Source organism: Pseudomonas sp. TUM25319, assembly GCF_056388475.1.
This window is the reverse complement of sequence record NZ_CM150751.1, coordinates 4,470,226-4,696,127: the sequence shown is the minus strand read 5'-3', so window position 1 is coordinate 4,696,127 and position 225,902 is coordinate 4,470,226. Positions and strand designations below refer to the sequence as shown.

The window sequence follows — 225,902 nt, the reverse complement described above, 5'->3', positions numbered from 1 at the left end:
ATCTGCTTTACCGCGAACACAACAGCTGGCTGAAGGGCTGGTTGCGGGTACGCCTTGGCAACGCAGCCGATGCTGCCGACCTGGCTCAGGACACCTTCCTGCGCGTGATGACGGCGCGTAACGATGCGCCCATTCGCGAGCCTCGTGGTTACCTGAGTGCCATCGCCCGCTCCCTGTTGATTGATAAATCACGCCGCCGCGCCATCGAGCAGGCCTATCTGTTTGCGCTGGCGCAGCGCCCCGAGCCGGTGGAGGTGTCGCCGGAAGTACGGTTGTCGATCATCGAAATGCTGGTTCAGGTCGACAGCCTGCTCGACGAACTGGGGGCCCGCACGCGAGAGATTTTCCTTGCCGTGCAACTGGAAGGCATGAGTTACGTGGCCGCTGCCGAGCGGTTCGGCGTCTCGGTCACGACGGTAAAGAATCATCTGATTCGTGCCACGACCCGCTGCCTGTTGCTGGTCGAGGCACCATGAGCGGCCCCGACCTCGAGGTCCTGGAGGCGGCGGCCACCTGGTACGTGCAGCTCAATGACGGCATCGACGATGCCGCACGTGATCAGGCCTGGCGCACCTGGCTGCAGGCCAGCCCTGAACACGCGTCGGCCTGGGCGCGTGTCGAACGGCTGCAACAGCAATGGGCGTGCATTCCGCAGAAGGCGGCGCTGTCCGGCCTGGGGGCCGCCCAGGCACAGCGGCGCCAGGTGCTGAAGCTGCTCGGCCTGTTGCTGGCCGCCGGTGGCAGCACCTGGCTGGCCAGCGAGCAACTGCCGTATCAGGCGCTGCTTGCCCAGCAGCGCACCGGCGTGCGCGAACGCAAGTCACTGCGCCTGAGCGATGGTTCGCAGCTGGAACTGAATGCCCGCAGCGCCGTGGATATCCGTTTCGATTCAGCGTTGCGGCTGATCCAGTTGTACCAGGGGGAAGTGCTGATCGATACGGCCAAAGACCCCGCGCAACGTCCCTTTATCGTGCAGACCGCCAACGGCAGCGTACGCGCCCTGGGTACCCGTTTCAGCGTGCGTCAGTTGGCGCAGCGGACCCAGGTCGGGGTACTGCAGGCCGCGGTGGAAGTGCGCCCGCAGCATCCTTACGCGGCTCCCCTGCGTGTCGAGGCGGGACAACAGGTGAGCTTCGACGATACGGCAACCGGCAGTATCCGGCCGTTGCCCGCCGACTCGGCCGCCTGGGTACAGGGCATGCTCAGCGTGAATGACTGCCGGCTGGGCGACTTCATCAGCGAACTGGGACGTTATCGTCCGGGCGTGTTGCGTTGTGCCCGCGCGGTGGAAAACCTGAACATCTCGGGCACATTTCGCATCGACGACACCGATACGGTGCTGGAAAACCTCGGCAAGAGTCTGCCGGTAACGGTGCGCTACCTGACGCGTTACTGGGTCACCGTCGAACCTGCCTGAGGCGTTTGCAAAAAAATCTCGGGCTGCCTTGCTGATCTGGATTCTCATCCGTCAATGACACAAGCCGCGATCACAGCGACTTCTGCCACAGCAACGGAAGGATCACTCAATGCTCCCGCTTCACCTCAATGCAACCGCGCCTCTTGCCCACCTGGTTCGTTCTGCTCTGTTTGGCCTGACGCTGGCCAGCGTGCCCGGCCTGGCGTTGCTTTCCAGCCAGGCTGTAGCGCAGACCAGGACGGCGTATCAGATTGTCCCGGGCCCCCTGGGTGCCGCACTTACCCGGTTCGGCGTGCAGGCCGGGGTGACGTTGTCGTTCGATACCGAACAGACTCGCCAGCTCACCACGCCCGGTCTTGCGGGTGTCTACGGTGTGGAAGAGGGCCTGCAGCGCCTGCTCGCCAACAGCGGGCTGCAGGCCCAGCGCCAGGCCAATGGCGGTTATGTACTGGTTGCTGCCAGCGCCGAGGGCGCCGTGGAACTGGGGCAGACCAACGTGACCGGTACCGGTCTGGGCGAGACAACCGAAGGGTCGAACGCCTACACCACAGGCAGCACCAATACCGCGACGCGGCTGAACCTCTCGCTGCGTGAAACGCCGCAGTCGGTCAGTGTCGTTACGCGCCAGCAAATGGACGATCAGAACATGCAGTCCCTGGAAGACGTTGCCAGGGCGGCCACCGGCATCAACACCGCCAAGGACTTCGGCACGGAGCGTTCGCGCTATTTTTCTCGCGGGTTCCAGGTCAACGACCTGCAATACGACGGCGTCCCGACCAGCATCTCCGAAAGTTACTCGATGGACGTGACCTCGGTGAACAACATGGCGATCTACGACCGCGTAGAGTTCGTGCGCGGCGCAAACGGCCTGATGCAGGGCGCGGGCAACCCGTCGGCGGCCATCAACCTGGTGCGCAAGCGTCCAACGGACACCTACAAACTCAAAGCCGAAGTCGGCGCGGGTTCCTGGGACAACTACCACAGCCAGATCGACGTGGGCGGGCCGCTGAACGAGCAGGGAACACTGCGAGCCAGGGCGGTGCTGTTGTACAACGCGGGCAACAGCTTTGTAGATCGCGCCGACAAAGAGAACCAGCTCTTTTACGCCATTGGCGAAGCCGACTTGAGCGACGCCACTACGGTCAGCCTCGGTACCGTGTTGCAAAAGGACTATCACGGTGGCTATGACTGGGGTGGCCTGCCCACCCAACTCAATGGCAACTTTTATCCGCTGTCGCGCTCCAGCTCGTTCGCGCCCGATTGGGCACACCTGAACAAGATCAATCGCACCGTCTTCGCTGATATCAGGCATGCGTTCAACGATGACTGGAAACTGACGGTCAATACCAACCTGACGTGGTCGAACGCAGATTTTCTCGGGCTATACGGCAACAATATTGGCAACGACCAGTTCCGCCTGTACACCAACGACACTAAATATGACGACGAGCAGATCAGCCTCGATGCCGCGCTGAACGGCGCGTTCTACCTGCTTGGCCAGCGTCACGAACTGGTGTTTGGCGCTAACGCGCGCAAGGATCGGTTCATCAATGAGTCGCGGTACAACAACAACCCGAGCGTGGTCGACATTCTCGACTTCAGCCCTTCGCAAGTGATCGCGCCCACCTATGGGTATGAGCGAGTCCAGTACCGCAACGTGCGCAAGGACAAAGGCTTCTACGCCGCCACGCGGTTGAACCCTACCGATGACGTGCATGTGATCCTGGGCAGTCGCTTCAGTTGGGTGGACTACGCGTCTGCCGACTATGAAGACCGTTTCAAGGAAAACGGAAAAGTCATTCCCTATGCCGGTGTGGTCTATGACCTGACGGACAGCGCATCGGTCTACGCCAGTTACACCGAGATCTACCAGGTTCAGAACAACTACGACATCAACAACAAACTGCTCGACCCGATCACCGGCAGCAACTATGAGGTGGGTCTGAAAAACGAGTTCTACAACGGGCTGCTCAATACCTCGCTGGCGGTGTTCCAGGTCGACCAGAGCCATATGCCGCAAGCGGTTAGCGGTGCTGCACGGATTTGTGGTCCAGGACGTACTTCAACCTGCTACGAGGAAGGCGGCAAGGTCCGCAACCGTGGTTTCGAGGCTGAGGTTTCCGGCGAGATCCTCAAGGGCTGGAATGCGGTAGCGGGGTACACCTACAGCGATCCCGAATATGTCGCCGGAGCCCGTAAAGGCACCGACTACGCGACTGAAACAGCGCCCCGGCGCCTGTTCAAGCTGGCGACCAATTACCGTCTGCCTGGCGCGTTGAGCGACTGGCGCGTGGGTGGTGACCTCTATCATCAGAGCAAGGTCCACCTGGGTAACGTGGAGCAGGGTGCCTATAACCTGGTGGGGCTGAACGCAAACTACCAGATCAACCGCAACCTCAGCGCGCAACTGAACCTCGACAACGTGTTTGACAAGAAGTATTACGCCTCGATCTACAACTCGAACCTGGGCAACTACTACGGCGAGCCGCGTAACTTTGCCGTCACGCTTCGCTACGAAAACTGACGGGGTCTGGTCCCGCCGCCACCGCGTGTGCGGCGGGATTTCCAGCGTGGCTGTTTCGTGGCGCACGCCATCATTCAGAGCCCATGAACCTCACCCTTCGCCCACAGGAATCATTGCGAATGATTCTCACACAAGGTAGTCTCCGCCGCTTCCGATCCTACCGATCCTTCCTCGTCCGGAGTGCGCCGTGGCTGACAAAATGGAGCATTTGTTTCGCTTGTACCATCGCGAACTCCAGCAAATTGCCTATCGTCGCCTCGGCGACCGCGAGTTGGCTGCCGACCTCACCCAGGACACCTTCCTGCGCTATGTGAGCCTGGACCGTCAGGCGCGAACGGAGCGCATCGACAACCCTCAGTTCTTCCTGATCCGGGTCATGCGCAACCTGATCATCGACTTCTGCCGCAGCCGCTCACGCCGCGGTCCCCAGTCCTCGCTGGAGGACGTCCAGGATGAATTGCTCGATGTCGCCCCAGGCCCTGCCGAACTCCTGCTGCTGCGCGAGCAACTGCACCTGTTGCATGCGGCCCTCGGTGAACTGCCTGAGAGCTGTCGCCGCGCCCTGTTGCTGAATCGTCTGGAAGGCCTTGGCCATGGCGCCATCGCCGAGCGTCTTGGCGTATCGCCGAGCATGGTCAGCAAGTACATCATGCGCGCCCTGAGCCACTGCGCCCGGCGCCTGGGGCTGATGGAAGACTGAGTGAGCACGAACCCTTCATCGCCCCCTCAGTCGGTCCTGCGCGAACAGGCCCTGCAATGGCTGGTCGACCTGCATTCGGGGGACGAGCCGCACGCCGACTGGGACGCTTACCTGCAATGGTGCGAGACCTCGCCCGACCATCAACGGGCGGCCCAGGCCGCCGAGTGGCTGTGGGAGCAGGTGGGCGGTGCGTTGCAGCGCCCTGCGCCTCGCCCGCGGCGGCTGCCGATGCTGGGGCTGATACTGGCCCTGGGGCTGGGGGGCGGGGTGGCCTGGCAGGGACAGGAACAAGGCTGGATGGCGGACCAGCGCACCGGTGTGGGCGAGCGGCGCACCGTGCAACTGGCGGATGGTTCGCGCCTGGAGCTGGCGCCGCAGACCCGCGTCGATATTGACCTGGACGGCCCTCAGCGTGTGCTGCGGCTGTATGCCGGCGAGCTGTATGTGCAGGTCGCCGCCGACCCGCTGCGGCCGTTCGAGGTCGAGGCCGCGCAAGGGCGCATGCGTGCCCTGGGCACCGCGTTCGATGTGCGGCGTGAGGCGGGTAACGTGCACCTGGTGGTCACCGAGCACGCAGTGCACGTCAGCCTGCAGACCAATGGCGCCACGCGGACCGCCGAGGTAGCCGAAGGGCAGGGCCTGGATTACGACGCCACCGGGCTTTCCCGTCCCTATGCCGTGGACGCGGGTGCCGAAACCGCCTGGCGACAGGATCGCCTGGTGTTCAACCAGCGTCCGCTGGGCGAGGTGCTGGATGCCTTGAAGCCCTACCATCGCGGGCTGTTCTGGATCCGCGACGCGTCACTGCGGCAATTGCCGGTGACCGGCATCGTGGGCACCGATGACCTGCCAGCGCAGTTGCAGTTGCTGCAGCATTCGCTGCCGGTGCGTATCCGCCGGCTGCCATGGCTGACCGTGGTGGAGCGTGACGAAGCCCGGGCGCGTTCATCGCATTGAAAACTTTTTGCCGTCGCGCTGTCAGCTTTTCGCAGCCTGTCGTCTTCCCCTATCGAGAGTGATTTTTTCCGCTGACTTCAGCAAAGGGGAGACACATGCAGCACCTGATTTGCCGGACGGCCTTGAGCCTGGCCATCGCCACCACCACCTTCGCCGTGAACGGCACGGCACTGGCGGTCGAGGGTTCATCCAGCGCCAGCCACACCTTCACCATCTCGCCAGGCCCGCTGGACCAGGCGCTGACCCGCTTTGCCGCCCAGGCAGGACTGCGGCTGATGGTGCCCAGCGACGGTTTGCAGGGCCAGCGCAGCCAAGGGCTCAGCGGTGAGTTCAGCACCCGCGAAGGCGTCGAACGCTTGCTCAGGGGCAGCGACCTCAGGGCCACGTTCAGCGGCGACATCCTGCTGATCGAGAAGCGCCCGGCAGACGAGAAAATCCTCGAGCTTGGCGCCACTTCGATCAATGCCAACAGCGAATCCGCGTACGGCCCGGTCGAGGGCTATGTGGCCAGGCGCAGCGCCACCGCGACCAAGACCGATACCGCCATCCTGGAGACGCCGCAGACCATCAATGTCGTGACCCAGGACGAAATCAAGGCCCGTGGCTCGATGTCGGTCAGCGAGGCGTTGCGCTACACGCCGGGTATCCAGGTCGATGGTTTCACGGCACGGGTCAAGGCGTTCGACGAGCCCACTTCCCGGGGCTTCAATGCCACGCCGATGTACCTGGATGGTCTGCACCTGCCTTATGGCGGCGGCAGTACCGGTGGTGCGTTACAGATCGATCCCTACCTGCTCGAACGTATCGAGGTGCTCAAGGGGCCGGCTTCGGTCCTGTACGGACAGAACCAGCCTGGCGGTATCGTCAACATGGTCTCCAAGCGCCCGACGGCCGACGCCGTGCACTCCGTGACCCTGGGGAGCGGCAGCCATGACCGCAAGTACGGTGCCTTCGACCTGGGCGGTCCGCTCGATGACCAGGGCACCTTCCTCTATCGCCTGACGGGGGTGGTCAACGAAAGCGATTCGGAAGTCGACTACGCCGACCAGAAGCGAATGACCCTCGCTCCGAGCCTCACCTGGAACCTGAGCGAGCGCACCACCCTGACGTTCCATGGCCATTTCCAGAAGGACAACGACACACCGGAGCCGCAGGGCCTGCCGGTCTGGGGCACGGTGCTGGCCGACCCCAACGGATCTGTTTCACGCAGCCGGTTTATCGGCGAGCCGAACTACGCCTCGTACGACCGTGACCAGTTCAGTGTCGGCTATGAAATCTCCCATGAGCTGAACGATATCTGGACGCTCAAGCAGAACGCCCGCTATGCCTACGTGGACGACCGCTTCGTTTCCGTCCTGCACGGCTATGAATTCATGACCAGCCCGACCACCGGCCTCGACAACCAGAGCGCCATCGGCCGCTATGCCATCGACTGGTCGCAGACCAACAAGGTCTATGGCATCGACAACACCGCCCAGGCCGTATTCAAGACTGGCGAGGTCGAGCACACCGTGTTGCTGGGCGCTGATTACTACCACTTCAATTCCGAGTTTCTGGGACGTTACCAGTACGCGCCGCCAGGCATCGATCTGTACAACCCGATCTATGGTGCGCCGATCGACTTCAGCAAGGCCAGCGTCAACACCTGGGACAACACCATCCGGCAAACCGGCCTGTATGTGCAGGACCAGCTCAAGTGGGAGCGCTGGTTCCTGACCCTCGGTGGCCGTTACGACTGGGCGGTGACCGAAAACAACCAGCCGCTGTACAAGGTGGATAACAGCATCAGGAACGAGAAGTTCTCTGGACGTCTGGGCTTTGGTTACCTGTTCGACAACGGCGTCACACCCTATTTCAGCTACTCCGAGTCGTTCCAGCCCAACACCGGCACCGACGTGTCGGGCAACACCTTCGACGCCTCGACCGGCAAGCAGTATGAAGTGGGCATCAAGTACCAGCCGCCGGGTTCGGACAGCTTCGTGCAGGTGTCTGCCTACCAGATCGACCGCAAGAACGTCCTGACCAGCGACCTCGACAACCCTGGCTTCAGCAACCAGTCCGGCGAATTGCGTTCGACCGGTATCGAGCTCGAAGGCAAGGCTGCCCTGACCCGCAACCTCAATCTGATTGCCTCGGTCTCCCGTGTCGACGCCGAATACACCAAGGACAACGACGGGATGAAGGGGCGGCATCCGATCGGCATTTCGCCGCTGACGGCGTCCACCTGGCTGGACTACAGGATGCCGGACGACAGTGCCCTGCGGGGTCTGGGCTTTGGCGCCGGGGTTCGTTATGTGCGCAGCAGCCCGGGTACCAGCACCTCGTATCGCGCCTTTGAGGTTCCGTCGTACAGCGTCTACGACGGCATGATCTCCTACGATCTGGAGCGCTCGCCGCTGGCGATCCAGGGCGTGCGGTTACAGGCCAATGTGGAAAATATCGGCGACAAGCGCTATGTCAGTCGTTGTTCCGGGGTGTGGGAGTGCACGTACGGGCAGGGGCGCACGGTCACGGCCAATCTGACGTACGATTGGTGATGTGCACACGGATGTCCAGGTGCCTGTCGGTCCTGGGCATCAACCTGTCACTGCGCCAGTAGCGACCCCGAAGTCCTGGAACTGGCCTGGCATTCACGGAGCCCGCATGCGTATCACCCAGGATTCACGCGCAAACGAAATCCTCAGGCTTGAGCACCTCCTGGAGGGGTTCAACTATTCGGTCTGGGTTGACACCTACGGACCCTTCGAGCTGGATAGAACGCTCCAGGCGCAACTTGCCTGTTCCACTGGCAACGACGTGATCGTTGGCGGGCAGTCCCGCGTGACGGCAAGCGAGGCCCGCAGAGAGGTTACCGAGCAACTGCTGCACGTCGGGGATGGCGGTTACGGCCCACTGGACCTGAATGCAAAGCGCTCCGAAATCCTGAGTCTTGTTGAAGAGCTGTTCATGCATGTGCGTCTGGACCAGGCCAGCACCATAACCTCATTCTGGCTAAGCAAAGGTCATCCGGCTTATCCCGTGTTCTGGGACTTCGCTTTCGATATTCAGGGCGGTGGGAAAAGATGGATTCTGATGGGCAGTAGCAGTGACTAGCATGGGTATCTACACATCTTGCAGTCAGGCACATGGGGCCGGATCACTTGCGATCCTGTGGGGATTCACCGGAACGCCGGACCGCCGCGAAGGGCCGCAACGCGGCCCCAAAACCGGTATCCCGGGTGTATCACTCAGACCGGGGATTTCAGGCTTTACGACGGCTTCGCCGCCGATCACGGCGGTCCGGGCGCGGCCTCTATCATGATTTGTTTGTCCAGTTGGCCGTTCTTTTCCTGCTCCATCAACTGGTCAATCCACTGTTCGTTGGCTGGGCCATGTATCCCTAGGGTTGGTTCTCTCTCAGGTGCTTGAGCGTAACGTTCATCTTCTTGTGGCAGTCCAGGGTTTGGGGGTGGTTTTCGCCAAGCTCTGTCAAAAAAATCGCGCACGCTATTTTTAAATGCTCATTTGCCCTTTGGTAGTTTCGAGATCGAATCAAAGCCCAACCCAGATTTCCGTGTGCAATTCCAATATTCAGGTTCCCTTCAGGGTAGTGTTGCTCATCGATCTGGAGGGCTCGCTGGAGCGACTCAATGCCATTGCTTATCTGTCCGCTGAACGTGTAGGCCTGGCCTAAATATGTCCAGCGCCCTCCGAGAAGAGGGTCGTTTTTGTCAATGTTCTGGTCGATCTCCAATGCGGTTTTAAAGTAACTGATAGCGGCGTCGTATTGTTTGCTCGCCAAAAGACGCATGCCAATGTCGTGGCTTAAAAAAGCCAGCTCTTGATTGTTTAGATAATCAGCATTTTTTTGTGATTCGTAGCGTTCGATCATGTTGTCAAGCTCAGAACCTGCTGACGAAAGGCCTGAAAGCAGAGAGAGGAAAAAAACTAAAAATAAACGCATACATTCCCTTGTTTACATAACGTTCGGTTAACGGCGGCGGAGCACCGTCCCCGCGAGCGACTTAAACCGTGTGTCAGACGCGGCGTAAGTCAAGCATTCAGTCTGCAGGCGGTGCGACATCAGCCGCAGGTTGGCCGCGGTAGGCGCAGTCCATTCTGTGGGAGCGAACCCAGACACATCCATCAGTTTTTCAACGAGAGCGCTGATGCTCTCTTCGCGCTCACGTCCTGATCAACTCCAGCGCAATCCCCGCCAACTGCCCGCCAACCTGTTCCTTCAGCACCTCGACAAACCGGCTGATCTTCGCATCCACGAACTGGCGCGAGGTGTACACCGCATACACGTTGCGCTCCTGGGTGTGGTAATCGGGCAGCACCCGCACCAACGCCCCTGAACGCAGATCCTCGATCGCCGAAAACCCGGCCAGCAAGCCGATCCCCGCGCCGCTCCTGATGGCGACCGACATGGCCTCCATATCGTTCACGCTGAAGCTGGCGCCCGCGGGCACGAAGGTGAAGTCGCCTGCCGGGCTCTTGAGTTGCCATTCATCCCGCGCGTAATCGACGGTGCCGAGCAGCAGGCAGTGGTGGTCGCGCAGGTCCTGCGGTGTCTGCGGCGGCGCATGGCGGGTCAGGTAGTCGGGGGAGGCCACCAGCACGCAGTGGCTGACGCCGATCTTCTGGCTGACGTAGGCGGAGTCCGGCAGTACCCGGGCGATCTGGATCGAGACGTCCAGCTGGTCTTCCAGCAGGTTGGGCATGCGCTGCGAGAGCAGCAGGTCGACGCTTACCTCGGCGAATGCCTTGCGGTAGTCGAGCACGGCAGTGGTCACCAGGTGCCGTGCCAGGCCGGGCACGCAATGCACCCGCAGGGTGCCACGGGGTTCGAGCAGGGCATTGCGGGCCTCGGCCTCGGCGTTTTCCAGGTCGGCGAGGATCGCCGTGCAGCGTTCGTAGAAGCGCCTCCCGGCATCGGTCACCGACAGGCGCCGCGTGGAGCGCTGCAGCAGGCGGGTGTCGAGCATCTGTTCCAGTGCGGAGACGGCACGGGAGACGTTGCCGACCGTGGAGTCGAGGTGGTTGGCCACGGCGGTGAAGCTGCCCATTTCAACGACCTTCACATACACCGACATGTTCGACAGCTTGTCCATTTCCTGCTTCCCGAGTGCGAAATCGCGCCCATTAGAAAGCGATATTTCCTCTGGGCACAACACTGATTCCCTCCTGCCGGGCTAAATCGGCGAGGCCGTCGTCCCTAGACTCGATCGCACAGGCCAGCCCGCTCCATGGTGTGGCCTGACTTCCGAGAACCCATGAAGGCGACCCCCATGACGACTCACTACGACGCTCTGTACCTGTTTATCGACGGTGAATGGATCGGCCACGAAGGGCGTGCGACCGCCGCCGTGGTCAACCCGGCCACCGAGCAGGAAATCGGCCAGGTGCCGCTGGCCACGGCGGCCGACCTGGACCGCGCTCTTGAAGCGACACAGCGCAGCTTCGCGCAATGGCGCAAGACCGTGCCTGCCGAGCGCGCCGCCATCCTCAAGCGCGCCGCTGCACTGATCCACGAACGCGCCGCCTCCATCGCCACGCAGATGACGCTGGAGGAGGGCAAGCCACTGGCCGAGGCGCTGGATGAGGTGACCCGCGCGGCGGAGTATTTCGAATGGTTCGCCGAAAGCGCCCGGCGTATCGAGGGGCGCGTCGTGCCTGCCAACCGCCCCGGCGTGCTGCAACTGGTCAAGCGCGAGCCCATCGGGCCGGTGGCGGCGTTCACGCCATGGAATTTCCCGGCGATCACCCCGGCGCGCAAACTGTCTGCCGCCCTGGCCGCTGGTTGTACTGTGATTCTCAAGCCCGGTGAAGAAAGCCCGTCCACGGCGCTGGCGTTGGCCCGTGCCCTGGATGACGCCGGCTTGCCCAAAGGGGTGTTGCAGGTGGTGTTCGGTGTGCCGGACGAGGTCTCTCGTCACCTGATCGCGTCGCCGGTTATCCGCAAGGTCGCCTTCACCGGCTCGGTGCCGATTGGCCGGTTGCTGTCGGCCCGGGCGGCGGAGGGCGTCAAGCCGATCACCCTGGAGCTGGGCGGCCATGGGCCGGTGCTGGTGTTCGACGACGCCGACGTCGGGCGGGCGGCGCAAGAGGGCGCCGCCAACCGCTTCCGCGGCACTGGCCAGGTGTGCATTTCCTCGACCCGTTTTCTGATCCAGCGCGGCGTTTATGCGCAGTTCGTCGAGCGCTTCGTCGCCGCCACCCGGGCGCTACGGGTGGGCAATGGCCTGGATCCGGAAACCCGTGTCGGCCCGCTCGCCAACCTGCGGCAACTGACCAAGATGGAAGCGCTGGTGGCCGACGCCGTGGCCCGTGGCGCGCAGGTGCTGAGCGGTGGCGAAAGCCTGCCCGGCCCCGGCTTTTTCTTCGCCCCGACGGTGCTGGCCAATGTGCCGATGGATGCGCGGATCATGCACGAAGAACCCTTTGGCCCGATCGCCGTCCTGATGCCCTTCGATGAACTGGCGGACGCGCTGACGGAAGCCAACCGCTTGCCTTCTGGCCTCTCGGCCTACGCCTTCACCCGCGACGCCCGTACCGCCATCGATGTCGCCGACGGGCTGGAGGCGGGGATGATCGGTATCAACCAGTACCGCATCGTCGCCACCGAACTGCCCTTCGGCGGCATCAAGGACAGTGGCCACGGTTCCGAAGGTGGAACCGAGGGCATCGAGCACTACCTGACAAACAAATTCATCAGCCAGATCTAAGGACGACCCCATGGCCCTCATGAACGCCATCACCTTCGACACTTTCGGCGGCCCGGACGTGCTCCGGCTCGCAGAGGTTCCGACGCCGCACGTGCGCCCCACCGACCTGCTGGTGCGTGTCCACGCCGCCGGGGTCAACCGCGCCGACCTCACGCACCGCAAGGGCGGTTATGGCCAGCCGGACTTTGGCGACTCACCGATCATCGGCCTGGAGATCGCCGGCGAGGTGATCGAGACCGGCAGCGAGGTCGTTGGCTACCGCGTCGGCGACCGGGTGATGGGCGTGGTAGGTGGCGGCGCCTACGCCGAACGGGCGCGCATCGATTACCGCATGGCCATGCCGATTCCGGCGTCGCTGGACTACATCCATGCGGCAGCGATTCCCGAGGTGTTTGTCACGGCCCATGAAGCCTTGCTGCACCTGGCGGGGCTGCAACGTGGCGAGTCGGTACTGATCCATGCGGCGGCGGGCGGGGTCGGTTCCGCTGCGGTGCAACTGGCCTGTGCCACGGGCGCCACCGTCTATGCGACCACCGATGGCAGCAAGGTCGAGCGGGTCGAGCACCTGGGGGCCGAGATCGTCATCGACTACAAGCGCCAGGACTTCGCCGAAGCCATCACCTGGCACACCCAGGGCCGGGGCGTGGATGTGATCGTCGATTTTATCGGCGAGCCGTATTTCACCCGCAACCTCCACTCGCTGGCCAACGGCGGACGGCTGATCCAGGTCGGGATACTCGGTGGCGGCGGGGAGGTGACGGTGAAACTGGAAGACATCCTCTACCGTCACCTGCGGATCATCGGCACGGTGATGAAGTCCCGCAGCCAGCCGGAGAAGCACGCGATGATCCGGCGCTTTCGGGAACACTGGCTCGATCGTTTCGAGGGTGGCGGCAGCCTGGAGCCGGTGCTGGACAGCACCTTCCCGCTGGCGCAGGCAGCCGACGCCCATCGGCGCATGGAGTCGGCGGAGAATGTCGGGAAGATCATCCTGACGATGAATCAGTAGGAGCAGCCCAGCCTGTGGGAGCAAGCTCCCACAGGTCCGGAACATCAGTCAGCAACCGATTTGCCGGGGCATCGGAGCGGCCTCAGAAATCAGCCCGCAGCGTCACCGTGTAGTTGCGCGGATCGCCGTAGTGGTTCGCCGCATGCAGCCAGCCGATGGTGGAGTAGTACTTCTTGTCGAACAGGTTGTTGCCGTTGAGCGAGACGCTGAAGTTCTGGTTGATCTTGTAGGCCAGGCGAGCGTTCCAGATCGCATAGCCTGCCTGTTCAATGTCGCCCACGCCGTCGGTGCCGCCGAAGTTGCTGTGGTAATTCTCGCTCTGGATGCTGGCGCCACCCCCGACGGTCCACTGCTTCAGCTCGCCGGGCAGGGTGTAGTCGCTCCAGAAGCGCAGCATGTGGCGCGGCGTGTAGCTGTTGTAGGCCGCACCCGAGAAGCCGACGCCATCGCCCGCATCGTTGAGGTACTCGGTCTTGGTGTAGGTGTAGCCGGCGAACAGTTGCAGGCCGTCCAGCACCTCGCCGCTGATCTCGGCATCGAAGCCGGTGGAGCGGGCCTTGCCGCCGTCCACGTAGCAGTTGTCCTCGCCTCTGAGGCCGCACGGCGAGTTGCCGTCGTATTGGGCGCGGTTTTCCTGGTCGATGCGGAAGATCGCGAAGCTGGTATTGACCCGGCCATCGAGCAGTTCACCTTTCAGGCCCAGCTCGTAGTTGGCGCCCGTGATGGGCTTGAGGGTGGTGATGTCTTCGCTCAGCTCGGTCTGCGGCTTGAAGATATCGGCGTAGCTGGCGTAGGCCGACCACTGTTCGTTCAGCGCGTAGATCAGGCCGCCGTACGGCGTGAACACACCGCTTTCGCGGGCCTTGGCCGCTGGCGGCGAGTCGGTGTTGAAGCGCTGCAGTTCGTAGTCGTACTTGTAGTTGCTGGTGCGCCCGCCCAGCACCAGGGTCAGCGGCTCGGCCAGCTTGTAGCGGACCACGCCGTAGATGCCGTTCTGGGTGATCTTGCCGCGGGAGGTGCCGGCGTAGGTGGTGCCCAGCAACTGGTCCAGGGTCGGGCGCTGCGGCGACACCGGGTCGTAGAGGTTGATCGCGCCGAGGTTGAGCAACCCGCCTTGCAGGTCATCGGTCTGCAGATCGCTGGCGTTGGCGCCCACCACCACTTCGTGTTCGAGGCCCAGGGCGCGCCATTTGCCGGTGAGGTTGATGTCGACGCCCTTGTTGACGTTCTCGAAGTCGTACAGGTAGGCCCGCGAACGCATGCCGTCGCCGGTGGCCGGGTCCACCGCGCCTCGGCCGAAGCTGTAGAGGATGTAGTTGGTCTCGCGCACATAGCTGCCGGCGGCCTTCAGGCGCCAGTCATCGTTGAAGTCGTGGGTGACGTCGGCGAAGTAGGTGGTCTGCTTGTTGTCCCACTGGTTCCAGTCGGCGCCGGTGTAGGTGGAGCGGCTGACGTTGACCGCGCTGCCATCCTTGTTGCGCGGCAGGCCGCTGAAGAACGGCACCGCATGCAGGTCTTCGACGCTGGCACCCGCCGCCACGGTGGTGGCGTCGCCAAGGTCGTATTCGAGGATGCCGTAGAGCACGTTCTTGCGGCTTTCGGCGGTGTCGTAGAAGTAGTTCTGGTCTTCGTGGGCGGCCACCAGGCGACCGCGCAACGCGCCATCGGCGGTGAGCGGGGTGCTGGCGTCGAGGGTCTGGCGATAGGTGCCCCAGGAGCCGGCGCTGGCGGTGATGGACAGGGCCGGCTCGGCCTTCGGCCGCTTGCGCACCAGGTTGACCGCAGCGCCCGGGTTGCCGCTGCCTTGCAGCAGGCCGTTGGCGCCGCGCAGCACTTCGACGCGGTCGTACAGCAGGGTATCGGCGGTGAAGCTGCTGCCGATGGCGTAGTAGCGGCGGTCCAGCGGCACGCCGTCGTACTGGATGGTCTCCACCTCGAAGCCGCGGGAGTAGATGTACTTGCCGCCGGACGGGCTCTGGAAGGTGGTGACGCCGGTGGTTTTCTCCAGGACTTCGTCGAGGGTGTCGAGGCGCTGATCATCCATGGCCTTGCGGGTGACGATGCTGACCGACTGCGGAATGTCCTTGAGGCGGTGGGTGGACTTGCCGATGGTCGCGGCGCTGGAGGTGTAGCTGCCGGAGTCCTCGGTGGTGGCTTCGACCTGGCGTCCGCTGATGCTCAGCGGCTCCAGGTCGAGCGCGCCGCTGTTACGCGGCAGTGGCTCCAGGCCGTACACGCCGTCCCCACGGCGTACCGCCTGCAGACCGGTGCCGGCCAGCAGCTTGAGAAAGCCTTCTTCGATACCGTAGTGCCCGTGCAGGCCGGGGCTGGACAGCCCGCGTGCCAGTTCCGGGCTGTATTGCAGGGTCACGCCGCTTTCGCTGGCGAAGCGCGCCAGTACCTGGGCCAGGCTGCCGGAGCCGATGCTCCAGGTCTGTGGCGCCTGGACGGGCGCCGCCGAAGCGGTGCTGGCAACACCCTGCAGAGCGAGCGCCAGTGCGCTCAGGGCGAGGGCGCGGCGGTAGCGCGCGGTGCTGCTGACGGGTCGAGAAGAGCGGATCATGGAAAAGAAAGTCCCCAGGTAGATGGCAGTGTCATATCCAAGGACTGATGAGCCGGGAAATCGGGCCAACTTTTTTCAACGGGCACTCACGGTGACCCAGTAGCGGGTGCGGAACTGGACCTGCACCGGCAGCGTGGCGGGGAGCGCGGCCAGGATCGCGTCGGTGTTGCCGAGCTGGAATGCACCACTGATCGGCAGTCGGGCGACCTCAGGCTGACAGCGCAGCCAGCCCGACCGGTAGCGTCCCAGTTCCCTCAGGAATTCGCCCAGCGGCATCTCCTCGGCGATCAGCCGGCCACGGGTCCACAGGCTGTCCTGTTCGCGGGCGGCACTTGCGGGCCCCAGCCCGAGACCATCGAAGATCTTCTGCTGGCCGGCCTCGACGGTGGTCTGCGGGCCCTGCATGGGGGTTATCCGCACGGCACCTTCGAGCACCGCGAGCTGCGTGCTGCCCTCGTGCTGGCGGACCAGAAAACGGGTGCCCAGCGCTTCCATAAGTCCTTGCCGGCTGGCGACCCGCAACGGGCGGTGGCGAGGGCTTCCGGCATCGGTGCCGCTGTCCACGAGGATCTCGCCACGCAGCAGGGTGATAAGCCGTTGCTCCGGGTCGAAGTTCAGGTCGATGGCGGTGTCGGTGTTCAGGTCCAGTACCGTGCCGTCCGCCAGTTCCACCCGGCGATGCTCGCCGACCACCGTGGCGTAGGCGGCGGCCGGCACTGCCTGGCGATAGGCGACATAACCGAGGGGCGCAACGATCGCCAGCGCCAGCAGGTGCTTCATGGTCTGACGCCGCTCGCGGTTGAGCGTGCCCAGGGCCAGCCGCCGTGGCAGCAGGCCCAACTGCGCCTGCACCCGCTGCGCCTTCTGCCAGGCCCGCTCGTGCTCGGGGGCGGCCGCGCGCCAATGGGCGCAGGCGTCGCGGTCGGCCGCACTGACCGGCTCGTCGAGCATTCGCATGTGCCAATGGGCGGCTTGCCGGGCCACGTCGGGGGTAATGGGGGCGCGTTCGGTGGGCATCAGAAATCGTCTTCGAACAGGATGCAGGCTTCCAGTGCGCTGGCCATGTGGCGCTTGGCGGTGCGTTCGCCGATGCCCAGGCGCTGCGCCACCTGAACGTAGGTCAGGCCCTCCAGTTGCACCAGCAGAAATACCGAACGCACCATCGGCTTGAGGCCGTCGAGCAGGGCGTCCAGCTGCTGCAGCGTCTGGCGCATCGACAGCAGTTCTTCCTCGGACAGGGCGAAGACTTCGGGCAGTTGCGCGAGCATGTCCAGATAGGCGCGCTCCAGCGACTGGCGCCGGAAATGGTCGTAGACCAGGCGCCGGCTGATGGTCGCAAGGTACGCCCGAGGCCGCTCCAGGCTGAGGCTGGCGCCGGCCTTCTGTTGCGCCTGGAGGATCCGCAGGAAAGTGTCCTGTGCCAGGTCGGCCGCCTGGGCCGAGCAGCCCAGGCGGCGGTACAGCCATTGCTTGAGCCAGCCGTTGTGCTCGGTATAGACCTGGCTCAGATCATCGTTCATCACGGGTAACCCCTTCGGTGCGATGGCGCACCATAAATGATAACGATTATCAGATCAATTCATGTCGTGGGTGGGCCTGTATCCTCCGTTCGCCTTCGACCGGTATCGAAGAGAGAGTGGTGGCTTTTTGATGGCGACGTTATCATCCCGGGCCCGCTGACCCCTGGCGGATACGACGATTGCTCTCATGGACGAACCTCATGCTCAAGCCGCTTTTCTGCCTCACCCTAGCCACCGCACTGCTCACGGGCTGCGCCAGCCACCAGGGCGCCCCGACCCTCGATAAAGGTCAATTGGTAGGTATCTGGGCCATGATGCCGCTGGAAAACGGCATCGCTAACGTCGCCGAATACCAGGCCGACGGCAAGGTTCGCCTGCACCCGTTCAACTGCGTGGAAAGCCGCGAGCGGGAGGTCGAAGTGTCCGAGTATTCGTTGGCGAGCGATGGCCGGTCGATCCATGTCCAGTCGCCGCAGAATTCGTTCGACCTTCAGGTGCTGGCCTACGAGGGCAACTTCATGGTCCTGGGGATGAAGGTGGCCGACGTGAACTTGAAGTTCATGTACCGGAAGGTCGACAAGGTTGAGTCGCTGTGCCGGTTCTTCCCCAATGCCAAGGCCGAAGCCGCGCGCCGGACGGCTTATCGGGCCGACGACTTCGTCCCTGCGCCGGTCATCCCTGCGCACGCCGGTATGGAGCGCTACACCGGCAACTGGGTGAGCGACAAGGGGTTCACCCAGGTGCGGATTCAGCCTGGCTCCGACGGCCAGCTGTACCTGAGCATCCCCAGCAACGAGGACTGGACCTACCTGTTCAACGCGGTGCGCTGGGAAGGCGACGTGCTGCATTACCAGAGCTTCGCCTATACGGAAAAGCCGACGGGCTATCGCCACCCTTACCACAAGAGCACGACGCCGATGACCCTGGCGCCCGCGGCCGACGGCACGCTGCTCAGCACCTATGTCATCGGCAGCAAGCGTTTCGAGCAAACGCTGCGCCGGGCCAAGGACTGAGCACCGGCCCTGGCCCTTCCTCGCACGCCTTACGGCATGGCAAGGGTCGTCGCCGTGGGGTCGGCCACCTCATCCGCCGAACGCTTCGTGTCGGCCTCCGCCGAGGAGGCGAAGCAACGCAGCATGACGGACTGGGCTGGCCCGAACACCGGCTTGGCCGCCGCAAAACACACGCCGCTGTTGGTGTTGCACTGCGCGGCGTTGTAGGCGAAGTCCTGCCAGATGCCCGGTTGCTGCCGGTTCACCTTGGCAACGAAGGTTTTCATTGCCGCCATCTGCTGCTGGACCGAGGTATTGACGCTGGCGTCCCTGAACACCGGTGACAGCACATCCGGGTCTTTGTGGTAGTCGCTGGAGGTCAGGTACAGGTAGCAGTACTCCAGCCGGGTGGGTGCTGCGGCCACGGGCGCTGCGACGGGCAACGCCGCTGGCGGGGTGGCTGGAACGGCCGCAGCCATCAAGCCGGACGGAATGCTCAGGGTCAGGCTCTTCTCGCTGTGGTCGCGCCAGACGCTCAATGGCGCCTGGTAACCCGCACGCATTTTCCCGGCGATCGCCAGAACGTCGGCGGGGACGCTGACCATCTGCCCGGCCACATCGAGGATCACATCCATCGGCTTGAGACCGGCCCTGGCCGCCGGGCTTCCCGGCGTGACGCTCACCACCCAGGCGCCTTTGCCGTCTTCCAGGCCCAGCGCCTTGACCAGCTCGGGGGAGGGGCTTTGCAGCGTGAGCCCGAGGTCGGTGGCGGCCTGGTTCGGGCTCGTGGCGGGCACGCTGGCTGTCGGTGCCGGCGGCGCGGTGCTGGCCGTACTGGCCGTGTTGTCCGGCGTCAGGCAATGCTGCTCGTTGCGCACCTGCTGGATCGCATCCATCTGCCAGCCATGCACCTTGGCCATGTGCGCATCGCCGGAGGCGGCGGTTTTGCGTTGCACGTCCGCCATGTAGTCGTAACTGGAGGCCAGGTCCTTGCAGCTCTTGCCTCGCCAGGAGGAGGGGGTGATGCCCACGCTTTCAGGCGTCTGCAGGGCGTGGCTGGCCGAATCCAGCACCGGCGAAAACACCGCGTGGGCGACCTGCGCCACGCAGCCGCTCAACAGACTGCCCGCCACCGCCACGCTGGCAAGTCGCAGGGCAATCCCGACGTATCCCTGCTTCTGCACCTGTGCCGTGCCCTTGCTTATCGTGCCCATGCTCCCCCCGAAATGACCGTTCGCGCCCTGACCACAGGCTTTTGTGGGCGAACGCTAAATCAAGTAAAGGCGCTATGCCAGCATCCTTTTCTGGCGCCTGACAATCGACGCGGGCATGCCGACCGGGGAAGGCTCAGGAGCGGCCGACTGATAACGCCTCCGGGTTCGCCACGTTCTTCGCCTTGCCCGCGAAAAACGCCAGCACATTGTCGAAGGCATCGCCGAAGTACAGCTCGTAGCCGTTCTTCTCCACATAGCCCAGGTGCGGCGTGGCCAGCACCCGCGGGTGGCGGAGCAGGGGATGGTTGGGGTCGAGCACCGGTTCGTCCTCGTACACGTCCACGGCGGCACTGCCCGGCCGTCCCGCGTCGAGGGCGCGGAGCAGGGCGCCGGGGGCGATCAGTTCGGCGCGGCTGACGTTCACCAGCAGGGCGTCGGTCTTCATGCGCGAGAGGTCGTCGAAGGTCACCCCATGGCGGCTGCGCTCGGACAGGCGCAGGTTGAGGCTGAGGATGTCGGCTTCGGCGAAGAAGGCTTCGCGGGAGCTGGCGGCGCGATGGCCGTCGGCTTCGGCGGCAGCGCGGCTGGTGTCGCTGCCCCAGACCAGCACCGGCATGTCGAACGCGGCGGCGTAGCGCGCCAGGCGCTGGCCGATCTTGCCGTAGCCCCAGATTCCAAGCACCTGCCCGGACAGCGCCTGGCCCAGGTTGACCTGCCATTGGCCCTGACGGAATGCTTCGATGGCTGGGACCAGTTGGCGCCTCGCGTTGAGTATCAGCGTCCACGCCAGTTCGGCAGGCGCCACCGGCGAGCCACGCCCTTCGGTGACGACGATGCCGCGTGCGCTGCAGGCGTCCAGGTCGAGATGGCCGGACACCTTGCCGGTCTGGCTGATCAGCCTGAGTTTCGGCAGGCGGTCGAGCAGGGCGGCGTCGATGCGGGTGCGTTCGCGGGTCAGCACCAGGGCGTCCGCCTCGGCGAAGCGCGTGGCCAGTTCGTCCGCAGAGGCCGGCTGGCGATCGTGATAGACGGTCACGTCGTGCCCGGCCAGACGGCGGTAGCAGTCGAGGGAGCGGATCACGTCCTGGTAGTCGTCGGGGATGACAATGTGCATGGGAGAGGGCTCGGCGGGTACGGTGAGCGGCAGACGATAGCCCAATTCCGGCGCGGCCTGTGACACGCCCGAATGAGCTCGATCATCGCCGAGGCTTCACAAAACGATGATGGCAAGATGATAATAAGATTGCTTATCAATTGTGACAGGCCACAGGAACCGGCATGCCCACCCCCGAACATCCCGCGACGATCGAATCACTGTACCTGCAGCACCACACCTGGCTGCGCGGCTGGCTGTACAACCGCCTGAGCAATTCGGCGGATGCAGCGGATCTGGCGCAGGACACCTTCGTGCGGGTCATGCAGCGGCGCATGGCCGGCCAGTTGGCCCAGCCCCGTGCGTACCTGCGCACCATCGCCCGGGGCCTGGTGATCGACCTGTGGCGCCACCGCGATATCGAACGGGCATGGCTGGAGACCCTGGCCGAGTTGCCCGAGGAGCAGGCGCTGTCGCCGGAAACCAGTCTGTTGGCCCTGGAGGCCCTGGTGGCGATCGACCGTTTGCTGGATCAGTTGCGGCCTATCGTGCGCCGGGCGTTCCTGCTGGCCCAGCTCGAAGGACTGAAGTGCCCGGCCATCGCCCGTGAGCTCGGGGTCTCGGTGGCCAGTGTCGAGCGCTACATCGCCCAGGCCATGCGCCACTGCTACGTGGCGACCTTCGAGGCGCAGCCGCTGTGACCCGGCCACTCACCGAGCTGCAGGGTGATGTGGTGGATCAGGCCATCGACTGGTCGCTGAAGATGACCTTCAACACTCCGGACAGCGACACCCGCCAGGCCTTCGAGCAATGGCTGGCCGCCAGGCCCGAGCACGTTCAGGCCTGGCAGCGCATGCAGAGCCTGAGCGGGCGGTTTGCCGGGCTGCCTAAGGCGGCCGCGCTGAAGACCCTCGACCGCCTGCCCGAAGGTCGCCTGCAACGGCGTCAGGCGCTCAAGCTGCTGGCCTTGCTGGCAGGTGTCGGCGTCACCGGCTGGAGCGCCCGTGCGTACACGCCGTGGCAGCGCCTGGTGGCCGACTACAGCACGCGCATCGGCGAACACCGGCGCTGGACCCTGGACGATGGCAGCGTGCTCGATCTCAATACCGACAGCGCCGTCAGCCTCGACTTCGACAGCCAGCAGCGCCTGCTGACCCTGCTGCGCGGTGAACTCGCCCTCGACAGCGGTCGCGATGCGGCGAACCGGCCGTTGCGGGTGCAGACACCGCAGTGCCTGCTGGAGACCCTTGGCGCGCGCTTCGAGGCCCGTTTGCTGGACGGCGCCACTTGCCTGTCGGTGGCGGAGGGCGCGGTGCAGGTCCGCCGCGGCGCCGACACCCTGGTGGCGCAGGCCGGCGAGCGCTGGCGCATCGGTGCCGTCCAGAGCCTGCCCTTGCCGGCATTGACCGCGCAACACAGCGCCTGGCGTGACGGTATGCTGATCGCCCGCGACCTGCCATTGGGTGAGGTCCTCGCGGAGCTGGGCCGCTATTGCGTCGGCCATCTGGGCTGCGATCCGGCGATCGCCGGGCTGCCGGTCAGCGGCAATTTCGGCACCGATCGGCCGCAACAGGCGGTCGACCTGATCGCCCGTTCGCACCGGCTCGGGGTCCAGCGCCTGACCCGTTACTGGGTGCGGCTGGCAGCGGCCTGAGACCTTCTTCGAAAAAAATCGGCGAGGCCCTGAGGGGATTTCGTTCGCGGGACGGCATAGCTCTTCGAATGTCTTCCTGAACCCACTCCGAGAGTCCCCCGTGAATCATCGAAACAACCCCGTAGCCCAACCTCGCCGGCTCAGCCGCGCGGTCCGTCATGCCGTGCTGTGCCTGGGCCTTGGCATTGCCGCCTGCTCGCTGGTGCAGGCCGAGGAACAGGCGGTCGCCGCCGTCCAGCTCGACATCGGCAGTGGCAGCCTCGACAGCGCCCTGACCCAACTGAGCCGCAGCACCGGCCTGAACATCGTCTTCGACCAGCACCTGCTGGCGACCAGGGCCAGTTCCGGCCTGCGTGGTCGCTACACGCCAGGCGAGGCCCTGCGGCGCTTGCTCGGCAACAGTGGCCTGCGTGCCGTGGCGTTGGGCGATGGCGGCTACCAGATCATCGAGGCTGGCAACGACGGCTCGATCGAGCTGGGCGCTACCAGCATCCAGTCCACCGGGCTTGGGGAAACCACCGAGGGGACTGGCGCCTACACCACCGGTGTGACCAGCACCGCGACCAAGATGAACCTCTCGATTCGCGAGACGCCGCAGTCCATCAGCGTCATCACCCGCCAGCGTATGGATGACCAGCATCTGGCGAGCATCACCGAGGTGCTCAACCAGACGCCCGGTATCACCATGTCCCAGGACGGTGGCGAGCGATTCAATATCTATTCACGCGGCAGCGCCGTGAATTCCTATCAGTTCGACGGGGTCAACACGAGCCAGCAGAACGAAACCCGCAACATGCCCAGCACGCTGCTGGACATGGCCCTGTATGACCGCATCGAAGTGGTTCGCGGAGCCACGGGGCTGATGACGGGCGCCGGCGAGCCGGGGGGCGTGATCAACCTGATCCGCAAGAAACCCACCCGCGAATTCAAGGCCCATGTCCAGGGCAGCGTCGGTTCCTGGTACAACTACCGCAGCGAGGCGGACATTTCCGGTCCGCTGACCGAAACCGGCAATGTGCGTGGGCGACTGGTGGCTGCCAAGCAGGACAACCACAGCTTCATGGACTGGTATGGGCAGAAACGGGAGATCCTCTACGGCGTCGTCGAAGCTGATCTGACCGACACTACGCTGCTGCGTTTCGGCGTCGATTACCAGAAGTACCGTTCCACCGGAGCGCCGGGTGTACCGCTGCTGTACACCAATGGCCGGCAGACCGATTTTTCGCGCTCGGTGAGTTCCGGTGCGCGCTGGATGTACGACGATTTCGAAACCCTGAACTACACCGCCACTCTTGAGCAGCAACTGACTGATGACTGGCGGCTCAAGGTGGTCGCCAACTACATGGACGTGGACCGCGATGCCGACCTGGGCTGGTACCAGAGCACCTCGGGGCTCAGCTACCTGAACCAGGCCACCGGTGCGGCCAAGGCCGAGCGTGCGAGGATCTCCGCCGATCAGGTGCAGAAGGGCGTGGATGTGAATCTGCAAGGCAGTTACGAGCTGTTTGGCCGGGCCCATGAACTGGTGCTCGGGTACAACTACTCCGACTACAAGAATCATCACGATTCCTTCACCGGCGGTGTTGCCGACTTCAACTTCTACAGTTGGGATAACTACCTCGCCCGTGATAGCTACCGGGCATCGGTGCTGCTGGATATCAGCACGCGCCAGAGCGGTTACTTCGTCGCCAACCGCTTCAACCTCACTGACGAGTTGCACCTGTTGCTGGGTGCCAGGGTTTCCGACTACCGCTACGACTACAACTTCTTTTCGCGCATCACCCTGGCCGGCACCCCGCGCCAGATGCGCGAAAGCGGCGAGGTCACGCCCTATGCCGGCCTCATCTATGACCTGACGCCGGAGCAGTCGGTGTACGCCAGCTACACCGACATCTTCCAGCCCCAGTCCGCGCAGGACAAGGACGGCAAGGTGCTCGATCCGGTGGTGGGCAAGAACTATGAACTGGGCTGGAAAGGCGAGTTCTACGGCGGCCGCTTGAACGCCAATGCTGCGGTCTACATGGTCGAGCGGGACAACTTCGCCGAACTGGATCCGGGCCAGGTCACACCCACCGGTGCGGATGCATCGCGGGCTGTCGACGGAGCGAAGACCAAGGGGTTTGATCTGGAGATCGCCGGTGAGCTCTCTCCGGGATGGAACCTGCACACCGGCTACAGCCATTCGCGCACCGAGGATGCCGACGGCGTGCGGCTGACCACACAATTGCCCATGGATACCGTGCGCTTCTGGACCACCTATCGCCTGGCGGGGAACTGGGACAAGCTGACCCTGGGCGGTGGCGTCAGCTGGAACTCGAGCAAGGCGCTGACCTTCACCCGCTACAACAACGCCAAGGTCAAGGATGACGACTACGCCGTCGCCAGCCTGATGGCCCGCTACCAGATCAACGACCACCTGGCCGCGACGGTGAATGTCGACAACCTGTTCGACGAGAAGTACTACGCAGGCATGGCCGGCAGCTACGGGCACTACGGTGCGCCGCGCAACGCGACCCTGAACCTGCGGTATGACTTCTGAGGCTTGATGTGCGGTGTGGCTGACGGCCTCATCGCTGCGGTTCGGCGCCCCGACAAGACCAGCTCCCACAGCGTCCGGGCCAGACGCGATACCTGTGGGAGTCGGCTTGCCGACGATGGCGTCATTGCAGGCAACAGCGTGGCCTGTGCCGGCCTCATCGCTGGCTAGGCCAGTTCCCACAGCGTCCGGGCCAGACGCGATACCTGTGGGAGTCGGCCTTGCCGACGATGGCGTTATTGCAGGCAACAGCGTGGCCTGTGCCGGCCTCATCGCTGCGGTTCGGCGCCCCGACAAGGCCAGCTCCCACAGAGTCCGGGCCAGACGCGATACCTGTGGGAGTCGGCCTTGCCGACGATGGCGTCATTGCAGGCAACAGCGTGGCCTGTGCCGGCCTCATCGCTGGCTAGGCCAGTTCCCACAGCGTCCGGGCCAGACGCGATACCTGTGGGAGTCGGCCTTGCCGACGATGGCGTTATTGCAGGCAACAGCGTGGCCTGTGCCGGCCTCATCGCTGCGGTTCGGCGCCCCGACAAGGCCAGCTCCCACAGAGTCCGGGCCAGACGCGATACCTGTGGGAGTCGGCCTTGCCGACGATGGCGTCATTGCAGGCAACAGCGTGGCCTGTGCCGGCCTCATCGCTGCGGTTCGGCGCCCCGACAAGACCAGCTCCCACAGCGTCCGGGCCAGACGCGATACCTGTGGGAGTCGGCCTTGCCGACGATGGCGTCATTGCAGGCAACAGCGTGGCCTGTGCCGGCCTCATCGCTGCGGTTCGGCGCCCCGACAAGGCCAGCTCTCACAGAGTCCGGGCCAGACGCGATACCTGTGGGAGTCGGCCTTGCCGACGATGGGGCCACCAGTCACACCACGGACAGTGACAGCCTTACCGCTCCAACTTCCCGGCCATGGCCTCCACCAGCCCGCGCTGGAATTCCACCACCGCCGCACTCGGCTGCTGCAACCCGACGAACGCCAGCATCGGGTCTTCCACTGCCGTCCTCACCCCGGCCAGTTCCTCGATCGCCGCCAGCCCGCAGAACGGCACATAGGCCTCCGAATACCCACCCTCGTGCACCAGCACCAGCCGCCCATGGCACAGGCGTTCGGCGGCTTCGCGCACGCGCCGGGTCATCTGCCGGAACGAGTCGCTGTGCAGCAGCATCCGCGCCAGCGGGTCCACGGCGTTGGCGTCGTAGCCGCAGGCGACGATGATCAGTTCCGGTTCGAATCGCTCCAGTGCCGGAATCACGATGCGGTCCATCGCGTGCAGGTAGGCGTCATGCCCGCTGCCCGGCGGCAACGGGATGTTGATGTTGGCCCCAAGGCCCGCGCCGCGACCGCGGTCGTCCTCGCCGCTGTAGCCAGCCGGGAAGCAGCCGTCCTGGTGCAGGGATAGGGTCAGCACATCGGCCCGCTCCTCGAAGATCGACTGGGTGCCGTTGCCGTGGTGCACGTCCCAGTCGATCACCGCCACCTTGCCCAGGCCACGTTTGGCCTTGGCGGCTTCGATGGCGATGGCGATGTTGTTGAGGAAGCAGAAGCCCATGGCGCTGTCGGCCAGGCAATGGTGTCCCGGTGGACGCGACAGGGAATAGGCATTGTCCACCTCGCCGGCCAGCACTGCGTCCACGGCGGCCGTGGCAAGGCCCGCGGACAGCCGGGCGATCTCGTAGCTGCCCGGGCCGATCGGCGCATGGGGGCCAAGCTCGCCGCCGCCGGCATCGCTCATGGCCTTGAAGCGTTGCAGGTACGCGCGGGGATGCACCCGCAGCAGGTCTTCATCGCTGGCCGCCTCGGCACCGCGCACCTGCAACTGGCGGGTCAGGCCCGAGACGTCCAGCAGGCTTTTCAGGCGCCGCTTGGTTTCCGGCGACTCGGCGTGACCGGCGGCGGCCGGCGGTTGCACCCAGCCGCCCACCGGCAGGGTCAGGGCATGCAGCCCGGCGCTGTGCCACAGGCTGAGTTCATCGAAGAAGAAAGCAGTGTTTCGGCTCATGGTCTTTCCGTTCTTTCTGGGGAATGAGGGCGGCTCAGGCTTTCGCCCGGCAGCCGAGAATCAGCAACAGGGAGGCGAGGGTCAGGGTGGTGGCGCAAAGCAGCAGCGGCTGGAAGCCACCCGTGCTTTCGATCAGCCGGCCGGCGATGGCCGGGCCGATGGCCAGGCCGCCACCGATCACCAGGTTGGAGGCGTTCATCAGCTTGCCGGAACGGTCCAGGTCGGCCAGGCAGGCGAGGATCAGCGGCAGGATGAAGGTCCAGGTGAACTTGAACGCCAGTGCCGCCAGCGCCAGGCGTGCCAGCGGCGGCTGGCCCAGCAGCAACAGCACCGAGGCCGCCATCAGGCCGTAGCCGAGCAGCAACAGCAGCACCCGCGGCAGACGGTCGCCGATCAGCGAGGCGCAACCGGCACCGACGATGCCCATGACCGTGGCGATGGCCAGCACCTCGCCGCTGGCGTCGGCGGCAATCCCGGCCTTGGCGCTGATGGCGCCAATGAAGGTCCAGACACCGCTGAGGCTGATGTAGAAACTGAGGATGCCAAGAATGCCCAGCAGCACTTTCCAGGTCGGCGCGCGCCCCCCGTCATCGAGGCGTTGTTCGGCCACCGGGGCGCCCTGCGGGAAGCAACGGGCCAGCGGCAGGAACAGCGCCATCAGCACCGCGAGGATCAGGTAGCAGGCCGCCAGGCCGTAGTGCTCGAACAGCCGTGGCAGCACGCTCAGGCCGATGGCGCCGACCACCAGTTGGCCCATCACCCACAGCCCGTAGACTCGGCTCGGATTGGCGGTGGAGGCGGCACTGGACAGGCAGATGATCATCAGCGAGCCGCCGGCCAGGGCGCTGCAGAAGCGCAGCGCCAGCAGCGTGGAATAGTCCGTCGCCCAGATCGACAGCAGGTTGGCGGCGATGAACAGCAGCCCGGCCAGCAGCGCCGCGCTGCGCCAGTTGACCCGCTTCAGCCACCAGAAGGCGGGCAGGGTCGCCAGGCTCATGGCGCCCAGCTCCACGGAGAACAGGTCGCCGATCTGCGACGGACTCAGTTGCCATTGCGTGGCCAGTTGCGCGGCCACGGCCGGGGCGGTCATGAGGATGGTCGGGGTGATGGCGGCGAACAGCACGATGGCCGCCAGCAACGCCAGTTGCGAAGAGGCCAGCGTACTGGCGCCCGAGAGTGATTTGCTTTGGCTGGTCATGGTCGCGCTCCGCTCAGAACACATGGACCAGACGCAGCAGCGCGTCGGTGCCGTGGTAGCCGTTATCGGTGGCGACGTTCTGCGAGAGGCTGAACATCACCTGGTTCTGCTGGTCGAGCCAGTGACCGACTTCGAAACCGACCTGGGTGTAGCGCTTGTGGGTGTCGTCGATGCGCTGATCGTTGATGCGCAGTTCGCCGCCGTCGGCGTGGATCAGCCGCAGGGCACCGTAGGTGGCGGGGGTGAAATCGTAGGAGGCGAAGGCCTGCAGGCGGTACAGCGGGTCCTGCTTGAGCTCGGCGCCGAAGTAGTCGTCGTTCTTGCCGTAGAGCTGGGCTTCGAGGTTGGCTTCCAGCACCCATTTCTCGCCGATGCCCTGGGTGTAGTTGTAGACGAATGTGGTGCCCCAGCGGTTGGCGCCTGGCGACACGTCGGGATTCTGCCCGTGGTACTCGCCCACTGGCAGGGTCACCAGGGTCAGCAGGCCGCTGTAGGTGCGGGTGGCGGCGTCGTTGATGAAGAACAGCGTGCCGCCCACCTGCGGGTCGCCGAAGCCGCTTTCGCCGGTGTGGCGGGTGGCGCCGGGCAGGCGCGCGTCGATGTCGGCGAAGGGCACGATGAACTGTGGCGTGCACAGGGTGCCGCACAGGTCGGTGAAGAACACCTGGCGGTAGGCCACGGCGTTGACCTTCAGCTCGGCCTTGCCGGTGCTGTCGGCCGGGCCGTGGAAGTCATCGGCGCGGGTGGCCGGCAGGTACAGCACGCCGAGGCTGGTGCCGCTGGGGGCACCGAAGAAGTCCCGGGCGTTGAGGTCGGCGGCGCCGGCCTGCAGGCTCAGCAGGCCGCACGCAAGGGCGGCGAGGGTACGCGGTTGTGGGGTGCTCATGCTCTTTTTCGTCTCTTCTTTGTGTTGTTGTGTGGCGAACGGCTCGCCGATACCGGGCAGTGAAAAAAAGGCAAAGGGGTGCCTGTCGCCGGCCAGGGGCCGGCGAGTCGGTCAGTGCGTGTCAGCGCAGCGGATCAGTCAGGCGGGGTGTGCAGCAGATGGGCGATGCGGGTTTTATCGTTGACCCCAAGCTTGTGGTAGATGGCACGGATGTGGTGGCGCACGGTGTTGGGCGACAGGCCCAGGTCGCGGGCGATTTCCTTGTAGGTCTTGCCCTCGCCGAAGCCTTGGGCGACGTCGTTTTCCCGTGGGCTGAGCTGGACGAACACACTGCGGCTGCGGGCCGCGAGGAGGAACAGGTCGCCCACCGCCGAGGCTTCGATCTGCACGCGCTTGCCGTCGTGGCCACGGGCGTCCAGCGCCACGGGCAATAGCGGGCCTTTCCACTGCGGCCACTCGCCGAGCAGCAGATCGACGAAGCCTTTTTCCGCGCAGTGCAGGGTACCGCGCTGGTCGCACACGGCCAGGGCCAGATTGCGCGAGGGCGTGAGCATTTCCCGTTTCGCCACCAGGGTGCGGATATGGTTGGCCGACACGGCGGCCACCAGGTGCAGCATCACGTTGTTGAGCACCTGGCAGTCCTGTTCGGTGAAGCGCGGTGCGCCGGGGGCGCGGTACAGGGCCAGGTGGTCGCTGAGATGGGTTTGCGGGTCGATGTAGACCACGCACAGCAGCTCGCCGATGCCGTAGGTCTGGCCGAGCCAGTTGAGTCCGGCACCATTGTCGGGATCGGCCATGTCGACGATCACTGCCTGCCCCGGCCGCTCGTGGACGCGGCCGATGGTCACGTCGGTGTGGCGGATCGACTGCCAGTCGGGCAGGTAGCTGGGCGGCAGATGGTAGAGGTAGGAGCTGTGTTCTTCCGGCAGCCCGTCGATCAGCGCCGCGCGGCCCCACCAGGCACTGGAGAAGGGCAGCACCTGGCTGATGCTCGCCAGGGCGGGCTGATGGAAGTGCTCGATGTCGTTGTTCTGCGCCAGGCGCTGCAGCTCCAGCGTCATCGCGCTGAAGGCCCCGAGAAGGCTGGCAAGGCTGTGTTCATGACCGCTCATGGGTTGGATACCTCTGGGCGACTGTTCTTATTGGTTTCGTCACGGGTTCAACAAGGACCGGAGCGTCGTGGTGACGTTGGCAGGGCCTGTTGGAGAGTGTCGGTGGATTGGCAGGGGATCACTATCCTACAGATGCAGGATGGAGGGGTGTTTGTTTGTCGGGAGAGGCGCAAGGGCGGGGCATTTGTTGTGGGCTTGCCGGCCTCATCGCCGGCAAGGCCGGCTCCCACAGGTTCCATGCCTGGAATCCTGTGGGAGCTGGCTTGCCAGCGATGAGGCCCTGAAGTCTGTCACCAGGGCCGGATCAGAGCAGCGAAAGCGGATAACTCACGATCACCCGATGCTCGTCGAACTCGTTGCTGCTGAAGTCCCGGCGCAGGGTCGAGTTGCGCCATTTGACGGTGAGGTCGCGTAGCGGCCCGCTCTGCAGGGTATAGGCCAGTTCACTTTCGCGGCCCCATTCCTTGCCATCGTTGACGGCGCCGACCTGTACCTTGTCGCCACTGATGTAGCGGGTCATGAACTGCAGCCCCGGCAGGCCATCGACGGCAAAGTCATGGTCGTAGCGCACCTGCCACGAGCGCTCGTGGGCGTTGTCGTAGCTGGAGTTGAAGCTGTCGTTGGCCAGGCTGGTGCCGGCGGTGGCGTTGACCCGCATCCAGCCGGTGTCGCCGCTGACCCGCTGCAGGCCGAGGTAGAAGGTGTGCCCGCCGGTACGGGCCGAGAGCATCAGCGAGCCGGTGCGGTTGTCCATGTCGCCGGCCAGCGAGCGGCCGCTGTCCTTGCCGACGAACCAGCCGAGGTTGGCGCCCAGGGTCCAGGCGCCCACGACCTGGCGGTGGGTCAGGTTGTAGTACTGCTGGCGGTAGATGTCGCGCAGCTCCGACTGCCAGACACCCAGCAGGGTCGCCTTGTCGTTGAAGGTGTACTCGCCGCCGAGGATGTCGAGGCGGTCCGAGGTGGCGCCGGGGCGCCCGCCCATGAACATATCGTCCATGCTCGCGTCGTTGCGCGGGCTGTTGCCCCGGAAACGCGCGCCGTAGAGGGTCAGGTCGGTGATCTCGCGGGATGTCACCTGGGCGCCCTGGAAGGTCTGCGGCAGCGAGCGGCCGTCGTCCGAGCGCAGCACCGGCAGCATCGGCGACCATTCGCCGACTTTCAGCTCGGTGGCCGAAATCCGCGCTTTGAGCGCCACGCCCAGACGACCGAAATCGTCCGCCGGGCGGCCGTCGTCATGCACCGGCAGCAACTGGGTGTTGGCGGTGCCGCGACCGCCATCGAGCTTGACCGAATACAACCCCAGCACATCGACGCCGAAGCCGACCGTACCCTGGGTGAAGCCGGAGCGGGCATCGAGGATGAAGCTCTGGGTCCATTCCTCGGCCTTGCCCTGGCCGAACGCCGGGTCGACGAAGTTGCGATTGATGTAGAAGTTGCGCAGGGTCAGGCCGGCCTTGGCGTCGTCGACGAAGCCTTCGGCCTGGACGCTGCCGGCGCCGAGCAACAGGCAGGCGCAAGCCGCCGGCACGCGGCGAGGGGTGCAAAGGATATTCATTGTTGTTGTTCCTTTTTTGCGGGCGAGTGAAGCCACGCAGCCGCCCAAGGCTGCGTGGAAAACCGGGAAAGATCAGGTCAGGCGAATAGCGCGACGATGGCCGGCACGCTGAGCACGGCGGTGTAGTAGCCCATGAACTGCACGCCGATGTTGAAGCCGATGAAGCGGTACAGGAATCCGCCCAGCAGGCCGATGGTGAGGATCACCAACAGGCCCAGCAGGCCGCCCTCCCACAGGCCGATCACCAGGATCAGGCCGACGAAGGTGGCGATCACCGCCTCGTGGCTGATGCGCCGCGAGACGAACGAGGCGGCGCGGTGGGCGAAGTTCATCGAGAACGGGTAGGCGATCAGGATGGCGATCAGCACCGCCAGCATACCGAAGGCCAGGAACTCGCCGGCGCTGAGCAGGTTGTGCAGGTTGTTGACCTGGCCGGTGGCGGCGTCCACGGTGAAGCGTGGCGGGGCGTTGAACAGCGGTGCGGCGGGGCCGGCGGCCACTGGGCTCAGCGGCAGGCCGAAGGCGATCAGCGGGATCAGCGCCTCGGCGATGTAGGTGGGCTCGGTGACGCCGTTGCGCACGCTGATCACCGAGGTCAGGCGATGGTAGGCGTGCTTGATCCGCGCCCCCACCACTTCGCCGAGGATCACCGTCATCGCCACCGGGCTGAACACGAAGGTCGCGCTGGATACCGTGGCGGTGGCCAGGGTCCAGCCGGCCTGGCGGCGGTCCAGCACTTTCAGCGGGTTGGGGAACCAGCCGCCCCAGCTTTTCACGTCGGGCGAGAGCGAGAAGGTGCGCGGCTCGCTGCGCTTCATCCGCGCCCGTTCCGCCGGTGCGAGCATGGCGAACAGCGCGGCGATCAGCGGGCCGATGGCGATGCCGAGGAAGTAGCTGACACTCAGCTTGACCCCGTGCTGACCGGTGAGGGTCTGCAGTGCAATGATCACCAGCACGAACGGCAGCAGCGCCAGCACCGAGGCCCAGCGGCCAGCGGAGAAGTAGGCGATGGTGGTGGCGGCGGCGAGGAACACCCAGGGCGCGGCCTGCTTGATCGCATCGCCGAACGGCGCCAGCAGCACGGCGAACAGCACCGCCAGCGGCACCGCGACCAGGGCGGCGATCACCGCCCCGGAGATCATCTTGCGCAGGGCGATATGCGGCACGCCGAGGTTGCGCAGGAAGTTGGCCTCGCGCATCAGCGGCGTGGCCATGGTGTCGCCGGGGATCCCCAGCAGGGCGGTGGGCACCGCGTGGGTCATGTGCTTGGCCACGGCGCCGGCGAGGAAGAAGGTGAACACCCCGGCGGCAGGCACGCCGAGCAGCACCACCAGCAAGGTCAGCGGGGCGAGGGTGGTGGTTTCGTCGCTGCCGGAGATCAGGCCGATGGCGGAAAACACCACGGCACCGATCACACCCATCAGCGCGGCAATCAGGATCTGGTCGAACAGGGCGTCCATCAGGCGGTACCTCCCTTCAGGGCCGGCGTGGCGCTGCGGGGCAGTGACCGGGTGGCGGGCTCGGCTTCGTCGAACAGGCTTTCCAGGCCCAGTTCGCGCAGTTCGTTGCGCACTTCGGGCGGCAGATCGGACAACTGGCCGATACCACCGTATTCGACGCGCAGTTCTTCGATCACTTGCTGGCGCCAGGCCGGATCGGCGATGTGCTCGACCACATGGCGCTTGGGCTTGAACAGGCAGGCGCTGACGCCGCCGCCCACCAGCGAGCCGAGGATGCCCAGCAGCATGGCGTAGGCGCGGGCCATCTGGGTCGACTCGACCCAGCCGGTCAGCAGGTGCTCGGCGAGAAAGAAGGCGCCCAGGCTGCACGCAGCGCCAACGGCGATGGCGGCGAGCAGGTGGCGGCTGTCCACGGTGTCGCCCCAGACTTCGTAGAGGTTGTCGTCAGCCATGGTTCACCTCCGGACGGAGGCGGTGCAGGCGGCATTCAGGTGTCATGGAATTCTCCTGCCCTTGCGGGCTTGTTGTTTTTGTTCGGGAGCTGCGTTCGGGTCAGGGGCGGGCGGCACTCCTTGCCGCCAGGGCGAGGCCTGCGCGGGAGCGGTTGGCAATGCCCAGTTCGGCGCTGATGCGGGTGCCGACCCGGGCCACGGCCTCAAGGTCGACACCGGTCTCGAAGCCCATGCCGTGCAGCAGGTACAGCAGCTCCTCGGTCGCCACGTTGCCGCTGGCGCCGGGGGAGTAAGGGCAGCCCCCGAGGCCGGCCACCGAGCTGTCGAAGGTGCGCACCCCCAGCGACAGCGCGGCGTGGATATTGGCGATGGCCATGCCCCAGGTGTCGTGGAAATGCCCGGCCAGGGCCTCGACCGGCACTTCGCTGGCGCAGCGCTCGATCAGCCGTGCGGTTTCATCCGGCCGGCCGGCGCCGATGGTGTCGCCCAAACTGATCTCGTAGCAGCCCAGCGCATACAGGCGCCGGGCCACCTCGGCCACGGCCTGCGGTGCCACCGCGCCGCTGAACGGGCAACCGAGCACGCAGGATACATAGCCGCGCACCCGGACACCCGCTTCATTGGCGGCCTGCAGCACCGGCGCGAAGCGTTCGAAGCTGTCGTCGATGGAGCAGTTGATGTTGTTGCGCGAGAACGCCTCGGAAGCGGCGGCGAACACCGCCACCTCCCGGCAACCCGCTGCCAGCGCCGCGTCGAAGCCCTGCAGGTTGGGCACCAGCGCCGCGTAGTTCACGCCATCGCCGCTGGGCAGGCGGCGAAACAGCTCGTCGCTGCCAGCCATCTGCGGCACCCAGCGCGGCGACACGAAGGCGCCGCCCTCGATATGCCGCAGGCCGGTGGCCGCAAGCTCGCGCACCAGCGCCAGGCGACTGTCCACCGACAGGTGCCGGGGCTCGTTCTGCAGGCCGTCACGGGGGCCGACCTCGAAGACTTTTACCGCGTGCGGGCGGGCCATGGTCATTCGCCGCGCTTTTCTTTGAGCAGCTCGACGGCGCGGTCGGTGCGCACGTCGTGGGCCTGCACCAGTTGGCGAGCCACCCAGTCCACTTCGTCGCCACGGGCGCCGGCCACCAGGGCGATATTGCGCGCGTGCAGCGCCATGTGACCGCGCTGGATACCTTCGGTGGCGAGGGCGCGCATGGCCCCGAGGTTCTGCGCCAGGCCCACGGCCACGGCGATCTCGGCCAGGTCCTGGGCGGTCTTGACGCCGAGGATGCGCAGCGACAGTTGCGCCAGCGGGTGGGTCTTGGTGGCGCCGCCCACCAGGCCGACCGGCATCGGCATTTCCAGGGTGCCCACCAGATGGCCGTTGCCGTCCTTCTCCCAAGTGGTCAGCGAGCCATAGTGGCCGCTGCGGCAGGCGTAGGCGTGGGCGCCGGCTTCAACGGCGCGCCAGTCGTTGCCGGTGGCGACGATCAACGGGTCGATGCCGTTCATGATGCCTTTGTTGTGGGTTGCGGCGCGGTACGGGTCGATGGCGGCGAAGGAGTAGGCGTCGAGAATGCCCTCGATCACCGCCTCGCCGCTGAACTCGGCGGACTTCAACTGCTCCGGGGTGATGCGCACCTGGGCGCGGGCCAGGCGCAGGTCGGCCAGGTTGGACAGAATGCGCAGGCGCACCTTGCCGCCGGTGATCTCTTCCATCAGCGGCGCCACGGCCTCGGCCATGGTGTTGACGGTGTTGGCGCCCATGGCGTCGCGCACGTCGACGATCAGGTGCGCCACCAGCATCGGGCCGCGCGGGGTGTCGGCAAAGGTGTGCACTTCGATATCGCGGCAGCCGCCGCCGAGCGTGTTGAGCAACTGGTCCTTGCGGTTGGCCAGTTCGATGATCTCGTCCTTGCGCCGCAGCAGGCTCAGACGCGCATTGAGCGGGTCCTGCACGCCGACGATCTGTACCTGGGCGCGCATCAGCGGGGCGCTGCTGGAGGTGATGAAGCCGCCGTTGGCCCGAGCCAGCTTGGCCATGTAGGACGCGGCGGCGACGATCGACGGCTCTTCCACCACCAGTGGCACCAGCACATCGCGGCCGTTGATCTGGAAGTTGCTGGCCACCGCGTAGGGCAGTTCGAACTTGCCGATGACGTTTTCGATCATGCCGTTGGCGATCTCCATCGGCAGGGCGCCTGTTTCGGCGAGCAGGCGCACATCGTCGCCGCTGAGGTTGAGCAACTGGCCGAGATGGTCCAGGCGGGCGGCAGGGGAGAGGTTGCGGAAATCGGGCAGGCGGGAGTCGAGGCTCATGGGGGCTCCGTTGGAGTCATTGTTGTTGAGGCGGCGGCTTGAGCGCGTCGCCGGCGTGGTGCTAAATGTGCAGCCACTGTGCCCTTGGATAAAGGTACAGTTTTGCCCAACAGTACCCAGGCTGTACCCAGGACAGACCGAGGAGTTCGTCGATGGCTCGTGTCACCCTTGCCCAGCAGGTCGCCGATTCGGTGGAGCAGCAGATCCGCGCTGGCGTGCTCAAGGCCGGCGACCGCCTGCCATCGCTGCGGGAATACATGCGTCTGCACGGGCATTCGAAGAACACCGTGATCACTGCCTACGAGATTCTCGCTTCCAAGGGCCTGGTGGAGGCGCGCCACGGCCAGGGCTTCTTCGTCGGCGTGCTGGTGCAGGCGGCCGAGGCGGATGAAACGCCGCCCTACACCCGGGCCATGGACACCATCTGGATGATGCGCCAGCAGTTCGTCCGCGAGCCGGGGCTGGCGCCGCTGGGCGAGGGCTTTGCGCCGGTGGCCTGGCTGCAGGACATGCGCCTCGACAAGTTCACCCGCCAGGTGATGCGCAGCGGCGCCGGCAACCTGTTCCGCTACGGCAACCGCCTCGGCAACCCGGCCCTGCGCCAGAGCCTGGTGCGCAAGCTGGCGAGCTACGCCATCAGCGCCACGCCGCGGCAGATCGTCACCACCCACGGCGCCAACCACGCCCTGGACCTGATCATCCGCCGCTTCGTCGTGCCCGGCGACGCGGTGCTGGTGGAAAACCCCGGCTACTACCCGCTGTTCGGCAAGCTGCAATTGCAAGGCGCCCGCCTGCTCAGCGTACCGCGCCAGCCCGACGGCCCTGACATGGATGCCCTCGAAGCCCTGTTGCAGCGCGAGCGGCCGAAGCTTTTCTTCATCCAGTCGGTGTGCCACAACCCCACCGGCTCCGATATTTCCCCGGCCAAGGCCCATCGCCTGCTGCAACTGGCCGAGCGCCACGACCTGATCCTCGTGGAAGACGACGCCCTGGCCGACTTCAAGCCAAGCTCCGCGCTCAAGGTGGCGGCGCTGGACCAGTTGCGCCGCTCGCTGTACATCGGCAGCTTCTCCAAATCGGTGTCGGCGGCGCTGCGGGTCGGCTACATCGCCGGCAGCAAGGACATGATCGACGAGCTGGCCGACCTGCAGATGATGCTTCACACCAGCTGCTCGGAACTGTGCGAGCGCACGGTGGACGTGATCCTGGGCGAAGGCCACTTCCTGCGCCACCTGATGCGCCTGCAGGATCGCGTGCGCGAGGCCACCGCCCGTGGCCTGCAGGTGCTCGACGAACTCGGCGCCGAGGTGTTCTGCCGGCCGGAACAGAGCCTGTACCTGTGGGCGCGCTTTCCGGGGATCGACGACACCGCGTCCTTCACCCGCGAGGTGCAGGGCAGGGGTGTGATGCTGGCGCCGGGAGCGATCTTCCAGGCCAACCAGAAGGGCGTGACGCCGTGGACTCGGTTGAACGTGGCCTACCTCGGCGAGCCGGTGTTCGCCGAGTGCATTCGCCGGGGGATCGAAGCGGCGGCGTGCGCCGCTACACCGGCACCGCCGTCGAGTACTTGACCCGCGACAGGGCGAACTGCGAGCTGGCGGTCGCCACCGAGGGGTGACGCAGCAGCGTGCGCATCAGGAAGCCCTCGTAGTCGCGGATATCCGCGGCGACGATGCGCAGCAGGTAGTCCCATTCGCCCGACACGGTGTAGCACTCGAGGATGTTGTCCTGCAGGGCGACGAAGCGCTCGAAGGCTTCGGCGTCCTGCTCGCCGTGGCTTTTCAGGCGCAGCGAGCACATCACATCGACATCGCGGTTTACCGCGCGGCGGTCCACCAGGCGCACCGTGCCCTGGAGAATGCCGCGCTCCTCCAGCGCCCGCACCCGCCGCCAGCAGGAGGCCGGCGAGCTGTCCACCGCCTCGGCCAGTGCCGTGCCGTTAAGACTGGCATCGGCCTGCAGGGCGCGGAGGATGCGGCGGTCGAGGGCATCCAGTTGATTCGAATTTTCCATGAAAGGTCGCCTGGTGAAATACAGGTTTCAGAGTATGCCCTCAAGTCAGGGAAACTGATCAGACCTTTTCTGCGCCTGACGTCACACTGAGCGCCTTTCCACCGCTCTGGCGCAGGCCTCTCCATGATCCGAACCCTTCCACGCGCCGCCGGCATCGCCATGCTGTCGGGCGTCATTGCTGCTGGCCATCTGGGCAAGGTGTCGCCCGCCATCACCGCCTTGCGCGATGAGCTGGACCTGTCGCTGGTGACGGCGGGGTTTCTGCTGTCGTTGATGCAGGGCGCGGGGATGTTGCTGGGGCTGCTGATGGGCTTCTATTGCGACCGGCTCGGGGCGCGCAACAGCATCGTCTGCGGTCAGGTCTTGCTGACCGCCGCCAGCCTGATCGGCGCCACCGCGCAGAATGCCGAAACGCTGCTGGCCCTGCGGGCGGTGGAGAGTCTCGGCCTGCTGATGGTCACGCTGCCCACGCCGAGCCTGCTGCGGCGGGTGGTGCCGGAGGAGCGGCTGTCGTTCAGCATGGGGTTGTGGGGCTGCTATGTGGCGGTCGGTACGGCGGCGGCGTTTCTCGGCGGGCCGCTGGCGATCGAGTGGTTTGGCTGGCGCCTGTGGTGGACCCTGCCGGCGTTGGGTTCGGCGTTGATGATCGTGCTGTTGCTGCTGGGCGTGCCGGCTGATCCCGTGCGGGTGAAAACGAAGGCGGAAAGCTTGTGGCAACTGCTTCAGGGCCGGGATGCGTGGCTGGTGGGGATCGGCTTTGCCCTGTACGCCGGGCAATGGCTGGCGGTGATCGGCTTCTTGCCGACTATCTTCGCCGGCCTGGGCGCCGGCCCGGTGCTGATCGGAATGCTCTGCGCCAGCGCTGCGCTGGCGAATATCGTCGGGAGTGTGTGTGCGGCGCTGCTGCTGCACCGCAGCGTTGCTGTGAGCCTGGTGTTGCGGGTGGGGTATTTCGGCATGGCGGCCATGAGCGTCGTCGCCTTTTCGCCGTGGAGCAGCGGGTTGCCGGTGGCGCAGTTTGTTGCCTTGCTGCTGTTTTCGGCGCTGGGCGGGCTGATTCCCGGCAGCCTGTTCCTGCTGGCCGTCAAGGCGGCGCCGACGCCGCAGCGGATTGCATCGACGGTCGGGCGGGTGCAGCAGTTGACGTCGCTGGGAATGTTTTCGCTGCCGCCGTTGCTGGCGAAGCTGACCGCGTTGGCGGGGGGCTGGCAGTGGACCTGGGTGTTCTGTGGGGTGGCGTCGGTGTTGGCGGTGGGGGTGCTGGCGTTGCGGGAGGGGGAGTGATGGGGAGGCGGGTGCATGGGTGGAGATTTTTTAGCGCTCCAGACATGCACCCGGCAGTCCCGACCCGATCTTCCGTCAGGTGCTCTGTTCCCGCGTTTGTTCGCAACCGCTATTCAACATGGACACCACCAGCGCCTGGCCCATTTCCAGTGACTGCTGGGTGGCCCAGGCCAGATCGCTGAATTTCCGATCGACCAGTTCGCTGAGCTGGAGATTGGTTTCGGCGGCGGAGGTCAGGGAGGCCGACAGGTGGACCAGAGCATCGCGGAAATCGGCGTCGGCGCAGACGGCGAACAGGGGCGGGTGGTGGCCGTTGCAGGAGCCAAAGGCGGTGTGAGTGGTGCGGGGTGGATCGGGAACGAGCTTTTTCATAGGCGTATCTCATGCTGATGGAGTGAGATGCCACGATCCGGCTGTCAAACAGGAGGGTGGCAACTGTGCGCGGGTTGACAGACCAGGCAGCATGAAACCCTGGCGCGCCCGAAAGCGCCCACACGCACAGCCGCCATTGAGGGTGACCAGCGCTCATGCTATCGCGGCCTGTCAAAGCCGGTCGTTGATGTGCAACGACCGACGGAGAGTAGGCAGCGTTTCCCAAGAGCGCAACGGCTGATACGGCGCGGGAGTATGCTTGGGAAATTGCCTACAAGAAAGCCGGAAATTGCCGGGTTTTCGTTGCTTTATGCGACACCTTTCCAGCGGATGGGGCAGGGTGCATTGTCGACCGTCTTCGGTGCTAGGCAGGGTGTTGCCCAAGGGTTGTCGCTGGCGCTCGCCGTATCCAGCACGGGCGTCACGCTGATTACCTACGCATTGCACGGGCATGTCGACTGGCATGTCGACATCCCCATGGCAATAGGTGGGCTGATGAGTGTCACCTGGGGTGTCAGGCTCGCCCATACGTTGCCCGAGAAGCCTTTTGTGTGTTTCTGGTGCTGTGTGCTGCGTTGATGCTCAGGACACCTGCGTGATCCCGTTGGACGCGCAGCACTGATCACTCAACAGGATTTGCGGGTAGAGGAAGACCGTGGAGGCCGATCTCCATCAACGCAACGGAATGCTGTAGCTGACGATCAACCGGTTCTCGTCCGCGCCCCGGCTGAAGTCCGAGCGGTAGCTCGCGTTGCGCCAGCGAATGCCGAGGTTCTTCAGCGGGCCGTGCTGGACGATGTACTGGAGTTCGGTGTTGCGCTCCCGTTCCCGGCCCTCGCTACCGTTGGCCAGGTGCACGTCGTGGCCCTGGATGTAACGGGTCATGAAGGTCAGCCCTGGCACGCCGAGGCTGATGAAGTTGAAGTCGTAACGCAGTTGCCAGGACTTTTCCCCGGCGCCGGCGAAGTCATTGATCTGCACGAAGTTCACCAGATACGGATCAGCGCCGTCGAGGTAGGGGAAGGCCGTGTCGCCGGACATCCGTTGATAGGCCGCCCCCAGGCTGTGGCCGTCGAGGCTGTAGGTGAGCATGCCGCCCAGTGCACGGTTGTCGATCCTGCCGGCGCTCGCCGCGCCCTGGTCATCGCTCAGGGCCAGGCGCAGGTCGGCCTTGAGTTTTCCTTCGCCAAGAGCCGTGGATGAGAGCAGGCCGAGAAAGTGCTGGCGGTAGACGTCGTCCAGTTCGCCCAGGTGGTAACTGGCGGTGAGGCTCTTGCTCAACTGATAGTCCGCGCCTGCCAGGTTGAAGTGATCCGCGCTCACGCCTGATCTGAACCGACTGTTCTTGTTGTTCAGCAGCAGAGACTGCGCGGCGGTCTGGTCGCGATCGGTGACACGGTCCAGGCGTCCGGCGGTGAGGGTGAGCCCGTCGATTTCATTGGCGGTGAGCAGGCCGCCACGGAAGGTCTGCGGGAATAGCCTGCCGTTGTTGGCCTGCACCGTGGGCAGGTCGGGAACCAGTGTGCCGATCTTCAGTTCGCTGGCCGAGACGCGCAGTTTCGCCGTCAGCCCCAGCTTGGAATATTCATCCGGCGCGCGGCCATCATCGTGGGTCGGCAGCAGTCCTGTGCCGGTGCGGTCCGGGCTCGAGTCCAGCTTCAGCCCGAGCATGCCAAGGGCATCGACGCCCACGCCGATCACGCCGGGGGTGTAGCCCGACTGCAGGTCAAGGACGAAGCCCTGGGCCCATTCCTCCCGTTTGTTCTGGCCTGTGCCGTCGCGAAAGTCTCGGTTGAGGTAGAAGTTGCGGGTCTGCAGGGTGGCCTTGCTGTCTTGCAGAAAGCCGTCCGCCAACGCGGTGCCGTCGAGGCTGCAAAGGCCCAGCAGAGCCGGAATGGACAGGGCGGTAGTGTGTTTCATGGTGTGCTCCATGGCGTTCTTCGGGACGCGGCGCGACGGGCCATCCGTGGAGATGGCCGGGTCGTGTCTGTTATTGGGGAGTCAGTTGAAAACGGTGATGGAACCCAGGGCCACGGCGGCGATGAACATCACCACGCAGGTGCCGATGCTCCAGGTGATGCAGGCACGCTGGTTGTCGCCGTAGTCCAGGTCCAGCAGGCCGCAGAGCAGGTAGGTCGACGCCACGAGCGGGCTGAGCAGGTGGACCGGCTGGCCGATCAGGCTGGCGATGGCCATTTCCTTGCCGTCGATGCCGTAGTGGCTGGCGGTCTCGGCGAGGATCGGCAGGATGCCGAAGTAGAAGGCGTCGTTGGTCAGCACGTAAGTGAACGGCATGCTGATGAACGCGGTGAACACCGACATGAAGTGCCCGGCAGACTCGGGAATGACCGTCACCAGGCTGGTGGAGATGGCTTTGACCATGCCGGTGCCGGACATCACGCCGACGAAGATGCCAGCGGCGAAGATCAGCAGGGTGACGGCCAGGACGTTGTCCGCGTGCTTGCCGATCACCGCCTTCTGTTCCTTGAGCGTCGGGAAGTTGACCATCAGGCCGAGCGCCAGGGCGATCATGAACAGCACCGAGATCGGCATGACATTGAGCATCATCAGGATGATCAGGCTGGCGGTCAGCGTGGCGTTGAACAGGAAGCGCCAGTCGGTCAGGCGAAATTCGGTGAAGTGCTCCATGCCTTCGTCATGGTCCAGTTCGAGGACACCCAGGCGACGGCGTTCCCGGCGGCCCAGGTGGAACGCGGCGAACAGTACCCAGCCAAGGCCCGCGACCATGATCGGCAGCATCTCGATGAACAGCTCGGTGATGTCCATGTGCATGGCGCTGGCCGCCCGTGAGAAGGGGCCGGCCCAGGGCAGGATATTCATCACGCCGATGGTCAGCAGCAGGACGGTGGCCATCACCTGCAGGCTGATCCCGGTACGGCGATACAGCGGCAGCAGGGCGGCGGTGGTGATGATGTAGGTGGTGGCGCCGTCGCCGTCGAGGCCTACGCAAATGCCCAGTACCGCAGTGCCGAGGACGATCTTCTGCGGGTCGCCCTTGACGATCTTCAGGATCAGTTTGATCAGCGGATTGAACAGTCCGGCCTCGGTCATCATGCAGAAGTACAGGATGGCGAAGGTCAGCATGATGCCGGTGGGGGCGAGCATCTTCACGCCGTCGAACATCATCGGCCCAAGCTTGGTGGCGAAGCCGCCCAGGCAGGCGAAGGCGATCGGTACCAGGGTCAGTGCCACCAGCGGTGACAGGCGTTTGCTCATGATCAGGTACATGAAGCAGACGATCATGGTGTAGCTCAGCAGAGTCAGCATGTGTCCCTCGTTATTGTCTGTCTTGTATGGGTAAGGGCTGATGCGGCGGCTTTTTCGCGGGCGAACGACGCCCGTGCGCCGGGCGCACCGGTCTGGCTGGGGTGGATCAGTGGGCCTGGTGGGAGAACATCGGCTTGCCCGGGTGCTCCATCACCGTCTTGAGGATGTGCCCGGTGGCCGAGTCGGTGATGAACAGGCTGCGGTTGTCCTCGCCGCCGAAGGCCAGGTTGGTCAGGGTGCGGCCTCCGGTACAGGCTCGCAGGCGATAGAGCGGTACGGCATGGCGGTCGAAGACCCAGACACAGCCATTGCCCGCATCGCAGACGAACAGATTGCCGGCCTGGTCCAGCGCCATGCCGTCGGCACCGCTGACGCCCCCGGCCATGGCGGTGAACACACCCACCTTGCTGGTGCTGCCATCCGCCTGGAGTGGCAGGCGCCACACGGCGTTGCCACGGGTCATGGCTACCAGCAGGGCGTTTTCGTCCAGGTCCATGACCAGGCCGTTGGGGCTCGGGCCGTTGTCCAGCAGGCAGTCGAGGCGCCCCAGGTCCAGGTCGTAACGCAATACCCGGCCGCTCGGATCGTGCATGCCGGTCTGGCCCTGATCGGTGAAGTACAAGTGGCCGTGACGGTCGAAGAACAGGTCGTTGACGCCCTTGAAGCCTTCGCTGCGGCGATGGGTGAGAAACGGTTCGAGGCGCTTGCTGACAGGGTCGAGCACGAGGATGCCGTGTTTGTAGTCGGCGATGAAGAGACGCCCGTCACGATGGATTTTCAGGCCGTTGGGCCAGCCGTCGTACTCGATGACCAGTTCCCATTCGCCGGCGGGCGATACGCGAAAGATCCGTCCGTAGGGGATGTCGGTTACATAGAGATTGCCGTCCCGGTCGAACGATGGGCCTTCGAGGAAGCTCGCTACCTGTTGCCCGGGCTTGTTGGCGCGCACCCAGTCCGAGTCGCCCTCTCGCCAGAACTCGTTTGGCAGTCGGCTGAAGACTTCGGTAGCGCGGTCTTCGGGAGGGGCATACAGGCTCATGGCGATTCTCCATGTAGGGGCGGGCACGATGCTCCGATTCAGGCGGCGAGCGCCTGAAGGAATGTGGAGCAGTGTACGTCGCCGGGGCGATATTGTTTTAGTTTGATTGTTCTGTCTGATAGAACTGTGTTGCATTTGATGGAACACTTTCCAGCCAATTCACGATGCTGTCAAGACGTTGACAGGATGTGAGTTTCAGGAGAATACTGAAAGCAGAACATAATTCTGCCTGACAGAACAATCATAACAATTCAGCACATTTCTGCCGTTGCCGCATTGCATGAACGTTCGAACAGGCTCTCCACCCGGTGAGGAGAACCTCAGTGAAAAACACAACAGACATCGACATCCTGGTCAGTGAAGTGGGGCCGCGGGACGGCCTGCAAAGCGTCAAGGCCAGCATGCCGACCGCACTCAAACTGCAATGGCTGAGCGCCCTGGCCGGTGCCGGGCTGAAGGAGATCGAAGTCGGTTCCTTCGTTTCGCCCAAGCTGCTGCCGCAAATGGCTGACGCCGCCGAGGTGGTTGCTCATGCGCTGACATTGCCGGGCCTGCACGTCACTGCGCTGGTGCCCAACCTCAAGGGTGCCGAGGCGGCGTTCAATGCCGGGGTACACAAGATCACGCTGCCCGTTTCGGTCAGCGAGCAGCACTCCATCGCCAACATCCGCAAGACCCACGCCCAGGTGTTTGACGAAGTCCGGGCTGTAGTCGCCCTGCGCAACGCGTGTTTTCCCGCCGTCCAGATCGAGGCGGGCCTGTCCACCGCCTTTGGCTGCACCTTGCAGGGTGTGGTCACCGACGATGAAACCCTGGCGCTGTCGCTGAAGATGGCTGAGCTGGGGGTCGATGAAGTCGGCCTGTCGGACACCGTGGGCTATGCCAATCCGGTCCAGGTCCGCCGCTTGTTCACTCGCCTGCGCCAGGAGATCGGCGCGCTTGCCGGCAGCGCGCATTTTCACAACACCCGGGGTCAGGGCCTGGCCAATGTGGTGGCGGCGCTGGAAGCCGGAGTCACCACCTTCGACGGCTCACAGGGCGGTCTGGGCGGCTGCCCATACGCGCCGGGCGCCTCGGGCAACATCGTCACCGAGGACCTGGTGTACCTGCTGGAGTCCATGGGGCTGCGCACGGGCGTGGATATCGAGCGCCTGGTCGCTGCGCGCGACTGGCTGCGCCGGGGCCTGCCGGACGAACCGGTATACGGCTTCATTCCGGATGCCGGCGTCGGCAAGAACTTCACCTATGCGAAGGAGGCCGTATGAGCCCGCACCCAGAAAACAACCTGCCGCTGGCCGGTATTCGCGTGGTCGAGTTCGTCCACATGGTCATGGGCCCGACCTGCGGCCTGTTGCTGGCCGATCTCGGCGCCGAGGTGATCAAGGTCGAGCCAGTGCCTGAAGGCGACAACACACGCCGCCTGATGGGCTCGGGTGCGGGGTACTGGATGACCTACAACCGCAACAAGAAAAGCTTCGCCGTGGACGTCAAGTCGGAGGAGGGCATGACCGCCGTGAAGAAGCTGCTGGCCACCGCCGATGTGGTCACCGAGAACTTCCGGCCCGGCGCCATGGAGAAACTTGGCCTGGGCTACGAACAGGTGAAAGCCATCAAGCCGGACATCATCTACAGCTCGATGAAGGGTTTTCTGCCAGGCCCTTATGAAAAGCGCACGGCGCTGGACGAGGTGGTGCAGATGATGACCGGCCTGGCCTACATGACCGGCCCGGTAGGGCGCCCTCTGCGGGCCGGCGCCTCGGTGAACGACGTCATGGGCGGCATGTTCAGCGCGGTGTCGATTCTCGCCGCATTGTTGCAGCGCAAAGAGAGCGGTCGTGGCCAGTTCGTGCAGACCGGTCTGTTCGAGAATTCGGCCTTCCTCGTCGGCCAGCACATGATGCAGCAAGTGGTCACCGGCAAGGCCGCCGCGCCGATGCCAAGCCGGATTTCGGCCTGGGCCGTCTACGACGTGTTCGAAACGGCGCAAGACGGTGAGCAGGTGTTCATCGGTGTGGTGAGCGACAGCCAGTGGACTGCCTTCTGCGAGGCCTTTGATTTTCCCGAACTGGGCAACGACCCGGACCTGGCCCGCAACAATCAGCGTGTCCAGGCCCGCGAGCGGATTCTGCCGAGGGTGCGTGCGCGCATCGCGGTCATGGACAAGGCGCGGGTCATGGCGCTGTGCGAGGCGGCGGGCCTGCCATTCTCGCCGATCCAGCGACCACAGGACCTGTTCGACGACCCGCACCTGAACGCTTCCGGCGGCATGGCGCAGTTGACCCTGCCCGATGGCGAGCAGGTCAAGGTGCCGATGCTGCCGTTCGAAATGGATGGCCAGCGCTTCGGCACCCGCCTCGATGTGCCGGCCCTGGGCAGCCACTCGCGGGAGCTGCTCGGCCAACTGGGCTATGACGCCGAGTCCATTGCCCGGCTGGAAACCGCGGGCCTGGTGAAGAACGCCTGAATAACCCGCCTGTCGCGGTCCCCATAACAACAATAGCGAGGCTAGAGTCATGGCAACCGTCACGACCCCGGATACCCCCCTGTCCATGCCGCATCCCGAGACGATCACGCCGTTGCAGCGCCAGGCCATGAGAAAGGCCGCCTGGCGCCTGATTCCGCTGCTGGCGCTGGCGTACTTCTTCAATTACCTGGACCGCACCAGCGTCGGTTACGCAGCCCTGCAGATGACCGATCACCTGGGGCTGACGGCCGCCCAGTTCGGCCTGGGTGCCGGCATCATGTTCGTCGGTTACTGCCTGTGCGAAGTGCCGAGCAACCTGGCCATGTACCGCTTCGGTGCGCGGTTGTGGATGGCGCGGATCATGATCACCTGGGGCATCGCTGCAGCGGCCACGGCCTTTGTGGTCGGGCCCTGGAGTTTCTACATCGTCCGCTTCCTGCTGGGCATCGCCGAAGCCGGTTTCTTTCCGGGGGTGATCTTCTTCCTCACGCTGTGGTTCCCGCTGCAGTACCGCACCCGGGTGCTGGCCTGGTTCACCGTGGCCACGCCGATTTCATTCCTGGTGGGTGGCCCGTTGTCGATCTGGCTGTTGCAGATGCACGGAATGCTCGGGCTGGCGGGCTGGCAGTGGATGTTCATCATCGAAGGGCTGCCGGCCTGCGTGCTCGGGCTGATCACCCTCAAGGTGCTGGCCAACCGCCCGGCCGAGGCCAAATGGCTGACCCCGCAGGAGCGTGACGCGCTCACCGGGATGCTCGACCAGGAAAAGGCCAGGGCTGACAAAAGACACGGTTTCAGCGCAGCGCTGAAAGATCCACGGGTATGGATTCTCAGCACCATCACCTTCAGCTTCACCGTGGGGACTTACGGCATCGGCATCTGGTTGCCGCAGATGCTCAAGGCCCAGGGTGTCGAGCTCGGGCTGATCGGTTGGGTGGCGGCAGTGCCGTATTTCTTCTCCACAATCGGCCTGCTGCTTTGGGCCCGCCATGTCGACCGCAGCGGTCGAGGCATCCTCAACCTGGTCATCGCGCTGGTGCTGGCCGGTCTTGCCCTGATCTTCGCGGTGAACATGGACGCGCTGATCCCGGCGCTGCTGGGCATTACGCTGGCGTTGGTGGGCACCATTTCCGCCAAGACCATCTTCTATACCCTGCCGGCCAGGTTCCTGTCGGGGCAGGCGGCGGCGGGCGGCATTGCCCTGATCAACTCCATCGGTGCCTTCGGCGGCTTCGTCGGTCCGTACCTGATGGGTTTTCTCAAGGATTACACCCAGTCCTTTACTGCCGGCCTGATGGTGATGGGCTGCATCCTCTTTGTCGCCGCATTGATGGCGCTGTCGTTACGGTTGTTCATGCGCGACGCCTGAGCGGTGCGCGGAACATCGTTCTGTGGGGCAGACTGGTCTGCCCCAAGGGTTGCGGGTACTCTATCCCGCTTTCCGGGAGACCGGTGCCCCTCACACGAGCGAGCCTGAGACCAGATGCCTTCCACCAACGATTCCGTTCCTGCCGACGCCAAAAGCCCCTCCGACGGCGGTGTTGCCGCCGTCGATCGGGCTTTCGCCATCCTCGCAGCATTCGATGCCGACCGCAGTACCTTGCCGTTGGCCGAGATCGCCCGGCGCACCGGCCTGTACAAAAGCACCATCCTGCGCTTGATGAGCTCCCTGGAGCGGGCCGGCTTTGTCCGCCGCCAGGCCGATGGGCTCTACAGCATCGGCCATGAGCCGTTGCGTCTGGCCCAGCTTTACCAGTCATCGTTCCGTCTGCGCGATGCCATCTATCCGGTGCTGGAAGCCCTGACCGAAGAAACCGGCGAGACTTCGTCCTTCTATGTGATCGAGCACGACAGCCGGGTCGTGCTGTTCCGCGTCGAACCCAAGCGGGCAGTGCGCTTCTCGATCCATGAGGGCGACCGTTTCCCCTTGCACGCTGGCGCGTCGGGCAAGGTGCTGCGGGCGTTCGGGCCGCCGGCCGATCGTGGCCTGGAAGAGGTCAGGGCGCGTTTCTGGGCGACATCCCATGGCGAGCGCGATCCGGAAACCTCGTCCATCTCGGCGCCGGTGTTTGGTGTCGGTCACGAATTCAAGGGGGCCTTGACCCTGTCCGGTCCCGCCGAGCGTTTCAACAAGGAGCAACTGCAGGCCGCCAGCCCCCTGTTGCTCAAGCGTGCGGCCCAGGCCACCAGTCTGTTGGGCGGCGACAACCGGGAGCTGTTGATCGCCCAGGAGCGCCTGGACGCCTGACTCGCAACCTCACGCCCGGGTCAACCGAATGATCTGCCGCGCACACCACGCACCGGTCAGGATCACCCCGAACAGCCGCAAGGTCTGCATCGCCAGGACCATCCCCACATCCGCATGGGTTTCCACCGCGATGATCGCCATCGCATCCAGCCCGCCCGGGCTGGTGGCCAGGTACATCGACAGGAAATCGCTGCCCACCGCCTTGGCCAGCACCCAGGCGCCGGCGGCGCACAGCAGGATCAGCGCCACCGCGCCGGCGATCATGGTCGGCAGGCGTTTCCACACGTAGCGCACGGTCTGGCGGTCGAAGCGCAGGCCGATGTAGCAGCCGATGGCGCCGTAGGCGAAGGCCAGTACGCCACTGGGCAGGGTGATGGTCAGCAGGCTGCTCAGTTGCAACGCGGCGCCCAGCAGCAGCGGCATCAGCAGTGCGCCCGCCGGCATCTTCGAGCCCACGGCCACCCCCACCAGGATCACCCCCAGGCTGAGCAGCAGGTCGCCCCACTGGGTGGCATCGACCACGTCCGGCGCGCGATCGGCGGCACCGGCCATGTCACCGGCGCCGAGCAGATGGCTGACCAGCGAGCCAATCATCACCACGCACACCACCCGCACGTATTGCATGGTCGCCACCACACGGGCGTCGGCGCCGTTGTCTTCGGCCATCGACACCATCGCCGAGGCCGCACCCGGTGCGGTGCCCCAGGCGGCGGTGCTGCCGGGGATGCCGCCGAAACGCACGGTGCCGAGCCCCACCAGTGCGCTCAGGGCCACGGTGAGGAAGGTGGCGAACAGCATCACTTCCCAGGACTGGCCGAGGGCGACCAGCACCGACCAGGTCACCGAGTGGGCGACCAGCAGGCCGACGCAGCCCTGGCCGAAGCGAAACACCTGGCGGTGCAGGGAAAGGCGCACGCCGGAGACGGCGAAGGCAATGGCCACCAGCATCGGGCCGAGAAACAGACCGGCCGGCACCGACAGGGCGTGCAGCGACTGGCCGGCAGCACCCGCACAGGCGATGAGCGCGAGCCATTGGAACAGCGGGAAGCGGGAAGGGCGAACAGCGCGAGGGTTTTGCAACGTCTGGATCCTCCGGGACAGAGGGGCCGCGCGAAGGATTGCGCGGCGGGCAGAGAAAATTATCGACGCCGCGATTCATCAAGTCTATTTTCTACTTTTGATGAATCCATAACTGAAATTCATGAATCATGGACCTGCGCGACCTTACCTATTTCGAAACCATCGCCGACCTCGGCCATCTGGGCCGCGCGGCGCAAAAGCTCAACCGCAGCCAGCCGGCGCTGAGCAAAAGCATCCAGCGCCTGGAAGAATCCCTCGGTACCAAGCTTTTTCAGCGTGACGGCCGGCGGATCAAGCTGACCGATGTCGGCGAACTGCTGCTGGCCCGTGGTCGCGAGCTGCAACGCAGCATTGCCGAGACCGAGCGCGAGGTCCGCGACTTCGCCAGCGGCCTGGTGGGCACCTTGCGCCTGGGCTGCGCCGCCAGCATGGCCGAGCACCTGCTGCCGCAGCTCACCGCGTCCTTGCTGGAGCGTGCCCCGGAACTGACCCTGACGTTGTCCATTGCCCAGGACGATGTGCTCAAGGCGTCGCTGCGGGCCGGTCAACTGGACGCCATCATCCGCCCGCTGATCGTCAACGACCCCGATTTCGAGACCTGGCCGATCCTTGAAGACGAGGCGGTGGTGGTGGCGAGCGTCGATCACCCGGTGTTCGACGGCCCCATCACCCTCAAGGACCTGTGCCAGTACCGCTGGGTGCTCGCCGGGCCAACGGTGACGGCGCGGCGCTGGATCGACAATGCCTTCACCTCCAACCAGTTGCCGCCGCCGGTGGTGCAGGTGGAGACCAACTCCATTTCCTTGCTGCCACGGCTGATCGCCCAGACCCGCTTGCTCAGCTTCGTGGCCCGGGAAACCCTCGAGCACGGCCATGGCACCGCCTGGCTGCGGGAGGTGCCATTGGAGGAAACCACCATGCGCCGTACCGTGGCAGTGTCGGTGCGCGCCGGGGCTTACCTGCCGCCCGCCGCCGAGGCGATGGTGACGCTGCTCAGGGAGAACGGGCGCAGGTATTTTCGCGGGGAGTGACGGGGTGGTTCAGCCGAGGCCGAACTGCTTCAGGGCATGCTCGCGCAGGCGGCCTTTCTGCACCTTGCTGGAGCCGGTCATGCCGATGCTTTCGAAGTCGTCGACGATGGCCAGAAAGCGCGGCACCTTGAAGTTGGCGCAGCGCTCCTTGCAGAAGCCGATCAGGTCGTCGACGGACGCTTCGCTGCCCTGGGCCAGTTCCACCGCCGGGTGTTTGAGCAGCACCTGTTCCACTTCCAGCGGCGAGATGGGGGAGACGGCGATGGGGCCATTGCAGCCGACACAGTTGCCTGATCGGCCCCCATCGCTGGCAAGGCCAGCTCCCACAAGGTTCCGGGCCAACCGCAGCAACGAGGTCTGGCTCGTAACCTGTGGGAGCTGGCTTGCCAGCGATGGCGCCATTGCAGCCGACACGGTTGCCTGATCGGGCCCCATCGCTGCGCTTCAGTACTTCCAGTCCACCGCCACCTCCAGGCTGCGCGGCTCACCCAGGTAGTACTGGGTGTTGCTCTGGTGAATGAAGCGGGCGTACACCTCGTCGGTCAGGTTGCGCACCCGGGCGCTGAGGCGGGTGTGCTTGTCCAGGTCGTGGCTGACGAACAGGCCGTACACCGTATACGACGGCACCCACATCGTGTTTGCGGTGTTGGCGTACACCGCCGACACGTAGCGCGCATCCACGCCGGTCTGCCAGTCCGGTGCCACGTCCCAGGTCAACCACAGGTTGGCGACGCGGTCGGGGATGTTCACCGGGGTCTTGCCCTTGCGTGAATACAACACGCCGCCAACGCTTTCGTTGAACTCATCGTACTCGGCGCGCACCCAGGCGAAGTTGCCCGCCGCGAGCACGGTCGGGGTGAACTTGAACGAGGCCGCCAGTTCGATGCCGGTCGAGGTCTGCTGGCCAGCCTGGTCGGTGGTGTTGGGCACGCTGGAAGACGGCACCGAGATGTTCTTGCGCACGATGCGGTAGGCCGCTGCCGTGGCGCTGCCGCGTCCTTCGGCGAAGTCGAACTTGCTGCCCACTTCGAACTGTCGGCCGGTGCTCAGGTCCAGGTCCCCGACCTGGGCGATGGACGCGCTGGTGAGGGTGCCGCCCGGTGGTTCGGCGGAGGTGCTGTACTGGCCGTAGAGGCTGATGTCCTGATTGATGTCGTAGACCAGGCCGAGGCGTCCGGTGAAGGCGTCCCAGCGTCGGTCGAGACGGGTGCGGGCGGCATGGTCCACCACCTCGAAATCCAGATGGTCATAGCGCAGCGCGGACACCAGCGACCACTGCTCGGTAAGGCGCGTGCGGTTTTCTACGAAGGCCGACGAGGTGTCGGTCCAGGTGCTGCGGCCCTTGACCCGCGGGGCGTCCATGCCGGGAATGTCGAGGAAGTGACCGGGCTCGAAACTGCCCGGCGTCACCGTGTCGAACGCGCCCTTGGACAGCGGGTAGTTGGTCTGCTGGTTGCGGTTGTAGTCCAGGCCGAAGGCCCAGTCGCTGGCCAGGCCGAACAGCTCGCCGGCGTGGGTCAGCTCGATGCGGTCGCCGTTCACTTCCTGGTCGTGGCGCTGGCGGTAGCCGCCGGAACGCAGTACCTGGCGGTTGTCGTCGCTGTAGCGGTACACCTCCAGGTTGCGGTAATCGCGCTGGCCGTCGTAGTGGTAAAGGGTATTGCGTAACTGCGTGGTGTCGCTGAAGCGGTAGTCGGTGATCGAGCGCAGCCAGCGGGTGCGCTGCTCGTAGCGGCCGTCCTCGACGTTGTAGTTGGCGAAGCGGTCATGCTGGTCGATGTGCAGCGTGCCGCCCAGTGGCCGCAGCACCGGGGTGCCCCAGTAGGGGCTGTCTTCCTGCTCTTCCAGGTACTCGATCGCCAGGGTGTGGGTAAGCCGGTCGTTGAAATCGCTCAGCAGCGAGAACGCCAGGTTGCCCGCGTCGTTCTCCTGGCGGTCGATGTAGCCATTGTTGGCAGTGCGGCTGTAGTCCAGGCGTGCGTAGTGGCGCGGGCCGTCGCCGTCGTTGAGGGCCTTGTTCAGGCCGATGGCGGTTTCCCGGGTGTCGTAGCGGCCGTAGCTGACCCGGCCTTCGAAGCTGTCTTCGTCGCGGCTGGCCAGGCGGGTGATGAAGTTCAGGCTGCCGCCTACCGCGCCGCTGCCGTTGAGGAAGGACGACGGCCCGCCGAGCAGTTCGACGCGGTCGTAGATCCAGGCGCCCACCGGCCGTCCGGCGGCGCCGTATTGCAGGTTGATGCCGTTGAACAATTGGCCGATCTGCGCGCCGGTAAAGCCCCGGTAGGCGACGAAACCGCCCCAGCCGGGCGGTGCCGAGGCGTTCACGCCGGGCAGGGCGTTGGCGGCGTCCTGGAAGTTGCGGGCGCCGATGTGCTGCATGGTCTGGCGGTCGGCGACGCTCACCGAGGCCGGGTTTTCCCGGGCGCTTAGGTTGAGGCGCGAGCCGCTGGCAATGGGCGCATCGAGATCGAGGCGGGTGCTGTCCACCGGTTCGTCGGCGCTGGCGGTAATGGTGCTGGCGGGCAGGGTCAGGCTGTCTTCCTGCGCCCACGCGCAGGTTGCGCTGCTGATCAGCAGCGCCAGAGTGGTCAGGCGAAACATGAGGTGCTTCCTGGCTTGTCGTTGAAAGGCCGCGTCTGCGGCGATGTCAGTGCGAGGAAAGCGAAACGGGGGAGGCGCGGGGGTTTATCAGCGGCCAGCGATGGCGCGGCGAGCGGGAGATATCCAGCAGCGGCAGCGGCCGCACGGCGTCGCCGGCCATCAGGCCGAGCAGACCGAACAGGGCGGCGAGGATGATGGCGCTGAACAGGCTGGTCACGGCGCAACCGCTGTCGCCGCTCATGTTCATGGGAATGCCGGCGTCGTCGAGGTTGGTGTGCACGCCGTGGTCATTGCTGACCGAACAGAACGCCCCGTCCAGGCCGCTGAGCTGCAACCCGGCCATCTGCCCGTGGCCGATGGCGCACAGCACGGAGCTCAGCAGGACGCTGAAATACAGCGCCCAGGCAATCAGCGATTTATGTCGGCGGGCCAGGGTCATGGCGTCGGGGCATTCTGGTTGAAGGAAAGGCGCGGCAATCTTACAGGTTTTGCAATGCCTGACCAGAGGCTTCACGGTACCGTCGGTGACTTTATTCAGCGCATGCGAGAGAGACAGGTTCAGGTATTCCTTGCCCACCCGGAACGCCGAATCGGTGAGCTGGGCCCAGCCGATGCAGCCGGCAGCTATTGGGGCCGCCTGGCGGCTCTTCGCGAGCAAGTTCGCTCACTGGGCAGTCCACCCAATGACAAGCCTCAAGGCCGCAGCGCCTGGGCCTCGCGCCACTCCTTCGGCGACACCCCATAGAACTCGCGAAACACCCGGCTGAAGTGGGACAGGTCGTTGAAGCCCCAGGCGAAGGCCAGTTCCGAAATGCGTGCACCGGCGTTGAGCGGGTTGGTCAGCTCGGCGCCGCAGCGTTCCAGGCGCCGGCGCAGGACGTAGCGCATCAGCGAGCTGCCCTCGCGCTCGAACAACTTGCCGATGTAGCGGCTGGACAGACCGATGGCGCAGGCGACCTGCTGGGCGTTGAGGCCGGGGTCGCGCAGGTGATCGTTGATGTACAGCTTGATCCGGGTCAATGTCAGGGCCTGGGTGCGGCTGTGCTCGGTGTCCCCGGACTGCAGGTTGCCCAGGGTCAGGGCGATCAGGTGGGTGGCCGACTCCGACAGCCGCGCCATCTCCGCCGGGGTGAACTGGCCGATCTGCGACGACAGGGTCTCGAGAAATGCCCGCAGCACCCGGCCGGTGGGGGTGTCGAGGGGCACGCGGGTGGCGGTACGCGATTCCATGTCCACCACCAACTGGTTGAGGCTGGCCCGTGGCACGCTGACGATGATCTGCCGCCAGTCGCTGTCGAACGTCAGGTGGTGGGGGCGGGTGGCGTCGTAGATGGAGAATTCGCCGGGGCCGATGCGGGCACGGCTGTCGCCCTGTTCGAGGCATTCGTGGCCTTCGAGCATGAGCACGGCGAAGTACTTGTCTTCGTCGCGACAGCGCGGTTGCAGGTGGCGACGGTTGACCGCCTGGGCGGCGGCGCCGACATCGCTGACCCGCAGCAGCTCGCATTTCTGCGAGCGCACCTTGCCGTAGAAGGCCGGATTGGGCAGGGCGCCGATTTCCACATCGGCGAACAGCCGCAGGATCATCTCGCGCCAGTAGTCCACCCGGTCGTTGAAGCTGTTGCTCAGGGTCGCCAGCTCGATGCTGTCGCTCGCCCAGTTGGCGGGGGACGCAAGCCCCGCGTGTGATGCCTTGACCATCGACGAAACACCCCAGTTATCGGATTTTTTCTCAGGATGAATCCTCAGCCCGCCGTGGCCCGTTCCCTGGTGGCGACCGGACCTGTCAGGTTCAGGTCCGGGGGATTGGTTGGGGGCCGCTTTGCGGCCCTTCGCAGGCTCCCCGATAGCTGCACGTTCATTCATACACCAGCCAACCCCCACCTGCCACCGCATCGGACGCAAGGGCCGACCGAGCACAGTTTTTGTTCCGTTTCAGCCAAGAAGCGCGGCGCCCGGACTCTCATCCTTGAGTCACCGGCGGCGGGGAGGTCGTCGGTCCTGTTTCCCTGCAGGAACCTGGCCAGGACAGCCTGCAACCCGAATGCCCCGTAGAGGGCCCTGACTCAAGGCAAGAATCATGAAAAGAACAAGCCTTTCGTTTTGCGAACTGAAGCATTCCGTGATCTGTGGTCTGGTGTTGATCGGCGTGTCGTTTTCCAGCATGGCGGTGGAGGTGGCGCCGGGCGACTACGAGCAATACCCCGCCGGTGCCACCATCGGCGCGATCTACTACCAGCACGCCACCACTGACGCCCTGCGTGTCGATGGCCATTCGGCCAGCTCCGACTTCAACCTCACCTCCGATATCGGCATCCTGCGTCTGCTCCACGTCATCCAGGTGAACGACAAGGTCACCGTCGATCCGCAGTTCCTCTTGCCCTTCGGCCATGTCTCTGGCGGCGCCGACGCATCCGCCCTGGGCAGCACCAGCGGTGTCGGCGACCTGATCCTCACCGCGCCGATCAAGTGGCTGCTCAACAGCGCCCGCGACACCCTCAGCATCAACGCCTACCTCTACGTGCCCAGTGGCAGCTACGACAAGGACGATGCCCTCAACCTCGGCGAGAACCGCTGGAAGGTGGATTTCCAGGGCGCCTACATCAAGCACTTCGGCGACAAGTGGGCCGTAGACGTGATCGGCGATGCCATCTGGTACGGCGACAACGACGACTACGGCCCGGCGTCCGCGACCCTCAAGCAGAAGGTGTCCTACGGTGCGCAACTGATGGGCCGCTACATGCCCGACCCGGCCACGGCGCTGGCGGTGGGCGTCGGCCAGTTGTGGGGCGGCGAGACCGAAGTCGCCGGGCTTGACCAGGACAACCGCCAGCGCACCACCAACCTGCGTTTCACCGCGACCCGCTTCTTCACCCCCAAGGATCAGTTGCAACTGCAACTGGGGCGCGACCTGGCCGTGGAGAACGGGCCGCGCGAGGACTTCCGCCTCAACCTGCGCTACGCCCACATCTTCTAGCCCTGTCCCTTACAACAAAAAAACGAGGTCAGCCCGATGGAATCCGCAATCGACAAACACCTGATATGCCCGCGCCTGCGCGCACGCCGTATCGACGATGACTATGCGCCGCCGTTTCCGGCCTGGGTCGGCCGTGCCGACGCCAGCATCACCCACTACGTCATGGCTTACCTGGGCGTGCAGGGCAAGGGCGAACGCCAGCTGGGCGCGGTGTGTGGCGCACTGCGCCAGATCGTCGGCCAACTGGGCCTGGAAAACGGCCCGCAGCACTACGACATGGCCCATTACGTCGACGCCGCCGGCTACGACAACATGGTCGCCATTGCCTACTGGGACAACCCGGCGACCTTCGCCCGCTGGGAGGCCGACGCGCAGGTGGACGCCTGGTGGAACGGCGAACAGCGTGGCAGCGACGGTCTCGGCTATTTCCGCGAGATCGCCACGCCCGGCGTGGAGCGCTTCGAGACCCTCTACGCCATGCCCGTCGGCATGGAAGGCGTGGGCCTGGCGATGGGTGAGCGCAGCGGGGAAATCCAGGAGCACGGCTACTGGGGCTCGATGCGCGACCGCGTGCCGCTGTCGCAGACCGACGCCATGCAGCCTTCCGGCGAACTGAGCGCCAGCCGCGGGTCGAACCGGGTACGGGTCGGTGGCCACGAAAACCTGGTGATCATCCGTTCCGGCCAGGACTGGAGCGAAACCGTGGACAAGGAGCGCGACCTGTACCTCGGCGAGATGGAGCCGGTACTGCGTGCCGGCATGGACTTCCTGCGGGACGACGGCTTGCCGGTGGGGTGCTACAGCAACCGCTACATGAACCACATCGACGCCCGCGGCCAGCGCGAGGAGAAGAGCTTCTCGGTGAGTCACTGGCGCTCCATGTCGCACCTGGAGCGCTGGTCCGAATCGCACCCGACCCATATCGAGATCTTCGGCACCTTCATGCGCATGGTCCAGAGCCTTCAGGGCGAGCTGAAGTGGAAGGGCTATCACGAGGTCAGCGTGCTGCGCGCCGAAGACCAGCACTACGAGTACATCAACTGCCATGCCGGCACCGGCTTGCTGCGCGGCGTCTGAGCCGGTGCGGCCAAGGAGAACACCATGAGCAATCACAACGGCGGCGCCATGGCGTCCGCAGCCGATCGCGCCTTTGCCCTGAAGCAGGCGCTGGAAGAGAAGGGCCTGGTGCCCGACGGCTATGTCGAGCATTTCACCGAGGTGATGGAAAACGATTTCGACCCGGCCAACGGCGCCCGCGTGGTGGCCCGCGCCTGGGTCGATCCGGCCTACCGCGAACTGCTGCTGCGCGACGGCACCGCCGCCTGCGACCAGTTCGGCTACACCGGCGTGCAGGGCGAGTACATCGTTGCCCTGGAAAACACCGAAACCCTGCAGAACGTCATCGTCTGCACCCTGTGTTCCTGCACCGCCTGGCCGGTGCTGGGGCTGCCGCCGGACTGGTACAAGAGCTTCGAGTACCGGGCGCGGGTGGTCCGCGAGTCGCGCACGGTGCTGCGGGAAATGGGCCTGGACCTGCCGGAAACCGTGGCGATCCGGGTCTGGGACACCACCGCCGAAACCCGCTACATGGTCCTGCCGATGCGTCCGCAAGGCACCGAGGGCTGGACCGAAGAGGATCTTGCCAGCCTGGTGACCAAGGACGTGCTGATCGGCATCGCCCGGCCCGAGGTCGGCGTGCGGGCCGATCACGGCAAGGGAGGGCACTGACGATGGACGGCATTCATGACCTGGGCGGTGTGCAAGGGTTCGGCCCGGTGGCGCACATCGCCAATTCCCTGAGCTACAAGCCGGTATTCCACGAAGACTGGGAACACCTGGGCTACAGCCTGCTGTTCCTCGGTGCAGGCGAACTGGGCCTGTTCAACGTCGATGAGCTGCGCCATGCCATCGAGCGCATGGAGCCCCGCCAGTACCTGACATCTAGCTACTACGACCGCATCGTCGTCGGCACCGCCTCGCTGTTCGTCGAGAAGGGTGCGCTGGAGCAGCAGCGCCTGGCGCAACTGGCCGGCGGCGCCTACCCGCTGGCCTTGCCGCTCGGCCCCGGTCGCGAGGCACAGCCGCCGCGCGAGCCGTTCGCCGTGGGCGCCGAGGTGCGGGTGCGCGACGAGTTCGTCAGTGGCCATATCCGCATGCCGGGTTATGTGCGCGGCAAGCGCGGCGTGGTGCTGCACCGCACCACTCACGCCTGGCCGTTCCCCGATGCGGTGGGCCACGGCGGGCAAAGCCCGAACGAGCCCACCTATCACGTTCTGTTCACCACCCAGGAGCTATGGGGCGATGCCGCGGACGACGGCACGGTGGTGGTCGATCTGTTCGGCGGCTACCTGCTCCAGGCCTGACCGACAGCGTTTGGTGTGGCAGGCCCCCTATGGACGACCAGCCCCTGCCACACCGTTTTTTCTTCCAAGCGAGAATTTCCATGGCCATTCGCAGACTCGATCCCAGCGAACTCGACGGTATCGCCGCCGACTTCGGCATCACCCTCACGCCCGCGCAACTGACGGCCTACCACGCCGCCTTGCAGGCCAATTTCGATGCTTACGACCAGCTCGACGCGTTGCCCGATTTTCTGCCCGCGGTGCGTTACCCGCGCCAGGATGTGTACCGACCCGACAGCGCTGAAAACCCGCTGGGTGCCTGGCAGTGCCGGGCCGTGATCCGCGGCCAGGTCGCCGGCCCGCTGGCGGGCAAGCGGGTGGCGATCAAGGACAACATTGCCGTCGCCGGCCTGCCGATGCTCAACGGCACCTTCACCCTCGACGGCTACGAGCCGGACGTGGACGCCACGGTGGTCACCCGCCTGCTCGATGCCGGCGCCACCATCACCGGCAAGTCGGTGTGCGAGGCACTGTGTTTCTCCGGCGGGTCGCACACCTCCGCCAGTGGCCCGGTGCACAACCCGAGGCGGCATGGCTATTCGGCCGGCGGCTCGTCGTCCGGTTCGGCGGCGCTGGTGGCGGCGGGCGAGGTCGAGCTGGCGGTGGGCAGCGACCAGGGTGGCTCGGTGCGCATTCCTGCCGCCTACTGCGGCGTTTACGGCATGAAACCTACCCACGGCCTGGTGCCCTACACCGGCGCCATGCCTATCGAGACGACCCTCGACCATTTGGGGCCGATCACCGCCAACGTGCGAGACAACGCGCTGATGCTGGAGGCGATGGCCGGTGTCGATGGCCTCGACCCGCGCCAGGCCTTCGTCGGCGAAGTCGGCGGTTACGTCGAGGCGCTGTCCCGCGGTGTGGCCGGGCTGCGCATCGGCGTGCTGCGCGAGGGCTTCGGCCACGCCAATTCCGAGGCGCCCGTGGATGAGGCGGTGCGCGAGGCGGCGGCGATACTGCGTGGCCTGGGTGCCAGCGTGCAGGAGGTGTCGCTCCCCCTGCACAGCGTCGGCCCGGCCATCTGGCTGGCGATCGCCGCCGAGGGCGCGACGCAGCAGATGATGAAAGGCAACAGCCACGGCTTCAACTGGCGCGGCCTGTACCTGGGCGGCATGATCGGGCACCACGCCAGCTGGCGCGAGCGCCCGGACGACCTGCCGGACACGGTCAAGACCACCCTGATCCTGGGCGAGTACATCAACCGTCAGTATCAGGGCCGTCTGTACGGCAAGGCGCAGAACCTCGCCCGCGCGCTGCGGGCCGCCTACGACGAGCTGTTCGAGGAATTCGACCTGCTGCTGTTGCCGACCCTGCCGCTGCGCGCCACGCCGTTGCCGCCGGCCGATGCCGGGCTGGACGAGACCCTGGGCCGGGCGTTCGAGATGATCGGCAACACCTGCGGCTTCGACGCCAGCGGGCATCCGGCGATGTCGATTCCGTGTGGTGAGCACGACGGGTTGCCGATCGGCCTGCAACTCGTAGGGCGGTACTTCGGCGAGGGAGATATCTATCGGGCGGCTTATGCCTTCGAGCAGGCGGCGGGCTTGAACCGGTAGGCGGATTCGAGGGCCTCATCGCCGGCAATGCCGGCTCCCACAAGGTGCGGGAGTCGGCGTTGCCGGTGATGAGGCCCGATGATCACAACAGGCTCAACGGATATTCCACGATCACCCGGGTTTCATCCAGGTCCGACTCGAACTGCGTCGCCCGGGTCGTCGCCTGGCGCAAGCGCAGCGACAGGTCCTTCAGCGACCCGCTCTGCACCACATATTTCACCTCGATATCCCGCTCCCAGCGCTTCTGGTCGGTCAGCGGGTTGCCGTTGGCGTCGCGGCGCATGTAGGTGGCGTTGGCATTGGAGTAGTCGGCGTCGGTGCCCTTGCCGTAGCGGGTCATGAAGCTCAGCCCCGGCACGCCGTAGTTGGCCATGTCCAGGTCGTAGCGGAGCATCCAGGAACGTTCCTTGGGCGAGTTGAAGTCGCTGTACTGGATGGAGTTGTCCAGGTAGATGGAGTCCGACTGGCGCAGGTAGTCGAAGTCGTCGTCGCCGTTGTTGCGCTGGTGGCTCAGCGCGACTGTGTGGGCGCCGTAGCGCAGGCCCAGCTTGCCGCTCCAGATGCTGTTGTCGAATGACCCCAGCAGGCGTTTGCCTTCATCGGTGGCGCGGTAGTAGTTGAAGCCCGCCAGCAGGCTCAGGTCTTCGTTCAGCGGCCAGGTCACGGCAGTGCCGGCGTAGTGCTGGTTCCAGGCGTCCTTGAGGCGACTGGTGTACAGGCTGACGCTGGCGTAGTCGTTGAGCTGGTAGTCGCCGCCGGCGTAACCGACCCACGGTGCATTGACCGGTCCGCCATAGAAGGTGACGAAGTTGTCGCGCAGGTTGCTCGACACCGGCTGGCTCATGGCGTGGAGGCGGCCGCCCTGCAGGGTCAGTCCGGCGACACCGGTGTTGACCAGGGTCACGCCACGGAACGACTCCGGCAGCAGGCGCGAGTCGCCGTAGGACACCACCGGGGTGACCGGGAACACATCGCCGACCCTGACCACGGTATCCAGCAGCCGTGCCTTGACCGCACCGCCGATCTTGCTGAATTCGTCACGGGCCTTGCCGTTGCGGTCCACCGGCAGTACGTCGAACGAGCTGCGGGCGCCGTTGCGACCGCCGCCGGTGTCGAGTTTCAGGCCGAGCATGGCGAAGGCATCGACACCGACGCCCACGCTGCCCTGGGTAAAGCCCGACTCGAAGCGGCCGATGATGCCGTGGGCCCAGGCCTCGGAATAGCCGGCACCGCCCGGCGCCCGGGGGCCGTTGCGGTCATCGCGGTTGAAGTAGAAGTTGCGGTTCAGGACCGTCACCTGGCTGCCTTCGATAAAGCCTTCTTTCTCGGTGGTCTGCGCGGCGCTGGCCAGCGTGCTGAACCCCGCTGCCGCCGACAGGGCCGCGAGGGAAAGGCGGGTGCTTGTTTTCATGTGTGCTCCGTAGTCCTGGCAGTTTTCTTGTTGAGGTGGGGCGGCCGGTTGTTGTTGCTCTGGACTCTGGCGACCGCGCGTCATGATTGCGGCGGGAAGCTAACGACGAGGTGAGCGGGGGATTACCGTTCTGAAAGGTGGCGTCGATCCCTCTATCAGCAAAAGATTGAAATAAGAATGATTCGCTATTAATGTGCCCGCGGTCGCCACGCAGGTCGTGGCGTTTTACGGCTGCGGGGTTTGCCATGGCGCTTCATGACGCGGATTCGATCGTTCCTTTCGAGGTGCTGTATGGCACCCACCATGGCTGGCTGAATGGCTGGCTGCGGCGTTCGGTCGGCTGTTCGCAGCAGGCGGCGGATCTGGCCCAGGACACCTTCCTGCGCCTTCTGGTGCGCGGTCAGCCGGTCAGTGACCGTGCGCCGCGGGCCTTGCTGGCCCGTATCGCCCGCGGCCTGGTGATCGACCACTGGCGCCGTGATGCGCTGGAGCGGGCTTATCTCGAAGCCCTGGCGCAACTGCCCGAGGCCAGTCACCCGTCCCCGGACGTCCGTCACGAAGCCCTTGAGTGCCTGGAGCGCATTGCCCGTTTGCTCGATGGCCTCAAGCCTGCGGTGCGCGAAGCCTTCCTGCTGTACCAGCTCGGCGGTCTGACCCACGAGCAGGTGGCCCGGCAGTTGGGTGTGTCCAGCCGCACCGTCGAGCGCCATGTGGCCAGCGCTTTGCTGCATTGCTACCGCCTCTGTTTCGAGGACGCCTGATGAGCCAGCCCAACCCTCGGGTTCCCGACGCCATCGTGCGTCAGGCCATCGACTGGCAGATGCGCCTGCGCGGCAATGGCAGCGCCGAATTGCATGAGCAACTGCAGGACTGGCTGCGCCGCGACGCCCGTCATCAACTGGCTTGGCAGCGCCTGCAGCAGATGGCCGGAATGTTCCAGTCCAGCCGCCTGCCCGAAGCGGGGCAGACCATTCCCTTGCTGCGCCGCGCCGAGGCCGAAGTCGGGCGGCGCCGGGCCTTGAAGATGCTCGGCCTGCTAGTGGGCGGCAGCGCGCTGGTAGCGGTCGGTTCGCCTCCGGCCTGGCGTGCCGACTACGCCACCTTTACCGGCGAGCGGCGGCGGATCGCCCTGGGCAACGGCACCGACGTCACCCTCAACACCGACAGCTCCGTGGATGTGCAGGGCGGCGAGTTGCTGCTGCGTGCCGGCGAAGTGCTGGTGGAGGGCGCTCACTGGCGGGCCCGTTGTCGCTTTGCCCAGTGCACCGGGCACGATGCCCGTGTGCTGCTGCGCGAGCACGAGGGTTACAGCGAGATCCGCGTGGATCGTGGCGAAGTGCAGGTGTCTGCCGCTGCCGGGCAGCGCCTGTTGCGGGCGGGCGAGGGGCTGGAAATCTCGGCGACGCGCATCACGGTGCTGGGCAAGGGGTCACTCGATCCCTTCGCCTGGACCCGTGGCCTGCTGGTGGTCAGCGATATTCGCCTGGCCGATTTCCTCGCCGAAGCCGGGCGTTACCGCCAGGGCTGGCTGGGCTGCGACGCGGCGGTCGCGGACCTGCGCCTGTCCGGGGTGTTTCGCCTCGATGAGCCGGGGGTGTTGCTGGACAACATCAGTCATCTGTTGCCGGTGAGGGTGGTGGAGCGGACGCGCTGGTGGGTACGGGTGGTGGCGGTTTGATTCGCGGTTTTCGGGTGGGGTGCTTGTGCTTGTTTTGTGTGAATGCCCACAAAACCAGCACCCAATCCCTGAGCAAAACAAAAACGAAAAATTTTCTGTCGGACTTCAGGACGTTGTCCGGTTAGGGAATATCACTCCCTCATCTGGACTCCCTCATGCGCTCTGCCCGCTCCATTGCCTTACCGTTCCAGTCCCGCTCGTTGCCCGGCGCCGTATGCCTGGCGATCGCCCTGATGACGGGCACCGCGAGCCTCGCGGCGCAGGCCGACCCATCGGCACCGGCCATCGCCGCCGGCCCGCTGGGCAGCGCGCTGAGCAGCTTCGCCGAACGCGCCGGCATCACCCTGTCGTTCTCCCCCGAGGACGTGCGCGGCCTGAACACCCAAGGCCTGGCGCAAGGCGGCTCGCTGGAAGACGGCCTGGCGACCCTGCTCAAGGGCAGCGGCCTGGTGGCCCACAAGACCGGCTCCGGCTTCGTGGTGCTGCGTGGCGCCGACACCACTTTGCAACTGGCCCCCACCAGCATCGAAAGCACTGCGGTGCAAAGCGCCTTCGCCCCGGTCAGCGGCTATTTCGCCAGCAACGCCAGCAGCGCCACCAAGAGTGACCGGCCAATCCTCGAGACCGCCCAGAGCATCAGCGTGGTCACCGCCCAGCAGATCGACGACCGCAAGGTGAACAAGGTCGAGGACGCTGTCGCCTACGCCGCCGGGGTACGCGTCGGCAGTTCGGGCCTGGACCCGCGTTTCGACAACATCCAGGTGCGCGGCTTCGAGACCACCATCGCTGCCGACTTCCTCGACGGCCTGCGCCAGCCGGGCAGCGGCTGGCTGTCGCTGTACTCCACCGAGGCGTATAACCTGGAGCGCATCGAAGTGCTCAAGGGCCCGGCCTCGGTGCTCTATGGCCAGATCAGCCCCGGCGGCATGGTCAACCGGGTGAGCAAGCGCCCGAACCTGCTGGCCAGGAACGAAGTGCAGGTGCAGCGCGGCAGCTACGGCCACGAACAGGCGCAGTTCGACGTGGGCGGCAAGCTCGATGAGGCCGGCGATGTGCTGTTCCGCACCGTCGGCCTGTACCGCGATTCGGGCTACTCGGTGGACCAGATGGACAACCAGTCGCAACTGATCGCTCCCTCGCTGACCTGGCAGATCGACCCCGACACCAGCCTGACCCTGCTGGCGCAGTACCAGGAGCGGCAGACCGCCGCCTCGCCGATGATGCTTCAGGAAGGCGACCACCTGACCGATTTCTGGCAGGGCGACGAGTACTTCGACAAGCTGCACCAGCGTCAGTGGGCCTTCGGCTACGAGTTCGAGCACGCCTTCAACGAGACCTTCAGCCTCCAGCAGAACGTACGCTACGGCCAGGTCGCCACCACCAACCAGTACCTGCAGCCGACCGCGGTGATCGACGGCCATATCCTCGACCGCTATGCCGTGGGCATCTACGAAGACATGACCTCGCTGTCCACCGACACTCGCCTGGTCAGCCGCTTCAGCACCGGCGAGGTTCACCACACGGTGATCAGCGGCGTCGACTACGCCTGGCTGGACACCTCGCTGCTGTACGCCATGGGCCCGGCACCGACCATCGACCGCTGGGCGCCGGACTATCACCAGCCGGTGGCGCGCCCCGACACCGCACTGGCGGACCAGGACGGCCTGGAGCACCGCATGGGCGCCTATGTCCAGGACCAGATCGAGATTGACCAGTGGCGCCTGTCGGCCGGTCTGCGCCGGGACTGGGTGCATGTGCGGCGTGACGACAACCTCACCGACCTCAACAGCACCACCCGCGATGCGGCCACCACCTGGCAGGCGGGCGTGCTGTACCTGTTCGACAACGGCGTGGCGCCGTACGCCAGCTATGCCCAGTCGTTCCTGCCGGTCAGCGGCGTCAACGCCTCGGGTCAGCCGTACAAGCCGACCGAGGGCGAGCAGTACGAAGTCGGCCTGAAATACCAGCCGCCGGGCTCCAGCACGCTGCTCACCGCCTCGCTGTACCACCTGACCCAGACCAACGTGCAGACCCGCGACCTGGTCAATCCGCTGAACAACGTCCAGACCGGCGAGCAGGTGTCCCGCGGTATCGAGCTGGAAGCGGTGTCGGACCTCACCGACCACCTGCGCATGACCGCCAGCTACAGCTTCAACGACGCCGAAGTCACCCGTGGCAATGCCGGCGACCAGGGCAAGGTGCCGAAGAACGTGCCACGCCACCTGGCGTCGCTGTGGCTCGACTACAAGCTGCCGTTCGGCCTTGGTCTTTCCGGCGGTGCGCGCTACACCGGCAGCACCTACGGCGACCCGACCAACGACGTCAAGAACGAGGCCTACACCCTGGTGGACGCTGGCGTCTACTACGACTTCGGCGGCGGCCTGGACGGCGTGCGCCTGGGCGTCAACGCCCGCAACCTGTTCGACGAGCGCTTCATCAACTGCCAGGACGGTTACTGCTACCGCGGTGAAGCGCGCAGCGTGGTCACCAGCCTGAGCTACCGCTGGTAAGGGGAGAACAGACCATGCTGAAGACCTTTCTGAACGTGGCCGGCGCCGTGCTGCTGGCCGTGTCGGCCCTGGCCCGCGCCGAGCCTGTGACCCTCGACGGCACCGAACAATGGACGATGAACAGCGCCGAAGGCCGCGAGTACCGGATCATGGTCAGCCTGCCCGAGGGCGATGTGCCCTGGACCGGTGGCTACCCGGTGATCTACCTGCTCGACGGCAATGCCTATTTCCCGGCGTTCCATGCCGCCAAGCGCGCCCAGGACCGTCTGCGCGGGGCGATCCTGGTGGGCATCGGCTACCCCAGCGACACGCCGCTGGACTTCGTGCGCCGGGCCTACGACCTGTCGCCACCGGCACCGGCGGACCGCAACGAGCCGCCGCAGGGTGGCCAGGACGTGTTCCTCGATTTCATCGAGAAACGCCTGATGCCCAAGGTCAACGAGCGCTTCAAGGTGGACCAGGACCAGCGCAGCCTGGTGGGGCATTCCTTCGGCGGCATGTTCGGCATCTACACGCTGTTCACCCGGCCGCACCTGTTCCAGCACTACGTCGCCGTCAGCCCGAGCCTGTGGTGGCAGGACCGTTACCTGTTGGCCCACGAGCGCGCCTTCACCCGCCAGGCCCACGCCGGCAAGCTCGACCTGATCCACCGCAGCCTGACCCTGATCGCCGGCGACCGGGAAATGCCCCAGGAAATCCAGGACGTGCGCTCGTTGCAGCTGCGCCTGGAAAACCTTTCGCAGTACGGCCTGCGCAGCGACTTCCAGATCGAGGCGGGGGAGGACCATGCAGCGATCCCGTTCCGGGTGCCGAACCGGGTGCTGGATGAACTGATGAGCACGCGGCGCTATTGAGGCGATCCACTGCAAAGCTTTTTTAAGCCCAGCGAGAACAATTTTCATAATTTGCCTGCCGGCAGAACTGACGCATTATCGGGTCAACGCCAATAACAAGTGATCGCCCAGGCGATCGATAACGCGCGGCGACCCGTTCGCGCTCCGGCAGGTGTCCAGACCCGCGGCAACGTTACGACCGCGTCCACAAGATCCGTGGCACCCGCCTTACTGCCCTTTTTCAGACTGTCTTGATCCAACCGTGTCGGGGTCGTGAACGCCCGCGAACGCCGCTGGCGTGCGCATGGCTTTCGCAGTCGCCCAGGCATTTATTTCGAGCGTAGGGAGGGAGTGTCAATGTCTTTGAATATGCGTGCATGTGTGCTGGCGGCGGCGTCGATGCTGGCAGCCACACAATCCATGGCGGCAGCCGATCGCCTTACCGTGATTTCCTTTGGCGGCGCCACCAAGGCCGCGCAAGACCAGGCCTATTTCAAACCGTTCGAGCAGAGCGGGGCGGGCAAGGTGGTGGCCGGTGACTACAACGGCGAACTGTCCAAGGTCAAAGCCATGGTCAGCGTCGGGCAGGTGTCGTGGGATGTGGTCGAGGTCGAGAGTCCGGAACTGCTGCGTGGCTGCGAAGAGGGGCTGTTCGAACGCCTCGACCCGGCCCTGCTGGGCAACACCGACCACTACATCGATAACACCGTCAGCGAATGCGGCGTGGCCAGCTACGTCTGGTCGATGGTCCTGGCCTACAACGCGGACAAGCTCGCCACCCCTCCGGCATCCTGGGCCGATTTCTGGGATGTGCAGCACTACCCTGGCAAGCGCGGCCTGCGCAAGGGCGCCAAATACACCCTGGAAGCTGCCTTGCTGGCTGACGGCGTGGCCCGCGCCGACCTCTACAAAGTGCTGTCCACCCCGGCCGGCGTGACCCGCGCCTTCGCCAAGCTCGACCAGCTCAAGCCCTACATCCAGTGGTGGGAAGCAGGTGCCCAGCCGCCGCAATGGCTGGTGGCCAATGACGTGGTGATGTCCGCCGCCTACAACGGCCGCATCGCTGCGGCGCAGAAGGACGGGATGAAACTGGGCATCGTCTGGAAGGGCGGGCTATACGATCCGGACCACTGGGCCATCGTCCGCGGTTCGCCGAACAAGGCCCTGGCCGAGCGTTTCATCGTCTTCGCCAGCCAGGCCGACAACCAGAAGACCTTCTCGATGAACATCCCCTATGGTCCGGTGAACAAAGCCACCGTCGCGACCTTGCCGCAGGAGGTCCAGAGCCAGTTGCCAACGGCGCCGGCCAACATGGATCAGGGGTTGCTGGTGGACTCGACGTTCTGGGTCGACCACGGTGAGGAACTGGAAGAACGCTTCAATGCCTGGGCTGCGCGCTAATCACTGACAGCGAACACCTGCCTGTAGGCGCTGGCAAAGCCTGCGAAGGAGCGCGCAGCGCTCCCCAGTACACGGTGATCAGCCGCTTTCCTGCCCCAGCCGCCTGAACCACACCCCCGACGCCAGGCACAACAGACTGACCAGCGCCAGCGTCAACTGGATATCGTCCGGCTCCGGCCGGGCGTGCTCCCGGAGCATCTGTATCAGCCCCAGCAACATCGCGGCCAGGCACACCGCCAGGCTCATGCTCATCTGCACCATGGTCGCGGACAGGGTGCTGGCGCGGCTGGCCTGTTCGGACGGAATGTCGGCGTAGGTCAGGGCGCTCATGGCGGTCATCTGCAGCGAGCGCGACAGGCCGCCAGCGAATAGCATCAGCACCACCAGCAGATGCGCCGTCCCGGCGGTCACCAGGGCGCAGGCCGCGACAGAGGCGCTGGCCAGCAGGGTGTTGTACACCAGCACCTGGCGAAAGCCGAAGCGCCGCACCAGCGGTACGGAAATGAACTTGATCATCAGCGCACCGACGCCACCGGCAAAGGTCAGCAGTCCCGCCTTCAGGGCGCTCAGCCCATAGCCCACCTGAAACAGCAGCACCAGCAGGAACGGCAGCGACGCCGTACCGAGGCGAAACAGCGTGCCGCCCCAGATCACCACGGCGAAGCTGCGCACGCGCAGCAGCGACAGGTCCAGCAGCGGTGCGTCGGTGCGGCGGGCATGACGCAGGTACAGACCGCCGAACGCCAGACCGAGCACCAGCAGCAGGCAAGACCAGGTCCAGTGCAACGAGCCATGCCCGAGGGTTTCGAAGGCCAGCACCAGGCAGGCCAGGGCGGGGCTCGCGAGCAGAAAACCGGCAAGGTCGAAGGCCTGGTTGCGCAGGCCTGGATAGTCCGGCACATGGCGTAGCACGAGAAGGATGCCCAGTACACCGATGGGCAGATTGACCAGAAAGATCCAGTGCCACGACAGCCAGGTCACCAGCACGCCGCCCAGCAGCGGTCCGAACACCGGGCCGAGCAGGGCGGGCAGGGTCAGCCAGGCCATGGCCCGCATCAGGTCGCCTTTGCCCGCCCAGCGCAGCAGGATCACCTGGCCCACCGGCACCATCAGCGCACCGGCCATGCCCTGGAAGAACCGCGCCAGCGACAGTTGCCAGAGCGAGGAGGACAGCGCACAGGCCAGCGAACTGACGATGAACAGGCTGATCGCGGCAATGAATACCCGGCGCGGTCCCAGCCGTTCGGCGAGCCAGCCGCTCAACGGAATGAAGATCGCCACCGCCAGCAGGTACAGGGTCACCACCAGGTTCATCCGCACGCTGGCTTCGCCGAAGTCCGCCGCCAGTTGCGGCAGCGCGGTGAGCACGGCGGTGGCGTCGAGCAGTTCCATGAACAGCGCGCAGCCGATGATCATCGGCACCTTCGGCTGGAAACCGGGTGCCGGGTCGGGATCAGTACCGGCCTGGGCAGGGCCGAGGTGGACGATGCTGTTCAGAAGGCACCACGGGTTGGGGGCTTGACCATCACCGCAGCGCCAGGCGCTGGTCGTTCAGCACCTTGCCGATGCGCTCGCGACCGTGCAGGGCGCCGACGTCCTTGAGGCGGTTGATCACCTGTTCGCTCCAGGGCGGCGTCTGCTGGCCCTGGGCACGGCTGAAGGCCCCTGCCACGGCCTCGTAGTCCCGGATCAGGCGTTGCTCCTGCTCGGTATCCACGCGGTAGGTATCGCGATGCACCGTTACCGCCTGCGACAGCCGTGGCTTGATCGCCGAGGGCTGCTCGTCGTTGGCGTAGCCGACGCACAGGCCGAACACCGGGTACACCAGCGGCGGCAGTTGCAGTTCTTCGATCACGGCGTGCAGGTCGTTGCGCAGCGCACCGATGTAGACAGTGCCGAGGCCCAGCGCCTCCGCCGCGATCACTGCGTTCTGCGCCGCCAGCGCGGCGTCGACGCTGCCCACCAGCAGGCTGTCGAGGTAGGCGGGGGCTTGCAGTTCGGTGTCGCGCTGGTCGGCGATGCGCTGGGCACGGGAAAAGTCTGCCAGCCACACCAGGAACAGCGGCGCCTGGACGATATGCGCCTGGTTGTTGGCAAGCTTTGCCAGACGCGCCCGGCGCTGCTGATCCTGGACGTCGATCACGCTCCAGGCCTGCAGGTTGGACGAAGTGGCCGCCGACTGCGCGGCCGCTACCAGGGTTTCCAGGGTACCGGCCGGCAACGAACGGTCCGAGTAGCTGCGTACGCTGCGGTGGTTGAGCAGGTGGTCGATCAGCGGGTTGTGCAGGATGGGGGTGGCGGGTTCGTCGCCGTAACGGTGGGCGAGCAGGGCGTTGGTATCAGTCTGGGACATGGCAGCGCTTCATCACGGGAAGGATGGCGAGCACGGTAGAGCGACGGCGGGCGCTTGTGAAATATCCATTGGTGCTTTGGTAATAACCGTGCGCATATTTCTAGCATTGGATATGCAATTAATTTATTTTAAGAGGTGTTCGGGATATTGATCTGGGCAATGGCCATTTGATGTCTCTTCTGTACAATCGCCGCCAGCCGATTTTCGGCAAGGCCAATGAAGGCGAAATGGATCGAGGTAGACAGATGAGCGTTCGGATAGCGTTGGGAATTGTCATGCTGGCGGTACTGACCGGTTGTGCCACCAGCCGTTCGGAGATTGAGGTGAATGTGCCTCAGGCGGCGGTCAAGGCTGCGGCCAGCAACGGCAAGAAGGTGTCGATCAGCGCGGTGGACGACCGCACCTTCCAGATCAAGCCGAAGCAGGCCGACATTCCCTCGCTGAAAAACGATGAGGTGAACGACAAGTCGATCACCGAGCGCGCCATCGGACGCAAGCGCAATGCCTACGGCAAGGGCTTGGGCGATGTGTTGCTGCCCTCCGGACGTACCGTGTCGGGGATTGTCAGCGAGGCCGTGGCCTCGGCTTACCGCCAGGCTGGCTACGAAGTGGTGACCGGCCCTGCTGCCGCCGATGCGACCGAGGTCAAGGTCCACATCGTCGAGTTCTGGTCCTGGTTCTCTCCGGGCTTCTGGTCGGTGGCAGTCAACAACAAGGCTCACCTGAAGATCGAAAGCCAGGCCGCGCCGGGGCTGGAAGTGGTCACCCGCAAGAGTGACAACATGCAGGCGGTGACCGAAAACGACTGGAAGGAAATCACCGAGGCGGGGTTGCAGGAAATTACCCGCGAAACCCTCGGCAAGCTGTAATCATGCAGCGCAAACGGCCCCGTCAATGACGGGGCCGTTTTGTTTCCAGGGCTGCGATCAGGACCGGCTCAATACCCGTCCAACCTGCGCCGCTTCATGCTGCCGCGCCCGCATCACGCCGAGCAACGCCGTGATCAGCGCCAGCGACAGCGTCGCCGTCACCTCCATGCGGTGCGCCGGCATCACGAACATCACCCCCAGGGCGAAGACGATGAAGGCGATCACCGCCAGGGTCAGCCAGGGGAACAGCCACATGCGGAAGTCCGGCAGCTTGCCCTCGCGGCGCAGGATGCCGCGCATGCGCAGTTGCGAGCAGGCGATCGCCAGGTACACCAGCAGGGCGATGGAGCCCGAGGTCGCCAGCAGGAACTGGAACACATGGGCCGGGGCGAAGTAGTTGACCACCGTGGCGACCATGCCGATCAGGGTACTTGCGATCACCGCCGCCCGTGGCACGCCACGACGCGACGTGCGCTGGATGAACGACGGCGCGTCGCCGCGCTTGGCCAGGGAGAAGATCATCCGCGACGAGATGTAGATCGACGAGTTCAGGCAACTGGCGACCGCCACCAGCACCACGCCGTCCACCAGCAACTTGGCGTAGGGGATCTGCATGATCTCCAGGGCGCGCTGGTAGGAGCCCTGCAGCGGCAGCAGCGGGTCGTTCCACGGCACGATGGAGATGATCACGAAGATCGACAGCAGGTAGAACACGCTGATGCGCCAGATCACCGAGCGGGTGGCGCGGGCGATGTTGCCGGCGGGGTTGCTCGATTCCGAGGCGGCGATGGTCACCGCTTCCGTGCCCATGAAGCTGAACATGGTGGTCAGCAGTGCACCGATGATCGCCGCCCAGCCGTTGGGCACAAAGCCGCCCTGAGTGTCGAGCAGCTGTTTCAGGCCGCTGACTTCACGGCCCGGCAGACCGCCCAGCAGGGCGTAGAAGCCCAGGCCGATGAAGGCGACGATGGCGATGATCTTGAGCATGGCGAACCAGAACTCGAACTCGCCGTACTTGCCGACGCTGGCAAGGTTGGTGGCGGTCAGCAGCACGGTCAGGCTCAGGGCGAACAGCCAGGCATCGACCTGCGGGAACCAGGCGTTGAGCACCACGCCGGCGGCGATGGCTTCGATCGGGATCACCAGTACCCAGAACCACCAGTACAGCCAGCCGATGCTGAACCCGGCCCAGCGGCCGATGGCCTTGTCGGCGTAGGTGGAAAAGGACCCGGTATCGGGGCTGGCGACCGCCATTTCGCCGAGCATGCGCATCACCAGCACCACCAGGGTGCCGGCCATGACATAGGCGAGGATGGCGGCGGGACCGGCGGCGGCGATGGCGTGGCCGGAGCCGACGAACAACCCCGCACCGATGACCCCGGCGATGGACAACATGGTGACGTGGCGCGGCTTGAAGCCCTGCGCCAGTTCGGCGCGATCGCGCTGGGTAGATGTATTCATCCTGAAGGCCTTTTTGTTATTGGACTTGTTATGAAACGGCACGACGGGGGCGGCGCCGTGGCGCTGGCGTTTGCCCCGTAGGGAAAGCTAGCGCCGTCGGCGGGAGTGTCTATTGCCTGGGTTTGCCGCATTCTTGGCTGAAAGCGACATCGGCATGCCAAAAGGCGGCGGGCGTCATCGCCAGCAACGCTGTCGTCCATGCTGGCCTCATCGCTGGCAAGGCCAGCTCCCACAGGGTTCCGTGTCGACCGCCGCATCAGAGGCTGGCGCTGAAACTGTGGGAGCCGGGCTTGCCGGCGATGGCGTCATTGCAGCCGACACAGTGGCCCGTGCCGGCCCATTCACTCAGAAGTCGTAGCGCAGGCTCAGCGTCGCATTGCGTGGCGCACCGTAGTGTCCGTAGCTGCCCGCCATGCCGGCGTAGTACTTCTCGTCGAACAGGTTGTTGACGTTGAGGGTGGCTGCCACATGCTCGTTGAACTTGTAGCGGGCCATGAGGCTGGCGACGAAGTAGTCGTCCTGGGTGACACGGCTGTTGTAGCGGGAGAAGTACAGCGACGAGCTGGAGTTCCAGTTCACGCCACCACCGACGGTCAGCTTTTCCCATTCGCCCGGCAAACGCCAGGTGTTCCAGAAGCGGAAGGTGTCCATGGGCAACTGGGTGGTCAGGCGCACGCCGTCGGCATCTTCGGTGCGGGTATGGCTGTAGCCGGTGTAGACATTCCAGCCGGGTAGCACCTCGCCGGACAGCTCCAGATCGACCCCCCTGGTTTCGGCGCCATCCACGGTCCGGTAGGCGGTCGCGCCGCTGGGTGCCAGTTCGTCGGTCGCTTCGGCGAAGTTGTCGCGCTGGACGAGATAGGCCGCCACGTTGGCGTTCAGGCGCCCCTCGAAGAACTCGCCTTTCCAGCCCATTTCGTAGTTCTTGCCGACTTCCGGATCCAGTGGCTTGCCACTGACATCGACGCTGCTCTGCGGCTTGAAGATGTCGGTGTAGCTGGCGTAGACCGACTGTTCGGACGTCAGGTCGTAGACGATGCCCGCGTAGGGCGTGACCACGCCGCGCTCGTGCATGGAGTAGGTCGTGGGCGCCCGGCTGCTTCCGACCACTCCCAGGCTGTAGTCGAAACGGTATGTCGATGTGCGGGCACCGAGAATCAAATGCAGGTCATCGGTGACGTTCAGCCGTGTCGCCGCGAAATAGCCGCTCTGGCGGTTGAACACGTCGTACTGGATACCGGGTTCGATTTCGTCGTCGGCTGGCTTGGGCGTCTGGTTTTTCCAGGTGAAGTAGTTGATGGCCACATCCGGGCCGCCATCGCCCCGGTGGTCATTCTTGTACTCCAGATAGTTGAACCCGACGACAAGCTCGTGGCTTTGCCCCAGCAGTTCGAATGGACCCTGAAGCGTCGTATCGACGCCTTTCTGATACTGCCTGGCCGTGACCACCCCGGCACTGATGGTGGTCGAGCCGTCCGGGTCGAGATAGGACCGGTTGGTGGTCGTCGATACGTAGGACGAGAAGGAGTCGCGATTCACATCCATGTAGTTCGCCGCCACCTTCAACTGCCAGTCGTTGGCCAGTTGCTGTTCCACATTGAGGGTGTAGTTGGTGGTCTCGTAGTCGTCGTAGCCCCAGCGCGCATCGGAACTGTTGGAGCGTGACAGGTGCGTCGGCTGGCCATTGGTGTAGAGCAGCGGAACCCCTGGCGCGCCGTTGACCTTGTAGGTCTGGCGATCGATGCCGAAGCGCACCAGGGTGGTGTCAGTCACGTCCGCTTCGACCACGCCGTAGAGCACGTTGCGGTCCTGGCTGTACCAGTCCATGAAGCTGTGGTTGTTCTGCTCGGCCACGACCAGGCGGCCCCGCACGTTGCCGTCGTCGGTGAGCGGTCCGGAAACGTCGGCTTCGGCGCGGTAGTAGTCCCACGAACCAACCCCCGCCTGGACATGGGCCTTGAACTCGCGGGTCGGGCGCTTGCGGATCACGTTGATCACCGCGCTCGGGTCGCCGGCACCGGTCATCAGGCCCGTCGCGCCGCGGACGATCTCGATGCGGTCATACAGGCCCACGTCCAGCAGGGTGCTGGGCATGTTGCGGGTCTGGTTGTCCTGGTAGGTGGTGACGCCATCGAACTGGTAGGTGTTGATGCCGCTGCCACGGGAGTAGATGTTGAAGCGCTCGCCACCGTCCTGGGACATGGTGATGCCCGGGGTCTGGCTGAGTACCTCGGTCATGCTGCCCAGGTGCTGGTCATCCATGCGCTGGCGGGTGACTACGGTGATGGTTTGCGGCGTTTCCCTGATCGACAGGTTCATCTTGGTCGCCGTGCTGGTGACCCCTGTGGTGTACGAGCCGGTACCTTCGGTGGTGGCGCCCAGTCCGGTGGAACTGATGCTGGTGGCGCCCAGTTCCAGCGCGTCACCACCGCCGCCGAGAGCTTCCAGCGCGTAGTTGCCGCCGCTGTTGATTGCGCCCAGGCCGGTGCCGGCCAGCAGGTGCAGCAAACCTTCGTCCACCCCGTAGCTGCCGTTCAGGCCCGCACTCTGCTTGCCGGCGGTCAGCCGCGAATCCACCGAGAGCAGGATGCCGGCCTCGCTGGCGAAGCGGTTCAGGGCCTGGTCGAGGTTGCCGGCGGGGATGGCGTAGTGGCGGACCTGTTCTGTCATCGCCGCGTGCGCAACCGTGGCGGTTGCCAGCAGCAACGGGCCGGTGGCGAGCAGGCCGGCGAACAGCGCGCGGGTGATCGAGAGGCTCAGCATCGAGCGGTGAGAAGCGGGCAGGTGCGGCATTCCGGGGTCCTCTTGAGAATGCTTCTTTATTGGTTTCAAGAGGTATCCCGAGCGAGTCGGAAAAACCGACAACGGCGAGTGCAGATTTTCTTGCCGCGCGTCACTCCGCTGCGCGCCGTGGCGCGACGGTGACCCAGTAGCGGGTGATGCTGCGTACTTCGACCGGCAGCGACTGCTGCAGCGCGGCCAGCACGCGGTCGGTGTCGGCCAGGGGAAACACCCCGGTCAGCGGCAGTTCGGCTACCGCCGGATCGCAGCGCAGTACGCCGGGCCGGTGGCGGGACAGTTGGTCGAGGAACTGACCCAGCGGCATGCGCTCGGCGATCAGGCGGTGGTCGTTCCAGGCGATGGCGTTGCGGTCGGCACGGCCAGGCGGTTCGAGGCGCTCGGCACTGAACCAGCACTGCTGGCCGGCTTCCAGGCGCGAGGCGGGGGCGTGACGCGGGCGCAGTTCCAGCGCGCCTTCGTAGAGCTCGACGCGGCTGCCGCCATCGACTTCATAGACCGAAAACAGTGTGCCCAACGCCTGGATTTCACCGGCGGCGGTCTCGACGATCAGCGGCCGTTGCGCCGGGTCATGGCCGCTGTCGAGCAGCAGTTCGCCGCGCAGCAACTGGATGCGCCGTTGCGCGTCGCTGTAGCGGAGGTTCACCGCGCTGGCGCTGTTCAGGCTCAGGCGGCTGCCGTCGTCCAGGGTCCGTTGCAGGCGCTCGCCGGTGCCGCTGCGCAGGTCGGCCATGGCTTCACTCCAGGGCAGTTGCTGCTGCGCGAGGTAGCCGCTGCCGCCGGCGACCAGCAACAGGCCCAGCAACTTGAGGGTCTGGCGCTTGCGGGCGTCGGGCATTTGCCGCAGCACGCGGCTGGCGGTGGCTGCAGGGACGCCGGTGAGGGTGCCCTGCAGGCGTTCGAGGCGTTGCCAGGCGCGGCGGTGCTCTGGGTCGGCGGCATGCCAGGCGGCGAAGCGATGTTGCTGGTCGGCATCCAGCTCGCCGCCCCAGTGCAGCATCAGCCAGTGGCTGGCCTGTTCGACGACGGCGGGGGCAATAGGCGCATTGGTGGGCGTGGTCATTCGGCGTAGAGCACCTGGTAGCAGGCCTGGATTGCCCGGGTCATGTACTTCTGCACCGAGCTGACGCTGATCGCCAGGCGCTCGGCGATCTGCGGGTAGGTCAGGCCTTCGAACTGTGACAGCAGGAAGGCTTCGCGGGCGTTGGCCGGCATGGCGTCGAGCATGCTGTCGATCTGCATCAGGGTCTCGATGACCAGGGCGCGGGTTTCCAGCGAGGGGGATTCCGGCTCGGGCAGGTGGCTGATGCTGTCGAGGTAGGCCTGTTCGATGCGCTGGCGGCGCCATTGGTCGACCACCAGGTTGCGGGCGATCTGCGCCAGGTAGCTGCGGCCTTCGCCGACGCTGGGAAAGCGGCCGCTGACCAGCAGGCGCAGGAAGGTGTCGTGGGCGATGTCCGCCGCCTGCTCACGGTCGCCCAGGCGCTTGCGCAGCCAGCCCTGCAACCAGCCGTTGTGGTCGCGGTACAGGCCATGGAGTTCGTGTTGCAGCGGGGAAGGGGGCGTTGCGCTGACCACCGGGTGCTCCTGAAATGCGCCGATGCGGATAAGAATTGGTCGCAATTGTATTCAGGGGCGGGCGGTTTGGGAACAGGGGCAGGGATTCGCGTCGTGCCTTGAGGTGGTGGCTGGCAGAGGACTTGTGGGAGCCGGCCTTGCCGGCGATAGCGTCATTGCAGCCGACACAGCTGCCTGTGTCGGCCTCGTCCACTCAGAAGTCGTAGCGCAGGTTCAGCGACGCATTGCGCGGATCGCCATAGTGGCCGACGCTGCCGCCGATACCGGAGTAGTACTTCTCGTCGAACAGGTTGTTGAGGTTCACTGTCGCCGCCAGTTTGTCGGTGACCTGGTAGCGCGCCATCAGGCTGGCGATGCTGTAGTCGTCCTGGGTCACCCGGGCGTTGTAGCGGCTGTAGTACAGCGAGGTGGAAGCGTTCCAGGAAACGCCTCCGCCCACGGTCAGCCGGTTCCAGGCATCAGGCAGTCGGTAGGTGGTCCAGAAGCGCAGCGTGTCCATGGGCAGTTGCGTCAGCAGGCGTGTACCCGAAGCGTCTTCGCTGCGCGAGTGGCTGTAGCCGGCCTGCAGGTTAAGGCCAGGCAGCACCTCGCCCGAGATCTCCAGATCGATGCCCTTGGTTTCCGCGCCCTTGGCCGCCTTGTAGGCGTCGTTGCCGCTGCCGGGAACCACTTCACCGGCATCCAGTACCGCGAGGTTGTCGCGTTTGACCAGGTACACCGCCGCGTTGGCGTTCAGGCGGCCGTCGAAGAATTCGCCTTTCCAGCCCAGCTCATAGTTGCTGCCGACGATGGGTTCGAGCACCGCGCCGGTTTTGTCCTGATTGGACTGCGGCTTGAAGATATCGGTATAGCTGGCATACACCGACTGCTCGGGCGTCAGGTCGTAGACGAGCCCGGCATAGGGGGTGACTTCACCGTGCTCGCGCATGTTCGAGATCTGTGGATCGCTCCCCGGACTGCCGTAGTAATAGTCGTAGCGGTAGTCGGAACTGCGCGCGCCGACGATGAGGTTGAGGTCGTCGATCAGGTTGAACCTGAACGCCACGTAGCTGCCCTGCTGGCGGCTGTCGATGGTGAAGATCTCGCCGATTTCGCCGGTTTCGGTCGGACGCGGCAGGTAGTTGTCCCAGGTGTAGAAGTTGACGGTGCTGACGCCGATGTCGTAGCCGACATGGTCGTTGCGGTAGTCCTGGTAGTTGAATCCGGCGATGAACTCGTGGCTCCGCCCGCCCAGTGTGAACGGGCCTTGCAGGGTCAGGTCGAGGCCTTTCTGCACCTGCTCGGCGTCGGCGTCGTAACGCAGCATGGTGGCGGCGCCGGTCGCCTGGTTGAGGAAGGCGCGGCCGGAAGAGGTCTGGAACGAGCCGTTGTAGTTGTCGCGGTCGGCCTTCATGTAATTGGCTGCCAGCTTGAGCTGCCAGTCGTTGGCCAGTTGCTGCTCGACGTTGACGAAGTAATTGGTCGTCTCGAATTCGTCGTACATCCAGCGGGCGCCGGAACTGGTGGAGCGGGAGAAGCGGGTCTGCTGGCCGTTGGTGAACAGCAGCGGGACGCCGGGGTTACCGGTGGCCTTGAGCTTCTGGTAGTCGATGCCGAAGCGCACCAGCGTGGTGTCGGTCAGGTCGGTTTCCAGCACGCCATAGAGGATGTCCTTTTTCTGCTTGTACCAGTCGCGAAAGCTGCCGTTTTCCTGTTTCGCCGCCACCATTCGCCCGCGCAGGTTGCCGCTGTCGGTCAATGGCCCCGACACATCCGCCTCGCTGCGGTAGAAATCCCAGGAGCCGACGCTGCCCTGGACATGCGCCTGGAAGTCTCGAGTCGGGCGCTTGCGCACCAGGTTGACCACCGCACCGGGTTCGCCGGCGCCGGTCATCAGGCCGGTGGCGCCCCGGACCACCTCCACGCGGTCGTAAAGGGTCATGTCCAGCAGTGTGCTTGGCATGTTGCGGGTCTGGTTTTCCTGGGTGGTGGTGACGCCATCCAGCTGGTAGGTGTTGATGGCGCTGCCACGGGCATAGATGTTGTAGCGCTGGCCACCGTCCTGCGACATGGTGATGCCCGGCGTCTGGTTGAGCACGTCGGTCATGCTGTTGAGCTGCTGATCATCCATGCGCTGGCGGGTAATGACGCTGACCGACTGCGGCGTCTCGCGAATCGACAGGTTCATCTTGGTCGCCGTGCTGGTCACCCCCGTGGTGTACGAACCGGTGCCCTCGGTGGTGGCGCCCAGGCCGGTGGAGTTGATGCTGGTGGCACCCAGTTCGACCGCGCCATCGGCACCACGCGGCAGCAGGATGTAGTCGCCGTTGTCGCTACGGGTGACCTGCAGCCCGTTGCCCTGCAGCAGTTGCGCGAAGCCCTGTTCCAGGTTGTAGCTGCCTTGCAGGCCGGGGCTGTGCTTGTTTTCGGTGAGGCGGGCGTCGAACGACAGCACCACCCCCGACTCGCTGGCGAAGCGGCTGAGCACCGCGCCGAGCGGGCCGGCGGCGATGGCGTAGCTGCGTTGCGCCTCTTGTGCGCTGGCCAGGCCGGCCGCCCCCAGCGGCTGGACAAGGCCGACCTGCAAGGCCAGGGCGGCGCCGAGCACGGCAACGGCCAGTGGCTTGCGGGCAAAGGAATGACGGGTTTCGCGGTGAGACATGCAGCGCTCCTTCAAGTGCATTGAGGCAGGTTTGGAGGAGGGGTCGAACGAGGTGGGGGCAATCGTCAATCGCGCAGAAATTATTTTTTCCGTGGTTTCAGGCAAGGCCGCGAACCCTGACCCAATAGCGGGTGCGCCGGTCGATGCGCAGCGGCAGCACCTTGGCCAGGGCGGCCAGGGCGCGGTCGGTAACGTCCAGTGGATAGGCCCCGGAAACCCGCAGGCCTGCGACGTCATCGGTGCAAGTGATGACACCCGGCCGATAGCGCTGCAACTCGTCCAGCACCTCAGCCAGGCGCCAGTTGTCGATCACCAACTGGCCCTGCGCCCATTCGGCGCGGTTCGGGTCGAGCGGTTGCGGGGACGGCAGCGGACCGTCGCCGAAGCGCAGGCTCATGCCGGCCTCTACCCGTACCTCGACGCCTTCGGGCTGGTTACGTACGGCGACGGCGTGCTCGAGTACACCCAGCTCGGTCAGGTCGTCGTACTGGCGCACGCTGAAGCGCGTGCCCAGGGCGCGCATCTCGCCATGGGCGCTGCGGACCTTGAGCGGGCGCGGGTCCTTGCCGGTTTCCAGGAGGATCTCGCCGGCGCGCAGGAGGATCAGGCGCTGCTGCGAGTCGAAGCGGATATCCACGGCGCTGGCGGTATTGAGGACCAGCCGCGTGCCGTCTTCCAGCCTCAGCGTGCGACGCTCGCCGGTGGCGGTGCGCTGGTCGGCCAACCACAGCGGTGACTGGCGGTAGCCGCTCCAGGCCAGGCCGGAGATGCCCACGCCCAGCACCAGTCCCTTGAGCAGGGTCCGTCGTGCCGGCTGCGCCAGGTCCGTGGCCAGGGTGCGCTGCGCCAGGCCGGACGGCACGCCGCAGAGTCCGCTGTGAAACGCCTGCAATTGCTGCCAGGCCCATTGGTGCAAGGCGTCCTGCTGATGCCAGGCCTGCCATTGCTCATGGGTGCGCGGGCATCCCGGCGCCGCGCCTAGGCGTGCGTGCCACTGCGCTGCATCACGCAGAGCGAGGCGCTGGCCGGCGGGGCTCATGTCCGCGCATCCAGGATGAACAGCAGGCATTGCTCGGTGGCTTTGGCGATGTACTTGGTCACCGAACTGACCGAGACCTCCAGGCGCGTGGCGATCTCGGTGTAGGGCAGGCCGTCCAGTTGCGCGAGGAAGAATGCCAGGCGCACCTTCGGCCCCAGGCCATCGAGCATGGCGTCCAGTTGCAGCAGGGTTTCCAGCATCACGGCGCGTTCTTCGGCCGAGGTCTCGAACAGCTCCGGCTCCCGGCTCAGGGCTTGCAGGTAGGCCTGTTCCAGCGCACGCCGACGCAGGTGATCGACCATCACCCGCTTGGCCACGGTGGCGAGGAAGTTGCGTGGCTCGCGCAGCGGGTGCGCCACGGTGCTGGTGATCAGCCGCAGGAAGGTGTCCTGGGTCAGGTCCGCCGCACGCTCGCCATCGCCCAGGCGCCGGCGCAGCCAGCCGCGAAGCCAGTGACTGTGGTCGCGGTAGAGACCATGCAGGTCATCGTGGGTGGAAGGCGGCAGGGCTCTGGACACCCGGATCTCCGTGATAATGCGGTGCGGATAGGAATGGCTCGCAATACTAATGAGATCGACTTGCAAATGGAACAGTGGCCGCTAGCAAAGTGCCGCCGGTCGCCCACTTGACTTGATTGCCTAAGGCAAATATATATTTGCTTTAGGCAATCATATCGAGTTTTCGCCATGACCCCGCTGCTGATCGAGCGCGCCGACACCGTCCGGCGTTTCAACCGTTTCTACACCCGTCAGATCGGCGTGTTGCAGGAGCACCTGCTACAGACCGAATTCTCCCTCACCGAAATGCGCATCCTCTACGAGCTTGGCCACCGCGCCGACCTGACCAGCGCCGACCTGTGCCAGGCCCTCGGGCTCAATGCCGGCTACCTGAGCCGGATCATCAGCGGCTTCGAGAAGAAAGGCCTGATCGCCAAAAGCCGTTCGGCCACCGATGCCCGAGCCCAGCAGTTGCAGATCACCGAAGCCGGTAAGGCGGTGCTCGGCCCGCTGGAGCAGGCGTCCCGCGATGAGGTGGTCGCCATGCTCCAGCGCCTGCCCGAGCCGCAGCAGGAACAGTTGATCGAGGCCATGACCCGGGTGCAGGTGTTGCTGGGCGAAGGCACGTCGTCCTGGCTGCTGCGCGATCCGCTGCCGGGCGACATGGGGTTGGTGGTTCAGCAACAGGCGGTGCTGTACACCCGCGAATACGGCTGGAATTCCGAGTTCGAGGCGCTGGTGGCGGAGATCGTCGCCCGCTACCTGCGCGAGTTCGATCCGGCCGCCGAGCGCTGCTGGATCGCCGAGAAGGACGGGCGTGCGGTGGGCTCGATCTTCGTCGTCCGGCACGACCAGACCACGGCCAAGTTGCGCATGCTCTACGTCGATGCCAGCGCCCGTGGCCTGGGCATCGGCCAGCGTCTGGTGGCAGAGGCGGTGCGCTTTGCCTGCGATGCCGGCTACCGGCAGATGGTGCTGTGGACCACCAGCAACCTCACGGCGGCGCGCAAGCTCTACGAGAGCGCCGGCTTTCGCCTGGTCGAGGAAGAACCGATGCACAGCTTCGGCAAGGACCTGGTGAGCCAGACCTGGGCGCTGGCGTTGTAGCGCGCAGCGCCGGTCACGGCGCCAGGTGAAAGTACAGGTCCAGTCCCCAGCGTTCTCCATGGCGTACCCGGCTCACCGCGTGGCGCGTGCTGACCCGGTAATGGCCGTGGGCACCGCACACCGGTCGGTAGCGGCTGGCGAACAGTGCCAGTTCGCCCTGCGCCAGCGGCACGACGATGGGGCGCGACTGTTGCCGTGGGCGCTGTTCGGTGAGGATCAGTTCGCCGCCGTCGAAGTCCTGGCCGGGCTTGGACAGCAAGCCGCTTCCTTGCAGGGCGAACAGCACGCTGCCTTCGGTCTGCTGACGCAATCCCAGCCATTCGCCTTGTCGCAGCCGGTGCAGGTGCGACAACTCCCGGTGTTGTCGCGCATTCCGGCAGCGGGCCTGCAATTCGGCAAGCGAGGCGGGGCAGGTGTGCGACGGGTCGAGCAAGCGCTGCCAGCGGTTGGCGATCGCCGCCAGCGGCGGATAGAGCGCTGCCCGCAGCGCCGCGAAGTCCTGTTGTTCCAGCAGGCCCGGCAGCACCACGAAGCCCTGGCTGTCGAGACGGCTGGCGATGTCCGGCCAGTCGAGGCTGGCGACCCGTTCAGCGTGCGTCATGGAATAGCACCCCGAGGGTGTGGCGCTGGCCCGCCCGTACCTCGCTCACGCCGTGGCGCATCGTCACCTTGCGCCAGGCCGCGCGCCGTCCCGGGACCGGACGCTCGGCAACGGCGAAGATCACCGCGTCGCCCTGGTCGAGGGGCACGACCTCGGCGCGGTGCTCCTGTGTGCCGTATTCGGTCAGGCAGAACTCGCCGCCCTCGAAGTCCTGGCCCGGCTGCGACAGCAGAATGGCCATCTGCAACGGGAAATGCAGTTCGCCGTAGAGGTCCTGGTGCAGGCAGTTGTAGTCACCGGCCTGGTACTGCAACAGCAGTGGCGTAGGGCGACACTGGCCGGCGGCCCGGCAGCGGGCGAGAAAGTCCGCAAGGGTTGCGGGAAAGCGCACCGGGTGGCCGAGCCGCAGGTTCCAGTCATTGGCGATGGCGGCCAGTGGCGGGTAGAAGGTCTGGCGCAGCCGCTCCAGCAGCGGCGGCAAGGGGTAGCGCAAGTACTGGTACTCGCCGCGGCCGAATCCATGGCGGGCCATGACCACGCGGGAACGGAACAGCCCGTCCTGGCGGTAGAGGGCGGCCAGTTCCCGGCATTGCTGGCGGTCCAGCACGCCGGGGAGGCGTGCATGGCCGGTTTCGTCGAGGGCCTGGCGCAGGGACGGCCAGTGCGGTTTCCAGGGTGAATCCTGGGCGATGGCCGGCGAGGCGAGTGGCAGTTCTTCTTGCATGGCAACGGTTCCGCAGCGTCGATCAGGCAGAGCCTAAAGACGGCCTGACGAATGAACACTCCGTTCCTTGCGGTCTGATGCCCATCGCCCGGCGATTGCGGCCGGGCGCCAGGGCTAGCCGCTGCTCCTCTGGCGGGGCCGGCCTTCGCGGTCAGTCCGGAATCACGGCAATCACATCGATTTCCATCAGCCACTCCGCCTGCGCCAGGCCCGCCACCACCAGCCCGGTGGAGATCGGGAATACGCCTTTGAGCCATTTGCCCACTTCCCGGTACACCGGCTCGCGGAAGCGCGGGTCGGTGATGTAGGTGGTGGTCTTGACGATATGGGACAGGTCGGAGCCGGCTTCTTCCAGCAGTTGCTTGACGTTCTTCATCGCCTGCTCGGCTTGCGCCTGCGGGTTGCCCAGGCCCACCAGGCGGCCTTCGAAGTCGGTGCCCACCTGGCCGCGGACGTAGACGGTGTTGCCGGCGCGGACCGCCTGGCACAGGTCATTGTCCAGGGTCTGGTTGGGGTAGGTTTCCTTGGTGTTGAACATGCGGATGCGGGTGTGAGTAGGCATCAGTTGACTCCCATGAGGTCGGCGTTGGCCTGGGTGGATTCGGTAATGTCGGCGGCCTGGCGCTGATCGCGGTCGCGGTAGGCCAGGTAGGTGCGCTGGGTGGCGATGTGGCCGGCGACATGCTTGGCGTCGTGCCAGACGCCCCAGATGAACGAGGAACCCCGGCGTGACAGCCACGGCAGACCGACGAAGTAAACGCCCGGCTCGGCAGAGACGCCGCGCTGGTGCTTCGGCTTGCCGTTGGCGTCGAAGGCGTCGACTTTCAGCCAGCTGAAGTCCACGGCGTAGCCGGTGGCCCAGATGATGCTGGTGACGCCGGCGGCGGCCAGGTCCAGTTCGAGGATCGGCGCGGTGACGCAGTCGGGGTCGGGCAGGCGGCGGCGCGCTTCCGGCTCCAGCGGCAGGTCGAGGCCGTTGCGCTCGACATAGGCGTCGGCGGCGTCCAGCAGGGCCAGGTAGTTTTCGTCGCCACGGCGGATGTTTTCCGCCAGGTTGTCTTCGAAACGGGCCACGCCGTTGTCGAACGAGCGGGTCAGACCGACCAGGTTCATGCCCTGGTGGGCGAGGGCGCGGAAGTCCACGATGTGGCCGCCACGGGCGCCGCTGACGGCGATGGTCACGTGCTCGCGGCCGGGCTTGGCGATTTCCGCATCCCACTCGCCCAGCACGCCGAGCCACCAGCAGAAGTCACGGTTGCGGTAGCTGCGCGGCGGCCGGTCGTGGGCGCCCACCGAGAGGTAGACCTTGCGCCCGGCGCGTTGCAGTTCGTCGGCGATCTGCACGCCGGAAGAACCGGCGCCGACCACCAGCACCGCGCCTTCCGGCAGTTGCTGCGGGTTGTAGTAGGCGGCGGAGTGGATCTGGTGCAGGGCGCTGTCCTTTGGCGCGATCGGCGGGATCACCGGGCGCTGGAACGGGCCGGTGGCGGCCACCACGCGATTGGCACGGATCACCCCTTCGCTGGTGTCGATGGTGAAGCCCGGACGGTCGGCGTTGCGCACCACCGAGCGGACTTCCACGCCGGTGCGGACCGGCAGGTCGTACTGGCGCACATAGGCTTCGAAGTAGTCGGCGACCTGATCCTTGCCGGCGAAGGCATCCGGGTCGAGGTCGAATTCCAGGCCGGGGAAGCGGTCGTGCCAGACCGGGCCGTTGGCGACCAGCGAGTCCCAGCGGCCGGTGCGCCAGGCTTCGGCGATACGATTGCGCTCCAGCACCAGGTGCGGTACGCCCAGCTTGCTCAGGTGTTCGCTCATGGCCACGCCGGCCTGCCCGGCGCCGACCACAAGGGTATCGATTTCGAGGTTGTTCAAAGTCATGTCCATGCCCTGTCTTGTAGGCGTTGTTGTTCAGAGCGGTCGATGAACCGCCGTTGCCTGGGGCCAGACTAGGGACGGTGGATTTTTCGCGAAAATAGTAATTAGCGAGGGATTGCCGACAAAAAAGCGAAGGCCCTGTAGATCGGGGCTTGCAGCCGGTTTTCACGGCGCTTCGGGGCTGAACAGGTTTTAGCTATGGCCCGACCATATTTTTCATCGTTTTCCTGTCGCCGGCCGTCCCGCACCATCTGCTCCATCTCGCCGCAACAGTGGCCGCACGGGCGGCCCTCCAAGGAGCACACATGACCTTTTCCATCATTGGCCGCTGCGCAGAGTCCGGCCAGCTCGGCATCGCCATCAGTTCCTCCAGCATCGCCGTCGGCGCGCGCTGCCCCTGGGTCCGCGCCGGCGTGGGGGCGGTCTCGACGCAGAACATCACCCTGCCGGCCCTCGGCCCGCAGATCCTCGACCTGCTGGAGAGCGGCCAGGTGCCGCCCAGGGAGGCACTGGAGCGGGTGCTGGGCACCAACGGCTGGAGCGAATACCGCCAGGTCACGGTGATCGACAGCAACGGCCAGGTGGCGCTGTTCACCGGTCAGGAAGCCCTCGGCGTGCACAACGCAGTAGCCGGTGAGCAGTGCGCGGCGGCGGGCAACCTGCTGTCCAGCCGCGAAGTGATCGACGCCATGGTCACGGCTTTCGAAAACGCCCACGGCCTGCTGCCCGACCGCCTGCTGGCGGCCATGCACGCGGCCATGGCCGCGGGTGGCGAAGCCGGCCCGGTGCATTCGGCGGCGCTGAAAGTGGCGGGCGACCTGACCTGGCCGCTGGTGGACCTGCGCGTGGACTGGGCCGACGACGACCCGATCGGCCAGCTCGACGGCCTGTGGCAAGCCTACCGCCCGCAGATGCAGGACTACGTCACCCGCGCCCTCGACCCGACCGCCGCCCCCAGCTACGGAGTGCCGGGCGATGAGTGAGATGAGCAGCCGCGACCTGCTGGGGCGGCTGATCGGCTTCTCCACCGTCAGCCGCGAGTCGAACCTGGAACTGATCGCCTTCATCCGCGATTACCTGGCGGGTTTCGGCGTGGACAGCGAACTGTTCCACAACGCCGAAGGCACCAAGGCCAACCTGTTCGCCACCCTCGGCCCGCGGGACCGTGGCGGCGTGGTGCTGTCGGGGCACACCGACGTGGTGCCGGTGGAGGGCCAGGCCTGGACCGTCGACCCCTTCGCCATGAGCGAGCGCGACGGCAAGCTGTATGGCCGGGGCGCTGCCGATATGAAGGGGTTCATCGCCTCGGTGCTGGCTGCGGTCCCGGCGTTCGTCGCCGAGCCGCTGCGCATCCCGGTGCACCTGGCGTTTTCCTATGACGAAGAAGTGGGTTGCCTGGGCGTGCGCTCGATGCTCGCCGATCTGGAGCGGCGCCCGCACAAGCCGCTGATGTGCCTGATCGGCGAGCCCACCGAACTGAAGCCGGTGCTGGGCCACAAGGGCAAGCTGGCGATGCGTTGCCAGGTGCACGGCGCTGCCTGCCATTCGGCTTATGCGCCCTATGGCGTCAACGCCATCGAATACGCAGCGCGGCTGATCGGCAAGCTGGGCGAGATCGGCGAGCGGCTGGCCGGGCCGGAGCACCACGACGAGCGCTTCGACCCACCGTTCTCCACGGTGCAGACCGGCGTGATCAACGGGGGCAGGGCGCTGAACATCGTCCCGGCCGAATGCGAGTTCGATTTTGAAGTGCGGGCTCTGCCGGGCTTCGACGCGCAGGCCGTGGCCGACGAACTGGGGGCCTGGGCCGAGGCCGAGCTGGTGCCGAAGATGCGTGCGGTGCAGCCTGATACCGGCGTGCGTTTGCAGCCGCTGAGTGCCTATCCGGGGCTGGCGACGGCGGCGGACAGCGAGGCGGCGACGTTGCTGGCGTTGCTCAGCGGCTCCAGCGATTTCGGCACCGTGGCCTTCGGTACCGAAGGCGGGCTGTTCGACCAGGCGGGGATTCCCACCGTGGTCTGCGGGCCGGGCAGCATGGACCAGGGCCACAAGCCGGACGAGTTCGTCAGCCTGGAGCAGTTGCAGGGCTGTGATGCGATGCTGGGGCGGTTGGTGGTGTATTTGCGGGGGGCGTGAAACCCGAGGGCCTCATCGCCGGCAAGCCGGCTCCCACAGGGTGGACTGCCCCAACCCTTGGAGCGTCGAACCGCAGCGATGAGGCCCTGACGTCAATCAGCGATCCAGACTTCCCGGTTCACGCACACCGCCCCATCGAACAGCAACCGCGCCGTCCGGACCAGTCCGCAACTGACGATCCTGCCGCCTTCCTGGCGAATCTCGACACTGAACTCGCCACTCGGATGCTCCACCGATACCCGCTGCAGCAACCCCGGTTGCAGCCGGGCCAACGGTCGGGCCACGGTGCCTTCGATCAGGCAGGCGGTGGCTGCACTGACCGCACCGAACACGCCGATGGAGGCATGACAACGGTGCGGAATGAAGGAGCGGGTGGCGATGCTGCCGCCCGCTGTCGGTGCTGCCACCAGGCACATCTTCGGCACATTGCGCTGGCGGACATCGCCCAGGTTCATGCGCGGACCGGCCTGCAGCCGGATCGACTCCAGCCGCGCCTTCAGTTCGTCATCGGCGTCCAGTTGCTCGCGGCTTTCATAGCCGCTGCGGCCCAGGTCCTCAGCCCGTACCAGCACCACCGGCATGCCGTTGTCGATGCAGGTCACTTCCACGCCGTCGAAGCGGTCCCGCGCCGAGCCGGTAGGCAGCAGGCTGCCGCAACTGGAGCCGGCCACGTCTTCGAACGCAATGACGATGGCCGCGCCGCTGCCCGGCACGCCGTCGATGCGGGTATCGCCGGCATACTCGACCACGCCGTCCGGGGTGGCGACGGTGGCGACGGCGATCTGCCCGGTGTTCTGCATGAAGATCCGTACCGGCGTGCTCGCGCCACTCACCGCCACCAGCCCGCGCTCGATGGCGAACGGACCGACAGCGGCGAGGATGTTGCCGCAGTTCTGCCCTTCATCGACCCGCGCCTCGTCCACCAGCACTTGGGCGAACAGGTAATCGACATCGGCATCCGGCCGTGCGCTGCGACGGATGATCGCCACCTTGCTGGTCAGCGGGTCGGCTCCGCCGATGCCGTCGATCTGCCGTGCATCCGGCGAGCCCATCACCGCCAGCAGCACGCGGTCGCGGCGGTCGCGCTCGGCGGGCAGGTCGCTTTCGAGGAAGAACGCGCCTTTGGAGGTGCCGCCGCGCATCAGCAGGCAGGGAATGCGCAACTGGCTCATAGGCGGTTTTCCAGGTCGGCGAGGCTGTCGACGTAGACCAGGCCTTTCTCTTCCAGGCGCGGGCGCATGTTGTAGATGTCCAGGCCCAGTTCGCCACTGGCCAGGCGCAGGCGTTTCTGTTCTTCCAGCTCGGCCCGGGCAAGGCCTGCCTGGGCTACGTCGCGGGCCTCGCCACGGCGCACCACCACCACGCCGTCATCGTCGGCGATCACCACGTCGCCAGGGTTGATCAATTGCCCGGCGCACACCAGCGGCAGGTTCACCGAGCCCAGCACCTCCTTGACCGTGCCCTGGGCGCTGATGGCCTTCGACCACACGGCAAAGCCCATGTCGCGCAGGGTCTGGCTGTCGCGCACGCCGGCGTCGATCACCAGGCCGCGCACACCGCGGGCCTTTAGCGAGGTGGCGAGCAGGTCGCCGAAATAGCCGTCGCTGCACGGTGAACTGGGCGCCACCACCAGCAAGTCGCCGGGCTGGCACTGCTCGACGGCGACGTGGAACATCCAGTTGTCGCCGGGCGCCACCAGCACCGTCACCGCCGAGCCGGCCACCGCCGTGCCTTGCTGGATCGGCCGCAGGTGCGGCGCCAGCAGGCCCTTGCGGCCCTGGGCCTCGTGCACCGTGGCGACGCCGAGCTGGCCGAGGGTTTCGATCACCTCCGGCTCGGCGCGACGGATATTGCGCACCACGTAGCCGGTCTTGCCGATCAGTTCGCTCATGCCAGGTTCTCCGTGACCCGCGGGAAGAGACTCTGGTAGCCCTCGGCGTAGACGATGTCGCGGCTGGAGGCGATGCCGACGTTGCGCTTGGCCTGCACGCCGCGCTGCAGGGCGACGCGGGTGTAGTACTCCCACAGGTGTTCCTGGCCGGCCATGCACTGGATGGCGGCGTACTTGCGCTCCCAGACCTCGGTGATGTCCAGCAGCACATCGGGGCGCCATTCGCATTGCTCGGGCTGGTGCGGCTCGAAGCTGTACACCGGTGGCGCGCCGACGATTTTCTCGCCGGGGCGGTAGCCTTCAGCCTGGGCGATGATCCGCGCTTCCTGGGTCAGGTTCATGGCCAGCGGGTGGTCGTAGTTGTACGGGTCTTTCTGCGAGTGGCTGAGGACGAACTCCGGCTGCACCCGGCGGAACACATCGGCGAGGCGGAACAGCGTGTCCTTGTCGGCGCGCATCGGGTAGTCGCCGATATCGAAGAACTCGACGCTGGCCCCCAGCACGTCGGCAGCGGCCTGGGCTTCCTGGCGGCGGGCGGCCTTGACCTTGTCCTCGGTCATCTCGCCCTTGCGCCACAGCTTGGCCGACTCGCCACGCTCGCCGAACGACAGGCAGACGATATGCACCGCGTAGCCCTGTTGTGCATGCAAGGCGATGGCGCCGCCGGCACGCCAGACGAAATCGGCGGAATGGGCGCTGACCACCAGCGCGGTTTTCGGGTTCGGATTCATGGGGCAAGGCTCCTGCTGGGTTTTGCCCAAGCATGTCAGCGGCGGTGCTAGCGGAGTAATGCGTAGGGTTGAGGGGGGTATGCGTTTTGCTTATTGGCGGTTTATAGTCCGGACCTTGTAACGCGGGTATACGTCCCTTGTGGGAGCTGGCTTTGCCAGCGATGAGGCCCGACCAGGCAACGGTGCCGGTTGCAATGACGCCATCGCCGGCAAGCCGGCTCCCACAGTAATGGCGCTGGTATTGAACGTTGAGCAAGACAGTTGTACCCACCTGAATGTGTTCCTGGCTGCGAGATGTCTGGAGAACCCGGCTCATGCCCACCGACGAATTGATCAACCTGATGCACGTCCGCGCCTTCGTCCGGGTCGCTGACCTTGGCAGTGTGTCGCGGGCCTGCGAGACGCTGTTCCGCGCCCAGTCGGTGGTGACCCGCTCCATTTCCGAGCTGGAGGCACGCCTGGCCGTGCCGCTGTTCGAGCGCCATGCCAACGGCATGCGCCTGACCGCTCAGGGCGAGCATGTGCTGCCCCGCGCGCGGCGGGTGCTGGCGGAGCTGGACACGGTGCCGCGCCTGCTGGGCAGCGCCGAGCACGTCGAGCCGCTGTACCTGTTCCAGGCCCGGCGCCTGCAGGTGTTCGCCAAGCTCTGTGAAAGCCGCCACATGCAGACCGTCGCCAGCCACTTCGGCCTCAGCCAGCCAGCGGTGAGCGCAGCACTCAAGGTGCTCGAAGGCGGCGCTGGCCAGGCGTTGTTCGAACGCACGCCCCGTGGCCTGCAACCGACCCGGGCCAGCCTGGAGATCGTTTTTCCGATCCGCCGGGCGCTCAACGAACTGCGCCATATCGACACCGACCTCAGCGCCCTGCACGGCAGCCTGCAAGGCGTGGTGCAGGTCGGCGCGCTACCGCTGGGACGCACGCGGATCCTGCCGGAAGCCATCGTCCGCCTTACCGCGGAACACCCCGGCATCCATGTGATCACCAACGAAAGCCCGTTCGACCTGCTGGCCACCGAACTGAGGGCGGGAGATGTGGACTTCATCTTCGGCGCGCTGCGCGGCAGCAGTTACGCCAGCGACATGCACGGCGAGGCATTGTGGTCGGAAGACATGGTGGTGCTGGCGCGACGCGGGCATCCGCTGAGCGGACAACCGCTGAATGCCGGGACCCTGGCCGACGCCGGATGGGTGCTGCCGCGTGCCGGCTCGCCGGCGCGGCAACTGGTGGACGACAGCTTCGCCGCCCAGGGGATGGCGCCGCCGCGGCCACGGGTGGAAAGCGCGGACCTGGCGATCATCCGCGGCCTTTTACTGCGCTCGGACATGCTGGCGATCGTCTCGGCCCATCAACTGCAACACGAGATCGAGCGCGGCGAGCTGTGCATCCTGCCGTTACCGCTGGCCGCCACCACTCGCGCCATCGGCCTCACCAGCCGCAGCGGGAGCCTGCACTCGCCGCTGGCCGAGGCGCTGATGGCGACCCTGCGCGCCGTGGTCGCCGAACTGCCGGCTCAGAGCAGCTTGAACGGGTAGTTGAAGATCAGCCGGTTCTCGTCGAAGCGGGTGCCGCTGCCCCAGTCGCGGCGCTGGCTGGAGTTGCGCCATTTGACGTTGAGGTTCTTCAGCGCGCCGGACTGCACGGTGTAGGCCACTTCGGTCTCGCGGCCCCATTCGCTGCCGTCGTCGGTAGCGGCGTTGTGCACATCGTGGCCTTGCAGGTAGCGGTTCATCAGGGTCAGGCCGGGAATGCCGAGAGCGGCGAAGTCGTAGTCGTGGCGCACCTGCCAGGAGCGCTCGCCGGCGTTCTCGTAGCTGGAGTTGAAGGTGTCGTTGGCCAGCACGCCGCCGCTGGTGCCGTTGACCCGGAACCACTCGTCATCGCCCATGACCTTCTGCAGGCCGACGTAGAAGGTGCTGCCGCCATGCCGCGCCGAGAACAGGCCGCTGGCGGTGCGGTTGTCCAGCTCGCCTGCGCGGGCGGCGCCATCGTCCTTGCCGACGAACCAGCCGAGGTTGGCCCCCAGCACCCAGTCGGCCACGGGCTGGCTGTGCTGCAGCGTCAGGTACTGCTGGCGGTAGATATCCTGCAGTTGCGCGCTCCACAGGCCGACCAGGGTCCGCTCCTGGTTGAAGCGCAGTTCGCCGCCGGCGAAGTTGAAGCGGTCGGAGGTGAAGCCGGGGCGGTTGAACAGCGACATGTCTTCGCGGCTGGCGTCGTTGCGCGGGCTGTTCTGGCGCATCTGGCCGCCGTACAGGGTCAGGCCGTCGATCTCCTTCGAGGTGATCTGCGCGCCCTGGAAGGTCTGGGGCAGCGAGCGGGCATCGTCGGAGCGCAGGATCGGCAGCACCGGCGACCATTCGCCCACCTTCAGTTCGGTCTTCGATAGCCGCATTTTTCCGGCCACGGCCATGCGCCCGTAGTCGTCCGCCGGATGGCCGCCGTCGTGCACCGGCAGCAGTTGCGTGTTGGTGGTGCCCTGGCCGCCGTCCAGCTTGAGGCTGTACAGGCCCAGCACATCGAGGCCGAAGCCGACGGTGCCCTGGGTGAAGCCGGATCTGGCGTCGAGGATGAAGCTCTGGGTCCATTCCTCGGCCTTGCCCTGGCTTGCGCTGTCGACGAAGTTGCGGTTGAGGTAGAAGTTGCGCAGGGTCAGGGTGGTGCTGGCGTCGTCGACGAAGCCGGCGGCCAGGGCTGGCAGCGGCAGGGCGCAGGCCACCGCCAGGGCGTAGGCCACCGCCAGGGCGTTGAGGGTGTTGATGCGGCGGGTCGTTTTCATTGTTGTTGTTATTCCATACGGTGGACACGGCGCTGCCGCCCGGCGCGATGGCGCAGGCAGGCAGCGTCAGGGGTTGTCGCCCCGAAGATCGGGGCGGGGTGGGTCAGTCGGCCTTGCCGGCGACCGAGTACAGCACTTGCTGGTTGCGGGTCTTCATGAAGTCCTGGAGGCTCTGGCCGCGCATGGCGGCGTAGATGTCCAGGTTGGAAATGCCCAGCACCGCGCCGAGTTTTTCCAGCACGAAGAAGATCGCGCCGTAGTGGATCAGCCCGCGCCAGTCGAGGCGGCGCAGCAGATCACGCTCTTCTTCGCTGAGGCCGGCTTCCTCGTACATCGCCTCAGGCTCCCGGAGAAAGCGCGCGCGCCAGTCTGGCTCGATCATCCGGTGCAGGAACTTGTTCAGGCGGTAGCCGCGGGCGCTGCGTTCAAGGGTGAAGGGGTAGGTGCCTTCGAGCGTTTCGGCGCCCGCCAGTTGATGGCCGATATGCGCCAGGTGGCGTTCGTTGACCTCGGCCGGCACCGGCCGGTCGCGGTTTTCCAGGAGCAGGGTGGCGATGCCGGTCATCGACGGCAGGTAGTAGTCGTAATGCAGTTGTTCGACGGTGGCCGACAGCGCGCCGCGCATGATCAGCCAGGTGATCACCTCAGCACCCTCCATGCCGCCAAGGCGGGCGTATTCGGCCTGGGTCAGGCGGGTGAGCTGCACCGGGTCGTTGACGAACAGGTCGATGAACTGTGCGTCCCATTCCGGGTTGTTGAAGCCGCAGCGCTCGCCATGCACCTGGTGCGACACGCCGCCGGTGGCGACGATGGCCACCTTGAGATCTTCCGGGTAACTCTCGATGGCCCGGCGCAGGGCCTGGCCCAGCTTGTAGCAGCGTGCCGCGCTGGGGATCGGGAACTGCAGTACGCCCACCTGCAGCGGCACGATCTCCACCGGCCAGCCGTCCTCGCAGGGTAGCAGTGCCGACATCGGCGAGAAGAAACCGTGGTCCAGCGGCTTGTCGCGGAAGAAGCTCATGTCGAACTCGTCGGCCATCAGACTCTGGCCGATATGCCGCGACAGCGCCGCGTGGCCGCCGATCGCCGGCAGCTCGCGGGGGTTGCCGCCTTCATCGGCGACGCCGTACTGCTCGTCCACACCCAGGGCGAAGGCGCTGTAGTGGTCGAAGAAGAACGAGGTGACGTGGTCGTTGAAGATGTAGAACAGCACGTCCGGCTTGCGCTGTTGCAGCCACGCCTTGACCGGCTTGAAGCTCTCGAAGATCGGCGCCCAGGCGGCTTCGTCCTGCTTGTCGTGGTCGACGGCGAAGCCGATGGTCGGGGTGTGGGAGACGGCGAGGCCGCCAATGATTCGTGCCATGACGAGTTCCTTGAGGTGAAGGTTATTGCGCCAGCAGCGCCTGGCTTGCGCGGCGACGCGCATGGCCGTTGGCGAGGATGGCGGCGGCGGCGATGAACGCCGGCGTGCCCAGCAGGGTGAACAGCAGCGGCAGGCCAAGGCCCAGGCTGAGCACCGCGCCGCCGATCAGCGAACCGAAGATCGCACCGAAACGACCGATACCGAGCATCCAGCTTACGCCGGTGGCGCGGAACTCGGTGGGGTAGTAGCCCGGCGCGAAGGCATTGAGGCCGGTCTGGGCGCCGCTCATGCAGAAACCGGCGGCCAGCACGCCCAGCGCCAGCAGGCTGGAGTCGAGGCTGAAGGCGCCCAGCAGCAGGATGCACAGGCCGCCGAGCACATAGGCACCGGCGATCACGCCGTTGGGGTTGCGCTTGTCCATGATCCAGCCCACCACCAGCGCGCCGACGGTGCCGCCGATCTGGAACAGGCCGGTGATGGTGGCGGCGCGCTCGATGCTCAGGCCGCTGTCGCGCAGCAGGGTCGGCAGCCAGCCCATGGTCAGGTAGATCACCAGCAGGCCCATGAAGTAGGTGGTCCACAGGGCGAAGGTGCCCAGGCGATAGCGCGGGATGAACAACTGGCTGACCGGTGCCTTGCTTTGCAGCGGCGGCTCGGCGACGTGGAAGCGGGTGTCGGCGCTGAAGCGTCCCCCCAGCTTGCCCAGGGCCTTGGCAATCTGGCTGGCGGGGGCCTTGCGCACGGCGAGGAAATGCGCCGACTCCGGCAGCAGCGTCCACAGGAACGGCAGCAGGAGCAGCGGCAGGATGCCGCCGGCCAGCAGCACCGCCTGCCAGCCGTAGGCAGGAATCAGCCACGCGGCGAGGAAACCGCCACCGCCGGAGCCCAGGTTGAAGCCGGTGAACATCAGGGTGATCAGCAGGGCGCGGTTGCGCTCGGGGAGGTATTCGCTGAGCAGGGTGGTGCAGTTGGGCAGGGCTGCGCCGAGGGCGATACCGATGAGGAAACGCAGCCCGGCCAGTTCCCACGGGTTGCGGGCGAAGGCACAGCCGAGGCTGAGCAGGGCGAAGCCGGTGACGGCGATCAGCAGCACCTTCTTGCGCCCGAGGCGGTCGGCGTAGGGGCCGGCCGTCAGCGCACCGATGGCCAGGCCGATCATCCCGGCGCTCATCACCGGACCGAAGGCGGCGCGGGACAGCCCCCATTCCTGCATCAGCGAGGGGGCGATAAAGCCCATGACCGCGACGTCGAAGCCGTCGAACAGCACGATCAGGAAACACAGGCCGAGGATCAGCCACTGGTAGCCGGCCACGGGTCGATTGTCGATCCAGGCTTTCACGTCGACAGATTCATTGAGCATTCGGATTCACCTTTTGTTTTTGTAGGGGTGAACAGCACGCCAGCCTTCGAAAAAACGGATGGCCGGCGTCGAGCCACCTGGCCGCAGTGCGGCGAGGCTTGACTCTAAGGCCGAAGGCATTGGTGCCGCCTCTGGGAAATCCTTAAGGGGGTATCGATTATGTTTATGGGGGTGCTCGCTTGGAGAGTGGTGCAGTGGGTGAAAGCGTACAGTTGCCGACACATTCTGTATAAACTGCCCGGCACCGCTCTAGCCTCAGGAGTTCCCCCGTTTTGTCCGGCAACAACCTCCCGCTCGTCCTGCTTCCCGGTCTGCTCAACGACCACCGCCTCTGGACCCACGCCCAGGCCACCTTCGCCCCGACCCGCGAGGTGCTGATCGCCGACCTGAGCCAGGACCGCTCCATCGTCGCCATGGCCGAACGGGTGCTGGAACAGGCGCCGCCGCGCTTCGCCCTGGCGGCGCTGTCCATGGGCGGCTATGTGGCTTTCGAGATTCTGCGGCGGGCGCCGGAGCGGGTGGCGCGTCTGGCGCTGCTGGACACCATGGCCCGCCCCGACGATCCGGCCCGTGCCCGCGTGCGCCGTGGCCTGCTGGAACTGGCCGGGCTCGGCAAGTTCAAGGGTGTCACGCCGCAACTGCTGCCGCGCCTGATGCATGCCCGCAGCCTCGACAGCGCCGTGCCGCAGATCGTGATGGACATGGCTGATGCCATCGGCCGCGAGGGCTTTATCCGTCAGCAGCAGGCGATCATCGACCGTGCCGACTACCGGCCGTTGCTGGCCGGCATCACGGTGCCGACCCTGGTGCTGTTCGGCGAGCAGGATGAAATCACTCCGCTGGCCGAGGCCCGCCTGATGCACGAAGGTATTGCCGGTGCCCATCTGGAAGTGATCGGCGAGTGTGGCCACCTGCCGCCGCTGGAACATCCCGAGCGCACCAGCGAACTGCTCGGCCAGTGGCTCGACGGTGCGTTCGACGCCTGATTCTGTTTATCCCGCAGTCCCCGGAAGTGTTTGTGAAAGACTCCGCAGCTTCACCCGGCGTGTCCGGTATTTTCCTCCTCGGCCTGCTGCAGATCCTGGTCTGGGGCGGTTCGTTCTTTCTTCTCGCGGTGATGGCCGCGCCGATCGTGGGCGACACCGGCTGGGCCAGCCAGTGGGTGTATGGCGCGCTGTCGCTGAGCTTGCTGGTATCGGCACTGCTGGCGCCGCTGACCAGCCGCCTGATTGCCCGTTTCGGCGGTCGCCCGGTGCTGGCCAGCAGCGGCGCGGTGGTGGCGGCGGGCTTGCTGGTGATGGCCTGGGCGCCGTCGCTGGGCTGGTTTCTGTTTGGCTGGGGCGTGATTGGTGTGGGCATGGCGCTGGGCTTGTACGAGGCGCTGTTCGCCAGCCTTGGCGCGCTGTATGGCGAGAAGGCCGCAGGCGCGATTACCGGTATCACCCTGATTTCCGGTTTTGCCTCGACCCTGACCTGGCCGCTGGTGGCATTGCTGATCGAGCACCTGGGCTGGCGGGCGACCTGCGTGGCCTATGCGCTGGTGCTGTTGCTGAGCGTGGCGCCGCTGTACTGGAAAGCACTGCCTGGCGGTGTCGGCATCCGGATCGCCAGCAAGGTACAGCAGGCCAGCGAAGACCGTGTCGATCCGCAGGTCTACTGGTTGCTGACGGCCATCTTCGCCATCGGCGCGGTGTTGATGACGGCGGTGGCGGTGCATCTGGTGTCGATCCTGCAGGGGCAGGGCCACAGCCTGGTGGCGGCCATCGGTTTTGCGGCGGTGCTGGGGCCGTGCCAGGTGGGTTCGCGGATCGTGCAGATTTTTGCCCGAAAGCGTCATCCGCTGTGGACCACGCTGATTTCGGTGGTGCTGGTGGCGGTGGGCTTGCTGCTGGTGGCGCTGGTGCCGGCGGCGACGTTGCTCGGGCTGGTGCTGTATGGCTTTGGCAACGGGTTGCGGGCGATCGTGCGCGGGCTGTTGCCGTTGGCGCTGATGTCGCCGAGCAACTATGTGCTGCTGATGGGGCGAATGTCCTTGCCGTCCCTGGTGGGGCAGGCAGCGACGCCGCTGGTGGGCGGCTGGCTGCTGCAGGCGGCGGGGCCTGGGGCGGTGCTGGGAGTGATGGCGGGGTTGGCGGCGGTGAATGTGGTGCTGGTGGGGGTGTTGATGCGGCGGTTGCCAGGCGGGGAGTGACTGGCGGTATTCCTGAAGATCGAGCGCCGCCCCGCGCGGCGCATCGCTGGCAACGCCAGCTCCCACAATGTCCGTGTGATGCACAGGCCCATCGCCTGACACAAAGCCATGTGGGAGCCGGCGTTGCCGGCGATGCGCCGTGCGGACGGCGCTCGATCTCAAGAACGCTGGAAAACCTCCGGCAGGCGCCTGGCGGCCATCACCCGGTCTCCGTCAGGTCACCTTAGAACGGCACCGCCACCGTCAACTGGCTATACACATTGGTGCCATTGCCCCCCACCTGATTGCCGCCGGTGCTCTCGTCCTTCTTCGGCTGGTACAGGCCGATCACCGGGCTGATGATCAGGTGCTCGTTCACTGCCCACTCGGCATAGAAGTCCAGCTCGCGGGCATCGAGGTTGAGGGTGTCGCGGGTGCGCAGGGTGTGGAAGTCGAAATACAGCGCGCCAACGGTGAGGTTTTCCAGCGGTGTGGCCTTCAGGCCCACATGGTGCACGCCGGTGTTGCTGTTGAACGGCCCGGAATAGTTGGCCGCCACTTCACCCTGGAACCAGGTGCCGTAGCCGGTGCTGAGGCCGGTGAACAGCGAGTCCCAGCCCTGCGAGTAACGGGTGTAGCGGTAGGTCAGCTTGGGCGCCCAGGCGACGTCGGCGAAGGTGTAGCCGGCTTCGGCGTACCAGGCTTTCTCGGGGCCGGCATCCTTGTCCTGCCAGGCGTATTCGAAGGCGAAGCTGGCGTTTTCGATGCCGGCGCTGCCTTCGCCACGGACGCTGTAGACGTCCATGTTCTCGCGTTCTTTCTGGAAGTCGCTGGCCCACTGGTCGGTGACGTCGAGGCCATGGACCCAGGTCAGGCCAAGGGTGCCGGCGTCGGTGGTGTAGTCCAGGGTACCGGCTGCCAGCTCGGTTTCGGCCTGGGCGCGGTTGTCGGATTTCAACCACAGCACGCTGCCGTGCAGACCGTCCTGGCCGCCCAGTTTCAGCACCGCGGTACGGTCGAAGGCATGGCGGGCGGCCAGGTAGTAGGCGCCACCGCGGTTGAGGGCGCCGTCGGCCGGGCCCTTGCCGAGGTTCGGGCCGTCGTCGTTGATCAGGAAGCCACTACCAATCTTGACCACCTGGCGGCCGGCGGAGAAGTCCACGCCGTCCTTGCCCAGGGCCGGGAACAGATCGCCCGAGCGCCAGCCGAGGAAGGCGTCTTCGATCTTGGTCGTACGCTCGGAACCGTCGGTGTTGCCGGCCGCATCGCCATCGCCCCAGGTCGCCGAACTGACCAGGTTGTAGGTGCCGTACAGCGTGCCGGCGCCGCCCAGGCCCTGGTCGCCGCTGACGCCGTACTTGATGAAGCCTTCGCGCCAGGTCGAACCACCGCTGGTGCCGTCGTAGTTCTTGCGGCTGTTGAACATGCCGTACACGGCGAGCATGTCGGCATTCAGGTGGGTGTCGTCGTCCGCATAGAGCTCGTAGGCCAGTGCCGGTTGCGCGGCGGCGAGCGTGACCAGGCTCAGGCCGACGGCCCGTGCAATCGGCATCAGGCGATGTGGTTTGTCCATTGTTATTCCCCAGTTGTGATTGGCAAATGGCCGCGCCCTGGCCCGGCCCCGTCGGCGAATGCTCCGCGACCGGGGTATTAGGGCGCTGTCTGTGGGGAGACGTCTTGTTTGTGGCTGCCAGCGGGCTTGATTGTCGTCGCCAGCAAGTGGCCAGTACGGTTTTCGCTTATTTCGCGGCGCTGCGCCCCTTGGGCACCAGCAAGGGCGTGCCGGTCACCGGGTCTTCGATGATCAGCGAGGCCAGTCCGAACACCTGCTCCACCAGCGCCTCGGTGAACACCTGGGCGGGAGCGCCACTGGCGACGATCGCACCGTCCTTCATCGCCACCAGGTGGGTGGCATAGCGACAGGCCTGGTTGAGGTCGTGCAGCACCGCGACGATGGTGCGGCCCTGGCGGTTCAGGTCGGCCAGCAGGTCGAGCAGTTCGATCTGGTGGGCGATGTCCAGCCAGGTGGTGGGTTCGTCCAGCAGCAGGATCGGCGTCTGCTGTGCCAGGACCATGGCAATCCACACGCGCTGGCGCTGGCCGCCGGACAGTTCGTGCAACGAGCGCTCGGCAAGTTCAGCGACGCCGGTGGCTGCCATCGCCTCGTTGACCGCCTGCTCGTCGGCCTTCGACCACTGGCGCAGGAACGACTGGTGCGGATAGCGCCCACGGGCCACCAGATCGGCGACGCTGATGCCGTCCGGCGCATTGGCGCTCTGCGGCAGCAGGCCAAGGCGGCGGGCGACTTCCCGCCCGGGGAATTCGTCGATGGGCCGCTGGTCCAGCCACACCTGTCCGGCCACCGGCACCAGCAGGCGGGAGAGGGCGCGCAGCAGGGTGGATTTGCCGCAGGCGTTGGGGCCGACGATCACCGTGAAGGAGCCGTCGGGGATGTCGAGGCTGAGGTCGCTGGAAATGGTCCGCTGCTCGTAGCGCAACGTCAGCGCTTCGGCCCGCAGGCTGTGGGTCATGGACAAAGGGCGCTCTGGAATGATGGCGCCGCAGTATTGCATGTGCGGAATTTATTCCGCAATATGGAATGCGAAACGCTCTCAAATCATACTCTTTCGCATTCCACCTGCCGACCTCGACCGATGAAGAACCTCACACCCCTGCTGCGCCTCGCCACCACCACCCTGGCCCTGATGGCCGGCCTGGCCCAGGCGGTCGAGGTGCCGAAACGCATTGTTTCCACTACTCCCAGCGTCACCGGCATTCTGCTGGCGATGGACGCGCCGCTGGTGGCCAGTGCCGCCACCACGCCGAGCCGGCTGTCCGACGCCAAGGGTTTCTTCACCCAGTGGGCGCCAGTGGCGGACCAGCGTGGCGTGCAGGTGCTGTACAAGAACCTGGTGTTCGACATCGAAGCGGTGGTCGGCCAGGACCCGGACCTGCTGGTGATCTCCGCCACCGGCGCCGACAGCGTGATCCAGCACCGGGGTGAACTGGAAGCCCAGGGCATCAAGACCACGGTGATCAATTACTCCAACCAGAGCTGGCAGGAGATTGCCACCGAACTGGGCCGGCAGACCGGGCTTCAGGCTCAGGCCGCCGCGGCGATCAAGCGCTTCGACGACTACACCGCCGGTGTCGCCGCGCAGATCACTCCACCGACAGGCACGGTCAGCGTGGTGGGCTACAACATCGGTGGCAGTTACTCCATTGCCCGGGAAATCAGTCCGCAGGCGCGGGTGCTCGATGCCCTCGGCTTCAAGGTGGCAGGCCTGCCGGCTGCGCTGGAACCCCAGGTGCAACGCAGTACCGAAGTGGCGTTCATTTCCCGTGAGAACCTGTCGGCGGGCATCACCGGCGACAGCGTGTTCCTGCTCAGTGCCAGCGACGCCGATGTGCAGGCGTTTCTCGCCGATCCGCTGCTGGCCAACCTGCCGGCGGTGGTCAACAAGCGGGTCTATCCGCTGGGACCGAGTTCGTTCCGCATCGACTACTACTCCGGGCGCGAGATGATCGACGCCGTGGCGCGGAACTTCCGCTAGGTGCCTGCCGTGATGCGTGCGCCGCTGACCTTGATGCAGCGTCGGCGGCACTGGCGTGTGCGAGGGTTGCTGGGCGGCCTGGGGTTGCTTGCGGTGATGATGGTGCTGAGCCTGACCTTGGGCTCGCGCACCGTACCACCGACGGAGGTGCTCGATGCGCTGCGCCATTACGACCGGCATAACGACCTGCACCTGATCGTGCGTGAGATGCGGGTCCCGCGCACCCTGGTGGCGCTGCTCGCCGGCATCGCCCTGGGCCTTGCCGGCGCGATCATGCAGGCGGTGACCCGCAATCCGCTGGCCGAGCCGGGCCTGCTGGGCATCAATGCCGGTGCGGCGCTGGCGGTGATCGGCGCTGCTGCAGCATTCGGCCTGTCGAGCATGGCCAGCTACGTCTGGTTCGCCTTTATCGGCGCGGGGCTCGCGGGTGCATTGGTGTTCATGCTCGGCCAGGCCCACGAGACCGCCACCAACCCAGTGCGCCTGGTACTGGCGGGTGCCGGGCTGTCGGTGCTGCTGGCCTCGATGACCGGGGTGATCGTGCTCAACGCGCCGGCCGAGGTGCTCGATCAGTTCCGCCATTGGGCTTCGGGCTCCATCGAGCGTGCCGGCTTCGACGCGGTGGCGGTGCTGCTGGTGGCCGTGCCCGCGGGCGCAGCGGTCGCGCTGGCGCTGGTGGGCAGCCTCAATGCGCTGGCGCTGGGCAACGACCTTGGTCAGGCGCTGGGTGCCAGTGTGCGCAGTACCTGGTTGCTGTCCTGCCTCGCGGTGATGCTGTTGGCCGGTGCGGCCACCGCCGGCGCCGGGCCGATCGCTTTTGTCGGGCTGGTGGCGCCGCATCTGGCGCGGTTGCTGGTGGGGCCGGACTATCGCTGGCTGTTGCCCTATTCGGCGTTGTTCGCGGCGGTGTTGCTGCTCGGCGCCGATGTCCTCGGACGGCTGCTGGGCGGTGCGACCGAAATCGCCGCCGGTATCGTCGCCGCGTTGCTGGGCGGTCCGTTCTTCATCGCCGTGGTGCGCAAATACCGGTTGAACAGCCTATGAGCAAAAGCATTTCGGTGATCCGCCTGGGCGGCGGCTCGTGGCGGTGGCGACCACGGGTGGCGCTGGTCTGCCTGGTGCTGGCGGCGCTGGCCGTGCTGCTCGGGATCTTGCTGCTGGGCATCGGCAGCCTGCCGCTGACGCCGGCGCAGGTGCTGTCCAGCCTGCTCGGCAGCACTGATGACAGCACGGTGCAACGCATCGTCAGCCGGGTGCGCCTGCCACGGGTGCTCACCGCGATTCTGGTGGGCGCGTCGCTGGGCATGGCCGGCTCGATTTTCCAGTCCATCTCGCGCAACGCCCTGGGTTCGCCGGACATCATCGGCTTCACCACGGGCGCGGCCAGTGGCGCCATCGTGCAGATCATCCTGTTCGACGCCGGTCCCCTGGCGACATCCCTGGCAGCGGTGGTTGCCGGGATGCTGACGGCAACCGCCGTGTTCGTGCTGGCCATGAAGGGGCGCAGCACCGGTGGTTACCGGCTGGTGCTGGTGGGGATCGGTGTCGGGGCGATGCTGTCGGGGCTCAATACCGTGCTGCTGGTCAGTGGCGACCTGGACCAGGTGATGACCGCGCAATTGTGGCTGGCAGGCTCGCTGAATACCCGGACCTGGTCCCACGTCACCCCGGCGGCGCTCGGCCTGTTGCTGATCGCACCACTGGCGTTGTACCAGGCACGACGCTTGAACCTGCTGGAAATGGGCGACGACATTGCCAGCCAATTGGGCGTGGCGGTCGAGCGTACCCGCTTGCTGATGGTGCTGGCCGCCGTGGCCCTGACGGCCATCGCCACGGCGGCGGCGGGGCCGATCGCCTTCATTGCCCTGGCCGCACCGCAACTGGCCCGGCGCCTGACGGGCGGCGCGGGTGTGCCGCTGTTGTCCGGGGCACTGATGGGCGCGGTCCTGTTGCTGCTGGCAGACCTGGTGAGCCAGCGTTTTCCGCTGTCGCTGAATATGCCCATCGGCCTGATCACGGGGATGCTGGGCGGCGTTTATCTGCTGTGGTTGCTGGGGCGGAACCGGCGCATGTGAGGGGCTTGGCCTACAGTGAGTGGCAGGTCCGGTCCATGGGAGCAAAATCGTGAAAGTGCAGATGATCGCAATGGCGTTGGTGGTGGTATCGGGCGCGGCCCAGGCCGGCATTCCGCTGGTCAATGCCACCTGCCCCGGCAAGATCGAGGTGCACGCCGACGAGGGCGGGCCGATCTATATCAACGGCAAGGAAGGCAAGCTGAAGAAATTCAACGACAACTATTTCGAAGCCAAGGCGAGCGGGATCACCGTCTCGCTGAGCATCAACCCGGACGGCTCGCCGAGCGTGTCCTACACCGGGCGTAATCGGGCCAATGGGGTGTGTGAGGTGAAGAAGGGCTGACGCAGGCAGGCCGTCGTGGGAGCGGCTTCAGCCGCGATTGGCGCGCAGCGGCCATAAACCCGGTATCCCGGGTGTGTCAGCCTGATCGGGGTGTCAGATTTTGCGACGGCTGCGCCGCCGATCGCGGCTGAAGCCGCTCCCACAGGGGCCACACTGGCAATCGCCCGCAATAGCTAATGATCGGCTGACGTCAGCGCGCCTGCATGTAACTCAAGGTCATCCGGCTCAACGCCCGGATGCCCACCGCCAGGCTTGGATCATCCACCTGGAACCCCGGCGAGTGGGTCGGCCACACCGGTTTGTCGGCCAGGGCCGGCGGGGTCACGCCCATGCGCATGAAGATCCCCGGGATCTGCCGGGCGTATTCGGCGAAGTCGTCGGCGCCGTAGGTGCCGTTGTCGATCTTCACCGGGGTGGTGGACACCTGTTCCAGCACCGGCAGCAGGCGGTCCACCAGCGCGGTGTCGTTGTGTCCGGCGCGGTAGTTGCCGGGCAGGTAGTCGATCTCGGCAGTGGCACCGGAGGCTTCGGCGATGTGCTCGGCGGTGCGGCGCATGCGCTGCAGCACGTCCTCGCGCTGCTCGTCGCTGACGGTGCGGATCGAGCCTTCCAGGCGCACTTCGGCAGGGATGATGTTGTGCCGGTCCCCGGCCTCGATACGGCCCACGGAAATCACCGGCGCCGGCAACACGCTGAGGTTGGACTGGCGGCTGGGGATGGTCTGCCAGGCGAGAATGGTCTGCGCCGCCACCGGCACCGGGTCGATGCCGGTCCAGGGGAAGGCCGCATGGGTCTGGCGGCCCTTGATGCGGGCGACGAAGGTGTCCGCCGCCGCGGTGGTGCGGGTACGGCTGAGGGTAAAGGTGCCCGCCGTGCCGGCGGAGACGTGGATGCCGAAGATCACGTCCGGCGCCGGATTGCTCAGCACGCCTTCCGCGATCATCTGCCGGGCGCCACCGGTTTCGCCCAGGGGCGGGCCTTCCTCGGCGGGCTGGAAAATCAGCTTCAGGGTGCCGGGCAGTTCGTCGCGCCGCGCCGCCAGCACTTCGGCCACGCCCAGGGCCATGGCCATGTGCGCGTCGTGGCCGCAGGCATGCATCACCCCGACTTCCTTGCCACGGGTGCGGAAATCGCCGCTCTGGTCCACCACGCGGACGGTGGAGGCGTAGGGCAGTCCGGTCTGCTCGGTCAGCGGCAGGGCGTCCAGTTCGGCGCGGATCGCCACCACCGGGCCCGGTTTGCCGCCACGCAGGATGCCGACCACGCCGGTGTGGGCGACGCCGGTCTGCACCTCCAGGCCCAGCTCCCGCAGGCGCCGGGCGATGCGCTTGGCGGTTTCTACCTCGCGGTTGCCCAGCTCGGGATGCTGGTGGATCTGATGGCGCAGTTCGATCACCCCCGGCAGCGCCTTGGCGATGCGGGCGTCGAGGTCGGTCCAGTCCGCCGTCTGCGCGGCGCTGGCCGGCCCGGTGAGGACACCGAGAAACAGGGCGAACAGTGTCTTGCGAAACGGCGGCATGGCGGCTCTCCGTGGCTCAGTAGGTAAACGCGATCGGCGGAGGGTTGCCGTTCACCAGGTAGTCACCGATGGCCTTGTACTTGTAGGCCACGGCATCGTGGGTGGTGTGGGTGCGGGCGTTGCGCCAGTGGCGGTCGAAGTTGTAGCGCGCCTGGGTGGTGGCGGCGCCGCCCACTTCGTAGAGGCGCTCGCAGACATGCAGGGCGGCGCGGGTCGAGGCGATCTTGGCCTCGGCCACGGCGATGGACGAGCGCGCCAGCAGAGCGTCCAGGTCGTCACCGGCCAGGCGGCCTTCCAGCTGGCTGCGGGCGGCGAGGTCGACGGTCAGCGCGGCTTTTTCCACCAGCGCCTCGGCGCCATGGATGGCGGCGGCCAGGTCACCCACCGTGTGCAGGATGTACGGGTCATTGCGGGCCTGGTCGACACCGCTCTCGCGCACCGGGCGCGCGCCGGTGCGCGACCATTCCACGGCGTCGTCCAGCGCCGCCAGGCCGATACCGATGTCGATGGCGCAGTGGATCAACTGCGCGCTGGCGCCGATGTAGTTGCGCCGCTGGTACCACTGGGCCAGGGGAATCACCTGCTCCGGCTGCACTGACACATTGGTCAGCAGCGTGGTGCCGCTGGCGGTGATGCGCTGGCCCATGCCGTCCCAGTCGTCCAGCAGTTCGATGCCGGGGGTGTTGGCCGGCAGCATCACGTAGACGGCGTTGCCGTCCTCGTCCACCGCCTGGATCTTCAGCAGGTCGGCGAACAGGCAGCCGGTGCTGTAGAACTTGCTGCCGTTGAGTACCAGGCGCTCGCCCTGGCGTTCCAGGCGGGTGTGGATCTCGCCGCGGAACTTGCCGCCGCGTTCGGCGATGGCTCCGGACGACAGTTGCCGCTCGGCGAAGGCGCCGAGGTAACGGCGTTGCTGGTCTTCGTTGGCGATCAGGCGCAGGTGCTCGACGGTGGCGAAGTGCGGAAACAGCGCTTGCGCCACGCTGGGGTCGGCCTTGGCCAGGGTGATGAAGAGGCGCGCCACGTCCAGCTGGCTGACATCGCCGCCGCCCAGATGCAGCGGGACGCGGGCGGCGCCCAGGCCGGACTGGCGGATCAGGTCCAGTTGCTCGAAAGGCAGGATGCGCCGCGCATCGCGTTCGGCGGCGCCAGGCTGAATGTGGGTGGCCAGTTCATTGGCCAGTGCCAGGTAGTCGGTCATGAGTCAGTCTCGAAAAGGGAATCAGGGTGCATCGCGCAAGGCCTGGCGCGGAACGCCGAACAACAGGATCAGGGTGCCGCACGCCACCAGGGCGGCGACGATGTACAGCGCCAGGCTGATTTCGCCTGTGTTGGTCTTGATCGTGCCGATCATGATCGGCGTCAGCAGGCTGCTGATCTGCCCGCAGCAGTTGACCAGCGCCAGCCCGGCCGCACGGGCGCGGTCGGACAGGTAGTAGGTGGGAATGGTCCAGAACACCGCGGTGGCCACCAGGTAGCCGCTGGTCATCAGGGTCAGCAGGGCGATGGCCGACCAGGGGCCGGCGATCAGGTTGGGCAGCAGGACCATCGCCAGCGCCGCCGTCAGGCCGCCCAGGGCGAAGTGCCAGCGGCGTTCCTGATGCAGGTCCGAGTGGCGGCAGGCCCACAGCATCACCCCCACACCGACGACATAGGGCAGGGCGGAGAACAGGCCGAGCTGGCCGAGGTTGCTGACCCCGGCGTCGCGGATGATCGACGGCGCCCAGATATTGGTGACGTTGCCGGTGCACATGATGGTCAGGCAGTAGGCCAGGGTGATGAACCACACCTTGCGGTCCTTCAGCGCCTCGACGAAGCGCTGGTGGCCGCCCGGCTTGCGGCTGGCCCGTTCGTGGGCCAGGGCGCCTTCGATGGCGCGCTTCTCGGCGTCGCTGAGCCACCGGGCATTGGCCGGCTTGTCGTCCAGCCAGTACCAGGCGAACAGCCCGGCCAGCACCGGCGGGATGCCGGTGAGCACGAACAGCCACTGCCAGCCGCTGAACCCGGCGACGCCGCCGAAGTGGCTCATGATCCAGGTCGACAGCGGCCCGCCGACGATGCCGCAGACGGCGATGGCCATGATGAAGCGCGAGGTGATGCGCGCCCGGTAGCGCGCCGGGAACCAGTAGGTCAGGTACAGGATCACCCCCGGGAAGAACCCGGCCTCGGCAGCGCCCAGCAACACCCGCAACACATAGAACTGCGCCGGCGTCTGGGCGAAGGCGGTGGCGATGGTCACCAGCCCCCAGAGGATCATGATGCGGGTCATGGTCTTCTTCGCGCCGAACTTCTCCAGCAGCAGGTTGCTGGGGATCTCGAACAGCAGGTAGCCGATGGAGAACACCCCGACGATGATGCCGAAGGTGGCGTCGCTGATGTTCAGGTCGGCCTTGAACTGCAGGTGGGCGAAGCTGATGTTGACCCGGTCCAGCCAGTTCAGCACGAAGCACAGGAACAGGAACGGCATGATGCGCCAGGCCAGCTTGCGGTACAGGTGCCGGTCGAAGCCGGAAGCGTCCGCCGCGTGAGCGGCGGACGGGGTTGCGGACAGGGTGCCGGGAGTGCTCATGGCGGGTTACCAGCTCACGTCGACTTTGCCGAAGAAGTACGCGCCTTCCAGCCCGTACGGCGAGTACCAGCTGTAGGTCGGGTCGTCGGTGGGGAAGAAGTAGTAGCGCTTGGCTTCGGCGTTGAGCTGCTGCGGACGACGGTCGAAGATGTTCTCGCCACCCACGGTCACCTTCACCGCATCGCTGATCCAGTAGCCCAGGCTCAGGTCGGTAATGAACGCCGGGCGGATTTCCTCGTCGCGGCTGGCGGAGATCTGGTTGCGCCCGGTGACCTTCGAATAGCGGGTGCCCTTGAGCGTCAGGTCGAAGTCACCCAGTTGCCAGGCGGCGGTCAGCGAGGTGACGTTCTTCGGGTAGGCGCTGGTCAGGTTGCCCTGGCGGTCGCGGCCCACGGCGCTGACACCGGTGCCGGCGAGGGCGTCGGGCTCCTTGATCTTCTCGATGGTCTGCAGGCTCTGGTTGCTCAGCAGGGTCCACTTGGTCTTGCCGTACTCGCCCAGGTCGTAGCGGTAGTCGGCCACCAGGTCGATGCCGCGGGTGCGGGTGTCGGCCAGGTTGCCGAAGTAGGAGACGATCTGGTTCGGGTCCAGGCCGTTGGCGGCGAGGAGGTTGGAGACGGCGGTGCCTTGCAGGTTGCTGGTCTGCAGGATGCGGTCCTTGATGTCGATCTGGTACAGGTCGACGGTGACATTCAGGTTCTCGGTGGGCGTGGCGACGAAGCCGAGGCTGTAGTTCAGCGATTTTTCCGGCTTGAGCTGCTTGGCGCCGAGGGCTTGCCCTGCAGCATCATCGACGGTGACGTAGCGGGTGGTGGCCTGTTCCAGCACGCCGGTCAGCGGGCTGGTACGCCAGGCGGTAAGCGACGACGAGTAGTACTGCTGCTGCAGCGACGGCGCGCGGAAGCCGTTGCTGATGGTGCCGCGCACGGCGAACGCCGGGGTGAAGGCGTAGCGGGTCGAGAGCTTGCCGCTGCCGGTGTCGCCGAAGTCGCTGTAGTGCTCGAAGCGCCCGGCCAGGCTCACGTCCCACTGGTCGGTAATGCTCTGGCTCAGGTCGATGTAGCCGGCGGTGTTGGTCCGCGAATAGTTGTGCGCATCCGCCGGGGTGAAACCCACCAGGCCGGGCGCGCCGGGGTTCGGGCGCTGGCCGGCGAGTGGGTGGCCTACCGGGAACACGTAGCCGCCATCGGCGTAGGAGGCGTACTCGCCTTCCTCGATCGCGAAGCCGTCACGGCGGAACTCCACGCCGGTGGAGACGTTCAGTGGCTTGGCGAACAGGCCGGTGTCGAAGGCGCGGGTCAGGTCGAGGTTGTTGGTCCACTGGCTGGCAATCAGGTGGCCGCCGTCCATGTCACGCGGGCTGTCCGGGCCGAGTGACGGGTTGAGCGACTTCTCGTTGCGGGTGTTGGCGTCGTTGCGGCCATAGCTGGTGCTGAGGTCGAGTTTCCAGCCGGCGACGTCCTCATTGCGCAGGCCGATCACGGTCTGGAAGTCGTCTTCTTCCACCACGAAGCGCGGCGAGAAACCGTCCGGGTACACCGAGACGATGTTCTGCGGCGAGTTGGCGGTGCGGTAGGTGCCCCAACTGGTGGAGTTGCGATGGCTGAGGGTGGAGAAGGAGTACAGGCTGACGGTGTCGGTCAGCGGCAGCTCGGCGTTGTAGCCGAAGTTGTAGGTCTGCGAGCGCGGCTGGCCGAGCTGCTGGCGGTAGCGGCTTTCACTGGTTTCACGCGGATCGGCAGCGCCGTTGACCGGGAAGTAGATGCGCGTGCGGTCGGGCACGGCGCCGGCGACGTTGGAACTTTCCTGGATGCCGATGTCGGCGCTGAGGCTGAAGAAACCATCGTTGGGCAGTTCGAAGCCCTGGTTGATCTGGCCCTGGCCGCGGGCGCCGAAGTTGCCCTTGCCGCCGACGCGGTTCTCGTACTGGCCGTACAGCGCGCTGGCGCTGCCGCCGGAGCTGTTGTTCTTGAGGATGATGTTGATCACCCCGGCGATGGCGTCCGAGCCGTACTGGGCGGCGGCGCCGTCGCGCAGCACTTCGACATGGTCCACGGCGCTGACCGGGATCAGGTCGAGGTCGGCCGGCGACTGGCCGCTGGAGGTGGCGGCGGTCTGCACGAAGATCAGCGAGGTGTTGTGCCGGCGCTTGCCGTTGACCAGCACCAGCACATGGTTGCCGCCCAGGCCGCGCAGGGTTGCCGACTTCACCGACAGGCCGGTGCCGCCGGTGAAGCCTGCCGCGTTGGTGTAGGAGGGCACGGCGGCGGCGAGGGCGTCGCGCAGGTTCTGTTTGCCCGAGCGGGCCAGGTCGTCGGCGCTGATCACGTCGATCGGTGCCAGGCTCTTGGCCACGGTGCGGCCGCCGTCGCGGGCACCGGTGACCACCACGGTCTGCAGGGCGGTGTCGTTGTTCGGGGTTTCGGCGGCCGAGGCCAGCGGGGTGACGCACAGTCCGAGGATGCCTGCGGTCAGCAGGTTGAGCCTGGGATGGAAAGTGTTGGGGCGAGACATGGTGTGGCTCCGGTGAGGTGCCGCTTTCCATTCCTGGTGGTGGGTGTTCCTGACAGTACTGGCGAGGCGATGTTGTGTTGGCAGTTTCTGGTTATCGGTAACGCATGACGTCCTGGCGGGCCTGGTCGACCAGGGCCATGTGGTGTGTCAGGTGGCGCGTGCGCTGCGCCAGGAGCAGGGCCTTGGTCCATTCCATGGCCTTGGCCGAATGTCCGGCCAGTTGCGCCGCCAGCTCCAGGGCGGCGGTGTGCGGGTCTTCGGCGATGCGGTTGATCAGCCCCAGGCGCAGCGCTTCTTCGGCGTCGAAGCTGCGGGCGCTGAGCATGATGTCCAGCGCCGCCGCCTCGCCGATCAGGGTCGGCAGGGTAATGGCGCTGAAGCCGGAGAGCATGCCGTGGCGCACTTCCGGAAAGCTGAAGCGGGTGTCGGGGCGGGCGATGCGAAAGTCGCAGTGGATCGCCAGGCTGATGCCCAGGCCCAGGGTGTGACCGTGCAACGCGGCCACCACCGGTTTGTTCAGTGCCAGGCCGACGCCGGGCAGGGCGCGGGCCAGCAGGTCGCTGGCGACCGCTTCGCCGGTGGCTTCGATTTCCTTGAGGTCCGAACCTGCGCAGAACGCCCGCTCGCCGGCGCCGCGCACAACGATGGCGCGCACCTGCTCATCACCTGCTGCACGGGTCCAGGCCTCGGCCAGGTCGCGTTTGGCCTGGCCGTCGAGGGCATTGAGGCGTTCGGGACGGTTCAGGGTGATCTGCAAAACCCCTTCGCCCTGGTGCTGGTAGTCGATTGTCATCGCTTCGTGTTCGCTCGAGAGAAAGAAAGACGCTTTGCCTCTTGCAGGTTGGCGTCAAAGTGGGGAAAACTTAATTGATGTTCACAATGCAAACAATATGTTTGTTATATGAACATCTTCTTAGCGAATCGAAAATGGTTATAAAAAATGAAAGCGATAGTACTAAAAGCCTTCGGCGGGCCGGAGCAATTGCAGGTGCAAGAGGTGCCCACGCCGACGGCCGGCCTGGGTGAGGTACTGGTTCGCGTGCAGGCCGCAGGCGTCTGCCACCACGACCTGCTGCACCGCGCCGGGCACCTGCCGGGGGCTCATACCGGCGTGGTGCTGGGCCATGAAGTGGCCGGTGAAGTGGTCGAAGTGGGCGCGGGTGTGACGCAACTGAAGGTCGGCGCGCGGGTGGTGGTGTATCAGCGACGCTTCTGTGGCCAGTGCCGCGATTGCCTGCGCGGTCGCCAGGACCTGTGCCGGGCGCTGGGCCTGCCGTCGGTGGACACCGAGGGCGCCTATGCCGAGTACCTGCGGATCCCCGCGATCTCGGCGGTGGAATTGCCGGATGGCCTGGACTACAGCCTGGCGGCGCTGGCGTCCTGCCCGATTGCCACCAGTGTGCGCGCGCTGTACGCAGAGGGCGGCCTGCAGCCCGGCGAGACGGTGTTGATCAACGGCGCCAGCGGCGGCCTTGGTGCTCATCAGATCCAGTTGGCTCGTGCCCTGGGCGCGCGGGTGATCGCGGTCACCGGCAGCGCCGACAAGCGTGATTTCCTCCACGAACTGGGTGCCCATGACGTGGTGGTGGCCAGCGCCGGCTACAGCGCCGAAGTGTGGAAACTCACCGGCAAACGCGGCGTCGATGTGGCCATGGAAAACCTCGGCCACACCCTGGAAGACACCTTGCGCAGCATGGCCCTCGGTGGTCGCGTGGTGGTGTTGGGCAATGTGCAGCCGGGTGCTGTGGCGGTGAATCCGGGCCTGCTGATCGGTCGCCGGCTCAAGGTGCAGGGCTCGGGCAGTGCGACCCTGGAGCAACTGCGCACGGCCCTGGCGCTGATCCATGGCGGCCAGGTGAAGCCGTTGATCGACCGCGTGCTGCCGTTCCCCCAGGTCAGCGAGGCCCATGCGCTGCTGGAGTCGCGCCAGGTCAGCGGACGTATCGTCCTGAGCGGGTGGTAAGCCATGGATATCAGTACCCTGCTGGACCAGGCCGCCCGCAAATGGCCGGATGCCCTGGCGCTCAGCGAGCCTGCGCGGGATCGCCGCCTGACCTTCCGGCAACTGGACCAGGCACTGACGGCCTTCGGCCAGGCGCTGGAGCGGTTGGGCGTGGGCGAAGGCGAGCGGGTGGCGCTGCTGGCCGATGCCGGGATCGACTACCTGATCGCCGATTATGGCTGCATGGCCAGCGGTCGCGTGCGGGTGCCGCTGGACCCGGCGTTGTCCCCGGCCGAACTGCTGGCGCAGTTGCGCGATGCCGGCGCGGCGCTGTTGCTGTTCTCGCCGCAGTACGCCGGCGTTGCTGCCGGCCTGGGCGATCACGGCGTGCGTTGCCGGGCGCTGGAGGCATTGACCGTGGAGCCGGTTGAGCCATTACCAGCGCGTCCTGCACGGGCGCCGCAGTCGCTGGCTTCGCTGAACTACACCGGCGGTACCACCGGTGTCCCCAAGGCGGTGATGCACCGTCATGCCAGCCTGTGCGCGGTGTTGCAGAACATCGTCATGGCCCGCGGCGCGCTGCCGGGGGATGTGTTGCTCAACGTGCGGCCGCTGTGGCCGATCGCGGCGGTGGCGGTGCTGGCGCACCTGCTTAGTGGTGGCCCGGTGGTACTGGGCGGTCGCTTCGACAGCAAGACCTTCCTCGGTCAACTGGCGCAGTGGCGCGTCGCCTTCAGCTCATTGGTGCCGACCCAGTTGCTGCGCCTGCTGCGCGAGAGCGGCAGTGCAGCGGCGGACCTGCCGTGGTTCAAGAGCCTGGATATCGGTGCGGCGGCCCTCACCGGCGAGGTGCTGGACGGCTCCTTCAGCCTGTTTGGCGGGCGCATCGCCGTGCTCTATGGCATGACCGAGGCCCCGTGGAGCTGCTACCTGCCGGCGTCCGCAATGGCGGCGCTGCGGGATGCCGGCGAGAGCGCCGAGGGTGTGGTGGGGCGGTCGTTGTTCGCCGCCGCGCTGCGCATCGATCGCGCCGACGCCAAGGGTATCGGCGAGATCCTGCTGGCCGGACCGCAATTGATGGCGGGTTATTGGCAGCAGCCTGGCCTCACCGGTGAGGTGCTGGTGGACGGCTGGTTGCGCAGTGGCGATCTGGGGCGCATCCGCGCCGATGGTCAGCTGGAAGTGCTGGGGCGCTGCAAGGACATCATTCGCAGTGGCGGCAAATCGGTGCAGCCCGGCGAAGTGGAGCAGGCGCTGCTCAGCCATGCGGCAGTTCGCGAAGCCCATGTGTTCGGCCTGGCGGATGTGGAGTGGGGCGAGCAGGTGTGTGCGGCCGTGGTACTGGAGGCGGGGCAGGTGGTGGCGCTGGAGGCGCTGGCGGAGCACTGTCGCGGGCTGCTGTCACGTTACAAGGTGCCGCGGCAGCTGTGGTTCATCGAGGAACTGCCGCGTTCGCATTATGGGAAGGTGCAGAAGAAACGGTTGTTGGAGGTGTTGGGGGTGGGGGCCTCATGATTGTGGAGCGGGTATCTGGCAGTTCCGGCCTCATCGCTGGCAACGCCAGCTCCCACAGGGTGTGGGCGCCGCCAGACCTCGTGGGAGCTGGCGTTGCCAGCGATGGGCCGCGTCAGCGGCCCTGCTTTTCCTGACCGACCGAAACATGCTGTTTTCATATGTTGTGTCGGTGTCCGGTTTTGCTTCTACCTTGAGCTTTTCTTCCCAAGGAGAGTGACATGGACAGTCCAGCTTCCAACAGGCTGCGCAGGGGGCGGGTCTCCATCCCTGGCCAGTTGTATCTACTGACTACAACGGTGAACCAGCGTGAGCCTCTCTTCAGGAATTTTGCGCTGGCAAGGCTGATGATCGATCAGTTGCGCTATGCGGAGCGAACCTCAATGGTCCGCTCGATGGCGTGGGTTGTCATGCCGGACCATCTGCACTGGCTGATCGCACTGGAACAGGTTTCGCTGAGCACCCTGATGCGGAAGGTAAAGTGTCGTAGCACTTGTCTGATCAACAAGGCCAGCGGAAGAACCGGGCGCTTGTGGCAGCAAGGTTTTCATGACCGTGCGTTGCGCAGGGAAGAGCATGTGCTGGATGTTGCGCGCTATATCGTTGCCAATCCCGTGCGCGCCGGATTGGTGTCCAGGGTCGGGGATTATCCTCATTGGGACGCTGTCTGGCTCTGAGGCTTGTGTCTGGCAGCGATGGGCCGCGTCAGCGGCCCCATTCTTCAGGCCTACAAATTCCCCAACTGCGCCGCAATCCCCTCGCACGCCCGCCGCACATGCGCCGCTAGTGGCGAGCCCGGATGGGTCTCGTCTTCCATCCCCAACCCCGCCACCACCACGGCCCCCAGCGCCTGGCCGCTGTCGACGCGGATCGGGAAGGCCACCGACGACAATCCCGGCTTGAACTCGCCATGGCCGAAGGCGAAATCCTGTTGGCTGCGGATCAGTTCCAGCGCCGGCAAGGCCTTGGCATAACGCTCCTCGCCCAGCACCGCCAATGCGGTTGCCTCGCTGTAGGTCGCCAGCACGGCGCGGCCGCTGGGGCTGCCTTCGATGGGGAACTGGTCGGCCAGGTCGACGATCACGTTCAGCGGCGTGGCTGGGGTCCACATGCGTTCGATCAGCACCACCTGGTCGCCCACCGGCACCGACAGCGAAACGATCGCCGGGCTTTCGCCGATCACCCGTTGCAGTTCGATGGCGTAGGGCAGGGCGAGCCGGCGCAGGTTCAGGCGGTTCAGGTAGGCGGCGGAGTAGATCAGGCTCTCGGGGCCGATGTGGTAGGTGGCACCCCGGGATTCGATCAGGCCCCAGTAATGCAGGGTCTTGAGCAGGCGATGGATGGTGGAGCGCTCGATGCCGGTGTGTCGCGCCAGGTCCAGGGCACTGGCGCCATGCTTGAGGCCGGCGAGGGTGCGCAACAGCACGATCGAGCGGTCGATGACCTGTACGCGCCCGCCGCTGTCCTTGCTGCCGTGCGCGGGTTGAGTCGAAGAAATGTCCATCGTGTCAGTGGTTTCCGAAAGCTGGTGAACGGTCGGCGCTGGCCGGTCGCCAAGGGTAGCGGTGATCCGGGGCGGGGTGAAGTGCCGCGACACTGGCCTCGCCGGCAATTTTCTTCGGCCGGCTTAGATCAAATATGCATCTGGGTTATGAGCATGGAGCGATTGGCGATATCCATAGCGTGCTTTCAAAGGCCTTAAGGGAGGCTGCATCTGTCATTGCGTCGATTGGGTCGTTGCTGCGTCGGATAGCGGTGTATTGAAGGGGTTCCATCCGTTGTGGCGTCTGCGCCCGCTGCTGGGCTGTCATCTTGCCGCGCCGCCGGCGGGCCCTAGAATCGGCGCCATCAACTCCACACCCTATCGTCGAATTTGAAGAGGATTTTCACCATGATGAACGCAATGCAGATGCCGATGAGCGCCAACATGCCGATGATGCCAATGATGGGCATGCCGATGATGATGGCGACCATGACCTGCAAGATGGTCGACGACGGCATGATGTGCACCCTGAAACCTGCCGCCGGCATGGACATGGTGATGTTCCGCAACAGCGCCGAAATGATGCAGATGATGATGAACTGCGGCATGCCGATGATGATGCAGTGCGGCAACCTGTCGATGATGGGCATGTCCCAGGCCGCCATGGGCATGATGATGCCGATGATGGGCATGATGGGCGGCATGCAGATGATGCCGATGATGAAGTGCATGATGGAATGCACCCTGATGGCCGACAGCATGACCTGCAAGATGATGCCGATGGCGGGCATGAGCATGGAGATGATGAACAACTGCTGCATGCTGATGATGAAGATGATGAACGACTGCAGCATGCCGATGATGATGAGCTGCAACGGCATGCCGATGATGTGCTGCACCTGCTGATGCAGCGGCGCCGCGACGTTCAGTCGCGGCGTTCGGGGTGGGTCACCACCAGATAGGCTACCGCCTCACTGTCCACCGGATTGCGGTAGCAGTGGGGCTGGTCGGCGTAGAAGACGATGGAGTCGCCGGTGGAGAGCAGAAAGCGCTCTTCGTTGACGCTGATCTCCAGCGCACCCTGGGCCACCACCAGGTTTTCCCGCACGCCCGGCCCGTGGCCGCCGGAGCGTTCCTCTCCCAGCGGACTGATCCGCAACTCGTAGAATTCCGCCTGATGGCTGGTGTCGTAGGGGTACAGCGCGCGGCTGACGAACGCACCGCTGGCACTGACCAGACGCTTGCTGTGGCGTGCCGGCAGCACCGTCACACCCTCGCATTCGCGCTGTTCGAGAAAGGCCGCCACCGAGACTTTCAGCCCGTGGGCGATCTTGCACAGCACGCGGATCGACGGCACGCTGCGGCCCGACTCGATCTGCGCCAGCATTGCCCGGCTGACCCCGCTGGCGCGGGCCAGGGCGTCCAGTGACAACTGGCGCTTGGCGCGCAGGCGTTGCAGGTTGTTGGCGACCCGCTGGCCGATCCCGTCATCGTCGGGCCCGGCGATTTCCGGCAGAGCGACCTGGGGTTCGTCCGAGGTCGCCAGAAAGCGGTTGGGGGTATTCATGGCTCAAGCCTGGCGCGGGGCTTTCGACGCGGAAAGGGCGACGCTCCCTGGTTGCGCGGCGAAGCCGGCCTGTTGTGCGTACATCGCCCACAGCAGACGACCCGTTTGCTGCGCGTGCTTGCGTTTGCGGTGGAGGGTGAAGTCGATGACGGTGGCGGTGTGGCTCATGGAGGATTCCTTGTCTGCAGCGTGGGGCCATGGGCGCAGACTACGGATTTCCTGTTAGAACCAGAAATAATGAATTCGTCTTTGTTAATAGCCTTATGGAATGTTCCGCTGTGGAAGCCGGCCTTGTCGGCGATGAGGCCAGCACGCGTTCAGAACATCCCGCTGACCGCCACCCCAGGCTGTCCGGCCACCTCGCACTCCACGCTCAACAGGCACCCCGAATCCGGCGCGCTGGTGAGCACTTCCAGTTTCAATTCCTGCCGCGCACTGGTGATGAACAGGGTGCGCAGATCCTCCCCGCCAAAGCACAGGTCCGTCGGGCAGGGCACCGGCAGCCCGATCATGCGTTCCAGGTTGCCCTCGGCATCGAAGCGGGCCAGGCTCCAGCCGTCCCGTTGAGTGGTCCACACCCCGCCCTGGGCATCCAGCGCCAGGCCGCTGAGGCTGCCGCCGCCACGGGGCAGAGAGGCGAGTCGGCGCACGGCGTTGCTGCCGGGCTGCAGGCGCAGGATATCGCCGGTTTCCGGAGCGATGGCGTAGACCGCGCTGCCGCTGGCGTCCCAGCGGAAGCTGCTGATCTGCTCGCTGAGGTGCCAGCCATGGCGCAGGTCGCCTTCGGCGCTCATCTCGCCGATCTGGCAACCGCCAGCGGTGCGTGCGCAAGCCCACAAACCACCGGACGGATGGCTGCCCAGCGCCAGCAGGCGGCTGCCGAGCAGGTCCTGCATCGGATGCTCCTGGCCCTGCCAGTCCACCAGTGACCAGCCGCCGCTCTGGGCCACCAGCAGGCCGTCGCGGTGCAGCTCCATGGCCCGCACCGGCATGTCCAGGCGGGTCAGCAGGCGGCTGCTGTGGCCGTCCCAGCAGTGGATCGCCGGCGCCAGGGTGTCGGCCCAGTACAGGGTGCCGCTGGCGGCATGCCAGCGCGCAAAGGCGCCATGGAAGGCCCAGGGCGCCGGCACCACGTTCATGGTGCCGGAGGGTCGCTGCGCCGGTTCCGGGCGCAGTTGCTCGCCCACTCGCCGCGCCGCGTCCGCCAGTTCCGGGCCGAGCAGGGTCAGGCGCTCCAGGGTCAGCCGATAGGCCGGCCCGGCGACGCTGAGGGCGCCACGCACCACGCCTTGCTTGTCGATGATCGGCGCCGCCACGCAGCGCACGCCCAGGCGGATTTCCTCGTCGTCGAGGGCATAGCCGCGGGTGCGGGTGATCTGCAGCTCCGCCAGTAGCCGGCGGCGGTCGGTGATGGTCAGTGGGGTCAGCGGTTCGAGCACCAGTCCCTTGAGGATTTCATCGCGGGCGGTTGCCGTCAGCGCCGACAGGATCGCCTTGCCCTGGCCCGTGCAGTACACCGGCTTGCCCTGGCCGAGGCTGGCTGCCGAACGCTGGGTGTGGGCACCGTCGCAGCGCTCCAGCGACAGCACCTGGTTGCCGTCCAGCACGGCCAGGTAGGAGGTCTCGCCGGTCAGGTCGCGCAGGGCCCGCAGTTCTTCGCTGGCGGCGGCTACCAGATCGGGTTCCAGGTAGGCGTTGCGGACCATTTCCAGGTAGTTGAAGCCGAGCCGGTAGACCTTGCGCGTCGGGTCACGGCGGATCATGCCGCGTTCCACCAGGGTGGCGAGGATGCGGTACAGGGTGGTACGCGGCAGCGGCACCCGTTGGGCCAGTTGCGCCTGGCTGATGCCCGTGGGCGTGGCGCCAATGGCCTGGAGGACATCGAGGGCTTTCTCGAGGGCGGCGGTGCCTTCACCTGTTTTCATCGGTTATTCCCATCAGTTGGAACACGGTGGAAGTGTTGACGATTCTGCCCCTTTTCGATGGGATTTTCCCCCATGGAATCGGCCTCAACGGGGGTTGAAACCGGCTTCTGTTCCACATGGTGGGACGAATGTCTGGCCGCCCATCGGATGAATCCCGCCTGGAGAACCTACAAGAATGTCCGTCATCCACACCTATTCCGACGCCCACGAAAGCGCCTCGGGGAAAAAGGTCGAAGTCAGCGACGAAACCCTGGCGAAGCTGGCCGCCTGCAGCAGCGGTTCGCTGACCACCCAACTGTTCAAGCGCGGTTTCCGCCAGCCGGCGCTGGTCGGCCTGCGCGCCATGACCCGTGACACCAAGCCGTTCGCCGGCCGTGCCTTCACCATGCGGTTCATTCCCGCCCGTGAAGACATCGACACCTACCAGACCATGACCACCAAGCCCAACGACGACAACCTGCAGTGGGTTGGCGTCGAGCAGGTGCAGGCCGGTGACGTGCTGGTGATCGACAGCCGCAACGACCCGGCGGCGGCCTCCGCCGGCAACATCCTGGTGACCCGCCTGCTGGCCCGTGGCGCCAAGGCCATCGTGACTGACGGCGCCCTGCGTGACGGCAGCGAGATTGCCGCCATGAACCTGCCGGCCTATGCCCGCGAGATCACCGCCACCACGCGCATTTCCTATCACCATGTCGCCGACCTGCAGGTGCCGATCGGCTGTGCCGGCGTTGCCGTCTACCCGGGCGACATCATCGTCGGCGATGCCGATGGCCTGACCGTGGTCCCGGCGCACCTGGCCGAAGAACTGGCCGAGGTCTGCACCGTGCAGGACGATATCGAGAACTACCTGGCCATGCGCATCGCCTCCGGCGAGCCGCTGTGGGGCGTGTACCCGCCGAGCCCGGCGTCGGTCTCCGACTACCACGCCTGGGTCGCCAGCGGCCGCCCGGCAATCCCGTCGATCATTGACAAGCAGGAGGGCTAAGCCGTGGCCGAGCACAAGCATGCGCAAACCATCCGCCGCTACTTCGACGCCTGCAACGAAGGCGACTACGACAAGCTGGTGTCCTGCTTCACTGCGGACGCCGTGCATTACTTCCCCGCCGGCCTGCCGGAAGTGCCATGGCGCACGGCCGACACCATCGCCCGCAAGTGGGTCTGGTGTGTGGAGAACCTCGGTTCGCAGTGGACCATCGAGAAGATCCTGGTCAGCCACGACAGCAACGAAGCGGTGATCGAGTGGACCCACTGGAAACGCAAGCTGGGTACCGCGCTGCGCGGTGACGAGTGGTACGTGTTCGACGAACAGAGCGGCCTGATCAAGGAAATCCGCGCCTACTACGCCTCACCCGCGGACAAGGAGGTGGTCATCAATGAGCTGGTGGACTTCGACTACACCGGCCGCGGCTACCACCTCGAACCCGAAGCGCGCTGAAAGGAGCCCGTCATGAGTGAACATCAAGACCCGAGCCTGGCGCTGATCGACCAGGCCGTCGCCAAGGCCGTTGCCGCCGCCGGATTCTGGGGCGAGTCCCCGGCGTCGGTACGTGCCGCGCTGCTGCGCGGCCTGGCCGATGGGCTGGAACAGCACCAGGCTGAACTGGTAGCCATCGCCGACCGTGAAAGCGGCCTGGGCGAAGGCCGTCTCAACGGCGAAGTGGCCCGTACCGCCTTCCAGTTGCGCGGCTTTGCCAGCGAAGTGGAGGCCGGCGTGCCGTACCGCCAGGTCATCAGTGAAGCCGTTGCCGGCGCACCGCCTGCCGGGCGCCCGGCACTGGTACGGGTGCAGCGTGCCCTCGGCCCGGTGGCCATGTTCTCGGCCAGCAACTTCCCGTTTGCCTTCTCGGTGCTGGGCGGCGACACCGCGTCGGCGCTGGCCGCCGGCTGTCCGGTGGTGGTCAAGGCCCACTCCGGTCACCCGCAACTGTCCCGCGCGGTGTTCGAACTGGCGGCGGCCGTGGTGCGTCAGCAGGGCCTGCCGGAAGGCGTGCTGACCTTGGTCGACAACACGTCCCGCGCTGGCGGTACCTACCTGGTGCAGCATCCGGGGATCGCCGCCGTGGCCTTCACCGGCTCCTATCAAGGCGGCAAGGCCCTGTGGCAGGCGGCCAACGACCGTCCGCGCCCGGTGCCGTTCTATGGCGAGCTGGGCTCGATCAACCCCCTGGTAGCACTGCCCGCCGCCCTGGAACAGGACAGCGAAGGCCTGGCGAAAACCCTGGCCGCCTCGATCACCCTCGGTTGCGGCCAGTTCTGCACCAGCCCGGGCCTGATCGTGTTGCTGGAGTCGGCCCACAGCGAGCGTTTCGTCGCTCAATTGGCCGAGGCCATTGCACCGATCGCCACGCACCGTATGCTCACCACCGGCATGCAGAAGGGCTTCGAGGCCGCGGCTGCCACGGTCGCCAGCCATGCCGGTGTGATATTTGAACCGGCCGCCGATGGCGTTGGCCCGGCGCCCCGGTTGTTCGCCACCGATGCCGCTGCGTTCATTGCCAATGAGCACCTGCGCGAGGAAATGTTCGGTCCGGCCGCACTGGTGGTCACGGCCCGTTCTCCCGAGCAGATCATCGAAGTCCTGGAAGCAGTAGGCGGCAGCCTGACCACCACGCTGTGGGGCGCCGAACAGCCAAGCGAGGAAAACCGCCAACTGGTGCGTGCCGCCCAGGCCATTTCCGGACGGGTGCTGTTTGCCGGCGTGCCGACCGGTGTCGCGGTCTGCCACGCACAGCAGCATGGCGGTCCGTGGCCTTCGTCCACCACCCCGCAAACCACCTCGGTCGGCTATGCCGCGCTGGAGCGCTTCCTGCGCCCGGTGGCGCTGCAGGATGCGCCGGCCTGGGTGCTGGGCTGAGGAGGGCGCGGCGATGATGCGACACGTCGTCATGTTCCGTCGCCTGGCGGGCATCGAGCGCCAGCCGGAGCTGGAACAGCGCCTGGTCACGCGGATGCGCGACCTGGAACGGGAAATCGACTTCATCCGCGACTGGACCGTCGCTGCCAACGAGCTGGATCGTCCGATCTGCTGGGACTACATCCTCGACTCGGGCTTCGACGATGCCGCCGCGGTGGAGCGTTACCTGCCACACCCCGCCCACCAGGCCCTGGTGGCGGACTTGAAGCAGTACTTCGAGTGGGTGGCGGTGGATTACAGCGTCTAGAACCCGAAGGCGCCTGTTCCACTGCCTGTGGGCAGGCGCTATAACAACAAGATCCGGTGGCCACTGGCGCCGGACGGAGACGTACATGAACAAGAAAAAGAACTACCGCTGGACGATCCTGACGATGCTGTTCATCGCCATGATCATCAACTATGTCGATCGGGCGGCACTGTCCATCGCCATGCCGTTCATTACCCAGGAATACCACCTCACGCCTTCCGAGAAAGGCATGATCTTCTCCAGCTTCTTCTTCGGCTACGCGCTGTTCTGCTTCGTCGGCGGCTACCTGGCCGACCGCTTCGGGCCCAAGCGCGTGCTGACCTGGTCGATGAGCTTCTGGTCGGTGCTCTGCGGTTCCACCGCGCTGGCCTTCAACTTCTGGTCGCTGCTGATCGTCCGCGCCCTGTTCGGCGTCGGTGAAGGCCCGGTTTCGACCACTGCCAACAAGACCGTCAACAGCTGGTTCCCGATCAAGGAGCGCGCTCGCGCCATCGGCATCAACCAGGCCGGCGGCCCGCTGGGCGGCGCTCTGGCCGGTCCCATCGTCGGCTTCCTGGCCCTGTGGCTGGGCTGGCGCGTGGCCTTTGTGGTGATCGCGGTGATCGGCGTGCTCTGGGCCATCGCCTGGTATCGCCTGGCAACCTCCACGCCCAACGAGCACCCGAAGGTTTCGACCGATGAACTGGCCGAGATCAACGAAGGCCGCGAGGCCCCGGTGATGACCGCCGAACAGGCGCCGCGCACCCCGGTGTTGCAGATCATCCTGCAGCGTTCGGTGCTGGTCACCGGTGTCTCGCTGTTCTGCTACAACTACATCCTCTATTTCTTCATGACCTGGTTCCCCAGCTACCTGATCGACGCCAAGGGCATTGACCTGAAATCCATGAGCATCGTCACCGCGCTGCCGTGGCTGGTGGGTACCGTCGGCTTCGTCTGCGGCGGCCTGTTGATCGACTGGGTGTTCAAGCGCACCGGCAAGCAACTGTTCTCGCGCAAGGTGGTGCTGGTGACGTGCCTGCTGATCGCGGCGGTGTGCATCGGCCTGACCGGCCAGGTGCAGGGCGTGACCGAAACCGTCGCGGTGATGACCGTCGCCATCGGCTTCCTGATGCTCACTGCCCCGGCCTACTGGTCGCTGATCCAGGACGCCGTCCCTGACCATCAGGTGGGCACCGCCGGCGGCTTCATGCACGGTCTGGCGAACCTTTCCGGGATCGTCGCACCGACCGTTACCGGCTTCATCATCCAGGCCACCGGCACCTACGGCAGCGGCTTTGCCCTGGCCGGCGGGCTGGGTGTGCTCGGCGCGCTGATCGTGGCGTTCTTTGTCGGCAAGAAACCGGCGAAGCAGGGCGCGGCCATCGCCACGGCCTGATAACCGACCGACCGCCGGCCTGCGGGCCGGCTACAGAATCAATACCAGGAATTCGTCATGCCTACGCTTCTCATCACCGGCGCCGCCGGAATCGTCGGGACCGCCCTGCGGCCCTTCCTGCGCCAGCGCTACAGCCTGCGTCTGCTCGACCGCAAGCCCGTCGACGGGCTGGTTTGCGGCGAGACCGCGCTGGTCGGCGACCTGACCGATCCGGCCTTCGTGCGCCAGGCGGTCGAAGGTGTCGATGGCATCGTCCACCTGGCCTGCGCCCACGGCACCGACATTGCCTTCCAGAGCACCGTCGAGCCCAACTACCACGCCACCCTGTACCTGCTGGAGGCGGCCCAGCGTTCGGGCGTCAAACGCTTCGTCTTTGCCAGCAGCCACCATGTGCTGGGTCAGTACCGCGGTGACCAGGCCGAGTTCTTCGACGACATGCCGGTGGCGCCGGACAGCTACTACGCCCTGAGCAAGGTGTTCGGCGAGGCGACCTGCGCCACCTTCTCGATGCGCAGCGAACTGGCGACCTTCATCGTGCGCATCGGCAATGCCGACCCGCAGGTGTCCGATGCCCGCCGCCTGCGCCTGTGGACCAGCGCCCGCGACCTGGCGCAGTTGCTGCTGATCGGCCTGGAGCATCCCGAGGTGCGCAACGAGATCGTCTACGGCGTTTCGGAAAGCCCCAACCCGCTGTTCCACAACCGCCGCGCCCGTGAACTGGGCTACGTGCCGCAGGACAACGCCGGCGACCACCTTGCCGAAGGCTACCTGCCGTACGAGGCCATGGCCCCGGAAGGTTCGGGCCGCGACCATGTCGGCGGTGCCTACGCTGGCGTTCCCCTGGCCAGCGTGCTGGAGGCCGTATGAAGATCGTCCGCATCGACACCCAGGTCGTCGAGATTCCCTTCCACGACGGCGGCAAGGGCCAGGGCATCACCCCGACCACCTGGAACACCCTGGAGAACGTGCTGATCCGTCTTGAGGACGAGCAGGGCAATGTTGGCTGGGGCGAAGCGTTCGGCTACTTCGTCGCCGACGCCACCAAGGCACTGATCGACCGGCTGATCGCGCCGCTGCTGCTGGGCCGCGAGATTGCCGATATCGCGGAGTTCAACCGGGAGCTGCAACTGCGCCTGCACCTGTTCGGCCGCTATGGCGTGACGATGTTCGCCATCTCCGGCGTGGACATCGCCCTGTGGGACCTGAGCGCTCGTCGCCAGAACCTGCCGCTGCACCGCCTGCTGGGCGAGTCGATCCGCGAGCAGGTGCCGGCCTACGCCAGCCTGGTGCGCTACGCCGACAACGAGGTGGCGCCGGCCATCTGCGAGAAGGCGCTGGACATGGGCTTTCGCGATATCAAGCTGCACGAGGTCACCGTCGACGAGATCGCCGCCTGCCGCCGTGCCATCGGTGACGACGTGCCGCTGGCCACCGACGTCAACTGCGGCTGGAGTGTCAGCGACACCCGCGAATGGCTGCCGGCCCTGCGTGACCTGAAACTGGCCTGGCTGGAAGAGCCGATTTTCCCGCCGGAAGACTTCGCCACCCTCGCCAGCCTGCGCGGGCAGGGTGTGCCGCTGTCGGCGGGGGAGAACTGGTGCACGGCCGTGCAGTTCGAACAGGCCATCGTCAGTGGCGCGGTGGACTCGGTGCAGCCCAGCGTGACCAAGGTCGGCGGGATCTCCGAAGCCTTGCGTATCGGCGAGCTGGCCCGCCGGCACAATGCCGTGGTGCTGCCGCACTGTCCGTACTTCGGGCCCGGCCTGATCGCCACCCTGCACCTGGCGGCGGTGCAGCCCTGGGTGCCGCAGATCGAGTACCTGTTCGTCGAGCCGGCGGACTGGCTGTACCCGGTGGAATCGCTGCGCAGTGGCCAGCAGATCCAGGTACCCCAGGGCCCCGGACTGGGCGTGGATATCGACCTGCAGGTGATCGAGCGCTTCCGCCGAAGCTGACCGGTTTTCTCCTCGTATGCACAACCTCCGCCATGGATCGCCATGGCGGCAGGGGCTTGTCGTGCCCGCGTTCGGGCACCGGAGGTCTTATGCACGCTGTTGAACTGAGCAATTCGACCTGGGCGCTGCGCCTGTTGCCCGCCTGGGGTGGCCGCATCGCCGGGCTGTGCGCTGGCGGGCTGGAGTTGTTGCTGCCGATCGTCAGCGACACCTTCGATCCGCTGGACTGGCCAAGGGCCGGCGCCTATCCGCTGATGCCGTACTCCAACCGGCTGCGCCACGCGCGGCTGGCGTCAACGGCACCGAGCACCGCCTGCCGGCGCATCCGGCGGCGCGGCCGCATACCCTGCACGGGGTCAGCCACACCCAGCCGTGGCAGGTGATCCGTGCCAGCGCCGACCAGGCCCTGATCCGCTGCGACTACCAGGGCGAACACTGGCCCTGGGCGTTTCGCGCCGAGCAGGGCTTCATCCTCGATGGCGACACGCTGATGGTCAGCCTGCGCCTGACCAACCTGGGTGACACGCCGATGCCTGCCGGGCTGGGCTTGCACCCGTACTTCCAGCGCCACGCCGGGATGCATGCGGCCTGGCGGGTCGGGCGGGAGTGGCGGATCGACGACGAATACCTGGCCACCGGCGCGTTCGACGATACGCCGCGCCGCTTCGACCTCGCCGCCGACGACGGTGCCGCCCTGGCGCATTACCAGTCGCGCTGGTGCGGCGAGCTGGCGCTGAGCTACCCGCAAGGCGAACTGAGCGTCCAGGCCTCGCCGGAACTGAGCCATTTCGTCGCCTTCGCGCCGGCCGGGTCCGCCTACCTGTGCCTGGAACCGGTGTCGCACCTGGCCGATGCCTTCAACCAGCCGCGGGAGCACTGGGGCGAGCACGGTACCCGTGAGCTGGCGCCGGGGCAGTCACTGGAGGCCACCCTGGCATTGACCTGGCGGGGCCGATGAGGTCCGTCACGAAACACTGATCCAACACCCACAAGAAAGAGAACAACAACAATGAAACACTCCTCGAAAGGGGCGGGCTTCGCTCGCACTGCAAAACCTCTGACACTGCTGCTCGGCCTCGCGCCGCTGGGTGCCCACGCGGCATTTTTCGACGATGCCAAGGCCAACCTGACCCTGCGCAACTTCTACTACAACCACGACCTGCGCGATTCGGTGGCGCCGGCGCAATCCAAGCTGGAGGAGTGGGCCCAGGGCTTCATTCTCAAGGGCGAATCGGGCTACACCGAGGGCACTATCGGTGTCGGCGTGGACGTCTACGCCGGCCTTGGCCTGAAACTGGATTCCTCGCCGTCGCGCAGCGGCACCGCGCTGCTGCCCGGCGCCTACGACCGTGCCGGCGGGCCGCGCAATGCCGATCCGCGTTCGGTGGACCAGTTCTCCGAAGCCACGGCGGCGGTGAAGTTCAAGTACTCGAAAAGCGAGCTGAAGGTCGGCGGGCTGTTTCCGAAGATCCCTCTGGTGAGTTCCGGCGACGCGCGCCTGCTGCCGCAGTTCTTCGAAGGCGCGATGCTCGATGTGCGCGAGATCGACAACCTCGACCTCAGCGCCGGGCAGATGCGTCGGGTCAACCAGCGTGAGTTCGCCGGCGCCCGCGACATCCAGGTGGGCAATTACTACAGCGTGTTCAGCGATCGCTTCGACTACCTCGGCGGCACCTGGCGGGTCACCCCGCAGTGGTCGGCGGGGCTGTGGAGCGGGCGCCTGGAGGATGTCTACCTGCAGAACCTGGCCACCGTCACCCACACCCGCAAACTGGGCGACTGGACCCTCGGCGGCACCCTCAACTACCTCGACACCGGCGAGTCCGGCGCCGAGAAGGCCGGCAAGCTGGATAGCCGCATGACCTCCGGCATGCTCAGCGCCAACCTCGGCCCACAGACCTTCCGCCTCGGCTATCAGTACAACGCCGGTGACAGTGCGCTGCCGTTCATCCACGACACCGACCTGCCGGCGGCGGCCAACGCCGTCCAGGTGCTGCGTTTCGACCGCGCCCAGGAGCGTTCCTGGCAGGCCCGCTACGACCTCGACTTCGCGCCGCTGGGCGTGCCGGGGCTGAGCGCCTTCGCCCGTTACGTCAAGGGCGACAACTTCAAGGTTGCCGGCGAGGACGGCAGTGAGTGGGAACGCAATATCGACATCACCTACGTGGTGCAGAGCGGCCCGCTGAAGAACCTCGCCCTGCGCTGGCGCAACGTGCAACTGCAGGGCGATGCCACCGGTCGGCGTGACGAAAACCGGGTGATCCTGGCCTACACCTTGCCGATTTTTTGAGAGCTGCAAGTTGCAAGCTGCAAGCTTCAAGAAGAAGCCGCGCTGCCACGGGCGGCTTTGACTTGCCGCTTGCAGCTTGCCGCTTGTAACTGCCCTGGAGTAACGAATGCAGACGCTTGACCCTGAAATCCGCGCCTATGTCGAGGCGGCACAGCGCTTCGCTGCGGCCGGTGACGCTATCGATGACCGCCGGGAGGCCTTTCTGCGCGCCTGTCGTGCCTGTACTCCGGACAGGCCGGCGGGGCTGCAGGTGGCTGATCACCGCCTGGAGGGCCTTGGGCTGCGGGTCTACAAGCCTGCGGGCGAGGTGCCCGACGGCGGCTGGCCGACGCTGTTGTACCTGCACGGCGGCGGCTGGGACCTGGGCAGCCTCGATACCCATGACTGGTTCGCCTATGCCCTGGCAGTACGGGTGAAGGTCGCCCTCGTCGCCGTGGATTACCGGCTGGCGCCGGAGCACTGTTATCCGGCACCGCTGGACGACTGCCTGGCGGCATGGCACGGGCTGCGTGGCGGGCGGGTCGATGCAGACCTGAGTCGCGAGCGGCTCATGGTCGGCGGTGACAGCGCGGGTGGCACGCTGGCTGCGGGCGTGTGCAGGGCGCTGCGTCGTGATGGCTTGACTCAGCCGCTGGGCCAGTTGCTGGCCTATCCGGTGCTGACGGCGCGGGATCACCTGCCTTCGATGCGCGAGCACGCCCAGGCGCCGATGCTCACTGTGGTGGGGCTGGGCAAGTCGCTGGACGGCTATTTGCCGGACCCGCGCCAGCGCCTCGACCCGTGCGCCATGCCGCTGGAAGCCACGGATTTCTCCGGGCTCGCCCCGGCGTTCATCGGCGTGGCCGGGATCGACCCGCTGCGGGATCAGGGTGTGGCCTACGGCCAGGCGCTGCGGCAGGCGGGCGGTGAGGCCGAGGTGCGGGTGGTGGAGGGGCTGGTGCATTCCGGATTGCGGGCGTTCGGGGTGGAGCGGGTGGAGCAGTTGTGGGACGCGATCGCCGACTGGCTGCGATCGCGCTCCTCAGGTGTCAGTCGATAGTGGCAGGTCTCATGGCCTCATCGCTGGCAAGGCCAGCTCCCACAAAGGAGCTGAACCAGACCCTGATACGGGTTGACCCGGACCTTGTGGGAGCTGGCCTTGCCAGCGATGCGCCGCGCAGGCGGCGCTTGATCGCCAGGGCTTCTCAGACCTTACCACCTCACCCGCACCCCCAGATTGCCGATCAACCCGTTCAGGTCGTTGTCATCCACGTCGCTGCTGTAGTCGGCACTGACGAACAGCGCCACCTTCGGCGTCACCCGCGCCACCAGTCCCAGCCCCAGTTCGACGGTGGTGGAGTTGCGTCCGCTGCTGATCTTGTCGACCTTGTCCAGGGTCACGGTGTCGGCGTTGCTGAAGTCGTACCAGACGTTGGTCCGCACGAAGGGTTCGATGGGCATGCCGCGCACTTCATAGTGGCCCGACAGTTTCGCCCCGACCCGGCCGGTCCAGCTCGGCTGGCCGTCGAGGGCCTGCAGCGCCTCGGCCTGGGCCGGATTGCCGGCGAAGTACTGCTGGTTGATCAATTGCGCCTGGGGCTCGATCACCCAGTTCTTGCCCAGGCCGATGGGAAAGCCACCTTCCACCGAGAAGGTCAGCGCATGACCGTCGCCGTCGATGCGTTCGCCGCTGGCGTTGCGACCGCTGGCGTCGAAGCGCGTGCCCATGGCCACCGCATCGACGTGCCAGCCCTGGTCGTGCTGCAGACTCCAGTACATGCCGACGCTTTCACCTTCGAGCCGGACGTTGTTCTGTTGCTCGCCCACCTGCGGGCGCTTGCCGTCGAATCCGCTCTGCAGGTTGCTGTGCCCGACGAAGATCCCCGCCCGGTGGGTGGTACCGCCGGCCATCTCGCGCACGAACAGGTCGGGGCTCATGCGCAGGTCGTTGCCCGGTGCCTGCAGGCGCGCTTCCTGCGGGGCGGGTTTGCTGGCGGCGGGGAAGAACTGTGCCCACTGGCTCTGCATCATTTCCGGCGCCGGCAGCAAGGGCTGCTGGCTCATGCGCTCGGAAAACGCGCTCAGAGTGTCGCGTCCCAGACCCGGCAGGCTGGCCGGTTGCAGGGACAGGGCAGGGGTGTCGAGCTTGAACAGCGAGTCCTGGTCTTCGAGACCGAATGCTTGTGATTCCACCGGGGTTGCAAGAAGCAGCGACGTGGAAACCGCAAGGAAAAACGACTCAAAGCCCGAGGGGTTCGACGGTTTTTTCATGGCGGATCTCCTTCTGTATGACAGCCAGGGCCTGGCCTGATGTCACGGCCTGCGAACCAGCACAGAGGGGCGACCCAAACCAGCAAAACGATCCCCGACCCGCGCGGGAACGCGCGAGCTAGAGGCTCGGATTGAGTTTTCACGGATGTAGCTAAGGTGAAGTCAAGGAGATCAAGACAGGCGCGTCAAGATTGCGTGAAAGCGGTGTGAAGGGTTTGAGGTGCGGCTCAAGTCTTTGAAAAAGCGGGTATTTGTGGCGTGCATAGCTGGAGAGTGAATTTACAGCGACCGTGCTATTTCGAATGGTTGCAGCGGCGGGGTGACCCACCGCGTCGCTTCAGCGTCGCGGTGGGTCGGAACTCACTCCTCGTCCCGTTGCAACTCCAGCAACAACAGGCTGCGCCCCGTCACCTGAAACTCACTGCCAAACTCGAGCTTCTGCCCCTTGCGCAGGGTCGGCCGGTCGGTGTCGATCAGGCAGTTCCAGTATTCGCCCTGCGGTACTTCCGGCAGGGTGAAGGCAACGTTGTCGTGGTGGGCGTTGACGATCAGCAGCAGGGTGGCGTCGGCGCCGGGCTTGCGGATGCCGCTGGCCTGCGCGCGGCCATCCATCAACATGCCCAGGCAGCGGCCCTGGCTGTCCTGCCATTGTTCGACGGTCATCTCGCTGGCGTCGGGCGCCAGCCAGGTCACGTCCTTGACGCCGATGGCTTCGTTGTAGTCGCCCACCAGGAAGCGCGCCCGGCGCAGGATCGGGTAGGCCTGGCGCAGGCGGGTCAGGCGCTTGACGAACTTGAGCAGTGCAGCGCCATCTTCGTCCAGTTCCCAGTTGATCCAGCCAATCTCGCTGTCCTGGCAATAGGCGTTGTTGTTGCCGTGCTGGGTACGGCTGAACTCGTCACCGGCGACGATCATCGGCGTGCCCTGGGCCAGCAGCAGGGTGGCGAAGAAGTTGCGCATCTGGCGCAGGCGCAGGGCGTTGATTTCGGGATCTTCGGTCGGCCCTTCGACGCCGTGGTTCCACGACAGGTTGTTGTTGCTGCCGTCCTGGTTGTTCTCGTCGTTGTCTTCGTTGTGCTTGTCGTTGTACGAGACCAGGTCGCGCAGGGTGAAGCCGTCATGGGCGGTGATGAAGTTGACCGAGGCATAGGGGCGCCGGCCCCGGCGGTTGAACAGTTCGCCAGAGGCGGTCATGCGCGCGGCGAAGTCGGCCAGTTGGCCTTCGTCGCCTTTCCAGAAGGCCCGCACGGTGTCGCGGAAGCGGTCGTTCCACTCGGCCCAGCCCGGGGCGAAGTTGCCCACCTGGTAGCCACCGGGGCCGCAGTCCCACGGCTCGGCGATCAGTTTCACCTGGCGCAGGAGCGGGTCCTGGCGGCAGGCGACGAGGAAGCTGTGACGCTCGTCGAAGCCTTCGTGATAACGCCCGAGGATGGTCGCCAGGTCGAAGCGGAAGCCGTCCACATGCATTTCGCCTGCCCAGTAGCGCAGCGAATCGGTGACCAGTTGCAGCACGCACGGATGGCTCAGGTCGAGGGTGTTGCCGGTGCCGGAATCGTTGATGTAGTAGCGCTTGTCGTCGGGCATCAGGCGGTAGTACGAGGCGTTGTCGATGCCGCGCATGGACAGGGTCGGGCCCAGTTCGTTGCCTTCGGCAGTGTGGTTGTAGACCACGTCGAGGATCACTTCCAGGCCGGCATCGTGCAGGTGCGCGACCATTTCCTTGAACTCGGCGATCTTGCCCTTGGCCAGATAGCGCGGGTGGGGCGCGAAGAAGGCGATGCTGTTGTAGCCCCAGTAGTTGTTCAGGCCCTTTTGCAGCAGGTGCTGGTCGTTGACGTAGGCGTGGATCGGCAGCAATTCGATGGCCGTGACGCCCAGTTGCTTGATGTGGTCGAGCAGGTCGTCGTTCATCAGCCCGGCGAAGGTGCCGCGGGCAGCGTCCGGCACGCTGGGGTGGCGCATGCTGATGCCACGGGTGTGGGCTTCGTAGAGGATGGTCTTTTCCCAGGGCGTGCCGACGCGGCGGTCGCGACCCCAGGTGTAGGCCGGGTCGATCACCTTGCACTTGGGCACGAACGGCGCGCTGTCGCGTTCGTCGAAGCTGAGGTCGCCGTCGGGGTGGCCGATGGTGTAGCCGAACAGTGCCTCGGACCATTTCAACTGTCCCACCAGTTGCTTGGCATAGGGGTCGATCAGCAGCTTGTTGGGGTTGAAGCGGTGACCATTGCCCGGGTCATACGGGCCGTGCACCCGGTAGCCGTAGATCAGGCCGGGGTGTGCATCGGGCAAGTAGCCGTGGAAGATTTCGTCGGTGTACTCCGGCAACTCGATGCGCTCGATCTCGGTCTCGCCGCTGGCATCGAACAGGCACAGTTCCACCTTGGTGGCGTTGGCCGAGAACAGGGCAAAGTTGACCCCCAGGCCATCCCAGGTGGCGCCGAGGGGGAAGGGCAGGCCTTCACGGATACGCGAAGGCTCGTTGTGGACAGGTTCGGGCTTTTCTTCTTGACGACGGCTCATTGGGCACCTGAAGCGAATTGACGGAAACAGTCGGCCGTCGCGGCAGCCTTGGCTGCCACGGCGGATGGATCGGAAGCGGAACGCCGGGCGTCAGAGCGGGGCGGGTTTCTTCGGCGTGCGGGGTTTCTTCGGCGGCTCCTTGGCCGCAGCGGCTTTCTTCGCCGCAGCGGCGCTGCCCAACGGCGTGACCGGTTCAGCCTTGGGCCTGGCGGCGGCCTTGGCTTTCTTCGGTGTGCTGGCCTTGGGCGCGAGGGCCTCGGCTTCGGCCAGCTTGCGCGCCATTTCCCAGTGGCGCTCCTCGTGGCCTTCCGGTTTGCCCTCCGACTCCCAGATCTGGTACGCGAATTCGCGGATACGTTTTTCCTCGACACTCATGGCTACGCTCCTGATGACTCGATGTGCTCAATGAAAAGATTCACGGGAAAGCGCTCCAGCGCAGTGTTCAGCCACAGCTCCCGGGAGCCGTGCTCCTTGTGGGTTGTGACTGCGCGCTGATCGAAAAGTCCCGTGCAATTGGCAGTGGACGCGGCGAACGGCAGCACCACCCGGGTATCGCCCCAGTTCTGCGCCGGGATCAAGGGTTGTGCGGTGCGGCCGAGCAGGTTGCCCGCAAGGCGTGGAACGATGACGAACGCGCGCTGCTCCTCGCCGCAGCGGGCAAAGGCGAGAACCTGGTGCGCGTGTTCGCCGCGGACTTCCAGGGGCAGGTAGTCGCCATGCAGGAACAGTTCGGGGAACTGCCGGCGACGCTCCAGCACCTGGGCGATGAGGGCTTGCTTGACTCGGCCGTCCTGCCAGGTGGCGACCAGCTGCTGGGGTGTCTGGCGGTCGTCAAGGGCCTGGCGGCGGGCGACGAAATCCACCGGGCGACGGTTGTCCGGATCCACCAGGCTGAAGTCCCAGAACTCGTTGCCCTGGTACAGGTCCGGCACGCCGGGCGCGGTCATGCGCAGCAGGCACTGGGCCAGGCTGTTGAGCGCGCCGGGGACGGCGAGGGCGTCGGCCGCCTGTGCCAGGGAGTGGCGCAGTTGCTGGTACTGGCGATCCAGCAGGAGGGCGTCGATGAACGCGGCGCACGCCCCTTCATAGGCCTCGTTGGGTGCGCTCCAGGTGCTGCGCAGCTTGGCTTCGCGCAAGGCCTTGCGCTGCCACTCGTGCAAGCGTTCGGCGTAGGCGCGCAGGCCGGGCTCGTCATCGGCGGCCAACGCCAGCGGCCAGGTACCCAGCAGGGTCTGGTAGAGCATCAGTTCGTCGCCCGACGACGGTGCCTGGCCGTCGGCCAGCGTCTGGCGCAGTGGTTCGGCCAGTTCACGCCAGTGCTCGATGCGGCTGGCGAACCAGTCGGCGCGCTCGCTGAGCACCGCCATGCGTGCACGCACGTCTTCGCCGCGCTTGTGGTCGTGGGTGGCAGTAGCCAGCAGGTTGGTGGGGAACTCTGCGAGCCGCTGTCGACAGTGCTGGTGGAAGTCCTCGACCGGGGCGCTGAAACGCTCGGCCTCGAAGCCCACGTCATTGCGCGACAACAGCACCGCCGAGCGATAGAAGGCGGTGTCTTCCACGGCCTTGGCGGCGGTGGGCGAGGTGAGTTGCTGGAAGCGCACGCAGGCATGGCGCAATTGCTTGCGCGACCGCCCCGGTGGCAACTGGCGCCAGGGTTCGCCGCCGAGCCAGCGCTGCAGGTAGTCGAGCACCCCGGCGTCGCCTTCGCCCAGGGTGGCGCGGGCCTGTTCCAGAGCCTGCTGGAAGAAGCCTTCGTCCTGTTGCGGGCGGCCGAGGGCGTTGATGTAGGTGCGGTACACCGGATAGTGCTCCACCAGCGCCTGCAAGGCGCGGCGGATGGCACCCAGGGTCAGGTCGCGACTCATCACGTCGTTGCGCGCGACCTGCAACAGGGCCTGGGCCACCGATTCGAAATCGCCGGCCAGCGTGCCTTGCAGCACCAGTTGCCGGGCCTGGCGCACTTCTTCGACGAAGGCCGGACGCTCGCTCAGGGCGTGCCAGAGCGACGTCAGTTCCGCCTCGCCGGCCGGGTCGTGCTGCAACAGCGAGACCTGGTTCATGAACTCGTAGCCCGTGGTGCCGTCCACCTGCCAGTCGCGGTGCAGGGTTTCACCGGGGCCCAGGATCTTCTCGACATAGATCGGGAAATGCTCCAGCGCCGCGCTCAGCGGTCGTTGCCCCAGTAGCGCGGTGGTCCGCCGGCGCAGCTTGCGGCAATAGCCGCGCGGATCAGCAAGGCCGTCGATATGGTCGATGCGCAAGCCGTCCACCAGGCCGCAACCGATCAGCTCGAAGACCTTGCCGTGGGTGGCCTCGAACACTGCCGGTTTCTCGACCCGCAGGCCGCCCAGTTCGTTGATGTCGAAGAAGCGCCGCCAGTTGATGTCGTCCGCAGCGGTGCGCCAACTGGCCAGGCGGTAGTGCTGGCGTTCGAGCAGCGCGTGCAGGCGCTGGAAGCCTGGGTCCTGGCGTGCGTCGAAACCTTCCAGCAGACGTTCGATGTCGACCGCCACCTGGGCCGAACGCCCCAGTTCGATCAGTTCCTGATGCAGTGCTTCGGCGGCATCGGCGTGCGGGGCGGCGGCGAAACGCCCGGCCAGGTCGCGCAGGCTGGTCAAGTGGCTGCCCGCCAGGATCAGCGCGTAGTCCGGCGGGCTGATCGGGAAACGATGGTCATGATGGTGGATCGCGAAGCGGCCGGCACTGGCCTCGAAGCGCAGCGGTGCATGGCCGGCCTGGAGCACCTTGCCGTAGTCGTCGGCCAGGAACGGCAGCAACAGTTGGCCTTCCAGCAACGGGTCGGGCGAGTGCCACTGGATATCGAAGAATTCGGCGTAGCGGCTGCGCCGGCCCCAGGCGAGCAGGTCCTGCCACCAGGGGTTGTGTTCACCGCCCACGGCCATGTGGTTGGACACGATATCCAGCAACAGGCCCATGCCGTGCTGACGCAGCGCGGTCACCAGGCGTTCGAGTGCCGCTTCGCCGCCCAGCTCCGGGCTGACCCGGGTCGGATCGACGACATCGTAGCCGTGCATCGAGCCCGGCCGCGCTTCCAGCAACGGCGAGGCATAGAGGTGGCTGATACCCAGGCGGGCGAAGTAGGGCACCAGGGGCACCGCATCGTCGAGGGTGAAGCCGGCGTGGAATTGCAGGCGCAGGGTCGCGGTCAACGGGCTCATCGGTCACGCTCCCAGGCTTGTTCGCGGGCTTGTGCCAGCAGTTCCAGACGCCTGGCGGCGTCCACGTCGTCCAGCAGGTCGCGGGCCGGCAGGGCGAAGCGACGACGCCAGTTCGGATGGCCGTCGACGGTTCCGGGCAGGTTGGGCTGCTCGTCGATGCCGAGCAGGTCTTCCAGCGGCAACAGCACCAGCGGCGCGCGGGTGTGGCCGAGCAGCCGTACGCTGGCGTCGATCACGCTACTGTCCTCTTGCAGCGCTCCGTGATAGTTGTGCTCCAGTAGCTGCCGCAGGCCGTTGATCTCGGTCTGCCGGGTCTCGCGCCAGTGGCGTTCGGTGAGGGCGTCGATCAGTTCCAGGCGCTGGTTCCATTCGATGTCCCGTGTCTCCAGCCAGCCGGCCAGGGGCGGCAGGTCGTGGGTGCTGGTGGTGGCCAGGGCGTTGTCCGGCCAGTCGAGTATGGGTTTGAAACGACCGGGCGGGTCTTGCTCGAACAACAGTACGCGCATCCCGAGAATACCCCGTGCCGCCAGGGTCTCGCGCAGGCCGTCGGGCACGGTGCCGAGGTCTTCACCGAGGATGATCGCGCGGTGGCGTACGGACTCCAGGGCCAGCAGTCGCAGCAGGTCATCCAGCGGGTAATGCAGGTAGGCGCCATCGGGTGCCTTGGCGCCGGCGGGAATCAGCCACAGGCGATAGAGGCCCATGACGTGGTCGATGCGCAGGCCGCCGGCGTGGGCGAGGTTGGCCCGCAGCATTTCGATGAAGGCGCGGTAGCCGTTGCGCCTCAGGCCCAGGGGCGAGAACGCACTGATCCCCCAGTTCTGCCCGGCGCGGTTGAGGATGTCGGGTGGTGCGCCGACATGCACGTCGGCCAGCAGTTCGTCCTGGCGGCTCCAGGCCTGGCTGCCGGCACCGTCGGCACCGACCGCCAGGTCGGCGATGATCCCCACCGCCATGCCCTGGCTGCGGGCGGCCTGTTGCACCCGTTCGAGGCCGCGGGCCACCAGCCATTGGCAGAAGGCGTAGTACTCGATGGCCGCGGGATAATGGTCGGCGAAGTGCGCCACCTCGGCGCTGTGCGGATCGCGCCAGCCGTCCCACCAGTTGCGCCAGTCCTGGCTGCTGCCCTTGACCGCTGCGGCATCGAGCAATGCCTCGTACCGACAATGATCCTCCAGGGCCTGGCCGCCGGCCTCGCGGAAGCTGTCGAAGTCTTCGCGCAACGGGTGTTCGCCGCGGCTGAAGTCACGGTACAGGGCCCGCAGCAGTTTCTGTTTGGCGCTCGCCGCCAGCGGCCAGTCGATCAGCGGCAGTTGTTCCAGTTCCTCGAAGGGCTGTTCGAGGCTTTCCCGGGCCACCCGCACGGCGCGTTCGCCGAGCAGGATCTCGGGGCTGGCGTAGAGGCTGTTGAAGAACAGGCGGCTGGACGGCGAATAGGGGCTGTAGGTGTGGCTGTTGTTGGCGAACATCGCGTGCATGGGGCTGATCGCCAGGGCGTCGGCGCCCCGTTCGGCGGCGCTGCGGGCCAGGGCTTCCAGGGCCAGGCAATCGCCGAAGCCGCCATCGCCCGGGCGACGCAGGCTGTAGAGCTGGGCGGCGATGCCCCAGCGGCGCGGCGGCAGCTCACCCTGCAGGTCATCGAGGCTGAAGCAACGCGCCGGCGCCACGGCCAGGGTGAACGCCTGGCCATCGATGGTCAGGCGGTGGTAGCCGATCGGCAGGCCGCCGGGCAGGGCGCCACGGGCGTCCAGGCGCAGCGCCTTTTCGCTGCCGTCCTCGAGAGCGGCGTGGCACAGGTGACCGGCGGCGAACCAGCGGGACAGGTCCAGCGGCTCGTCGAGGTCGGCGGTCAGCAGCGGTGGCAGGTGTTGTTCGTCTTCGGCTTCTTCCAGTGCGGCGAGGCTGCTGGCGATGTGTTCGGGGCTGTCTGCGGGATGGCCCAGGGCGCCGAGCAGGTTGCGCAGGTTGGCATCGCTGACCGTTTGCGCCTTGCCGTTGGCATCGATCCAGTCCACGGCCAGGCCCGCACGTCGGGCCAGGTGGTGCAGATGCGGGTCACTCATTGGGCAGGCTCCGCTGCGGACGTTGGGATAAGGCTGGCCAGGGCGCTGAAGGGGGGCAGGATGCCTGGCTGTTGCACTGCTTCAGTGCATTTGAACAAGGGTTGATGACGATCCGGCAGCGTTGCTTGCACCGCTTCCGGGCCCAGGTTGAGGTCGATGCGCAGCTCGCTGCCGTTACCCAGCAGCCAGCGGGCGCTGACGGCCTTTTCGCCGATGACATCTGTGCCGAGGGCATGGGCGCCGTCGAGGTGCGGGACGATGTGGCTCCGGCGCAGATCGAGCAAGTGCCGGTAGAAGTCCTCCCAGGCCGCGCTGTGGGCGTTGCGCCGCGGGCGCGAGTCGAGGAAGGTCTGCAGCGCATTGGGGTCGGGAATGTGCGCGCGTTTTTCTTCGCTGCTGAACGCCGCAAAGCCCTTGAACTCGGCCCTCCTGCCTTCGCGCACGGCATCTGCCAGCTCTGCGTGATGGTCGGTGAAAAACAGGAACGGCTGCTCGCTGGCCCATTCATCGCCCATGAACAGCAGCGGGATCATCGGCGACAGCAGCAACAGCGTGGTGGCCGCCCGCAAGGCCTGGGGCGCGCACAGCGCCGGCAGGCGTTCGCCCAGGGCGCGGTTGCCGGTCTGGTCGTGGTTCTGCAAAAACAGCACGAAGGCATCCGGCGCAAGGTGTGCGCTGGGTTCGCCCCGGGGCTTGCCGTGGTGGCCGGTTTCGCCCTGGTAGACGAAACCTTCGGCCAGGCAGCGGGCCAGGCGCGGCGTCGGGTCCTGGAAGTCGGTGTAATAGCCTTCGCGTTCGCCGGTCAGCAGCACATGCAGGGTGTTGTGCCCGTCATCGTTCCACTGCGCGTCGAAATCGGTCTCGAGCAGGTGCGCCTGGTTGAATTCGTTTTCCAGCACCAGCCAGCAATGGCGGCCATCGGCACAGTGCTGGCGCACGGCGCCGGAGAGCGCACGAAGAAAGTCCGGGTCGTCGATGGCATGCACCGCATCCAGGCGCAGGCCGTCGAAGCGGTAGTCGCTGAGCCACATCAGGGCGTTTTCAATGAAGAAGTCCCGCACTTCGGCCCGGCGGAAGTCGATGGCTGCACCCCAGGGGGTGTGCCGGTCTTCGCGGAAGAATTCGCCGGCGTAACGGTGCAGGTAGTTGCCGTCCGGTCCGAAATGGTTATAGACCACGTCAAGCAGCACCATCAGCCCCAGGCCATGGGCCTGGTCGATCAGCGCCATCAGTTCGTCCGGCGTGCCGTAGCTATGCTGCGGTGCGAACGGCAACACGCCGTCGTAGCCCCAGTTGCGCTCGCCGGGGAACTGGCCGATGGGCATCAGCTCGATGGCGGTAATGCCCAATTCGGCCAGGCGTGGCAGTTCGCGCATGACGCCTTCGTAGCCGCCGAGCAGGCCGACATGCAATTCCTGGATCACCGCTTCGCGCCAGGGGCGGCCACGCCAGTCCGGATTGCGCCAGCGATAGCGCTGCGGCGCGACCACCTGGCTGGGGCCGTGCACACCCTGGGGCTGGAAGCGCGAGGCGGGGTCGGGAACCGACAGTTCGCCATCGATGCGGTAACGGTACAGGCTGCCGCTGGGGCAGCGCCGTTGCAGACGGAACCAGCCATCAGCCTCGGGGGCCATGGCGAAGGTGGCGCCATCGAGTTCGAGTTCGACGCTGCGGGCGTCGGGTGCCCAAAGGGCGAAGCGGGTGCGCTGGCCGTCCTCGACCAGCGCTCCATGACTGAAACGCAGGGGTAGTGGCGCCATGGCTTACCCCCGGTTGCTGTGGGCGCGGACGACCAGTTCCTCGTACAGCCGGGCGTAGGGTTCCACCGCCTGGCACCAGTTGAAGGGTTGAGTCATGGACAGGCAGCGCATGGCATTGAGCAGCGGCTTCTTGTCGAAGACGTAGAACGCCCGGCCCAGGGCTTCGCGGTAGCTTTCCAGGGTGGACTCGTCGAAGAGGAAACCAGTGACGCCGTTCTCGATGGTGTCGGCCAGGCCCCCGGTGTTGCGCGCCACCGGCAGCGAGCCATAGCGCTGCGCGTACATCTGGCTCAGGCCGCAGGGCTCGTAGCGCGACGGCATGAGCAGGAAGTCGCTGCCGGCGAACATGCGTCGGGCGTCCTTCTCGTTGAAGCCGATACGCACGCCGATGCGACCCGGGAAGCGCAGGGCCAGGTCGCGCATGGCCTGCTCTTCTTCCGGCTCGCCGCGACCGATAATGGCGATCTGGCCACCCTGGCGCACGATGTCTTCGGCAACCCCCAGGGTCAGGTCAAGGCCCTTCTGGTAGACCAGACGCGAAACCACGGCGAACAGCGGGCCACTGGATGGCTCCAGGCCGAACAGCTCGCGGACCTGCGCGGCATTGGCGGCCTTGCCTTCCCAGTCGTTGAGACCGAAATGGTGCTCCAGGTAGCCGTCGGTGGCCGAATTCCAGCCTTCATCGATGCCGTTGGGAATGCCGCTGAGCAGGCCTTGCTGTGCCTTGCTGGCGAGGAAACCGTCAAGCCCGCAGCCGAAGGCCGGGGTGGTGATCTCCCGGGCGTAGGTGGCGCTGACCGTGGTGATGTGGCTGGAGTAGGCCAGGCCGGCCTTGAGGAACGACAGCTTGCCGTAGAACTCCATGCCTTCCTGGTGTTGCGCGTGGTCGGGGATCGCCAGCTCCGGGCAGCAGCCGCGGCTGACCACGCCCTGGTAGGCGAGGTTGTGGATGGTGAACAGGGTCGGCGTGCTCAGGCCGCGCCAGTGCATGTAGGCCGGCGCCAGGCCTGCCGGCCAGTCGTGGGCGTGAACCAGGTCGGGTGTCCAGTGGACCATGCCTTCGCCTGCGGCGATCTCGGCAGCGGCCAGCCCCAGGCGGGCGAAACGAATGTGGTTGTCGGGCCAGTCGCGGCCGTTGTTGGCGCCGTAGGGGGTGCCATCACGCTGGTACAGCTCGGGGCAGATCAGGACGTAGATCACCAGACCGTCGGCCAGGTCCATGCGGCCGATCTTGCAGGGAGGCAGTGCGGCATGACCGCCCAGTTCACCGACCACATGGATCGGGTTGTCGCTCTCCATCACTTGCGGGTAGCCGGGAATCAGCACGCGCACGTCGTGCAGGTGGCGCAGGGCCCGCGGCAGGGCTGCGGACACGTCGCCCAGGCCGCCGGTCTTGACCAGGTCGGCGATTTCCGAGGTGACGAACAAGACTTTGCGTTTGTGCCGGTTCTGCCTGTTTTCGCCGACGAAACCCAGGGTATTCGCGACGAAATCACTGCCCACGGGGGCGCTGGTGTCAGGGTTGAAATGCTCGATATGCGGTTCGACAGCGGCACTGATCATACTTCTCTCCGTCCCTTGTTCTGCGGGGGGCAGCCCCCCTTATGCGATGCCTGTTCGGTTATCTCTCTTCTGCTGTGCAGTGTTGCGTCCCTGTCACCCGTGCAAGCGCTACGCCAAGCGGCGCTCCTGCCGATGACGAGCTGACGAAGTGTAGGGATGGGTGGGTCGCGCCCGGGAAAGCCGGAATCGATGACCTACTTAAAATCCTGACTGGAGCGCTTGTCTGAAAGTTTCAACTTTTTTCAGTCGGATCGTTCGGACGGTTCCTGCCAGGATCTGGGAGTGTAGGAGAGGGTTGGGGAAAAATGTGACCCGCTGGTCATATTTCAGTTTGGAGACACGCGGAGGGTGTTTGGCATAAGCGCGGAGATGGGGCGGCGCCTTCTCCCGGATCCTGTGGTCGGTACCGGCGCTGCGTCCCTTTGCTCAAACCCGGGAACACCGCCGAATCGGCGGCGCCCGAGAGATTTGCGTAGAAAAGCGAATGTGTCGGCTCCGCCCGCAGGCTTCAGCCCAGAATGCTCTTCATCTTGTCCCGCAACTGATCGATGCTGAACGGCTTGCCGATCATGTGCATGCCTTCGGGGACGTCGATGCTCTGGCCGTAGCCGCTGGCGAACAGGATCGGCAGCAGCGGGCGCAGTTCGCGGGCCTGGCGTGCCAGTTCCTTGCCGTCCATGCCAGGCAGGCCTACGTCGGTGAGCATGAGCGCGAAACGCTGTTCGGGGTCGCCAAGCAAGGCCATGGCGGTTTCGCCGTCTTCGGCTTCCTGGACGGCGTACCCCAGTTCCTGAAGCACGTCGACCATCAGCATGCGCACGATGTCATCGTCTTCAACGACCAGAAGAGGGGTGTTATCGGGCATGGGGTACTCCTGTGGCAATGAGTGTTACTCATTCTGTAAGCGATGTGCCGCCGGAAGTTCCCCGGCGTTGATTGGGGTGCAGGATAAACGTTGCGTTGAACGATTGCGCGGTGCATGCCTCAAATACTGGCTTTATGCCCTGTCGATTGCCGCGAACCCGGATAGACTGGGGGGACAGCGCGGCTCCGGTTTGCACCCAAGGACGCGAATCCGGACCATAAGCGAAAAAAACAATTGCCACCTTCTGCCGCTTGGACCAACAGATGAATCAGTCAAACGCCGTCGACCAGCAGCGCTTTCGCAAGCTGCTGGTACGCAACATCAGTCTGCCTCTGGGAGTGGGGCTGCTGAGTGCCGTGGTCTTCGTCACGGTGATCGCCTACCTGCTGTCGGTGATCCAGTGGGTCGGCCACACCGACCGGGTGATCAACAACGCCAACGAGTCGCTGAAGCTGTCCATCGATATGGAAACCGGCATGCGCGGTTTCCTGCTCACCGGTGACGAGCGCTTCCTGGGGCCCTATGAGCTGGCCAAACCGCGGATCGCCGCGCAGATGAAGACCCTGCACCGACTGGTGGCGGACAACCCGGTGCAGATCGACCGCCTGGAGCGCCTCCAGGCGCTGCAGGGTGAGTGGGAGAACTTCGCCCGCGAGATGATCCAGTTGCGCCGTAGCGGCGGTGACTACCGTTCGGACATCGAGGCCGGCCGCGGCAAGCGCCTGACCGACCAGACCCGCAAGGAGTACGACGACTTCGTCACCCTGGAGCAGCAGTTGCGCGCCAAGCGCAACGAGCAGGTCAGCACCACCACCTGGGTCTCGGTGACCCTCTACCTGGCCTTCATCATCATTATCAGCGGCCTGCTGGCGTGGATCGGCCGGCGCGACCTGCTCAACCTGTCCGGCAGCTACCAGGACAACCTCGATGCCCAGCAGCGCGCCACCGAGCACCTGCAGCAACAGTCCTGGATCCGTACCGGCCAGACCCAGCTGGCGGAGCGGGTGCTGGGGCAGCAGACGCTGCCGACCCTTGGCCACAACATCCTGCAATTCTTCTCCAACTACCTGGGCAGTGTTGTCGCAGCGCTTTATGTGCGCGACGAACAGGGCAACCTGCACCGGGTCGCCAGCTACGGCTTTTCCCGCGAGCAGGAGGCTCGGGAGCAGGTGGTCGGGGCCCAGGAAGGGTTGCTGGCCCAGGCGGTCGGCCAGGGCCGCCTGCTGGCGCTGGAAGAGGTGCCGGAAGACTACTTCAAGGTCAGTTCCGGTCTTGGCGAGGGCCTGCCGCGCAGTGTGCTGCTGATGCCGGCGAGCAACGACGGCCAGGTCAACGGCGTGATCGAGCTGGGCTTCCTGCGTCCGCTGAGTGAGCGCGACGGCGAACTGCTCGAGCGGGTCGCCAACAACCTCGGCACCTCCATCGAAAGCGCCCGCTATCGCCAGCGTCTTCAGGAAGTGCTGGCGCAGACCCAGCAGCTCAACGAAGAGCTGCAGGTGCAGCAGGAAGAGCTGAAAACCGCCAACGAAGAGCTGGAAGAGCAATCCCGGGTCCTCAAGGAGTCCCAGGCTCACCTGGAAACCCAGCGCGCGGAACTGGAGCAGACCAACGAGCAACTGGCCGAGCGCACCGACGCCCTGGCCTCCCAGCGCGACGCCCTGGACCTGAAGAACACCGAGCTGAACGAGGCCCAGGTGGAGCTGCAGCAGCGCGCCGAAGAGCTGCAGCGCTCCAGCAAGTACAAGTCCGAATTCCTCGCCAACATGTCCCACGAGCTGCGTACGCCGCTCAACAGCACGCTGATCCTGGCCAAGCTGCTGGCGGAAAACCCGCAGGAAAACCTCAGCGACGAACAGGTCAAGTTCGCCGAGTCGATCTATTCGGCAGGCAACGACCTGCTTAACCTGATCAACGACATTCTCGACATCGCCAAGGTCGAGGCGGGCAAGCTCGACGTGCGCGCCGAGACGACCCAGGTGGCACGCCTGGCCGACGGCCTGCGGGGCATGTTCGAGCCACTGGCGGCCGACAAGGGCCTGGGCTTCAGCGTCGAGGTCGAGCCCGACGTGCCGGCGACCCTCTACACCGACCGCCAGCGCCTGGAGCAGATCCTCAAGAACATGCTGTCCAATGCCCTCAAGTTCACCGAACAGGGGCAGGTAAGCCTGACCATCATGCAGCAGCCGGGCAGCGGCATCGTGTTCCATGTGCAGGACAGCGGCATCGGCATCGCCGCCGACCAGCAGGAAACCATCTTCGAGGCTTTCCACCAGGCCGACGGCACCACCAACCGCCGTTACGGCGGTACCGGCCTGGGCCTGTCGATTTCCCGCGACCTGGCGCGCCTGCTGGGCGGGCAGATCCATGTGCAGAGCGCGCCCGGCAAGGGCAGCGTGTTCAGCCTGATCCTGCCGGAGCACTACGAACCCATCGTCGAGCAGGTCGGGCCGTCGCCGGTGATCCGTCCGCAGCCGTTGCCCGCCCATGTGCCGGCCGCCCAGGCGCCGGTGGACGCGCTGGCGCCGCTGCCGGTGGCGCCGCCGGCCAAGCGCCTGGCCTTCGAGGATGACCGGCACAAGGCGCCGTTCAACAACCGCTGCATCCTGGTGATCGAGGACGAGCCGAACTTCGCCCGCATCCTCTTCGACCTGGCCCACGAACTGGGTTACAGCTGCCTGGTGGCCCAGGCTGCCGACGACGGCGTCGACCTGGCCACGCACTTCGTGCCCGACGCCATCCTGCTGGACATGCGCCTGCCCGACCATTCCGGCCTGACCGTGCTGCAGCGCCTGAAGGAACAGCCCACCACCCGGCACATCCCGGTGCATGTGATTTCAGTCGAGGACCGGGTCGAGACGGCGATGCACATGGGCGCGGTGGGCTACGTGGTCAAACCCACCAGTCGCGACGAGCTGAAAACCGTGTTCGCCCGGCTCGAAGACAAGCTGACCCAGAAGCTCAAGCACATCCTGCTGGTGGAAGACGACGACCTGCAGCGCGACAGCATCGCCCGCCTGATCGGCGACGACGATATCCAGATCACCGCCGTCGGCACCGCCCAGGAGGCCCTGGCGCTGCTCAAGGACAACGTCTACGACTGCATGGTGATCGACTTCAAGCTGCCCGACATGCTCGGCAACGAGCTGCTCAAGCGCATGACCATCGAGGATATCCAGGCCTTCCCGCCGGTGATCGTCTACACCGGGCGCAACCTGACCCGCGACGAAGAGGCCGAGCTGCTCAAGTATTCGCGCTCGATCATCATCAAAGGCGCGCGTTCACCGGAGCGCCTGTTGGACGAAGTGACATTGTTCCTGCACAAAGTCGAATCGACGTTGTCCCATGAAAGGCAGCGCATGCTGCGCACTGCCCGCAGCCGCGACAAGGTCTTCGAAGGGCGGCGCATCCTGCTGGTGGACGACGATGTGCGCAACATCTTCGCTCTCACCAGCGCCCTGGAGCACAAGGGTGCGCTGGTGGAGATTGCGCGCAACGGCCGCGAGGCCATCGACAAGCTGGAAGAGGGCAGCGACGTCGACCTGGTGCTGATGGACGTGATGATGCCGGAAATGGATGGCTTCGAAGCCACCCGGCTGATCCGTAAGGACCCGCGCTGGCGCAAGCTGCCGATCATCGCCGTCACCGCCAAGGCGATGAAGGATGATCAGGAACGCTGCCTGCAGGCCGGGGCCAATGATTACCTGGCCAAACCGATCGATCTGGACCGGCTGTTCTCCCTGATCCGTGTCTGGCTGCCGCAACTGGAGCGAATTTGACTAGCGAGCGCAATACCGACATTGAAATCCGGCTGTTGATCGAGGCGATCTACCTCAAGTACAGCTATGACTTTCGCGATTACTCCGGTGCTTCCATCAAGCGCCGGATCCTGCATGCCGTGCGGCAGTTCGACTGTGCGACCATTACCGCGCTGCAGGAGCGCGTGCTGCACGATCCGGGCATGTTCCTGCAACTGCTGCAGTTCCTGACCATCCCGGTCAGCGAGATGTTTCGCGACCCCAGCCATTTCCTGGCCCTGCGCCGGGAAGTGGTGCCGCACCTCAAGACCTGGCCGTCGATCAAGATCTGGATCGCCGGCTGCAGTACCGGCGAGGAGGTCTATTCCATGGCCATCCTGCTGCGCGAGGAAGGCTTGCTGGAGCGCACCATCATCTATGCCACCGATATCAACCCCAACTCCCTGGAGAAAGCCAAGCAGGGCATCTATTCGATGCAGGCCATGCGCGACTACGAGCGCAACTACATCGCCGCCGGCGGCGAGCGCTCGTTCAGCGACTACTACACCTGCGCCTATGGCAACGCCATTCTCGACAGCAGCCTGCGGGAGAACGTGACCTTTGCCGACCACAGCCTGGCCACCGACAGCGTGTTCTCCGAAACGCAACTGGTGTCCTGCCGCAACGTGCTGATCTACTTCAACAAGAATCTCCAGGACCGTTCCTTCGGCCTGTTCCACGAGTCGCTGTGTCACCGCGGCTTCCTGGTGCTGGGCAGCAAGGAAACCCTGGACTTCTCTGCCTATGCCGACCGTTTCGAGGCGCTGGTCAAGCCCGAACGGATCTACCGCAAATCATGAGCAGGTTCCAGGCGATCGTCATGGGCGCGTCGGCGGGCGGGGTGACGGCCTTGCTGTCGGTGCTGGCGCCGCTGCCGCGCGGCTTCTCCCTCCCGGTGATCTGTGTCCTGCACCTGCCGGACGACCGCGACAGCCAGCTGGCCGAGGTCTTCGGCCGCAAGCTCGGGCGCCCGGTACGCGAAGCGCGGGACAAGGAAAGCATCGAGGCCGGGATCATCTATGTGGCCGGGTCCGGTTATCACCTGTCGGTGGAGCGTGACCGCAGCCTGTCCCTGAGCCAGGAGGACCGTGTCCATTATTCGCGACCCTCCATCGACATCCTCTTCGAGTCGGCGGCCGATGCCTACGGGGAGGCGCTGGTCGGCGTGCTGCTGACCGGCGCCAACGAAGATGGTGCGACGGGCCTGGCACGAATCCACCAACTCGGTGGTCTGAGCATCGTCCAGGACCCGGCCCAGGCCCAGGTTGCGACCATGCCCGCCGCGGCACTGGTGCGGCACCGGCCTGACCATATACTTCCTTTGAACGGCATCGGGCATCTGCTCGCCAAGCTGGAACAACAAGAATGCTAAGCCACATCCAAGCCAAATTGCTGATCGTCGACGATCTTCCGGAAAACCTGGTGGCGCTTGAAGCGCTCATCAAGGGTGAGGATCGTGCGGTGTTCAAGGCGACCTCCGCCGACCAGGCGCTGTCGCTGTTGCTGGAGCACGAATTCGCCCTGGCCATTCTCGATGTGCAGATGCCCGGCATGAACGGTTTCGAGCTGGCCGAGCTGATGCGCGGCACGGAAATGACCAAGCACATTCCCATTGTCTTCGTCAGTGCCGCCGGCCGCGAAATGAACTACGCCTTCAAGGGGTACGAAGCCGGCGCGGTGGACTTCCTGCACAAGCCGCTGGACACCCATGCGGTGAAGAGCAAGGTCACGGTGTTCACCGAGCTGTACCGCCAGCGCAAGGCCCTGGACCGCCAGTTGCAGGATCTGGAACGCGGGCGCCAGGAGCAACAGCAACTGCTCGAACAGTTGCAGGTGGCCCGTGGCGAACTGGAGCGCGCGGTGCGCATGCGCGACGACTTCATGTCCATCGTGTCCCATGAGGTGCGCACGCCCCTCAACGGCCTGATCCTCGAGACCCAGCTACGCAAGTTGCACCTGGCCCGGGACAACGCCGATGCCTTCACCCTCGACAAGATGCGCGCCATGGTCGAGCGCGACGAGCGTCAGATCAACAGCCTGATCCGTCTGATCGAAGACATGCTGGATGTGTCGCGGATCCGTACCGGCAAACTGTCGATCCGGCCCACCCGTTTCGACCTGGCTCACCTGGTGGCGGGGCTGGTGGAAAACTTCTCGGCCCAGGCGGCGGCGGCGGGATCGCCCATCGCCCTCGACGCCGAGACCTGCGTGGAAGGTATCTGGGACGAATTCCGCATTGAACAGGTGATCGCCAACCTGCTGAGCAACGCCCTGCGTTACGGCGCGAAACGTCCGATCCAGGTCCGGGTGCTGACGGAAGACGGCATGGCCTGCGTCGAGGTCCGTGACCAGGGCATCGGTATCGATCCGCAGAACCAGCAGCGGATCTTCCAGCAGTTCGAACGCGTCGCCACCCAGCAGAGCGTGGCCGGGCTTGGCCTGGGCTTGTACATCAGCGAGCAGATCGTGCTGGCCCATGGCGGGCGGATCCTGGTGGACAGCGCTGAAGGCGAGGGCGCGACCTTCCGTGTATGCCTGCCGCTGGTATGCGATATGCAAGGCAATGCGCCGGAAAATGAAAGTGATCGGGAACAGGCAACCTCTGCCTGACCCAGTGGTCACAACGATTGAGATGAGACCCACTGTATGAATCGAATCAAGGCGTTGGCATGAGTGAAGATGCACAAGATGTAGTGTTGGTCGTCGAGGACGAGCCGGTGATCCGGATGGTGCTCCACGACTACCTGGCGGGCGAAGGGTACCGGGTGCTGCTGGCCGAGGATGGCGCCCAGGCGTTCGAGATCCTCGCCAGCAAGCCGCACCTGGACCTGATGGTCACCGACTTCCGTCTGCCGGGGGGCATCTCCGGGGTTGAGATCGCCGAGCCGGCGGTCAAGCTGCGACCGGACCTGAAGGTGATCTTCATCAGTGGCTACCCCGCGGAAATCCGTGAGTCCGGCAGCCCCATCGCGTTCCGTGCGCCGATCCTGGCCAAGCCGTTCGACCTCGACAGCCTTCGCGAGCAGATTCAGACATTGCTGAGCTAGATGTACTTCAGAATTTTCATACGCGTTAAAGCGAATGTTCCTGCATCGCGCAACGCTGCGGGATGATCCGATCGGTTCCTTGTTTTCTCGACACAGGAACCGTAATGAATCCGACTCCTCTGACCCTGCATCTCGGGCTGTTCTTCGATGGCACGGGGCTGAATCTTCATAACCAGGAACTGGGTGCGACCCGTGCCGCTCCCGTCGGCAGCTACGCCACTGGCATCAGCAATGTGGCGCTGCTGTACCGTCTGTATCCGAATCAGGCAACGCAGCGACTGCCCGGCGGCGACGCGCGGGTGTGCCTGTCGCTGTATATCGAAGGCATCGGCACCCGCAACGGTGAAGAAGACTCGGGCCTTGCCCAGGCCACCGGGCGCTATGGCAGCGGCGTGGTGGCGCTGGTCGAGCAAGTGCCAGGCCGGGTTGCCGCGCTGTACGAAACCTTTGTCCGGCACAACCCCGGACGCACTCTCCATGCCGTGGAAATCGACTTGTTCGGCTTCAGCCGGGGCGCTGCCGCCGCCCGGCACCTGGCCAATGACCTGGCCCCGCTGGCGGAGCTGTTCGCCGGTGCTTCGCTGACGCTGAACTTCATCGGCCTGTTCGATACCGTCGCCGGGATGCTGGCGCCCATGAAAGGCAACTTCAGCGCCGGCAACGACAATTACGACGGCTTGCGACTGGGGTTGCGTGATGGCCTGGCCCGGAAGGTGCTGCAACTGGTGGCGGCTGATGAGTACCGGGCCAATTTTCCGCTGGTGGCCAGCAACAACGACATTGTCGTGCCTGGCGTGCATACCGATATCGGCGGCGGTTATCGAGCAGAGGAGCAGGAGGACCTGGTGCTGGAGCGGCCGTTCACCAGCGTCGAGTCGCGCCTGGTACCGGATGCACGCAGTCAGGCGGCGATCCAGGCGGGCAAGTGTCTGGAACAGCGGCGCGCCTATTGGGAAGGGCTGGGGCTGCAACTGAGCCTTGAGCTGCAAAGTACCGAGCTGCCATTTCTGCCCAAGCGCGATGTGCAGCGGGAAAAGCAGGTCAGGGCCGTGATTCGGGGAAAAAGGCGAGTGCGTGGCGAGTTGTCGCGGGTGTATCTGCGGATGATGCATGCCTGGGCGGTCGCTAGCGGCGTTCCGTTGCAACCGGTTTCGGACGGTGAAGGGCTGCTGCTTCCAGAAGAGCTGCACACCATCGCGGTCAAATTACTGGCCCACGCCTGCAATCTGAATGAGCATGAAACAGACCTGTTGCGTCGTCGCTACATTCACCTTTCCGCACACTGGAACGCTCAACTGGAACCGAGCAGTCCGTTGCTGGACTTTTTGCTCATCCACCGGCCGGATGCCAGTGGGCAGCGGGTGATTCATCCCAATCGTTGATGCTCAGGCCGCCGAGCTGAGGCACTGCGGCAGTGTCCGCTCGATGGCGCCGAGCAGCATGTTTTCCATCAGGGCCAGGCGTTCGGTCTGCGGCAAGGGCGAGTCGCGCAGCCAGCCGGGCAGGCTGTTGAGCAGGGTCGCGAGCACATGGGCCGCCGCTTCCAGAGCGGGGCCCTGCAGGCGAGCGGCCGGGGCGATCGCCTGCCAGAGCTGGCTTTCGTATTGCAGGCGCAGTTGCGCGATATGCGCCTGCTGCTCGTCGCTCAGGCAGCACAGGTCGCGCTCGGCCAGGCGGAACTGCAGCGATCGTTCGTCATGCAGCGCCCAATGGGCGCGGATCACAGCAGACAGACGCCCTGCGGGAACCTTGCCCCGGCCAGGGTTCAAGGTGGCAAGCAGCTCCTCGAAGAGCTCTTCGATCAGGTCGAACAGCAGGTGCTGCTTGCTGGGGAAATGGTGGTAGAGCGAGCCGGCGGTCAGGCCCACATGGGCCGCCAGCTCGCGCATGCTGACCTGGCCGAACCCTTTGGCCGCGAAGAGTTCGAGGGCTTTGTCGCGACGGTCTTCGTAATCGGCGCAGCGTTCGGCGCAGGTCTTGGGCATGTCGGGTTACTCGTAGACGTGGAAGCCACGGCCGCTCTTGCGGCCCAGGTAACCGGCCGCGACCATCTCCTTGAGCAGCGGAGCCGGGCGGTACTTGCTGTCGTTGAAGCCGTCGTGGAAGGCTTCCATGATCGCCAGCAGGGTATCCAGTCCGATCAGGTCGGCCAGGGCCAGCGGGCCGATCGGCTGGTTGCAGCCCAGACGCATGCCGGTGTCGATGTCAACGGCACTGGCCAGGCCTTCCTGGAGCACGAAGATCGCTTCGTTGATCATTGGCACCAGGATGCGGTTGACCACGAAGCCCGGGCGGTTACCGGCGGTGATGGCGGTCTTGCCGACCTTGCCGGTCAGTTCCATGGCGCTGGCGTAAGTGGCGTCGCTGGTCTGCAGGCCACGAATCACCTCGACCAGTGCCATCATCGGCACCGGGTTGAAGAAGTGCACGCCGATGAAGCGCTCCGGCGCGTTGATCGCGGCACCCAGCTGGGTTACCGACAGCGACGAGGTGTTGGTGGCGATCACGCAGCGTTCGCTGACGTTGGCCGCCACCTGCTGGAGGATGCGTTTCTTCAGCTCCAGGTTCTCGGTGGCCGCTTCGATCACCAGATGCACATCTTTCAGTTGCGCGTAGTCGGCGCTGGTGCGGATGCGGGTCACGGCGGCCTCGGCCTGCGCCGCGTCCAGCGTCTGTTTGCTCACCTGGCGGTCGAGGTTCTTGCGCAGGGTGGCCACGCCGCGCTCCAGCGCGGCGTCGGACACGTCGATCAAGGTCACCTGGTAGCCGGCCACGGCGCAGACCTGGGCGATACCGTTGCCCATGGTTCCGGCGCCGATCACGGCGATGTGTTCAATGCTCATCTTTTCTCTTCCTTCAAGCGCGTTCGAACAGCACGGCGATACCCTGGCCGCCGCCAATGCACATGGTCGCCAGCGCGTAGCGGCCCTGGATGCGCTGCAGCTCATGGATCGCCTTGGTGGCGATGATCGCGCCGGTGGCGCCGACAGGGTGGCCGAGGGAGATGCCCGAGCCGTTGGGGTTGACCTTTTCCGGGTCGAAGCCCAGTTGCTTCGACACTGCGCACGCCTGGGCGGCGAAGGCTTCGTTGGATTCGATGACGTCCAGGTCGGAGACCTTCAGGCCGGCCTTTTCCAGCACCTTGCGGGTCGCCGGTACCGGACCGAGGCCCATCAGCTCGGGCTCGACGCCGGCGTGGGCATAGGCCACCAGGCGGGCCAGCGGCTTGAGGCCCTCGCGCTTGAGCATCTCGCCGGTGACCAGCACCAGCGCTGCCGCGCCGTCGTTCAGGCCGCTGGCGTTGCCGGCGGTGACGGTGCCGTCTTTCTTGAAAGCGGTTTTCATGCCGGCCAGTTGCTCGCTGCTGACTTCACCGCGCACGTGCTCGTCCACCTTGAACTGCACCGGGCCTTTGCGGCCTGGAACTTCGATCGGCACGATCTGGCTGTCGAAACGGCCCTCGGCGATGGCGCGGGCGGCGCGCTGCTGGCTGGTGATTGCCACTTCATCCTGCATGGCACGGGTGATGCCGTTCGTTTGCGCCACGTTTTCGGCAGTGATGCCCATGTGGAAGCCTTCGAAGGGGTCGTGCAGGATGCCGAGCATGTAGTCGATGCTCTTCATGTCACCCATGCGTGCGCCCCAGCGGGCCTGGGTCAGCAGGTACGGGCCGCGGCTCATGGACTCGGCGCCGGCGGCGATCACCGCCTCGGCCTCGCCCAGTTGCAAGGTCTGCGCGGCCGAGACGATGGCCTGCAGGCCGGAGCCGCACAGGCGGTTGACGTTGAAGGCGGGGGTTTCCTTGGGAATGCCGGCGTTCATCGCGGCGACCCGGCCCAGGTAGGCATCGCGGGCTTCGGTGGGAATGACGTTGCCCATGACCACATGGCCGATCTGCTCGGGGGCGACGCCGGAGCGCTCGAGGGCGGCGCGGGTGACCTGGGTGGCCAGGTCTGCCAGGGGCAGGTCCTTGAGCGAACCGCCGAAAGTGCCAATGGCCGAGCGGACGGCACTGACTACGTAGATATCGTTGTTGTTCATGATCGACTCCAATGGGCGAAGACGTGGCGAGGTGCCACGCGGCTCTGCGAGAATGACGCCCGGCCACGCCCGGGTGTGTCGAGTCTAGGCATTGGCGGCGCCGGGGCCTATGCCTTAAGTGCCCAGCGGGCCTGCTACTTTTTGCAATGTCGTCGAGGTCACCACGGAAGTTGTCATGCGGGAAAACGATTCGGTCGCGATGTACTTCGTCCACATCATGCTCTACAGCCTGCGCGACCAGCCCGCGCGGGCTGCGGCGCTGCTGCACCAGGCCGGTATCGACCCGGTACTGATCCACGAGATCAACGCCCGGGTGCCGGCCTCGGCCTTCGCCCGCCTGTGGCTGATCCTGATCGAGGCGCTGGACGACGAATTCTTCGACCTCGACAGCCATGGCATGCCCCTGGGCAGCTTCGCCCTGATCTGTCGCGGGCTGATCCAGGAGCCCAATCTGGAAAAGGCTCTGAACCAGTGCCTGGGCAACTTCGGCCTGTTCCTGCGGGACATGCGCGGCACCCTGAGCGTGCGTGGGCAGCGTGCGGTGATCAGTCTGCATTCGTGCATCGACGACCCGCAGCGCCGGGTCTTCGCCGAGGAAACCCTGCTGGTGCTGGTGATCAGCCTGCTGTGCTGGCTGGGCGGGCGGCGTATCGCCATCGACCGCACCGAATTGCGTGATGCGCGGGTGGCACTGGAAGACGATGCGCTGCTCTGGGGGCCTAACCTGCAGACCGGCACCGGGCGCACCGAAGTGGAGTTTTCCGCCGACTACCTGAAACTGCCGGTGCTGCAGGACCTCGGCGCCCTCAAGACCTTCCTGCGCAGTGCGCCGCAAGGGCTGGTGGTGCGTTACCGCAACCAGAACGGCCTGGCGGCGCGGGTCTACCGCTATCTGCGCCGGCGCGAGTATGGTCAATGGCCGACCTTGCTGGGGCTGGCCGAGGACGTGGGCCTGAGCCCGAGCAGCTTTCGCCGGCAACTGGAGCGTGAGGGCTGTTCGTTCCAGCAGATCAAGGACGAAGTGCGGCGTGCCATGGCCTTCGAATGCCTGCGCGACAGCGACCTCAGCGTCGCCGAGATCGCCGCGCAGACCGGCTTCCAGGAGCCCAGTGCGTTTCACCGGGCGTTCAAGAAATGGACGGGGGAGAGCCCTGGCAGTTATCGCCAGCGGTTGCGTCCGGATTGAACGGGATCGTGCGGGTGGGTGTTCCTAACGTTTGGGCCAAGATGAATCTTTGCCGTTTTTCTTTGGTGAGAAGTTATAGGTGGGGTTTGATTTTTTCCTGAACCAGCGTTTGGGTTCCGATTCTGAGGGTATGGCAAGGCAGTGCAGGAAGATGCAGAAAAAAGAAAACCACACGATAACGGGGTGACTGTCTTCAAGGTTGGGGAAGCATTGGTAGAGGAGTATGCAGCCGCGCTGTGTCAGCTCCATGTGGAAAACGCCGCAGACAAGGTTGAAGAGCATTAATCCGATAGTTGCTCTGGTGCTGTAGTTTTCACCGGAAAATCTGGACCTTGATATGAAAGCAATGATGAGTGTCGGCGCGGTTACGGCGAAAAATATGGCTGTGATCACTTTTCGAACTCTTGTGATACTCGATGTGACTGAACCCCTTGGAGTTCGTAGCCTAGAGTGCTGAAGCCACAGCGTCTGTGAGACGTTTCCCAAGGAATTGAGGAAAATTCAGCGGATTCGCGGGCGGAACCGGAGTGATATCGGGGAAAGGGGATAGGGCTGCATGTGGTTTGGCGGACAGGCCAAGATGATTTCGCCCCGAATGTGGGATTCGGCAGGGCCTTTACGCTGCTGGGAGCGACGAAGCCGTTCGAGGTGCTCTTCGTCGCTCAACTCAATCAGGCGGCAGGTCGGCCGATTTTCATATCGTTGCTCCGGGACAGTTCTGATGCTGAAAGCCGGGACCAAACCATGAGCCTTACTTACAAAACACCCTGCTAGGCCGGCACCATCGCAAAGCCAACGCCAAAGCGGTTCCAGGCGTTGATCGTGGCAATGGCCAGGGTCAGGTTCACCACTTCCGCCTCGCTGAAGTGCTCCAGCAGCGCCTGGTACTGATGCTGCGGTGCGTGCTGTTCCGGCAGGCGGGTCAGGCTCTCGACCCAGGCCAGGGCGGCCTGTTCCCGGGGGGTGAAATAGGCGGTGTCGGCCCAGACACTCAGCGTTTGCAAGCGTGCCTCGGTTTCTCCGGCCTTGCGTGCGTCATTGGCGTGCAGGTTCACGCAGTAGGCACAGCCGTTGATCTGCGAGGCGCGCAGACGGACCAGTTCCAGCAGTGAGTTCTCCAGCCCGGATCTGGCCAGGGCCTGTTCCAGGCCGATCATGGCTTTGTAGGCGTCGGGTGCGTGTTTGGCCCATTCGAGGCGGGTAGACATGGTGAAAGCTCCGTGTGGTTGCGCAACAGCGCGGGATGGAGCACACCTTAATGGGCGCGGCGCGGGTTTCAGATAGCCAATCCCGGCAAATCCAGGGAGGCCAATGAGGGCCGAACCGTCATTCCCCCGCCCGTTCCTCGCACAAGCCCATCAGCAAATCCCGCAACGCCAACCCGTCCGCATCCAGTCCGGCCCTGGCGTACAGGGCCAGTTCAAGCCCGCCCACCGGTGGAAACCCTTCGTCCTCACCCAGTTCCCGATGCCCCGGCAGTACGCAGCGGCTGGGGATCAGGCTGACCCCAAGGCCGGCGCTGACCGCCGCACCGAGGCTGGCGAGGCTGGTGCTGGAGTAGCTGATGCGCCACGGGCGGCCGGCGCTTTCCAGGGCGTGGATCATTTCCTGGCGGTACAGCGCGCCCACGGGGAACACCACCAACGGCAGCGGTTGGTCCGCGACCATGCCGCGGGCGCTGCACACCCAGGACAGCGGCTCCGGCCAGCGCGCATGGCAGTCGCGGTCGGCGCCCCATTGCTTGACCAGCAGCACGTCCAGTTCACCGTTGCGGTACAGGTGCAGCAGCGGGTTGCTGAGGCCGCTTTCCACCTCCAGGCGCAGGTGCGGACGGCTGGCGATGAAGCTGCGCAGGGCCTCGGTGAGCCGTTCGCCGGCAAGGTCTTCCGGGGCACCGAGGCGCAGGGCGGTCTCGGCCTGGACCGGGCTCAGGGCCAGGCGCGCCTCTTCCTCCAGACGCAGGATGCGTCGGGCGTAGCCGAGCAGCCGTTCGCCGGCCTCGGTGGGCCAGACCTGGCGCTGGCTGCGGTCGAGCAGGCGGGCGCCGAGGCTCTGTTCCAGGCGGATGATCTGCTGGCTGACGGTGGATTGGGTCAGGTGCAGACGCTCGCCTGCACGGGTGAAGTTGCCGGTTTCGACCACGGTGACGAAGGCGCGGAGCAGAAGGGGATCAAGCATTCACAAGTCCACTGGTATGCATGAAATCAATTAATTTCATGCTACACCGGCGGCCCCGGATAATCGCCCTTCATTCGTCAGAGGAAGTGCCTCCCATGAACAACGACGCCTTCATGCGCGAAGCCCTGGCCTTGGCCCGGGACAATATCCGTGCCGGTGGCCGGCCGTTCGGTGCGGTGCTGGTACGTGACGGGCAAGTGATCGCCCGTGCGGTCAACGAGATCCATTGCACCCAGGACCCGACCGCCCACGCCGAGATGCAGGCGATCCGCCTTGCCAGCCAGCAACTAGGACCGCGCCTCGAGGGCTGCGAGGTCTATGCCAGCGGTCATCCCTGTCCGATGTGCCTGGCGGCCATGCACCTGTGCGGTATCGAGCGGGCGTTCTTCGCCTACAGCAACGAGGAGGGCGCGCCTTACGGGCTGTCCACGGCGGCGGTGTACGAGCAGATGAGCCGCGCGCCCCAACAGCAGTCGTTGCCCTTGCGTGCGCTGAAACCCGAAGGTGAAGACGGTCTGTACCGGCTCTGGCAGCAGGCGCGCCCGGCATGACCCCGGTAGTGTCCCGCTGGCGCAGCGCCTCGCTGTTGCTGCTGGTGGTCGCGGTGACCCTCAATCTGCGGCCGATCCTCACCAGCATCGGACCGCTGCTGGAAGACATCCGTACGGGCACGGGCATCGGCTATCAGCAGGCGGCGCTGCTCACGGCGTTGCCGGTGCTGTGCATGGGCCTGGTGCCACTGATGCAACCCTGGCTGCGGCGCTGGCTGAGCGAGCAGGGCGGTCTGTTGCTGGGCCTTGGCGCCATCGGCGCGGCCTGTGTCTGGCGCCTGTTGCTGGGCAACGGCACGGCACTGATCGCCAGTGCGGTACTGGCCGGGCTGGGCGTGGCGTTCGTCCAGGCGTTGATGCCGGGGCTGGTCAACCGCTGGTTCTCCCGGCGCCTGGCGCTGGCGATGGGCGTGTATTCGGCGGCGCTGATGAGTGGCGGCGGGCTGGCGGCGGTGCTGGGCCCTCGGGTTGCGGAATATTTCGGTCACTGGCAGGCCGGGCTCGGTGTCTGGGTGCTGCCTGTGCTGCTGGCGCTGCTGCTGCTCGGGTTTATCGGCCCGACCCTGGAGGCCGCGCAGAAAAGCGCTGCGATGGGACGCGGACACTTTTTCGGCTGTCGCCGTGCCTGGTTGCTGGCGATCTACTTCGGCCTGATCAACGGTGGCTACACCAGCATGGTGGCCTGGCTGCCCGCCTATTACCTGCAGGTGGGCGGCAGTGCCCGTGGCGGCGGTGAGCTGGTGGGGCTGATGACGATCTTCCAGGTTCTCGGCGCGCTTGGCCTGCCGATGCTGCTGCGGCGTTTCATCGACCGTCGTCCCGGCCTGTGGCTGGCGCTGTTGGCACAGTTGCTGGGCTTCGCCGGCCTGCTGCTGGCCCCGGCGCTGTCGCCGGGGTTGTGGGTCGGGCTGATCGGTTTCGGCCTGGGCGCCTGCTTCAGCCTGAGCCTGACCTTGACCCTCGAACACCTCAAAGAGCCGGGCGCCGCCGGCGCACTGGCGGCCTTCGTCCAGGGGATCGGCTTCATCATCACCGGCCTGGTGCCCTACCTGACTGGCTGGTTGCGGGACATCAGCGGCGATTTCCAGGCCTCGTGGACGCTGCTGACCGTCACCGTGGTACTGATGCTGCTGGTCACCGGGCGTTTCGCTCCTGCGGGTTACGCGGCGGCGATGGCTGACCGCGGCAAGGCGGCCAGCACCCTCAACTGAGGCTCTGCAGGGTGTCGCGGACCCGGTCCAGCGCTGGGTCGATATCCAGCCGCTCGATGGCACCGAAGCCCAGCAGCAGGCCCGGGCGCGGTGCTGCCTCGCTGAAGAACGGGGCGAGGGAGTACAGCCCGACCTCGACCTTGCGCGCCAGGGCGATCAGGAACTCCACATCCAGATCGCCCTTGGCCAGTGCGCTCAGGTGATAGCCGGCGGTACTGGGCACGGCTTCGAACCACGGCGACAGATCACCACGCAAACGCGCCAGGATACTTTCGCGCCGGGCCGCATAAAGCCCGTGACAACGGCGGATGTGCCTGACCAGATGCCCCTCGCTGATGAACCGGGCCAGTGTCCACTGACTCAGGGTCGAGGTGTGCCAGTCGCTCAACTGCTTGGCGATACGCACCGGCTCCAGCAGCGGCGGGGGCAGGATCGCGTAGCCCAGGCGCAACTCCGGCAGCACGGTCTTGGAGAAGGTCCCGACGTAGGCCACCAGCCCGTGCCGGTCGAGGCTTTGCAGGGCATCGGTGGGACGGCCCTCGTAACGGAATTCGCTGTCGTAGTCGTCCTCGATGATCACAGCCCCCAGCTCCGCTGCCCGGGCCAGCAGGGCGTGGCGACGGCCGAGGCTCAGCGGCATGCCCAGCGGGAACTGGTGCGAGGGGGTGACGTAGATCAGCCGGACCCCGGCCTCGATGCGTTCCACGCAGATTCCTTCGGCGTCCACCGGCACATGCTGGATACGCGCACCGAGGGCTTCGAACAGGTGCCGTGCCGGCGGATAGCCCGGGTCTTCCATCGCCACCGTGCAGCCCGGCTCGATCAGGACCCGGGCAATCAGGTCCAGCGCCTGCTGCGCGCCGTTGCACACCTGCACGTCGGCCGCCGTGCAGTGCACGCCGCGAGCGAAGGCGATATGCCGGGCAATGGCCTCGCGCAGTTCGGGCAATCCCTGGGCATTGCTGTAGCGGGTGTCGGTGCGCTGACAATGGCGCAGCGCGTACTGAGTGCACTGGCGCCAGGCGTCGAAGGGGAAGTGGACCTTGCTCGACGCACCGCCGACGAAGTCGTAGCGCGACGGCTGCGCCAGCGCCGGCCGCCCCATGGGAATGCCCCGCGCCCGCCAGCGCGCCAGGCTGGCTTCGCTGGCCAGCAGGGTGCTGTGGGGCGCGGCCGGCGGGCTGGCGGGCGGCGGGGTGATGAAAGTGCCACGGCCGACCTGGCCGCTGAGCAGGTTGTCGCTGGTCAGTCGCGAATAGGCCTCGGCCACGGTCTTGCGCGACACCCCCAGTTGCCCGGCCAGCAGCCGGGTGGGCGGCAGTTGCGTGCCGGCGGCGAGGCGGCCGCTGTCGATGCCGTCGCGCAGTTGCTGGTAGAGCTGGTCGGCGAGGCCTTTGCGGCCATGCAGGACGATGTGCAGTTCCATGGGGCGGTGGCTTGTCGGGGCAGGACACGCAGGTTAACCGATCTGCTGCCGTTGGTCCCTTCGGGCGACGCGGCATACCGCCTGCGCCCACACTGAAAGGGCTGCATCGTTTCTCATCGCGTTGCTGCTGCAACGAGGAGATTCACCATGAAACTGCGTTTGCTGCTGCCTCTTGGCCTGTTGTTCGCCGCTGCCGCCCAGGCACAGGGCGCGGCCACGGACTACCACTACGGCATGCCTCTGGATATCGCCAGGGTGGTGAGCATGACCGAACCAGTCACCGAAACGTGCCAGGTCATCAAGGCGGACATGACCTACCTGGACTCGTCCGGCCAGGAGCACACCCTGCGCTACCTGAAGCTGGCCGAAGCGTGCTCCGACCAGGGTTGATCAGTCCCAGTGCGGTGCCAGGCTGGCGGGATCGGTAATGCGCTGGCCGCTGTCCAGCGCGGCGATCCGGGCCATGTCTTCGTCGCTCAGGCGCAAGCCGACGGCCTTGAGGTTGCTGGCGAGGTTTTCCCGCCGGGTCGAGGACGGGATAACCGCGTAGCCCAGTTGCATGGCCCAGGCCAGGGCGACCTGCGCCGGGGTGGCGTTGTTGCGCGCAGCGATATCGTCGATCACCGCGTCCTGCAGCACCTTGCCGTAGCCGAGGGTCATGTACGAGGTGACGGCCACTCCCTGATCCTGCATGAACGCCACCAGACGGCGGTTCTGCAGGTAGGGGTGCAGCTCGATCTGGTTGGTGGCGATCTGGCCCGGGCCGGTGACGGCGATGGCCTGGCCGAGCAGGTCGATGGTGAAGTTGGACACGCCGATCTCGCGGGTCAGGCCCTGGGCCCTGGCCTCAAGCAGTGCGCCCATGAACTCGGCGACCGGCACCGCGCCCTTGGGTGACGGCCAGTGGATCAGGGTCAGGTCGAGGTGGTCGGTGCGCAGTTTGCTCAGGCTGTCCTTGAGGCTGGGAATCAGGCGGTCGGCGCCGAGGTTCTCGGTCCAGATCTTGCTCGTCAGGTACAACTGCTCGCGGGCCACGCCGCTGGCGGCAATGGCCTGGCCGACCTCGGCTTCGTTGCCGTAGATCTGCGCGGTGTCGATGGCGCGGTACCCGAGTTCGAGCGCCTGGCTCACGGAATCGATGACGACCTGGTCCTTGAGACGGAACGTGCCGAGGCCAAACAGCGGAAGGGTCATGGGGATCTCCTCGATCAGGTAGGGTGGGCAATTGAGGGTAGTATCCCGGGCGCAGCGGCACGGAAAAACCGTTGGTGGCGCACAGGATTTTTGCCTGTGGGTCAATAAAGAGGCCGGGAAACCCGCGCTCATCGACCTTGCGCCAATGGACAAGCCGGACCCTCGCTCCTTATCCTCCCCGGCATCACATGAAAAACAATTACAAAGCCCATGGATATCGAATTCCCCGCGAGCGCCCTGTGGCGCCGGTTCGCTCGCCCGCGTCGCAGCCTGGTGGCGCGCTACACATTGCTGTCCATCCTGGTCATGAGCGTGGCGCTGATCGCCCTGGCGGTGCTCTACGAGCAACTGGCCAAGGACCTGCTCAATCGCCTCACCGGCGAGCGCCTCGACGCCCAGGCGCTGTCCACGGCCAACCGGGTGTCGTCCTTTCTCGACGACCGCTTCTACCAGCTCTCGGCGCTGTCCAATCACCCCAACATGCCGGATTTCATCGCCGACCCGTTGCACCCGGCCGGTGATGTCGATGCCTTGCTGAAGCTGGAAAGCGAACTGCCATTTCTCTACGGCCTGCTGTTTTTCGACGAGAACGACCGCCTGCTCAAGGTATTGCCCGGTCCGGCCGCGTCCGGTGCGCCGTACTGGAGTCGGGAGGGCTGGTCGCTGGCGGACCTGCCGCGGCAAACGGTGGGCGATATCGAGGTGATTGGCCCGGCCATGCCTCAGGCCGGGCGCTCGGGCTGGCTGCTGATCCGCAAGACCATCCGCAATGGCCGCACCGACCACCGGGTGCGCATCGGCCTGCACCTGCGCCTGGCGTCGGTGACTGAACTGCTGGTCAGCGCCGGCCTGGGCGGGGTGGTCACGCCGTTGCTGCGGGTGCCGGGCGGCGCCTACGTCGACGCCACCGGACGCCAGGTCGAGGCGCCTGCCGACCGGCGCGACGGGCCGGTGATCCTGCCCGGCTGGCAGATCGTCTTCAGTGTGCAACCGGGGGCCGTGCTCAAGCCGCTGGACGATGCGCGCTGGTGGCTGTACCTGGCCGCCGTGGGTTTCATCGGTTTTATCCTCGTGGTGTTCTTCACCCTGTCGCGGCAACTGCGATCGCGGGTCGGCACCCTGGTGGAAGGCGCTCATCAGTTGTCGTCGGGCGACCTCGATTACCGCCTGCCGGAGCAGAACCACAACGACGAAATCGGCCGGGTGACCCGCGCCTTCAATGTCATGGCCGGGCGCCTGGCGGACGTCATGGAGCGCACCGTACGCTCGGAAAACCTCGCCGTGCTCGGCACCTTCGCCACCGGCGTGGCCCATGAGGTGCGCAATCCGCTGGCGACCATGAAGACCACCGTACAGGCGCTGCTGCGCCGCGAGCAGGAAGCCGAGCGCCGGCTGCTGCTCGGTGATCTGTGCCAGGAGATCGACCGCCTGTCCCACGTCACCAGCGACTTGCTGGAGTACGGTCGGCCGCACCCGGCCCAGCCGCAGGCGGTGGACCTCGCCGCGCTGTTCCAGCACACCGCTCGACTGATCGCACCGGAGGCCCAGGCCAAGGGTGTCGAATTCAGCGCCCACTGCCCGCCGGGCCTGCTGCTCTGGGTCGACCCGGACCAGGCCCGGCAGATCCTGCTCAACCTGTGCCTCAACGCCGTCGAAGCCAGCACCGCCGGCGCACCGGTGGCCCTGACCGGTGAAGCGTGCGGCGAGCGCATCTGCGTGACTGTGGCCGACCGCGGCTGCGGCATTGCGCAAGCGGCGCTGCAGCAGGTGCGCCAGCCGTTCTTCACCCTCAAGGCCCGTGGCACCGGGCTGGGCCTGAGCATCTGCCAACAATTGCTGGAAGCCAACGCCTCGCGAATGGATATCGCGAGCACGGCGGGCGAGGGCACGGTAGTGACCCTGGAGTTTCCCACGCCCGCAGCGACTGACCTGAAGTGAGCGACCGATGTCCGAAATACATGTACTGATCGTCGATGACGAAGAAGCGCTGGTGCGCTCCCTGAGCTATGCCCTGCGCGGCGAAGGCATGCTGCCCCGTGCGGTCTACAGCGGCGAGGCGGCGCTGGCGCTGCTGGCCGACAGCACGGTGCGCGTCGATATCGTCCTGCTCGACCTCGGCCTGCCGGGCATGGACGGTATCGCCACCCTCGACGGCCTGCGCAAGTGCCGGCCGAACCTGCCGGTGATCATGATCTCCGCCCACGGCGACACCCGGGCTGCGGTACAGGCGGTCAAGGGCGGTGCCACCGACTACCTGACCAAGCCCTTCGAACTGGACGACCTGCTGGCGACCCTGCACGGCGCCCTCGACGTCCCGGCCGTCGCCAGCGCGGAGCAGGGCGCACTGCTCGGGCAGAGCCCGGCGATGCGCGAACTGCATGCCGCCGTGCAGCGGGTGGCGAGCAGTTCGGCCACGCGGATCCTGCTGCTGGGCGAGTCCGGCACCGGCAAGACCCTGGTGGCCCAGGCCCTGCACGACAGCAGCTCGCGGGCCGCACACCCGTTCATTGAGGTCAACTGTGCGGCACTGCCGGAGCAGTTGATCGAGGCCGAGCTGTTCGGCTCGGAAAAGGGCGCCTATACCGGCGCCCACCAGAAGCGCGTCGGCCTGGTGACCCAGGCCAACTACGGCACGCTGTTCCTCGATGAAATCGGCGAATTGCCGCTGGCGCTGCAGGCCAAGCTGCTGCACTTCCTGGAAAACGGCAGTTACCGCGCGGTGGGGGCCAGCCAGGCCAGCAGCGCCGATGTGCGAGTGGTGGCAGCGACCAACCGCGACCTGGCCGATGACGTGCGTCAGGGGCGCTTTCGCGAAGACCTGTTCTACCGCCTCAACGTCATCACCATCGATATCCCGGCGCTGCGCGAGCGCGGCGACGACATCCTGCTGCTGGCCCGGCATTTCGCTGCGCGCCAGGCCCGGGAAGAGAAGGCCGCGCCCGTCGATTTCCAGGCCGATGCCGCCGCCGCACTGGTGCGGCACCGCTGGCCGGGCAACGTGCGCGAGCTGAAGAACCTGATCGAGCGCCTGACCATCCTCATGCCGGGCCAGGCCATCGCGGCCGCCCAGTTGCCGGCAGCGATGCACAGCGCCGAGCCTGCGCCCAGTTCGCTGTCGGCGCTGGACGACCAACTGGAGCGTGCCGAGCGCGAGCTGGTCACCGATGCCCTCAGCCGCAGCGCCGGCCACAAGGGCCTGGCCGCCGACCTGCTGGGGATTTCCCGGCATGCCCTCAAGCGCCGTCTGCAGCGCCTGGGCATCGAGCGCGGCGATGAGCGCTAACCGCTCAACCGCTCGCCCGCGCTGAGCGGCTGCCGCTCAACCTCCTGCCTCCCGCGCCGTGGCAACCGCTGCCACGGTGTGTCGATCACCCCGCGTTTCACCGTTAAAAGCCTTGTCCCAGAGCGCTTTGGCGGTTTCTCATGCACCCATGCGCGAAGGCTGGCACAGCCTTTGCGATAACCCTTTCCGTAAACCGACAAGAGGGCGTCGACGAACGCCCCAGAGAGACCTTATGCAACGGCCATTTTTCCGACTGCCCACCGTTATCGCCCTGAGCGGCCTGCTGCTGTCCCACGCTGGCATGGCCCAGGCCGGTCGTGTCGAGCTGGGCGCGGCCGCGACCCAGGCGGACCTGACCCTCGGCTGCCTGTACCCGATGACCGAGCGGGCGGCGATCTACGGCCAGGACAGCATCGCCGGTATCCAGGTGGCTCTCGGCGAACTGCAGGCCGAGCGCGAGGCGGGCCAGCAACTGCCGCGCCTTCGCGTCATCATCGACGACGACCAGTCCAAGGCCTCCTACGGCACCAGCCTGGCCCGCGCCTTCATTCGCAAGGACGGCGTGCAGGTGCTGTGCGGCATGGTTTCATCCGGGGTGGCGATCGCGGTGAGCCAACTGGCCCGGGAAGAGAAGGTGCTGATGATCGGCACCGACCATGCCTCCTCGCGCATGACCCTGGAAAACGGTCATCGCTACTACTTCCGCATGACCAACGACACCTGGACCTCCATGGCCGCCGGCGCCCACTACCTCAAGGCGCTGCAGGCAAGGACCGGCTGGAAGCGCCTGGCCTTCATCGGTCCCGACTACGAGTACGGCCACGTCTCCCGCGACGACCTGCACGAAGCGCTGCGCCAGCTCGGGGTGAAATTCGAAGACGTCACCGAGCTGTGGCCGCGCCTGTACGAGCCGGACTATTCGGCCTATATCGCCGCGCTGGAACAGGCCAGGCCCGACATCATCGTCTCGGCCCTGTGGGGCGGCGACTTCCATGCCTTCGTCAAGCAGGCCGCCGGCACCCGGCTGTTCGAGACCTCGCGCCTGGCCAACTTCGACACCGGCGGCAACTACGACTTCCTCGTCGCCCTCGGCGACAAGGCGCCGCCGGGGCTGATCCTGTCTGCCCGGCACCACAACAACTGGCCGGACACACCGCGCAACCGCTCCTTCGTCGAGCGCTTCCATACCCTCACCGGGCGTTACCCGACCTATGCCGCCGAAGGCGCCTACAGCGGCGTGATGGCCCTGGCCCGGGCCAGCCAGAAGGCCGGCGGCGCCACCGACACCGAGTCGCTGGTCAACGCCCTCGAAGGGCTGGAAATCGCTTTGCCGGAAGACCCGCCGGGCTTCGTCTCGCGCATCGACCCGCTGACCCACCAGATCCAGCAGGCCCAGGCGGTCGGCACCCCGGTGCGCAGCGACGACTATCCGCCGGCGAAGCTGATGCTCGGCGACTGGTCGGTGTACTCCGCCACCGACCTGCTGCCCGATCCGGCCACCCGCGCCCGGCGCCAGGCCATGCAAATCCGTAATCCCGAGGGGCATGCCCCTTAGCCCTGTAAACCCGCAATGGAAATGACCATGAACAACTATAAGAAAAGCGTCTCGCAACACCGCAAAGCCCTTCCGCTGGCCCTGGCGATTGCCACGGCGGGCATCACCGCCAGCATGACCGGTGCGGCCGTCGCCGCCGAAAACGGCAAGTTCCGCATCGGCGTAGTGACCTTCCTCTCCGGCCCTGCCGCCGGCCCGTTCGGCGAGCCCTCGGCCAATGCTGCCAAGGTGCTGGTGGAGGGCCTCAACCAGGGCAAGCTGCCAGCGCCTTACGACAAGCTGGGCATCAACGGCGCCGAGATCGAAATGGTGATCATCGACGAGGCCGGCGGCGCCGCCAAACAGGTGGAAGAATTCCGCAACCTGGTGCAGCGACAGAAGGTCGATGCGGTGGTCGGCTACATCTCCTCCGGCGACTGCCTGGCGATCGCGCCGGTGGCCGAGGAGTTGGGCGCGATGACCGTGTTCTACGACTGCGGCACCTCGCAGCTGTTCAGCGAAGACAAAACCCCGCAATTCGTCTTCCGCACCAGCCTCGACGCGGCGGTGGACAACATCGGCGCCGCCCGCTACCTGGCCAAGACCCGTCCGGACGCCGCCCGCGTCGGCGGCATCCAGCAGAACTACGCCTGGGGCCAGGACAGCTGGAGCGACTTCACCCTGTCCATGGCCCAGGTCATGCCCAAGGCCCAGGTGGTCGAATCGCAGATGCCGAAAGTGTTCCAGGGCCAGTACGGTGCGGAAATCTCGGCGCTGTCGGTCAAGCGCCCGGACATCATCCACTCCAGCTTCTGGGGCGGCGACATGGAGGCCCTGGTGCTGCAGGCCAACTCCCGCGGCCTGCTGGAAGACGCCACGGCGGTGCTGACCTGCGGCGAGTCGGCGCTGGAGCGCTACAAGGACCAGGCCCCCAACGGCATGATCATCGGCGGCCGTGGCCCGTTCGGCGCCTTCTCGCCGGATAACGCCCTGAACAACTGGTTCACCGGCCAGTACAAGGCCGCCTACAAGTCGGCGCCGACGTATCCGGCGAGCAAGATGGCCCAGGCCATCCTCGGCCTGAAATTCGCCGCCGAGAACGCAGGTGTGCAAGCCGGCAAGATCCCGGCTCCGGTCGAAATGGCCAAGGCCATGAAGGGCGCCACCTTCGAATCGGTCTCCGGCACCGTGCAGATGGCCCGCGCCGGCGGCCACCAGGCCATGCAGGGCATTGCCTACGGCGAGTACCACTACGACGCCGCCAGCAAGACCGGCAGCGTGCAGAACGTCATCGCCTTTGCCGGCGAGTGCGTGACCCCGCCGGATGGCACCACTGCCCACGACTGGATCAAGGCCGGTTTCCCCGGCGCGCAGTGCAACTGATCGCGGTGCACACACCTGACTGATCGTGGCGGCCGGTCCCGGCCGCCACTCTTGCCTGGTACGAATTTATGCTGAGTCTTTATGCGGTGCTGATCGACGGCGCCATCTATGCCTCGTGGCTGTTTCTGGTCGCGGCGGGGCTCACCGTCATCTACGGTGTCATGCGCATCCTCAATATGGCCCATGGCAGTTTCTACGCCATCGGTGCCTATGCCGCCGCCTCGCTGGTGGGCTGGTACTTCAACAACGGGGTCGGGCCGGTGTGGGTCGGCTACCTGATGATGCTCGGCTGCGCCCTGGCCGCCGGGCTGGTGGTCGGGCTGTTGATCGAGCGCGGGCTACTGCGCTTCATGTACGGCCGCGACGAAGTGCTGATGGTGATCATCACCTACGCGCTGCTGCTGATCCTCGAAGACGCCATGAAGATGATCTGGGGCGTCAACCCGTACTTCGCCTACCAACCCTATGCGGAAATGGGCCGCAGTGTGCTGGCCGGGCTCAAGGTGTCCAACTACGACCTGATGCTGGTGGCCATTTCCCTGGTGCTCGGCTTCGGCCTGTGGCTGTGGCTGGAGCGCACTCACCAGGGCAAGGTGCTGCGCGCGGTGATCCATGATCGCGAAGTGGCCCAGGCCATGGGCGTCAACGTGCGCCGGGTGTTCACCCTGGTGTTCATCCTCGGCACCGTGCTCGGTACCCTGGCTGGCGCCCTGACCGCACCGGCGATTTCCGTGGCGCCGGGCATCGGCGTGGAAATCATCGTGCTGGCCTTTGCCGTGGTGGTGATCGGCGGCATGGGCAGCATCGAAGGCGCCGCCCTCGGCGCGCTGCTGGTGGGCCTGAGCCGCGCTGCGGCGGTGCATTACGCGCCGCAATTCGAACTTTTCGTGATCTACGGCGTGATGGCGCTGGTCCTGGCGGTGCGTCCGCAGGGACTGTTCGGCCGCGTGCTTGCGAGGAAAATCTGATGCGCCTGGATAAAACCGAACTGATTCTGCTCGGCGTCGCCGTCGTGCTCGCCGCCGGTGGCCTGATCGCGCCGCAGTGGCTGGTGTTCCTGCTGACCATGGCGCTGGCCAAGTCCATGGTGGTGCAGGGCGTAGTGATGCAGATGCGTGCCGGCCTGGTGACCTTTGGCCAGGGCCTGTTCTTCTGCATCGGTGGCTACGCCGTGGGCATGGGCGGGCATTTCCTGGATATCAGCGACCTGCCGACCCTGCTGCTGCTCGGCGTTGCCGCCGCGGTGGCACTGGCGATGATCCTCGGCCTGTTGATGACCCGCTACCGCGAGATCTTCTTCGCCATGCTGTCGCTGGCGTTCTCGATGATCCTCTACGGCATGCTGGTGAAAAGCCCGGCCCTGGGCAGCACCGACGGCTTCAACGTCAAGGCCTGGACCCTGTTCGGCTGGAGCCCGGCCGCAGGCCAGGCGCCGCTGGCGCTGTTCGTGATCATCGTTGCCGTCACCGCGGTGCTGGCGATTCTGCTGCACCGCTATGGCCGCAGCAGCGCCGGGGCGATGTGCGAGGCGATCCGCGAGAACGAAGTGCGGGTCGAGTACCTCGGCCAGTCTCCGCGCTGGGTGCTGTACATGAACTACGTCGCCGCCGCCGGGGTTTCGGCGCTGGGCGGGGGCTTCATGGCCCTGGCCGCCGGGCACATCGACCCGGAAATGGCCTACTGGATCACCTCCGGCGAGTTCGTCTTCATTGCCCTGCTGGGCGGCACCGCCCACGTCGCGGCGCCGATCATCGCCGCCGTGCTGTTCGCCGTGGTGCGTACCTACGCCATCGAGCTGGTGCCCCATAGCTGGCAGATGATCCTCGGCATCACCTTGCTGGCGATCATCGTGTTTCTTCCCAAGGGCCTGTGGAGCCTGTTCAGTGGTCAGGCCCGCCGGGCCAAGGCAGTGGAGGCCAAGGCATGAGCCGCATTCTCGAAACCCGCGGGCTGTACAAGGAGTTCGGCGCCGTCACCGCGGCCAAGGACGTCAACGTCAGCATCGCCAGTGGCGAAGTGGTCGGTGTGATCGGCTCCAACGGTGCCGGCAAGACCACCTTCATCAACATGGTCACCGGCTACCTCAAGCCGAGCCGGGGCGAAATCCTCTTCAACGGCCAGTCGATCATCGGCCGCACGCCCCGTGCGATTACCCGTGCCGGCATGGCTCGCTCGTTCCAGGTGGCGCAGTTGTTCCCCGAGCTGACGGTGCTGGACAACCTGCTGATCGCCCTGGCCGCCGCCGAATCGCCGTTCCCGTCGTTGTTGCGGCCGCTGCGCAGCGAAACGCGGATCGCCCGTGCCGAGGCGATCCTGGCCGAGTTCAGCATCCTCCACTGGCGTGACAGCAAGGTCACCGCCGTGCCCCAGGGCGTGCGCAAGCTGATCGACATCGCCATGGCGCTGATCGGCGATCCGCAGATGCTGCTGCTGGACGAACCCACCAGCGGCGTCAGCGCCGAAGAGAAGACCCAGTTGATGGACACCGTGATGCAGGTGGTGTCGCGCCACCAGGTCACGGTGCTGTTCGTCGAGCACGACATGGACGTGGTGCGCCGCTACGTGTCGCGGATTCTCGCCTTCTACAGCGGCGAAGTGCTGGCCGACGGTCCGCCCGAGGACGTGCTGGCCAATGCCCGGGTCCAGGAACTGGTCACCGGCGGACACAAGGCCCACAAGGGAGCCCACGCATGAGCCTGGAAATTCGCAACCTCAACGTCGCCATCGAGTCGGTGCCGATCCTGCACAACGTCTCGCTGAACGTGGGCGGCGGCCAGATGGTCGGCCTGATCGGCCATAACGGCGCCGGCAAGACCACCCTGATCCGCACCCTGATGGGCCTGCTCGATGCCAGTGCCGGCTCGATCCGTTTCAACGGCACCGACCTGCTGGCCCAGCCCGGTCATCAACGGGCGGCGGCGGGCATCAGCTACCTGCCCGAAGACCGTCGGCTGATCCCGGCGTTGACGGTGGAGGAGAACATCCTCCTGCCGGTATGGGCCAACAAGCTGCCCGGCAGCGCCGAGCGCCTGGAGTGGGTCTACGGGCTGATCCCGGAGATCGCCCAGTTCCGCGAGCGCCGCGCCATGCAGTTGTCCGGCGGGCAGCAGAAGCTGGTCGCCCTGGCCCGGGCGCTGATGCCGGGCAACCGCCTGCTGATCCTCGACGAGCCGTTCGAGGGCGTGGCGCCGGTGCTGTCCCGACGCCTCACCGAAGTGATCGCCCAGCTCGGACAGGAAGGCCTGTGCGTGCTGATTTCCGAGTCCGATGACACCCATTCCGCTGACCTGGTCGATGCCGTCTACCGCATCGAGCGCGGCAGCGTGCGAGCAGGATGAATAGCCATGTCGACCTTTACCTTTGAAACCACGCCACGGGTCATCTGCGAAGTCGATGGCGCCTTGCGCCTCGGCGCCCTGTGCCGCGAACTCGGCGCCGAGCGGGTGCTGCTGGTGAGTGACCCGGGCCTGCAGCGCGCCGGCCTGCTGGAGGCGCCGATGCAGGCGCTGCACGAAGCCGGCGTCGAGGTGACGCTGTACAGCGACGTGCAGGCCGATCCACCGGAGGCCTCGGTGCTCGACGCCGTGGCGGCGGGGCGCGGTTGCCGTGCCCAGGCGGTGATCGGCCTGGGTGGCGGCAGTTCGCTGGACACCGCCAAGCTGGTGGCGCTGCTGTGCGGCCATGAACAGGCGCTGGCGGACATCTACGGCATCAACCTGGCGAAAGGTCCGCGGCTGCCGCTGATCCAGGTGCCGACCACTGCGGGCACTGGCTCGGAGGTCACGGCCGTGGCCATCGTCACCAGCCCGAGCCACGAGAAGAAGGGTGTGGTCAGCCCGCTGCTGTACCCGGACATCGCCTTGCTCGATGCACGCCTGACCGTCGGCCTGCCGCCAGCGGTGAGTGCCATGACCGGCGTGGACGCCATGGTCCACGCCATTGAGGCCTACACCAGCCAGCACAAGAAAAACGTGCTGTCCGACGGTCTGGCGCTGCAGGCCCTGCGCCTGCTGGGCGGCAACCTTGACCGCGTGCTGGCCGAGCCGGGCGATCTGCAGGCGCGCTCGGACATGCTGCTGGGCTCGATGCTCGCCGGCATGGCCTTCGCCAACGCCCCGGTGGCGGCGGTGCACGCGCTGGCCTATCCGCTGGGCGGGCATTTCCATGTGCCCCACGGCCTGAGCAACGCCCTGGTGCTGGTGCCGGTGCTTGAGTTCAACCGTGGCGTGGCCGAAGCGCTGTACGCCGAACTGGCGCCGGCGCTGCTGCCGGGCCGGCATTTCGCCAGCGCGGCCGAGGCCTGTGATGCCTTCATCGGCTTCATGACCGCGCTGGTCGAGCGCATGCCGTTCGCCCAGCGCCTGGCCGAGGTGGGCGTGACCGAGGCCGACCTCGACCGCCTCAGCGACGATGCGATGAAGGTCGAGCGTCTGCTGATCAACAATCCACGGCCGGTCACCTGGGCGGATGCCCGGGCGATCTACGCCTCGGTCCTGTGAGGAGCGTGCCATGAACCATGAATTCAGAAGCGTGCCGCGGATCGTCTGCACCGCCGGGGCCTTGCAGCAGATCGGCCAGGTATTCGCCGGGCTCGGCGCCCGGCGCGTACTGCTGGTGTGCGACCCCGGCATCGTCCGCCTCGGCTTTGCCGGCAAGGCCCGGGCAGCGCTGGAGGCGGCGGGCTGCACCGTCGCCGTGTTCGACCAGGTGGTGGCCGACCCGCCGGCCGGGGTGGTGGAGCAGGCGGTCAGCCAGGGCCGCGCCTTCGAGGCCGATGGCGTGCTGGGCCTGGGCGGCGGCAGCTCGCTGGACGCGGCCAAGCTGGTGGCCTTGCTGATCAACAGCGAGCAACCGCTGGAAGCCCTCTACGGCACCGACAAGGCCCGTGGCCGGCGCCTGCCGCTGGTGCTGATGCCGACCACGGCGGGTACCGGCTCGGAAGTGACCTGGGTGTCGGTCATCACCGACGCCCAGCAGCGCAAGCAGGCGGTGTACGCGGCGCAACTGATGCCCGATGTGGCCGTGCTCGACCCCGAGCTGACCCTCGGCCTGCCGGCCCAGGTCACGGCGGCCACGGGGCTGGATGCCATGGTCCACGCCATCGAGGCGTACACCAGCCGCACCCGCAAGAACCCTATCGCCGACGGCCTGGCCACCACGGCGCTGGGTTTGCTGGGCGGCAACCTGCGCAAGGTGCTGGCCGATGGCAGTGATGTGGCGGCGCGGGAAGCGATGCTGCAGGGTTCGCTGATGGCCGGCATGGCCTTCGTCAACGCCTCGGTGGCGGCGATCCATGGCCTGGCGTATCCGTTGGGCGCACGCTTCCACATTCCCCACGGCCACGCCAATGCCCTGGTGATGGCACCGATGATCCGCTTCAACCTGAGCGCGGCGCAGCAGCTGTACGCCGAGCTGGCGGGGCACCTGTTGCCGGGCGCGGTGTTCGCGGACCAAGCGCAGGCTGCCGAAGCCTTCGTGCAGGCGATCGAAGCGCTGGTGCGCGACAGCGGGCTGGAGCCTAGGCTGTCGAAGCTCGGCATCGATGAAGCGGCGATACCGGTGATGGCGGCGGATGTGGTGGGCGGGTTGCAGCGGCTGATCGACGCCAATCCGCGGGAGATGGATGTGGAGCAGGTGGAGGCGATCTACCGCAGGATCTACTGAAGCGTGGCGACCCCATCGCCGGCAACGCCGGCTCCCACAGGTTTTGTGCCAGGCGATGGACCTGCGCATCACCCGGACACCGTGGGAGCAACTGTCTTTAAGGATTTTTTTCAAACGCCCCCTTCAGGCATGGCTTCGCCAGCGATACCGCATTGCGGTTTCGCTGGCGAAGCCCGCTTTTCAGTAAATCAGCCCTCGCTTGCTGTCAGGTTGCGGGTATCTGAGATTTCGGTTCTTTCCACTTCGTGCCGTCTCGCAGCATCGCGTTAAGACGTACCAGGATCTTGCGCATGCAGGCCACAATAACGACCTTGGCAAGTTTGCCTCGCGCTCGCAGAGCCTCATATTCGGCTTTGACTTCCGGATCGTGGCGAACCATTGACCAGGTCGACATATAGAGCACACGGCGCACTGCATAGCGCCCGCCTTCGATCGATCTGGGGCCGCTCTTCTTGCCGCTGTCGTTGTTGTAAGGGGCTAACCCTACCAGGGCCGCGATCTTGCGCCCTGTCACGGCTCCGAGCTCAGGCAGCGATGCCATGAGCGTGCCGCACGCAATGACTCCAATCCCTTTCACCGATCTCAACTGACTGGCTTTCTCCTGATTCAGGGCGTTCGAGGCCTTCTCAATCGCCTCATCCAGTGCTTTGATTTTCTGGTTCAGATAAGCGATGAGATCGGTGTAGGTGGATATAGCTATGGCCTGAGTGGTTTGTTGTATCCGGCGCTTGTTGCTGTCTCGATCCTTGACCAGATTGCCTCGCAGCTTGATCAACTCCCCCAGCTCATCCCGAGCCTGGTTAGGCTCAACCGGCGGCAAGTCCTCGATATCTCGGGCAAACTTCGCCAGCATCCGAGCGTCGATTTTGTCGGTCTTGGCAAGCTTGTTCATGGATCTGGCATAGTCACGAGCGCGCTTGGGATTGACGCGAACCACATTAAGACCGCTTAGCTGCAGGGCCTTGAGCAAAGCCCTCTCATAACCACCGGTGGCCTCAAGCAGTACTCGCTCGACTTCAAGCCCGTTCAGGCATGCAATCAGCTGAGCGAAGCCATCAGAGTCGTTACTGATCTGGAACTGCGGGTAATTCGCAGGAAGAAACCCCACATCCACAGTCGCTTTCGAAACATCGAGACCAACAAAGTAGGAAATCATCGCCAAGCCCTCTTACACTCAAGAAGTGAGAGCGCTCTGACCTATCCCTAGCTTGTGATTTCGAGTTTTGCCGCTCATCCAACTGTTCGGGCTTCTGGTCAGAGTGAGAGGTGGATGGCGACTTGGCTCCCACTCGTGCTTTAAGCACCGCTGGCATTCAGTCTGCCATCCACCGCTCTCACCCTTCTGAGTTTAAGAGGCCTTGAAGACACAAGCTGGCGTTGCCAGCGATGAGGCCGGCAGCCCTCAGAAGGTGTACGCCACGCCCGCCTGCACCGTCCGCGGCGCACCCGGATAGGCGTAAGTGTTGAACGCACCCTCGTCATAGCCCTTGTTGAAGACGTTCTTCACATCCAGATTCAGCCGCACATGCTCGTTGACCTTGTAGAAGCTCAAGAGGTCGACGACGCTGTAGCGCTCCATGGTGTAGGTCACCGCTTCGGTCTGGCCGTTGCGGTCATCCACATACTTCACCCCGACGCCAAGGCCCAGGCCCTTGGCGAAGCCGTCCTGGAACTCGTAGGTGTTGAGCAGGCTGAAGCTGTTGCGCGGGATGTTGGCCAGGCGCGTGCCGGTGGGCAGGCGGTTGTCCTTGGTCACTTCGGCGTCGACGTAGGCGTAGCCACCGATCACCCGCCACTCGGGAGTGATGTTGCCGGCGATGTTGAGGTCCAGGCCACGGCTGCGGACCTGGCCGGCAGCGATGCTGTAGTTCGGGTCCACCGGGTCGCGGGTCAGCACGTTTTCCTTGACGATGTGATAGACCGCGCCGTCGATGCTCAACTGGCCGTCCAGCGCTTCCCACTTCATCCCCAGTTCGTACGACTTGCCTTTCTCCGGCTCGAAGCCGTCACCCTGGCGGCTGGCGCCGCTGTTGGGCTTGAACGAGCGTGCCGTGTTGGCGTAGACGGCCAGGGTGTCGGTCAGGTCGTAGATCAGGCCGAAGCGTGGGGTGGCGGCATTCTCGGCCGCTTCCCAGCCCTTGGCGCCCGGCAGGTAGTTGTCGTACTGGTGTTCGAAGCGCTCGATACGCACGCCGGCCAGGGCCTTGAGGCGTTCGGTCAGCGCCACCTGGTCCTGGATGAACCAGGCCCAGGTCTTGAGGTTTTCCTTGTCGTTCGTCGTGGTGCGGGTCAGCGCCGGACGCGGCTGGCCCAGTACCGGGTTGTAGAGGTCGATCGGGTAGGTGCCGTTGGCGGCCGACGAACGCAGGATGATCGACTGGTAGTCGTAGTCTTCGTACTCGACGCCGGTCAGCAAGGTATGGGAGAACGCGCCGGTGTCGAAGTGGCCGGTGAGGTTCAACTGGTAGTCGCGGTCGGTCCAGTCCAGCTTGCGCCAGTTGAAGTTGCGCTGCAGGGTGCGGCCGTCGGCGGGGGCGCCGTTGGCTTCCACGGCATTGCCGTGCAGGGTACCGTCCAGCCACTGGAAGCCGCCGGCCAGGGTCCAGTCGTCGTTGAGGGCGTGCTCGAAGCGCAACTGGGCCATGTCGTTGTCGTTGTGCAGCAGGTTGTCGCTGCCTTTTTCCCAGACATTGGTGTCGCGCGAGGCGCTGCCGGTCTGGGTGGTGTAGCGGGTCAGGCCGCGGTCCAGCGGGTGGTTGTTGCGCATGAAGTCGCCTTCGAAAACGATCTTCGTCGCCTCGTTGACCTGCCAGCTCAGTACTGGCGCCACTTCGTAGCGCTCGCTCTCGACATGGTCGCGGAAGCTGTCGCCGCCTTCGCCAAGGACGTTGAGACGGTAGGCGAGGCTGCCGTCCTGGTTCAGCGGGCCGCTGGCATCGAGGGTGGCGCGGTGCATGCCCTGGTCATCGAACTGGCTGCCGAGGGTGACTTTCTGCTCCGGCAGCGGTTGCTTGGTGACCACGTTGAAGGTGCCGCCGGGATCGCCACGGCCATACAGGCTGGTGGCCGGGCCGCGGATCACTTCCAGGCGTTCGAGGCTGGCAGCGTCCGGGGCGTTGGGGTAGCCGCGGTTCATCGGGAAACCGTTGCGGTAGTACTCGCCGGTGGTGAAGCCGCGCACGGTCACGGTGGTCAGGCCCTGGCCGCCGAAGTTGTTGGCCCGGCCAACGCCGCCGGCGTAGTCGAGAGCGTCCTGCAGGCGGGTGGAGCCGGTGTCTTCGAGGACATCCTTGGGTACCACGCTGACCGACTGCGGGGTTTCGTGCAGCGCGGTATCGGTACGGGTTGCACTGGCGGAGCGGCTGGCCTTGTAGCCCTGCACCGGGCCGTCGGCGCGCTCGTAGTCGGCGGCGTCGGCGTTGATGTTCACGGCGTCGAGCTGGAGATTACCGGGGGTAGTGACGGGCTGAGCGGCCCAGACCAGCGAAGGAGCAGCGTGGAGCAGGCACAGCGAGACAATCGTGCGGCGCATCGTTGAGAAAATCCTGGCAGGAAAGTTGTAGGACAACGCAAAAGGCGCGGGATAGTATCTGCGTGCGATTCGCATTTGCAAATACTTTTTGAACTGATGGTATGCCAGGTTTTTTGATGGGTTGGACAGGAAAAGTCGCGGAACAGAGCGCTTCGAATGTGGCGTGGCCCCTGTGGGAGCTGGCAAGCGGAGCGCCGCCCGGCCAGCTCCCACAGGCTCAGAACGCGATCTCGTAGGCGACGATCACCCGGTTCTCATCCACCCCGTCCTGCACATTGGAGCGTGCCGTGGCGTTGCGCCAGCGCAGGCTGAGGTTCTTCAGCGCGCCGCTCTGGATGACGTAGGTGAGGTCGGTGGTGCGCTCCCATTCCCGGCCATCCTCGTCCTGTGCCCGCAATAGGGCGGCCTTGCCGGTGGCGACATGCCCGGGATCGACGCCATCGCCTTTCACATAGCGCAGGGTGAAGGTCAGGCCGGGTACGCCGAGGGCGGCGAAGTCGTAGTCGTAGCGGGCATGCCAGGCGCGTTCGTCCTGCAGGGCGAAGGTGTAGGCCTGCTGCTCGCTGAACAGGTAGGTGTCACTGCCGCCCACATAGGCGTAGGCAGTGTCGCCCGACAGTTTCTGGTAGCCGCCACTGAGCCTGTGCCCGCCCAACTGGTAGCCGAGGTTGCTGCTCAGCGCACGGTTGTCCACGTCGCCGATACGTCTTGCGCCTACGTCTCGCGCGCTGAAGTAGCGAACCTCGCTGAACACTTTGCCCGGCCCCAGGGGCAGGGCGTACTTCACACCGAGGAAGGTGCGCCGGTAGAAGTCTTCCAGTTCGCTGGCATGGGCGCTGAGGGTGAGGTCGGCCAATGGCTGGTAATCGACACCGCCATAGCGGTAGCTGTCGCTGCGCGTCGAGGATGACCAGGCACCGAGCTGGCCCATGGTGGTGAGGTCTTCGGCGTCGCTGGAGTCGCGCTGTTTCACCTTGTCGACCCGGCCGGCATGCAGGGTGAAGGGGCCCAGGTCGCGGGACACCAGTTGCCCGCCGCTGAAATACTGCGGCAGCAGGCGGCTGGTGTTCGAGGCCAGCAGCGGCAACTGCGGGTTCAGGCCGCCATAGCGCAGCTCGGTCTTGCCCAGGCGCAGTTTCGCGGTCAGCAGCATTTTCGAATAGGCATCCTCGGCGTGGTTGTCCGAGTCCCGCTGCAGCAGGCCGGTGCCGGAGCGGCCGGGGGCGGAGTCCAGCTTCACGCCGAGCATGGCCACGGCATCCAGGCCCACGCCGACGGTGCCGGCGGTGTAGCCCGATTGCCAGTTGAGCACAAAGCCCTGGGCCCATTCCTCGCGCTTCGACTGGCTGGGAAAACCGTCGCGAAAGTCGCGGTTGAAGTAGAAGTTCTTCAGTTCCAGGCGGCCCTTGCTGTCGTCGATGAAGTCCGCCAGGGCGCACTGGGCGAACAGGCCGAGGCCCAGGCCAGCGCCCACGGCGAGGCGCAACCGGTAGGAGGTTGTTGTCATGGTTGTTACCTGTCGGAAGGGGAGAGCTCGCCGCGCAGATGCCGCGGCGAGGCCGGTCAGGCGCGGGCCGGGTCTTTGACGTAGAGCGCGATCAGCACGACGCTGGCGAGGATCAGCGGCACGATCGACAGCATGCCCATGTAGCTGATGCCGGTGAGGTCGTTGACAAAGCCCACCATGGCCGGCGAGATGATGCCGCTCAGCTGGCCGAGGGAGTTGATCGCCGCGGTGCCGGTGGCGATGCCAAGGCCAGAGAAGGTGGACTGCGGGATGGTCCAGAACACCGGGATGGCGATGAAGGTGCCCGCCGTCGCCAGGACCAGGGCAAGCATCAGCGCCACCGGGCTGCCAGCGAAGCCGCAGGCCAGCAGGTAGCCCAGTGCCGAGGCCACCATGCACCACAGCAGGTAGCGCTTGCGTTTGCCGGTGCGGTCGGAATGGCGGGTGACCAGGAGCATGCCGATGCAGGCGACGATGTAGGGCGAGGAGCTGAGCAGGCCCACCAGCAGCAGGTCTTTCACCCCGGACAGCTGGATCAGGTTGGGCATCCAGAAATTCAGGCCGTAGGCAGCGCTCTTGACCACGAAGTAGATCAGCGCGAATACCGCCACTTCACGGGTGAACAGCACCCGCCACAGCGAGCCGTGGGCGCCCTTGGCGCTGCCGCGATCCTGTTCCAGGTTGGCCTTGAGCTGGTGCTTTTCCTCGGTGCTCAGCCATTTCGCCGAGTCGATGTCCTTGTCCAGCTTCCACAGCACCGCCAGCCCCAGCAGCACACAGGGCAGGCCCGAGAGCAGGAACAGCCAGTGCCAGCCGGCCAGTCCCAGCAGGCCGTCCATCTTGCCGAGGATCAGCCCCGCCGCAGGCGAGCCGATGGCGCCGGCCAGCGGTACGGCGAGGAACCACAGGCCATTGATCCGCGCCAGGTAGCGCTTGGGAAACCAGCAGGCCAGGTAGAACAGGATCGCCGGGCCGAAGCCGGCTTCCATCACGCCGATCAGGAAACGCAGGAAGTACAGGGTGTACTGGGTGTAGGCGAACACCAGCGCGGCGGTGGCCAGGCCCCAGGAAATCATGATGCGGCAGATCCACGCCGGCGCCCCGTACTTCTTCAGGCCCCAGCTGCTGGGTACTTCGAACAGCACGTAGCCGATGAAGAACATGCTCGCGGCCAGGCCGTAGGCGGCGTCGCTCAGGCCCAGTTCGGCCTGCATCTGGGTCTTGGCGAAGCTGATGTTGATGCGGTCGAAATAGGAAAACAGGAAGCAGATGATCGCCAGCGGCATGATGCGCCACGCCACCCGGCGGTACAGCAGCAGTTCATTGAGTTGCGCGGATGCACGGGGCATTTCCAGCGTCGTCGAGGACGTGGTCATGGTGTTCTCCATTTCTTGTAATTGTCGGAGAGTGGCCGCCAGTGTACGGCGGCCTGGTCTTTTGTGTGGGGCCGGCGGTCAGCCGATACGCACCAGGGTGCGTTTGTGTACCTGTGCCCGGGCCACGTAGTCGCGGGCGTTTTCCCGGAAGGTCTGGATCGCCTCGTCGCTCAGCTCGCGCACCACCTTGGCCGGGGCACCGAGGATCAGCGCGTTGTCGGGGAACACCTTGCCTTCGGTGACCACGGCGCCTGCGCCCACCACCGAGTTGCGGCCGATCACCGCGCCGTTGAGGATCACCGCCTGGATGCCGATCAGGCTGCCGTCGCCGATGCTGCACCCATGCAGCATCACCTGGTGGCCGAGGGTGACATCGTTGCCTACCCGCAGCGGGTAGCCAGGATCGCTGTGCAGCACTGCGCCTTCCTGGACGTTGCTGCCGGCGCCGATCTCGATGCGCTCGTTGTCGCCGCGCAGTACCGCCTGGGGCCAGACACTGGCGCCTTCACCCAGGGCCACTTTGCCGATTACTGTCGCGTCTTCGGCAACGTAGACGCTGTCATGCAGTTCCGGCCGGTGGCCGTCGTATTCGTAGATCGCCATGTGGGTTGTTTCCTGCTCAAGTCAAGGTTCGCCGCGCAACACGCCAGCATCGCTCAGGCGGGCGATGTCGCTGTCGCTGTAGCCCAGGTCATGCATGACCTGCCGGGTGTGTTCGCCGATGCGGGCGATGGCGCGACGCGGCGCCAGTCGCTCTCCGTCGAAGGAGAAGGGCAGCAGCGGCATGCGCGTGTGGCTGCCGTCTTCCAGTTGCAGGTCGGCGAGGCCGCCGCTGTGCAGCAGGTGCTCGTCGTCGAACAGTTCCTCGGGCTTGCGGATCGGCGCGAAGGGGATGCCGTTGGCCTCCAATTGCGGTGCCAGGGCCTGGGCGTCGACGGTGGCGAAGATCTCCGCCAGGTGCGCCAGCAGGCGTGGGCGCTGCAGAACACGGTCGTTGTTGCTGACCAGGCTCGGGTCGTTCATCAGCTCCTGCTGGCCCAGCAGGGTGCACAGGGTGCGCCACTGGCCGTCGCCGGTGGCGGCAACGAACATCTGCTCGCCGCCGGCGAAGGTGAACACGTCGTAGATGGCCCAGGCGCTGATGCGGTTGGGCATTGGCGCCGCCGCCTCGCCAGTGACCACATACTGCTGCATGTGCTGGGCGGCCAGCAGCACGCAGTTCTCGTAGAGCGCGCTCTGCACCTCGCGCCCCTGGCCGCTGGCCTGACGCTGGAACAGTGCGGCGAGCACGCCGATGGCGCCGAACATGCCGCCCATGATGTCGTTGACCGAGCTACCGGCGCGCAGCGGCCGTCCCACCGGACCGGTCATGTAGGCCAGGCCGGCCATCATCTGCACCACTTCGTCCAGGGCCAGGCGCTGGTCGTAGGGGCCGGCGAGAAAACCCTTGTGGGTGGCGTAGATCAGCCGCGGGTTGCGCTGTTTCAATGCTGCATAGCCGAAGCCGAGGCTGTCCATGCGGCCCGGCTTGAAGTTCTCGATGAACACGTCGGCGCTGTCCAGCAGCCGGAGCACCGCATCGCGGCCCTCGGCGCTCTCGACGTCCACGGCGATGCTCTGCTTGTTGCGGTTGAAAGTGCGGAAGAAGCCGGCGCCGGCACCGAGCAGGCGGCGGGTGCCGTCGCCCTTGAGCGGTTCGACCTTGATCACCTCGGCGCCGAGGTCGGCGAGGATCATGCCGCAGGTGGGGCCCATGACCATATGGGACATTTCCACGACGCGCACGCCGTCGAGTGGCAGCTGTTGCATGGCGGATCTCCTCAGTGCGCAGGCGCGACGAAGTGCTTGGGCAGGCCGGCGCGGGCGATGTAGCCGTACAGCGGTTCGCCGGGCAGGGCGCGCGTCAGCAGTTCGCGGGAGGCGATCAGGCGCTCCAGGTCGATGCCGGTGGCGTAGCCCATGCTCTGCAGCATGAACACCAGGTCTTCGCTCACGGTGTTGCCGGACGCGCCCGGAGCGAAGGGACAGCCGCCGAGGCCGGCGAGGGACGAATCCAGTTCGGTGATGCCGTGCTGCACGGCCACCAGGCTGTTGGCCAGGGCCAGGCCACGGGTGTCGTGGAAATGCGCGGCCTGCAGCTTGTCGCCGGCGATGGCACGCACCGCATCGAGGGTCAGGCCGACCTGGCCGGGGGTGGCGTAGCCGGTGGTATCGCCGAGGGACACCTGGTCGCAACCGGTCTCCAGCACCAGGCGGGTGAGGGCGCACAGGTCGTCGAGGCGGACCTCGCCCTGGCGGGTGCAGCCGAAGGCGGTGGACATGCCCGCCACCATCACCACGTCAGGACGACCGCTGCTGCTGCGCAGGTCGCACATGCGGGCGAATTCCTCGACCATTTCCTTGGGCGAGCGGCGTACGTTGGCCTGGCTATGGGCGGCGCTCACCGAGATCGGCGCGACGATGCGATGGGCACCCGAGGCCAGGGCGTTTTCGGCACCGCGCAGGTTGGGGGCCAGTACGGTGACGGTGAGGCCGGGGCAGGTCAGGGCGTGGGCGACCACTTCGGCGGCATCGGCCATCTGCGGCAGCAGGCGGGCCGGAACGAAGGAGGCAACCTCCATGTGGCGCACTCCGGCGGCGTAGGCCAGGTCGATCCAGCGCTTCTTGTCGTCGGTGGACATGATGCTCTGCAGGCTCTGCAGGCCATCACGCAGGCCGACCTCGTTGATGATTATTCTTGTCATGGTCTTCTCGCATGGCTACGGGTCACGGTCGAGGGCGCTGCCGCCGACAGCCATAAGGTAGGCAGCGAGCCGGCCAGGGAAAAGACGTCTTTGAAGGGGCTATCCATCGCCAACCACGATGGATAGCCGATCGCCTCAGTCCTGCGGCGGGATTTCCGCCAGCAGGTGATTGAGCAGGCGGCGGGCGGAGGGCGACAGGGCGTCCTGGTCGCGCACGCAGATAACGAATTCGCCGCGGGCCCAGGGATCGGTCAGCGGGATGATGCGCAGGCCGAACAGCTCGGCATAGCGCGACACCGCCTCCCGCGGCAGGATGGTCTGCGCGGTGCCGGCCTGGACCATGCGGTAGGCGGCGTCGAACGACGGCACATGGGCGCGGATGCGCAGCTCGCGGCCCAGTTCCTGGGCGGTGTTCTGCATGAAGCTGTTGAGGGTCGCAAAGGCCGAATGGCCGATGTGCTCGTAGTCCAGGGTCTCGCCGAGGGTCACGCTGGTACGGTTGGCCAGCGGGTGGCGGGCATTGACTATCAGTGACAGGTGATCACGGCGGTAGGGGATGAACTCCAGCTCGCCCCGGGCCATGGTCTTGCGGCAGATACCGATATCGGCCTGGCCTTCGAGAATGCCGCGCACCACGTCGAAGCTGAAGCGCTCCTCGATGTCCACGCGGATGTTCTCGTGGAGGCTCATGAACGACGACAGCGACTCGGGCAGGAACTCCATGATCGATGAGATATTGGCCAGCACTTTCACCTGGCCGCGGGCGCCTTCGGCGTACTCGCCGATCTCGCCTTGCAGCCGTTCCATGCTGCGCATCAGTTGTCGGGCATGGCGCAGCAGCGCCTGGCCGGCGGGCGTGGGTGTGACGCCGCGCTTGCTGCGGCGCAGCATCGGCACGCCGAGGTCGGCCTCGATATCGGCGATGCGCTTGCTCACCGCCGATGGCGCGATGAACTCCCGCTCGCTGGCGCGGGCGATGGTGCCTTCCTCGCAGACCGCGATGAACAGGCGCAGGGAAATCGGATCGATGTGCCACATCGGAGCAGGCCTTGGTGTCGTCGAAGTGCGGGAGGATACAACAACCTTCAGGGCGGCGATCGCTGAGCGTCGCTGGCGCGGCGCGGGGCGTTCATCCAACTGTCATGTAACGGGATATATCCTCCCAGCCTGGAATAGGTCAGGAATCTCCCATGAAAGGCACCGCCTCCCTGTTTGCCGCCGTCGATCTCGGCTCCAACGCATTTCGCATGACCATCGGTCAGCAGGTCGCAGGGCATCGCCGGCCGTTGATTCGCAAGGTCAAGAGCCTGCGCGAACCGGTACGGCTGGCCGAGGGGCTGCAGGGCGACGCGCTCGATCCGCTGGCGCTGCAGCGCGGCTGGCAGGCGCTTGAGCGTTTCGGCAAGCACCTGAGCGGTTTCCAGGAGGGCAGCGTGCGCGCCGTGGCCACCAGCGCGGTACGCCAGGCACGCAATGCCAGCGTGTTCCTGGAGGAAGCCGAAGCGCGCCTGGGCTTTCCGATTGACGTGATTTCCGGCGAAGAAGAAGCCCGTCTGGTGTTCTCCGGCATTGCCCACACCATGCCCTGCAACAAGACCACGCGCCTGGTGGTGGATATCGGCGGAGGCTCCACCGAACTGATCATCGGGCGCGGCAAGCAGCCGGTCTTCTCCGAAAGCCTGACCATTGGCAGCGGTACCTTCGGCAAGCGCTTTTTCCCCGGCGGTCAGGTCGACAGCCGTTCGCTGCAACAGGCTGAACAGGCGGCCTGCTTGGCGTTCTCGCGGGTTGCCCGGGAGATTGGCGCGCACGGTTGGCACGCGGCGATCGGTTCGTCCGGCACTGCGCGCATGCTGGCACGGGTGCTCAAGGCCAACGGCCTGAATGAGGGCGGCCGTGACGGTATCACCTATGCCGGTCTGCTGCGCCTGTCCCTGAGCCTGCTCGAGGCCGGGCAGGTCCGGCGCCTGAAGCTGTGTGGTCTGCAGGAACACCGCCTGGGCATGTTGCCCGGTGGCCTGGCGATCATGCTGGCGGCGTTCAAGGCGTTCGGCATCGAGGATATGACACCGTCCGAGCCCGGCCTGCGCTTCGGTCTGTTGCACAGCCTGATGGACAGTCGCCGCTGCGCCTGAGCCCGTCCATGATCACCACCCAGGGCCACCACCAGGACGCCGACCTCAACGGCCTGCTTTACGGCTTTGTCTTCCGTCCCGGCCAGCCGGGGCGGGAAATCGACTCGACGCAGGCCGTGGAACTGTTGCTCAATCCCCGCGACCCCGACGAGTTCCTCTGGCTGCACATGAACCTCGCCCATGCTGCCTGCGAGCGCTGGATGAAGGGCAGCCTGGACTTGCCGGAGACCTTCTTCGAAACCCTGCGCGAAGGCTCGCGTTCGACCCGAATCGAGCATACCGATACCGCCCTGCTGGCCGTGGTGAACGATGTGGTGTTCAACTTCGGCCTGGTGTCATCCGACGTTTCCACCCTCTGGGCCTGTGCCCGCAGCCGGCTGTTGGTGAGTGCGCGCCTGCAGCCGCTGCACTCGGTGGACCGGCTGCGCTCCTCGGTCAAGCGGGGCGAGCGCTTCGCGTCCACTGTCGAGTTGCTGATTCACCTGCTGGGCGACCAGGGCGACCTGCTGACCCAGATCGTTCGCGAAACCACCCTCAATGTGGACCGTATCGAAGACCAGCTCCTGTCCCAGCGCCTGAGCGACAACCGCGCCGAGCTCAGCGCCATGCGCCGAGTGCTGGTGCGTCTGCAGCGCTTGCTGGCGCTGGAACCGGGCTCCCTGCTGCGCTTGCTCAATCGTCCGCCGGACTGGTTGCGCGAACAGGACATGCGCCAGTTGCGCTCGGCCACCGAAGAGTTCGCGGTGATCATCAACGACCTCACCGCCTTGGTCGAGCGGATCAAACTGCTGCAGGAAGAGATCGCCGCCAAGCTCACCGAAGAGAACAACCGCACGCTGTTCACCCTGACCGTGGTGACGGTGCTGGCGCTGCCGATCAACATCATTGCCGGTTTCTTCGGCATGAACGTCGGTGGCGTGCCGCTGGCGGACGATCCCCATGGTTTCTGGGTGCTGGTGGCGCTGGTGGCGACCTTTACCGTGCTGGCGGGACGCTGGGCGTTTCGCAAGCGCGGGGATTATTGAGGGCGGGGAGCCCGGCTGCGCCGCCGTTCGCGACGGTCCGGCGCCCCGACAAGCTCGCTCCAGAAGGTCCGGTGCCTGGCCAGATACCTGTGGGAGTCGGCTTGCCGACGATGGCGTCAGAGCACACCAGCGTTGCCTGTGATGGCCTCATCGCTGGCAAAGCCAGCTCCCACAGGTCCGGCGCCTGGCTCAGATACCTGTGGGAGCCGGCCTTGCCGGCGATGAGGCCAGCAGGATCAACAGGGCTGTCAGGCCAGGTCCTATCGCTGGCAAGCCAGTCCACAGGATACGCGCCGCTGAGCGGCAGACCTGTGGGGAACTGGCCGGTCAGAACACCTTGCTCAATATCCAGTACAGACTGCCCGACAGCAGGATCGCCGCCGGCAGCGTCAGCACCCAGGCCATCAGCAGGTTGCGCACGGTGCCCCATTGCAGTCCGGAGCCATTGGCGGTCATGGTCCCGGCCACGCCCGAGGACAGCACCTGGGTGGTAGACACCGGCAGGCCGTAGATATCCGCCGCGCCGATGGTCAGCATCGCCACGGTTTCGGCCGATGCACCCTGGGCGTAGGTCAGGTGGGTCTTGCCGATCTTCTCGCCGACGGTGACCACGATGCGCTTCCAGCCGACCATGGTGCCCAGGCCCAGTGCGATGGCTACGGCCACCTTGACCCATAGCGGAATGAAACGGGTGGCGTCGTCGATCTGCTTCTTGAAGGTCAGCAGCTTGGCGCTGGTGTCGGCATCGAAGTGGCCGACCTTGTCCTTGTCCATCAGGCGGATGGCTTCGGAAGCCAGGTACATGTCGTTGCGCACGTTGGCCATGGCTTCGGCCGGCACCTTCGACAGCGAGCCGTAGCCCTTCACCTGGGCGCCGATCTGGCCCGACAGCACCGCCATGGCCGGCACCAGCTCAGGCGTGGCCTGTTTGGTACGGATGTAGGTTTCCAGTACCGGGCGCGGATTGGCCGGGGCCGGAAGCGGTGCAGCGCGTTGCAGGGCCTGCTGGGTTACCTCCGCCACGGCGGCGAACTGGGTGGCCTGGCTTTCCGGCATGGTGCGGTTGAGGGCGTAGGCCATCGGCAGGGTGCCGATCAGGATCAGCATGATCAGGCCCATGCCTTTCTGGCCGTCGTTGGAGCCGTGGGCGAAGGACACCCCGGTGCAGGTCAGGATCAGCATGCCGCGGATCCACCACGGCGGCGGTGCGTCGCCTTGCGGAGCCTTGTACAGCGCGCGGTTCTTCACCAGCAGGCGCAGGGCCAGGAGCAGCAGCGCGGCGCAGACGAAGCCCACCAGCGGCGACAGCAGCAACGAGTAGCCGACCTTGGTGGCCTGGGCCCAGTCCACACCGCTGGTGCCGTCACGCCCGTGCATCAGCGCGTTGGCCACGCCCACGCCGATGATCGAGCCGATCAGGGTGTGCGACGACGAGGCCGGCAGCCCCAGCCACCAGGTGCCGAGGTTCCAGATGATCGCGGCGATCAGCAGGGCGAAGATCATGGTGAAACCGGCAGACGACCCCACCTGCAGGATCAGCTCCACCGGCAACAGCGCGATGATGCCGAAGGCCACCGCGCCGCTGGACAGCAGCACGCCAAGGAAGTTGAAGCAGCCGGACCAGACCACGGCGAAATGGGCCGGCAGGGAGTTGGTGTAGATCACCGTCGCGACAGCGTTGGCCGTGTCGTGGAAACCGTTGACGAATTCGAAGCCAAGGGCGATCAGCAGGGCGATGCCCAGCAGCAGGAACGGCGTCCAGGTGGTGACCACCACGTTCATGTCGCCGACGTCCTGCACCAGGCTCCAGGCGGAGAACAGGATGCCGGCGGCGAGAATGACGAAGAAAATCGCCGAGGCGAACTTGCCGGGCGTGTGCACGAGCCGCGGACCGGAGCCCGCCGTGCTGGTCGAAGAGGGGGCGGCTAGAGTACTGGTGTCCATGGTCCGATACCGGTGGGGAGAGGGCACCGGTGATTATCGGAAGTGGATGTTACAGGATGTGTCACGCCTGGAATCAGTAGACCTCCGGTACGATCAGCTCCTTCGGCGTCGGCGTGCGGCTGTAGTCGGCCTGGCGCACCCGCTGTGGCAGCGAAATGCTCGGGCTTTGCACTTCCTCGTAGGGCATCTGGTCCAGCAGGTGCTGGATGCAGTTGAGGCGGGCCTTTTTCTTGTCGTCGGCCTGAACCACCCACCAGCGCGCCTCGTCGATATGGGTGCGTTCGAGCATGATCTCCTTGGCCTTGGTGTAGGCCTCCCAGCGGCGGCGTGATTCCAGGTCCATGGGACTGAGCTTCCATTGCTTGAGCGGATCGTGGATGCGGCTGAGAAAGCGCAGGTTCTGTTCCTGATCGGAAATCGAGAACCAGTACTTGATCACCTGGATGCCCGAGCGCACCAGCATGCGCTCGAACTCCGGCACGCTGCGGAAGAATTCCTCGTACTGGTCATCGTTGCAGAAGCCCATCACCCGCTCGACCCCGGCGCGGTTGTACCAGCTGCGGTCGAACAGCACGATCTCGCCCGCCGCCGGCAGGTGCGAAACGTAGCGCTGGAAATACCACTGGGTCTGTTCGCGGTCGTTGGGCGCGGGCAGGGCGGCGACCCGGCAGACCCGCGGGTTGAGGCGCTGGGTGATGCGCTTGATCACGCCACCCTTGCCGGCGGCATCGCGACCTTCGAAGAGAATCACCACCTTGTGGCCGGTCTTGACCACCCAGCTCTGCAGCTTGACCAGCTCGCCCTGGAGCCGGAACAGCTCGCGGAAATAGCGGCGTCGGGCCGCTTTTCCAGGGCTGTCCGGAAGCGCCTCGTCGAACAGTTCGTCGAGGTGCTCGGCGTCTTCGGCCAGTTCCAGTTCCAGCTCTTCGTCGCTGTGGTCGATCAGCTCGTGGTAGATGCGTTGCATCAGGGAGTCGTCGGTCAGGATCATCATCGGTCTCGCTCACGGGGATAGCGCCGATGTTAGGCAGCCTGCGTGGCAGACAGGTGACAATCCGCACGGCTACTTCAGGGGCACGAAGATATCTGTCTGCCACTGCTCCAGCGGGGTTTGCGGGTGCACGCTGAGGTACTGGAAGAACAGCGGCTGGTCGCGCAGTTCCTCGCCGCTGGCCGGCAGCCAGTCGCGGTAGACCGGGTAGATGCTTTCGCCGATATGGTCTGGCGAGCCGTGATGGCGCACCACTGCGTAGCGGCCGCCGGGGATGATCCGCTCGCCCACGGCGAACTCGTTGGGCCGCACCGCCTCGTCGATCTCGCCGCAGACGGCGAAGTGGAACTGTTCCGGCGGGGTGGTATCGGGGTTGTTGAACGGGATGCCGAAGGTGCGGCTAGACGCTACCGGCGACTGGCCGCTGTGCATGCGCCAGTCGATGAAGCGGCGCACCGTCTCCGGCACCAGACCCGGTGGCCCGAGGTGCTCCAGCGCGGCAACGCGGACTTCGGCGAATTCGACGATTCTGACCTGCATGGTGATGCTCCTGGAAAAGTGGGGGATGGCGAAGACCGCATTCCAGACCTGCCAGTTCGGTGCCTTGCGAAAGGCGCTGGGGCTCATGCCGAAGTCCCGGCGAAAGGCCCGGCTGAAGGCTTCCGGGCTTTCGAAACCGGCGCCCAGTGCGGCGTCCAGCACCGAGTACCCGGCGTCCTGCACCAGCCGGTGCGCGGCGCGGCGCACGCGCATCAGTTGCACGTAGCGGGCAACCGGCACGCCGACGAAGGCGGAGAACTGGCGATGAAAGTGGAACGCCGAAAAGTTCGCCAACTGGCTCAGGGTCCTGACGCTGAGATCGCCTTCGAGGTTGTCGGCGATGTAGGTCAGGACACAGGTGAAGCGTTCGGCGTAGCGGGTCTGGCTGGACATCTCGGTTACCGGTGGCGGGTGTCTGCGGTGGGCACAGGATCGGTGATTGGCCAGTGCTCGTGCCTAGCCGGATTTGCTCGATGGTGGGGGAGATTGGCGCCGGGCTCAATGGGGCGCGTGGACAACAACGGCTCCTTCGAACCGTGGCCGATTGGCTCTTTATCAACCCCGTGCCTGCCCCTATGCTGCTGCCCCTTTGCCTGGAAGCGTTTTGCATGGACACCTTGCTCCTCACCATCATTGTCGGCGCTGCCCTGGCCGGCTTCGTCCAGGGCCTGTCGGGCTCCAACTTCGGGCTGGTGGCGATGGCGGTCTGGGCCTGGGCGCTGGAACCGACCCTGACCGGGCCGCTGGTGGTCTGCGGTTCGCTGGTGGGCCAGGTGCTGGCGGCCAGGACACTGCGCCGGGGCCTGAAGCGCGAGCACCTGCTGCCGATGGTGCTCGGCGGGTTGGCCGGGGTGCCGTTGGGCGTGGTGTTGCTGCACGCCATCGATCCGCTGCTGTTCCGCCTGGCCGTGGGCATCGTGCTGGCGCTGTGGTGTCCGTTGATGCTGTTTTCCGCCAGCCTGCCGACCCTTGCTCGAGGCGGGCGCAAGGCCGATGCGGCAGTGGGCGTGCTGGGCGGGGTGATGGGCGGCATCGGCGGCCTGACCGGGCCGGCGCCGGCGCTGTGGGCGGTGCTCAAGGGCTGGGACCGCGATACCCAGCGGTCGGTGATCCAGGGGTTCAACCTGGCGATGCAGTTGCTGACCATGGTCACTTACCTGGTGTCCGGGACGGTCAGCGGCGAGGCGCTGGGGCTGTTCCCGGTGGTGGCGCTGGCGGTGCTGTTGCCGACCCTGGCCGGGATTCGCGCCTATCGGTACTTCACTGATATCGCGTTTCGCAAGGTCGTGCTCGGGTTGCTGGCGTTTGCGGGGGTGATGTTGATCGTTCAGTCCCTGCCGCAGGTGATCCAGGCTCTGAACGGATGAGCCCCCGTTACCCGAGCCCAGGAAACTACCGGCCTTCTACCGGCACATTCAACCCCACCTTCACATTGCTCATCGACACCAGTGTCTTGAAGCGCTTGACGTTGTTGCTCTCGAAAAACAGCGTCCGCGTCAGTTCGGTGTATTGCTCCATGTTCTTCACCGCCATGATCAGCACGAAGTCGCACTCGCCGGCCACGTAGTAGCACTGCTGCACCTGGGGACAGGCGAGGAAGGTACGCTTCATGGCATCGAGCAGGTCGAGGCGTTCGTTCTCCACCTCGACTTCGGTGATCACGGTCAGGCTGTAGCCGACGGCAACCGGGTCCACCAGTGACACGGTCTTGCGCACCACGCCCTCGGCGTTGAGCTTTTTCAGGCGGCGGTTGACGGCGGCGGGGGACAGGTTGACCCGGGCGCCGAGGTCTTGCTGGGAGGTGGTGGCGTCTTGCTGGATGGCTTCCAGCAACGCCAGGTCGAAGGGGTCCAGGCTCATGCAAATGGCTCCTGAAAGGAAAGCCCGCCAGGGCGGGCGAATGCGGAATAAAAATTCATTTATGCGCCTGAAATCAAGAAATAACTGCGTGACGTTGAAATAGGATTTATCCATCAACTGAACACGCGGAGACTTTCGATGAACCTTCAGCTCAACGGCGCACTGCTGCTGGAGCAGATCCGCCTTCTCGGCGACATAGGCGCCGACCCGGAGCAGGGTGGACGTACCCGCATCGCGTTGACCGATGCCGAGAAGGCCGGCCGCGACCAGGTGGTGGCCTGGATGAAAGCGCTGGATCTGCGCGTGCGCATCGACCGTATCGGCAACATCTTCGCTACCTTGCCCGCCGCCTCTGGCGAAGACCTGGCGCCGCTGATGATGGGCTCGCACATCGACACCGTGACCAACGCCGGCGCCCTCGACGGCTGCTACGGTGTGCTCGCCGGCCTGGCCGTGGTGCGTGCTTTCCGTGACGCCGGGGTATTGCCGGCGCGGCCGATCACCGTGGCGGCGTTCACCAACGAAGAGGGCGTGCGCTACCAGCCGGACATGATGGGCTCGCTGGTACATGCCGGTGGCCTGTCGCTGCAGGCGGCGCTGGATACCCTCGGCACCGACGGCAGTCGCCTTGGCGACGAGCTGGCGCGCATCGGCTATGCCGGCGACCTGGAGCCGGGCGCCATCGTGCCCCATGAATACCTCGAACTGCATATCGAACAGGGGCCGACTCTCGAAGCCGAGGGTATCCAGATCGGCGTGGTGGAGAACCTGCAGGGCATTTCCTGGCAGCAGGTCACGGTCAAAGGCAGCGCCAACCATGCCGGCACCACGCCGACCCGCCTGCGCCACGACGCGGGCTATGTCGCCTGCGCCGCAGTGGCCGAGGCCCGTGCCATCGCCCGGGACTCCGCCGGCACCACGCTGGCGACCACTGGCTGCATCGCTTTCGAACCCAACGTGATCAATGTGATCCCGCGCCGGGCGACCTTCACTGTCGATTTGCGCGATCCCGATGAATCGCGCCTGCGTCAGGCCGAGCAGCGCTTCGCCGAGGTACTCGACCGGCTGGCGCAAGAGGAGGGCGTCAGCGTCAGCCGCGAGCAACGGGTGCGCTTCGAGCCGGTAGTGTTCGACGCGGGGCTGGCCGATGCCATCGAAGCCAGTGCCCGACGCCTGGACCTGAGCCACCGGCGCATGACCTCCGGTGCCGGCCACGATGCACAGATGATTGCCCGCATCGCCCCGGCGGCGATGATCTTCGTGCCCAGCCGTGGCGGCATCAGCCACAACCCGCGTGAGCACACCGACGATGCAGCGTTGATCGAAGGCGCCGAAGTCCTGCTGGATGTGGTGGTGCGGCGGCTTTCCTGATGCTTTTTTCTCATCCCACCCCGGAGCGACTCAATGCTGTTAGCCAACCCGAATGCCACCCGCCAGCCATACCCTGATGCGCTGAAGCGCCTCATGAGCGTCGCCAGGGCCCGGGAAAGTCGTGAATGGCTGGGCCACTGGACCGGACTCAACCGGGGCGCCACGCCGCTTTACTCGCTGCCGGACCTGGCGGTCGAGCTGGGGATAGGCCAGTTGCGGGTCAAGGATGAATCACGGCGCTCGGCGCTGGGCAGTTTCAAGGCCCTGGGTGCGCCGATCGCGCTGGTACGCTTGATCCTTCGGCGCTTTCCCGAGCAGCGTTTCGATGTACCGGCGCTGCTGGCCGGCGAATACCGCCGGTCCCTGGGCGATTTCACAGTCATCAGCGCCACCGACGGCAACCACGGCCGTGCCCTGGCCGCCGCGGCACAGAGCGTCGGTTGCCGTTGCGTGATCGTGTTGCATGCCAATGTCAGCGTCGAGCGAGAACAGGCGATCGCCGCCTACGGCGCGCAGATCGTGCGTATCAGCGGCAACTACGACGAGTCGGTGGAAGAGGCCGCCGCGCTGGCGAATCGCAACGGCTGGCTGGTGGTGGCGGACACCTCGTATGAAGGCTACGAAGACATCCCTCGCGACGTGATGCAAGGTTATGGCACCATCGCCGCCGAGGTCGTCGAGGCCTGTGCCGAGGGCTTTACCCATGTGTTCCTGCAGGGCGGCGTCGGTGGCCTGGCAGCGGGTATCGCCAGCTACCTGTGGGAATTGCAGGGCGAGCAGCGCCCGACCTTCATCGTGGTCGAACCGGAACAGGCCGACTGCCTGTACCAGAGTGCCCTGGCCGGACGCGCCGCCAGGGCCACCGGCTCGGTGGACTCGGTGATGGCCGGGCTCGCCTGCGGGGAAACCTCGCCACTGGCGTGGCAGTTCCTGCAGCCTTGCGTGGACTTCTTCATGACCCTGGACGACCACGAGGCGGTGCTCGCCATGGGTCACCTGGCCGCCGGCAGCGAGCGTGATATTCCGCTGGAGGCGGGGGAGTCGGCGGTGGCCGGGCTGGCAGCGCTGCGGCGCCTGGCCGAGTCGCCGGCCGACGCCGAAACCGTTGGGCTGAACGCCCGGTCGCGGGTGTTGCTGATCAGTACCGAAGGCGCCACGGCGCCGGCTGTCTATGCCGAACTGGTGGGCGAGTCGGCCGAGTCGGTACGGGCGCGGCAACTGCGCTGGGCTTCTGACCTCATCGCTGGCAAGGCCAGCTCCCACAAGGTTTCGTGCCGAACGTAGCACTATGGCCTGCCTCGGACCTGTGGGAGCCGGCTTGCCGGCGATCAGGCATATGGCTGACTCCGGACCTCACTCGGACCGGGCCAGCTTGCCCCACGCCGACAGGATCGTCGCCAGGATGATCAACGACGCCCCCGCCACCATCCGCAGCGACGGCTGGTCGCCGAACAGCCACCAGGCGCAGGCGATCGCATACACCGGCTCCAGGGCGATGATCATCCCCGCGCTGCGCGCCTCCAGCCCTTCCAGGCTCTTGACGAACAGGTACTGCGACAAACCGGTGCAGAACACGCCGAGCATCGCCAGGTAGATCCAGTCGCTGTGGCTCAGCCCACGGATCATCATGTCGTCGAGGGCGAACGGCGCCACCAGCAAGGCGACGGTCATGTTCTGCCAGAACGCCACCTGCACCGCGTTGGCCCCTTGCAGGCCGCGCCGGTTGGTGATCGCCAGCAACGCGAAGGACAACCCCGAGGCCAGGCCCCAGAGCAGTCCGACGGTGCCCTGGTCGAGCAGGTCGAAGGACGGCACCACCAGCACCAGGCCGATGCTCACCAGCAGCAACAGCAGGCTTTCGCTGGCGCCGATGCGCTCGCGGAACACCGCGAGGTCGAGCAGGGCGATGAACGCCGGGAAGCTGGCGAAGCCGAGGGTGGCCACGGCCACGCCACCGACCTTGATGGCGATGAAGAAGGTTACCCAGTGAGCCATGAGCATGACCCCGCTGAGGGCCATCATGGCCAGTTTGCGCCAGTTCAGTTGATGGAATACGCCACGGCGCTGGAATTGCGCCACGGCGCCCAGAGCCAGCACCGCGAAGGCGGCACGGCCGAAGGTGATGACCGAGGCGCTGGCGTCGATCAGGTGGCCGAGGATGCCGGTGAGGCCGAACAGCACGGCGGCCAGGTGGGCGATGATCAGTGCATTGCGATGCCCCAGGGTTGCACCCTGGGTTGAAACGTTGGAAGCGAGCATGGGCAGTAGAAAGTCTGTGCAAATGTGCGCACGCGAGCACTCTCCGGTGGTCGTGCGGACTGGGTTTTTGGGTATGGGAGTATGTGTGGTCTTCCAGGACTGGAAGCCTTCAGCGCCGCAACGTTGTAGTGGCCTGCACGGGCCGTGCTGCTCGTTCGCCGTACTGCGAAATGGATCAGGGTGGCCACCGCCTGCGTGGGGCGGTGGCCGGGTCAGGTACCGAACTCCGTCAGAACAGTACCCGGGTTTCAGCTCACGAGGCGTCGATCCAGATGGTCTTCAGCTCCGTGTACTGATCATGCGCCCAGATGGACTTGTCACGACCGCCAAATCCGGACTCTTTGTAGCCTCCGAACGGCGTCGAGGCATCGCCCTCGCCGAAGCAGTTGACGGTGACCACGCCGGCGCGGATTTCCCGCGACAGGCGCAGGGCATTGCGCAGGCTGCCGGTGTAGGCCGAAGCCGCCAGGCCGTAGACGGTGTCGTTGGCCAGTTCGATGGCTTCGTCGATGGTGTCGAAGGTGGTCACGCTGAGCACCGGGCCGAAGATTTCCTCGACGAACAGGCGGCTGTCGCGGGCCACGCCATCAACGATGGTCGGCTGCACGAATACGCCGTCCTGGGTCTCGCCACCCAGGGCCACGGTGAGCTTCTGCTCGGCGGCGTATTCCAGGTACGAACGGACTTTCTCGAAATGCGCCTTGCTGACCATGGCGCCGAGGCGGTTGTCCGGGTCCAGCGGGTCGCCCAGCTTCCAGTCCTTGACGTGTTTGGAGATCAGCGACAGCAGCTCGTCCTTGACGTCCTTGTGGACGATCAGGCGCGAGGACGCCGAGCAGTTCTCGCCCATGTTCCAGAAGGCACCGGCGGTGACGAACTGGGCCACGGAGTCGAGGTCTTCGCAGTCGTTCATGACCACGGCCGGGTTCTTGCCACCCAGTTCCAGAACGACGCGCTTGAGGTTGGACTCGGAGGCGTACTTGAGGAACAGGCGACCGGTATCGGTGGAACCGGTGAAGCTGACCATGGCCACGTCCATATGGCGGCCGATGGCTTCACCGGCTTCACGACCACCGCCAGGGACGATGTTGAACACACCGGCCGGGATGCCGGCTTCGTGCGCCAGCTCGGCGACGCGCAGGGCGGTGAGGGTGGTTTCCTTGGCCGGCTTGACCACGATCGAGCAACCGGCGGCCAGCGACGGGCCGATCTTCCAGGCCAGCATCAGCAGCGGGAAGTTCCACGGCAGCACCAGGCCGACCACGCCGATGGCTTCACGCACGACCATGGTCACGGCGGCCGAACCGGTCGGGGCGGTGGCGTCGTAGATCTTGTCGATCAGCTCGGCGTGCCAGCGCAGGGTGTGGATGGTTTCCGGCACGTCGACGTTCTGGCATTCGCTGACCGGCTTGCCGCTGTCCAGGGCTTCCAGTACCGCCAGTTCGTGAGCGTTGTCTTCCAGCAACTGGGCGAACTTCAGCAGGACCTTTTTACGGGCACCCGGCGTCAGCGCGCTCCAGCGGCCATCTTCGAAGGCGGCCTTGGCGGCGGCGACGGCAACGTTGACGTCCTGCACGTCGCAGGCAGCGACTTCGGCCAGCTTCTCGCCGGTGGCCGGGTTGGTGGTGACGAAGGTGCGACCGCCGATGGCGTCGCGGAATTCACCGTCGATGAAGGCCTGGTTACGCGGCTGCAGCTTGGCGGCCAGGGCAACGTATTCGGCTTTGCTCAGGAGTTCGGCCATCTCACTTGCCCTCGACGATCTTGGCGATGTTGGACTTCAGGGTGGCGACCACATCAGCCAGTGCGGCCTGTTCGGCAGCATCCAGGCCTTGCAGCGGCGCGCGAACGCCACCGGTGCTCAGGCCGTTCAGGCTGACGCCGTGCTTGATCGACTGGACGAACTTGCCGCCTTCGAGGAAGTCCATCAGCGGCATCATTTCCGCCATGATGCGACGGCCTTTGGCGAAGTCCTTCTCGATGACGCAGGCTTCGTACAGGGCCACGTGCTCACGCGGGATGAAGTTGGAACCGGCGCAGACCCAGCTCTGCGCGCCCCAGGCGAAGAACTCCAGGGCCTGGTCGTCCCAGCCGCACGACAGCGAGATGTGCGGGTACTTCGTGGCCAGGCGGTGCAACTGGTTCATGTCGCCGGAGCTTTCCTTGATGGCGACAATGTTTTTCACATCAGCCACGGCATCGAAGAACTCGGGGCCCATGCTCACGCTCATGCGGCCAGGGTAGTTGTAGAGCATGATCGGCAGGTCGGCGGCGGCGTCCACGGCTTTGACGTGGATGGCGATTTCCTGCTGGGTCGGCAGGGCGTAGGGCGGGGTGCCCACCAGCAGCGCGTCGGCCTTGATCTCTTTGGCGTGCTTGGCGAAGGCTACCGAGTCTTCGGTGCGGATCGCGCCGGTACCGATGATCAGCGGGATGCGGCCGTTGATCACGTCCTTGGCCTGGGCGGCCAGGTCGAAGCGCTCCTGGGCGGTGTGGGCGTAGTACTCGCCGGTGGAGCCGCCGATGATGATGCCGTGGATCTTCGACTCCACCAGGTAGTCCAGCACCGCGGCAAAGCCGGCCTTGTCGATGCTGCCGTCAGCGTTCAACGGGGTGACTGCGGGGGTGTAGATGCCTTCGAATTTCATGGGTTTTCTCCAGTGGGACGCAAGGAAGTTTCAGGCCGCGCTCAGTTCAGCGAGGCGGCTTGTTGCAGAGTCAGGGAACGGGTTTCCGGGGCCAGGGCCCAGGCGAACAGCAGGCCGATCAGGGTGACGATGGCCGCGGCGTACATGGTCTGGGCGATACCCAGGGTCTGCAGCGACATCGGCACCAGCCAGGTGCCGACGGCCGCACCGATACGCGACAGCGAGGTGCCGATACCGACCGCCTTGGCACGGATCTCGGTGGGGAACAGCTCATTGGGGTAGACCAGTTGCAGCACCTGGGCGCCGCCGATGAACAGGGCGTAGGCACCGAACAGCACCAGCACCGCCATCGGCGAGCTGTCGTGGGAGGCGCCGAGACCGAGCAGGGCCAGGCCCGACCACAGGAAGCTGTGGATCAGCATGCTGCGCCGGCCCATGCTGTTGATCAGGCGGGTGGCGATGATGCAGCCGACCACGAACAGCAGCGTGATGGCCACCGAGCCGAAGGACGCCCAGTCGCCCTTGAGGTTCAGCGCTTCGAGCACTTTCGGGGCGAAGGAGTAGACGGCGAATACCGGGATCACCGAGCACGACCAGAACATGGCGACGAACAGCATGCGTTTGCCGTAGCCGGAGCTGAGCAGGCTGAGCAGCGAGGTCTTCTTCTCCTGGGCCTGTTCCGGCAGGTTCTTCAGCGAGAAGCCGTTGCCGTAGACCTGCTTGATGATGGCCTCGGCTTCTTGCGGCCGGTGCTTGCTCAGCAGCCAGCGTGGCGACTCGGGGGTGCCCATGCGCACGGCGAACAGGAGCGCGCCGATGATGACCGGGCTCGCCAGCACCAGGCGCCAGCCGTTCTCGCCACCGGCGGCGAGGATGAAGTGGCCGAGGATGTAGGCGAAGGCGGCACCGGCGAACCAGAGGATGGTCAGGGTCGCCAGGCGCGGGCCGCGGTATTTCTTCGGCAGGAACTCCACCAGCAGCGCGGTGGCCACCGGGTATTCGATGCCGACCGCAACGCCGATCAGGAAGCGCAGGGCGAACAGTTGCGGGCCGGACTCGACCCAGAACTGCACCAGCGAACCGAGGATGAACAGCACCGGGCCGACGAAGAAGATGCGCTTGCGGCCGAAGTGGTCGGTCAGCCAGCCACCGAGGAAGCCGCCGAAGAAAATGCCGATCAGCGCCGAGGCGGCGATCATGCCCTGCCAGAACGCGGTGAGGCTCAGCCCCGCGGACATTTGCACCATGGCCACGCCAATGATGCTGAGCACATAGCCGTCGACGAACGAACCGCCGCCGGAGCGCACGGTGAGCAACTGGTGAAAGCGATTGAGTGGAACGTCTTCAACTGAACAATTAGGCGTTGTCATTATTATTTCCTGCATTATCGAGCGTCGGGTTTCTCGAGGCCGAATGGGTCCACGGCGCTGAAAACATTCCAGTCCCGGAACTTGCAAACGGCCATCGCGACGTTGTTTACGGGTGCACTAACCCGCATCACCACACTTCAAGCGTGCGGCAATCGTTATTTAAAGAAACTGCGTCAGAACTTCGGGTGATTAACTTTCTTTGCCGGCGCGCATCTGTCCCCACTTCAAATTGGCATTCACGCCCAGCGACAGGAACGGCTGGGGCGGGTTGACGTTGGGGCCCGGCGAGCGCAGCAGGAAGTCGATCAGATCGTTCCGTTCGCCACTCAGCCAGTCCGCCAGCAGTTTGCCGGTGGCGGTGCCACGGGTGACGCCCAGGCCGTTGCAGCACAGTGCACCGTAGACGTTGGGTGCCAGTTGGCCGAAGAAACTTTCATGGTTGCGCGACATCGCCAGCGCGCCGCCCCAGGTGTATTCGATGCCGACATCCGGAAGCATCGGGAAACGGCGGTCGAACGAGGCCTTGTGGCGGCTGATGAAGCGCTCCAGATATTTGCCGTTGGCACGACCGCTGGGGTTGAAGCTGAAGCTGTTGCGCACCAGCAGGCGGTTGTCCGGGGTACGGCGCACCGTGGTGCCGAACGGGTCGGCGGGGATCACGCCCCAGTACGGCTTGCCGCCCAGGCGGGCCTGTTCTTCGGCGGTCATCGGGCGGGTCAGGCTGGCGTAGGTGAAGACCGGCAGCATGGTGCCCTTGAGGAAACCGAAATGGCCGCCGAAGGCGTTGTTGGCCAGCACCAGCTTTTCGGCGGTGATGCTGCCGCCTGCGTGGCGCAGGACGGTTTTGGCGCCGTATTCGACGTCGGTGATGGGCGTCCACTCATACAGCGTGACGTTGGACGGCAGGCTTTCGGCCAGGCCCTTGACCAGCGCCGAGGGCTGGATCAAGGCGGTGCCGGGGGTGAACAGGGCCTTGCGGTAGAAGTGGGTGCCGATGTGGTCCGGCAGGTCGGCGCCTTCGATCACCTCGAAGGGCTGGCCGAGCTTTTCCAGGCCACGGCGGTAGGCGTCGAGGACGGCGATGCCGCGTTCTTCGACGGCGGCCTGGTACTTGCCGCAGAACTTCATCTGGCAATCGATGCCGTGCTCGGCCACCAGATCCTTGAGGTAGTTCTGGCCGGTGAGGTTCAGGCGCAACGAGATTTTCGCGATATCGATGTCGCCGATGTAGTCCTCGGCACCGATGTCGTGGGGGAGGTCGATGGCGAAGCCGGCATTGCGGCCAGCCGTGCCGAAGCCGACTTCCTGTGCCTCGATCAGTACGATCTCTTCGTCAGGAAACTTCAGCGCCAACTGGCGGGCGGCGGCGAGGCCGACGTAGCCGGCGCCGAGCACCACCCAGCGCGCACTGCGGTTGCCGACATGGGCCGGCCGCGGCTTGCGCGACGGGCTCAGGTGATACCAGCCGCACGATTTATCATCGGCCGGCAACGAGGTTACTTTTGTCATTTCAGGGACCTGGCTGTTCTTGTTTGATCCGGTGTTGCCACCCAGGCCGAAATGACTGGCGAACCTCGCCAACCTTCATGCTCCGGGGTATTTCAAAACGCGAGCGATACCTCCATGCCTTCCGGTGCGGCGTATTCCGCCATGCGCCGGCGCGACAGTTCCATATGCTCGCGAATCAGTTGTCCCGCCGCTTCCTTGTCGTGACGTGCAATGGCTTCGATGATCTGGTCGTGCTGGTCACAGGCCAGCTCCAGGTCCTTTTGCATGTCGATGGTGGTGGGGTGGCGGTAGAAAATCTTGCCCAGGCGTGCGTGGTCGATCAGGACCCGGCGCAGGCTCGGCATCAGGTAATCGTTGTGGGCCATCTTGCCGATCTCGAGATGGAACTCGTCGTTGTAGATGACCCGGTTTTCCACGTGCTGCTCTTCGATGGCCTGGCGGAACAGGGCCTGGATCCGGCGCAGCTCTGCGATCTCCGCCTCGGTGGCGCGGGTGGCGGCCAACTGGGTGGTGGCGATGTAGACCAGCGGCGCGGCCAGGAAGAAGGCCCGCAATGACTCATGACTCATGGCCGCCACGCGCGGGGCGCGGTTGGCCTCCAGCTCGATGTAGCCCTCGGCGGCGATCTGCCGCAGCAACTCGCGAACCGGCGGGCGGGACAGCCCGAACTCTTCACACAGTGCCAGTTCATCCACCACCGCGCCGGGTGCCAGTTCCATGCTCAGGATGCGCCGGCGCAGCGCTTCGGACAGAAGCGCCTTGCGATCCGGGGAGGCATCGACGATGGCTGGGGAGACGGCTGCGGTGGCTTTCATGGGAGCCTTTTTTGTACTCATCAGTTTGTGTCTACAATTTGTATAACGAATATAGGGGAGGAAAAGACAATGTGTCTACAGATATTTCGATGAGCGGTCACGGCTGCTGATCGAGAGGGCTGTGACAGGGTCTGATCCCCGGCTTCATTGGTGTACAGCTACAAAGGGTGCCCGAAAAGAAGGTCTTTATGGCATCCACGAGACGCACTCTTATCAAATCCCGCCATTGACATGCCAGTGCACGACAAGGTCTCAGGCACCGTTCAGGGCCTCAGAGCCCTGAAAACACTGGGGAAAATAGCACTTCTCATGAATTCTTTTTGAATTCTTCGGGTATACACAAAGAATACAATTCCGTTGACCGCCTCCTGAACCCGTGCGAATCTCGCCTCAAGGCCAGTGTTCGCGGGCACTTCCCCTGGTCAACCGGTGAACCCGGCGCCAGAAATCCCCCGCCAGAAAGTTGTGAAGCGGGTGCAGTCGAGCTTGGCTGCATCCAGAAACACGCAGTGCTAGAAACCAACAACAATCAATGGGCAAGCCATTGCCCTGCCAGCACCACAACCAGGAGATGAACCACAATGAAATTCTTCCGGAAGGCTCTCTGTACGCTCGCAATGGTCGGTCTTACCGCGTTCCAGGCCCACGCCGAGGAAAAGACCATCACCATGGGCACGCTGTCGTGGGAAGACCTCACGCCCATCACCACCGTGACCAAGAAAGTCCTCGAAGATGCCGGCTACACCGTCAAGGTGACCAACTTCTCCGAATGGGGCATCGCCTACGCCGCGCTGGGCAAGGGTGACATCCAGCTCCTCGCCTCGCAGATCGACTACGCCGCCCAGGATTACTGGAAAAAGAACAAGAACCGTCTGGAGAAGATCTCGCCGGTTTCCCACGGCCTGTACCAGGCCATCGCCGTTCCGCGCTACGTCACCATTGATTCGCTGGAAGAACTCAACGCCAACGCCGACAAGTTCGGCAACAAGATCGTCGGCATCGAGCCGGGTTCGGGCCTGATGAGCGATGCCGCCAAAGCGGTGACCGACTACGGCCTCAAGCTCAACCTCCTCGAAGGCAGTACCGCCGCCATGACCGCTGCGCTCAAGTCCGCCGTGGACCGCAAGGAATGGATCGCGGTCACCACCTGGGAGCCATCGTGGATGAGCCAGAAGTTCGACGTGAAATTCCTCAAGGACCCGAAAGGCTCCTTCGCGCCACCGCAGGGTTACTACTGGATCGGTCAGAAGGGCTTCTCGGCGCAGTACCCGCAGGCCCGCGAACTGGTCGCCGGAGTCTATCTGCCGCTGGCTGACATCACCGCCATCAACGGTGCGATGAAAGACGGCAAGACCGTGGAAGAGGCGGTCGCCGACTGGTCGACGAAAAACGCCGACCTGATCAAACGCTGGGAAAACATCAAAAAATACTGATTTGAAGTACCGCGTTGTCCGGGGCGTTTCCGGGCAACGCTTTGAACACTGCCGAACTGAACGTAATAAAAAAGCCAACCAGATTCCTGGTTCGACGGGTGCGAGATGAACACAGCAAGCGATGTAGCAGAAGACGTATTGGTGGAGTGCCAATCGGTCTGGAAGATTTTTGGCAAGAACGCCGATACCGCCATGCGTGCTTATAAAGAGCGTGGTTTGAGCAAGAAGCAGATTCTCCAGGAGTACGGCTGCGTGGTCGGCGTCTCGGAGGTCAGCCTCAAGGTCAAGCGTGGCGAGATTTTCTGCATCATGGGGTTGTCTGGCAGTGGCAAGTCGACCCTCATCCGTATGTTCAACCGCCTGATCGATCCGACCTCCGGGCAGATCCTGATCAAAGGCAAGGACATTGCCGCCCTCGATGCTGCAGCGCTGCGCGAAACCCGCGCCCGCCACATCGGCATGGTGTTCCAGAGCGTGGCCTTGCTGCCGCACCGCACCGTGCTGGAAAACGCCGCCTTCGGCCTGGAGGTGCGCGGTATTTCCAAGGCCGAGCGACACAAGGTGGCCGAACAGGCGCTGGCGAAAGTCGGCCTGAGCGACTGGGCGCAGCGCTACCCGGACGAACTGTCCGGCGGCATGCAGCAGCGCGTCGGCCTGGCCCGGGCGATTGCCTCCGATCCGGAAGTGATCCTGATGGACGAACCGTTCAGCGCCCTCGATCCGTTGATCCGCCGGCAGCTGCAGGACGAGTTCCGCCAACTCACCAAGTCCTTGGGCAAGTCTGCGGTATTCATCACCCACGACCTCGAAGAAGCCATCCGCATCGGTGACCGCATCGCCATCATGAAGGACGGTGTGATCATCCAGGAGGGCACCGCCGAGGACATCGTGCTCAAGCCCGCCGATGCCTACGTGGCCGAGTTCGTCGCCGGCATCTCGCGGCTGCACCTGGTCAAGGCGCATTCGATCCTGTCGTCCTGCGAAGCCTTCCGTCTGGCGCGGCCTGATGTGGACCCGGCGCGGCTGGTCAGCGCCGGTCCGCAGACCGACCTGGATGCCCTGATCAACCTGATGATCAGTTCCGGCGACGATGCCCTGGCTGTGGTCGAGAATGGCCAGGTGCTCGGTGTCATCACCCAGCAGGACCTGCTGCGCGGCGTGCAGGGCACCCCGGCTGCCGAGTCGTCGGCTGCGGTGCTGGAGAAAACCCCATGAACGCTTCCGGTTTCGCCGCGGCCTTCGACGAATTCGTCGATGCCCGGCTGGAGTGGCTGTCGGACAACGGCGGCTGGTTCTTCGACGGTCTCAACGATGTCTTGCACGCGGGTTACCAGGCCATCTACAGCGGCCTGACCCTGGTGCCGTACTACGTGATCATCCTGCTGTTCGGCGTGCTCGGCTGGCGCCTTACCCGCAGTTGGCGGTTTGCCGTGGGTGCCATGGTCGGGCTGTTGCTCTGCTCGATCATTGGCCTGTGGCCGCAGACCATGAGCACCCTGGCGCTGGTGCTGGCCGCCACCAGCATGGCGCTGATCGTCGGCATTCCCCTCGGCGTTGCCGCCGGCCTGATGCCGTCGCTGGACCGGGTCAGCGAGCCGGTGCTGGACCTGATCCAGACCCTGCCGCCCTACATCTATCTGCTGCCCGCCATCGCCTTGCTCGGCTACGGCCCGGGCACCGCGCTGGTGGCGACGTTCATCGTTGCCGTGCCGCCGGTGGTACGCCTGACGTCCCTGGGCATCCGCATGACGCCCAAGGTCTTCCTCGAACTGGGCCACGCCAGCGGCACCACCGGCTGGCAGCAGTTCTACAAGATCCGCCTGCCGTTCGCCTTGCCGAGCGTCATGTCCGGGGTCAACCAGGGCCTGATGATGGCCTTCGGCATGGTAGTGATCGCCGGCATCGTCGGTTCCGGCGGGCTGGGCGAGGTGATCTACGGCGCCATCCGCACCCTGGACATCGCCATGTCGATCAACGCCGCCATCGCCATCGTCATTCTTACCCTGATCCTCGACCGCATGGCCCAGAGCGCCACGCGCCTGGGCAGGAGGGCCGCGCAATGAATCCTGCTGACTTCAAGTTTTCGCCCGGCGCCTGGCTGGCGCCCTCGGTGGATTGGCTCAATGCCAACCTGCACGGCCTGTTCGCCGCCATCAGCCGTTTCATCGAGCTGGTCCTGGGTGGTATCGAAGGCGCACTGCTGGCGATTCCCGCCTACGGCATGATCGCTCTGGTGGCGGTACTTGCCGGGGTGCTGATCAACCTGCGCGCGGCGGTGCTGGCGGCGGTGATGCTCGGTTTCTGCCTGTTGTCCGGGTTCTGGACCGCGTCGATGCAGACCATCGCCCTGGTCACGGTGGCGGTGCTGATTTCGGTCGCCATCGCCTTCCCGCTGGGTGTGCTGGCATCGCGGATCAAGCGCCTGGACGCAGTGCTGCAGCCGATCCTCAGCGTGATGCAGACTGTGCCGCCGTGGGTCTACCTGATTCCTGCGGTGATGATCTTCAGCCTGGGCAAGGTGCCGGCGATCCTCGCCACCATCATCTATGGCATTCCGCCGATGCTGCGCCTCACCACCCTGGCGTTCAACCAGGTGCCCCGCGACCTGCTGGAACTGGGCCAGGCCATGGGCGCGACGCCTCGGGGCATCCTGCTGAAAATCGAGCTGCCGTCGGCCATGCCGACCCTGTTGGTGGGCCTGAACCAGTGCATCCTGCTGTCGCTGGCCATGGTCGTGCTGGCCGGGCTGGTGGGGGCGGGCGGTCTTGGGGCGGAAGTAACCCGCGGCCTGACCCGCATGGAAATGGGCCTGGGCTTGCGTGCCGGCCTGACCATCGTGGCCGTGGCACTGCTGCTCGACCGGCTGTCCCGCGGCGCACTCCAGGGGCGTCGGGTGAGGGCCGCACACTGACGAAAAATCCTGCAACGGCTGTTGGATAAGCGCCGCGCCGGCGTGCATCATCCACGATGCACGCCGGCGTTGTGGTTTCCGAAGTCACTCCGGTCACACCAGAACAAGATCGAACGAGGCATTAACGTGGTTGAAAGAAGGCATTTCAGTGATGCCATGCAGGGCTCGAACCTGCGCTTCACGGGCGAAAAAGGGCAAGGCGCCGCGCATCAGGGACGGGTAGGGTTCATCCTGCTCGAACACTTCTCCCTGCCGGCCTTCACCCAGGCGCTGGACACCGTGGTCACCGCCAACCTGATCCAGTCGGCATCCTTCACCTATCGCACCTTCACCATGGACGGCGGCTCGCGGGTCAGCGACCTGGGGCTGGTGATCTGCCCGGATGCCGCCCTCAGTTCCGCCAGCCTCGATGACCTTGACCTGCTGGTGGTGTGTGGCGGCCTGCGCACCGTGCTGCAGCCGATTCCGGAGCTGGCGCAGATGCTCCTGCGCGCGGCCGAGAAGCATGTGGCCCTGGCCGGTTTGTGGAACGGTGCCTGGTTCCTTGGCCAGGCCGGACTGCTCGACGGCTACCGCTGCGCCGTGCATCCCGAGCACCGTGGTGCCGTGGCAGAGATCGCCAGGGACAGCCAGGTCACCAGCGAAAGCTACATGGTCGACCGCGACCGCCTGACCGCCGCCAGTCCCGCCGGAGCTTTCCACATGGTCCTGGAGTGGATCAACACCCTGCATGGTCGGGGCATGGTGGATGCCATCGTCGATATTCTCGCCTTCGAAGAGTCCCGCTATCGCCGGGCGCGGCCGACGTTGCACGAGAAAATGAGCGAGCCGCTGCGCGAAGCCATCAACCTGATGAGCGCCAACATCGAAGAACCCTTGAGCCAGGATCAACTGGCCCATTACGTCGGCCGTTCCAAACGGCAGATCGGCCGCCTGTTCATGACCCAGTTGGGCACCACCCCGGTGCGTTACTACCTGGAACTGCGCATCACCGAAAGCCGCCGCCTGCTGCAGCACTCCGACCTGCAACTGATCGATGTGGCGCTGGCGTGCGGCTTCGTTTCGCCGAGCCATTTCAGCAAGTGCTATGCGTCCTTCTACGGCTACGGGCCGTCGAAGGAGATCCGCCATGGCCTGGTGAAAGGCGGCAAGACCAAGAAGAGCGAGGAAAAGTAGGCGCCACCCTGGTGGGGGCCCGGAGGGGCGCCAGGCCATACGGCTTGCGCCCGGCCCCCGCGGGCTTCTAGCATGGACACCTTTTACACAGGACACGCTTCCATGCTGGCTTCGCTGTTCGCCGTTCTGGCACCGGTTTTCATCGTCGCCGGTATCGGCTTCATCTGGGCCCGCAAGGGCAATGCCTACCCCACGGAATTCATCGCCAGCCTGGTGATGACCATCGGCACGCCGTGCCTGGTGCTGTCGACCCTGCATCGCACCCAGCTCGATCCCGCCGCCTTCACCCACATGGCCCTGGCCTGTGTGATCTGCATGCTGGTGATGGCCGCGATCGGTTACGGCGTCAGCCGTGCGTTCGGCGAGCATTGGCGGGTGCTGATGCCCGCGTTCATGTTTCCCAACACCGGCAACATGGGCCTGCCGGTGGCGCTGTATGCCTTTGGCGATCAGGGCCTGGCGCTGGCGGTGGCGTTCTTCCTGACCCTGTCCAGCTTCCAGTTCACCCTGGGCATCGCGATTTCAGGCGGTGCGACCACCTTCCGTTCGCTGCTGAAAAACCCCATCGTTGTCAGCCTGGCGCTGGCCTTGCCGGTGATCTTCTTCGATGTGCGCCTGCCGCTGTGGCTGAGTAACACCGTCGACCTGGTGGGCGGCATGGTGATTCCACTGATGCTCCTCACCCTCGGTGTCTCGTTGGCGAGCATCCGCCTGCATCATGTAGGGCGCGGGTTGTTCATCGGCGGCCTGCGTATCGTGCTGGGGGCGGGGGTGGGCTGGGGCATTGGCATGTTGCTCGGCCTCGATCACCTGGCCCATGCCGTGCTGGTGATGCAGTCGGCGATGCCGGTGGCGGTGTTCAATTACCTGCTCGCAGTGCGCGCCAACCGCTCGCCGGAGCAGGTGGCCAATGTGGTGATGTGCTCGACGGTGCTGTCGTTCGCCTGGTTGCCGTTCGTACTGGCGGGGTGGATGTAGCGTGATACCGTCCCTGGAGGACTATCGGTCATGGAGTTGAAATTCAGCCACATCGACATTCTGGTCAATGATCTCGAAGCCGCCTGCGCCCACTATGCCCGGGTGTTTTCGGCGCGGGTGTCCCGGCCTTTTACCTGGCAGCGCGACGGCCTGCATGTGCGCTATGCGCTGGTGGTGTTCGGCGGAGAGCGTTTCATCCTGGTCCAGCCTCACACCGGCAACCTGCGCGAGCTGCTGGAGCGCAGCGGCGAGGGCACCATCTACCGGCAGTGCTACACAACGCCGGACATCCTGCTGGCCTACGACGAACTGGTCGCGAAGGGCGAGCAGCCGGAGGACGAAAACGGCAAGCCGTTGGCGCGGGAGGATCTGGATTCACCCAGCGGGGTGAGGATCATCTGGCTGCCCAAACGCTTCGGGCAGTTCTCCATCGAAATTCTGCAGGCCGACGAGCTGGAGCGGTTTGTCGAGAGTGCCTTCTCGGTGTCCGACGCGTCGCAGCACTGAGTGCGGGGAGGGCCGCGATGCGGCCCTTTTTCAACTACTGGCTTTTACGTCCACCGCCATGGCTGTGTTGCCCTCCGGTGCGGCCGGCTTCGGCGGCACGCTGCCGGTCATTGGCGAAGTTCCCCCCGGAATTCTGGCCCCCCTTGCGTCCGGCTTCGGATGCCTTCTGCCGGTCGTTGGCGAAATTGCCCGGATTGGTGCTGCCCTGCTTGCCTTCGGTCTTGGCCATGGTCTTCACCTCATGTGGTTGCGGGTTGCACACAGGTCGTCCCGTGTTCAGGTACGACGCAACCCGGGCCCGGGCTGCTCAACCCCATTGCCGCAGACCCGACGAACTGCGCCAAAGAGTGCCCGGCCAATCATTTGCGGGCCGGATTCGGGTGAAATCCGATGGAACGTTGTGGTCATGTGCGAGGCCCTAATTCTGAACCTATCGGGAGCCAGACCATGAACGACAAACCCTCGCACGACAACGGCCCGCATTCCTCCGAGCATTCCAGCGGCGACAACGACCTGGGCTTCGACCCGGATTCGCCTGACGTGGACGATCCGCAGGTCGATCCTGTCGGGCCGGCCAAGGCGCCGAAGGGCGGGCCCCATGACGATACCGGCGAGCGGGACTGAGGCGCTGCTGGCCCCTCCCGCCTTTATGGCGGCCCCCTTTCTTGGAAAAAGGGGGCATGGAACGATCAAACCATCCACCAACAGAGAGCCACATCAGTCCCTGGGTGTTCAGATCCTGAACTGACGCACCAGCGCCCGCAGGTGCGCTTCCAGCGACGACAGGCTCTGCGCCGTCTGCGCGCCCTGGCGGGTCTGTTCGGCGACGCTGTCTACGGCCACGGCAATCTGGTGCACGCTGCGGTTGATTTCCTCGGCCACGGCGGTCTGCTCCTCGGCGGCGCTGGCAATCTGCGCGTTCATTGAACTGATGGTGCCGATCAGCGAGGACATGGCGTCCAGCGAGGTGCCGGCTTCGCTGGCCTGATCGCGGGTGGCATCGCCGGTTTCGCAGGAGTGACGCATCGACTCCACCGCCGAATGGGTGCCGGCGGTGAGGCGGTCGATCATCACCTGGATTTCCTGGGTGCTCTGCTGGGTGCGGCTGGCCAGCCCGCGGACTTCGTCGGCGACCACCGCGAAGCCGCGCCCGGCCTCACCGGCCCGGGCGGCCTCGATGGCCGCGTTGAGGGCCAGCAGGTTGGTCTGCTCGGCGATCGAGCGGATCACCCCGAGGACGCTGACGATGGACTGCACGTCCTGTTGCAGGCTGTCCAGCGAGGTGCCGCTGCCGCGAATGTTCTCCACCAGGGCGTGGATACGCTTGATGCTGCCGTCCACCACCTGCCGCGCCTGCTGGCCCTGGGTGTCGGTTTCCTGGGCCGCGTGGGCGGCGTTCTGCGCGCTGTGAGCCACTTCCAGGGCGGCGGCGGACATCTGGTTGATCGCCGTCGCCACCTGGGTGGTTTCGTGGCGTTGCTGTTCCATGGCGGCTTCGGAGCGGCGGCTCTGGCTTTCCACCGACTCCACCAGGGTCGACAGCTCGCCGCTGACCTCCACCACCTGGCGCACCAGGCCCTGGATCTTCTCGACGAAACGGTTGAACGAGCCGGCCAGTTGGCCCAGCTCGTCGTTGCCGGCGCGCAGGCGGTGGGTGAGGTCGCCGTCGCCGGCGGCGATGTCGTCGAGGTTGTCCTTCATTGCCTTGAGCGGCTTGAGCAGGGTGTTGCTGAGCATCAGCCCGGCGACGCCGAGGATCACCAGCAGCACCGCCGCGATGGCCAGGATGCTGGCGAGGATCGACTGGATGCGCTGGTCGATCTCGGCACGCAGTTCGGTAATGCGCAGTTCGATGTTGTCCAGGTTCACCGCCGTGCCCACGGCCATGTCCCACTTGGGCAGGTAGTAGCTGTAGGCGAGCTTGGGCACCTGCACGCTTTCGTTGCCCGGCAGCGGTGAGCTGTAGTTCACGTAGTGGCTGCCATCCTTGGCCACCCGTACCAGTTCGCGGTTGATGAACACGCCGTTGACGTCCTTGCGGTCGCTGAGGTTCTTGCCCACGTCCACCGGGCTGTCGCCACGGAACAGGCGGACCACGCTGGAATCGTGGGCGAAGAAGTAACCGTCCTTGCCGTACTTGATCTTCGACAGGATCGCGATGGCCTGGGCGCGGCTGGCGGGGTCGTCGTTGGCGGCGCCGTCGTACAGGCTCTGGACCGAACCGAGGCCGATCTGCATGTAGTGTTCGAGGCTCTGGCGGCTCTCGTCCAGCAGGCGCTGGCGGGTTTCGCTCACTTCGCTTTCGGCGAGGCTGCGCAGGATCCGGTCCGCTGCGCCGCTGATCACCAGGGCAAAAATCAGTACGGGCAAGACGGCGAGCAACAGCAGTTTTGTTTTTAGAGTCAGCTGCATCTTCGTTTCCTCAGTGGCGTCGCACATTGCGAGGGGTTTACCGATTCATCGGCAGGGCGGGGCAAAGCTGTAGACGCGGCGCCGCCAGCGGACGCCGGCCTTCGGCACCATTCTGGTGAGGCGTGATTAAAATTGCACAAAAAGAAACTTAGTTTCCCTTGAGGAATTAATTGACGCGTCTTTCCGGCTCGTCTTCTGAAACTAAAAATCCTTTTGATTCAGTGGCCTGCGCTGATTTTTGGCGTCGCTGGAGAACTTGGCAGACCAATTGCCTTGTCGTTGAGGCAACTCAACAGCCCCGGGCAAGCACGACCTTCCCGAGGCACCCGAATGCCGGTCCGTCATCCGAAATGAGCGCCGGCATCCCCATCGATTGGAGGCAGTGGGCAATGATCCGGTTTTCACCTGTGGTCCGCGGTACCTTGGGCCTTTCCCTGATGATGAGCATGACCGCGGCGCTGGCCGAGGATGCGGTACCGGCGATCGACAGCGGCGACACGGCCTTCGTGGCGCTGTGCTCGCTGGTGGTGCTGCTGATGATGCTGCCGGGTCTGGCGCTGTTCTACGGTGGCATGGCGCGGAGCAAGAACGTGCTGTCGATCATGATGCAGGTGTTCTGCACCTCGTCGCTGATGGCGGTGCTGTTCGCGGTGTACGGCTACAGCCTGACCTTCGCCGACGGCGGTTCGCTGCAGGCGGTGATCGGCGGTGTCGACAAGCTGTTCATGAGCGGAGTGACCAAGGACACGGTGGTCGGCACGCTGCCCGAGTACCTGTATTTCCTGTTCATGCTGCTGTTCGCCGCGATCACCCCGGCAATCATCGTCGGCGCCTTCGCCGAGCGCATGAAATTCAGTGCGGTGCTGGTGTTCATGGCCATCTGGCTGACCATCAACTACATCCCCATGGCGCACATGGCCTGGGGCGGCGGCTGGGTGTTCAACCTCGGCGTGCAGGACTTCGCCGGCGGCAACGTGGTGCACCTCAACGTCGGCATCGCCGCCCTGGTGGGCGCCTGGATGCTGGGGCGTCGTCGCGGTTTCGGCACCTCGCAACTGGCCCCGCACAACATGACCATGACCTTTACCGGCGGCTGCATGCTGTGGGTCGGCTGGCTCGGCTTCTGCGGCGGCTGCGCCCTGGCGGCCAACGGCTTTGCCATGATGGTGATGGTCAACACCATGCTCGCCAGTTGTGCCGGCGCGCTGGGCTGGATGATCGTCGAGTGGCAGCACCGTGGCCGGCCGAGCCTGTTCGGTGCCATCTCCGGCGCCATCGCCGGCCTGGTGGCGATCACCCCGGCCTGCGGTTTCGTCGGCCCGATGGGCGCCATCCTGCTGGGCCTGATCGCGGGGCCGGTGTGCGTCTGGTCGGTGGACAAGCTCAAGCCGATGATCGGCCTCGATGACGCCTTCGATGTGTTCGGCGTGCATGGCGTGGCGGGCATTCTCGGCGGCCTGCTGACCCCGGTGTTCGCACTCACCGCCATCGGTGGCCAGGGCTTCGCCGAGGGTCGTGGGCTGATGGAGCAACTGTCGGTGAATGCCGGCGCCATCCTGTTCAGCATCACCGTGTCGGCCATTACCAGTTGGGTTGCCTTCAAAGTGGCGGCAGCCCTGTGTGGCGGCCTGCGGGTGGATGAAGAGGCCGAGGTCGACGGCCTGGACCTCTCCGCTCATGGCGAGGTGGGTTACAAGTATTCGAACTGAGCGTTGCAACACCCTGCGCCGACGCCTTGCGTCGGCGTTTGCATTGGGATCGAGGAGTGGGACGATGGGTTGGTTGAATGGATGGGGTTACCTGATTCTTGCGGGCGTGTGCGAGGTGTTCTACGCCTCGATCATCCCCCGCACCGAAGGCTTCACCCGGCTGTGGCCGAGCCTGTATTGCGGGGTGTTCCTCAGCCTGAGCATCTACCTGCTGAGCCTGTCGGTGCGCGAGTTGCCACTGGGGCTGGCGTACGCGGTGTGGGTCGGGATCGGCACCCTGGGGACGGTGGTTTACGGCAGCCTGTTCCTGGGCGAGTCGCTGGGCGTGCTCAAGGGCTTGTGCCTGTTGATGATCATCGGCGGGATCGTGGGGTTGAAGCTGGTGGGAGAGAGTCAGGTGGCTTGAGGTCGTTGGTGGCTGCACGGGTATCTACACCTATTGCAGGCAGGCACAGGATCCTGTGGGAGCCGGCCTTGCCGGCGATGGCGTCATTGCAGCCGGCACCGTTACCTGGTCGGGCGTCATCGCTGCGGTTCGGCGCGGTGACAAGCTCCATAAGGACCGCAGCACTCCTGGGCTAATTACCTGGCGCCAATCTTGTAGGTTTTGAGCTGCACCTGCAAAAGCAAAATAGCGGCAATGCTCAGTCGTTTCTTGGTTGAAAAGAGGAATTTTCCTACTTTTTTTCTTTTGCTAATGCTCCCATCCTTTGCCGTTTGGATAACTGGTCTTTCAGATCTGTGGAACGCCGGTGTCATCCATCAAATGGCTAGGCGTACGTCGCAATGACGGAGGCGCCAGGATTGGAGGTTCAATGATTGAAGGTTTTTTCATCCGATCGGGAGACAAGACCACCTGTGGTGGGGTTGTCCAGTACGGCGACGAGTCCATTAACCTGTTTGGCTTCGCCCATGCCCGGGTGGGTGATCCTGTGACTTGCGGGGTGACCGGCAGAACCTACCAGATAGAAGGAGGAGTCCAGGGGTTCGACAGTCATGGTCGGTTGATGGCGGGTACGCTGGACAGCCTCAGTTCGTGCCCCTGTCGCGCGCGTCTGATTCACTCGCAAACCTTCATGCGATACGAGCGAAAAGCCGAGCCGTCCGTTTCCCGAGCGGTCGGCTCGCACTCTCATCAGCCAGTACACCCAGAATCCCAGTCGTCCAGCGTGACGCACAGAGGTCCGTTGCCCGCAACGGCTGACGAGACAGGGATCGAGCGATGCAGTGGCGGTTTTCAACTATTCGATCAACGTGGCATGCCGTGTGGAACGCGTCGGTATGCGCTGCTGAAAAATGGTACCTGTCTGGCTGGAGATACGCTCAATGAGCAGGGTTACAGCCACATCTGCTACAGCGCCAATACCATCCATCTGGTTATCGCCACCGGCGCTGCGGCGCCCATTCTGGAGTAATGCGATGTCCCTGAACGATTTCGAGCAGGCCGATGCGCTGGGCCCGGACACCCTTTATGTATTGTCGAATGCCACCTTGGATACCGCACCGGGTAAGAACCACCCACCCAAGAAGGTCGTGATCAACCGGCTGGCCCTCACGCGCCTGCCAAAAGCCATGCGCAATATGGGCTGGGAAACGGCTGCGGCGCTTATGCAACGTTGGTTTGATAGTCCGGCGTGGGCGATGCCGGCAGACTGGAAAGACACGAGAACACAGCCGAATTCGATGAGTTTCAGCGATGCCAACTGTGATCAGCAAATCGTGAAGATGGCATGGGCAATGAAATATGAAAGTACTCGGAATGCAGTGGAGCTCGCTCAGACATTAATCGATACGCCCAACGCGATTAAGTTGTTGAGGAAACGACTAGCGGCGGCTGGCTGGGTGCCGGGAAGTCCTTTCGAGCTAGGTTTTTTCAATATGTCAGCGGTGCAGATGGACGCTGTATCGCAAGTAAATTTCTCTGAGTTTGGCAAAACTCTGGATACGTTGGATGATATGTATGGAGCTCTTGGGAAAGCTACTGTCAAGGTCGGATTGGTAGGATCAGCACATACTGAATTTGATTCGGTTACAGAAAAATATCGGCACTATTTCAGGGTTTCATACGTCGGTTTCTACATCAGAGATAACTATGACTTTAACGGGCCGCAGTACCTAGGGACTTGGACAGAAGACCGAGTGTTGTCCAAGGCCGAGACGATCATTAGTCTGACTCCTTCGGGACATACCATTATCAACTTGGGAGACGGGCCTTTTGCAGCAGTAACCAACGCGGACTTTCGAACTTACAGAGACGCGACCGGCCGAGGTGGAGATTTTGTTGTGTATTCCGACGTCCTCTGGCGAAAGCACGAGCGGCTGATCGACCTGGGTGAGTTTGTGTGACTATCGCCAGGAAGATATTGATCTGCACTGCAGTTTCCGGGGCTGTCTGGTTCGCGTCCGAGTGGTGGGAAACCGGATTAGCGCAGCCGTTGGGCCATGCGACGATCAGCCCGAATGGTTGCTACAGGGTCGAGACCTTCAAGCCTTTCTGGATACTGCCCGATATTTTCCATCGCTGGTCGCATCCGGATGATCATGGCCCTACCACCTGGTTTCCCTGGTGGGAATACCCCGGCTTCTACCGGCTTTACGATCAGCGCACAGGGCAACTCCTTGGCCAGAGCAAGATCTATGACCTGCAGCACGATAGTGGTCAGCTGGGGTGGGGCAGTAGAGCTGATCCGGAGGTGACAGCGGGTCTTATTTACATTGGCCCCAACACCCCCGACTGCATTGGCGACCGTCCTCTATCCACCAACAGCAGCCGCTGACTCGTCCTCCATTCGAGGCCCACGGTGTGGGCCTCGAAATTCGTGTCACTTCAACTTCGGCAACTCTTCATCCGGCAACGCATAACTGTGCTTCTCATGCACGAATGTGGTCACCAGGGCATACACGGTCGCTGCTACCACCACCAGGGTGATGAAGCCCAGCACGACCGGCTTGTCGGCGAAGGTGAACACGGCGCTGGCGCCTTCGTAGGTACTGATGCTCATGGCGTTGCTCCTCAGACGGTGGCTTTGCTTTCGGCGATCAGGTTCGCCTTGGGTTTGCTGGCCGGTTCTCCGTAGATGCCGCTCCATTCCGGATAGGCCTGGGCCGGGACTTCGGTGAGGTCGAGGCCGCGCTCTTCAGCATGGGCCGGTACCCGCAGCACACCCGCCTTCATCAGGGCCCACGACACCAGGTAACCCGGAATGAAGCCCAGCGCCGCCATCACCACCGCACCGCCCAGCTGGCCGAAGAAGCTGATCGGCGCCATGCCGTTCATGTTCGGGTAGCCCGCAAGGAAGATACCGCTGACCACCAGCCCGGCGAAGCCGCCAAAACCATGCACGGCGAAGGCGCCGACGGCGTCGTCGAGGCGGAATTTGAGCAGCAGGTTGTTCACCAGCGGCGCCAGGGCGGCGACGCACATGCCGATCAGGTAGGCAAGGCCGGGGTGATAGAGGTCCAGGCCCGGTGCAACGGAGATGATCCCCACCAGGCCGCCGGACATCATCCAGTACGGCTCGCGGGTGGTCAGGTAGGCGCCGATCAGGCCGCCGGCAAAGCCCATCAGGGTGTTGAAGGCGAAGGCGGAGAGGGTGGTGGGCTGGCCGTAGATGTTGATCCACTGCGCGCCGGAGCTGTAGATGATGCAGCCGCCGAGGAAGCCGAAGAAGCCGACGATGATCAGCATCAGGCCGACCACGCTCATCGGCATGCTGTGGCCGACGATGGCGTTGGCGCTGCCGTCCGGGTTGAAGCGGCCGATACGCGCGCCGAGGTTGATGACTACCGCCAGGGCGAAGAAGCCGGCGATCATGTGCACCACGCCCGCGGCGCCGACGTCATGGTAGCCCCACTTCACGGTCAGCCAGCCTTCCGGGTGCCAGCCCCAGGACGCGCCGAACAGCCACAGCACCGAACCGAGCAGGATGGTCATGATGATGAAGGCGCTCATCCGCGCCCGCTCGATGATGGCCCCGGAGAGGATCGAACCGGTGGTGGCGGCGAACAGGGCGAAGGCGCCCCAGAAGATGCCGGTGGCGTTGTCCTTGATGTTCGGGCCCATGCTCTGGCTCCAGGGCATGGCCCCGAGCAGTGCGTCCATGCGCGGCACGATGCCGTCGGGGAAGGCGTTGTAGATGGCCCAGCCGAACAGGAAGAAGGTGGGGACGATGAAGCCGAAGGCGAGGATGTTCTTGACCCCGGCGGCGAGGGCGTTCTTCAGGCGCGAGGCGCCGATTTCGTAGGAGAGGAACCCTGCGTGAATCAGGATCATCAGGGCGATGCACCACCAATAGAAAATTTCCATATTGAGGGTGTTGGTCATCTCGATCAGACCCTTGAGTTCCTCCAGGGTCGGCGTTTTCTGTTCTTCCATCACTCAATCCTCGATGCACATTCTTCGGAATAGTTGTGGTGGGCAGAGGGAAGGGGACCGCTTGCCTTCAGGCTTTTGTTGTTGTGTGTGTTCAAGGGCCTCATCGCTGGCCAGTCAGCGCCCACAGACAGGTGGGAGCTGGCTTGCCAGCGATGCGGTTACTGACTCTGCAACATGGTCTGGATCTGCTGCACCGACTCCTGTGTCCGCCGTGCCAGGTTGCGCACTTCGTCGGCGACCACGGCGAAGCCACGACCCCCTTCGCCCGCCCGCGCCGCTTCGATGGCGGCGTTGAGGGCCAGCAGGTTGGTCTGTTCGGCGATGCTGCGGATCACCCCGGCGACCTTGGCGATCTGGCCGTAGGTGGCCTGGATGCTGGCCTGTTCCCGTTCGTGCAGGCTTTCGGCGGTCTTCTCGTCGCTGATCTCGCGCACCGCGCCGGTGACCCAGGTCAGCCGGCCACGGGCATCGCGCAGGCAGCGGCCGCGCTCGCGGAACCACACTTCGCCACGGCTCTTGTGACGCATGCGGTATTCCACTGCGTAGAAGCCGTCGCCACTGCTGTCGACCATCGAGGCGTTGAAGGCCTTCATCACGTTCTTCAGGTCGTCGGCGTTGACCACGCCGAAATAGCTGTCCCAGCCATCGGGGAATTCGTCGCGGCCATAGCCGATCAGGTTGCGGAACTGCTCCGACCAGCGAATCACGTTCTGCGGATGGTCGGGGTCGCCATTGACCACGTTCATCGCCCAGCAGCCTTCGGTCAGGGTGCGCTTGGTCAGCTCCCAGACCTGGCGGTCCTCGTCCCAGCGCTGGCGCTCGGCTTCGAGGGCCAGGCAGCGCTGCTCGGCTTCGTCGCGCTCGGTTTCGCGCTGCGCGGCTCGGGCTTCGGCCTCCGCCACGCGACGTTGCAGGGCAGCGTGCTCCTCGGCGGTGCAGGGTGGTGGCGGTTGCCGTTCGGCCTGCTGGCGCGCCCGCTGCAGTTCGGTCCAGTCCCGTTGCAGGTGCTGGAGGGCTCCGGCCAGGCGCGGCTGGCTCTGCAGAAGCGGCGGGCTGAGCGCGCCGCCGCTGTCGCTGGAGAGGTGTTCGAGCCACTGGCTGACTTCGTTGGCCAGGTCACTGGAAGCCTTGCTGAACCACATCGCTCGCTACTCCTTGAGGCTGGGGGACAGTCCCTTCCCAACTACTAGCAATTTCTCCACCAGTTTCACCGTCACGCCCGCACGCGGCTCTTGTCCGGGTCGTAGGCCACGGTGCCGGCCGCCACCGTGGCGCCGATGCGCTTCTGCTGGCCATCGAGCTTGCCCACCTCCAGGCGTGTGCCGGGCGCGCTGTGGGCGACGTCGAGGCGGCACAGGGCGATGTTCTTGCCCAGCACCGGCGAGCGGGTGGCGCTGGTGATCACCCCGACCTGGGCTCGCCCCAGGCGCACGCAGTCGCCGTGGGCGGCCGGCTCGTTGCCGTCCAGCTCCAGGCCCACCAGTTTCTGTTGCGGCTGGGCACCACGGCGCAGCAGGGCATCACGACCGATGAAGTCGGCCTGCTTGCTTTTCAGCGGTACGCAAAAACCGATACCGGCCTCGAAGGGATCGGTCTGGTCGCTGAACTCATAGCCGGCGAAGATCAGCCCGGCCTCGATGCGCAGCATGTCCAGTGCCTGCAGCCCGAGCGGCACCAGGCCCAGCGGATCGCCCAGTTCCCAGACGCGGTTCCACACGCGCAGCGCGTCGCTGGGGTGGCACCAGATCTCGTAGCCCAGCTCGCCGGTGTAGCCGGTGCGCGAGACCATCAGCGGCGGGCCGTTGTAGTCGTCGAGACGACCGGTGAGGAAGCGGAACCAGCCCAGGTCGTTGAGCGCCGGCTGGGTGCCGGGCGTCCAGATCATGTCCTGGAGCAGGGCGCGGGCCAGCGGGCCCTGCACGGCGATGTTGTGGATCTGCTCCGAGGCGCTCTTGACCCACACCTTCATGCCCAGCTTCGCCGCCTGTTCGCGCAGCCAGTCGCCGGCATGGTCTTCGCCGCCGATCCAGCGGAAGGCATCGGCGCCCAGGCGCAGCAGGGTGCCGTCGTCGAGCATGCCGCCGTGTTCGTAGCACATCGCGCTGTAGACCACCTGACCCACCGCCAGCTTGCGCACGTCGCGGGTCAGGCAATGGTCGAGCAGGGCTTCGGCGTCGGGGCCGAGCACTTCGAATTTGCGCAGGGCGGAAAGGTCCATCACCGCCACCCGTTCGCGGCAGCCGTGGTATTCGGCCAGGGTGCCGTAGCCGTCGTACTGCAGCGGCGTCCAGAAACCCCGGTATTCGGCGAACTGCCGGGTGAGGGCGGAAGTGCCCGGATGGAAGCCGCTTTCGCGGGTCAGCACCGGGTCGGCGTCGGGCGTTTTGCGAGTGGCCATGGCGATACTGAAGCGCTCCTGTTCGGAATACACGCGGATATGGATGTCGGTGGGCAGCCAGCCGTTGGCCGGGTCGATATCGTCCGGGCATGAACTGCTGGCGCAGACCAGGTCGGTCATGGCGCGCAGCAGCACGTAGTCGCCGGGGCGCGACCAGGGCTCGTCGAGGGTCAGGTGCTGGTGGGCATCGACACCGGTGTTGAAGAAGAAATTGATCGCCGGCCAGCCGGCCCGTGGCGTCACGCCGTGGGCCGCAAGGGCGCGGCTGATATTGTCGCTGCAGTTGTCGTGACCGAAGTAGCCCTGGGACTCGTAGTAACGGGCGGTGCAGGCGAGGGCGAAGGTGTCGTGGCGTCCGACCGTGTCGCGCACCACCTCGAGCATGGGTTGCAGGTTGCGGTCGTAGAAGCGGCTGAACAGGCCAGGGCCAGGATAGGCGTTGCCGTTGAGGGTGCGGGTGACGGTGGGGTCGAGGTCGATCTCGCGACCGGCGTCGAGGCCGCGGCGGTCGAAGGCAACGAAGTCCGAGCACTGCCGGCCGGCGACGTCGATCACCTGAATGTACTGGCCGGCGCCGACCACGTAGTCGCGGGCGGTGCCGGGGCTGAGGGTGAATTCGTCCACCAGTTCGCCCAGGGGCGCCGGCAGCGGCGGGGCGATGGACTGGCGCGGGTTGGCCCGGTGCACCACCAGGCGCAGCTCGCTGGCCCGCGCCTGGCTGTCCACCGCCACTGCACCGCCGGGAGCGGCCACCAGCACCAGCAGCGCCTCGGCGGCGTGGAAGCGCCGGCTGTGGCTGGCCGGGGTGCCGGCGGGCCACAGCCGTGCGGCGTCCGGCAGGTGCCGACAGTCGATGCCGCGTCGGGCCAGCCCGGCGCTGACATGGGCGGCGTCGCGACTGCCGTCGTGCAGCAGGTGGCCGATGAAGCGTGCCCCGGGGCTCGGCGCCAGACCGAGGGCGCCGAGTACCGGACGGCTGCCGGCGAAGGCCAGCAGTTCGGCGCTCTGGTCGCCTTCGAGGTCGATCACTTCCAGTCGGTCGCCGGGCTCCAGGCCCACCACCGTCAGCCCGCCGGGGGCGACGCGGTGGCGCTCCAGGTGGGCGGCACGGGCAAACAGCGCCGGTTCCAGCGGCCGCGATATCACGGGAAATTGCATGCAAGGCTCCTTGGGTGACCTTGGCCGCTCAGGGCGTGGTCATTTCGCTGCGGGTGGCGTCCACGGTGTTGCCCGCCTTGAGCGGATCATCCGCGAGGTAGGCGTCCAGGGAGTCGTCCAGCGCTTCCAGCCAGGGCGTGTGGTGGGGCGTTGCGAGGGTGCCGGTGATCAGCGAGCGGTGGCACTTGTCGCGGTAGCCCATGATGTTTTCGTACTTGTCTTTCTTCCATTGCAGGAAGGTTTCGTTGACTGCGGCAATGTCGAAGCTGGGATAGTCGGTGGCCTCGATCAGCTGGCGGATGTACTCGCCCTGGAACTCGAACATCTGCTGGGCGGTTTCCAGGCGTTCCTCTTCTTCACGCCAGGCCAGGTCTTCGGCGTGCATGAGCGACGCATCGGGCAGGGCGATGCGGCCGAGGATCACGTCGCGGGCGTACCAGGCCTGGGCGTCGAACATGTTGAAGCTGTACCACTGGTCCTGCATGCCGAGGTAGATCAGCTGCGGGTTCTGCTCCCAGAACACGCCCTTGTAGAGGTTCAGCGGCCACAGGCGGTTGCCGGTCTTGAGGCGCAGTGCTTCGGGCAGGAACGGGAAGTGGTGCTTGTAGCCGGTGCAGAGAATGATCGCGTCGATGTGCTTGCTGCTGCCGTCGACGAAGAACGCGGTGCTGCCCTTGACGTGGCTGAGCAGCGGCTTTTCTTCCCAGTTGTCCGGCCACGGATAGCCCATCGGTGCGCTGCGGTAGCAACTGGTGATGCTGCGGGCGCCGTACTTGTAGCACTGCGAGCCGATATCTTCGGCGGAGTAGCTGCCGCCGACGATGAGCACGTCCTTGCCGCGGAACTCCAAGGCATCGCGAAAATCGTGGGCGTGCAGGACACGGCCGGCGAAGCGCTCGAAGCCGGGGAAGGACGGCACGTTGGGCGTGGAGAAATGGCCGCTGGCGACCACCACGTAGTCGAAGGTCTCGCTGTAGGTCAGGTCGCGCTCGTAGCAGTGGGCGGTAACGCTGAAAGTCTGGCTGGCGGCATCGAAGCGCACGTCGCGCACGGCGGTGTTGAAGCGGATCATGTCGCGCACGCCGGCCTTTTCCACGCGGCCCTTGATGTAGTCCCACAGCACTTCACGCGGCGGGTAGGAGCCCATGGGCCGGCCGAAGTGTTCGTCGAAGCTGTAGTCGGCGAATTCCAGGCATTCCTTCGGCCCGTTGGACCACAGGTAGCGGTACATGCTGCCGTGGACCGGCTCGCCGTGATCGTCCAGGCCGGTGCGCCAGGTGTAGTTCCACATGCCGCCCCAGTCGGCCTGTTTCTCGAAACAGACCAGTTCGGGAATCTCGGCGCCCTGGGCCTGGGCCGACTGGAAGGCACGCAATTGGGCGAGGCCGCAGGGGCCGGCGCCGATGATGGCTACACGGGATTTCATAAGAGCACTCCAGATCAGGTCATGGGTTGAATTCATCGCTGGCAAGCGGAGCGCCGCCCCGCTTGCCAGCGATGACGGCTGACGCCTGTCAGCGGAAAATCACGGTCCGCTCGCCGTTGAGGAACACCCGGTGCTCCAGGTGGTATTTCACGGCGCGGGACAGGGCCACGGTCTCGGTGTCGCGGCCGATGCTGACCAGGTCGTCCGGCAGCCAGGCGTGATCGACCCGCTGCACTTCCTGCTCGATGATCGGGCCCTCGTCGAGGTCGGAGGTGACGTAATGGGCGGTGGCGCCGATCAGCTTGACGCCGCGGGCGTAGGCCTGGTGATAGGGCTTGGCGCCCTTGAAACCGGGCAGGAACGAGTGGTGAATGTTGATCGCCCGGCCCGAGAGCTGGCGGCACAGGTCATCGGAGAGGATCTGCATGTAGCGGGCGAGCACCACCAGTTCGGTGCCGGTCTCTTCCACCAGTTGCAGCAGCGCGGCCTCCTGTTGCGCCTTGGTGTCTTTGGTCACCGGCAGGTAGACGAAGCGGATGCCTTCGCGTTCGGCCATGGGCCGCAGGTCGAGGTGGTTGGAGACGATGGCGGTGATGCGCATGTCCATCTCGCCTTTCTGGTGGCGGTAGAGCAGGTCGGCCAGGCAGTGGTCGTATTTGCTGACCATCAGCAACACGGGCATCGGCCGGTTGCCTTCGAACAGTTCCCAGTCCATGGCGAAGGGTACCGCCACGTCGACGAAGCCCTGGCGCAAGGCATCGAGGTCGGGCTTGACGCCGTCGTTGAAGCGGAACACCGCGCGCATGAAGAAGCCCCCGGCGAGTTCGTCGTCGAATTGGGCGAGTTCGCTGATGTAGCACTCGCGCCCGGCGAGGTAAGTGGTGACCGCTGCGACGATGCCGGAGGTGGCCGGGCAGCTGATCTTGAGGATGTAGTGAGTCATGTCGGTGGGTCTCGTGCAGGCAAGGTGGGCAGCGTTCAGCCTTTGGCGGTGCGCTTTTTCTTTTCCGGGTCGTCGAAGGGCAGGCTGTGGGCGATGGCTTTGGCAGTGAGGCTGCCGCGCACTTCCAGGGGCAGGCCCTGGCTGGCGATGTGCGGCTCGACCCGGGCAATGGCCATGGAACGTTCGGTGAGCCGCGAGTACATGGCGCAGGTGATCACCCCGACCTGGCGGCCTTCATGCCAGAGGCTGTCGCCGTTCTGCGCGGCGACGTGGCCGTCCAGCAGCACGCCGTAGATCCTGAAACGCTCCTGGCCCTGGCGCCGGTAGTGCTCGCCGGCACCGCGGAAGTCCTGTTTGCCGGGCGACACGGTGAAGTCCAGGCCCAGTTCCCACAGGGTGTCGCCGGCCTTCTGGTCGGCGAAGGGGTACATCTGCGAGTTGTCGTAGGGGTAGAACAGCAGGTAGCTCTCCACCCGCAGCCAGTCGAGGGCGGTGAAGGCGCAGGGGATGATGCCGTGGTCCTGGCCTTTCTCCAGGATGCCGTCCCAGATCAGCGGCGCGTCGGCGGCCTTGCAGAAGATCTCGTAGCCGCGCTCGCCGGTGTAGCCGGTACGGGAAATCATCACCGGGCGGTCGAACAGGCGGGTTTGCAGGTGATGGAAGTACGGCAGCTCGCGGATGCCCGGCACGTGTTCGGCGAGGAAGTCCACGGCCTTCGGTCCTTGCAGCGACAGGTCGTGCAGGTCGTCGTCGAACAGCACCGCCACCTGGCGGCCCTGGGCCGAGCGGATCAGCAGTTCGTGGCCGATGCCGGCGCCGTGCACCACCATGAAGGCGTTGGGGCCGGTGCGGTAGACGATGCAGTCATCGGCAAAGGTGCCGTCCTCGTCCAGCAGGCAGGCGTACACCGACTTGCCCGGATACAGCTTGCTGATGTCGCGGGTGGTGGCGTACTGCAGCAGGCTTTCGGCGTGGGGGCCGACGTAATGGACTTTTTTCAGCCCGGAGACGTCCATCAGCCCGGCACGGGTGCGAATGGCCTCGTGGTGGTCGGCCAGGGCGCTGGTGTAGGTCCAGGCGGTGGGCATGCCGTTCCAGTCTTCCAGCTGCGAGCCGAGGGCCAGGTGGCGTTCGCGGAGCGCGCTGATGCGCCATGAGTTGCTCATGGGAAATTCCTCTTGTGATGAATCGGGTCGGGGTCAGGCTTCGGCGTCGAAGCGGCTCAGCCACTGCACCAGCGGCTGGCGGTAGCGAGTGATGCCCTTGTAGTCGGCGATCTGCTCGGGAAGGTCGCGGATCACCCGGTGCATGCGCTGCGCCCAGGCCGGGTTGGTGACCAGTTCGTTGAGGCTGATCAGGTAGGTGCGGATGCCGAACAGCAGGGCGTTGGAGCGCGGCAGGCGCAGCATCAGTTGCAGCTCGACGCGCAGGTGCACCAGCTCGCCGGCGTTGTCGGCGGTGACCTTGCCGCGGTCGCTGCCCCACTGGTGGTAGGTCTCGGGCGAGGTGTCCAGGCGCGGGTTGATGGTCAGGGTCCAGTTGAGCCGGCGCACCGGCGCGCCGACCTGGACGTGCAGCAGGTACTTGAGCGCCCGGTCGAACACGCCCATCTGGTTGGCGATGGGCACCGGCGAATGCCATTGCTTGAAACTCATGCCGGCGTCGAAGCGCAGCGACCAGTCCGCCGGGCAGGTGACCATGCCGGCGTCCATGAACAGGTCGTCGTCACGCTGGTCGAGCACGGCGAAGTCGCCCTGCATCTGCCGGGTGATGTACTCCAGTGGCTCGCAGGGCAGGCTGTCCGGATCGCCGAAGGTGAAGCGCTGGTCGATGCCCAGGGCCAGGTTGCGCCAGTGCCAGGCGTCGCCGTCGCGCTCGAGCGCAAAGTGCGCCGGGTAGTCAGCGGACAGGTGCTCCATCAGCACCGCCAGGGTGTCCCAGGCGGCGGTGGCCATGTGCGGCATGACCATGCAGCGCTCCGGGTCCTGTTCCAGCACCCGGGCGCGCTCGGCCATTTCCGAGACGTAGTGCTCGTCCACGTCGAAGGTGTGTTCGAACACCGAGCCGGGATCGCGGGACACCGCCGGCTCAATGTTCACCGAGTACATGTACTGGTCTTCCGGGAACGGGAAGGGGAAGCGGGCGATGGCCGCCGGGCTGTTGCGAAAGCTGAAATCGTCCCGGTAGGTTTCGTTCGGCTTGAAGGTCAGGGTCATGGTGACGTCTCCGGGTCAGATATCGAGCAGGATCGGGCTGCCGCAGCCGCGGGATACGCAGGGCATCAGGCTGCTGGCGCGCTCGTCGGCGGCGAGGACGTGGTCGCGGTGCTCCACGTCGCCTTTGAGGTAGGGCGTCTGGCACTGGCCGCAGACGCCGCCGCGGCACAGGTTGGGAATGTCCACGCCAGCGCTTTCCAGGGCTTCGAGCAGGCTTTGTTCGGCGCTCACCTGCAGGTGGCGACCGCTGCGCACCAGCTCGACGCTGAACGGCTGGCCGGGCTCGGCACCGGCGAAGGCTTCGCTGTGCACCCGGCGCGGGCTCCAGCCGAGGACGGCGGCCTGTTCCTGGATCGCCAGCAGCAGCGATTGCGGGCCGCAGCTGTAGACGTGGGCGCCCAGCGGGCGGTCCTGCAGCAGGGCGGCCGGGTCGAAACGGCGGCGGCCACTGGGGTATTCGTGCAGGCGGTTGCCCAGCCGCTCGCGCAGTTCGCCGAGGTAGGCGTCGCTGCTGCCCTGGCGGTAGGCGTAATGCAGTTCGAAGTCCTCGCCCCGGCGCAGCAGTTCGCGGCTGTAGGCAATGAACGGGGTGATGCCGATGCCGGCGGCCACCAGCAGGTGCTGGTGGGCCTTGCTGTGCAGCGGGAAGAGATTGGCCGGGGCGCTGATGGCCAGCCTGTCGCCGGCGTGCATCGACTGGTGCAGGAAGCGCGAGCCGCCGCGAGACGCGTCCTGATGGCGCACGGCGATGCGGTACTGGCGGGTGTCGGCGGGGTCGCCCAGCAGCGAATAGGCATTGCGCCGGCCATTGGGCAGGTGCACTTGTACGTGGCTGCCGGCGGAAAAGCCGGGCAGGGCGCCGCTCAGGGCTTCCAGGCAGTACTCGCGGATTACCGGGGTGAGCTCGCGGATGGCGGCGATACGGACCTCGATCATGGGCGCACCTCGGCGAAGGGCTGGTCGGCATCGGCGCAGACGCCGAGGTAGGCGCCCAGGCGTTGCGAGAAATGGCGACGCACCTCCAGGTGCACGCCGCAGTGGGCGCAGACCAGGCTGTCCTCGGGGCTGGCCGGCTGGCAGCGGGCGCAGTGCACGCAGAACACCTGACGGCTGCCCTGTACGTGGCTGAGGAGGATTTCGTCGTCCTGCAAACCGGCCTGGCGGGCCACGGCCTGCAGCGGCCAGATGAACGCTTCGTCGCCGCGCAGTTCAAGGCGCAGGCCACAGCGGGACCGGGCCAGGCGCTCGGCCAGGGCCTGGCCCAAGGCGTTGCTGTCGGCGAAGTCGGCGAGCACCAACTGACGCTCCTCCGGCAGATGGCTGTCCCGCACGCGGGTCACCACCAGGTCGGCTGCGGAGCGAGACGGGTGGTCCGGATAGCGCGGAACGCTGAACGGGTGGTAGGTGGCGGCACTGCTCATGGACACCTCGACGGATGGGTTCGTGTTTCTTCGTGGGGCAAATAATTTCCCCTGAAGAAAGCTCGCTCAATCCGCTAGAGGAGGTATGCCAAAAGGAGTAGTTGCTGCGAAAGGGCATGGAAGTTGCTGCCCAAGAGGCAATTCCCCACGGGTTGCAGGAGGAGAGGGATGGACAATGCCATGCTGTCGACGCCCGGCTGGGACGCACTGACCGAGCGCGAAGGCCAGACCCTGACGCTGATCAGCGCGGGCCTGAGCAACAAGCAGATCGCCCGGGAGCTGGGTATCAGCGACGGGACCGTGAAAATCTACGTGCGTAATCTGCTGCGCAAATTCCGCCTGGAATCGCGTCTGGCGTTGGCGACGCGGGTGCACCGTGGCGTGCCCGCTGAACGTGCAGGCGCAGCGCCGGCTGCACCGATTCCGTTCGCCCTCGGCCTGCTGGACGACCTGCCGGGGCTGATCTATCGCGGTCGCAACGACCGGAGCTGGTACATGGAGTACGTCAGCGCTGGTTGCCTGCCCCTGACCGGCTACCCCGCCGACTACCTCACCAGCAATCCGCAGCGCAGCTTCGGCTCGCTGATCCTCGATGAGTACGCCGACTACATCTGGTACTGCGTGCAGTGCGCGCTGCTCAAGCATGAGCCCTATCAGCTGAGCTACCGCATCCGTTGCGCGGAAGGGCGGGTCAAGGATGTGTGGGAGACGGGCGTGGGCATCTAC

General features: G+C 65.5%; 194 protein-coding genes and 5 pseudogenes (2 of these 199 only partly in view). 96 read left to right on the top strand and 103 right to left on the bottom strand.

Translation table 11 applies throughout. The features are described from left to right. The 7 genes from AC05QJ_RS21345 to AC05QJ_RS21315 all read left to right on the top strand — a co-directional run. Positions 1 to 476, top strand: partial view of a sigma-70 family RNA polymerase sigma factor gene (locus tag AC05QJ_RS21345; protein ID WP_476743266.1) — the 3' portion only. Its footprint begins 28 nt before the window's first position; the window shows 476 of its 504 coding nt (coding positions 29-504); its start codon lies off the left edge, out of view; it ends in the stop codon at positions 474 to 476. Beyond that, complete coding sequence (locus tag AC05QJ_RS21340; RefSeq protein ID WP_476743265.1) at positions 473 to 1,417, top strand: FecR domain-containing protein; 945 nt, start codon at positions 473 to 475, stop codon at positions 1,415 to 1,417. Before AC05QJ_RS21345 ends, AC05QJ_RS21340 begins: the two co-directional genes overlap by 4 nt. A 109-nt stretch (positions 1,418 to 1,526) precedes the next feature. Next, positions 1,527 to 3,941 carry a TonB-dependent siderophore receptor gene (locus tag AC05QJ_RS21335; RefSeq protein WP_476743264.1) on the top strand — a complete coding sequence of 805 codons (2,415 nt, stop codon included), beginning with the start codon at positions 1,527 to 1,529 and terminating at the stop codon, positions 3,939 to 3,941. A gap of 187 nt (positions 3,942 to 4,128) precedes the next feature. Continuing rightward, entirely contained in the window at positions 4,129 to 4,641 is a 513-nt protein-coding gene (locus AC05QJ_RS21330) for an RNA polymerase sigma factor (RefSeq protein ID WP_476743263.1), read from the top strand. Next, positions 4,642 to 5,598 (top strand): FecR family protein, encoded by a 957-nt coding sequence (locus AC05QJ_RS21325; RefSeq protein ID WP_476743262.1) that lies wholly within the window; start codon positions 4,642 to 4,644, stop codon positions 5,596 to 5,598. It begins immediately after the preceding gene. Positions 5,599 to 5,693: 95 nt separating this feature from the next. Then, entirely contained in the window at positions 5,694 to 8,135 is a 2,442-nt protein-coding gene (locus tag AC05QJ_RS21320) for a TonB-dependent siderophore receptor (protein WP_476743261.1), read from the top strand. A gap of 106 nt (positions 8,136 to 8,241) precedes the next feature. Beyond that, on the top strand, positions 8,242 to 8,691 hold the full coding sequence (locus AC05QJ_RS21315; protein ID WP_476743260.1) for a hypothetical protein: 450 nt from the start codon (positions 8,242 to 8,244) through the stop codon (positions 8,689 to 8,691). Positions 8,692 to 8,977: 286 nt separating this feature from the next. On the opposite strand, the gene AC05QJ_RS21310 is transcribed toward AC05QJ_RS21315, so the two are convergent. Next, the gene (locus tag AC05QJ_RS21310) at positions 8,978 to 9,469 is read right to left on the bottom strand and encodes a tetratricopeptide repeat protein (protein WP_476743259.1); all 492 of its coding nucleotides are present in this window, start codon (positions 9,467 to 9,469) and stop codon (positions 8,978 to 8,980) included. A 292-nt stretch (positions 9,470 to 9,761) separates the two neighbouring features. Next, positions 9,762 to 10,691 (bottom strand): LysR family transcriptional regulator, encoded by a 930-nt coding sequence (locus tag AC05QJ_RS21305; protein WP_476743258.1) that lies wholly within the window; start codon positions 10,689 to 10,691, stop codon positions 9,762 to 9,764. Positions 10,692 to 10,868: 177 nt separating this feature from the next. Here AC05QJ_RS21305 and AC05QJ_RS21300 point away from each other — a divergent pair, with 177 nt between their 5' ends. Beyond that, positions 10,869 to 12,305 carry an NAD-dependent succinate-semialdehyde dehydrogenase gene (locus AC05QJ_RS21300; RefSeq protein WP_476743257.1) on the top strand — a complete coding sequence of 479 codons (1,437 nt, stop codon included), beginning with the start codon at positions 10,869 to 10,871 and terminating at the stop codon, positions 12,303 to 12,305. 19 nt (positions 12,306 to 12,324) lie between these two features. Continuing rightward, positions 12,325 to 13,314 (top strand): NAD(P)H-quinone oxidoreductase, encoded by a 990-nt coding sequence (locus tag AC05QJ_RS21295; RefSeq protein ID WP_476747983.1) that lies wholly within the window; start codon positions 12,325 to 12,327, stop codon positions 13,312 to 13,314. An 82-nt stretch (positions 13,315 to 13,396) separates the two neighbouring features. Here AC05QJ_RS21295 and AC05QJ_RS21290 read toward each other — a convergent pair whose 3' ends face one another. The 3 genes from AC05QJ_RS21290 to AC05QJ_RS21280 form a co-directional block, all read right to left on the bottom strand. After that, on the bottom strand, positions 13,397 to 15,877 hold the full coding sequence (locus tag AC05QJ_RS21290; protein WP_476743256.1) for a TonB-dependent siderophore receptor: 2,481 nt from the start codon (positions 15,875 to 15,877) through the stop codon (positions 13,397 to 13,399). 75 nt (positions 15,878 to 15,952) lie between these two features. Beyond that, positions 15,953 to 16,894 carry a FecR domain-containing protein gene (locus AC05QJ_RS21285; RefSeq protein ID WP_476743255.1) on the bottom strand — a complete coding sequence of 314 codons (942 nt, stop codon included), beginning with the start codon at positions 16,892 to 16,894 and terminating at the stop codon, positions 15,953 to 15,955. Beyond that, positions 16,894 to 17,397 carry a sigma-70 family RNA polymerase sigma factor gene (locus tag AC05QJ_RS21280; RefSeq protein WP_476743254.1) on the bottom strand — a complete coding sequence of 168 codons (504 nt, stop codon included), beginning with the start codon at positions 17,395 to 17,397 and terminating at the stop codon, positions 16,894 to 16,896. The genes AC05QJ_RS21285 and AC05QJ_RS21280 overlap by 1 nt, the downstream gene beginning before the upstream one ends. A 200-nt stretch (positions 17,398 to 17,597) precedes the next feature. On the opposite strand from AC05QJ_RS21280, the gene AC05QJ_RS21275 reads away from it, so the two are divergent. Continuing rightward, a complete protein-coding gene (locus AC05QJ_RS21275; RefSeq protein WP_476743253.1) occupies positions 17,598 to 18,410 on the top strand; it encodes a hypothetical protein in 813 nt (270 codons plus the stop codon). A 29-nt stretch (positions 18,411 to 18,439) separates the two neighbouring features. Here AC05QJ_RS21275 and AC05QJ_RS21270 read toward each other — a convergent pair whose 3' ends face one another. Together AC05QJ_RS21270 and AC05QJ_RS21265 are read right to left on the bottom strand one after the other, a co-directional pair. Next, positions 18,440 to 19,603 carry a PDZ domain-containing protein gene (locus AC05QJ_RS21270; protein WP_476743252.1) on the bottom strand — a complete coding sequence of 388 codons (1,164 nt, stop codon included), beginning with the start codon at positions 19,601 to 19,603 and terminating at the stop codon, positions 18,440 to 18,442. Positions 19,604 to 19,736: 133 nt separating this feature from the next. After that, positions 19,737 to 20,717: a D-2-hydroxyacid dehydrogenase family protein gene (locus AC05QJ_RS21265; RefSeq protein WP_476743251.1), complete on the bottom strand. Its 981-nt coding sequence runs from the start codon at positions 20,715 to 20,717 to the stop codon at positions 19,737 to 19,739. Positions 20,718 to 20,881: 164 nt separating this feature from the next. On the opposite strand from AC05QJ_RS21265, the gene AC05QJ_RS21260 reads away from it, so the two are divergent. The 3 genes from AC05QJ_RS21260 (at position 20,882) to AC05QJ_RS21250 (ending at position 24,889) form a co-directional block, all read left to right on the top strand. Further along, positions 20,882 to 21,397: a sigma-70 family RNA polymerase sigma factor gene (locus tag AC05QJ_RS21260; protein ID WP_476743250.1), complete on the top strand. Its 516-nt coding sequence runs from the start codon at positions 20,882 to 20,884 to the stop codon at positions 21,395 to 21,397. Beyond that, positions 21,394 to 22,350: a FecR domain-containing protein gene (locus tag AC05QJ_RS21255; protein ID WP_476743249.1), complete on the top strand. Its 957-nt coding sequence runs from the start codon at positions 21,394 to 21,396 to the stop codon at positions 22,348 to 22,350. The genes AC05QJ_RS21260 and AC05QJ_RS21255 overlap by 4 nt, the downstream gene beginning before the upstream one ends. Positions 22,351 to 22,450: 100 nt before the next feature. After that, positions 22,451 to 24,889, top strand: a complete 2,439-nt coding sequence (locus tag AC05QJ_RS21250; RefSeq protein WP_476743248.1) for a TonB-dependent siderophore receptor — start codon at positions 22,451 to 22,453, stop codon at positions 24,887 to 24,889. 883 nt (positions 24,890 to 25,772) lie between these two features. Here the strand turns inward: AC05QJ_RS21250 and AC05QJ_RS21245 are convergent. From AC05QJ_RS21245 to AC05QJ_RS21205, 9 genes are all read right to left on the bottom strand, one after another. Then, positions 25,773 to 26,885 carry a class II histone deacetylase gene (locus AC05QJ_RS21245; RefSeq protein WP_476743247.1) on the bottom strand — a complete coding sequence of 371 codons (1,113 nt, stop codon included), beginning with the start codon at positions 26,883 to 26,885 and terminating at the stop codon, positions 25,773 to 25,775. A gap of 34 nt (positions 26,886 to 26,919) precedes the next feature. Further along, positions 26,920 to 28,083 (bottom strand): MFS transporter, encoded by a 1,164-nt coding sequence (locus AC05QJ_RS21240; RefSeq protein WP_476743246.1) that lies wholly within the window; start codon positions 28,081 to 28,083, stop codon positions 26,920 to 26,922. Positions 28,084 to 28,096: 13 nt separating this feature from the next. Beyond that, positions 28,097 to 28,969: a transporter gene (locus AC05QJ_RS21235; RefSeq protein ID WP_476743245.1), complete on the bottom strand. Its 873-nt coding sequence runs from the start codon at positions 28,967 to 28,969 to the stop codon at positions 28,097 to 28,099. Positions 28,970 to 29,103: 134 nt separating this feature from the next. Further along, on the bottom strand, positions 29,104 to 30,081 hold the full coding sequence (locus AC05QJ_RS21230) for a helix-turn-helix transcriptional regulator (protein ID WP_476743244.1): 978 nt from the start codon (positions 30,079 to 30,081) through the stop codon (positions 29,104 to 29,106). 304 nt (positions 30,082 to 30,385) lie between these two features. Beyond that, a complete protein-coding gene (locus AC05QJ_RS21225; RefSeq protein ID WP_476743243.1) occupies positions 30,386 to 31,636 on the bottom strand; it encodes an OprD family porin in 1,251 nt (416 codons plus the stop codon). 77 nt (positions 31,637 to 31,713) lie between these two features. Then, on the bottom strand, positions 31,714 to 33,096 hold the full coding sequence (locus AC05QJ_RS21220; RefSeq protein ID WP_476743242.1) for a tripartite tricarboxylate transporter permease: 1,383 nt from the start codon (positions 33,094 to 33,096) through the stop codon (positions 31,714 to 31,716). Continuing rightward, positions 33,096 to 33,548 carry a hypothetical protein gene (locus AC05QJ_RS21215; RefSeq protein ID WP_476743241.1) on the bottom strand — a complete coding sequence of 151 codons (453 nt, stop codon included), beginning with the start codon at positions 33,546 to 33,548 and terminating at the stop codon, positions 33,096 to 33,098. The genes AC05QJ_RS21220 and AC05QJ_RS21215 overlap by 1 nt, the downstream gene beginning before the upstream one ends. A 100-nt stretch (positions 33,549 to 33,648) precedes the next feature. Then, a complete protein-coding gene (locus AC05QJ_RS21210) occupies positions 33,649 to 34,569 on the bottom strand; it encodes a hydroxymethylglutaryl-CoA lyase (RefSeq protein ID WP_476743240.1) in 921 nt (306 codons plus the stop codon). Then, entirely contained in the window at positions 34,566 to 35,942 is a 1,377-nt protein-coding gene (locus AC05QJ_RS21205) for a hydroxymethylglutaryl-CoA reductase, degradative (RefSeq protein WP_476747982.1), read from the bottom strand. The genes AC05QJ_RS21210 and AC05QJ_RS21205 overlap by 4 nt, the downstream gene beginning before the upstream one ends. A 62-nt stretch (positions 35,943 to 36,004) precedes the next feature. Here AC05QJ_RS21205 and AC05QJ_RS21200 point away from each other — a divergent pair, with 62 nt between their 5' ends. Then, complete coding sequence (locus tag AC05QJ_RS21200; protein ID WP_476743239.1) at positions 36,005 to 37,423, top strand: aminotransferase-like domain-containing protein; 1,419 nt, start codon at positions 36,005 to 36,007, stop codon at positions 37,421 to 37,423. Here the strand turns inward: AC05QJ_RS21200 and AC05QJ_RS21195 are convergent. Then, on the bottom strand, positions 37,395 to 37,865 hold the full coding sequence (locus AC05QJ_RS21195) for an Lrp/AsnC family transcriptional regulator (RefSeq protein ID WP_476743238.1): 471 nt from the start codon (positions 37,863 to 37,865) through the stop codon (positions 37,395 to 37,397). The genes AC05QJ_RS21200 and AC05QJ_RS21195 overlap by 29 nt on opposite strands. A gap of 123 nt (positions 37,866 to 37,988) precedes the next feature. Here AC05QJ_RS21195 and AC05QJ_RS21190 point away from each other — a divergent pair, with 123 nt between their 5' ends. Further along, on the top strand, positions 37,989 to 39,149 hold the full coding sequence (locus AC05QJ_RS21190) for an MFS transporter (RefSeq protein WP_476743237.1): 1,161 nt from the start codon (positions 37,989 to 37,991) through the stop codon (positions 39,147 to 39,149). Between the two features lie 75 nt (positions 39,150 to 39,224). On the opposite strand, the gene AC05QJ_RS21185 is transcribed toward AC05QJ_RS21190, so the two are convergent. Then, entirely contained in the window at positions 39,225 to 39,521 is a 297-nt protein-coding gene (locus tag AC05QJ_RS21185) for a DUF3077 domain-containing protein (RefSeq protein ID WP_476743236.1), read from the bottom strand. Positions 39,522 to 39,866: 345 nt separating this feature from the next. On the opposite strand from AC05QJ_RS21185, the pseudogene AC05QJ_RS21180 reads away from it, so the two are divergent. Beyond that, positions 39,867 to 40,120, top strand: a pseudogene (locus AC05QJ_RS21180) (TSUP family transporter); the annotation flags it as partial. 73 nt (positions 40,121 to 40,193) lie between these two features. Here AC05QJ_RS21180 and AC05QJ_RS21175 read toward each other — a convergent pair. From AC05QJ_RS21175 to AC05QJ_RS21165, 3 genes are all read right to left on the bottom strand, one after another. Then, positions 40,194 to 41,441, bottom strand: coding sequence for an OprD family porin (locus AC05QJ_RS21175; RefSeq protein WP_476743235.1), 1,248 nt, complete (start codon positions 41,439 to 41,441; stop codon positions 40,194 to 40,196). A gap of 81 nt (positions 41,442 to 41,522) precedes the next feature. After that, positions 41,523 to 42,809, bottom strand: coding sequence for a CitMHS family transporter (locus tag AC05QJ_RS21170; protein WP_476743234.1), 1,287 nt, complete (start codon positions 42,807 to 42,809; stop codon positions 41,523 to 41,525). A 106-nt stretch (positions 42,810 to 42,915) separates the two neighbouring features. Then, positions 42,916 to 43,848, bottom strand: a complete 933-nt coding sequence (locus AC05QJ_RS21165) for an SMP-30/gluconolactonase/LRE family protein (RefSeq protein WP_476743233.1) — start codon at positions 43,846 to 43,848, stop codon at positions 42,916 to 42,918. Between the two features lie 323 nt (positions 43,849 to 44,171). Between AC05QJ_RS21165 and AC05QJ_RS21160 the strand changes: the two genes are divergently transcribed. The 4 genes from AC05QJ_RS21160 to AC05QJ_RS21145 all read left to right on the top strand — a co-directional run bounded on the left by AC05QJ_RS21160 (position 44,172) and on the right by AC05QJ_RS21145 (position 48,560). Further along, entirely contained in the window at positions 44,172 to 45,113 is a 942-nt protein-coding gene (locus tag AC05QJ_RS21160; RefSeq protein WP_476743232.1) for a hydroxymethylglutaryl-CoA lyase, read from the top strand. After that, the gene (locus AC05QJ_RS21155) at positions 45,110 to 46,312 is read left to right on the top strand and encodes a CaiB/BaiF CoA transferase family protein (protein WP_476743231.1); all 1,203 of its coding nucleotides are present in this window, start codon (positions 45,110 to 45,112) and stop codon (positions 46,310 to 46,312) included. Before AC05QJ_RS21160 ends, AC05QJ_RS21155 begins: the two co-directional genes overlap by 4 nt. Positions 46,313 to 46,361: 49 nt before the next feature. Then, positions 46,362 to 47,681 carry an MFS transporter gene (locus tag AC05QJ_RS21150; RefSeq protein WP_476743230.1) on the top strand — a complete coding sequence of 440 codons (1,320 nt, stop codon included), beginning with the start codon at positions 46,362 to 46,364 and terminating at the stop codon, positions 47,679 to 47,681. Between the two features lie 114 nt (positions 47,682 to 47,795). After that, a complete protein-coding gene (locus AC05QJ_RS21145) occupies positions 47,796 to 48,560 on the top strand; it encodes an IclR family transcriptional regulator (protein ID WP_476743229.1) in 765 nt (254 codons plus the stop codon). A gap of 9 nt (positions 48,561 to 48,569) precedes the next feature. On the opposite strand, the gene AC05QJ_RS21140 is transcribed toward AC05QJ_RS21145, so the two are convergent. Beyond that, complete coding sequence (locus AC05QJ_RS21140) at positions 48,570 to 49,640, bottom strand: AbrB family transcriptional regulator (protein WP_476743227.1); 1,071 nt, start codon at positions 49,638 to 49,640, stop codon at positions 48,570 to 48,572. Positions 49,641 to 49,768: 128 nt separating this feature from the next. Between AC05QJ_RS21140 and AC05QJ_RS21135 the strand changes: the two genes are divergently transcribed. Continuing rightward, positions 49,769 to 50,671, top strand: a complete 903-nt coding sequence (locus AC05QJ_RS21135; RefSeq protein ID WP_476743226.1) for a LysR family transcriptional regulator — start codon at positions 49,769 to 49,771, stop codon at positions 50,669 to 50,671. Positions 50,672 to 50,680: 9 nt separating this feature from the next. On the opposite strand, the gene AC05QJ_RS21130 is transcribed toward AC05QJ_RS21135, so the two are convergent. The 4 genes from AC05QJ_RS21130 to AC05QJ_RS21115 form a co-directional block, all read right to left on the bottom strand. Next, on the bottom strand, positions 50,681 to 50,998 hold the full coding sequence (locus AC05QJ_RS21130) for a hypothetical protein (protein WP_476743225.1): 318 nt from the start codon (positions 50,996 to 50,998) through the stop codon (positions 50,681 to 50,683). A gap of 117 nt (positions 50,999 to 51,115) precedes the next feature. Continuing rightward, positions 51,116 to 53,269, bottom strand: coding sequence for a TonB-dependent receptor (locus AC05QJ_RS21125; RefSeq protein ID WP_476743224.1), 2,154 nt, complete (start codon positions 53,267 to 53,269; stop codon positions 51,116 to 51,118). 46 nt (positions 53,270 to 53,315) lie between these two features. Further along, complete coding sequence (locus AC05QJ_RS21120) at positions 53,316 to 53,708, bottom strand: DUF2946 family protein (RefSeq protein WP_476743223.1); 393 nt, start codon at positions 53,706 to 53,708, stop codon at positions 53,316 to 53,318. 254 nt (positions 53,709 to 53,962) lie between these two features. After that, the gene (locus AC05QJ_RS21115) at positions 53,963 to 54,970 is read right to left on the bottom strand and encodes an AraC-like ligand-binding domain-containing protein (protein ID WP_476743222.1); all 1,008 of its coding nucleotides are present in this window, start codon (positions 54,968 to 54,970) and stop codon (positions 53,963 to 53,965) included. Positions 54,971 to 55,433: 463 nt separating this feature from the next. Between AC05QJ_RS21115 and AC05QJ_RS21110 the strand changes: the two genes are divergently transcribed. The 5 genes from AC05QJ_RS21110 (at position 55,434) to AC05QJ_RS21090 (ending at position 60,204) form a co-directional block, all read left to right on the top strand. Then, a complete protein-coding gene (locus AC05QJ_RS21110) occupies positions 55,434 to 56,246 on the top strand; it encodes a transporter (protein ID WP_476747981.1) in 813 nt (270 codons plus the stop codon). A gap of 36 nt (positions 56,247 to 56,282) precedes the next feature. Next, positions 56,283 to 57,323, top strand: coding sequence for a phenylacetaldoxime dehydratase family protein (locus AC05QJ_RS21105; protein ID WP_476743221.1), 1,041 nt, complete (start codon positions 56,283 to 56,285; stop codon positions 57,321 to 57,323). Positions 57,324 to 57,347: 24 nt separating this feature from the next. Further along, positions 57,348 to 57,974: a nitrile hydratase subunit alpha gene (gene nthA / locus AC05QJ_RS21100; protein ID WP_476743220.1), complete on the top strand. Its 627-nt coding sequence runs from the start codon at positions 57,348 to 57,350 to the stop codon at positions 57,972 to 57,974. Positions 57,975 to 57,976: 2 nt separating this feature from the next. After that, complete coding sequence (gene nthB / locus AC05QJ_RS21095) at positions 57,977 to 58,609, top strand: nitrile hydratase subunit beta (RefSeq protein WP_476743219.1); 633 nt, start codon at positions 57,977 to 57,979, stop codon at positions 58,607 to 58,609. Positions 58,610 to 58,689: 80 nt separating this feature from the next. Further along, positions 58,690 to 60,204 carry an amidase gene (locus tag AC05QJ_RS21090; protein ID WP_476743218.1) on the top strand — a complete coding sequence of 505 codons (1,515 nt, stop codon included), beginning with the start codon at positions 58,690 to 58,692 and terminating at the stop codon, positions 60,202 to 60,204. Positions 60,205 to 60,286: 82 nt separating this feature from the next. On the opposite strand, the gene AC05QJ_RS21085 is transcribed toward AC05QJ_RS21090, so the two are convergent. Further along, positions 60,287 to 61,615, bottom strand: a complete 1,329-nt coding sequence (locus AC05QJ_RS21085) for an OprD family porin (protein ID WP_476743217.1) — start codon at positions 61,613 to 61,615, stop codon at positions 60,287 to 60,289. Positions 61,616 to 61,860: 245 nt separating this feature from the next. Here AC05QJ_RS21085 and AC05QJ_RS21080 point away from each other — a divergent pair, with 245 nt between their 5' ends. From AC05QJ_RS21080 to AC05QJ_RS21060, 5 genes are all read left to right on the top strand, one after another. Continuing rightward, entirely contained in the window at positions 61,861 to 62,376 is a 516-nt protein-coding gene (locus AC05QJ_RS21080) for a sigma-70 family RNA polymerase sigma factor (RefSeq protein WP_476743216.1), read from the top strand. Further along, a complete protein-coding gene (locus AC05QJ_RS21075) occupies positions 62,376 to 63,293 on the top strand; it encodes a DUF4880 domain-containing protein (RefSeq protein ID WP_476743215.1) in 918 nt (305 codons plus the stop codon). The genes AC05QJ_RS21080 and AC05QJ_RS21075 overlap by 1 nt, the downstream gene beginning before the upstream one ends. A gap of 155 nt (positions 63,294 to 63,448) precedes the next feature. Next, positions 63,449 to 65,803: a TonB-dependent siderophore receptor gene (locus AC05QJ_RS21070; protein WP_476743214.1), complete on the top strand. Its 2,355-nt coding sequence runs from the start codon at positions 63,449 to 63,451 to the stop codon at positions 65,801 to 65,803. 14 nt (positions 65,804 to 65,817) lie between these two features. Beyond that, the gene (locus AC05QJ_RS21065; protein WP_476743213.1) at positions 65,818 to 66,657 is read left to right on the top strand and encodes an alpha/beta hydrolase; all 840 of its coding nucleotides are present in this window, start codon (positions 65,818 to 65,820) and stop codon (positions 66,655 to 66,657) included. A 330-nt stretch (positions 66,658 to 66,987) separates the two neighbouring features. Beyond that, complete coding sequence (locus tag AC05QJ_RS21060; RefSeq protein ID WP_476743212.1) at positions 66,988 to 68,037, top strand: ABC transporter substrate-binding protein; 1,050 nt, start codon at positions 66,988 to 66,990, stop codon at positions 68,035 to 68,037. 78 nt (positions 68,038 to 68,115) lie between these two features. Here AC05QJ_RS21060 and AC05QJ_RS21055 read toward each other — a convergent pair whose 3' ends face one another. Next, positions 68,116 to 69,453, bottom strand: coding sequence for an MFS transporter (locus AC05QJ_RS21055; RefSeq protein ID WP_476743211.1), 1,338 nt, complete (start codon positions 69,451 to 69,453; stop codon positions 68,116 to 68,118). A 109-nt stretch (positions 69,454 to 69,562) separates the two neighbouring features. Beyond that, positions 69,563 to 70,390, bottom strand: a complete 828-nt coding sequence (locus AC05QJ_RS21050; protein ID WP_476743210.1) for an NADPH-dependent oxidoreductase — start codon at positions 70,388 to 70,390, stop codon at positions 69,563 to 69,565. A gap of 245 nt (positions 70,391 to 70,635) precedes the next feature. Here AC05QJ_RS21050 and AC05QJ_RS21045 point away from each other — a divergent pair, with 245 nt between their 5' ends. Next, complete coding sequence (locus AC05QJ_RS21045) at positions 70,636 to 71,259, top strand: YajG family lipoprotein (RefSeq protein WP_476743209.1); 624 nt, start codon at positions 70,636 to 70,638, stop codon at positions 71,257 to 71,259. A gap of 57 nt (positions 71,260 to 71,316) precedes the next feature. On the opposite strand, the gene gabP is transcribed toward AC05QJ_RS21045, so the two are convergent. The 7 genes from gabP to AC05QJ_RS21010 form a co-directional block, all read right to left on the bottom strand. Continuing rightward, positions 71,317 to 72,720 (bottom strand): GABA permease, encoded by a 1,404-nt coding sequence (gabP, locus tag AC05QJ_RS21040; RefSeq protein WP_476743208.1) that lies wholly within the window; start codon positions 72,718 to 72,720, stop codon positions 71,317 to 71,319. 345 nt (positions 72,721 to 73,065) lie between these two features. Continuing rightward, the gene (locus AC05QJ_RS21035; RefSeq protein WP_476743207.1) at positions 73,066 to 75,513 is read right to left on the bottom strand and encodes a TonB-dependent siderophore receptor; all 2,448 of its coding nucleotides are present in this window, start codon (positions 75,511 to 75,513) and stop codon (positions 73,066 to 73,068) included. A 100-nt stretch (positions 75,514 to 75,613) separates the two neighbouring features. After that, a complete protein-coding gene (locus AC05QJ_RS21030; RefSeq protein WP_476743206.1) occupies positions 75,614 to 76,582 on the bottom strand; it encodes a FecR domain-containing protein in 969 nt (322 codons plus the stop codon). Next, entirely contained in the window at positions 76,579 to 77,097 is a 519-nt protein-coding gene (locus AC05QJ_RS21025) for a sigma-70 family RNA polymerase sigma factor (protein WP_476743205.1), read from the bottom strand. Before AC05QJ_RS21025 ends, AC05QJ_RS21030 begins: the two co-directional genes overlap by 4 nt. A gap of 193 nt (positions 77,098 to 77,290) precedes the next feature. Beyond that, a complete protein-coding gene (locus tag AC05QJ_RS21020) occupies positions 77,291 to 79,738 on the bottom strand; it encodes a TonB-dependent siderophore receptor (RefSeq protein WP_476743204.1) in 2,448 nt (815 codons plus the stop codon). A gap of 97 nt (positions 79,739 to 79,835) precedes the next feature. After that, complete coding sequence (locus AC05QJ_RS21015) at positions 79,836 to 80,777, bottom strand: FecR domain-containing protein (protein ID WP_476743203.1); 942 nt, start codon at positions 80,775 to 80,777, stop codon at positions 79,836 to 79,838. Then, on the bottom strand, positions 80,774 to 81,295 hold the full coding sequence (locus AC05QJ_RS21010; RefSeq protein WP_476743202.1) for a sigma-70 family RNA polymerase sigma factor: 522 nt from the start codon (positions 81,293 to 81,295) through the stop codon (positions 80,774 to 80,776). Before AC05QJ_RS21010 ends, AC05QJ_RS21015 begins: the two co-directional genes overlap by 4 nt. Before the next feature lie 168 nt (positions 81,296 to 81,463). Between AC05QJ_RS21010 and AC05QJ_RS21005 the strand changes: the two genes are divergently transcribed. After that, on the top strand, positions 81,464 to 82,381 hold the full coding sequence (locus AC05QJ_RS21005; RefSeq protein ID WP_476743201.1) for a bifunctional helix-turn-helix transcriptional regulator/GNAT family N-acetyltransferase: 918 nt from the start codon (positions 81,464 to 81,466) through the stop codon (positions 82,379 to 82,381). 13 nt (positions 82,382 to 82,394) lie between these two features. Here AC05QJ_RS21005 and AC05QJ_RS21000 read toward each other — a convergent pair whose 3' ends face one another. The 4 genes from AC05QJ_RS21000 to AC05QJ_RS20985 all read right to left on the bottom strand — a co-directional run bounded on the left by AC05QJ_RS21000 (position 82,395) and on the right by AC05QJ_RS20985 (position 85,587). After that, on the bottom strand, positions 82,395 to 82,982 hold the full coding sequence (locus AC05QJ_RS21000; RefSeq protein WP_476743200.1) for a 2OG-Fe(II) oxygenase: 588 nt from the start codon (positions 82,980 to 82,982) through the stop codon (positions 82,395 to 82,397). Beyond that, a complete protein-coding gene (locus AC05QJ_RS20995) occupies positions 82,969 to 83,706 on the bottom strand; it encodes a 2OG-Fe(II) oxygenase (protein ID WP_476743199.1) in 738 nt (245 codons plus the stop codon). The genes AC05QJ_RS21000 and AC05QJ_RS20995 overlap by 14 nt, the downstream gene beginning before the upstream one ends. A gap of 151 nt (positions 83,707 to 83,857) precedes the next feature. Further along, positions 83,858 to 84,268 carry a RidA family protein gene (locus AC05QJ_RS20990; protein WP_476743198.1) on the bottom strand — a complete coding sequence of 137 codons (411 nt, stop codon included), beginning with the start codon at positions 84,266 to 84,268 and terminating at the stop codon, positions 83,858 to 83,860. Further along, the gene (locus AC05QJ_RS20985) at positions 84,268 to 85,587 is read right to left on the bottom strand and encodes a flavin-containing monooxygenase (RefSeq protein ID WP_476747980.1); all 1,320 of its coding nucleotides are present in this window, start codon (positions 85,585 to 85,587) and stop codon (positions 84,268 to 84,270) included. Before AC05QJ_RS20985 ends, AC05QJ_RS20990 begins: the two co-directional genes overlap by 1 nt. A 302-nt stretch (positions 85,588 to 85,889) precedes the next feature. On the opposite strand from AC05QJ_RS20985, the gene AC05QJ_RS20980 reads away from it, so the two are divergent. Together AC05QJ_RS20980 and argE are read left to right on the top strand one after the other, a co-directional pair. Further along, positions 85,890 to 86,567, top strand: a complete 678-nt coding sequence (locus tag AC05QJ_RS20980; protein ID WP_476743197.1) for a DUF1028 domain-containing protein — start codon at positions 85,890 to 85,892, stop codon at positions 86,565 to 86,567. Then, positions 86,560 to 87,720, top strand: a complete 1,161-nt coding sequence (argE, locus tag AC05QJ_RS20975; protein WP_476743196.1) for an acetylornithine deacetylase — start codon at positions 86,560 to 86,562, stop codon at positions 87,718 to 87,720. The genes AC05QJ_RS20980 and argE overlap by 8 nt, the downstream gene beginning before the upstream one ends. A 92-nt stretch (positions 87,721 to 87,812) precedes the next feature. On the opposite strand, the gene AC05QJ_RS20970 is transcribed toward argE, so the two are convergent. From AC05QJ_RS20970 to galB, 3 genes are read right to left on the bottom strand one after another with little or no spacing between them, the layout of a single operon-like run. After that, on the bottom strand, positions 87,813 to 88,892 hold the full coding sequence (locus tag AC05QJ_RS20970) for a 4-oxalomesaconate tautomerase (RefSeq protein WP_476743195.1): 1,080 nt from the start codon (positions 88,890 to 88,892) through the stop codon (positions 87,813 to 87,815). Beyond that, positions 88,889 to 89,611 carry a 4-carboxy-4-hydroxy-2-oxoadipate aldolase/oxaloacetate decarboxylase gene (locus tag AC05QJ_RS20965; protein ID WP_476743194.1) on the bottom strand — a complete coding sequence of 241 codons (723 nt, stop codon included), beginning with the start codon at positions 89,609 to 89,611 and terminating at the stop codon, positions 88,889 to 88,891. Before AC05QJ_RS20965 ends, AC05QJ_RS20970 begins: the two co-directional genes overlap by 4 nt. Next, positions 89,608 to 90,342 (bottom strand): 4-oxalmesaconate hydratase, encoded by a 735-nt coding sequence (galB, locus tag AC05QJ_RS20960; protein WP_476743193.1) that lies wholly within the window; start codon positions 90,340 to 90,342, stop codon positions 89,608 to 89,610. Before galB ends, AC05QJ_RS20965 begins: the two co-directional genes overlap by 4 nt. A 314-nt stretch (positions 90,343 to 90,656) precedes the next feature. Between galB and AC05QJ_RS20955 the strand changes: the two genes are divergently transcribed. Next, positions 90,657 to 91,874 (top strand): LysR family transcriptional regulator, encoded by a 1,218-nt coding sequence (locus AC05QJ_RS20955; protein WP_476743192.1) that lies wholly within the window; start codon positions 90,657 to 90,659, stop codon positions 91,872 to 91,874. Here AC05QJ_RS20955 and AC05QJ_RS20950 read toward each other — a convergent pair. The 3 genes from AC05QJ_RS20950 to AC05QJ_RS20940 form a co-directional block, all read right to left on the bottom strand. Further along, positions 91,853 to 93,118 carry an OprD family porin gene (locus AC05QJ_RS20950; RefSeq protein WP_476743191.1) on the bottom strand — a complete coding sequence of 422 codons (1,266 nt, stop codon included), beginning with the start codon at positions 93,116 to 93,118 and terminating at the stop codon, positions 91,853 to 91,855. The two genes, AC05QJ_RS20955 and AC05QJ_RS20950, sit on opposite strands and share 22 nt — an antisense overlap. A gap of 103 nt (positions 93,119 to 93,221) precedes the next feature. After that, the gene (locus AC05QJ_RS20945) at positions 93,222 to 94,481 is read right to left on the bottom strand and encodes a gallate dioxygenase (RefSeq protein WP_476743190.1); all 1,260 of its coding nucleotides are present in this window, start codon (positions 94,479 to 94,481) and stop codon (positions 93,222 to 93,224) included. A 22-nt stretch (positions 94,482 to 94,503) separates the two neighbouring features. Beyond that, the gene (locus AC05QJ_RS20940) at positions 94,504 to 95,841 is read right to left on the bottom strand and encodes an MFS transporter (RefSeq protein ID WP_476743189.1); all 1,338 of its coding nucleotides are present in this window, start codon (positions 95,839 to 95,841) and stop codon (positions 94,504 to 94,506) included. 272 nt (positions 95,842 to 96,113) lie between these two features. Here AC05QJ_RS20940 and AC05QJ_RS20935 point away from each other — a divergent pair, with 272 nt between their 5' ends. Together AC05QJ_RS20935 and AC05QJ_RS20930 are read left to right on the top strand one after the other, a co-directional pair. Continuing rightward, positions 96,114 to 96,827, top strand: coding sequence for an alpha/beta fold hydrolase (locus tag AC05QJ_RS20935; protein ID WP_476743188.1), 714 nt, complete (start codon positions 96,114 to 96,116; stop codon positions 96,825 to 96,827). 83 nt (positions 96,828 to 96,910) lie between these two features. Next, complete coding sequence (locus AC05QJ_RS20930; RefSeq protein WP_476747979.1) at positions 96,911 to 98,032, top strand: MFS transporter; 1,122 nt, start codon at positions 96,911 to 96,913, stop codon at positions 98,030 to 98,032. A 223-nt stretch (positions 98,033 to 98,255) separates the two neighbouring features. On the opposite strand, the gene AC05QJ_RS20925 is transcribed toward AC05QJ_RS20930, so the two are convergent. Both AC05QJ_RS20925 and AC05QJ_RS20920 read right to left on the bottom strand, forming a co-directional pair. After that, positions 98,256 to 99,563, bottom strand: a complete 1,308-nt coding sequence (locus tag AC05QJ_RS20925) for an alginate export family protein (protein ID WP_476747978.1) — start codon at positions 99,561 to 99,563, stop codon at positions 98,256 to 98,258. A gap of 187 nt (positions 99,564 to 99,750) precedes the next feature. Continuing rightward, complete coding sequence (locus AC05QJ_RS20920; protein WP_476743187.1) at positions 99,751 to 100,542, bottom strand: ABC transporter ATP-binding protein; 792 nt, start codon at positions 100,540 to 100,542, stop codon at positions 99,751 to 99,753. Positions 100,543 to 100,665: 123 nt separating this feature from the next. Between AC05QJ_RS20920 and fepB the strand changes: the two genes are divergently transcribed. The 4 genes from fepB (at position 100,666) to AC05QJ_RS20900 (ending at position 103,983) form a co-directional block, all read left to right on the top strand. Further along, positions 100,666 to 101,565, top strand: coding sequence for a Fe2+-enterobactin ABC transporter substrate-binding protein (gene fepB, locus AC05QJ_RS20915; protein ID WP_476743186.1), 900 nt, complete (start codon positions 100,666 to 100,668; stop codon positions 101,563 to 101,565). A gap of 12 nt (positions 101,566 to 101,577) precedes the next feature. Continuing rightward, entirely contained in the window at positions 101,578 to 102,609 is a 1,032-nt protein-coding gene (locus tag AC05QJ_RS20910; RefSeq protein ID WP_476743185.1) for a FecCD family ABC transporter permease, read from the top strand. Next, positions 102,606 to 103,640, top strand: coding sequence for a FecCD family ABC transporter permease (locus tag AC05QJ_RS20905; protein WP_476743184.1), 1,035 nt, complete (start codon positions 102,606 to 102,608; stop codon positions 103,638 to 103,640). Before AC05QJ_RS20910 ends, AC05QJ_RS20905 begins: the two co-directional genes overlap by 4 nt. Positions 103,641 to 103,701: 61 nt before the next feature. Next, positions 103,702 to 103,983, top strand: coding sequence for a hypothetical protein (locus AC05QJ_RS20900; RefSeq protein ID WP_476747977.1), 282 nt, complete (start codon positions 103,702 to 103,704; stop codon positions 103,981 to 103,983). A gap of 190 nt (positions 103,984 to 104,173) precedes the next feature. Here the strand turns inward: AC05QJ_RS20900 and AC05QJ_RS20895 are convergent, their stop codons facing one another. The 5 genes from AC05QJ_RS20895 to AC05QJ_RS20875 all read right to left on the bottom strand — a co-directional run bounded on the left by AC05QJ_RS20895 (position 104,174) and on the right by AC05QJ_RS20875 (position 111,378). After that, positions 104,174 to 105,502, bottom strand: a complete 1,329-nt coding sequence (locus tag AC05QJ_RS20895; RefSeq protein WP_476743183.1) for a M20 metallopeptidase family protein — start codon at positions 105,500 to 105,502, stop codon at positions 104,174 to 104,176. 16 nt (positions 105,503 to 105,518) lie between these two features. Next, complete coding sequence (locus AC05QJ_RS20890; RefSeq protein WP_476743182.1) at positions 105,519 to 106,703, bottom strand: acyl-CoA dehydrogenase family protein; 1,185 nt, start codon at positions 106,701 to 106,703, stop codon at positions 105,519 to 105,521. A gap of 21 nt (positions 106,704 to 106,724) precedes the next feature. Then, entirely contained in the window at positions 106,725 to 108,071 is a 1,347-nt protein-coding gene (locus AC05QJ_RS20885; RefSeq protein WP_476743181.1) for an MFS transporter, read from the bottom strand. A 6-nt stretch (positions 108,072 to 108,077) separates the two neighbouring features. After that, the gene (locus AC05QJ_RS20880; RefSeq protein WP_476743180.1) at positions 108,078 to 110,585 is read right to left on the bottom strand and encodes a TonB-dependent receptor plug domain-containing protein; all 2,508 of its coding nucleotides are present in this window, start codon (positions 110,583 to 110,585) and stop codon (positions 108,078 to 108,080) included. 91 nt (positions 110,586 to 110,676) lie between these two features. Next, entirely contained in the window at positions 110,677 to 111,378 is a 702-nt protein-coding gene (locus AC05QJ_RS20875) for an enoyl-CoA hydratase/isomerase family protein (RefSeq protein WP_476743179.1), read from the bottom strand. A 147-nt stretch (positions 111,379 to 111,525) separates the two neighbouring features. On the opposite strand from AC05QJ_RS20875, the gene AC05QJ_RS20870 reads away from it, so the two are divergent. The 3 genes from AC05QJ_RS20870 (at position 111,526) to AC05QJ_RS20860 (ending at position 114,716) form a co-directional block, all read left to right on the top strand. Further along, positions 111,526 to 112,548: an alcohol dehydrogenase catalytic domain-containing protein gene (locus AC05QJ_RS20870; RefSeq protein ID WP_476743178.1), complete on the top strand. Its 1,023-nt coding sequence runs from the start codon at positions 111,526 to 111,528 to the stop codon at positions 112,546 to 112,548. A gap of 3 nt (positions 112,549 to 112,551) precedes the next feature. Then, a complete protein-coding gene (locus tag AC05QJ_RS20865; RefSeq protein ID WP_476743177.1) occupies positions 112,552 to 114,042 on the top strand; it encodes a class I adenylate-forming enzyme family protein in 1,491 nt (496 codons plus the stop codon). Between the two features lie 218 nt (positions 114,043 to 114,260). Beyond that, on the top strand, positions 114,261 to 114,716 hold the full coding sequence (locus AC05QJ_RS20860) for an REP-associated tyrosine transposase (protein ID WP_476743176.1): 456 nt from the start codon (positions 114,261 to 114,263) through the stop codon (positions 114,714 to 114,716). Between the two features lie 50 nt (positions 114,717 to 114,766). On the opposite strand, the gene AC05QJ_RS20855 is transcribed toward AC05QJ_RS20860, so the two are convergent. After that, entirely contained in the window at positions 114,767 to 115,543 is a 777-nt protein-coding gene (locus AC05QJ_RS20855; RefSeq protein ID WP_476743175.1) for an IclR family transcriptional regulator, read from the bottom strand. Positions 115,544 to 115,930: 387 nt separating this feature from the next. Between AC05QJ_RS20855 and AC05QJ_RS20850 the strand changes: the two genes are divergently transcribed. Continuing rightward, positions 115,931 to 116,428 carry a hypothetical protein gene (locus tag AC05QJ_RS20850; RefSeq protein ID WP_476743174.1) on the top strand — a complete coding sequence of 166 codons (498 nt, stop codon included), beginning with the start codon at positions 115,931 to 115,933 and terminating at the stop codon, positions 116,426 to 116,428. Between the two features lie 19 nt (positions 116,429 to 116,447). Here AC05QJ_RS20850 and AC05QJ_RS20845 read toward each other — a convergent pair whose 3' ends face one another. From AC05QJ_RS20845 to AC05QJ_RS20835, 3 genes are all read right to left on the bottom strand, one after another. Further along, a complete protein-coding gene (locus AC05QJ_RS20845) occupies positions 116,448 to 117,089 on the bottom strand; it encodes a helix-turn-helix domain-containing protein (protein WP_476743173.1) in 642 nt (213 codons plus the stop codon). Positions 117,090 to 117,092: 3 nt separating this feature from the next. Continuing rightward, entirely contained in the window at positions 117,093 to 117,257 is a 165-nt protein-coding gene (locus tag AC05QJ_RS20840; RefSeq protein ID WP_476743172.1) for a hypothetical protein, read from the bottom strand. A 149-nt stretch (positions 117,258 to 117,406) separates the two neighbouring features. Then, positions 117,407 to 119,014 carry an IclR family transcriptional regulator domain-containing protein gene (locus AC05QJ_RS20835; protein ID WP_476743171.1) on the bottom strand — a complete coding sequence of 536 codons (1,608 nt, stop codon included), beginning with the start codon at positions 119,012 to 119,014 and terminating at the stop codon, positions 117,407 to 117,409. 175 nt (positions 119,015 to 119,189) lie between these two features. On the opposite strand from AC05QJ_RS20835, the gene AC05QJ_RS20830 reads away from it, so the two are divergent. The 11 genes from AC05QJ_RS20830 (at position 119,190) to AC05QJ_RS20780 (ending at position 128,834) form a co-directional block, all read left to right on the top strand. Continuing rightward, positions 119,190 to 119,999: an RraA family protein gene (locus AC05QJ_RS20830; protein ID WP_476743170.1), complete on the top strand. Its 810-nt coding sequence runs from the start codon at positions 119,190 to 119,192 to the stop codon at positions 119,997 to 119,999. Positions 120,000 to 120,002: 3 nt separating this feature from the next. Beyond that, entirely contained in the window at positions 120,003 to 120,449 is a 447-nt protein-coding gene (locus AC05QJ_RS20825) for a nuclear transport factor 2 family protein (RefSeq protein ID WP_476743169.1), read from the top strand. Between the two features lie 12 nt (positions 120,450 to 120,461). Then, on the top strand, positions 120,462 to 121,868 hold the full coding sequence (locus AC05QJ_RS20820) for an aldehyde dehydrogenase (NADP(+)) (protein ID WP_476743168.1): 1,407 nt from the start codon (positions 120,462 to 120,464) through the stop codon (positions 121,866 to 121,868). 13 nt (positions 121,869 to 121,881) lie between these two features. After that, positions 121,882 to 122,175 (top strand): Dabb family protein, encoded by a 294-nt coding sequence (locus tag AC05QJ_RS20815; RefSeq protein ID WP_476743167.1) that lies wholly within the window; start codon positions 121,882 to 121,884, stop codon positions 122,173 to 122,175. 85 nt (positions 122,176 to 122,260) lie between these two features. Continuing rightward, a complete protein-coding gene (locus AC05QJ_RS20810; protein ID WP_476743166.1) occupies positions 122,261 to 123,550 on the top strand; it encodes an MFS transporter in 1,290 nt (429 codons plus the stop codon). 57 nt (positions 123,551 to 123,607) lie between these two features. After that, positions 123,608 to 124,417 (top strand): NAD-dependent epimerase/dehydratase family protein, encoded by an 810-nt coding sequence (locus AC05QJ_RS20805; RefSeq protein ID WP_476743165.1) that lies wholly within the window; start codon positions 123,608 to 123,610, stop codon positions 124,415 to 124,417. Then, a complete protein-coding gene (locus AC05QJ_RS20800; protein ID WP_476743164.1) occupies positions 124,414 to 125,505 on the top strand; it encodes a mandelate racemase/muconate lactonizing enzyme family protein in 1,092 nt (363 codons plus the stop codon). Before AC05QJ_RS20805 ends, AC05QJ_RS20800 begins: the two co-directional genes overlap by 4 nt. An 89-nt stretch (positions 125,506 to 125,594) precedes the next feature. Continuing rightward, positions 125,595 to 125,888, top strand: a complete 294-nt coding sequence (locus tag AC05QJ_RS20795) for a hypothetical protein (RefSeq protein ID WP_476748048.1) — start codon at positions 125,595 to 125,597, stop codon at positions 125,886 to 125,888. Continuing rightward, on the top strand, positions 125,819 to 126,463 hold the full coding sequence (locus AC05QJ_RS20790) for an aldose epimerase family protein (protein WP_476747976.1): 645 nt from the start codon (positions 125,819 to 125,821) through the stop codon (positions 126,461 to 126,463). The genes AC05QJ_RS20795 and AC05QJ_RS20790 overlap by 70 nt, the downstream gene beginning before the upstream one ends. Positions 126,464 to 126,514: 51 nt before the next feature. Continuing rightward, a complete protein-coding gene (locus AC05QJ_RS20785) occupies positions 126,515 to 127,795 on the top strand; it encodes an OprD family porin (RefSeq protein ID WP_476743163.1) in 1,281 nt (426 codons plus the stop codon). 106 nt (positions 127,796 to 127,901) lie between these two features. Continuing rightward, positions 127,902 to 128,834: an alpha/beta hydrolase gene (locus AC05QJ_RS20780; protein WP_476743162.1), complete on the top strand. Its 933-nt coding sequence runs from the start codon at positions 127,902 to 127,904 to the stop codon at positions 128,832 to 128,834. A 152-nt stretch (positions 128,835 to 128,986) separates the two neighbouring features. Here AC05QJ_RS20780 and AC05QJ_RS20775 read toward each other — a convergent pair whose 3' ends face one another. From AC05QJ_RS20775 to AC05QJ_RS20740, 8 genes are all read right to left on the bottom strand, one after another. Beyond that, positions 128,987 to 130,045 carry an autotransporter domain-containing protein gene (locus AC05QJ_RS20775; RefSeq protein WP_476743161.1) on the bottom strand — a complete coding sequence of 353 codons (1,059 nt, stop codon included), beginning with the start codon at positions 130,043 to 130,045 and terminating at the stop codon, positions 128,987 to 128,989. Positions 130,046 to 130,405: 360 nt separating this feature from the next. Continuing rightward, complete coding sequence (glgX, locus tag AC05QJ_RS20770; protein WP_476743160.1) at positions 130,406 to 132,565, bottom strand: glycogen debranching protein GlgX; 2,160 nt, start codon at positions 132,563 to 132,565, stop codon at positions 130,406 to 130,408. A 90-nt stretch (positions 132,566 to 132,655) separates the two neighbouring features. Further along, positions 132,656 to 132,940, bottom strand: coding sequence for a DUF2934 domain-containing protein (locus tag AC05QJ_RS20765; protein ID WP_476743159.1), 285 nt, complete (start codon positions 132,938 to 132,940; stop codon positions 132,656 to 132,658). Between the two features lie 2 nt (positions 132,941 to 132,942). After that, positions 132,943 to 135,744 carry a malto-oligosyltrehalose synthase gene (locus AC05QJ_RS20760; protein WP_476743158.1) on the bottom strand — a complete coding sequence of 934 codons (2,802 nt, stop codon included), beginning with the start codon at positions 135,742 to 135,744 and terminating at the stop codon, positions 132,943 to 132,945. Next, on the bottom strand, positions 135,741 to 137,807 hold the full coding sequence (gene malQ, locus AC05QJ_RS20755; protein ID WP_476743157.1) for a 4-alpha-glucanotransferase: 2,067 nt from the start codon (positions 137,805 to 137,807) through the stop codon (positions 135,741 to 135,743). The genes AC05QJ_RS20760 and malQ overlap by 4 nt, the downstream gene beginning before the upstream one ends. Further along, positions 137,804 to 139,567 (bottom strand): malto-oligosyltrehalose trehalohydrolase, encoded by a 1,764-nt coding sequence (gene treZ, locus AC05QJ_RS20750; RefSeq protein ID WP_476743156.1) that lies wholly within the window; start codon positions 139,565 to 139,567, stop codon positions 137,804 to 137,806. Before treZ ends, malQ begins: the two co-directional genes overlap by 4 nt. Positions 139,568 to 139,570: 3 nt before the next feature. Continuing rightward, a complete protein-coding gene (glgA, locus tag AC05QJ_RS20745; RefSeq protein WP_476743155.1) occupies positions 139,571 to 141,130 on the bottom strand; it encodes a glycogen synthase GlgA in 1,560 nt (519 codons plus the stop codon). Positions 141,131 to 141,638: 508 nt separating this feature from the next. Continuing rightward, positions 141,639 to 141,995 carry a response regulator gene (locus AC05QJ_RS20740; protein ID WP_476743154.1) on the bottom strand — a complete coding sequence of 119 codons (357 nt, stop codon included), beginning with the start codon at positions 141,993 to 141,995 and terminating at the stop codon, positions 141,639 to 141,641. 263 nt (positions 141,996 to 142,258) lie between these two features. Between AC05QJ_RS20740 and AC05QJ_RS20735 the strand changes: the two genes are divergently transcribed. From AC05QJ_RS20735 to AC05QJ_RS20710, 6 genes are all read left to right on the top strand, one after another. After that, positions 142,259 to 145,771 carry a response regulator gene (locus tag AC05QJ_RS20735; RefSeq protein ID WP_476743153.1) on the top strand — a complete coding sequence of 1,171 codons (3,513 nt, stop codon included), beginning with the start codon at positions 142,259 to 142,261 and terminating at the stop codon, positions 145,769 to 145,771. Further along, entirely contained in the window at positions 145,768 to 146,589 is an 822-nt protein-coding gene (locus tag AC05QJ_RS20730; RefSeq protein ID WP_476743152.1) for a CheR family methyltransferase, read from the top strand. The genes AC05QJ_RS20735 and AC05QJ_RS20730 overlap by 4 nt, the downstream gene beginning before the upstream one ends. Beyond that, a complete protein-coding gene (locus tag AC05QJ_RS20725; protein WP_476743151.1) occupies positions 146,586 to 147,161 on the top strand; it encodes a chemotaxis protein CheB in 576 nt (191 codons plus the stop codon). Before AC05QJ_RS20730 ends, AC05QJ_RS20725 begins: the two co-directional genes overlap by 4 nt. Continuing rightward, entirely contained in the window at positions 147,155 to 148,399 is a 1,245-nt protein-coding gene (locus tag AC05QJ_RS20720; RefSeq protein WP_476743150.1) for a hybrid sensor histidine kinase/response regulator, read from the top strand. Before AC05QJ_RS20725 ends, AC05QJ_RS20720 begins: the two co-directional genes overlap by 7 nt. Positions 148,400 to 148,458: 59 nt before the next feature. Beyond that, positions 148,459 to 148,836: a response regulator gene (locus tag AC05QJ_RS20715; protein WP_476743149.1), complete on the top strand. Its 378-nt coding sequence runs from the start codon at positions 148,459 to 148,461 to the stop codon at positions 148,834 to 148,836. 104 nt (positions 148,837 to 148,940) lie between these two features. Next, entirely contained in the window at positions 148,941 to 150,218 is a 1,278-nt protein-coding gene (locus tag AC05QJ_RS20710) for a T6SS phospholipase effector Tle1-like catalytic domain-containing protein (RefSeq protein WP_476743148.1), read from the top strand. Between the two features lie 3 nt (positions 150,219 to 150,221). Here the strand turns inward: AC05QJ_RS20710 and AC05QJ_RS20705 are convergent, their stop codons facing one another. Genes AC05QJ_RS20705 through AC05QJ_RS20695 form a run of 3 tightly spaced genes read right to left on the bottom strand, consistent with a single transcriptional unit; the run spans position 150,222 to position 152,877 of the window. Continuing rightward, positions 150,222 to 150,821: a TetR/AcrR family transcriptional regulator gene (locus AC05QJ_RS20705; protein ID WP_476743147.1), complete on the bottom strand. Its 600-nt coding sequence runs from the start codon at positions 150,819 to 150,821 to the stop codon at positions 150,222 to 150,224. Between the two features lie 6 nt (positions 150,822 to 150,827). Continuing rightward, positions 150,828 to 151,679, bottom strand: a complete 852-nt coding sequence (locus AC05QJ_RS20700; protein WP_476743146.1) for a 3-hydroxybutyryl-CoA dehydrogenase — start codon at positions 151,677 to 151,679, stop codon at positions 150,828 to 150,830. A 13-nt stretch (positions 151,680 to 151,692) separates the two neighbouring features. Then, positions 151,693 to 152,877 carry an acetyl-CoA C-acyltransferase family protein gene (locus tag AC05QJ_RS20695; protein ID WP_476743145.1) on the bottom strand — a complete coding sequence of 395 codons (1,185 nt, stop codon included), beginning with the start codon at positions 152,875 to 152,877 and terminating at the stop codon, positions 151,693 to 151,695. A gap of 175 nt (positions 152,878 to 153,052) precedes the next feature. On the opposite strand from AC05QJ_RS20695, the gene AC05QJ_RS20690 reads away from it, so the two are divergent. After that, positions 153,053 to 154,063, top strand: coding sequence for an AraC family transcriptional regulator (locus tag AC05QJ_RS20690; RefSeq protein WP_476743144.1), 1,011 nt, complete (start codon positions 153,053 to 153,055; stop codon positions 154,061 to 154,063). Positions 154,064 to 154,833: 770 nt separating this feature from the next. On the opposite strand, the gene AC05QJ_RS20685 is transcribed toward AC05QJ_RS20690, so the two are convergent. Both AC05QJ_RS20685 and AC05QJ_RS20680 read right to left on the bottom strand, forming a co-directional pair. Then, positions 154,834 to 155,271: a carboxymuconolactone decarboxylase family protein gene (locus AC05QJ_RS20685; RefSeq protein ID WP_476743143.1), complete on the bottom strand. Its 438-nt coding sequence runs from the start codon at positions 155,269 to 155,271 to the stop codon at positions 154,834 to 154,836. 118 nt (positions 155,272 to 155,389) lie between these two features. Beyond that, positions 155,390 to 156,241 carry a LysR substrate-binding domain-containing protein gene (locus AC05QJ_RS20680; RefSeq protein WP_476743142.1) on the bottom strand — a complete coding sequence of 284 codons (852 nt, stop codon included), beginning with the start codon at positions 156,239 to 156,241 and terminating at the stop codon, positions 155,390 to 155,392. Between the two features lie 95 nt (positions 156,242 to 156,336). On the opposite strand from AC05QJ_RS20680, the gene AC05QJ_RS20675 reads away from it, so the two are divergent. Together AC05QJ_RS20675 and AC05QJ_RS20670 are read left to right on the top strand one after the other, a co-directional pair. Beyond that, a complete protein-coding gene (locus AC05QJ_RS20675; protein ID WP_476743141.1) occupies positions 156,337 to 156,792 on the top strand; it encodes a nucleoside deaminase in 456 nt (151 codons plus the stop codon). Next, positions 156,789 to 158,003: a cyanate transporter gene (locus AC05QJ_RS20670; RefSeq protein ID WP_476743140.1), complete on the top strand. Its 1,215-nt coding sequence runs from the start codon at positions 156,789 to 156,791 to the stop codon at positions 158,001 to 158,003. The genes AC05QJ_RS20675 and AC05QJ_RS20670 overlap by 4 nt, the downstream gene beginning before the upstream one ends. Here the strand turns inward: AC05QJ_RS20670 and pdxR are convergent. Next, the gene (pdxR, locus tag AC05QJ_RS20665) at positions 157,996 to 159,429 is read right to left on the bottom strand and encodes a MocR-like pyridoxine biosynthesis transcription factor PdxR (protein WP_476743139.1); all 1,434 of its coding nucleotides are present in this window, start codon (positions 159,427 to 159,429) and stop codon (positions 157,996 to 157,998) included. The two genes, AC05QJ_RS20670 and pdxR, sit on opposite strands and share 8 nt — an antisense overlap. Before the next feature lie 147 nt (positions 159,430 to 159,576). On the opposite strand from pdxR, the gene AC05QJ_RS20660 reads away from it, so the two are divergent. Further along, entirely contained in the window at positions 159,577 to 159,819 is a 243-nt protein-coding gene (locus AC05QJ_RS20660) for a DUF2790 domain-containing protein (protein ID WP_476743138.1), read from the top strand. Here the strand turns inward: AC05QJ_RS20660 and dkgB are convergent, their stop codons facing one another. Next, positions 159,820 to 160,623 carry a 2,5-didehydrogluconate reductase DkgB gene (dkgB, locus tag AC05QJ_RS20655; RefSeq protein ID WP_476743137.1) on the bottom strand — a complete coding sequence of 268 codons (804 nt, stop codon included), beginning with the start codon at positions 160,621 to 160,623 and terminating at the stop codon, positions 159,820 to 159,822. A 210-nt stretch (positions 160,624 to 160,833) separates the two neighbouring features. On the opposite strand from dkgB, the gene AC05QJ_RS20650 reads away from it, so the two are divergent. The 10 genes from AC05QJ_RS20650 to AC05QJ_RS20605 all read left to right on the top strand — a co-directional run bounded on the left by AC05QJ_RS20650 (position 160,834) and on the right by AC05QJ_RS20605 (position 172,487). Beyond that, the gene (locus tag AC05QJ_RS20650) at positions 160,834 to 162,561 is read left to right on the top strand and encodes a sensor histidine kinase (RefSeq protein ID WP_476743136.1); all 1,728 of its coding nucleotides are present in this window, start codon (positions 160,834 to 160,836) and stop codon (positions 162,559 to 162,561) included. A gap of 7 nt (positions 162,562 to 162,568) precedes the next feature. Next, positions 162,569 to 163,906: a sigma-54-dependent transcriptional regulator gene (locus tag AC05QJ_RS20645; protein WP_476743135.1), complete on the top strand. Its 1,338-nt coding sequence runs from the start codon at positions 162,569 to 162,571 to the stop codon at positions 163,904 to 163,906. A gap of 232 nt (positions 163,907 to 164,138) precedes the next feature. Next, positions 164,139 to 165,461, top strand: coding sequence for an ABC transporter substrate-binding protein (locus AC05QJ_RS20640; protein ID WP_476743134.1), 1,323 nt, complete (start codon positions 164,139 to 164,141; stop codon positions 165,459 to 165,461). 27 nt (positions 165,462 to 165,488) lie between these two features. Then, the gene (locus AC05QJ_RS20635; protein WP_476743133.1) at positions 165,489 to 166,823 is read left to right on the top strand and encodes an ABC transporter substrate-binding protein; all 1,335 of its coding nucleotides are present in this window, start codon (positions 165,489 to 165,491) and stop codon (positions 166,821 to 166,823) included. A gap of 68 nt (positions 166,824 to 166,891) precedes the next feature. After that, positions 166,892 to 167,791, top strand: a complete 900-nt coding sequence (locus AC05QJ_RS20630) for a branched-chain amino acid ABC transporter permease (protein ID WP_476743132.1) — start codon at positions 166,892 to 166,894, stop codon at positions 167,789 to 167,791. Then, complete coding sequence (locus AC05QJ_RS20625; RefSeq protein WP_476743131.1) at positions 167,791 to 168,750, top strand: branched-chain amino acid ABC transporter permease; 960 nt, start codon at positions 167,791 to 167,793, stop codon at positions 168,748 to 168,750. The genes AC05QJ_RS20630 and AC05QJ_RS20625 overlap by 1 nt, the downstream gene beginning before the upstream one ends. Then, positions 168,747 to 169,517, top strand: a complete 771-nt coding sequence (locus tag AC05QJ_RS20620; RefSeq protein ID WP_476743130.1) for an ABC transporter ATP-binding protein — start codon at positions 168,747 to 168,749, stop codon at positions 169,515 to 169,517. Before AC05QJ_RS20625 ends, AC05QJ_RS20620 begins: the two co-directional genes overlap by 4 nt. Continuing rightward, positions 169,514 to 170,161 carry an ABC transporter ATP-binding protein gene (locus AC05QJ_RS20615; RefSeq protein WP_476743129.1) on the top strand — a complete coding sequence of 216 codons (648 nt, stop codon included), beginning with the start codon at positions 169,514 to 169,516 and terminating at the stop codon, positions 170,159 to 170,161. Before AC05QJ_RS20620 ends, AC05QJ_RS20615 begins: the two co-directional genes overlap by 4 nt. Before the next feature lie 6 nt (positions 170,162 to 170,167). Further along, positions 170,168 to 171,322 carry an iron-containing alcohol dehydrogenase gene (locus AC05QJ_RS20610; protein ID WP_476743128.1) on the top strand — a complete coding sequence of 385 codons (1,155 nt, stop codon included), beginning with the start codon at positions 170,168 to 170,170 and terminating at the stop codon, positions 171,320 to 171,322. 10 nt (positions 171,323 to 171,332) lie between these two features. After that, positions 171,333 to 172,487: an iron-containing alcohol dehydrogenase gene (locus AC05QJ_RS20605; protein WP_476743127.1), complete on the top strand. Its 1,155-nt coding sequence runs from the start codon at positions 171,333 to 171,335 to the stop codon at positions 172,485 to 172,487. A gap of 205 nt (positions 172,488 to 172,692) precedes the next feature. On the opposite strand, the gene AC05QJ_RS20600 is transcribed toward AC05QJ_RS20605, so the two are convergent. The 8 genes from AC05QJ_RS20600 to AC05QJ_RS20565 all read right to left on the bottom strand — a co-directional run bounded on the left by AC05QJ_RS20600 (position 172,693) and on the right by AC05QJ_RS20565 (position 182,684). Next, positions 172,693 to 173,643, bottom strand: a complete 951-nt coding sequence (locus AC05QJ_RS20600; RefSeq protein ID WP_476742461.1) for an IS110 family transposase — start codon at positions 173,641 to 173,643, stop codon at positions 172,693 to 172,695. A 246-nt stretch (positions 173,644 to 173,889) separates the two neighbouring features. After that, the gene (locus AC05QJ_RS20595) at positions 173,890 to 176,019 is read right to left on the bottom strand and encodes a TonB-dependent siderophore receptor (protein ID WP_476743126.1); all 2,130 of its coding nucleotides are present in this window, start codon (positions 176,017 to 176,019) and stop codon (positions 173,890 to 173,892) included. Between the two features lie 217 nt (positions 176,020 to 176,236). After that, complete coding sequence (locus tag AC05QJ_RS20590) at positions 176,237 to 177,526, bottom strand: OprD family porin (RefSeq protein WP_476743125.1); 1,290 nt, start codon at positions 177,524 to 177,526, stop codon at positions 176,237 to 176,239. A 56-nt stretch (positions 177,527 to 177,582) separates the two neighbouring features. After that, positions 177,583 to 178,902: an MFS transporter gene (locus tag AC05QJ_RS20585; protein WP_476743124.1), complete on the bottom strand. Its 1,320-nt coding sequence runs from the start codon at positions 178,900 to 178,902 to the stop codon at positions 177,583 to 177,585. 78 nt (positions 178,903 to 178,980) lie between these two features. After that, the gene (locus AC05QJ_RS20580; protein ID WP_476743123.1) at positions 178,981 to 179,505 is read right to left on the bottom strand and encodes a gamma carbonic anhydrase family protein; all 525 of its coding nucleotides are present in this window, start codon (positions 179,503 to 179,505) and stop codon (positions 178,981 to 178,983) included. Between the two features lie 21 nt (positions 179,506 to 179,526). Continuing rightward, entirely contained in the window at positions 179,527 to 180,711 is a 1,185-nt protein-coding gene (locus AC05QJ_RS20575; protein ID WP_476743122.1) for a CaiB/BaiF CoA transferase family protein, read from the bottom strand. A gap of 11 nt (positions 180,712 to 180,722) precedes the next feature. Further along, positions 180,723 to 181,646, bottom strand: coding sequence for a hydroxymethylglutaryl-CoA lyase (locus AC05QJ_RS20570; protein ID WP_476743121.1), 924 nt, complete (start codon positions 181,644 to 181,646; stop codon positions 180,723 to 180,725). Between the two features lie 135 nt (positions 181,647 to 181,781). Continuing rightward, on the bottom strand, positions 181,782 to 182,684 hold the full coding sequence (locus tag AC05QJ_RS20565) for a LysR substrate-binding domain-containing protein (protein WP_476743120.1): 903 nt from the start codon (positions 182,682 to 182,684) through the stop codon (positions 181,782 to 181,784). Positions 182,685 to 182,836: 152 nt separating this feature from the next. Here AC05QJ_RS20565 and AC05QJ_RS20560 point away from each other — a divergent pair, with 152 nt between their 5' ends. Beyond that, the gene (locus tag AC05QJ_RS20560) at positions 182,837 to 183,781 is read left to right on the top strand and encodes a Ppx/GppA phosphatase family protein (protein WP_476743119.1); all 945 of its coding nucleotides are present in this window, start codon (positions 182,837 to 182,839) and stop codon (positions 183,779 to 183,781) included. Positions 183,782 to 183,789: 8 nt separating this feature from the next. Next, positions 183,790 to 184,806 (top strand): transporter, encoded by a 1,017-nt coding sequence (locus AC05QJ_RS20555; protein WP_476743118.1) that lies wholly within the window; start codon positions 183,790 to 183,792, stop codon positions 184,804 to 184,806. 327 nt (positions 184,807 to 185,133) lie between these two features. On the opposite strand, the gene AC05QJ_RS20550 is transcribed toward AC05QJ_RS20555, so the two are convergent. From AC05QJ_RS20550 to AC05QJ_RS20540, 3 genes are all read right to left on the bottom strand, one after another. Further along, positions 185,134 to 186,750, bottom strand: a complete 1,617-nt coding sequence (locus AC05QJ_RS20550) for an inorganic phosphate transporter (RefSeq protein ID WP_476743117.1) — start codon at positions 186,748 to 186,750, stop codon at positions 185,134 to 185,136. A gap of 73 nt (positions 186,751 to 186,823) precedes the next feature. Continuing rightward, positions 186,824 to 187,717 carry a polyphosphate kinase 2 gene (gene ppk2 / locus AC05QJ_RS20545; protein WP_476747975.1) on the bottom strand — a complete coding sequence of 298 codons (894 nt, stop codon included), beginning with the start codon at positions 187,715 to 187,717 and terminating at the stop codon, positions 186,824 to 186,826. Between the two features lie 96 nt (positions 187,718 to 187,813). Next, positions 187,814 to 188,674 carry an AraC family transcriptional regulator gene (locus AC05QJ_RS20540; RefSeq protein WP_476743116.1) on the bottom strand — a complete coding sequence of 287 codons (861 nt, stop codon included), beginning with the start codon at positions 188,672 to 188,674 and terminating at the stop codon, positions 187,814 to 187,816. 215 nt (positions 188,675 to 188,889) lie between these two features. Between AC05QJ_RS20540 and AC05QJ_RS20535 the strand changes: the two genes are divergently transcribed. Next, positions 188,890 to 189,648 (top strand): sulfite exporter TauE/SafE family protein, encoded by a 759-nt coding sequence (locus AC05QJ_RS20535; RefSeq protein ID WP_476743115.1) that lies wholly within the window; start codon positions 188,890 to 188,892, stop codon positions 189,646 to 189,648. Positions 189,649 to 189,673: 25 nt separating this feature from the next. Here AC05QJ_RS20535 and AC05QJ_RS20530 read toward each other — a convergent pair whose 3' ends face one another. Then, the gene (locus AC05QJ_RS20530) at positions 189,674 to 190,141 is read right to left on the bottom strand and encodes an Lrp/AsnC family transcriptional regulator (RefSeq protein WP_476743114.1); all 468 of its coding nucleotides are present in this window, start codon (positions 190,139 to 190,141) and stop codon (positions 189,674 to 189,676) included. A gap of 138 nt (positions 190,142 to 190,279) precedes the next feature. On the opposite strand from AC05QJ_RS20530, the gene AC05QJ_RS20525 reads away from it, so the two are divergent. Then, positions 190,280 to 191,512, top strand: coding sequence for an allantoate amidohydrolase (locus AC05QJ_RS20525; RefSeq protein WP_476743113.1), 1,233 nt, complete (start codon positions 190,280 to 190,282; stop codon positions 191,510 to 191,512). Positions 191,513 to 191,545: 33 nt separating this feature from the next. Further along, on the top strand, positions 191,546 to 192,796 hold the full coding sequence (locus AC05QJ_RS20520) for a diaminopropionate ammonia-lyase (protein ID WP_476743112.1): 1,251 nt from the start codon (positions 191,546 to 191,548) through the stop codon (positions 192,794 to 192,796). A gap of 69 nt (positions 192,797 to 192,865) precedes the next feature. On the opposite strand, the gene AC05QJ_RS20515 is transcribed toward AC05QJ_RS20520, so the two are convergent. From AC05QJ_RS20515 to AC05QJ_RS20490, 6 genes are all read right to left on the bottom strand, one after another. Next, on the bottom strand, positions 192,866 to 193,771 hold the full coding sequence (locus tag AC05QJ_RS20515) for a DMT family transporter (RefSeq protein ID WP_476743111.1): 906 nt from the start codon (positions 193,769 to 193,771) through the stop codon (positions 192,866 to 192,868). A gap of 253 nt (positions 193,772 to 194,024) precedes the next feature. Further along, positions 194,025 to 195,515: an aldehyde dehydrogenase gene (locus tag AC05QJ_RS20510; RefSeq protein WP_476743110.1), complete on the bottom strand. Its 1,491-nt coding sequence runs from the start codon at positions 195,513 to 195,515 to the stop codon at positions 194,025 to 194,027. A gap of 1 nt (position 195,516) precedes the next feature. Continuing rightward, complete coding sequence (locus AC05QJ_RS20505; RefSeq protein ID WP_476743109.1) at positions 195,517 to 196,419, bottom strand: dihydrodipicolinate synthase family protein; 903 nt, start codon at positions 196,417 to 196,419, stop codon at positions 195,517 to 195,519. Positions 196,420 to 196,460: 41 nt separating this feature from the next. Then, entirely contained in the window at positions 196,461 to 197,789 is a 1,329-nt protein-coding gene (locus AC05QJ_RS20500; protein ID WP_476743108.1) for an MFS transporter, read from the bottom strand. Positions 197,790 to 197,978: 189 nt separating this feature from the next. Further along, positions 197,979 to 199,298 (bottom strand): NAD(P)/FAD-dependent oxidoreductase, encoded by a 1,320-nt coding sequence (locus AC05QJ_RS20495; RefSeq protein ID WP_476743107.1) that lies wholly within the window; start codon positions 199,296 to 199,298, stop codon positions 197,979 to 197,981. Positions 199,299 to 199,390: 92 nt separating this feature from the next. Beyond that, positions 199,391 to 200,113, bottom strand: a complete 723-nt coding sequence (locus tag AC05QJ_RS20490) for a GntR family transcriptional regulator (protein ID WP_476743106.1) — start codon at positions 200,111 to 200,113, stop codon at positions 199,391 to 199,393. A 581-nt stretch (positions 200,114 to 200,694) separates the two neighbouring features. Here AC05QJ_RS20490 and AC05QJ_RS20485 point away from each other — a divergent pair. The 7 genes from AC05QJ_RS20485 to AC05QJ_RS20455 all read left to right on the top strand — a co-directional run bounded on the left by AC05QJ_RS20485 (position 200,695) and on the right by AC05QJ_RS20455 (position 207,118). Beyond that, positions 200,695 to 201,546: a glycine betaine ABC transporter substrate-binding protein gene (locus AC05QJ_RS20485; RefSeq protein WP_476743105.1), complete on the top strand. Its 852-nt coding sequence runs from the start codon at positions 200,695 to 200,697 to the stop codon at positions 201,544 to 201,546. Positions 201,547 to 201,651: 105 nt separating this feature from the next. Continuing rightward, positions 201,652 to 202,761: a quaternary amine ABC transporter ATP-binding protein gene (locus AC05QJ_RS20480; protein WP_476743104.1), complete on the top strand. Its 1,110-nt coding sequence runs from the start codon at positions 201,652 to 201,654 to the stop codon at positions 202,759 to 202,761. Continuing rightward, on the top strand, positions 202,758 to 203,609 hold the full coding sequence (locus AC05QJ_RS20475; protein WP_476743103.1) for an ABC transporter permease: 852 nt from the start codon (positions 202,758 to 202,760) through the stop codon (positions 203,607 to 203,609). The genes AC05QJ_RS20480 and AC05QJ_RS20475 overlap by 4 nt, the downstream gene beginning before the upstream one ends. Then, a complete protein-coding gene (locus AC05QJ_RS20470) occupies positions 203,606 to 204,457 on the top strand; it encodes an ABC transporter permease (protein WP_476743102.1) in 852 nt (283 codons plus the stop codon). The genes AC05QJ_RS20475 and AC05QJ_RS20470 overlap by 4 nt, the downstream gene beginning before the upstream one ends. Positions 204,458 to 204,613: 156 nt before the next feature. Next, on the top strand, positions 204,614 to 205,633 hold the full coding sequence (locus tag AC05QJ_RS20465; RefSeq protein ID WP_476747974.1) for a GlxA family transcriptional regulator: 1,020 nt from the start codon (positions 204,614 to 204,616) through the stop codon (positions 205,631 to 205,633). Positions 205,634 to 205,735: 102 nt separating this feature from the next. Next, entirely contained in the window at positions 205,736 to 206,611 is an 876-nt protein-coding gene (locus tag AC05QJ_RS20460; RefSeq protein WP_476743101.1) for an AEC family transporter, read from the top strand. 30 nt (positions 206,612 to 206,641) lie between these two features. Next, positions 206,642 to 207,118, top strand: a complete 477-nt coding sequence (locus AC05QJ_RS20455; protein ID WP_476743100.1) for a VOC family protein — start codon at positions 206,642 to 206,644, stop codon at positions 207,116 to 207,118. A 34-nt stretch (positions 207,119 to 207,152) separates the two neighbouring features. Here AC05QJ_RS20455 and AC05QJ_RS20450 read toward each other — a convergent pair. Beyond that, a pseudogene (locus AC05QJ_RS20450) lies at positions 207,153 to 207,314 on the bottom strand (con-10 family general stress protein); the annotation flags it as partial. 251 nt (positions 207,315 to 207,565) lie between these two features. On the opposite strand from AC05QJ_RS20450, the gene AC05QJ_RS20445 reads away from it, so the two are divergent. Continuing rightward, positions 207,566 to 207,742, top strand: a complete 177-nt coding sequence (locus AC05QJ_RS20445; protein ID WP_476743099.1) for a DUF6021 family protein — start codon at positions 207,566 to 207,568, stop codon at positions 207,740 to 207,742. A 108-nt stretch (positions 207,743 to 207,850) separates the two neighbouring features. Here the strand turns inward: AC05QJ_RS20445 and AC05QJ_RS20440 are convergent. Both AC05QJ_RS20440 and AC05QJ_RS20435 read right to left on the bottom strand, forming a co-directional pair. Then, positions 207,851 to 208,447: pseudogene (locus AC05QJ_RS20440) on the bottom strand (methyl-accepting chemotaxis protein); the annotation flags it as partial. Between the two features lie 261 nt (positions 208,448 to 208,708). Next, positions 208,709 to 209,530, bottom strand: a pseudogene (locus AC05QJ_RS20435) (cache domain-containing protein); the annotation flags it as partial. Between the two features lie 389 nt (positions 209,531 to 209,919). Between AC05QJ_RS20435 and AC05QJ_RS20430 the strand changes: the two are divergent. The 5 genes from AC05QJ_RS20430 (at position 209,920) to AC05QJ_RS20410 (ending at position 214,016) form a co-directional block, all read left to right on the top strand. Further along, positions 209,920 to 211,239 (top strand): ammonium transporter, encoded by a 1,320-nt coding sequence (locus AC05QJ_RS20430; protein WP_476743098.1) that lies wholly within the window; start codon positions 209,920 to 209,922, stop codon positions 211,237 to 211,239. Positions 211,240 to 211,303: 64 nt separating this feature from the next. Continuing rightward, the gene (locus AC05QJ_RS20425; protein ID WP_476743097.1) at positions 211,304 to 211,645 is read left to right on the top strand and encodes a DMT family transporter; all 342 of its coding nucleotides are present in this window, start codon (positions 211,304 to 211,306) and stop codon (positions 211,643 to 211,645) included. Between the two features lie 409 nt (positions 211,646 to 212,054). Then, positions 212,055 to 212,654 (top strand): PAAR domain-containing protein, encoded by a 600-nt coding sequence (locus AC05QJ_RS20420; protein ID WP_476743096.1) that lies wholly within the window; start codon positions 212,055 to 212,057, stop codon positions 212,652 to 212,654. A 4-nt stretch (positions 212,655 to 212,658) separates the two neighbouring features. Continuing rightward, entirely contained in the window at positions 212,659 to 213,585 is a 927-nt protein-coding gene (locus AC05QJ_RS20415; RefSeq protein WP_476743095.1) for a DUF6402 family protein, read from the top strand. Beyond that, positions 213,582 to 214,016 carry a hypothetical protein gene (locus AC05QJ_RS20410; protein WP_476743094.1) on the top strand — a complete coding sequence of 145 codons (435 nt, stop codon included), beginning with the start codon at positions 213,582 to 213,584 and terminating at the stop codon, positions 214,014 to 214,016. Before AC05QJ_RS20415 ends, AC05QJ_RS20410 begins: the two co-directional genes overlap by 4 nt. Before the next feature lie 45 nt (positions 214,017 to 214,061). Here AC05QJ_RS20410 and AC05QJ_RS20405 read toward each other — a convergent pair whose 3' ends face one another. From AC05QJ_RS20405 to AC05QJ_RS20360, 10 genes and pseudogenes are all read right to left on the bottom strand, one after another. Next, entirely contained in the window at positions 214,062 to 214,241 is a 180-nt protein-coding gene (locus AC05QJ_RS20405; RefSeq protein WP_476743093.1) for a hypothetical protein, read from the bottom strand. A gap of 11 nt (positions 214,242 to 214,252) precedes the next feature. Further along, positions 214,253 to 215,614, bottom strand: coding sequence for an ammonium transporter (locus AC05QJ_RS20400; protein WP_476743092.1), 1,362 nt, complete (start codon positions 215,612 to 215,614; stop codon positions 214,253 to 214,255). Positions 215,615 to 215,781: 167 nt separating this feature from the next. Next, positions 215,782 to 216,360: pseudogene (locus tag AC05QJ_RS20395) on the bottom strand (methyl-accepting chemotaxis protein); the annotation flags it as partial. A 467-nt stretch (positions 216,361 to 216,827) separates the two neighbouring features. Continuing rightward, a complete protein-coding gene (locus AC05QJ_RS20390; RefSeq protein WP_476743091.1) occupies positions 216,828 to 219,170 on the bottom strand; it encodes a DUF1989 domain-containing protein in 2,343 nt (780 codons plus the stop codon). Between the two features lie 28 nt (positions 219,171 to 219,198). Further along, a complete protein-coding gene (locus AC05QJ_RS20385; protein WP_476743090.1) occupies positions 219,199 to 220,596 on the bottom strand; it encodes an NAD(P)-binding domain-containing protein in 1,398 nt (465 codons plus the stop codon). A gap of 88 nt (positions 220,597 to 220,684) precedes the next feature. Next, entirely contained in the window at positions 220,685 to 221,539 is an 855-nt protein-coding gene (purU, locus tag AC05QJ_RS20380) for a formyltetrahydrofolate deformylase (protein ID WP_476743089.1), read from the bottom strand. A gap of 35 nt (positions 221,540 to 221,574) precedes the next feature. Beyond that, a complete protein-coding gene (locus AC05QJ_RS20375) occupies positions 221,575 to 222,705 on the bottom strand; it encodes an aminomethyl transferase family protein (protein ID WP_476743088.1) in 1,131 nt (376 codons plus the stop codon). Positions 222,706 to 222,738: 33 nt separating this feature from the next. Next, entirely contained in the window at positions 222,739 to 223,755 is a 1,017-nt protein-coding gene (locus tag AC05QJ_RS20370) for a heme-dependent oxidative N-demethylase family protein (protein ID WP_476743087.1), read from the bottom strand. A 15-nt stretch (positions 223,756 to 223,770) separates the two neighbouring features. Continuing rightward, positions 223,771 to 224,691, bottom strand: coding sequence for a PDR/VanB family oxidoreductase (locus tag AC05QJ_RS20365; RefSeq protein WP_476743086.1), 921 nt, complete (start codon positions 224,689 to 224,691; stop codon positions 223,771 to 223,773). Next, a complete protein-coding gene (locus AC05QJ_RS20360; RefSeq protein ID WP_476743085.1) occupies positions 224,688 to 225,176 on the bottom strand; it encodes a dimethylamine monooxygenase subunit DmmA family protein in 489 nt (162 codons plus the stop codon). The genes AC05QJ_RS20365 and AC05QJ_RS20360 overlap by 4 nt, the downstream gene beginning before the upstream one ends. Before the next feature lie 168 nt (positions 225,177 to 225,344). Here AC05QJ_RS20360 and AC05QJ_RS20355 point away from each other — a divergent pair, with 168 nt between their 5' ends. Beyond that, positions 225,345 to 225,902, top strand: the 5' portion of a protein-coding gene (locus AC05QJ_RS20355; RefSeq protein ID WP_476743084.1) for a LuxR C-terminal-related transcriptional regulator. The gene runs 57 nt beyond the window's last position; 558 of the gene's 615 nt are visible here — the first part of the coding sequence; its start codon is at positions 225,345 to 225,347; its stop codon lies beyond the right edge, outside the window.

Bases quoted from the DNA above. Each gene is read 5' to 3' on its own strand.
- AC05QJ_RS20525 (WP_476743113.1), top strand. From the start codon at position 190,280: ATGAACCTTCAGCTCAACGGCGCACTGCTGCTGGAGCAGATCCGCCTT.
- AC05QJ_RS21170 (WP_476743234.1), bottom strand. From the start codon at position 42,809: ATGCTGACTCTGCTGAGCTACACCATGATCGTCTGCTTCATGTACCTG.
- AC05QJ_RS20715 (WP_476743149.1), top strand. From the start codon at position 148,459: ATGAGTGAAGATGCACAAGATGTAGTGTTGGTCGTCGAGGACGAGCCG.
- AC05QJ_RS21065 (WP_476743213.1), top strand. From the start codon at position 65,818: ATGCTGAAGACCTTTCTGAACGTGGCCGGCGCCGTGCTGCTGGCCGTG.
- AC05QJ_RS20475 (WP_476743103.1), top strand. From the start codon at position 202,758: ATGAACGCTTCCGGTTTCGCCGCGGCCTTCGACGAATTCGTCGATGCC.
- AC05QJ_RS20920 (WP_476743187.1), bottom strand. From the start codon at position 100,542: ATGACCCACAGCCTGCGGGCCGAAGCGCTGACGTTGCGCTACGAGCAG.
- AC05QJ_RS20530 (WP_476743114.1), bottom strand. From the start codon at position 190,141: ATGAGCCTGGACCCCTTCGACCTGGCGTTGCTGGAAGCCATCCAGCAA.
- AC05QJ_RS20470 (WP_476743102.1), top strand. From the start codon at position 203,606: ATGAATCCTGCTGACTTCAAGTTTTCGCCCGGCGCCTGGCTGGCGCCC.
- AC05QJ_RS20365 (WP_476743086.1), bottom strand. From the start codon at position 224,691: ATGATCGAGGTCCGTATCGCCGCCATCCGCGAGCTCACCCCGGTAATC.
- nthB (WP_476743219.1), top strand. From the start codon at position 57,977: ATGGACGGCATTCATGACCTGGGCGGTGTGCAAGGGTTCGGCCCGGTG.
- AC05QJ_RS20725 (WP_476743151.1), top strand. From the start codon at position 146,586: ATGAGCAGGTTCCAGGCGATCGTCATGGGCGCGTCGGCGGGCGGGGTG.
- AC05QJ_RS20575 (WP_476743122.1), bottom strand. From the start codon at position 180,711: ATGCAACAGCTGCCACTCGACGGCGTGCGCGTCGTGGAAATGTCCCAT.
- treZ (WP_476743156.1), bottom strand. From the start codon at position 139,567: ATGGCGCCACTACCCCTGCGTTTCAGTCATGGAGCGCTGGTCGAGGAC.
- AC05QJ_RS20620 (WP_476743130.1), top strand. From the start codon at position 168,747: ATGAGCCGCATTCTCGAAACCCGCGGGCTGTACAAGGAGTTCGGCGCC.
- purU (WP_476743089.1), bottom strand. From the start codon at position 221,539: ATGACTCACTACATCCTCAAGATCAGCTGCCCGGCCACCTCCGGCATC.
- ppk2 (WP_476747975.1), bottom strand. From the start codon at position 187,717: ATGCAACGCATCTACCACGAGCTGATCGACCACAGCGACGAAGAGCTG.
- AC05QJ_RS20670 (WP_476743140.1), top strand. From the start codon at position 156,789: ATGACCCCGGTAGTGTCCCGCTGGCGCAGCGCCTCGCTGTTGCTGCTG.
- AC05QJ_RS21290 (WP_476743256.1), bottom strand. From the start codon at position 15,877: ATGATCCGCTCTTCTCGACCCGTCAGCAGCACCGCGCGCTACCGCCGC.
- AC05QJ_RS20760 (WP_476743158.1), bottom strand. From the start codon at position 135,744: ATGAGCCCGTTGACCGCGACCCTGCGCCTGCAATTCCACGCCGGCTTC.
- AC05QJ_RS20815 (WP_476743167.1), top strand. From the start codon at position 121,882: ATGATGCGACACGTCGTCATGTTCCGTCGCCTGGCGGGCATCGAGCGC.
- AC05QJ_RS20590 (WP_476743125.1), bottom strand. From the start codon at position 177,526: ATGACAACAACCTCCTACCGGTTGCGCCTCGCCGTGGGCGCTGGCCTG.
- AC05QJ_RS21050 (WP_476743210.1), bottom strand. From the start codon at position 70,390: ATGTCCCAGACTGATACCAACGCCCTGCTCGCCCACCGTTACGGCGAC.
- AC05QJ_RS21260 (WP_476743250.1), top strand. From the start codon at position 20,882: ATGCCCACCCCCGAACATCCCGCGACGATCGAATCACTGTACCTGCAG.
- AC05QJ_RS20480 (WP_476743104.1), top strand. From the start codon at position 201,652: ATGAACACAGCAAGCGATGTAGCAGAAGACGTATTGGTGGAGTGCCAA.
- AC05QJ_RS20565 (WP_476743120.1), bottom strand. From the start codon at position 182,684: ATGTGGCACATCGATCCGATTTCCCTGCGCCTGTTCATCGCGGTCTGC.
- AC05QJ_RS20405 (WP_476743093.1), bottom strand. From the start codon at position 214,241: ATGAGCATCAGTACCTACGAAGGCGCCAGCGCCGTGTTCACCTTCGCC.
- AC05QJ_RS20800 (WP_476743164.1), top strand. From the start codon at position 124,414: ATGAAGATCGTCCGCATCGACACCCAGGTCGTCGAGATTCCCTTCCAC.
- AC05QJ_RS20845 (WP_476743173.1), bottom strand. From the start codon at position 117,089: ATGAATACCCCCAACCGCTTTCTGGCGACCTCGGACGAACCCCAGGTC.
- AC05QJ_RS20940 (WP_476743189.1), bottom strand. From the start codon at position 95,841: ATGCTCAATGAATCTGTCGACGTGAAAGCCTGGATCGACAATCGACCC.
- AC05QJ_RS20840 (WP_476743172.1), bottom strand. From the start codon at position 117,257: ATGAGCCACACCGCCACCGTCATCGACTTCACCCTCCACCGCAAACGC.
- AC05QJ_RS20635 (WP_476743133.1), top strand. From the start codon at position 165,489: ATGAACAACTATAAGAAAAGCGTCTCGCAACACCGCAAAGCCCTTCCG.
- AC05QJ_RS20765 (WP_476743159.1), bottom strand. From the start codon at position 132,940: ATGAGTGTCGAGGAAAAACGTATCCGCGAATTCGCGTACCAGATCTGG.
- AC05QJ_RS20360 (WP_476743085.1), bottom strand. From the start codon at position 225,176: ATGAGCAGTGCCGCCACCTACCACCCGTTCAGCGTTCCGCGCTATCCG.
- AC05QJ_RS20425 (WP_476743097.1), top strand. From the start codon at position 211,304: ATGGGTTGGTTGAATGGATGGGGTTACCTGATTCTTGCGGGCGTGTGC.
- AC05QJ_RS21240 (WP_476743246.1), bottom strand. From the start codon at position 28,083: ATGACCAGCCAAAGCAAATCACTCTCGGGCGCCAGTACGCTGGCCTCT.
- AC05QJ_RS20900 (WP_476747977.1), top strand. From the start codon at position 103,702: ATGATCGCAATGGCGTTGGTGGTGGTATCGGGCGCGGCCCAGGCCGGC.
- AC05QJ_RS20865 (WP_476743177.1), top strand. From the start codon at position 112,552: ATGGATATCAGTACCCTGCTGGACCAGGCCGCCCGCAAATGGCCGGAT.
- dkgB (WP_476743137.1), bottom strand. From the start codon at position 160,623: ATGACCCTTCCGCTGTTTGGCCTCGGCACGTTCCGTCTCAAGGACCAG.
- AC05QJ_RS20645 (WP_476743135.1), top strand. From the start codon at position 162,569: ATGTCCGAAATACATGTACTGATCGTCGATGACGAAGAAGCGCTGGTG.
- AC05QJ_RS20455 (WP_476743100.1), top strand. From the start codon at position 206,642: ATGGAGTTGAAATTCAGCCACATCGACATTCTGGTCAATGATCTCGAA.
- AC05QJ_RS20830 (WP_476743170.1), top strand. From the start codon at position 119,190: ATGTCCGTCATCCACACCTATTCCGACGCCCACGAAAGCGCCTCGGGG.
- AC05QJ_RS20890 (WP_476743182.1), bottom strand. From the start codon at position 106,703: ATGACCGACTACCTGGCACTGGCCAATGAACTGGCCACCCACATTCAG.
- AC05QJ_RS20430 (WP_476743098.1), top strand. From the start codon at position 209,920: ATGATCCGGTTTTCACCTGTGGTCCGCGGTACCTTGGGCCTTTCCCTG.
- AC05QJ_RS21285 (WP_476743255.1), bottom strand. From the start codon at position 16,894: ATGCCCACCGAACGCGCCCCCATTACCCCCGACGTGGCCCGGCAAGCC.
- AC05QJ_RS21155 (WP_476743231.1), top strand. From the start codon at position 45,110: ATGAGCCCGCACCCAGAAAACAACCTGCCGCTGGCCGGTATTCGCGTG.
- AC05QJ_RS20535 (WP_476743115.1), top strand. From the start codon at position 188,890: ATGGACACCTTGCTCCTCACCATCATTGTCGGCGCTGCCCTGGCCGGC.
- AC05QJ_RS21270 (WP_476743252.1), bottom strand. From the start codon at position 19,603: ATGGGCACGATAAGCAAGGGCACGGCACAGGTGCAGAAGCAGGGATAC.
- AC05QJ_RS20795 (WP_476748048.1), top strand. From the start codon at position 125,595: ATGCACGCTGTTGAACTGAGCAATTCGACCTGGGCGCTGCGCCTGTTG.
- AC05QJ_RS20570 (WP_476743121.1), bottom strand. From the start codon at position 181,646: ATGACAAGAATAATCATCAACGAGGTCGGCCTGCGTGATGGCCTGCAG.
- AC05QJ_RS21000 (WP_476743200.1), bottom strand. From the start codon at position 82,982: ATGACGCACGCTGAACGGGTCGCCAGCCTCGACTGGCCGGACATCGCC.
- AC05QJ_RS21045 (WP_476743209.1), top strand. From the start codon at position 70,636: ATGAGCGTTCGGATAGCGTTGGGAATTGTCATGCTGGCGGTACTGACC.
- AC05QJ_RS20490 (WP_476743106.1), bottom strand. From the start codon at position 200,113: ATGAAAGCCACCGCAGCCGTCTCCCCAGCCATCGTCGATGCCTCCCCG.
- AC05QJ_RS20785 (WP_476743163.1), top strand. From the start codon at position 126,515: ATGAAACACTCCTCGAAAGGGGCGGGCTTCGCTCGCACTGCAAAACCT.
- AC05QJ_RS20895 (WP_476743183.1), bottom strand. From the start codon at position 105,502: ATGCCGCCGTTTCGCAAGACACTGTTCGCCCTGTTTCTCGGTGTCCTC.
- AC05QJ_RS20415 (WP_476743095.1), top strand. From the start codon at position 212,659: ATGTCCCTGAACGATTTCGAGCAGGCCGATGCGCTGGGCCCGGACACC.
- AC05QJ_RS21105 (WP_476743221.1), top strand. From the start codon at position 56,283: ATGGAATCCGCAATCGACAAACACCTGATATGCCCGCGCCTGCGCGCA.
- AC05QJ_RS20910 (WP_476743185.1), top strand. From the start codon at position 101,578: ATGCGTGCGCCGCTGACCTTGATGCAGCGTCGGCGGCACTGGCGTGTG.
- AC05QJ_RS20950 (WP_476743191.1), bottom strand. From the start codon at position 93,118: ATGAAAACGACCCGCCGCATCAACACCCTCAACGCCCTGGCGGTGGCC.
- AC05QJ_RS20550 (WP_476743117.1), bottom strand. From the start codon at position 186,750: ATGGACACCAGTACTCTAGCCGCCCCCTCTTCGACCAGCACGGCGGGC.
- AC05QJ_RS21230 (WP_476743244.1), bottom strand. From the start codon at position 30,081: ATGAGCGGTCATGAACACAGCCTTGCCAGCCTTCTCGGGGCCTTCAGC.
- AC05QJ_RS21220 (WP_476743242.1), bottom strand. From the start codon at position 33,096: ATGGACGCCCTGTTCGACCAGATCCTGATTGCCGCGCTGATGGGTGTG.
- AC05QJ_RS20955 (WP_476743192.1), top strand. From the start codon at position 90,657: ATGCCCACCGACGAATTGATCAACCTGATGCACGTCCGCGCCTTCGTC.
- AC05QJ_RS21145 (WP_476743229.1), top strand. From the start codon at position 47,796: ATGCCTTCCACCAACGATTCCGTTCCTGCCGACGCCAAAAGCCCCTCC.
- AC05QJ_RS20500 (WP_476743108.1), bottom strand. From the start codon at position 197,789: ATGACAACGCCTAATTGTTCAGTTGAAGACGTTCCACTCAATCGCTTT.
- AC05QJ_RS20710 (WP_476743148.1), top strand. From the start codon at position 148,941: ATGAATCCGACTCCTCTGACCCTGCATCTCGGGCTGTTCTTCGATGGC.
- AC05QJ_RS20485 (WP_476743105.1), top strand. From the start codon at position 200,695: ATGAAATTCTTCCGGAAGGCTCTCTGTACGCTCGCAATGGTCGGTCTT.
- AC05QJ_RS20885 (WP_476743181.1), bottom strand. From the start codon at position 108,071: ATGAGCACTCCCGGCACCCTGTCCGCAACCCCGTCCGCCGCTCACGCG.
- AC05QJ_RS20985 (WP_476747980.1), bottom strand. From the start codon at position 85,587: ATGACTTTGAACAACCTCGAAATCGATACCCTTGTGGTCGGCGCCGGG.
- AC05QJ_RS21280 (WP_476743254.1), bottom strand. From the start codon at position 17,397: ATGAACGATGATCTGAGCCAGGTCTATACCGAGCACAACGGCTGGCTC.
- AC05QJ_RS20555 (WP_476743118.1), top strand. From the start codon at position 183,790: ATGATCACCACCCAGGGCCACCACCAGGACGCCGACCTCAACGGCCTG.
- AC05QJ_RS20870 (WP_476743178.1), top strand. From the start codon at position 111,526: ATGAAAGCGATAGTACTAAAAGCCTTCGGCGGGCCGGAGCAATTGCAG.
- AC05QJ_RS20370 (WP_476743087.1), bottom strand. From the start codon at position 223,755: ATGACCCTGACCTTCAAGCCGAACGAAACCTACCGGGACGATTTCAGC.
- AC05QJ_RS21055 (WP_476743211.1), bottom strand. From the start codon at position 69,453: ATGATCATCGGCTGCGCGCTGTTCATGGAACTGCTCGACGCCACCGCC.
- AC05QJ_RS21235 (WP_476743245.1), bottom strand. From the start codon at position 28,969: ATGAGCACCCCACAACCGCGTACCCTCGCCGCCCTTGCGTGCGGCCTG.
- AC05QJ_RS21120 (WP_476743223.1), bottom strand. From the start codon at position 53,708: ATGACCCTGGCCCGCCGACATAAATCGCTGATTGCCTGGGCGCTGTAT.
- AC05QJ_RS20520 (WP_476743112.1), top strand. From the start codon at position 191,546: ATGCTGTTAGCCAACCCGAATGCCACCCGCCAGCCATACCCTGATGCG.
- AC05QJ_RS21315 (WP_476743260.1), top strand. From the start codon at position 8,242: ATGCGTATCACCCAGGATTCACGCGCAAACGAAATCCTCAGGCTTGAG.
- AC05QJ_RS20925 (WP_476747978.1), bottom strand. From the start codon at position 99,563: ATGCCGATTGCACGGGCCGTCGGCCTGAGCCTGGTCACGCTCGCCGCC.
- AC05QJ_RS20735 (WP_476743153.1), top strand. From the start codon at position 142,259: ATGAATCAGTCAAACGCCGTCGACCAGCAGCGCTTTCGCAAGCTGCTG.
- AC05QJ_RS21150 (WP_476743230.1), top strand. From the start codon at position 46,362: ATGGCAACCGTCACGACCCCGGATACCCCCCTGTCCATGCCGCATCCC.
- AC05QJ_RS21125 (WP_476743224.1), bottom strand. From the start codon at position 53,269: ATGTTTCGCCTGACCACTCTGGCGCTGCTGATCAGCAGCGCAACCTGC.
- AC05QJ_RS20675 (WP_476743141.1), top strand. From the start codon at position 156,337: ATGAACAACGACGCCTTCATGCGCGAAGCCCTGGCCTTGGCCCGGGAC.
- AC05QJ_RS20540 (WP_476743116.1), bottom strand. From the start codon at position 188,674: ATGTCCAGCCAGACCCGCTACGCCGAACGCTTCACCTGTGTCCTGACC.
- AC05QJ_RS20640 (WP_476743134.1), top strand. From the start codon at position 164,139: ATGCAACGGCCATTTTTCCGACTGCCCACCGTTATCGCCCTGAGCGGC.
- AC05QJ_RS21265 (WP_476743251.1), bottom strand. From the start codon at position 20,717: ATGCACATTGTCATCCCCGACGACTACCAGGACGTGATCCGCTCCCTC.
- AC05QJ_RS20740 (WP_476743154.1), bottom strand. From the start codon at position 141,995: ATGCCCGATAACACCCCTCTTCTGGTCGTTGAAGACGATGACATCGTG.
- AC05QJ_RS20465 (WP_476747974.1), top strand. From the start codon at position 204,614: ATGCAGGGCTCGAACCTGCGCTTCACGGGCGAAAAAGGGCAAGGCGCC.
- AC05QJ_RS20445 (WP_476743099.1), top strand. From the start codon at position 207,566: ATGAACGACAAACCCTCGCACGACAACGGCCCGCATTCCTCCGAGCAT.
- AC05QJ_RS20780 (WP_476743162.1), top strand. From the start codon at position 127,902: ATGCAGACGCTTGACCCTGAAATCCGCGCCTATGTCGAGGCGGCACAG.
- pdxR (WP_476743139.1), bottom strand. From the start codon at position 159,429: ATGGAACTGCACATCGTCCTGCATGGCCGCAAAGGCCTCGCCGACCAG.
- AC05QJ_RS21275 (WP_476743253.1), top strand. From the start codon at position 17,598: ATGCTCAAGCCGCTTTTCTGCCTCACCCTAGCCACCGCACTGCTCACG.
- AC05QJ_RS20875 (WP_476743179.1), bottom strand. From the start codon at position 111,378: ATGACAATCGACTACCAGCACCAGGGCGAAGGGGTTTTGCAGATCACC.
- AC05QJ_RS21320 (WP_476743261.1), top strand. From the start codon at position 5,694: ATGCAGCACCTGATTTGCCGGACGGCCTTGAGCCTGGCCATCGCCACC.
- AC05QJ_RS20400 (WP_476743092.1), bottom strand. From the start codon at position 215,614: ATGGAAGAACAGAAAACGCCGACCCTGGAGGAACTCAAGGGTCTGATC.
- AC05QJ_RS21110 (WP_476747981.1), top strand. From the start codon at position 55,434: ATGGCGGTGGAGGTGGCGCCGGGCGACTACGAGCAATACCCCGCCGGT.
- AC05QJ_RS21215 (WP_476743241.1), bottom strand. From the start codon at position 33,548: ATGGCTGACGACAACCTCTACGAAGTCTGGGGCGACACCGTGGACAGC.
- AC05QJ_RS20560 (WP_476743119.1), top strand. From the start codon at position 182,837: ATGAAAGGCACCGCCTCCCTGTTTGCCGCCGTCGATCTCGGCTCCAAC.
- AC05QJ_RS21245 (WP_476743247.1), bottom strand. From the start codon at position 26,885: ATGAGCCGAAACACTGCTTTCTTCTTCGATGAACTCAGCCTGTGGCAC.
- AC05QJ_RS21295 (WP_476747983.1), top strand. From the start codon at position 12,325: ATGAACGCCATCACCTTCGACACTTTCGGCGGCCCGGACGTGCTCCGG.
- AC05QJ_RS20880 (WP_476743180.1), bottom strand. From the start codon at position 110,585: ATGTCTCGCCCCAACACTTTCCATCCCAGGCTCAACCTGCTGACCGCA.
- AC05QJ_RS21035 (WP_476743207.1), bottom strand. From the start codon at position 75,513: ATGCCGCACCTGCCCGCTTCTCACCGCTCGATGCTGAGCCTCTCGATC.
- malQ (WP_476743157.1), bottom strand. From the start codon at position 137,807: ATGAGTGACCCGCATCTGCACCACCTGGCCCGACGTGCGGGCCTGGCC.
- AC05QJ_RS21310 (WP_476743259.1), bottom strand. From the start codon at position 9,469: ATGATCGAACGCTACGAATCACAAAAAAATGCTGATTATCTAAACAAT.
- AC05QJ_RS20690 (WP_476743144.1), top strand. From the start codon at position 153,053: ATGCGGGAAAACGATTCGGTCGCGATGTACTTCGTCCACATCATGCTC.
- AC05QJ_RS20505 (WP_476743109.1), bottom strand. From the start codon at position 196,419: ATGAAATTCGAAGGCATCTACACCCCCGCAGTCACCCCGTTGAACGCT.
- nthA (WP_476743220.1), top strand. From the start codon at position 57,348: ATGAGCAATCACAACGGCGGCGCCATGGCGTCCGCAGCCGATCGCGCC.
- AC05QJ_RS21340 (WP_476743265.1), top strand. From the start codon at position 473: ATGAGCGGCCCCGACCTCGAGGTCCTGGAGGCGGCGGCCACCTGGTAC.
- AC05QJ_RS20610 (WP_476743128.1), top strand. From the start codon at position 170,168: ATGTCGACCTTTACCTTTGAAACCACGCCACGGGTCATCTGCGAAGTC.
- AC05QJ_RS20595 (WP_476743126.1), bottom strand. From the start codon at position 176,019: ATGCGCCGCACGATTGTCTCGCTGTGCCTGCTCCACGCTGCTCCTTCG.
- AC05QJ_RS21305 (WP_476743258.1), bottom strand. From the start codon at position 10,691: ATGGACAAGCTGTCGAACATGTCGGTGTATGTGAAGGTCGTTGAAATG.
- AC05QJ_RS20495 (WP_476743107.1), bottom strand. From the start codon at position 199,298: ATGACAAAAGTAACCTCGTTGCCGGCCGATGATAAATCGTGCGGCTGG.
- fepB (WP_476743186.1), top strand. From the start codon at position 100,666: ATGAAGAACCTCACACCCCTGCTGCGCCTCGCCACCACCACCCTGGCC.
- AC05QJ_RS21075 (WP_476743215.1), top strand. From the start codon at position 62,376: ATGAGCCAGCCCAACCCTCGGGTTCCCGACGCCATCGTGCGTCAGGCC.
- AC05QJ_RS20990 (WP_476743198.1), bottom strand. From the start codon at position 84,268: ATGCCTACTCACACCCGCATCCGCATGTTCAACACCAAGGAAACCTAC.
- AC05QJ_RS21020 (WP_476743204.1), bottom strand. From the start codon at position 79,738: ATGTCTCACCGCGAAACCCGTCATTCCTTTGCCCGCAAGCCACTGGCC.
- AC05QJ_RS21190 (WP_476743237.1), top strand. From the start codon at position 37,989: ATGATCCGAACCCTTCCACGCGCCGCCGGCATCGCCATGCTGTCGGGC.
- AC05QJ_RS21300 (WP_476743257.1), top strand. From the start codon at position 10,869: ATGACGACTCACTACGACGCTCTGTACCTGTTTATCGACGGTGAATGG.
- argE (WP_476743196.1), top strand. From the start codon at position 86,560: ATGAGTGAGATGAGCAGCCGCGACCTGCTGGGGCGGCTGATCGGCTTC.
- AC05QJ_RS20375 (WP_476743088.1), bottom strand. From the start codon at position 222,705: ATGAGCAACTCATGGCGCATCAGCGCGCTCCGCGAACGCCACCTGGCC.
- AC05QJ_RS20970 (WP_476743195.1), bottom strand. From the start codon at position 88,892: ATGAGCCAGTTGCGCATTCCCTGCCTGCTGATGCGCGGCGGCACCTCC.
- AC05QJ_RS20605 (WP_476743127.1), top strand. From the start codon at position 171,333: ATGAACCATGAATTCAGAAGCGTGCCGCGGATCGTCTGCACCGCCGGG.
- galB (WP_476743193.1), bottom strand. From the start codon at position 90,342: ATGAATCCGAACCCGAAAACCGCGCTGGTGGTCAGCGCCCATTCCGCC.
- AC05QJ_RS21225 (WP_476743243.1), bottom strand. From the start codon at position 31,636: ATGAATATCCTTTGCACCCCTCGCCGCGTGCCGGCGGCTTGCGCCTGC.
- AC05QJ_RS21135 (WP_476743226.1), top strand. From the start codon at position 49,769: ATGGACCTGCGCGACCTTACCTATTTCGAAACCATCGCCGACCTCGGC.
- AC05QJ_RS20515 (WP_476743111.1), bottom strand. From the start codon at position 193,771: ATGCTCGCTTCCAACGTTTCAACCCAGGGTGCAACCCTGGGGCATCGC.
- AC05QJ_RS20420 (WP_476743096.1), top strand. From the start codon at position 212,055: ATGATTGAAGGTTTTTTCATCCGATCGGGAGACAAGACCACCTGTGGT.
- AC05QJ_RS20510 (WP_476743110.1), bottom strand. From the start codon at position 195,515: ATGGCCGAACTCCTGAGCAAAGCCGAATACGTTGCCCTGGCCGCCAAG.
- AC05QJ_RS21185 (WP_476743236.1), bottom strand. From the start codon at position 39,521: ATGAAAAAGCTCGTTCCCGATCCACCCCGCACCACTCACACCGCCTTT.
- AC05QJ_RS21210 (WP_476743240.1), bottom strand. From the start codon at position 34,569: ATGACCATGGCCCGCCCGCACGCGGTAAAAGTCTTCGAGGTCGGCCCC.
- AC05QJ_RS21195 (WP_476743238.1), bottom strand. From the start codon at position 37,865: ATGGAAAATTCGAATCAACTGGATGCCCTCGACCGCCGCATCCTCCGC.
- AC05QJ_RS20460 (WP_476743101.1), top strand. From the start codon at position 205,736: ATGCTGGCTTCGCTGTTCGCCGTTCTGGCACCGGTTTTCATCGTCGCC.
- glgA (WP_476743155.1), bottom strand. From the start codon at position 141,130: ATGATCAGTGCCGCTGTCGAACCGCATATCGAGCATTTCAACCCTGAC.
- AC05QJ_RS20850 (WP_476743174.1), top strand. From the start codon at position 115,931: ATGATGAACGCAATGCAGATGCCGATGAGCGCCAACATGCCGATGATG.
- AC05QJ_RS20775 (WP_476743161.1), bottom strand. From the start codon at position 130,045: ATGAAAAAACCGTCGAACCCCTCGGGCTTTGAGTCGTTTTTCCTTGCG.
- AC05QJ_RS20860 (WP_476743176.1), top strand. From the start codon at position 114,261: ATGGACAGTCCAGCTTCCAACAGGCTGCGCAGGGGGCGGGTCTCCATC.
- AC05QJ_RS21005 (WP_476743201.1), top strand. From the start codon at position 81,464: ATGACCCCGCTGCTGATCGAGCGCGCCGACACCGTCCGGCGTTTCAAC.
- AC05QJ_RS21070 (WP_476743214.1), top strand. From the start codon at position 63,449: ATGCGCTCTGCCCGCTCCATTGCCTTACCGTTCCAGTCCCGCTCGTTG.
- AC05QJ_RS20695 (WP_476743145.1), bottom strand. From the start codon at position 152,877: ATGAACAACAACGATATCTACGTAGTCAGTGCCGTCCGCTCGGCCATT.
- AC05QJ_RS21115 (WP_476743222.1), bottom strand. From the start codon at position 54,970: ATGGTCAAGGCATCACACGCGGGGCTTGCGTCCCCCGCCAACTGGGCG.
- AC05QJ_RS20585 (WP_476743124.1), bottom strand. From the start codon at position 178,902: ATGACCACGTCCTCGACGACGCTGGAAATGCCCCGTGCATCCGCGCAA.
- AC05QJ_RS20965 (WP_476743194.1), bottom strand. From the start codon at position 89,611: ATGAGCGAACTGATCGGCAAGACCGGCTACGTGGTGCGCAATATCCGT.
- AC05QJ_RS21085 (WP_476743217.1), bottom strand. From the start codon at position 61,615: ATGAAAACAAGCACCCGCCTTTCCCTCGCGGCCCTGTCGGCGGCAGCG.
- gabP (WP_476743208.1), bottom strand. From the start codon at position 72,720: ATGAATACATCTACCCAGCGCGATCGCGCCGAACTGGCGCAGGGCTTC.
- AC05QJ_RS20700 (WP_476743146.1), bottom strand. From the start codon at position 151,679: ATGAGCATTGAACACATCGCCGTGATCGGCGCCGGAACCATGGGCAAC.
- AC05QJ_RS21175 (WP_476743235.1), bottom strand. From the start codon at position 41,441: ATGAAACACACTACCGCCCTGTCCATTCCGGCTCTGCTGGGCCTTTGC.
- glgX (WP_476743160.1), bottom strand. From the start codon at position 132,565: ATGAGCCGTCGTCAAGAAGAAAAGCCCGAACCTGTCCACAACGAGCCT.
- AC05QJ_RS20660 (WP_476743138.1), top strand. From the start codon at position 159,577: ATGAAACTGCGTTTGCTGCTGCCTCTTGGCCTGTTGTTCGCCGCTGCC.
- AC05QJ_RS20385 (WP_476743090.1), bottom strand. From the start codon at position 220,596: ATGAAATCCCGTGTAGCCATCATCGGCGCCGGCCCCTGCGGCCTCGCC.
- AC05QJ_RS20835 (WP_476743171.1), bottom strand. From the start codon at position 119,014: ATGAAAACAGGTGAAGGCACCGCCGCCCTCGAGAAAGCCCTCGATGTC.
- AC05QJ_RS21030 (WP_476743206.1), bottom strand. From the start codon at position 76,582: ATGACCACGCCCACCAATGCGCCTATTGCCCCCGCCGTCGTCGAACAG.
- AC05QJ_RS20980 (WP_476743197.1), top strand. From the start codon at position 85,890: ATGACCTTTTCCATCATTGGCCGCTGCGCAGAGTCCGGCCAGCTCGGC.
- AC05QJ_RS20600 (WP_476742461.1), bottom strand. From the start codon at position 173,643: ATGATTTCCTACTTTGTTGGTCTCGATGTTTCGAAAGCGACTGTGGAT.
- AC05QJ_RS20810 (WP_476743166.1), top strand. From the start codon at position 122,261: ATGAACAAGAAAAAGAACTACCGCTGGACGATCCTGACGATGCTGTTC.
- AC05QJ_RS20625 (WP_476743131.1), top strand. From the start codon at position 167,791: ATGCGCCTGGATAAAACCGAACTGATTCTGCTCGGCGTCGCCGTCGTG.
- AC05QJ_RS20720 (WP_476743150.1), top strand. From the start codon at position 147,155: ATGCTAAGCCACATCCAAGCCAAATTGCTGATCGTCGACGATCTTCCG.
- AC05QJ_RS20905 (WP_476743184.1), top strand. From the start codon at position 102,606: ATGAGCAAAAGCATTTCGGTGATCCGCCTGGGCGGCGGCTCGTGGCGG.
- AC05QJ_RS20855 (WP_476743175.1), bottom strand. From the start codon at position 115,543: ATGGACATTTCTTCGACTCAACCCGCGCACGGCAGCAAGGACAGCGGC.
- AC05QJ_RS20630 (WP_476743132.1), top strand. From the start codon at position 166,892: ATGCTGAGTCTTTATGCGGTGCTGATCGACGGCGCCATCTATGCCTCG.
- AC05QJ_RS20805 (WP_476743165.1), top strand. From the start codon at position 123,608: ATGCCTACGCTTCTCATCACCGGCGCCGCCGGAATCGTCGGGACCGCC.
- AC05QJ_RS20945 (WP_476743190.1), bottom strand. From the start codon at position 94,481: ATGGCACGAATCATTGGCGGCCTCGCCGTCTCCCACACCCCGACCATC.
- AC05QJ_RS20580 (WP_476743123.1), bottom strand. From the start codon at position 179,505: ATGGCGATCTACGAATACGACGGCCACCGGCCGGAACTGCATGACAGC.
- AC05QJ_RS20705 (WP_476743147.1), bottom strand. From the start codon at position 150,821: ATGCCCAAGACCTGCGCCGAACGCTGCGCCGATTACGAAGACCGTCGC.
- AC05QJ_RS21090 (WP_476743218.1), top strand. From the start codon at position 58,690: ATGGCCATTCGCAGACTCGATCCCAGCGAACTCGACGGTATCGCCGCC.
- AC05QJ_RS20685 (WP_476743143.1), bottom strand. From the start codon at position 155,271: ATGTCTACCCGCCTCGAATGGGCCAAACACGCACCCGACGCCTACAAA.
- AC05QJ_RS21080 (WP_476743216.1), top strand. From the start codon at position 61,861: ATGGCGCTTCATGACGCGGATTCGATCGTTCCTTTCGAGGTGCTGTAT.
- AC05QJ_RS20615 (WP_476743129.1), top strand. From the start codon at position 169,514: ATGAGCCTGGAAATTCGCAACCTCAACGTCGCCATCGAGTCGGTGCCG.
- AC05QJ_RS21200 (WP_476743239.1), top strand. From the start codon at position 36,005: ATGGCTCGTGTCACCCTTGCCCAGCAGGTCGCCGATTCGGTGGAGCAG.
- AC05QJ_RS20820 (WP_476743168.1), top strand. From the start codon at position 120,462: ATGAGTGAACATCAAGACCCGAGCCTGGCGCTGATCGACCAGGCCGTC.
- AC05QJ_RS20650 (WP_476743136.1), top strand. From the start codon at position 160,834: ATGGATATCGAATTCCCCGCGAGCGCCCTGTGGCGCCGGTTCGCTCGC.
- AC05QJ_RS20995 (WP_476743199.1), bottom strand. From the start codon at position 83,706: ATGCAAGAAGAACTGCCACTCGCCTCGCCGGCCATCGCCCAGGATTCA.
- AC05QJ_RS21165 (WP_476743233.1), bottom strand. From the start codon at position 43,848: ATGAGCCTGTATGCCCCTCCCGAAGACCGCGCTACCGAAGTCTTCAGC.
- AC05QJ_RS21335 (WP_476743264.1), top strand. From the start codon at position 1,527: ATGCTCCCGCTTCACCTCAATGCAACCGCGCCTCTTGCCCACCTGGTT.
- AC05QJ_RS20390 (WP_476743091.1), bottom strand. From the start codon at position 219,170: ATGCAATTTCCCGTGATATCGCGGCCGCTGGAACCGGCGCTGTTTGCC.
- AC05QJ_RS20680 (WP_476743142.1), bottom strand. From the start codon at position 156,241: ATGCTTGATCCCCTTCTGCTCCGCGCCTTCGTCACCGTGGTCGAAACC.
- AC05QJ_RS21015 (WP_476743203.1), bottom strand. From the start codon at position 80,777: ATGAGCCCCGCCGGCCAGCGCCTCGCTCTGCGTGATGCAGCGCAGTGG.